The 230686-nt window shown below is 38.9% G+C and carries 185 protein-coding genes, 6 tRNA genes and 3 rRNA genes (2 of these 194 only partly in view); 109 read left to right on the forward strand and 85 right to left on the reverse strand.

Annotated features, from left to right (window positions below; all coding sequences use genetic code 11):
• From GFH32_RS03800 to GFH32_RS03825, 6 genes are all read left to right on the forward strand, one after another.
• A protein-coding gene (locus tag GFH32_RS03800; protein ID WP_153509811.1) for a TonB-dependent receptor crosses the window boundary here: on the forward strand, positions 1-727 show its end. It extends 1001 nt beyond the left edge of the window; 727 of the gene's 1728 nt are visible here — the last part of the coding sequence; its start codon lies beyond the left edge, outside the window; its stop codon occupies positions 725-727.
• A gap of 36 nt (positions 728-763) precedes the next feature.
• Positions 764-1837, forward strand: a complete 1074-nt coding sequence (locus GFH32_RS03805; RefSeq protein WP_153509812.1) for an HU domain-containing protein — start codon at positions 764-766, stop codon at positions 1835-1837.
• A gap of 39 nt (positions 1838-1876) precedes the next feature.
• Complete coding sequence (locus tag GFH32_RS03810) at positions 1877-2575, forward strand: MotA/TolQ/ExbB proton channel family protein (protein WP_153509813.1); 699 nt, start codon at positions 1877-1879, stop codon at positions 2573-2575.
• A 33-nt stretch (positions 2576-2608) separates the two neighbouring features.
• The gene (locus GFH32_RS03815) at positions 2609-3016 is read left to right on the forward strand and encodes an ExbD/TolR family protein (RefSeq protein ID WP_153509814.1); all 408 of its coding nucleotides are present in this window, start codon (positions 2609-2611) and stop codon (positions 3014-3016) included.
• 63 nt (positions 3017-3079) lie between these two features.
• Entirely contained in the window at positions 3080-3901 is an 822-nt protein-coding gene (locus GFH32_RS03820; RefSeq protein WP_153509815.1) for an energy transducer TonB, read from the forward strand.
• Positions 3902-3912: 11 nt separating this feature from the next.
• Complete coding sequence (locus tag GFH32_RS03825) at positions 3913-5214, forward strand: bifunctional folylpolyglutamate synthase/dihydrofolate synthase (RefSeq protein WP_153509816.1); 1302 nt, start codon at positions 3913-3915, stop codon at positions 5212-5214.
• Here GFH32_RS03825 and GFH32_RS03830 read toward each other — a convergent pair.
• From GFH32_RS03830 to GFH32_RS03850, 5 genes are all read right to left on the reverse strand, one after another.
• Positions 5201-6223, reverse strand: a complete 1023-nt coding sequence (locus tag GFH32_RS03830) for an asparaginase (RefSeq protein WP_153509817.1) — start codon at positions 6221-6223, stop codon at positions 5201-5203. The genes GFH32_RS03825 and GFH32_RS03830 overlap by 14 nt on opposite strands.
• Positions 6224-6229: 6 nt before the next feature.
• The gene (locus tag GFH32_RS03835) at positions 6230-7024 is read right to left on the reverse strand and encodes a TatD family hydrolase (protein WP_153509818.1); all 795 of its coding nucleotides are present in this window, start codon (positions 7022-7024) and stop codon (positions 6230-6232) included.
• A gap of 106 nt (positions 7025-7130) precedes the next feature.
• Positions 7131-8129 (reverse strand): FKBP-type peptidyl-prolyl cis-trans isomerase, encoded by a 999-nt coding sequence (locus GFH32_RS03840; RefSeq protein ID WP_153509819.1) that lies wholly within the window; start codon positions 8127-8129, stop codon positions 7131-7133.
• A 28-nt stretch (positions 8130-8157) separates the two neighbouring features.
• A complete protein-coding gene (locus GFH32_RS03845) occupies positions 8158-9165 on the reverse strand; it encodes a DHH family phosphoesterase (protein ID WP_153509820.1) in 1008 nt (335 codons plus the stop codon).
• A 118-nt stretch (positions 9166-9283) separates the two neighbouring features.
• On the reverse strand, positions 9284-11908 hold the full coding sequence (locus tag GFH32_RS03850; protein WP_153509821.1) for an NHL repeat-containing protein: 2625 nt from the start codon (positions 11906-11908) through the stop codon (positions 9284-9286).
• 132 nt (positions 11909-12040) lie between these two features.
• Here GFH32_RS03850 and GFH32_RS03855 point away from each other — a divergent pair, with 132 nt between their 5' ends.
• The 3 genes from GFH32_RS03855 to priA all read left to right on the forward strand — a co-directional run bounded on the left by GFH32_RS03855 (position 12041) and on the right by priA (position 16042).
• On the forward strand, positions 12041-12430 hold the full coding sequence (locus GFH32_RS03855; RefSeq protein ID WP_153509822.1) for a DUF423 domain-containing protein: 390 nt from the start codon (positions 12041-12043) through the stop codon (positions 12428-12430).
• Between the two features lie 333 nt (positions 12431-12763).
• A complete protein-coding gene (locus GFH32_RS03860; RefSeq protein WP_153509823.1) occupies positions 12764-13492 on the forward strand; it encodes an AAA family ATPase in 729 nt (242 codons plus the stop codon).
• 69 nt (positions 13493-13561) lie between these two features.
• Entirely contained in the window at positions 13562-16042 is a 2481-nt protein-coding gene (gene priA / locus GFH32_RS03865; RefSeq protein ID WP_153509824.1) for a replication restart helicase PriA, read from the forward strand.
• 198 nt (positions 16043-16240) lie between these two features.
• On the opposite strand, the gene GFH32_RS03870 is transcribed toward priA, so the two are convergent.
• Positions 16241-17104, reverse strand: coding sequence for a DUF4886 domain-containing protein (locus tag GFH32_RS03870; protein ID WP_153509825.1), 864 nt, complete (start codon positions 17102-17104; stop codon positions 16241-16243).
• A 251-nt stretch (positions 17105-17355) separates the two neighbouring features.
• Here GFH32_RS03870 and GFH32_RS03875 point away from each other — a divergent pair, with 251 nt between their 5' ends.
• The 3 genes from GFH32_RS03875 (at position 17356) to GFH32_RS03885 (ending at position 20330) form a co-directional block, all read left to right on the forward strand.
• Positions 17356-18012 carry a protein-L-isoaspartate(D-aspartate) O-methyltransferase gene (locus tag GFH32_RS03875; RefSeq protein WP_153509826.1) on the forward strand — a complete coding sequence of 219 codons (657 nt, stop codon included), beginning with the start codon at positions 17356-17358 and terminating at the stop codon, positions 18010-18012.
• Positions 18013-18081: 69 nt separating this feature from the next.
• Positions 18082-19896 carry a MutS-related protein gene (locus GFH32_RS03880; RefSeq protein ID WP_153509827.1) on the forward strand — a complete coding sequence of 605 codons (1815 nt, stop codon included), beginning with the start codon at positions 18082-18084 and terminating at the stop codon, positions 19894-19896.
• Positions 19897-19925: 29 nt separating this feature from the next.
• A complete protein-coding gene (locus GFH32_RS03885; protein WP_153509828.1) occupies positions 19926-20330 on the forward strand; it encodes an acyl-CoA thioesterase in 405 nt (134 codons plus the stop codon).
• Between the two features lie 10 nt (positions 20331-20340).
• Here the strand turns inward: GFH32_RS03885 and GFH32_RS03890 are convergent, their stop codons facing one another.
• From GFH32_RS03890 to GFH32_RS03900, 3 genes are all read right to left on the reverse strand, one after another.
• Positions 20341-21408: an NADH:flavin oxidoreductase/NADH oxidase gene (locus GFH32_RS03890; protein ID WP_153509829.1), complete on the reverse strand. Its 1068-nt coding sequence runs from the start codon at positions 21406-21408 to the stop codon at positions 20341-20343.
• A 267-nt stretch (positions 21409-21675) separates the two neighbouring features.
• Positions 21676-22047: a DUF779 domain-containing protein gene (locus GFH32_RS03895; protein ID WP_153509830.1), complete on the reverse strand. Its 372-nt coding sequence runs from the start codon at positions 22045-22047 to the stop codon at positions 21676-21678.
• 61 nt (positions 22048-22108) lie between these two features.
• Complete coding sequence (locus GFH32_RS03900; protein WP_153509831.1) at positions 22109-23611, reverse strand: aldehyde dehydrogenase family protein; 1503 nt, start codon at positions 23609-23611, stop codon at positions 22109-22111.
• Between the two features lie 216 nt (positions 23612-23827).
• On the opposite strand from GFH32_RS03900, the gene GFH32_RS03905 reads away from it, so the two are divergent.
• The gene (locus GFH32_RS03905; RefSeq protein WP_153509832.1) at positions 23828-24754 is read left to right on the forward strand and encodes a helix-turn-helix domain-containing protein; all 927 of its coding nucleotides are present in this window, start codon (positions 23828-23830) and stop codon (positions 24752-24754) included.
• Here the strand turns inward: GFH32_RS03905 and smpB are convergent.
• Positions 24741-25196 (reverse strand): SsrA-binding protein SmpB, encoded by a 456-nt coding sequence (gene smpB, locus GFH32_RS03910; RefSeq protein ID WP_153509833.1) that lies wholly within the window; start codon positions 25194-25196, stop codon positions 24741-24743. The two genes, GFH32_RS03905 and smpB, sit on opposite strands and share 14 nt — an antisense overlap.
• A gap of 299 nt (positions 25197-25495) precedes the next feature.
• Between smpB and spt the strand changes: the two genes are divergently transcribed.
• From spt to putP, 12 genes are all read left to right on the forward strand, one after another.
• Complete coding sequence (spt, locus tag GFH32_RS03915; protein ID WP_153509834.1) at positions 25496-26704, forward strand: serine palmitoyltransferase; 1209 nt, start codon at positions 25496-25498, stop codon at positions 26702-26704.
• A gap of 16 nt (positions 26705-26720) precedes the next feature.
• Positions 26721-27842 carry a hypothetical protein gene (locus GFH32_RS03920; RefSeq protein WP_153509835.1) on the forward strand — a complete coding sequence of 374 codons (1122 nt, stop codon included), beginning with the start codon at positions 26721-26723 and terminating at the stop codon, positions 27840-27842.
• Complete coding sequence (locus GFH32_RS03925; RefSeq protein ID WP_153509836.1) at positions 27839-28837, forward strand: NAD-dependent epimerase/dehydratase family protein; 999 nt, start codon at positions 27839-27841, stop codon at positions 28835-28837. Before GFH32_RS03920 ends, GFH32_RS03925 begins: the two co-directional genes overlap by 4 nt.
• Before the next feature lie 11 nt (positions 28838-28848).
• Complete coding sequence (locus GFH32_RS03930; protein WP_153509837.1) at positions 28849-29544, forward strand: CDP-alcohol phosphatidyltransferase family protein; 696 nt, start codon at positions 28849-28851, stop codon at positions 29542-29544.
• Positions 29545-29554: 10 nt separating this feature from the next.
• Entirely contained in the window at positions 29555-29941 is a 387-nt protein-coding gene (locus GFH32_RS03935; RefSeq protein WP_153509838.1) for a GtrA family protein, read from the forward strand.
• 1587 nt (positions 29942-31528) lie between these two features.
• Positions 31529-33057: ribosomal RNA gene (locus tag GFH32_RS03940) — 16S ribosomal RNA — on the forward strand.
• Between the two features lie 130 nt (positions 33058-33187).
• Positions 33188-33264, forward strand: a tRNA-Ile gene (locus GFH32_RS03945).
• Positions 33265-33277: 13 nt separating this feature from the next.
• Positions 33278-33351 (forward strand) — tRNA-Ala (locus GFH32_RS03950).
• Positions 33352-33576: 225 nt separating this feature from the next.
• Positions 33577-36458 (forward strand): 23S ribosomal RNA (locus GFH32_RS03955).
• A 98-nt stretch (positions 36459-36556) separates the two neighbouring features.
• Positions 36557-36668, forward strand: a 5S ribosomal RNA gene (rrf, locus tag GFH32_RS03960).
• Together the 16S, 23S and 5S rRNA genes with 2 tRNA genes alongside form the textbook arrangement of a ribosomal RNA operon.
• A gap of 414 nt (positions 36669-37082) precedes the next feature.
• Positions 37083-38555: a S10 family peptidase gene (locus GFH32_RS03965; RefSeq protein ID WP_153509839.1), complete on the forward strand. Its 1473-nt coding sequence runs from the start codon at positions 37083-37085 to the stop codon at positions 38553-38555.
• A 58-nt stretch (positions 38556-38613) separates the two neighbouring features.
• Entirely contained in the window at positions 38614-40113 is a 1500-nt protein-coding gene (gene putP / locus GFH32_RS03970; RefSeq protein WP_153509840.1) for a sodium/proline symporter PutP, read from the forward strand.
• Positions 40114-40133: 20 nt separating this feature from the next.
• Here putP and GFH32_RS03975 read toward each other — a convergent pair whose 3' ends face one another.
• The 3 genes from GFH32_RS03975 to GFH32_RS03985 all read right to left on the reverse strand — a co-directional run bounded on the left by GFH32_RS03975 (position 40134) and on the right by GFH32_RS03985 (position 43865).
• On the reverse strand, positions 40134-40997 hold the full coding sequence (locus GFH32_RS03975) for a CPBP family intramembrane glutamic endopeptidase (RefSeq protein ID WP_153509841.1): 864 nt from the start codon (positions 40995-40997) through the stop codon (positions 40134-40136).
• A 133-nt stretch (positions 40998-41130) separates the two neighbouring features.
• The gene (locus GFH32_RS03980) at positions 41131-41979 is read right to left on the reverse strand and encodes a TraB/GumN family protein (RefSeq protein ID WP_153509842.1); all 849 of its coding nucleotides are present in this window, start codon (positions 41977-41979) and stop codon (positions 41131-41133) included.
• 26 nt (positions 41980-42005) lie between these two features.
• Entirely contained in the window at positions 42006-43865 is a 1860-nt protein-coding gene (locus GFH32_RS03985) for a CocE/NonD family hydrolase (RefSeq protein WP_153509843.1), read from the reverse strand.
• An 88-nt stretch (positions 43866-43953) separates the two neighbouring features.
• Here GFH32_RS03985 and GFH32_RS03990 point away from each other — a divergent pair, with 88 nt between their 5' ends.
• The 5 genes from GFH32_RS03990 to GFH32_RS04010 all read left to right on the forward strand — a co-directional run bounded on the left by GFH32_RS03990 (position 43954) and on the right by GFH32_RS04010 (position 46901).
• The gene (locus GFH32_RS03990) at positions 43954-44448 is read left to right on the forward strand and encodes a DinB family protein (RefSeq protein WP_153509844.1); all 495 of its coding nucleotides are present in this window, start codon (positions 43954-43956) and stop codon (positions 44446-44448) included.
• A 238-nt stretch (positions 44449-44686) separates the two neighbouring features.
• Positions 44687-45202 carry an RNA polymerase sigma factor gene (locus GFH32_RS03995; protein WP_153509845.1) on the forward strand — a complete coding sequence of 172 codons (516 nt, stop codon included), beginning with the start codon at positions 44687-44689 and terminating at the stop codon, positions 45200-45202.
• On the forward strand, positions 45168-45839 hold the full coding sequence (locus GFH32_RS04000; RefSeq protein WP_153509846.1) for a hypothetical protein: 672 nt from the start codon (positions 45168-45170) through the stop codon (positions 45837-45839). The genes GFH32_RS03995 and GFH32_RS04000 overlap by 35 nt, the downstream gene beginning before the upstream one ends.
• A gap of 12 nt (positions 45840-45851) precedes the next feature.
• On the forward strand, positions 45852-46325 hold the full coding sequence (locus GFH32_RS04005; protein WP_153509847.1) for a DUF4252 domain-containing protein: 474 nt from the start codon (positions 45852-45854) through the stop codon (positions 46323-46325).
• Between the two features lie 12 nt (positions 46326-46337).
• Positions 46338-46901, forward strand: coding sequence for a DUF4252 domain-containing protein (locus GFH32_RS04010; RefSeq protein ID WP_153509848.1), 564 nt, complete (start codon positions 46338-46340; stop codon positions 46899-46901).
• 243 nt (positions 46902-47144) lie between these two features.
• Here the strand turns inward: GFH32_RS04010 and sucD are convergent, their stop codons facing one another.
• Together sucD and GFH32_RS04020 are read right to left on the reverse strand one after the other, a co-directional pair.
• Positions 47145-48017, reverse strand: coding sequence for a succinate--CoA ligase subunit alpha (sucD, locus tag GFH32_RS04015; protein ID WP_153509849.1), 873 nt, complete (start codon positions 48015-48017; stop codon positions 47145-47147).
• A 73-nt stretch (positions 48018-48090) separates the two neighbouring features.
• The gene (locus GFH32_RS04020) at positions 48091-48630 is read right to left on the reverse strand and encodes an RNA methyltransferase (protein ID WP_153509850.1); all 540 of its coding nucleotides are present in this window, start codon (positions 48628-48630) and stop codon (positions 48091-48093) included.
• Positions 48631-48748: 118 nt separating this feature from the next.
• On the opposite strand from GFH32_RS04020, the gene rpsT reads away from it, so the two are divergent.
• Entirely contained in the window at positions 48749-49003 is a 255-nt protein-coding gene (gene rpsT / locus GFH32_RS04025) for a 30S ribosomal protein S20 (RefSeq protein WP_153509851.1), read from the forward strand.
• A gap of 207 nt (positions 49004-49210) precedes the next feature.
• Here the strand turns inward: rpsT and GFH32_RS04030 are convergent, their stop codons facing one another.
• The gene (locus tag GFH32_RS04030) at positions 49211-50068 is read right to left on the reverse strand and encodes a 3-keto-disaccharide hydrolase (protein WP_153509852.1); all 858 of its coding nucleotides are present in this window, start codon (positions 50066-50068) and stop codon (positions 49211-49213) included.
• A gap of 12 nt (positions 50069-50080) precedes the next feature.
• Complete coding sequence (locus GFH32_RS04035; RefSeq protein ID WP_228384210.1) at positions 50081-50863, reverse strand: helix-turn-helix transcriptional regulator; 783 nt, start codon at positions 50861-50863, stop codon at positions 50081-50083.
• A 390-nt stretch (positions 50864-51253) separates the two neighbouring features.
• On the opposite strand from GFH32_RS04035, the gene GFH32_RS04040 reads away from it, so the two are divergent.
• Positions 51254-52744 (forward strand): succinate CoA transferase, encoded by a 1491-nt coding sequence (locus GFH32_RS04040; RefSeq protein ID WP_153509854.1) that lies wholly within the window; start codon positions 51254-51256, stop codon positions 52742-52744.
• Positions 52745-52807: 63 nt separating this feature from the next.
• Here the strand turns inward: GFH32_RS04040 and gldG are convergent, their stop codons facing one another.
• The 7 genes from gldG to GFH32_RS04075 all read right to left on the reverse strand — a co-directional run bounded on the left by gldG (position 52808) and on the right by GFH32_RS04075 (position 60084).
• Positions 52808-55213, reverse strand: coding sequence for a gliding motility-associated ABC transporter substrate-binding protein GldG (gene gldG / locus GFH32_RS04045; RefSeq protein ID WP_153509855.1), 2406 nt, complete (start codon positions 55211-55213; stop codon positions 52808-52810).
• Positions 55214-55352: 139 nt separating this feature from the next.
• Complete coding sequence (locus tag GFH32_RS04050) at positions 55353-55934, reverse strand: hypothetical protein (protein WP_153509856.1); 582 nt, start codon at positions 55932-55934, stop codon at positions 55353-55355.
• A 217-nt stretch (positions 55935-56151) separates the two neighbouring features.
• Positions 56152-56859, reverse strand: a complete 708-nt coding sequence (locus GFH32_RS04055) for an ATP-binding cassette domain-containing protein (RefSeq protein WP_153509857.1) — start codon at positions 56857-56859, stop codon at positions 56152-56154.
• Position 56860: 1 nt separating this feature from the next.
• Positions 56861-57817, reverse strand: a complete 957-nt coding sequence (locus GFH32_RS04060) for a glycerophosphodiester phosphodiesterase family protein (RefSeq protein ID WP_228384211.1) — start codon at positions 57815-57817, stop codon at positions 56861-56863.
• Positions 57804-58331, reverse strand: coding sequence for a shikimate kinase (locus tag GFH32_RS04065; RefSeq protein WP_153509859.1), 528 nt, complete (start codon positions 58329-58331; stop codon positions 57804-57806). Before GFH32_RS04065 ends, GFH32_RS04060 begins: the two co-directional genes overlap by 14 nt.
• The gene (locus GFH32_RS04070; RefSeq protein ID WP_153509860.1) at positions 58331-59536 is read right to left on the reverse strand and encodes a BT_3928 family protein; all 1206 of its coding nucleotides are present in this window, start codon (positions 59534-59536) and stop codon (positions 58331-58333) included. Before GFH32_RS04070 ends, GFH32_RS04065 begins: the two co-directional genes overlap by 1 nt.
• The gene (locus GFH32_RS04075) at positions 59536-60084 is read right to left on the reverse strand and encodes a DUF1599 domain-containing protein (RefSeq protein ID WP_153509861.1); all 549 of its coding nucleotides are present in this window, start codon (positions 60082-60084) and stop codon (positions 59536-59538) included. Before GFH32_RS04075 ends, GFH32_RS04070 begins: the two co-directional genes overlap by 1 nt.
• Before the next feature lie 246 nt (positions 60085-60330).
• Here GFH32_RS04075 and GFH32_RS04080 point away from each other — a divergent pair, with 246 nt between their 5' ends.
• From GFH32_RS04080 to cysM, 4 genes are read left to right on the forward strand one after another with little or no spacing between them, the layout of a single operon-like run.
• Positions 60331-61116, forward strand: a complete 786-nt coding sequence (locus GFH32_RS04080; protein WP_153509862.1) for a HipA family kinase — start codon at positions 60331-60333, stop codon at positions 61114-61116.
• Positions 61106-61489 carry a DUF3037 domain-containing protein gene (locus GFH32_RS04085; protein WP_153509863.1) on the forward strand — a complete coding sequence of 128 codons (384 nt, stop codon included), beginning with the start codon at positions 61106-61108 and terminating at the stop codon, positions 61487-61489. The genes GFH32_RS04080 and GFH32_RS04085 overlap by 11 nt, the downstream gene beginning before the upstream one ends.
• Before the next feature lie 34 nt (positions 61490-61523).
• Positions 61524-62333: a serine O-acetyltransferase gene (locus GFH32_RS04090; RefSeq protein ID WP_153512994.1), complete on the forward strand. Its 810-nt coding sequence runs from the start codon at positions 61524-61526 to the stop codon at positions 62331-62333.
• Complete coding sequence (gene cysM, locus GFH32_RS04095) at positions 62333-63205, forward strand: cysteine synthase CysM (RefSeq protein ID WP_153509864.1); 873 nt, start codon at positions 62333-62335, stop codon at positions 63203-63205. Before GFH32_RS04090 ends, cysM begins: the two co-directional genes overlap by 1 nt.
• Before the next feature lie 109 nt (positions 63206-63314).
• Here cysM and GFH32_RS04100 read toward each other — a convergent pair whose 3' ends face one another.
• The gene (locus tag GFH32_RS04100) at positions 63315-64004 is read right to left on the reverse strand and encodes a hypothetical protein (protein WP_153509865.1); all 690 of its coding nucleotides are present in this window, start codon (positions 64002-64004) and stop codon (positions 63315-63317) included.
• Positions 64005-64183: 179 nt separating this feature from the next.
• Between GFH32_RS04100 and GFH32_RS04105 the strand changes: the two genes are divergently transcribed.
• Positions 64184-65629 carry a DUF3943 domain-containing protein gene (locus tag GFH32_RS04105; RefSeq protein WP_228384212.1) on the forward strand — a complete coding sequence of 482 codons (1446 nt, stop codon included), beginning with the start codon at positions 64184-64186 and terminating at the stop codon, positions 65627-65629.
• Positions 65630-65944: 315 nt separating this feature from the next.
• Here the strand turns inward: GFH32_RS04105 and GFH32_RS04110 are convergent, their stop codons facing one another.
• Complete coding sequence (locus GFH32_RS04110; protein WP_153512995.1) at positions 65945-67279, reverse strand: trigger factor; 1335 nt, start codon at positions 67277-67279, stop codon at positions 65945-65947.
• 70 nt (positions 67280-67349) lie between these two features.
• Positions 67350-67431 (reverse strand) — tRNA-Leu (locus GFH32_RS04115).
• Between the two features lie 385 nt (positions 67432-67816).
• Between GFH32_RS04115 and GFH32_RS04120 the strand changes: the two genes are divergently transcribed.
• From GFH32_RS04120 to GFH32_RS04140, 5 genes are all read left to right on the forward strand, one after another.
• Positions 67817-68437 (forward strand): hypothetical protein, encoded by a 621-nt coding sequence (locus GFH32_RS04120; RefSeq protein ID WP_153509867.1) that lies wholly within the window; start codon positions 67817-67819, stop codon positions 68435-68437.
• A complete protein-coding gene (locus GFH32_RS04125) occupies positions 68434-68736 on the forward strand; it encodes a winged helix-turn-helix domain-containing protein (RefSeq protein ID WP_153509868.1) in 303 nt (100 codons plus the stop codon). The genes GFH32_RS04120 and GFH32_RS04125 overlap by 4 nt, the downstream gene beginning before the upstream one ends.
• 60 nt (positions 68737-68796) lie before the next feature.
• Positions 68797-69285 carry a Coq4 family protein gene (locus tag GFH32_RS04130; RefSeq protein ID WP_153509869.1) on the forward strand — a complete coding sequence of 163 codons (489 nt, stop codon included), beginning with the start codon at positions 68797-68799 and terminating at the stop codon, positions 69283-69285.
• Positions 69286-69292: 7 nt separating this feature from the next.
• Positions 69293-70780 carry a cell envelope integrity protein CreD gene (gene creD, locus GFH32_RS04135; RefSeq protein ID WP_153509870.1) on the forward strand — a complete coding sequence of 496 codons (1488 nt, stop codon included), beginning with the start codon at positions 69293-69295 and terminating at the stop codon, positions 70778-70780.
• A 138-nt stretch (positions 70781-70918) separates the two neighbouring features.
• On the forward strand, positions 70919-73021 hold the full coding sequence (locus GFH32_RS04140; RefSeq protein WP_153509871.1) for a S9 family peptidase: 2103 nt from the start codon (positions 70919-70921) through the stop codon (positions 73019-73021).
• Positions 73022-73098: 77 nt separating this feature from the next.
• On the opposite strand, the gene GFH32_RS04145 is transcribed toward GFH32_RS04140, so the two are convergent.
• The 3 genes from GFH32_RS04145 to GFH32_RS04155 form a co-directional block, all read right to left on the reverse strand.
• Positions 73099-74046 (reverse strand): MlaD family protein, encoded by a 948-nt coding sequence (locus GFH32_RS04145; protein WP_153509872.1) that lies wholly within the window; start codon positions 74044-74046, stop codon positions 73099-73101.
• Positions 74047-74102: 56 nt separating this feature from the next.
• Positions 74103-74933, reverse strand: coding sequence for an N-acetylmuramoyl-L-alanine amidase family protein (locus GFH32_RS04150; RefSeq protein WP_153509873.1), 831 nt, complete (start codon positions 74931-74933; stop codon positions 74103-74105).
• Positions 74934-75007: 74 nt separating this feature from the next.
• Positions 75008-75898, reverse strand: coding sequence for an N-acetylmuramoyl-L-alanine amidase family protein (locus tag GFH32_RS04155; protein ID WP_153509874.1), 891 nt, complete (start codon positions 75896-75898; stop codon positions 75008-75010).
• 209 nt (positions 75899-76107) lie between these two features.
• Between GFH32_RS04155 and GFH32_RS04160 the strand changes: the two genes are divergently transcribed.
• The 3 genes from GFH32_RS04160 to GFH32_RS04170 all read left to right on the forward strand — a co-directional run bounded on the left by GFH32_RS04160 (position 76108) and on the right by GFH32_RS04170 (position 81506).
• Positions 76108-78732, forward strand: a complete 2625-nt coding sequence (locus GFH32_RS04160) for a putative LPS assembly protein LptD (RefSeq protein WP_153509875.1) — start codon at positions 76108-76110, stop codon at positions 78730-78732.
• Between the two features lie 20 nt (positions 78733-78752).
• Positions 78753-80003 carry a competence/damage-inducible protein A gene (locus tag GFH32_RS04165; protein ID WP_153509876.1) on the forward strand — a complete coding sequence of 417 codons (1251 nt, stop codon included), beginning with the start codon at positions 78753-78755 and terminating at the stop codon, positions 80001-80003.
• Positions 80004-80111: 108 nt separating this feature from the next.
• Positions 80112-81506, forward strand: a complete 1395-nt coding sequence (locus GFH32_RS04170) for a dihydrolipoamide acetyltransferase family protein (RefSeq protein ID WP_153509877.1) — start codon at positions 80112-80114, stop codon at positions 81504-81506.
• A gap of 165 nt (positions 81507-81671) precedes the next feature.
• Here the strand turns inward: GFH32_RS04170 and GFH32_RS04175 are convergent, their stop codons facing one another.
• Both GFH32_RS04175 and GFH32_RS04180 read right to left on the reverse strand, forming a co-directional pair.
• Positions 81672-83012 carry an MATE family efflux transporter gene (locus GFH32_RS04175; RefSeq protein WP_228384213.1) on the reverse strand — a complete coding sequence of 447 codons (1341 nt, stop codon included), beginning with the start codon at positions 83010-83012 and terminating at the stop codon, positions 81672-81674.
• 198 nt (positions 83013-83210) lie between these two features.
• A complete protein-coding gene (locus tag GFH32_RS04180) occupies positions 83211-84509 on the reverse strand; it encodes a M56 family metallopeptidase (RefSeq protein WP_228384214.1) in 1299 nt (432 codons plus the stop codon).
• 175 nt (positions 84510-84684) lie between these two features.
• Between GFH32_RS04180 and GFH32_RS18550 the strand changes: the two genes are divergently transcribed.
• Both GFH32_RS18550 and GFH32_RS04190 read left to right on the forward strand, forming a co-directional pair.
• Positions 84685-85227 carry a Sec-independent protein translocase subunit TatA/TatB gene (locus GFH32_RS18550; RefSeq protein WP_153509880.1) on the forward strand — a complete coding sequence of 181 codons (543 nt, stop codon included), beginning with the start codon at positions 84685-84687 and terminating at the stop codon, positions 85225-85227.
• Between the two features lie 69 nt (positions 85228-85296).
• Positions 85297-87528: a Tex family protein gene (locus GFH32_RS04190; protein WP_153509881.1), complete on the forward strand. Its 2232-nt coding sequence runs from the start codon at positions 85297-85299 to the stop codon at positions 87526-87528.
• A 208-nt stretch (positions 87529-87736) separates the two neighbouring features.
• Here GFH32_RS04190 and GFH32_RS04195 read toward each other — a convergent pair whose 3' ends face one another.
• The 3 genes from GFH32_RS04195 to GFH32_RS04205 all read right to left on the reverse strand — a co-directional run bounded on the left by GFH32_RS04195 (position 87737) and on the right by GFH32_RS04205 (position 90056).
• Positions 87737-88291 (reverse strand): NifU family protein, encoded by a 555-nt coding sequence (locus tag GFH32_RS04195; protein WP_153509882.1) that lies wholly within the window; start codon positions 88289-88291, stop codon positions 87737-87739.
• Positions 88292-88364: 73 nt separating this feature from the next.
• On the reverse strand, positions 88365-89714 hold the full coding sequence (gene purB / locus GFH32_RS04200; RefSeq protein ID WP_153509883.1) for an adenylosuccinate lyase: 1350 nt from the start codon (positions 89712-89714) through the stop codon (positions 88365-88367).
• 123 nt (positions 89715-89837) lie between these two features.
• Positions 89838-90056 carry a hypothetical protein gene (locus tag GFH32_RS04205; RefSeq protein ID WP_153509884.1) on the reverse strand — a complete coding sequence of 73 codons (219 nt, stop codon included), beginning with the start codon at positions 90054-90056 and terminating at the stop codon, positions 89838-89840.
• Positions 90057-90293: 237 nt separating this feature from the next.
• Between GFH32_RS04205 and GFH32_RS04210 the strand changes: the two genes are divergently transcribed.
• The gene (locus tag GFH32_RS04210) at positions 90294-91643 is read left to right on the forward strand and encodes an acyl-CoA dehydrogenase family protein (protein WP_153509885.1); all 1350 of its coding nucleotides are present in this window, start codon (positions 90294-90296) and stop codon (positions 91641-91643) included.
• Positions 91644-92113: 470 nt separating this feature from the next.
• On the opposite strand, the gene yidC is transcribed toward GFH32_RS04210, so the two are convergent.
• Positions 92114-93937 (reverse strand): membrane protein insertase YidC, encoded by a 1824-nt coding sequence (yidC, locus tag GFH32_RS04215; RefSeq protein WP_153509886.1) that lies wholly within the window; start codon positions 93935-93937, stop codon positions 92114-92116.
• A 38-nt stretch (positions 93938-93975) separates the two neighbouring features.
• On the reverse strand, positions 93976-95586 hold the full coding sequence (locus tag GFH32_RS04220) for a CTP synthase (RefSeq protein WP_153509887.1): 1611 nt from the start codon (positions 95584-95586) through the stop codon (positions 93976-93978).
• A gap of 270 nt (positions 95587-95856) precedes the next feature.
• Here GFH32_RS04220 and GFH32_RS04225 point away from each other — a divergent pair, with 270 nt between their 5' ends.
• Positions 95857-96846 (forward strand): potassium channel beta subunit family protein, encoded by a 990-nt coding sequence (locus tag GFH32_RS04225; RefSeq protein ID WP_153509888.1) that lies wholly within the window; start codon positions 95857-95859, stop codon positions 96844-96846.
• Between the two features lie 78 nt (positions 96847-96924).
• Here the strand turns inward: GFH32_RS04225 and rplS are convergent, their stop codons facing one another.
• A complete protein-coding gene (rplS, locus tag GFH32_RS04230; RefSeq protein ID WP_153509889.1) occupies positions 96925-97272 on the reverse strand; it encodes a 50S ribosomal protein L19 in 348 nt (115 codons plus the stop codon).
• Positions 97273-97582: 310 nt separating this feature from the next.
• Here rplS and GFH32_RS04235 point away from each other — a divergent pair.
• From GFH32_RS04235 to GFH32_RS18345, 5 genes are all read left to right on the forward strand, one after another.
• Positions 97583-97656: transfer RNA gene (locus GFH32_RS04235), tRNA-Pro, on the forward strand.
• An 82-nt stretch (positions 97657-97738) separates the two neighbouring features.
• Entirely contained in the window at positions 97739-98167 is a 429-nt protein-coding gene (locus GFH32_RS18330) for a helix-turn-helix domain-containing protein (RefSeq protein WP_228384109.1), read from the forward strand.
• Between the two features lie 92 nt (positions 98168-98259).
• Complete coding sequence (locus GFH32_RS18335) at positions 98260-98481, forward strand: hypothetical protein (protein WP_228384215.1); 222 nt, start codon at positions 98260-98262, stop codon at positions 98479-98481.
• The gene (locus GFH32_RS18340; protein WP_228384216.1) at positions 98478-98756 is read left to right on the forward strand and encodes a DDE-type integrase/transposase/recombinase; all 279 of its coding nucleotides are present in this window, start codon (positions 98478-98480) and stop codon (positions 98754-98756) included. The genes GFH32_RS18335 and GFH32_RS18340 overlap by 4 nt, the downstream gene beginning before the upstream one ends.
• Complete coding sequence (locus GFH32_RS18345; RefSeq protein ID WP_228384217.1) at positions 98647-99030, forward strand: integrase core domain-containing protein; 384 nt, start codon at positions 98647-98649, stop codon at positions 99028-99030. Before GFH32_RS18340 ends, GFH32_RS18345 begins: the two co-directional genes overlap by 110 nt.
• Before the next feature lie 301 nt (positions 99031-99331).
• On the opposite strand, the gene GFH32_RS04245 is transcribed toward GFH32_RS18345, so the two are convergent.
• On the reverse strand, positions 99332-100558 hold the full coding sequence (locus GFH32_RS04245) for an IS110 family RNA-guided transposase (RefSeq protein WP_153509890.1): 1227 nt from the start codon (positions 100556-100558) through the stop codon (positions 99332-99334).
• Positions 100559-100929: 371 nt separating this feature from the next.
• On the opposite strand from GFH32_RS04245, the gene GFH32_RS04250 reads away from it, so the two are divergent.
• The 3 genes from GFH32_RS04250 to GFH32_RS04260 all read left to right on the forward strand — a co-directional run bounded on the left by GFH32_RS04250 (position 100930) and on the right by GFH32_RS04260 (position 102851).
• Positions 100930-101655 carry a DUF3667 domain-containing protein gene (locus GFH32_RS04250; protein WP_153509891.1) on the forward strand — a complete coding sequence of 242 codons (726 nt, stop codon included), beginning with the start codon at positions 100930-100932 and terminating at the stop codon, positions 101653-101655.
• Between the two features lie 206 nt (positions 101656-101861).
• Positions 101862-102269: a GNAT family N-acetyltransferase gene (locus tag GFH32_RS04255; RefSeq protein WP_153509892.1), complete on the forward strand. Its 408-nt coding sequence runs from the start codon at positions 101862-101864 to the stop codon at positions 102267-102269.
• 12 nt (positions 102270-102281) lie between these two features.
• A complete protein-coding gene (locus tag GFH32_RS04260; protein ID WP_153509893.1) occupies positions 102282-102851 on the forward strand; it encodes a hypothetical protein in 570 nt (189 codons plus the stop codon).
• Positions 102852-103000: 149 nt separating this feature from the next.
• Here the strand turns inward: GFH32_RS04260 and GFH32_RS04265 are convergent, their stop codons facing one another.
• The 5 genes from GFH32_RS04265 to GFH32_RS04285 all read right to left on the reverse strand — a co-directional run bounded on the left by GFH32_RS04265 (position 103001) and on the right by GFH32_RS04285 (position 111521).
• Entirely contained in the window at positions 103001-104407 is a 1407-nt protein-coding gene (locus tag GFH32_RS04265) for an arylsulfatase (protein WP_153509894.1), read from the reverse strand.
• Positions 104408-104542: 135 nt separating this feature from the next.
• A complete protein-coding gene (locus GFH32_RS04270; protein ID WP_153509895.1) occupies positions 104543-105586 on the reverse strand; it encodes an endonuclease/exonuclease/phosphatase family protein in 1044 nt (347 codons plus the stop codon).
• Between the two features lie 12 nt (positions 105587-105598).
• On the reverse strand, positions 105599-107137 hold the full coding sequence (locus tag GFH32_RS04275) for a SusD/RagB family nutrient-binding outer membrane lipoprotein (protein ID WP_153509896.1): 1539 nt from the start codon (positions 107135-107137) through the stop codon (positions 105599-105601).
• 9 nt (positions 107138-107146) lie between these two features.
• Positions 107147-110416, reverse strand: coding sequence for a SusC/RagA family TonB-linked outer membrane protein (locus GFH32_RS04280; protein WP_153509897.1), 3270 nt, complete (start codon positions 110414-110416; stop codon positions 107147-107149).
• A 100-nt stretch (positions 110417-110516) separates the two neighbouring features.
• On the reverse strand, positions 110517-111521 hold the full coding sequence (locus tag GFH32_RS04285) for a FecR family protein (RefSeq protein ID WP_153509898.1): 1005 nt from the start codon (positions 111519-111521) through the stop codon (positions 110517-110519).
• 68 nt (positions 111522-111589) lie between these two features.
• Between GFH32_RS04285 and GFH32_RS04290 the strand changes: the two genes are divergently transcribed.
• A complete protein-coding gene (locus tag GFH32_RS04290; protein WP_153509899.1) occupies positions 111590-112165 on the forward strand; it encodes an RNA polymerase sigma-70 factor in 576 nt (191 codons plus the stop codon).
• 33 nt (positions 112166-112198) lie between these two features.
• On the opposite strand, the gene GFH32_RS04295 is transcribed toward GFH32_RS04290, so the two are convergent.
• Genes GFH32_RS04295 through GFH32_RS04315 form a run of 5 tightly spaced genes read right to left on the reverse strand, consistent with a single transcriptional unit; the run spans position 112199 to position 121664 of the window.
• Complete coding sequence (locus GFH32_RS04295) at positions 112199-113680, reverse strand: sulfatase family protein (protein WP_153509900.1); 1482 nt, start codon at positions 113678-113680, stop codon at positions 112199-112201.
• Positions 113681-113694: 14 nt separating this feature from the next.
• Positions 113695-115155, reverse strand: a complete 1461-nt coding sequence (locus GFH32_RS04300) for a sulfatase family protein (RefSeq protein ID WP_153509901.1) — start codon at positions 115153-115155, stop codon at positions 113695-113697.
• A gap of 11 nt (positions 115156-115166) precedes the next feature.
• Positions 115167-117059: a sulfatase-like hydrolase/transferase gene (locus GFH32_RS04305; RefSeq protein WP_160366785.1), complete on the reverse strand. Its 1893-nt coding sequence runs from the start codon at positions 117057-117059 to the stop codon at positions 115167-115169.
• Positions 117060-117063: 4 nt separating this feature from the next.
• Positions 117064-118518: a RagB/SusD family nutrient uptake outer membrane protein gene (locus GFH32_RS04310; RefSeq protein WP_153509903.1), complete on the reverse strand. Its 1455-nt coding sequence runs from the start codon at positions 118516-118518 to the stop codon at positions 117064-117066.
• Between the two features lie 2 nt (positions 118519-118520).
• On the reverse strand, positions 118521-121664 hold the full coding sequence (locus tag GFH32_RS04315) for a SusC/RagA family TonB-linked outer membrane protein (RefSeq protein ID WP_153509904.1): 3144 nt from the start codon (positions 121662-121664) through the stop codon (positions 118521-118523).
• A 782-nt stretch (positions 121665-122446) separates the two neighbouring features.
• Here GFH32_RS04315 and GFH32_RS04320 point away from each other — a divergent pair.
• Together GFH32_RS04320 and GFH32_RS04325 are read left to right on the forward strand one after the other, a co-directional pair.
• Complete coding sequence (locus tag GFH32_RS04320) at positions 122447-123469, forward strand: MBL fold metallo-hydrolase (protein WP_153509905.1); 1023 nt, start codon at positions 122447-122449, stop codon at positions 123467-123469.
• Positions 123470-123546: 77 nt separating this feature from the next.
• A complete protein-coding gene (locus tag GFH32_RS04325; protein WP_153509906.1) occupies positions 123547-124425 on the forward strand; it encodes an alpha/beta hydrolase in 879 nt (292 codons plus the stop codon).
• Positions 124426-124467: 42 nt separating this feature from the next.
• On the opposite strand, the gene GFH32_RS04330 is transcribed toward GFH32_RS04325, so the two are convergent.
• The 3 genes from GFH32_RS04330 to GFH32_RS04340 are packed head-to-tail and all read right to left on the reverse strand — an operon-like array spanning position 124468 to position 129855.
• Positions 124468-127605: an error-prone DNA polymerase gene (locus GFH32_RS04330; RefSeq protein ID WP_153509907.1), complete on the reverse strand. Its 3138-nt coding sequence runs from the start codon at positions 127603-127605 to the stop codon at positions 124468-124470.
• A gap of 3 nt (positions 127606-127608) precedes the next feature.
• On the reverse strand, positions 127609-129111 hold the full coding sequence (locus GFH32_RS04335; protein ID WP_153509908.1) for a Y-family DNA polymerase: 1503 nt from the start codon (positions 129109-129111) through the stop codon (positions 127609-127611).
• A gap of 6 nt (positions 129112-129117) precedes the next feature.
• On the reverse strand, positions 129118-129855 hold the full coding sequence (locus tag GFH32_RS04340; protein WP_153509909.1) for an ImuA family protein: 738 nt from the start codon (positions 129853-129855) through the stop codon (positions 129118-129120).
• Positions 129856-130168: 313 nt separating this feature from the next.
• Here GFH32_RS04340 and GFH32_RS04345 point away from each other — a divergent pair, with 313 nt between their 5' ends.
• From GFH32_RS04345 to GFH32_RS04365, 5 genes are all read left to right on the forward strand, one after another.
• Positions 130169-130981 carry an SGNH/GDSL hydrolase family protein gene (locus tag GFH32_RS04345; protein ID WP_153509910.1) on the forward strand — a complete coding sequence of 271 codons (813 nt, stop codon included), beginning with the start codon at positions 130169-130171 and terminating at the stop codon, positions 130979-130981.
• A gap of 352 nt (positions 130982-131333) precedes the next feature.
• Positions 131334-132023: an ATP-binding cassette domain-containing protein gene (locus GFH32_RS04350; protein WP_153509911.1), complete on the forward strand. Its 690-nt coding sequence runs from the start codon at positions 131334-131336 to the stop codon at positions 132021-132023.
• A 54-nt stretch (positions 132024-132077) separates the two neighbouring features.
• Complete coding sequence (locus GFH32_RS04355) at positions 132078-133412, forward strand: dihydroorotase (protein ID WP_153509912.1); 1335 nt, start codon at positions 132078-132080, stop codon at positions 133410-133412.
• A gap of 2 nt (positions 133413-133414) precedes the next feature.
• Positions 133415-134461, forward strand: coding sequence for a S66 peptidase family protein (locus GFH32_RS04360; protein WP_153509913.1), 1047 nt, complete (start codon positions 133415-133417; stop codon positions 134459-134461).
• A 1-nt stretch (position 134462) separates the two neighbouring features.
• The gene (locus tag GFH32_RS04365; protein WP_153509914.1) at positions 134463-135971 is read left to right on the forward strand and encodes a M14 family zinc carboxypeptidase; all 1509 of its coding nucleotides are present in this window, start codon (positions 134463-134465) and stop codon (positions 135969-135971) included.
• A gap of 62 nt (positions 135972-136033) precedes the next feature.
• Here GFH32_RS04365 and GFH32_RS18555 read toward each other — a convergent pair whose 3' ends face one another.
• Together GFH32_RS18555 and GFH32_RS18560 are read right to left on the reverse strand one after the other, a co-directional pair.
• Positions 136034-136360, reverse strand: coding sequence for a helix-turn-helix domain-containing protein (locus GFH32_RS18555; RefSeq protein ID WP_317162872.1), 327 nt, complete (start codon positions 136358-136360; stop codon positions 136034-136036).
• Positions 136361-136363: 3 nt separating this feature from the next.
• Positions 136364-136927, reverse strand: coding sequence for a hypothetical protein (locus tag GFH32_RS18560; protein ID WP_317162873.1), 564 nt, complete (start codon positions 136925-136927; stop codon positions 136364-136366).
• Positions 136928-137170: 243 nt separating this feature from the next.
• Between GFH32_RS18560 and GFH32_RS04375 the strand changes: the two genes are divergently transcribed.
• The 5 genes from GFH32_RS04375 (at position 137171) to GFH32_RS04395 (ending at position 141065) form a co-directional block, all read left to right on the forward strand.
• Positions 137171-137599 (forward strand): nuclear transport factor 2 family protein, encoded by a 429-nt coding sequence (locus GFH32_RS04375; protein WP_153509915.1) that lies wholly within the window; start codon positions 137171-137173, stop codon positions 137597-137599.
• 84 nt (positions 137600-137683) lie between these two features.
• Positions 137684-138406 (forward strand): carboxymuconolactone decarboxylase family protein, encoded by a 723-nt coding sequence (locus tag GFH32_RS04380; RefSeq protein ID WP_153509916.1) that lies wholly within the window; start codon positions 137684-137686, stop codon positions 138404-138406.
• Entirely contained in the window at positions 138407-139498 is a 1092-nt protein-coding gene (locus GFH32_RS04385) for an alpha/beta hydrolase (RefSeq protein WP_153509917.1), read from the forward strand.
• Positions 139499-139522: 24 nt separating this feature from the next.
• Positions 139523-140581: an alpha/beta hydrolase gene (locus GFH32_RS04390; RefSeq protein ID WP_153509918.1), complete on the forward strand. Its 1059-nt coding sequence runs from the start codon at positions 139523-139525 to the stop codon at positions 140579-140581.
• 7 nt (positions 140582-140588) lie between these two features.
• Positions 140589-141065 carry a cupin domain-containing protein gene (locus tag GFH32_RS04395; RefSeq protein ID WP_153509919.1) on the forward strand — a complete coding sequence of 159 codons (477 nt, stop codon included), beginning with the start codon at positions 140589-140591 and terminating at the stop codon, positions 141063-141065.
• A gap of 87 nt (positions 141066-141152) precedes the next feature.
• Here GFH32_RS04395 and GFH32_RS04400 read toward each other — a convergent pair whose 3' ends face one another.
• Genes GFH32_RS04400 through GFH32_RS04415 form a run of 4 tightly spaced genes read right to left on the reverse strand, consistent with a single transcriptional unit; the run spans position 141153 to position 148127 of the window.
• Complete coding sequence (locus tag GFH32_RS04400; RefSeq protein ID WP_153509920.1) at positions 141153-142586, reverse strand: SusD/RagB family nutrient-binding outer membrane lipoprotein; 1434 nt, start codon at positions 142584-142586, stop codon at positions 141153-141155.
• Positions 142587-142597: 11 nt separating this feature from the next.
• Positions 142598-145816 carry a SusC/RagA family TonB-linked outer membrane protein gene (locus GFH32_RS04405; protein ID WP_153509921.1) on the reverse strand — a complete coding sequence of 1073 codons (3219 nt, stop codon included), beginning with the start codon at positions 145814-145816 and terminating at the stop codon, positions 142598-142600.
• Positions 145817-145858: 42 nt separating this feature from the next.
• On the reverse strand, positions 145859-146908 hold the full coding sequence (locus tag GFH32_RS04410; RefSeq protein WP_153509922.1) for a dipeptide epimerase: 1050 nt from the start codon (positions 146906-146908) through the stop codon (positions 145859-145861).
• A gap of 7 nt (positions 146909-146915) precedes the next feature.
• Positions 146916-148127 (reverse strand): C40 family peptidase, encoded by a 1212-nt coding sequence (locus tag GFH32_RS04415; protein ID WP_153509923.1) that lies wholly within the window; start codon positions 148125-148127, stop codon positions 146916-146918.
• A gap of 233 nt (positions 148128-148360) precedes the next feature.
• On the opposite strand from GFH32_RS04415, the gene GFH32_RS04420 reads away from it, so the two are divergent.
• The 7 genes from GFH32_RS04420 to GFH32_RS04450 all read left to right on the forward strand — a co-directional run bounded on the left by GFH32_RS04420 (position 148361) and on the right by GFH32_RS04450 (position 158664).
• Positions 148361-149404: a N(4)-(beta-N-acetylglucosaminyl)-L-asparaginase gene (locus GFH32_RS04420; RefSeq protein ID WP_153509924.1), complete on the forward strand. Its 1044-nt coding sequence runs from the start codon at positions 148361-148363 to the stop codon at positions 149402-149404.
• A gap of 39 nt (positions 149405-149443) precedes the next feature.
• Entirely contained in the window at positions 149444-149959 is a 516-nt protein-coding gene (gene msrA, locus GFH32_RS04425; protein WP_153509925.1) for a peptide-methionine (S)-S-oxide reductase MsrA, read from the forward strand.
• Between the two features lie 262 nt (positions 149960-150221).
• Complete coding sequence (locus GFH32_RS04430) at positions 150222-150896, forward strand: RNA polymerase sigma factor (protein ID WP_160366786.1); 675 nt, start codon at positions 150222-150224, stop codon at positions 150894-150896.
• Positions 150856-152007, forward strand: coding sequence for a FecR family protein (locus tag GFH32_RS04435; protein WP_153509927.1), 1152 nt, complete (start codon positions 150856-150858; stop codon positions 152005-152007). The genes GFH32_RS04430 and GFH32_RS04435 overlap by 41 nt, the downstream gene beginning before the upstream one ends.
• Positions 152008-152141: 134 nt before the next feature.
• Positions 152142-155765: a SusC/RagA family TonB-linked outer membrane protein gene (locus tag GFH32_RS04440; protein ID WP_153509928.1), complete on the forward strand. Its 3624-nt coding sequence runs from the start codon at positions 152142-152144 to the stop codon at positions 155763-155765.
• Between the two features lie 37 nt (positions 155766-155802).
• Positions 155803-157218: a RagB/SusD family nutrient uptake outer membrane protein gene (locus GFH32_RS04445; protein WP_153509929.1), complete on the forward strand. Its 1416-nt coding sequence runs from the start codon at positions 155803-155805 to the stop codon at positions 157216-157218.
• A gap of 3 nt (positions 157219-157221) precedes the next feature.
• The gene (locus tag GFH32_RS04450; RefSeq protein WP_153509930.1) at positions 157222-158664 is read left to right on the forward strand and encodes a TlpA family protein disulfide reductase; all 1443 of its coding nucleotides are present in this window, start codon (positions 157222-157224) and stop codon (positions 158662-158664) included.
• 158 nt (positions 158665-158822) lie between these two features.
• On the opposite strand, the gene GFH32_RS04455 is transcribed toward GFH32_RS04450, so the two are convergent.
• Complete coding sequence (locus GFH32_RS04455; RefSeq protein ID WP_153509931.1) at positions 158823-161516, reverse strand: DNA gyrase/topoisomerase IV subunit A; 2694 nt, start codon at positions 161514-161516, stop codon at positions 158823-158825.
• Positions 161517-161806: 290 nt separating this feature from the next.
• Here GFH32_RS04455 and GFH32_RS04460 point away from each other — a divergent pair, with 290 nt between their 5' ends.
• Positions 161807-162607 (forward strand): alpha/beta hydrolase, encoded by an 801-nt coding sequence (locus tag GFH32_RS04460; RefSeq protein WP_153509932.1) that lies wholly within the window; start codon positions 161807-161809, stop codon positions 162605-162607.
• A 4-nt stretch (positions 162608-162611) separates the two neighbouring features.
• Here GFH32_RS04460 and GFH32_RS04465 read toward each other — a convergent pair whose 3' ends face one another.
• Genes GFH32_RS04465 through GFH32_RS04475 form a run of 3 tightly spaced genes read right to left on the reverse strand, consistent with a single transcriptional unit; the run spans position 162612 to position 165995 of the window.
• Positions 162612-163778 carry a glycosyltransferase family 4 protein gene (locus GFH32_RS04465; RefSeq protein WP_194285670.1) on the reverse strand — a complete coding sequence of 389 codons (1167 nt, stop codon included), beginning with the start codon at positions 163776-163778 and terminating at the stop codon, positions 162612-162614.
• A gap of 43 nt (positions 163779-163821) precedes the next feature.
• Positions 163822-164835 carry a lysylphosphatidylglycerol synthase transmembrane domain-containing protein gene (locus GFH32_RS04470; RefSeq protein WP_153509934.1) on the reverse strand — a complete coding sequence of 338 codons (1014 nt, stop codon included), beginning with the start codon at positions 164833-164835 and terminating at the stop codon, positions 163822-163824.
• A complete protein-coding gene (locus GFH32_RS04475; RefSeq protein ID WP_153509935.1) occupies positions 164820-165995 on the reverse strand; it encodes a glycosyltransferase family 4 protein in 1176 nt (391 codons plus the stop codon). Before GFH32_RS04475 ends, GFH32_RS04470 begins: the two co-directional genes overlap by 16 nt.
• 207 nt (positions 165996-166202) lie before the next feature.
• On the opposite strand from GFH32_RS04475, the gene GFH32_RS04480 reads away from it, so the two are divergent.
• Complete coding sequence (locus GFH32_RS04480; RefSeq protein WP_153509936.1) at positions 166203-167249, forward strand: endonuclease/exonuclease/phosphatase family protein; 1047 nt, start codon at positions 166203-166205, stop codon at positions 167247-167249.
• A gap of 4 nt (positions 167250-167253) precedes the next feature.
• Positions 167254-168249: an endonuclease/exonuclease/phosphatase family protein gene (locus GFH32_RS04485; protein ID WP_153509937.1), complete on the forward strand. Its 996-nt coding sequence runs from the start codon at positions 167254-167256 to the stop codon at positions 168247-168249.
• 77 nt (positions 168250-168326) lie between these two features.
• Here GFH32_RS04485 and serS read toward each other — a convergent pair whose 3' ends face one another.
• Entirely contained in the window at positions 168327-169598 is a 1272-nt protein-coding gene (gene serS, locus GFH32_RS04490; protein WP_153509938.1) for a serine--tRNA ligase, read from the reverse strand.
• 171 nt (positions 169599-169769) lie between these two features.
• On the opposite strand from serS, the gene GFH32_RS04495 reads away from it, so the two are divergent.
• Positions 169770-170255: a hypothetical protein gene (locus tag GFH32_RS04495; protein WP_228384218.1), complete on the forward strand. Its 486-nt coding sequence runs from the start codon at positions 169770-169772 to the stop codon at positions 170253-170255.
• Here GFH32_RS04495 and tamL read toward each other — a convergent pair.
• Entirely contained in the window at positions 170252-172600 is a 2349-nt protein-coding gene (tamL, locus tag GFH32_RS04500) for a translocation and assembly module lipoprotein TamL (protein WP_153509939.1), read from the reverse strand. The two genes, GFH32_RS04495 and tamL, sit on opposite strands and share 4 nt — an antisense overlap.
• A gap of 7 nt (positions 172601-172607) precedes the next feature.
• On the opposite strand from tamL, the gene GFH32_RS04505 reads away from it, so the two are divergent.
• From GFH32_RS04505 to GFH32_RS04515, 3 genes are read left to right on the forward strand one after another with little or no spacing between them, the layout of a single operon-like run.
• On the forward strand, positions 172608-173363 hold the full coding sequence (locus tag GFH32_RS04505; RefSeq protein ID WP_153509940.1) for a TrmH family RNA methyltransferase: 756 nt from the start codon (positions 172608-172610) through the stop codon (positions 173361-173363).
• A gap of 7 nt (positions 173364-173370) precedes the next feature.
• Positions 173371-174552 carry an MFS transporter gene (locus tag GFH32_RS04510; protein ID WP_153509941.1) on the forward strand — a complete coding sequence of 394 codons (1182 nt, stop codon included), beginning with the start codon at positions 173371-173373 and terminating at the stop codon, positions 174550-174552.
• 15 nt (positions 174553-174567) lie between these two features.
• On the forward strand, positions 174568-175836 hold the full coding sequence (locus GFH32_RS04515) for an AI-2E family transporter (protein ID WP_153509942.1): 1269 nt from the start codon (positions 174568-174570) through the stop codon (positions 175834-175836).
• Positions 175837-175932: 96 nt separating this feature from the next.
• On the opposite strand, the gene GFH32_RS04520 is transcribed toward GFH32_RS04515, so the two are convergent.
• Positions 175933-176835: a LysR family transcriptional regulator gene (locus GFH32_RS04520; protein ID WP_153509943.1), complete on the reverse strand. Its 903-nt coding sequence runs from the start codon at positions 176833-176835 to the stop codon at positions 175933-175935.
• A gap of 77 nt (positions 176836-176912) precedes the next feature.
• On the opposite strand from GFH32_RS04520, the gene hutH reads away from it, so the two are divergent.
• The 5 genes from hutH to GFH32_RS04545 are packed head-to-tail and all read left to right on the forward strand — an operon-like array spanning position 176913 to position 183652.
• Positions 176913-178478 carry a histidine ammonia-lyase gene (gene hutH, locus GFH32_RS04525; protein WP_153509944.1) on the forward strand — a complete coding sequence of 522 codons (1566 nt, stop codon included), beginning with the start codon at positions 176913-176915 and terminating at the stop codon, positions 178476-178478.
• A gap of 2 nt (positions 178479-178480) precedes the next feature.
• Positions 178481-179728 carry an imidazolonepropionase gene (gene hutI, locus GFH32_RS04530; protein WP_153509945.1) on the forward strand — a complete coding sequence of 416 codons (1248 nt, stop codon included), beginning with the start codon at positions 178481-178483 and terminating at the stop codon, positions 179726-179728.
• Between the two features lie 6 nt (positions 179729-179734).
• A complete protein-coding gene (locus GFH32_RS04535) occupies positions 179735-181753 on the forward strand; it encodes a urocanate hydratase (RefSeq protein WP_153509946.1) in 2019 nt (672 codons plus the stop codon).
• The gene (gene hutG / locus GFH32_RS04540) at positions 181746-182726 is read left to right on the forward strand and encodes a formimidoylglutamase (RefSeq protein ID WP_228384219.1); all 981 of its coding nucleotides are present in this window, start codon (positions 181746-181748) and stop codon (positions 182724-182726) included. Before GFH32_RS04535 ends, hutG begins: the two co-directional genes overlap by 8 nt.
• A gap of 47 nt (positions 182727-182773) precedes the next feature.
• Positions 182774-183652, forward strand: coding sequence for a pirin family protein (locus tag GFH32_RS04545; protein ID WP_153509948.1), 879 nt, complete (start codon positions 182774-182776; stop codon positions 183650-183652).
• A 54-nt stretch (positions 183653-183706) separates the two neighbouring features.
• Here the strand turns inward: GFH32_RS04545 and GFH32_RS04550 are convergent, their stop codons facing one another.
• From GFH32_RS04550 to GFH32_RS04580, 7 genes are all read right to left on the reverse strand, one after another.
• Positions 183707-184546 (reverse strand): sulfurtransferase, encoded by an 840-nt coding sequence (locus GFH32_RS04550; RefSeq protein ID WP_153509949.1) that lies wholly within the window; start codon positions 184544-184546, stop codon positions 183707-183709.
• Positions 184547-184635: 89 nt separating this feature from the next.
• Complete coding sequence (gene rpsA / locus GFH32_RS04555) at positions 184636-186570, reverse strand: 30S ribosomal protein S1 (RefSeq protein ID WP_153509950.1); 1935 nt, start codon at positions 186568-186570, stop codon at positions 184636-184638.
• 88 nt (positions 186571-186658) lie between these two features.
• Complete coding sequence (locus GFH32_RS04560; RefSeq protein WP_153509951.1) at positions 186659-188824, reverse strand: ATP-binding protein; 2166 nt, start codon at positions 188822-188824, stop codon at positions 186659-186661.
• A gap of 46 nt (positions 188825-188870) precedes the next feature.
• A complete protein-coding gene (locus tag GFH32_RS04565) occupies positions 188871-189839 on the reverse strand; it encodes a YihY/virulence factor BrkB family protein (RefSeq protein ID WP_153509952.1) in 969 nt (322 codons plus the stop codon).
• Positions 189839-190249 carry an acyl-CoA thioesterase gene (locus GFH32_RS04570; protein WP_153509953.1) on the reverse strand — a complete coding sequence of 137 codons (411 nt, stop codon included), beginning with the start codon at positions 190247-190249 and terminating at the stop codon, positions 189839-189841. Before GFH32_RS04570 ends, GFH32_RS04565 begins: the two co-directional genes overlap by 1 nt.
• A gap of 2 nt (positions 190250-190251) precedes the next feature.
• Positions 190252-191292 (reverse strand): endolytic transglycosylase MltG, encoded by a 1041-nt coding sequence (gene mltG / locus GFH32_RS04575; protein WP_153509954.1) that lies wholly within the window; start codon positions 191290-191292, stop codon positions 190252-190254.
• 4 nt (positions 191293-191296) lie between these two features.
• Entirely contained in the window at positions 191297-192100 is an 804-nt protein-coding gene (locus GFH32_RS04580) for a PASTA domain-containing protein (protein WP_153509955.1), read from the reverse strand.
• Positions 192101-192239: 139 nt separating this feature from the next.
• Here GFH32_RS04580 and GFH32_RS04585 point away from each other — a divergent pair, with 139 nt between their 5' ends.
• Complete coding sequence (locus GFH32_RS04585) at positions 192240-193244, forward strand: D-alanine--D-alanine ligase (RefSeq protein ID WP_153509956.1); 1005 nt, start codon at positions 192240-192242, stop codon at positions 193242-193244.
• Between the two features lie 140 nt (positions 193245-193384).
• Here GFH32_RS04585 and GFH32_RS04590 read toward each other — a convergent pair whose 3' ends face one another.
• On the reverse strand, positions 193385-196036 hold the full coding sequence (locus GFH32_RS04590; RefSeq protein ID WP_153509957.1) for a M14 family metallopeptidase: 2652 nt from the start codon (positions 196034-196036) through the stop codon (positions 193385-193387).
• A 192-nt stretch (positions 196037-196228) separates the two neighbouring features.
• On the opposite strand from GFH32_RS04590, the gene GFH32_RS04595 reads away from it, so the two are divergent.
• Positions 196229-197092, forward strand: a complete 864-nt coding sequence (locus GFH32_RS04595; RefSeq protein ID WP_153509958.1) for an N-acetylglucosamine kinase — start codon at positions 196229-196231, stop codon at positions 197090-197092.
• A 6-nt stretch (positions 197093-197098) separates the two neighbouring features.
• Complete coding sequence (locus tag GFH32_RS04600) at positions 197099-197608, forward strand: glutathione peroxidase (RefSeq protein WP_153509959.1); 510 nt, start codon at positions 197099-197101, stop codon at positions 197606-197608.
• Between the two features lie 49 nt (positions 197609-197657).
• On the opposite strand, the gene GFH32_RS04605 is transcribed toward GFH32_RS04600, so the two are convergent.
• Complete coding sequence (locus tag GFH32_RS04605; protein WP_202111195.1) at positions 197658-198248, reverse strand: thymidine kinase; 591 nt, start codon at positions 198246-198248, stop codon at positions 197658-197660.
• Between the two features lie 216 nt (positions 198249-198464).
• On the opposite strand from GFH32_RS04605, the gene GFH32_RS04610 reads away from it, so the two are divergent.
• A complete protein-coding gene (locus tag GFH32_RS04610) occupies positions 198465-199583 on the forward strand; it encodes a hypothetical protein (protein WP_153509961.1) in 1119 nt (372 codons plus the stop codon).
• Positions 199584-199705: 122 nt separating this feature from the next.
• Here GFH32_RS04610 and GFH32_RS04615 read toward each other — a convergent pair whose 3' ends face one another.
• Entirely contained in the window at positions 199706-200197 is a 492-nt protein-coding gene (locus tag GFH32_RS04615) for a hypothetical protein (RefSeq protein WP_153509962.1), read from the reverse strand.
• Between the two features lie 112 nt (positions 200198-200309).
• On the opposite strand from GFH32_RS04615, the gene GFH32_RS04620 reads away from it, so the two are divergent.
• Positions 200310-200627 carry a YbaB/EbfC family nucleoid-associated protein gene (locus tag GFH32_RS04620; protein WP_153509963.1) on the forward strand — a complete coding sequence of 106 codons (318 nt, stop codon included), beginning with the start codon at positions 200310-200312 and terminating at the stop codon, positions 200625-200627.
• Positions 200628-200636: 9 nt separating this feature from the next.
• Complete coding sequence (locus GFH32_RS04625) at positions 200637-201320, forward strand: metal-dependent hydrolase (RefSeq protein ID WP_153509964.1); 684 nt, start codon at positions 200637-200639, stop codon at positions 201318-201320.
• Positions 201321-201484: 164 nt separating this feature from the next.
• Here the strand turns inward: GFH32_RS04625 and GFH32_RS04630 are convergent, their stop codons facing one another.
• The gene (locus GFH32_RS04630) at positions 201485-202348 is read right to left on the reverse strand and encodes an N-acetylglucosamine kinase (RefSeq protein ID WP_153509965.1); all 864 of its coding nucleotides are present in this window, start codon (positions 202346-202348) and stop codon (positions 201485-201487) included.
• 244 nt (positions 202349-202592) lie between these two features.
• Positions 202593-204320: an MFS transporter gene (locus GFH32_RS04635; protein WP_153509966.1), complete on the reverse strand. Its 1728-nt coding sequence runs from the start codon at positions 204318-204320 to the stop codon at positions 202593-202595.
• A gap of 318 nt (positions 204321-204638) precedes the next feature.
• On the opposite strand from GFH32_RS04635, the gene rho reads away from it, so the two are divergent.
• Positions 204639-206135: a transcription termination factor Rho gene (rho, locus tag GFH32_RS04640; protein ID WP_153509967.1), complete on the forward strand. Its 1497-nt coding sequence runs from the start codon at positions 204639-204641 to the stop codon at positions 206133-206135.
• Positions 206136-206195: 60 nt separating this feature from the next.
• On the forward strand, positions 206196-206894 hold the full coding sequence (locus GFH32_RS04645; protein WP_153509968.1) for a CDP-alcohol phosphatidyltransferase family protein: 699 nt from the start codon (positions 206196-206198) through the stop codon (positions 206892-206894).
• Here the strand turns inward: GFH32_RS04645 and GFH32_RS04650 are convergent.
• Together GFH32_RS04650 and folK are read right to left on the reverse strand one after the other, a co-directional pair.
• Entirely contained in the window at positions 206867-207229 is a 363-nt protein-coding gene (locus GFH32_RS04650; RefSeq protein WP_153509969.1) for an Hpt domain-containing protein, read from the reverse strand. The genes GFH32_RS04645 and GFH32_RS04650 overlap by 28 nt on opposite strands.
• Positions 207222-207710 (reverse strand): 2-amino-4-hydroxy-6-hydroxymethyldihydropteridine diphosphokinase, encoded by a 489-nt coding sequence (folK, locus tag GFH32_RS04655; RefSeq protein WP_153509970.1) that lies wholly within the window; start codon positions 207708-207710, stop codon positions 207222-207224. Before folK ends, GFH32_RS04650 begins: the two co-directional genes overlap by 8 nt.
• Positions 207711-207787: 77 nt before the next feature.
• On the opposite strand from folK, the gene sppA reads away from it, so the two are divergent.
• Both sppA and GFH32_RS04665 read left to right on the forward strand, forming a co-directional pair.
• Positions 207788-209557 carry a signal peptide peptidase SppA gene (gene sppA, locus GFH32_RS04660; RefSeq protein ID WP_153509971.1) on the forward strand — a complete coding sequence of 590 codons (1770 nt, stop codon included), beginning with the start codon at positions 207788-207790 and terminating at the stop codon, positions 209555-209557.
• Between the two features lie 146 nt (positions 209558-209703).
• Positions 209704-210894, forward strand: coding sequence for a phosphoglycerate kinase (locus tag GFH32_RS04665; protein WP_153509972.1), 1191 nt, complete (start codon positions 209704-209706; stop codon positions 210892-210894).
• Positions 210895-211088: 194 nt separating this feature from the next.
• On the opposite strand, the gene GFH32_RS04670 is transcribed toward GFH32_RS04665, so the two are convergent.
• On the reverse strand, positions 211089-213899 hold the full coding sequence (locus GFH32_RS04670) for a TolB-like translocation protein (RefSeq protein ID WP_153509973.1): 2811 nt from the start codon (positions 213897-213899) through the stop codon (positions 211089-211091).
• Positions 213900-214540: 641 nt separating this feature from the next.
• On the opposite strand from GFH32_RS04670, the gene mgtE reads away from it, so the two are divergent.
• Positions 214541-215914 (forward strand): magnesium transporter, encoded by a 1374-nt coding sequence (gene mgtE, locus GFH32_RS04675; protein WP_153509974.1) that lies wholly within the window; start codon positions 214541-214543, stop codon positions 215912-215914.
• A 109-nt stretch (positions 215915-216023) separates the two neighbouring features.
• Positions 216024-216097: transfer RNA gene (locus GFH32_RS04680), tRNA-Asn, on the forward strand.
• 608 nt (positions 216098-216705) lie between these two features.
• Here the strand turns inward: GFH32_RS04680 and GFH32_RS04685 are convergent.
• Positions 216706-217434, reverse strand: coding sequence for a class I SAM-dependent methyltransferase (locus tag GFH32_RS04685; protein WP_153509975.1), 729 nt, complete (start codon positions 217432-217434; stop codon positions 216706-216708).
• An 86-nt stretch (positions 217435-217520) separates the two neighbouring features.
• On the opposite strand from GFH32_RS04685, the gene GFH32_RS04690 reads away from it, so the two are divergent.
• The 3 genes from GFH32_RS04690 to GFH32_RS04700 all read left to right on the forward strand — a co-directional run bounded on the left by GFH32_RS04690 (position 217521) and on the right by GFH32_RS04700 (position 219606).
• Positions 217521-218402, forward strand: a complete 882-nt coding sequence (locus GFH32_RS04690) for a LysR family transcriptional regulator (RefSeq protein WP_153509976.1) — start codon at positions 217521-217523, stop codon at positions 218400-218402.
• Positions 218403-218553: 151 nt separating this feature from the next.
• A tRNA-Asn gene (locus tag GFH32_RS04695) sits at positions 218554-218627 on the forward strand.
• A gap of 58 nt (positions 218628-218685) precedes the next feature.
• A complete protein-coding gene (locus GFH32_RS04700) occupies positions 218686-219606 on the forward strand; it encodes a PfkB family carbohydrate kinase (RefSeq protein WP_153509977.1) in 921 nt (306 codons plus the stop codon).
• Positions 219607-219695: 89 nt separating this feature from the next.
• Here GFH32_RS04700 and GFH32_RS04705 read toward each other — a convergent pair whose 3' ends face one another.
• Positions 219696-220211 carry an RNA polymerase sigma factor gene (locus GFH32_RS04705; protein ID WP_153509978.1) on the reverse strand — a complete coding sequence of 172 codons (516 nt, stop codon included), beginning with the start codon at positions 220209-220211 and terminating at the stop codon, positions 219696-219698.
• Between the two features lie 279 nt (positions 220212-220490).
• A complete protein-coding gene (gene murB / locus GFH32_RS04710; RefSeq protein WP_153509979.1) occupies positions 220491-221507 on the reverse strand; it encodes a UDP-N-acetylmuramate dehydrogenase in 1017 nt (338 codons plus the stop codon).
• Positions 221508-221610: 103 nt separating this feature from the next.
• Here murB and GFH32_RS04715 point away from each other — a divergent pair, with 103 nt between their 5' ends.
• Complete coding sequence (locus tag GFH32_RS04715) at positions 221611-222222, forward strand: TetR/AcrR family transcriptional regulator (RefSeq protein ID WP_153509980.1); 612 nt, start codon at positions 221611-221613, stop codon at positions 222220-222222.
• Here GFH32_RS04715 and GFH32_RS04720 read toward each other — a convergent pair.
• Together GFH32_RS04720 and GFH32_RS04725 are read right to left on the reverse strand one after the other, a co-directional pair.
• Positions 222219-223187: a YpdA family putative bacillithiol disulfide reductase gene (locus tag GFH32_RS04720; protein WP_153509981.1), complete on the reverse strand. Its 969-nt coding sequence runs from the start codon at positions 223185-223187 to the stop codon at positions 222219-222221. The two genes, GFH32_RS04715 and GFH32_RS04720, sit on opposite strands and share 4 nt — an antisense overlap.
• Positions 223180-225372 carry an FUSC family protein gene (locus GFH32_RS04725; RefSeq protein WP_153509982.1) on the reverse strand — a complete coding sequence of 731 codons (2193 nt, stop codon included), beginning with the start codon at positions 225370-225372 and terminating at the stop codon, positions 223180-223182. The genes GFH32_RS04720 and GFH32_RS04725 overlap by 8 nt, the downstream gene beginning before the upstream one ends.
• Before the next feature lie 239 nt (positions 225373-225611).
• On the opposite strand from GFH32_RS04725, the gene GFH32_RS04730 reads away from it, so the two are divergent.
• The 4 genes from GFH32_RS04730 to GFH32_RS04745 all read left to right on the forward strand — a co-directional run.
• Positions 225612-228188, forward strand: coding sequence for a phosphoenolpyruvate carboxylase (locus GFH32_RS04730; protein ID WP_153509983.1), 2577 nt, complete (start codon positions 225612-225614; stop codon positions 228186-228188).
• A 90-nt stretch (positions 228189-228278) separates the two neighbouring features.
• Complete coding sequence (locus GFH32_RS04735; protein WP_153509984.1) at positions 228279-228884, forward strand: hypothetical protein; 606 nt, start codon at positions 228279-228281, stop codon at positions 228882-228884.
• An 11-nt stretch (positions 228885-228895) separates the two neighbouring features.
• Positions 228896-229918 (forward strand): Gfo/Idh/MocA family oxidoreductase, encoded by a 1023-nt coding sequence (locus GFH32_RS04740; protein ID WP_153509985.1) that lies wholly within the window; start codon positions 228896-228898, stop codon positions 229916-229918.
• Positions 229919-229993: 75 nt separating this feature from the next.
• A protein-coding gene (locus GFH32_RS04745) for a Ppx/GppA phosphatase family protein (RefSeq protein WP_153509986.1) crosses the window boundary here: on the forward strand, positions 229994-230686 show its 5' portion. It continues 186 nt past the right edge of the window; only the first 693 of its 879 coding nucleotides appear in the window; the start codon lies at positions 229994-229996; the stop codon falls past the right edge of the window.

Raw genomic sequence — 230686 nt, forward strand, 5'->3', positions numbered from 1 at the left:
ATACTTCTATATTTTTGGAGGGGTTAAAGGTGGTGTAGAGAAAGGTTCATTCCGCAGCTTTACGAAAACAAATCCTTATTTAGGGCTGACGCCAAATATCATGAATACAGTGGAACGCATGAATATTTATGGTGGTATTAAAGGAAATGCTGGTGCAACATTCGGATATAAAGTAAAAGCATTCTATAGACAAGTTGAAGGTCTTCCAATGTTTGTGAATAATATGGACCGCCCATTCCAATTTGACTTAGTTTATGATGGAGACGGCGATAAGGCATTAAAGCATGTAGGTATTGAAGGAGAAATCAATGTTCGTTTATCTGCATTAGTAAACTTGGGTGGACGCTTGAATATTGATAACTACACAACAGTATCACAAGAAGAAGCATGGCACTTGCCTAAGATGCGTCTAGCAGCGAATGCAAGATTCAATATCTCTGAGAAATTATATATAGATGCAGAAGCGCTATTCCACGGAAATGCAATTGCTCGCGAATACACTTATACAGTAGATCCTGTCACCAATATGGCGACACCTTCTGCTAGCTATGAAAAAACGACAATTCCATCATTCTTTGATTTGAGTGCAGGAGCAGAGTATAAAGCAACGAAGCAATTGGGAATTTTTGTAAAGGCAAATAATATGTTCAATACGGAATATTCGCGCTACCTATACTACCCGAAACTAGGATTTAATATTTTAGGTGGTATTAATTTTTCGTTTTAAGTCGACAAACTTTAACTTTGCAGCTTTAACGCAACAATGGATTTAGGTAAATACATTCATCAACTTTTAAAACGCAGGAACGAAGTCTATGTGAAAGGCTTAGGTACGTTCAAACGTATCCACACATCTTCGGTCTATGACGAGAAAAAGGCAATGTATCTGCCTCCTGTTACTTACTTGGAGTTCGACGCCAAATCGAAAGACGGTTTTGATTTTGTAGATTACGTTCAACAATCTCAACAACTATCTCGTAGTGATGCCGAACAACAAGTAGAAGAACATGTAATTCAATTGTTGGAAAACATTAAAGACCATGGAGTTGGTGTTTTACATCGCTTAGGACAGTTTATTAAACATGGGAACTCTTTAGTGTTTAAAGCGGAGGATCTCTCTGGATTCCATTTACAGCCAGTCGAAGGTACCCAGGAAGAAGTTCCAGTACAGCCAATCGCTGCTGAAGTAGATTCAGTAGAAACTATAGATGAAGAGCCAATAGAGGAGGCTGCAATCGCTGAAGTAGAAAATGTAGAGGAGCCTGAAGTTGAAGAGCCAGCAAATTTAATAGAAGAGCCAACCTTGCCTGAAGAAGAACCTTATTTGGAACAAGAAGTAAAATCTTCGAATAAAGCGACCTGGTATATGATCGCTGCAATTGTTGCCTTGGGGATTATCGGAACATTGTTCTATTTAAATCGTACAGCACATACGCAGGAGCCTCAAATTACAGATAGTGTTGCTCAATCACCTGTTTCTACAGTAGATACGGTACTTACAGAGCCACAAGATACATTGGCAAACTCAGTAGACAGCATTGCTATAGACACCGCGAAACAAGTAGTAAACTCGGATGCAAAGCCTTTAATACCAGCAAATCACCATTATCAAGTCGTTATTGGTTCGCATAGAACTTTAGCGCAGGCCTATGAACAAGCAGAGTCGTTTAATAAAGCAGGAGTTACATCCGTTCGAGTAATACCAAGTAAGCTCGCGAAGAACCTTAAAAAGGTTATTTGGGATTCTTATGAGACGAAAGAACAAGCAGATTCTGCTTTACGTTATGTACAAAAACGATACGTTGCTGACGCATGGTCAGGACCTATTAATAAATAAGTAAATCAATCAATCAAAACAGCATACAATCATTTAACTATGTCATTAGTACAGACCCCACTCACCGTTGATACCTTAAATCAAGTTCAACAACAAACGGTAGCTCTAGCTACTCAAGAGGATTTAAACTTAATCCAACTTTTGATGAAAGGTGGATGGATTATGATTCCTATTATTCTATTATTCTTTTTAGGATTAGTAATCTTTTTCGAACGTTATATAACAATCAGTAAGGCTGGAAAGTCTGAAGGTGGTTTATTAGCGCAAGTAAAGAGCAATGTGCTTTCAGGGAAACTTGATGCAGCAATGGCGGTTTGTCGTTCTTCAAACTCAGCTTTAGCGCGTATGTTGCAAAAAGGCTTGACTCGTGTTGGTCGTCCAATTAAGGATATTGAAGGTGCAATTGAAAACCAAGGTAAACTAGAAGTGTCTCGTCTAGAGAAAAACATTAATATCTTAGGTATTATCGCCGGTATTGCGCCCATGTTAGGTTTCGTAGGAACAATCTTTGGTGTAATTCAAATCTTCCGCGACGTTGAGGTTGCTGGAGGTATTGATATTGGCTCTGTTTCTGGAGGTTTATATGTAAAAATGATTGCATCAGCGTCAGGTTTAACGATCGGTATCTTAGCTTATATTGGTTACCATATCTTAAACATGATGGTTGAGCGCTTAATCCTTCGCATCGAGACCGATGCTATCGAGTTTATCGATCTATTGGATGAGCCTAGCCTGTAATCTTTTTTTTGAAAACCCCTTGAGCGAGAAAAAATGAATTTACGCAATAGAAGAAATAAACCTACTGCAGAGGTGCATACAGCAGCACTGAATGATATCATGTTCTTTTTGATGTTATTCTTCCTGTTGGCATCTGCAGTATCTAATCCGCAGGTGGTAAAATTGCTCTTGCCTAAATCAAGTGCAGGAGAGCAATCTGTGGCGAAGAAAACAATGACCATTTCCATTACTAGCGATTTGTTATATCACGTCGATAAACAAGCAGTTCCTTTGGAAACCTTGGAATCATTGATCCAATCCAATATGGCTACTGGTGAAGAATTGACTATTATGCTTTACGCGGATAGCACAGTTCCAATTCAGAATGTGATTTCTGTAATGGATATCGCTAACAAGTTAAAGGTGAAGATGGTTTTGGCAACAGAACCTAAGAAAGACTAAAATAATACGGTCGGATTAAACGTTTTAAATTTAAGAAGGTCGAAATTGGACAGCATTTAGGATATGTATTACAATCAGTATCAAGAAGAAAATAATCTACCAAAGGCACTAGGGATATCATCTTTAGTTATGGCGGGGTTGCTCGCTATCGGATTCTTCATTGTATTTTCAGAAGATCTTCCAGAGTATGGAATGGGAGGTATTATTGTAAACTACGGTACGTCTCCAGAAGGTATGGGCGATGATTATATGAGCGTCGACGAGCCTTCGATGGACGAGAATGCCAACAATGTCCGTCCAGATAAAATTGATCCTACCAGCACACCTATTCCGACTCCAACCCAGCAAACGGCAGACAAAGCAGTAGCAACGCAGGACGTAGAAGATGCGCCGGTCGTGAATAAGGCTGAGAAGCCAGTAAAGGCGGTCGCTGAGCAATCTACTACAGTGAAGAAAGACGCAACTGCGGCAGTCAACCCGAATGCGCTGTATAAGGGTAAGAAGAATAATGCGAAGGGTACAGGAGATGGTACAGGTTCAACACCAGGAAATCAAGGTTCTAATCTTGGCGATCCATTAGCCAGTAACTACGGTGATGGGGGATCAGGTTTTGGGAACATGATGCTTTCTTTAGAGAATCGTCGCTTCACAGTGCCTCCTAAAATTGATGACAACGGACAACAAACCGGTGTTGTTAAAATTGAATTTACTGTAGATAATCGTGGAAATGTTACTCGAGCTAGACAGGCGAAAGGAACAACCATTGCTGACTACAGCTTAATCCAGAAATGTATAAACGCTGTTCAAAAATCGCGTTTAAATGAGCTTCCAAACGCTCCAAATTCTCAAACTGGATTACTTACCTTCAGATTCAGAGTTAGATAATAATTCATCATATGAAAACATTTGCAGAGGTAATCGAGTATTTATATGCTCGATTACCTATGTTTACTCGTGATGGCGCTTCTGCCATCAATCCCGATGTAGATAACACATTGCTATTATGCGAAGCATTGGGTAATCCACAGCAACAGTTTAAATCGGTTCATATCGCAGGTACCAATGGTAAGGGCTCAACGTCTCATATGATGGCCTCGGTATTTCAAGCATCTGGACTTAAAACTGGTCTCTATACATCTCCACATTTAGTCGATTTTAGAGAACGCATTCGTATTGATGGTCAAATGATCCCTCAGAAAAATGTTATTGATTTCATCAATGCTAATCAAACATTGATCGAAACTATAAAGCCTTCCTTTTTTGAAGTGACTGTCGCTTTAGCTTTTGATTTCTTTGCGAAGAACAAAGTGGATATTGCGGTTATTGAAGTAGGATTAGGGGGACGATTAGACAGTACGAATATTATTCAACCTGAACTAAGTATGATTACCAATATAGGTATGGATCATATGAATGTGTTGGGGAATACATTGGAAGAAATCGCTGGTGAGAAAGCCGGAATCATTAAAGAAGGTACGCCTGTTGTGATTTCCGAACGACAAGCTGCTATTCAACATGTTTTCCAAGATAAAGCCGCAGCGTTGAACGCTTCACTATATTTTGCAAATGACTATTATCAGGTAGAAGCGGTAAATCGAAAGACTGATGGACTGTATATTGATATTTTAAATAATGTAAAGCAGGTGTCGACCGTTTGGCATTTAGATCTTGCCGGTGGATATCAACAAAAGAATATTTTAGGAGTATTATATGCCATAGATAAACTTCGTGAATTAGGTTTTAATCTTCCTCATGAGAAAGTTGTCTACGGATTAAGCCATGTACAAGAATCAACAGGTTTACGTGGAAGATGGCAGACACTTAGCGATCATCCATGGATAATCTGCGATACAGGTCATAATGAAGATGGAATTCGTGAAGTATTAGCAAATCTAGCTAGTTTATCGTACGATAAATTGCATTTCATTTTTGGTGCCATGCGTGATAAAGACTTGTCTCATATTCTACCTCAGCTACCTAAAGACGCAGTTTATTATTTTGCTGCTCCTGAGATGCCCCGTGCTATGCTTGCGGATCAACTGCGTGAACTTGCCGCAACTTTTGGATTAAAAGGAAATGATTATAATAGTATTTCAGACGCGTTCCTTTCGGCGAAAGAACAAGTTAAAGACAATGAGTTGATATTTATCGGCGGAAGTACGTTTGTCGTTGCTGATGTGCTAACTAATCATTTTTAGTTAGCTCACCGCGAATACTTTGTTGAACCCAATAAGCAACTTCCTCCTGACTTTCTAATTCACCCTGTAGGTACATTAGCTTAGTTACAGCTGTCTCAAATGTCATATCGTAACCGTTAAGCACACCAATAGCTTCAAGGCCTTGGGATGTCTCGTATCGACCTAATTCCACCGAACCAACTTTACATTGAGAGATATCTAGGATATTCTTGCCATTATCTACCGCCTCTTTGAGTAAATCGAGGAACCACTGATCAGTCATTGTATTTCCCGAGCCAAAGGTTTCCATCACGATTGCTCGAACATCGGAATCTAGTACGGCTTTTATAGTCGATTTATTGATACCTGGGAACAATTTCAATACGGCAACGCGGTCATCAATATTATGATGACTAATAAACTCTTTACCGGTATTATCTTGCAATACTTCCTCATTATATCGAATATGTATGCCTGCCTCAGCTAATACTGGATAGTTTGGCGAGCGGAAAGCTTCAAATTTATCGGAATTATATTTGAAAGATCTATTTCCACGGAAAAGCTTGTTATCGAATAGGATGCATACCTCTTGGATAATTGAACGCCCGTCTCGCTTTGCAGATGCAATTTCGAGTGCAGTCATTAGATTTTCACGAGCATCTGTACGAATTTCTCCTATTGGTAATTGAGAGCCAGAAAGAACGACAGGCTTTTGTAATCCTTCTAATAAGAAACTCAGCATCGACGCTGAGTAAGCCATCGTATCGGAACCATGTAGAATAACGAATCCATCGTACAGCGCATAATTTTCCTTAATGAGCTGCGCCATTTCTAACCAAATGCTAGGTCGCATATTGGAAGAATCAATAATGGGCTGGAACGAATGAACTGTCAGTTTATAATTTAATCGACTTAAATCAGGCAGGTTCTTTGCGATAAGTTCAAAATCGAAGGGTATAAAGGTCCCCGAATCAGGATCTTTTACCATCCCGATTGTTCCCCCTGTGTAGATTATAAAGATATTATTCATGGAAAATTAGATACTAAATAATTCTTTCGAATTTTGTGTTGTTATGCTAGCGATCTCGGCTAATGGACGTTCATAGACGTCTGCAACTTTTTGCGCGACATGTAATAGGTAACTGCTCTCGTTTTCTTTACCGCGGTAGGGTACCGGTGCCAAATATGGAGCATCAGTTTCTAAGATAACATGTTGTAATGGTATGTTTTGTAACACGACATCCAAGCCTGCTTTTTTGAAAGTAACCACGCCGCCAATTCCAAGTTTAAAGCCTAAATTAATAGCACGTTGCGCTTGAGCTTCATTTCCCGTGAAACAATGAAATACGCCGAATAGACGCCCATTCTGATGTTGATCTAATACTTCGAAAACTTCATCAAAGGCTTCTCGGCAATGGATGCTAATCGGAAGGCCCATCTCCTTCGCCCATTCAATTTGTTGTGCAAAAGCATCTTGTTGGATATGCAGAGTTGTTTTATCCCAATATAGGTCTATACCAATCTCACCAATAGCGTATATCTTAGTTTCTGCAATTGCAGCACGAATAGTCGCTAGTTCGTCGCGGTAATTCTCTTTGACACTACAAGGGTGTAAGCCAAGCATGGCAAAGCAATTTGCTGGATATTCTAAGCAAGTATTCTTTACCTGCGGAATAGACTCCACGTCCACATTCGGAAGAAACAATCGGGTGACGCCATTCTGGAAACATCGCTCCATTTGTTCTGCAAGCAATGCAGTCCCCTGATGATAGTAAATATGGGTATGTGTGTCGGTTAAAATAAGCTGTTGTTCGTTGTTATTCCCTTCCATGGCCTCTAAGTTAACATATTGTTACCTAAACTGCCTTGTCGGCATAAAAAAAAGCGGTTTTTTAAATAAAAACCGCTCTTCATTGAAAATATATTAATATTTCGTCTTAATTTACTGGAGCTTGATTAGGAATTTGCATTTGAGGCATTGTTGGAGCCGCAGGTTCACCTTTTGGACCAGCAATGATATCCACGATCTCTACATCAAACACTAATGGTGCGTATGCTGGAATTTCACTTTGTTGCTGACGCTCACCATATCCTAATACTGAAGGAATAATTAACGTCGCTTTGCTACCTTTTTTCAATAATTGAAGACCTTCAGTCCATCCTGGGATAACTGGAGTATGACCTACGCGAACGCGCAATGGCTCGTAAGGACGCATAGCGTTGAATTTATTGTTTTTCTTCGCTAATTCTACATCATTTGTATCGAAGATTTTTCCGTTAGTTAATGCACCAGTGTAGTTGATAACAACTGTATCACCAACAACAGGGTTAGCACCTTTACCTTCTTCTTTGATTACGTATTGTAAGCCTGAAGCTGTTTTCTTAGGTTGTAATTTGTTTTTCTCAATGTAAGAAGCAATTTTACCCTCTTCCGCTTTTTTCAAACCTTCCATTTGTGCTAAGTAGTATTGGTTTACTTGCTCAAATAAAACTGAATCAGTTAAGTTACCTCTTTTGAAAAGTTTTCTAACCTTGATTGTATACTCAATGTATTTGTCAGCGAATTCTGGTTTTGGTTGGCCAGTTCTAGCTGCCATCGTATCTAAGTTTAATTTAAATACAGCGCTATCGCCTTCGCCTAACATTTTCAAAATGGTGTTGTTGTCACCAGCATATGCGCCTGCTTGTTGCATTAAAGAGTCAGGCATAATCGGAGCGATTTGCGGTAACCCTAAATCATATGTACTTGCTAAAAGTGAATCGCGATCAGTCTTTACAACGATGTCCATCGCAATAACATCCCCACCAACAGCTTTCTCTCCGCCATTATCTTTCAGGAATTTGTATTCTAAACCACCTTCTCCTTTTTTGAAATTTTGGCATGATGCAAGTGCTAAACTTGCTACTGCTGTCAATAATAAAATTGATTTTTTCATTTTTCTATTTATAACGCTTAAAATATGCTTATGTTAAATAATTCTTATACTCAGGCAATATAGCCTTAAATTTTTCTACCACGCTATGCAGATCGTCGGATGAATTTCCTCCTGCTGCATTTAGGTGACCACCCCCATTGAAATGCTTTCTAGCGATCTCATTACAAGGGATATCGCCAATAGAACGCAAAGATAGTTTAATTAATTCAGTTCTGTCAACAAATAATCCTGCCAATCGAATGCCTTTTATCGATAACGCATAGTTTACTAAACCTTCAGTATCGCCAGTCGTCACATTAAACTTTTGTAGATCCTCTTTGGTTAAAGCAAATAATGCAGTATGATATTCTGGAATGACTTCAAGGCAGTTCATGAGTGAATATCCTAAGAAGCGCAGTCTATTTTCTGTCGAGCTATTATATATATGTTCGTGTATTTCCCAGTTTTTAGCTCCAGCATCGAGTAGGTTAGCGATAATGCGGTGTACTTCGGCAGTTGTCGAACGGAAGCGGAAAGAACCCGTGTCAGTCATGATGCCCGTATACAAACATGTCGCTATTAACTCATCAACTTGATCTGCTTTATGGCAAACCTCATCAATAAAAGTGTAAACTAATTGCGCTGTAGCTGCCGCATTGGAGTTCCAATAGGAGAGAGAGGCGAAGTCTTCCGGATCCAAATGGTGATCAATCATCCATTTTTGACCTTTAGCTTCACGAATAACCGATTCTAAAATATTTGTTCTTGAAAGGGCACTATAGTCTAAGCAGAAAATAATCTCGGCATCATCAAACAATTGCTGCGCAATAGCGGGTTGCTCGGGATAAATAATCAAAGATTCACGTCCTGGCATCCAGTCTAGGAAAGACGGGAAATCCGATGAAAGCACAATTTGTACATCATGTCCGTTTTTCTTTAACCAGTAATATAATCCTAAGGATGAGCCCAACGCATCACCATCAGGTTTATGGTGCGTGGTAATAATAATCTTTCTAGGTTCGGTTAATAAATGTAAATTTTCTTCTCCTTGTAACATATGTATTTTGTGAATGCAAACCTACTGAAAAAAAGTTGGCTTAAGAAAAAAAACTATCCCCCTTTAACAAGGATTTAACGCCCCTGCTTAGGCAAGGAATGTCTTGATGATTAGTTCATTAGTGCCGGTAAGCATAGAGTTTAAAATCTCGTCGTGTGCAGATTAAATAGTTAGCCGAGTTGTAGTTAATTTTTCCATAATAAAACAGTGGTTGTGCTTCGACAGGGAAACCATCGACAAGGGTTCCGTTTTCTGCAAATAAATAGATTAGGTTAGTGCCTTGTGCCGCAATGCCTAAACTCAATAAGCCCCCAGTGCCCGAAGCGAAATAATAAGGCCTATTTTCTACATTCTGCGTAAACGTATACTCATACACTCGTCTTAAGCTATCACCAAGCTCATATACTTGGAGTTGGGGTCCATCAAGGACAATTAGTTCGGGTGCCGATGTACTATGTACATTCTCGAAATCTGCTTGAAACTTGCTGTTCCATTTTCCCTCAAATACTTTATTGCTTTGCCCTTCGGAGTTCATTTTGTAAACATCGCCAAGGTCATCACACGCATAATATAAGGTCTGATTCTCACGAACTACAATTCCGACATTGCCGATAAAGTTAATATCGCCAGGGACATCAATTTCTTGAACTTTATGCCCCTCGCTATCGAAGAAATATACACGACCATAGCTGCTTGTTATGATAGCCTTATTATCATGAAATTGAATGGGGCCTAAAATTTCACCTTCCACCTGCACATTGTCCCAACCTTCTATAGGTCCACCTTCAAGATCGTAAGCCATCACTCGGTTCTTGGCAGGAATTAAGAGCATTTGCTGATTACCCCAGTCGACATAGGTGGGTTGTGCAACGGGTTCATCCTTAATACTTGTTGAGAATCCTTTTAAACTCTTACCCTGTGTGTCAAAACGGTATAATCGACGACGATCAGTAACAGCGATTAAACTGCGGTCTTTCAATTGCTGTACTTTTCCAACGATTCTTCCCGAGAAAAGTGTTGTCCAAAGCTTATTGCCTGAAGGATGAACAGCATGGACGGTATGGTCTTGTTCTTGTGTAAGGATAAATTGAGAAGTGTCGGATTGTTCAAATACAAAGGGCCCCGTAATTAGTCGGCTACCCATTGTATAAGTCCATTCAGGAGTGACGCCTAGCGTGTTTTTACTTTTGTAAATCGCGTATAATCGACTTAAGAAATTGCCCGAATTACCAGTTAATTGTAAGGACCAAGAATAGAACTCTTGTAAATTATATTCTTTGTTATCTCTAAAATTCTTACTGTAGGGCGCCTCCAAATTATTGATCAGGAAATTACTTGCATTCTTTGTGTTTAGAAATACGGTGACATTTGCTTCGTTTCCTTGAATTTTCTCATAGTTTTTGAAGCCTAACGTGCCGATCAACAAATCTTTTCGCTTCCATTTCTGTACATACTGTTGTAAAGTAGAGAGATGATTTGCCATAACGATCAATCCATCAATTCTCGTAAAATACGGCCGGCTAAATGCTTTCATACCCTCTCCGTAGAAACGGTATGGGATATTCGCATATCGAAAACGATAGGTACTGTCGCCTACAGATTCGGAGATATTACTAAGTACGTCTAAGAATTTACTGCTATCTTGGACATTGATAAATCCTAAGTAATCACTGTTATTTTGTTCGACGACGGCAAAATCGCCACCCATGGCGGATTGAAAAGTGGTTAATAAATCTGATCTATCTTTTTCGATCTCCTTGGTTTGCCCTTCCAATTGTTTAGAATCGTCAGTTACCGCATGCCATGCCTTTAAATCGCTTTGCCATGTTTTTGCGTCGCTATATGAATATTCGATAAACATAGCGGCGTTCGACGGGAAGTAGTTGTATAAACGCTGCGTTGTCTTCCGTTGATTAGCAAACAGCGCAATATACTGACCTTTGACCTCTTCAAGTTCACTCTCACCAGACAGCATTAATGCATCTTGTTTATAATTAATATTCCAGGCCGTTTGTCCTTTTAAGTTAATGAACTGACGAAGAAAATCACCAGGTTTATTTCTTCTATATTTATCGACGATGGCAGGAAGATTCTGATGCGCTAAATAAACTGTAAATGGCGTATTTCTCTTGTTATTTTTATTGAAAAACTCAATCTGTTTTTCTTCAAATTTTGGTGTCTTTTTATCCAGTGTTTTAAGGAGTAAATCCTTGCTATAGGTCGCGAAAAAAATGTCATCTAAGTAACTCACATAGAAGGTTGAATCTGATTTTTCCGCTTTATAGCTAAACAATTTAATTCCAAGGGTATCTTTCTGTTGTACCTGATAAGCTGACCCTATTTTTGGCAACAATTGATTGATTACTTCCGCATCAATTTTCTCGCTGCTGGGAATACTGAATAACAGAGCAATATTGTTTTTTTCTGGATGGAAGGAAACAAACATTTCTTGGTCATTCAAGTAGTTTGAAATTTCCTTGTTTCGTAGAATTTGTTGCTTGAGCTGGGTTAGATGATCTTGAAAGGTGTGCCCTATAATGGCTTCGAAAATCTCGAAATCTTTAAAAATATTATCGGTGGTAGCGTCATTAAAAAACGAGCTAATTAGATAGGTGTCGTTTGGTAAATAATTAATCGGTTTAACGGATTTCTTTTCCTCCTTATTTAGATCCCCAAAATAAAAAACCGACGCTACGACAACCGCAATAAATAAGAGTATTGAAACAATAATTGTATTTCTCATGTACGCTAAACCTGATACTTCAAAGGTAATAAATCTTCAATATAGACAAAATTGCAAAAATTGAAGGCTTTTAAGAAGTTATTTTATACATTTATAATCGAAATATTACAAGCGGTTATTTTAGCTTTATTTATGAACAAACAAATCATTTTAACAGCATCTTTTTTCGGTCTGTTCGCCGTGATATTAGGAGCTTTTGGCGCGCATGGGCTGGAAGGAAAGATCTCAGATAAACAATTGGAAACTTGGGCTACTGCCAATGAATACCATTTTTACCACACTTTAGCCTTACTCTTTTTATCTACTTTTTCTAGAGCGAAAAGTCAATCTATTAAAGTGTCATATATCATGTTCACAGTAGGTATTCTATTGTTTTCAGGGTCCTTATATCTATTAAGTACCAGAAACTTGCTAGGATTAGAGAATATTTCAGTAATCGGTCCAATAACACCGATTGGTGGCTTATGTTTTATGGTCGGCTGGATCGCACTTTTTGTCGCTGCTATTAAACATAGAGCATAGCGCAGAATACATTTCAGGGCGTTTATAGAAATTAGTATATAGAAGTTAGCATTTATACTTGCGGTTGAATCCGTTGATCTGCCTGCAATAAAAAATATCCTTCCATAAGGTTTTTTAGAGAGAATGAGTGATGAACTCATTCTCTCTTTTTATGCACTTCTTTTGGATCTTAGCCCTAGCTTAACCGTACATTAGTCGTAGCTTAAGCCTTTAAATACTTCTTTTTTGGGTTAAGGTGACAATAATGTACGCAAGAAGTGCCTAACATGTATTTGGTTTTTTTAAAAATCTTTTAATCTTTTTTTCCTGTGATTTTATTATTTTCATTCTCAAATGATTTATATTAAGCAGATAAGGAATGATTTAGATCGGGATTTGCGCCAATTCTATCCGCATAATATTCCTTCAATTTTTCACTTAGACGAACTGAATATTCGAAAGCCAGTTACGTTTATCGTTGGTGAGAATGGATCGGGAAAATCGACCTTAATAGAAGCTGTTGCGATCAATTCGGGTTTTAATCCTGAAGGTGGAGGTCGCAATTTTAGGTTTGACACGAAGCAATCACACTCTAATTTATTCGAAAGTATAACCCTAGTGCGAGGGACAGAACGTAATCAAGATGGATTTTTTCTACGTGCAGAGAGCTTTTACAATGTTTCGTCAGAAGTCGAACGTGTCTTTGAGGGAGATGAAGGCACATTAGAAAGCGTGTATGGAGGTAATTTGCATGAGCGATCCCATGGAGAGTGTTTCCTTTCTTTTTTTAATCATCGGTTATTCGGTAAAGGCCTATATATTTTTGATGAGCCCGAATCGGCTCTTTCTATCACTAGCCAATTTGCGATGATGATAAAGATGAAGGAATTAGTCGAGAAGGATTCTCAATTTATTATCGCTACGCATTCACCTATTTTACTGGCCTATCCAGGTGCAGATATTTTTGAAGTTTCAGATCGCGGAATATTACCGACGGATTATGAAGCTACAGACGCTTTTAAGTTATATCATTATTTTCTCAATAATTATCAAGCGATGATTAATGAATTGGGTTTAGATTAGCTTTCGTATTCCACTTATTTAATCCGATAAATAGCGTCCGATAATCCTTTATTTCTATATTTTTGTAGTATGTCTGAATTGGAATTGTTGCCCCGAGATCGGAAAACACTATTTGTTGAAGTCGTATTACCTTTGGCTATTGCGAAGACCTATACTTATCGAGTTCCATTTGAACTAAACGAACGTATAGAAATTGGCGTACGTGTTATCGTTCAGTTTGGAAAGAACAAGATCTACTCCGCGATTGTGAAATCTATTCAAGAAGAAGCACCAGCGAGGTATGAGGCCAAGTATATTTTAGATGTCGCCGATGAGGATCCAATTGTTAATCAACGACAATTGCAACTCTGGGATTGGATGGCAGAATATTATATGTGTCATACCGGCGATGTTATGCAAGCTGCACTTCCCGCGGCTTTAAAAATGGCTTCGGAAACGAAAATCGTGGCTTCTGAAAATCCAGACTTGGATCGTTCCTTGCTCTCCGATAAGGGCTATATGGTTCTCGATGCATTGGATGTTGCGGGGGAGTTGTCTGTCAACGATGTGATGAAGATATTGGGACAGAAATCGGTGTTTCCATTATTACGAAGTTTATTTGAACATGGCTATATATTGATTTCTGAGGAGATCAAAGAAAAGTATAAACCAAAGACTAAGGTCTTTTTGAAATTGTCGAAAGTATTTTTTGATGATGAGAGCAAACGCGGCTTACTGGATGAGTTGAATCGTGCGCCAAAACAGCAAGATGCAATACTTGCTTATTTTCAATTGCGAAAAACGAAGACCGATATTTCTCGTCAAGACTTGATGGAAGCAAGTGGATGTGGAACATCAGCGATTACTGGTTTAATCGATAAAGGTGTTTTAGAGGTTGAAGAAAAAGTCGTTAGTCGTTTTGAAGGAGCAGACGTTATTCTATCGCCCGATTTTAAATTTAGCGACGCTCAACAATCGGCTTACGATAGCATAAAGCGGTTTTTTAACGAGAAGGATGTGGTCTTATTACATGGTGTTACTGCATCTGGAAAAACTCAACTTTATATTCGTTTAATCGAAGAGGCGTTAGCTCAGGGAAAGAACGCATTATATTTATTGCCTGAAATTGCATTGACTGCGCAAATCACTGAACGCTTGAAACTTCATTTTGGCGATAAGTTAGGAGTTTATCACTCCAAGTTCAATGATAATGAACGCGCTGAAGTTTGGCACAAGGTTCGTAAGTCCGAATTTCAAGTTGTTATTGGTGCTCGATCTTCAGTATTTCTTCCTTTTAAGGATTTAGGGTTAATTATTGTCGACGAGGAGCACGAAAACTCCTATAAGCAATATGATCCGGCGCCGCGCTATCATGCGCGAGATACGGCGATATATCTGGCCTATCAACATCAGGCTAAAGTATTATTAGGTTCAGCAACACCTTCTGTCGAATCATACTATAATGCTAAATCCGGAAAATACGGATTAGTCGAGTTGCTGGAACGCTTTGGGGATGCAAAGCTTCCTCAAATTCAAGTCGTTGATATTACAGAAGCGTCCCGAAAAGATGAAATGAGTTCCTATTTCAGTAAGGCTTTGTTGACGGCGATACAAGAAGCGGTTGACAGAAAGGAACAAATAATCTTGTTTCAAAATAGAAGAGGTCATACTCCTTTTTTGCAGTGTGGAACATGTGGCTACGTTGCTAAATGTGTGAATTGTGATGTAAGTCTTACCTATCATAAAACAAGTAATCTTCTGCATTGCCACTATTGCGGTTTTTCTGAAGATACGCTAAATGTTTGTCCTGCTTGCGGAATGCCTAATATGCAAAGTAAGGGCTTCGGTACGGAAAGGGTAGAAGAAGAGCTTGAATTATTAATGCCCAACCTACGAATCGGTCGCTTAGACCTCGATTCGACCAAGGGTAAATATGGCTTTGATCGCGTGATTTCGGCTTTCGATAACCAAGAATTTGATGTTTTGATTGGGACACAGATGATCACGAAGGGGCTAGATTTTGGAAATGTGAGTTTAATTGGTATTATCAATGCAGATGGTATGATTAACTTCCCTGATTTCCGAGCGTATGAACGTGCTTTCTCTCTTTTTTCGCAGGTTGCAGGTCGTGCTGGCCGTCGACAGGCGGAAGGTACTGTGATTATTCAGACCTATACACCTAACCATCGAATATTAGATCAGGTTAAAAATCATGATTACGATGGAATGTTTATGACGGAAGTAACTGAGCGAAAAAATTATCAGTATCCTCCCTTTTATAGATTAATAAAATTGGATGTTAAGCATCCGGATAAAGATTTGGTGCATGCAGCAGCAGATCATTTGGCCTCTCTAATGCGTCAATCTTTAGGTCCGCGTGTGTTAGGGCCAGAGCCGCCATTAGTCGCTAGAGTACGGAATAATTTTATTCAAACAATCACCCTTAAGATTGAACGTAAAGATATTTCGATTGCCAAAGTTAAAGAGCTAATTAAACAGGCAATTCTACATTTCGAACTGGATAAAAAGAATAAAGGAGTTCGAGTTCAGATTGATGTTGATCCGTATTAGGAATTAGATTTTCGAGAAGTCAGGTAAGAAAATAGAGTCGATATGGAAAATTGGCTTTTCCCGAGGTTAGATTTTGGTTATTAAGGCTTTTAGTCCAGAAAGATCAAAGTTGTTTATACAAATAAGCTTTGAATAAAAAGGGACAAGCAAGATGTCAGACATTTTTGATCTAATGTCTGACATCTTGAGTCATCTATCTTAAAGTTTGATTCGAGAGATTTTGAATGGTTTTTTTACGGCTTTTTGTGCTGCTTGTTTTGCAATTTTAGCCTGCAGATCTGTTAACTTTTCAGGTTTATAGCTGTTTTTTCTTGGATCTAAATTAAAGAGCTTGGCATACCATGTTGCTGCTGCGGTGAATCGTCCGTAGTCGAGATCAAGGTGATAACCATCGCGGGTGAAGTGATCACCAATACTGCTAGTTCGTGCATTTTGAATTGCTGTTCCACTAGGCACAACAAAACTGAAATCCCCCGATTTATCGATTTGAGAGGTAGCATTGACTATACTATCGTACATAACGATTTGATCTTGATTGTAGTTCTTAAATCCCTCGTGTTTGGAGTCCTTTTGATAAGCCCAAGTTTGATGATATACCAATTTAGTATCCGAATTGATGTGTGCAAATACATAGGTCCATACATCTGGTAATGTTTCCATAATTACACTATATTTTCCCGATAGTGGACTTGCTTGTTGGAGACTTACAAAATCCCAATTATCATCTGCTAAGGCCTCTTCAATACTAACTTTATCGGTCTTCGTTTTTGTGCCGTCTAAGCTGATCTTACGATAATTATATGCTTTATTATTGTTGTGTGCATTTTTTAAGTGCAAGGTTAGCGGTGCGCCTCCAATATATAAATTGCCGATGACGATCTTCTTATTCGCAGCTTTCGCCATCTCATAAAGATAGTTTTCCAATGCATCCTCCGAGAAGCTATTACCAATAGCTAATACCTTAATGATATCATCATCTTTTGGAGAAGCTTGCTGTTCTTGTGCGGATAGTGTGTTGATTTGGAAAAGAGCGATTAGGATAATTGTAAATAATTGCCTCATGGGGATCATGTTTTGTACTTGGTTTCTAAATATAGAGTTTATATCCATTTTGAATAGACTTTGTCGCATGATGTGGATACCTAATTTTGCAACGTTGTGCGATGCAATAAGATAGCGCAAATCGATGTTCTAATTTACGAATTAATTCATGGTTTTGTTTGTTTTTAAGGAAAATTGGACATGCTTCTGACCTTTAGTGAATTGCATTTTAAGCTTAAAAATGTAATAAATTAAGGGTATTTTTGAGCGATATGGCATACAAGTTTGTAGATAATTATCGGGAACAAGGGGCTAGGAAACAGCTCGTGAGACACCTTGAGAAGCGTGGTATTGACGATAAGCGGGTGTTAAACGCCATTGGGAAGGTTCCTAGACATTTCTTTTTCGACGAAACCTTTTGGAATCAGGCGTATCGTGATATCGCTTTTCCGATTGGTGATGGGCAAACAATTTCTCAGCCATATACAGTTGCTTATCAAAGTCAGCTCTTGCATATTAACAAAGGGGATAAGGTGTTGGAGATTGGAACGGGTTCGGGATATCAAACTTGTATTTTATTAGAATTGGGCGCTAATGTTTTTACCATTGAACGCCAAGAAAACCTATACCAACGGACCATACAAGTGCTACCTTACATGGGCTATAAGCCGAATTTCTTTTTAGGAGATGGCTCCAAAGGTATTCCTGCTCATGCGCCTTACGACAAAATTATCGTGACCGCTGGGGCACCTTTTGTTCCAGAGAAGATGTTAAAGCAATTGCGCCTTGGAGGATTAATGGTCATTCCGGTTGGTGATGAACAGTTTCAAAAGATGGTAACCATTCTTCGAGTTGGGGAGAACGATTTTGAACGTATTGAATTAGATACCTTCCGATTTGTCCCACTTGTTGGTGATCAAGCTTGGTAAAAAGATCGAAGGTTGCTATTTAAAAAGATATTATGCTCAGCTTTGCTGGGCTTTTTTTATTTTTAACGCATGAGTCACGTATTTTATCATAACAACATAAAGACAGTTCGGGAAACGATTGGAAGTCTAGAGAAGCAAATGACGAGAAACTCTTTTTTGCGCCTAGCAATCATGATCGGTGGAGGGATTTTAGTATTTCAACTTTTTAAGACCAATAATATCTTTTTGGTCGTTGGGACAATCATTGGGGTGATCTTGCTCTTTATTTATCTGGTATTCCGACATAGTAAATTGGAACGTAAGCTGGAGGAAAGGAAGGTATTTCTGCAGATCAATGAGAATGAGATCAAGATGATCGAAGAGAACAAAAATATATATGCAGATGGGACAGCGTTTGAAGATCCAAAGCATCCTTATACTGGCGATCTCGATATATTTGGTCCACACTCATTATTTTCGAAAATTAATCGCTGTGCGACAAAGGATGGTATCACTGAATTGGCAGGATGGCTTTTGAAGGCTGCTGGAAGAGCGGATATTCTGGAACGCCAAGAAGCGTCTACAGAATTGAGTGAAGATCCAGAACATTTGCAGTCATTTCAAACGAAGATGCTTTTTAATTTAGGGTCTAAAGTCAATTTAAGAACCTACATTCAAAGTTATTTTCACGACAGGTCCATGGCTTTCGGAAATGCGTTTATGCGCTTATACGTACCGGTAGCACCCTGGATCTTCTTAGCAGGTATCCTAGTTTCTCTGTTTCTTTTTAATATTTCCTCGTATCTGATTATGCTTGGGATTGTACATCTTTTATGGACGATGAGTCAGGCAGGAAAGGTAAGTCAGTTCTCTAACAAAATCGATAAGATAGGGGTGTCGCTTATTGCCTTTGCAGATGCTATTAAACTGATTGAGGATAGGAAATATCATGCTACTTTAAACAAGACGTTGCAGAGTAAATTGAGCTTGCAAGAACAAGATAAGAAGCTATCTTCTGTTATCCGCGAATTGGGACAATTGATTGATAAGCTGGATGCCCGTAATAATATGTTAGTGGGCGCTATTTTGAATATGATATTCCTTTGGGACTTTAAGCAAGTTATGGCCATCAATAAGTGGAAGGATAGCTATCAAGATACGATAGTGTCTGGATTCGATGCAATCAGCATATACGAATCGCTAATTTCATTGGCTATTCTGCGTTATAATTTTCCACATTGGGTACTTCCTTCGATTCAGCAAGATTTTATCAATGATCATTTGAGAGCGGAGGAGCTTAATCATCCCTTGATTAGTTCCGACAAGTCTGTTGCGAATGATTATTCGTCCGAGGATCATCAAATTGCTTTGATTACCGGTTCGAATATGGCAGGTAAAAGTACATTTTTAAGGACCGTTGGGGTCAATGCTGTCCTGGCTTATGCGGGTGCAGTAGTCTGTGCAAAGCAGTTTTCTATTCCAATTTATGAGCTAGTAACTTATATGCGTATTAAGGATTCGCTGAATGAGAGCACTTCGACTTTTAAAGCGGAACTTGATCGCATGAAGTTTATCCTGGAGCGTGTAGAGGAGATTCCTGCGAGTTATTTTCTTATTGATGAAATGCTACGTGGAACAAATTCCGTTGATAAATATTTAGGCTCCAAGGCAATTATTAAAAAGTTAATAGGATTGAAAGGAAAGGGGATGCTTGCTACGCATGATTTGCAATTGGCAGAAATGGCAAAAGATTATCCACAGAATCTAAAGAACTATCATTTTGATATTCAAGTGCATGGTGCAGAAATGTTATTCGATTATAAGTTGAAGGATGGCCCATGTACTATTTTTAACGCATCGTTATTGTTAAAGGGGATAGGCGTACTTGTCGAAAATGAAAATTAGTTCCTACCTTTGCGGTCACAAATTACAAAATGACAGTTCAAGAACGTATTGATGCAAGTGAAACACGCATCACGATGACCGTGTTTCCTTTCCACACTAATCACCATGATACCCTTTTTGGTGGCAAAGCACTGGCAATGATGGATGAGGTAACTTTTATGTGTGGTACCCGCTTTTGCCGAAAACAGTTAGTTACAGTTTCTACGGATAAGATTGATTTTCATAAAGCGATTCCTTCAGGGAGTATCGTGGAAGCCGTTGCTAAGGTTGAGTCTATTGGCCGTACAAGCTTAAAAGTTTTTGTCGAGATTTTCGTCGAGAGTATGTACCATGATGGTCGTGAATTGGCTATTCAAGGACGTTTCACTTTGGTTGCGCTCGATGACGACAAAAAGCCCATTCCAGTATTGGAAGGGCTAGATGTTCTTGATTAATTTTCTTTGATTAAGACTTCGCTCGCTCATACTGATGAGGCCACGCTAAGTCGACGGACAAATCTTTTGCCCAATGGTACACAAGATGTGGGTCGTCTAGGAAAGCCCGTCCAATGAGGATGAAGTCGGCTTGATTTCTTTCTACAATTTCATTGGCTTGAGCAGCCGAAGTTATAAGTCCTACAGAACCGGTAATAATGCCGGTTTCTTGTTTTATTCTCGTGGCAAACGGTACTTGATATGCTGGTTCTACAGGTATTTTCTGCCAATGTACAGTTCCACCTGTGGATATATCCATGACCTCAACGCCAGCTTCCTTCAGTACTTTTACGAGTGCTATTGAAGCCTCGATATCCCATCCTTCTTCTGCCCAATCGGTAGCAGATATACGAACCCATAAGCTATGTCTTTCATCCAGTCTTGTTTTTACTGCCGCAACGATCTCTAATAACAATCGGATGCGGTTATCAAAACTTCCTCCGTATTGATCAGTTCGATTGTTAATTAACGGCGATAAGAATTGGTGGATTAGATAACCATGAGCAGCATGGATTTCGATGATTTGATATCCAGCCTTCACAGCGCGTTCCGCTGCATCGGCGAATTGTTCTACCAATCCTTTTATTTCATCAAGCGTCAAAGCTTTAGGTGCATGTTCTGATTCGAGATAAGGGATGTCAGTGGATGAGACAGTCTGCCATCCATTTTCTTCATTGGGTGCGAACTGTTTCCTGCTTATCCATGGTTTGTCGGTGCTTGCTTTACGACCCGCATGTGCAAGCTGGATCCCTGGGATAGAACCTTGCTCTTTAATAAACTTCGTTATTTCTTGATATTTCGCAATATGTTCATCTTTCCATATACCTAAATCCCCGTAGGAGATTCTCCCCTCAGGAACAACAGCTGTCGCTTCTTGGATAATTGCTCCTGCTTTTCCAGTAGCAAACTGTCCTAAGTGGACAAGGTGCCAGTTGTTCGCAAAACCATCTTCTGCTGTGTATTGACACATAGGAGAGACAATAATGCGGTTAGAAAGGGTTAGATTTTTTAATTTAAGTGGATTGAATATTTCTGACATGTAGATGTTGTTTTTAGAATTTACCGTTTGTTCTTCGATCTTCTAACCAATACTTGATACTTATTGACAAGTAGCTTGATTAAATGATCTTAACAAAGATTGATTTTTATTCTAAAACAGAAGAAAATGTAGGTGAAATGTTAATTATCTATGACATAAGATAAAGAACAGAAATTGTTTCTAAAGATTGCTTATCCCTATATTGAACCCACAGGGCTTTAACGTCAAGCGGCAATTGTTTTACTGACTACTAATGTCAACTGCTCGCTAATAGCGAGTCACAGGTTCCAGATCTTTTAATTCATCTTCCGAGAATAATCTGTAATGAATTTTAAATGTTTTTCCGAGCGGAGTTTCTAATGAGAAGCCTCCTGGACCAAAGCCATCTAATACATCTAATGTAAAATGTGAGAATTGCCAATATTCGAAAAGGTCTCTATCAATCCAGAATTCATATCCTTCGACTAAACCAATCATGGCGTCATTCATTCGGGGATAGAATCCTCCTTTTTCAAAACATTGAGGTTGTGTTCCTTCACAGCATCCACCTGCTTGATAAAACATCAATGGGCCATGCTTATCCGTAAGTTCTTGGATTAGTTCTTTCGCTTTGTCTGTTAAATCTATTCTTGAAGTCATATCCGCTATTATAAAAAAGGGGTTACCTAAATAACCCCTTACCCGATTGTATGTTTGATTTTTAAAAAAATCCAAGTTTTTCTTTGCTGTACGAGATCAGCATATTCTTCGCCTGGCGGTAGTGTGCCAACATCATTTTATGATTTTCACGCCCAATACCTGATTGTTTGTAACCACCGAATGGTGCACCTGCTGGGTAGGAGTGATATTGGTTAACCCATACACGCCCAGCTTGAATAGCACGCGGAACTTGATAAAGCTCATGTGCGTCACGCGTCCAAACTCCAGCACCTAAACCATAGATTGTATCGTTTGCAATTGCAATCGCCTCGTCTACATCTTTAAACGTCGTTACTGCTAATACTGGACCGAAGATTTCTTCCTGGAAAATACGCATTTTATTGTGGCCTTTGAATAAGGTAGGCTTAATGTAATAGCCCTCTTCCAATCCAGCACCTAAGTGGTTTTCATCACCACCAGTCAATACTTCTGCACCTTCTTCTTTACCCAATTTGATATAAGACATAATCTTATCCTTTTGGATTTTCGATGCTTGTGCACCCATCATAACCGTTGGGTCTAAAGGATCGCCCACTTTGATTTGATTCACACGTTCAACTACACGTGCGATAAATCTATCATAGATGTCCTCCTGAATTAATAAGCGCGATGGACATGTACAGATCTCGCCTTGATTAAGAGCGAATAGTACAGCTCCTTCAATAGCTTTATCGAGATATGAATCGTCTTCGTCCATAACGGAAGAGAAGAATATATTCGGTGACTTACCACCCAATTCTAAGGTCACTGGGATAATATTTTCTGTAGCATATTGCATCACTAGACGTCCTGTTGCGGTAGAACCAGTAAATGCAGCTTTGTTTACATCTGGGTGTGTAACTAAATGACGCCCTAATTCAGAGCCGAACCCATTCACGATGTTTATTACTCCGGGAGGAATTAGATCACCTATCAATTCCATTAAAACCAGAATAGAAGTTGGTGTGCTCTCTGCTGGCTTCAATACGACTGTACATCCGGCAGCCAAAGCTGGCGCTAATTTCCATACAGCCATTAAGATTGGGAAGTTCCAAGGGATAATCTGTGCAACAACGCCTACAGGTTCGTTTACAATTAAAGAAACCGTATTTGCATCTAATTCTGATAATGATCCCTCTTCCGCGCGGATTACTCCAGCGAAATATCGGAAATGGTCAACTACTAATGGGATATCAGCATTTAAGGTCTCACGAACAGCTTTACCATTGTCAACAGTTTCAACGATAGCAATCTTCTCTAAATTTTGCTCGATACGATCGGCTATTTTATTCAAGATGATACTACGCTCAGTTGTTGAGCTTTTGCCCCAAGTTTCGAATGCTTTTTTTGCAGATGCAACAGCTTTGTCAATATCTTCTTTGGTCGAATGAGCAACCTGTGTGAAAGGTTTTCCATCTAATGGGGAAATATTATCAAAATATTTTCCTTGCGTTGGAGCTACAAATTCTCCATTAATGTAATTGTCATATCGTTCTTTGAACGATGGTCTTGCTAGTGCACTCATATTATCGTTTTTTCAAGTTTATATTGTCACTATTCCAAATGTAAGCTTAACGAAAGTTTGACAGTAGCATTATCCTCGCAGACAATAGCATTATTCTATCAAGACGCTTATTTATCAAAATCTGACGTTAATAAGACGAATGGGATGACAGAAGGTTTTGAAATATCAATAGATTTTATATATTTGATAAGCAACCAATTATAAAATGTGTATGATATGAGCGGAAAAAATCTGATTCGTGCTCTCCCGTTTTCGAAAGAAAAGGAGTTGAGTACATTGGTTGAAAATAGAAGAGCGTATACCCTTGATAGTTTCGAGTTGAACATCTATGAAACCTATGAAGCGAGCAACTTAGTGCCTCTACAGTTTAACGATATGGTAATAATCAATATGCTGAAAGGTAAGAAAGTAATGCATGTAAACGATTTGCCAGCATTCGATTATTACCCTGGAGAAACGATTGTTTTACCTGCCCTGAAACCTATGCAAATAGATTTTCCCGATGCAGCACTGCAAGATCCAACCCAATGTACGGCTTTGGTGGTATCGGCTGATAAAATCGAGAAAACCTTGAATTATCTAAATGAAAGTTATCCCAAAGAAAATAAAAGCATGCAATGGAATCTCTCTTGGGAAAATGTACATTTTGCTAATACGAGTGAAATTGCCTCGTTAACAGATCGCCTATTTTCTACGATGACCAGCAATGATCCACTCAAAGATGTTTTATCGGATATTCTTTTCAAAGAGTTGCTAGTCAGGATTATACAACAACAGAAATTATCTACAGTTGTTAGCCCAGGAACAGAGCAACATAATAATTTGCTTGTTCATATCCGGAATTTTATCACTAAAAATATAAATGATAAGCTAACCATTGATCAACTAAGTCAACATGTTAACATGAGTAACGCGAGCTTATTTCGCGTGTTCAAAGAAGAAGTAGGGATTACTCCAATGGAATTAGTAATTCAAGAGCGTCTAAGCAAAGCTAAGGAACTACTTAAATCAAAATTGTCTGTAAAAGAAGTTTGCTATGCCTGCGGATTTTCGGATGTAAATTATTTTGTTCGTATGTTCAGAAAAAGAGAACATATGACACCTGGAAATTATCAGCGTAGAGCAGAGGCTATCGTTTCATAACGCGGTCGAGCTCTCGTTTGGATTCACGTTCTTTGATACTGTCGCGCTTGTCAAAGTCTTTTTTACCTTGAGCTAAGGCGATCTCAATCTTTGCGTATCCGCGTTCATTAACGAAAATACGAAGAGGAACGATCGTATATCCTTTTTCTTCGCCCTTTTCACGCAATTTCTTGAGCTCTTTCTTAGTTAGCAATAGCTTTCTATCACGCTTAGCTTCATGATTATAAAATGAACCAAAAGAGTACTCTGCGATATGCATGTTACGAATATAAAGGCCATCTTCGAAAAACGAACAGAAGCTATCGTTAATATTCGCTTTACCTTGACGAATGGATTTTATCTCTGTTCCGAGTAAGGCAATGCCAGCGACATAGCGATCTAACAGGTGAAATTCGAAGGAAGCACGCTTGTTTTTTATGTTAACTGTTGATGAAATTGCCATTTTGTCCGTTTCGTTTGAAGCACAAAGGTAACAATTTGGGAAAATTAGCAAAACTAACAGTGTTTTTATACTAAACAATCTGTTAATATTAATTTAATTTTATGATATTTATATGTCAAAATAAAGCTAAATTGAGGTTTAAGTTTTGTATGTTTGCGACGATTTTTTGTATCGAAAGGTAAAAGTTACACTTATATTATTTAATAGTTAGGCGTAGTTTTGTACCTTTGTGGGATTTTTGACGTTTTTTGTTAAAAGTTCAAAAAGTAAATATTATTGAGAATATAGATACCTGACGAATGAGCAAGGGAAAATTAAACGAAAGAACTGCACGGTTTTTAAATGGCGAACTAGGGGAAATCAAATCGAAAAACTTATACGCTTATTTTAGACCTATTCAATCTAAACAAGATACAGAGGTTATTATCGATGGCCGCAGAGTATTAATGTTTGGATCAAATTCCTACCTAGGTTTAACGACTGATCCTCGTATCATTCAAGCTTCGCAGGATGCGTTGGCCAAATACGGTACCGGTTGTGCCGGTTCTAGGTTTCTTAATGGTACATTAGATATTCACGTGGAACTTGAAGAAAAGTTGGCTGACTATGTTGGTAAAGACGCAGCTATTCTTTTCAGTACGGGTTTCCAATCGAATCTAGGACCATTATCATGCCTTACAGGTCGTAATGACTATATTCTACTGGATGAACGTGACCACGCATCAATTATTGATGGTAGCCGTTTGTCTTTCTCTAAGGTGATAAAATACGCACATAATAATATCGATGATCTTCGCGATAAAATGTCTCGTTTACCAGAAGAAAGCTTTAAGTTGATTGCAACAGATGGTATCTTCAGTATGGAAGGAGACATTGTTAAGTTACCTGAACTTGTTCAAGTAGCTAACGAATTCGACGCTGCGATATTGTGTGATGATGCACATAGTTTAGGTGTGATTGGCGAGAAAGGAGCGGGTACAGCATCTCATTTTGGTCTTACAGAAGATGTAGACTTAATCATGGGTACTTTCAGTAAATCGCTAGCGTCACTTGGTGGTTTTGTTGCAGCAGATAAGGATACTATCGAATTCTTAAAACATAGAGCTCGCTCTTTAATGTTTAGTGCAAGTATGACGCCGGCGTCTGTTGCTTCTACTTTGAAAGCATTAGAAATTATCCAAACGGAGCCTGAACACATAGAGAAATTATGGGCAAATACAAACTATGCGAAAAAGCTATTATTAGATAGTGGATTCGATTTAGGTGCTACAGAAAGTCCAATCTTACCAGTATTCGTAAGAAATAACGAAAAAACTTATATAGTAACTAAAATGCTGCAAGACGACGGAGTTTTTGTAAACCCTGTTGTTGCTCCGGCAGTACCTGCTGAAGAATCCTTAATCCGCTTCTCTTTAATGGCTACACATACTTTCGATCAAATCGATGAAGCTGTAGAGAAATTAGCAAAAGTTTTCAAAGCACTCGAAGTAGAAAGTTATATTGGATAATTAAAATATAAAGGCTGTGATCACGATTGTTCCTGTAGAAACGAAGAGCCAAAGAGCTAGCTTCATTGATTTTCCGCATGATCTCTACGAGGCTGATCCTAATTATGTCCCGGAGTTGTTCTTAGGACAAGAGGATTTGCTCAATCCGAAAAAACATCCTTTTTATAAACATTCGCAAGCACAGCCCTTTTTAGCTTATCAAGATGGTAAGATTGTAGGACGGGTGCTTGCCATCTACAATGTAAATCATAATAACTTTAATCAAGTCAATGAAGGGCAGTTTGGCTTTTTTGATTGTATTAACGATCAAGAGGTAGCAGATAAACTCCTCGAAACTGCAATGGCTTGGGTAAAGAGTAAAGGTGCCAACAATATTGTTGGACCAATCAATTTAAGTACAAACGATACTTGTGGCTTATTGGTAGAAGGTTTTGACCGACCTCCAATGGCCATGATGCCTTATAATTTTCCTTATTATATTGATCTGATAACCAATGCAGGCTTCAACAAAAAAGAAGATCTACGGGCTTATCTTGTTAATAAAGCAAATGCGAGTCATCGATCAGTTCTCCTATTAGATAAACTGGAAGCTCGTTTAGAACGCTCAGGCATTAAATTGCGACAAATCAATTTAAAGGATTTCAAAAACGAAGCAGAACGGATCAAAGTTGTTTACAATAAAGCATGGGATAAAAATCTTGGCTTTGTGCCGATGACAGACGATGAGTTTTTCTACGTTGCCAAAGATCTGAAAATGATTGTCGATCCTAAATACTGCATTCTTGCACAGAAAGGAGAGGAAATCGTTGGATTTGCCTTAGGTATTCCAAATATCAATGAAATCTTAATTAATATTAAACGCGGAAGACTATTGCCGACAGGTCTTTTTAAATTACTTTTCGGTAAAAAGAAAATCAAGACGCTGAGAGTATTAATGCTTGGGGTATTGGATAACTATCGTAAACTTGGTATTGAAGCATGTTTATACGGCAGAATTATTAAAAATGCAATGCCTGAAGGTATTGTTGAGGCAGAATGCTCTTGGATGCTTGACCATAACTATATGATGAATCACGCGATCGAGCAAATCAACGCAGATTTCTACAAGCGGTATCGTCTGTACGAAAAAGCAATATGAAAAAGAAAATTTTCATTACCGGTGCGAGCGGATTTGTAGGTTCTCACCTGGTAGAAGCGGCCCAACGTATGGGCCTTGAGGTGCATGCTGCCGTTAGAAAGAGCAGTAAAACTGATCAAATAGCACCGTTTGTCGATAAATTCGTCTTCCCGGATCTGGGAAATAGCGAAAATCTTAAAACTTTATTCGAAGAAGAACAATATAGCTACATCATTCATGCGGCGGCGATGACCAAAGCGAAGGATGAAAAGCAGATGACTGCCGTTAATGTTGGCTACACAGAAGCGATTTTACAAGCCGCAACCTGCGCAAGTGTTCCAGTGGAGCGAATTGTTTATGTAAGTAGTCTTGCTGGAATCGGACCCATAGCTTACAATAGTGAAAAATTAATCGATGAATCATCGCCATATCAGCCGGTTACGGTTTATGGAAGAAGTAAAAGGGCTTCCGAGCTGATGATTCGCGAAAAATTTGCTGACTCTCCGATATCTGTATTTCGCCCTACAGCGGTTTATGGTCCTCGAGAAAAGGATATTTTTATTCTATTCGATACGATGAATAAAGGACTAGATCCTTATATCGGACGAAATCCACAGAAATTGAGCTTTATCTATGTGAAAGATTTATGTGATGTCTTATTGCAAGGCTGCATAGTTGAACAAAAGGGCCTACAATTCTATAATATCTCTGATGGTTTAGTATATTCTAGGTACGCAATGGCGGATATCTTTAAGTCTACTTTGAAGAAAAAGCTATTTCGTATTCATATTCCTCTGGGATTAGTGAAGATGTTCGCGCAAGTCTCTCAAAATCTGTATAAGAATTCAGATAAAACGCCCGTAATTTATCCGGAAAGGTTAGGGGAGTTGACAGCGGAAAATTGGGGCTGTAATATTACGCGTGCGGTGGAAAATTTAGACTTTAATCCAAAATATGATTTGGAGCGCGGTCTAAAGGAGAGTTTAGATTGGTATAAAAGCCATAATTGGCTATAAATATTATTATAATGAGTGACGAAAAAATCAATAAAAAATTGTTCCAGGACAGAAAACGGACGAACATCCTAAGTAATCCTGAACAAAGGTTAATTACCTATTTAGTACCTCGTATTCCAAATTGGATTACTTCGGACGGACTAACAGCTATCGGTTTATTTGGTTCATTCATGATCCTTGGTAGTTTTCTTCTTGCTGAATATGTGCATATCAATTACCTGTTGTTGGGTATCATTGGTTTTTTTGTGCAGTGGTTTGGCGATTCTTTAGACGGTAGAATTGCTTTCTACAGAAATAAGTCAAGGAAGTGGTATGGCTTCGCACTAGATATCGTGATGGATTGGGTGAGTACCGTGTTTATTGGTCTTGGCTATGTTTTATATGCCCAGGGAGATTTTAAGTATCTTGGGTTTACATTAGTGGCTTTATACGGTTGGGCGATGATTATCTCGCAGCTTCGTTATCGTATTACTGATAAATATACGATTGATGCCGGAGTTGTCGGACCCACTGAAATTCGCGTGATTATTTCTGCAGTATTGGTTCTTGAGGTTTTTGTGCCTGGATCCCTTAACTATAGTGTTCTTGGTATATGTATTATCTTGTTTTTTATTAATCTAGGAGATACTAAGAATTTATTAAAGTTAGGTGATTTAAAAGATGCTGAAGAGAAAGCCGCTAAACTAAAAGAAGGTCAGCAATCCTAGTTATTAATCGATGACAGCGAAAGTACGAGAGTTTCTGAAAGTTCAGTTGTCCGCCTTTGTAGGTGGATTGTCTGACTTTGGTATCTATACTTTCTGCTATACCGTGTTGAAATATTCAGCGCCCTTCTCCAATGTGATAAGCGGTAGTTTAGGTGCAGTTGTTAATTTTACTATTAACCGTTATTGGTCTTTCAATAGTACAGCACAATCCCTAGGTAGTCAACTTTGGAAATTTATTATTGTTGTGCTAGGCAGTATCGGTCTTAAATCCTTAGGGATACATGTCTTCGTAGATATCATGCATTGGCATTTTTTACTTTCAAAGTTAATTGTAGAAATAGTCGTTTCATTGGGTTTTAATTTTACTCTTCAAAAATATTGGGTCTTTAAAAAATAATAGCATAAGAGATTGAAAGTATTTAATAGCGGCTAGTAATTTGTTTTTACTAGCCGTTATTGTATTTTAAAGGGTGCCATACAGTAAACTCTTCGATATGTTAATCAAACGGCATACCTTATTGGATATCCGTTTGCAAGTGCTGATCGTTTTTGGGGGTATTGTTTTTGTTTTGAGGATAACATTGACATACGTGTACGTACGAATCGCCTTTCTATGATGATAGCCTTGTAGAAATTGATTTAAGCTGAATCTGTTGTATTTCTATAAATTGGCTATATCTTTTGATCTTTTTCTTTTAGAGCGTATTTTCATATTTGATGTCATTGCTTAATTTCTGTTTCAATGGCTTTTTAAGTCATTATGTTCTTTTTTCATCAAGCAGCAATGGAAATGCAATATTTGATTGTTCCTTATATAGGAGCATCCTCCGTGCTAAGGGTTATTCTATTAATAGAAAGATCGGAATGATGTTTACTAGTAACAACTATAGCTTGTAAGAAATAAATGCAGTACCGCTATCTACTTTGTATTGATTTTTCATAATACATTTCTATTCCCATTGTGGTTCGGTGTATCGTTTCGAAACGCAGCGTCGATTTCTTGTTCGATGTATGATAACCCCGACCTTACTTATTCCCTAGTTTTCTATAGAGCTCAAGCCTACCTTAGGCCTAGCTGATCCCTAGCTTAACCCAATATTGATTAGTTTCAAGGCTTGAGCTGTGGCTGAGTTTTACTGAACCTCCGCTTTTAGTGACTAATTTTTGTAATCCTTATGCGGGTAGGGGATGATTTATTGAAGTGAATGGGACGATTTTTTATCGGCGATGCAATATTCTTTAACTTTTTTAGCCTCCTTAACGATCATGCAACCCTTAATTTTAAGACCCTGAAAACAATCTTTCGGCTATTTTGACTAATTTCTGTTTGCAAAAGCTAACTGAATGGCTTAGCCATAACAGCGCTACTAATCCGCCTTTAGGTATCCAAAACAGCTGTTTCTGTCCGATTATCCCTTTCCTTTAGGCCTTTTATTCAAATTTATCCATCACATCTATAGCGAGTTACGCAAAAGCCTAAAAAATATTCGTTGCTAGGTCTTGGAAGTATGGGATTAAAGTCCCTATCTTTGCACCACTCCGCAAGGGAGGGACGGTTAAAACAACCATGACATCGGGAAGGTAAGTAGACAAATTTTAGGGTATTATTCTTTAGAAAATGTGACTTAAAAAAAAGCTCAAAAAATATTTTAAAATAAATTTTGCAGATTAAAAAAAACCTTCTACCTTTGCAGTCCCAACTACGGGGAACGGCGGAAAGCGCAAGGCTTGACACCGACAAAAAATGAAAGTTTGAAGAGTGAATTCGTTCACCAGACAACATAGAAAAAGCAGAAGCGAGATGCGGAAGCGATAAGTTCTTTAAGAAATAATGATCAAGTAGCGCAGCGAGTAGACGAAAGTCGAAAGTTGAAACAAGAAGATTTTTTTAAATCAATTCAACCAGATCGGAACCAGGAAAACAGATATTAATACAAAGACAATTCTATTTTTTATAAATAGTCTTGATCTTACACTTCATTTTACAATGGAGAGTTTGATCCTGGCTCAGGATGAACGCTAGCGGCAGGCCTAATACATGCAAGTTGAACGGGATCCAGGTGGTAGCTTGCTATCATTTGGTGAGAGTGGCGCACGGGTGCGTAACGCGTGAGCAACCTACCCATATCAGGGGGATAGCCCGAAGAAATTCGGATTAACACCGCATAATACTACAGAATGGCATCATTTAGTAGTTAAATATTTATAGGATATGGATGGGCTCGCGTGACATTAGCTAGTTGGTGAGGTAACGGCTCACCAAGGCAACGATGTCTAGGGGCTCTGAGAGGAGAATCCCCCACACTGGTACTGAGACACGGACCAGACTCCTACGGGAGGCAGCAGTAAGGAATATTGGTCAATGGACGCAAGTCTGAACCAGCCATGCCGCGTGCAGGATGACTGCCCTATGGGTTGTAAACTGCTTTTATCGAGGAATAAACCTATCTACGTGTAGATAGCTGAATGTACTCGAAGAATAAGGATCGGCTAACTCCGTGCCAGCAGCCGCGGTAATACGGAGGATCCAAGCGTTATCCGGATTTATTGGGTTTAAAGGGTGCGTAGGCGGCACTTTAAGTCAGTGGTGAAAGACGGCAGCTTAACTGTCGCAGTGCCTTTGATACTGAAGTGCTTGAATGCGGATGAAGACGGCGGAATGAGACAAGTAGCGGTGAAATGCATAGATATGTCTCAGAACACCGATTGCGAAGGCAGCTGTCTAAGCCGTTATTGACGCTGATGCACGAAAGCGTGGGGATCAAACAGGATTAGATACCCTGGTAGTCCACGCCCTAAACGATGATAACTCGATGTTTGCGATATACAGTAAGCGTCCAAGCGAAAGCGTTAAGTTATCCACCTGGGGAGTACGCTCGCAAGAGTGAAACTCAAAGGAATTGACGGGGGCCCGCACAAGCGGAGGAGCATGTGGTTTAATTCGATGATACGCGAGGAACCTTACCCGGGCTTGAAAGTTACTGAAGGATGCAGAGACGCATCCGTCCTTCGGGACAGGAAACTAGGTGCTGCATGGCTGTCGTCAGCTCGTGCCGTGAGGTGTTGGGTTAAGTCCCGCAACGAGCGCAACCCCTATGTTTAGTTGCCAGCATTTAAGGTGGGGACTCTAAACAGACTGCCTGCGCAAGCAGAGAGGAAGGCGGGGACGACGTCAAGTCATCATGGCCCTTACGTCCGGGGCTACACACGTGCTACAATGGATGGTACAGCGGGCAGCTACATAGCAATATGATGCCAATCTCGAAAAGCCATTCACAGTTCGGATCGGGGTCTGCAACTCGACCCCGTGAAGTTGGATTCGCTAGTAATCGCGTATCAGCAATGACGCGGTGAATACGTTCCCGGGCCTTGTACACACCGCCCGTCAAGCCATGAAAGCTGGGGGTACCTAAAGCATGTAACCGTAAGGAGCGTGTTAGGGTAAAACCGGTAATTGGGGCTAAGTCGTAACAAGGTAGCCGTACCGGAAGGTGCGGCTGGAATACCTCCTTTCTAGAGCCTGATTCCGGCTCGTCTGCGCCACAATTGATCGTTTAAAAGAAAAAAGAGAAACACATTAGAAGAAAGTACCCACCCACCGTAAGGTTGGATGAGGTCCTAGAGAAGATGAGAAAGATAAGCTAGTCCCGTAGCTCAGTTGGTTAGAGCACTACACTGATAATGTAGGGGTCAGCAGTTCAAATCTGCTCGGGACTACCATCAACACACGGACGGGGAATTAGCTCAGCTGGCTAGAGCACCTGCCTTGCACGCAGGGGGTCAACGGTTCGAATCCGTTATTCTCCACGAGTCATCAAAGATGAGGGTGTTTAGTAAAGAGGGATTAGATAGAGGGTCTATTAAGACATACAATATCTAATATCTAACTACTAAGATCTGAATCACTAATGAAGACAAAGAGTTCTTTGACATATTGAAAGAAAAGAGACACAAGAGAAGACAACAGAAGTTTGTTCTACTTGTAGAACAAGCAAAAGCAACCTATCACTTAGCAAAAGGGGTGATAGTGTGAAGAAAGTAAATAAGGGCACACGGGGGATGCCTAGGCTCTCAGAGGCGATGAAGGACGTGATAAGCTGCGATAAGCTACGGGGATTGGCAAATGCGAATTGATCCGTAGATTTCCGAATGGGGCAACCTAATATACTGAAGGTATATTGTATAATACGCGAACGCGCCGAACTGAAACATCTAAGTAAGCGTAGGAGGAGAAAATAATAATGATTTCCCAAGTAGTGGCGAGCGAACGGGAAAGAGCCCAAACCTATATTGTTACGGCAATATGGGGGTTGTAGGACCACGATATTGTACTGTGCTATGAACTGGAAGCAGGTGGGAAACTGCGCGATATGGGTGATAGCCCCGTACAGGTAAAGAATACAGACATAGTGGTATCCTGAGTACCGCGGGACCGGAGAAATCCTGTGGGAATCTGCCAGCACCATCTGGTAAGGCTAAATACTCCTGAGAGACCGATAGTGAACCAGTACCGTGAGGGAAAGGTGAAAAGAACCTCGAACAGAGGAGTGAAAAGAACCTGAAACCGTGTGCTTACAAGCGGTCGGAGCAGACAAGTTCTGTGACGGCGTGCCTTTTGCATAATGAGCCTACGAGTTACTCTTGTCCGGCAAGGTTAATTGATTAAGTCAAGGAGCCGAAGCGAAAGCGAGTCTGAATAGGGCGCATAGTCGGATGAGGTAGACGCGAAACCTTGTGATCTACCCTTGGGCAGGTTGAAGGTGCAGTAACATGTACTGGAGGACCGAACCGATAAACGTTGAAAAGTTTCCGGATGACCTGAGGGTAGGGGTGAAAGGCCAATCAAACTGGGAAATAGCTCGTACTCCCCGAAATGTTTTTAGGAACAGCGTCGGCATTGAGTCTAGCAGAGGTAGAGCTACCGATTGGGTGCGGGGGAGTCAAATCCTACCAAATCCAGACGAACTCCGAATGCTGTTAGATATGGCCGGCAGTGAGGCTTTGGGTGCTAAGGTCCAAGGCCGAGAGGGAAAGAACCCAGACCATCAGCTAAGGTCCCAAAATGTAGTCTAAGTTGAACTAACGAGGTCCGGTTGCCCAGACAGCTAGGATGTTGGCTTGGAAGCAGCCATTCATTTAAAGAGTGCGTAACAGCTCACTAGTCGAGCGACCGGGCGTGGATAATAAACGGGCATCAAGATTACTACCGAAGCTATGGATTACAATTTATTGTACTGGTAGGGGAGCATTCTATAGGGGGTGAATCCGCAAGGTGACTTGTGGTGGACTTTATAGAAAAGCAAATGTAGGCATAAGTAACGATAAGGCGGGTGAGAAACCCGCCCACCGAAAGACCCAGGTTTCCTGATCAACGCTAATCGGATCAGGGTTAGTCGGGGCCTAAGGCTTATCCGAAAGGAGATTGCCGATGGACAACGGGTTAATATTCCCGTACTATTAATAACTGCGATGTGGTGACGGAGTAGTGACACTGCCGCGAACTGACGGAATAGTTCGTTGAAGGACGTAGGTATTGGACTGGTAGGCAAATCCGCCGGTCTAGCTGAAATCTGATAGTACAGCAAACCCTCGGGGGCGCTGATAGTGCAGGTAAGCAGACTTCCAAGAAAACCCGCTAAGCTTCAGGTTATTAATACCCGTACCGCAAACCGACACAGGTGGTCGAGGAGAGAATCCTAAGGTGCTCGAGTGAATCATGGCTAAGGAACTCGGCAAAATGGCCCTGTAACTTCGGGAGAAGGGGCGCTTCCTCCAGCGATGGAGAAGCCGCAGTGAAAAGGCCCAGGCGACTGTTTAGCAAAAACATATGGCTTTGCGAAATCGAAAGATGAAGTATAAGGCCTGACACCTGCCCGGTGCTGGAAGGTTAAGAGGGGATGTCATCCGCAAGGAGAAGCATTGAATCGAAGCCCCAGTAAACGGCGGCCGTAACTATAACGGTCCTAAGGTAGCGAAATTCCTTGTCGGGTAAGTTCCGACCTGCACGAATGGTGTAACGATCTGGGCGCTGTCTCAGCCATGAGCTCGGTGAAATTGTGGTATCGGTGAAGACGCCGATTACCCGCAACGGGACGGAAAGACCCCATGAACCTTCACTATAGCTTAACATTGAAATTGGGTACAGGATGTGTAGGATAGGCGGGAGTATGTGAAGCGGTTTCGCTAGGAATCGTGGATACAACCTTGAAATACCGCCCTTTCTGTATTCGGTTTCTAATCCCGCATTGCGGGAGACATTGTTTGGTGGGTAGTTTGACTGGGGTGGTCGCCTCCAAAAAGGTAACGGAGGCTTTCAAAGGTAAGCTCAGTACGCTTGGTAACCGTACGAGGAGTGCAATGGCATAAGCTTGCTTGACTGTGAGACCAACAAGTCGACCAGGGTCGAAAGACGGACATAGTGATCCGGTGGTTCTGTATGGAAGGGCCATCGCTCAAAGGATAAAAGGTACTCTGGGGATAACAGGCTGATCTCCCCCAAGAGCTCATATCGACGGGGAGGTTTGGCACCTCGATGTCGGCTCGTCACATCCTGGGGCTGGAGAAGGTCCCAAGGGTTGGGCTGTTCGCCCATTAAAGTGGCACGCGAGCTGGGTTCAGAACGTCGCGAGACAGTTCGGTCCCTATCTGTTGTGGGCGTTGGAAGTTTGAGTGGATCTGACCTTAGTACGAGAGGACCGGGTTGGACGGACCGCTGGTGAACCTGTTATGCCGCCAGGTGTACGGCAGGGTAGCTACGTCCGGGATAGATAAGCGCTGAAAGCATCTAAGTGCGAAACTAGCCACGAGATGAGACTTCCTTATAGGGTCGTTGTAGATGACGACGTTGATAGGTCATAGGTGTAAAGGTTGAAAGACCAAAGCCAAGTGATACTAATAGCCCGAAGCTTTCCAATGCAGATAGTCTGTTGTCCTCTCTCTTTTTGAATCTTTTCTTTCAATAACATGTCATTGTTACTGTACTTGAACAATCAAGTATAGAACATAAAGATATTCAGGTGCCTATATCGGCGGTGTCCACCTCTTCCCATTCCGAACAGAGAAGTTAAGCCCGCCAGAGCCGATGGTATTGCCGTAACAGGTGGGAGAGTAGGTCGGCGCCTATTTTTATACGAAAAGCTCGTTATCGAAAGATGACGGGCTTTTTTGTGTTATAGATATTAGATGTTAGACATTAGATATTAGATGTTGGGCGTGTTTGCTGGAATCTGTCTAGTGGAGATGTTGGTTCATTGGTCTTATATCTAAAATCTAATATCTAAAATCTTATATCTAATGTCTAAAAATTAACATAGATTATCCAATTCTTTACCTATTCTGCTTATATCGGTAAATCTTAAGTTATCAGTGGGAATCAGCGCGAGATTTTCTATATCTTGTAGATACTTTAATATTATTAAGTACTTATTGGTTTTTTGATTGTTGACCTCTTTATGATTTAGTTTTCGCTTTATATTATAGAGCGATTTGATTTTTGTTGAGACTAAACAACCAATCAGACTGAACTAACATACACCTTTATGAAAAATCTTCTTTTATTCTCGATTTTAATGCTTTTTCTTGGGGATGCTTTAGCGCAGCGCATTCCAAATGCAGATACTGTTGTTGTAACTAAGCATCAGATCACTGCAAATGGACAGAAGTTCTCTTATACAGCACATGCGGGTACTCAGCCTGTATGGGATACTAAAGGAAAGGTGCTTGCTACTGTACATTATACCTATTATACGCGAGATGGTATTGATAACAAAGCTAAACGTCCGTTGGTTATTTCTTTTAATGGTGGTCCCGGTTCAGGATCCGTATGGATGCATGTTGCCTATACTGGCCCTAAGCTATTGAATATAGACGATGAAGGTTACCCACTACAACCCTATGGTGTAAAAGAGAACCCGTATTCAATCCTTGATGTTGCTGACATTGTTTTCGTAGATCCTATTAATACCGGCTTTTCAAGGATATTAGATGAGAAGGCAGATAGAACACAGTTCTTTGGTGTTAATGCAGACATTAAATATCTTGCTGAATGGATTAATACGTTTGTTACCAGATATAATCGTTGGACTTCTCCTAAATATTTAATAGGTGAAAGTTACGGTACAACACGTGTATCAGGCTTAGCTTTAGAGCTTCAGAACTCACAATGGATGTATCTTAATGGTGTCATTCTTGTTTCGCCTACTGAGCTAGGTATTCGTCGAGATGGGGCTGTTGAGAAAGCTAACATTTGGCCTTATTATACAGCAGCAGCCTGGTATCACAAGCGTTTAAATCCTGAATTGCAGAGCAGAGACTTAGAAGAGATATTACCAGAAGTTGAGAAGTTTACTATAGATGAGCTTCTGCCAGCAATCGCAAGAGGTTCTAGTTTGGAAGCGTCACAGAAGGAGGCAATCATTAAGAAGATGGCACGTTACTCCAGTTTATCAGAGACTGTTATAGCACAAAATAATTTAGATATTTCGACTTCACTCTTTTGGAAGGAGTTATTGCGTGATAAAGGACAGACGATTGGACGTCTTGATTCACGTTACATTGGCGTTGATCAAAGGGATGGTGGTGAACGTCCTGACTATAATGCAGAATTGAGCTCTTGGTTACATTCTTTCACCCCAGCGATTAATTATTACTACGCGAACGAATTGAATTATAAGACCGACGTCAAATACAATATGTTTGGTTCTGTACATCCTTGGGATAATAGCAATGACCGTACAGGATATAATTTACGTGAAGCGATGGCCTCAAATCCATACCTTCATCTCATGGTTCAATCGGGATATTTTGATGGCGCCTGTGATTACTTTAATGCGAAATATAATTTGTGGCAAATGGATCCTTCTGGGAAACTAGCAAGTCGCATGAGTTTCATTGGTTATCGTAGTGGTCATATGATGTACCTACGCAAGGAGGATTTAATAAAAGCAAACGAGGATATTCGTCAGTTTATTAAGAAATCCCTACCGGCAGCTGATAAAGCCGCGAAGTATTAAGATTATTATTAATTCAGAAGTTTACAATCTCAAGCAATTTCCCCTTTAAATTAGAATTATGAATATTTACGAATTGATCTCCATTGGCCTATATATGCTACTGATGATTCTTATAGGTTTATACTCCTATAAAAAATCTACCAGCAACTCTGATGATTTCCTAATTGGCGGGCGTAAAATGGGAGCTGCAGTTACTGCACTGTCTGCAGGAGCGGCTGATATGAGCGGTTGGTTATTAATGGGCTTACCTGGCGCCATGTATTTGACGGGGCTTTCCGCTTCATGGATTGCCATTGGACTAACTATAGGCGCATTTCTTAATTATGTTATTGTTGCTCCACGTCTTCGAGTATACACAGAAGTGGCCAAGAATTCAATAACACTACCTGTTTTTTTTGAGAATAGATTTCATGATAAGACTCAACTATTGAAGATTACTTCATCGGTATTAATTCTCGTCTTTTTTACGCTATACACTTCCGCAGGAATGGTGTCAGGGGGGCGATTATTTGAATCGGCGTTCCAAATGGATTACTATACTGGGCTGTTTGTTACGAGCTCAGTAGTCGTATTATATACTTTTTTAGGTGGATTTCTTGCGGTTAGTTTAACTGATTTTGTACAAGGTACCATTATGGTGTTGGCTTTAGTAATTCTTCCAACGGTGATTGTATATCAAATTGGTGGAATGTCTGAAACATTGGAAATTATTGAGACTAAGAATGCAAATTATCTAGATTTATTTAAAGGGACTACCACGATATCTATTTTATCGCTAGTAGCCTGGGGCTTAGGCTACTTCGGCCAACCGCATATATTGGTTCGCTTTATGGCGATTGAACATGTCAGTGATATTCCAAAGGCGCGCAATATTGGTATTTCGTGGATGATATTTACTGTCGGAGGAGCAATGCTTGTAGGCTTATTTGGTATTGCCTATTTAATAAAGTATGATCCTGTGGAAATGCAACGATTTGATGGTTCGAAGGAAGTTGCGGAAACAATCTTTATACATCTGTCAAGAACCTTATTTCATCCACTCGTCGGAGGCTTTCTATTGTCAGCCATTCTAGCTGCAGTGATGAGTACTATATCCTCTCAGCTATTAGTGACTTCGAGTTCGATGACCGAGGATATTTATAAAACCTTTTTTAACAAGGAAGCATCGCCGAAGCGAATGTTACTGGTGAGCCGTTTGTCTGTATTAATTGTTGCAATAATTGCTCTTCTTCTCTCTTTGAGTCCAAAGGATAGTATCTTAAATTTAGTTGGAAACGCCTGGGCTGGTTTTGGAGCGGCATTTGGGCCATTAATTATCCTCTCATTACTTTGGAAGAGAACAACTGCAATGGGCGGTTTATTCGGTATGCTAGTGGGTGGAGCTGTCGTATTAGCATGGGTTTATATACCACATAATTATAAAGAAGTTTATGAAATGATCCCAGGCTTTATCTCTAGCTTCTTAACAATTGTAATTGTATCCCTGTTGACTAAGCCTGTAAGTAAAGAAATTGAAATGGAATTCGATGAGGTTGATCGTATTGTAAAGCAAAGCTAACGACTATCTAAGCGTATCCGCTATTTGTTGATGGGTTCAATTGTAAATTCTTTCTTTAAAAGTATCAACAATGAGTCCTTTCTATATCCTTTAGCGGAGCGCATATCAATATCTACATAATCATCGTAAACTTGATATGTACCCTTTCCATATAATGAATCGACTACTTGACTTAAAGGATATTGGCGAACATTAAGGTTGTATAAAGTGTCGGAGGATTCACGCACAAAAAATAACAATTCAGACGTATCTCGAAATTGAGATACATTGATTTCCATGCTTATGGATGGATTGTTTACTTTGGTTATTGGATTCTTCAATAGTATGATAGTACCGAGCAAGGAGAATGTAAATAAGTTCCAGAAACCGTATAGTCCCCAGCTATATATAAATCCTAGTCGCACACGTATAAACGTAAATACGAAACCATCAACTAAGTTTGAAGAGACAATTAGAATACCCAGTATATAGAAAAGTAGATTGGCGTTTTCAAAGTTACTAAGGTGCGCAAAACCATATAAGAAAACAGAAGTATAGGCTATCCAACGATAGTTTTTTCTCCAAGTATTTCTGGAGATAAGCTTTCCATAGAATTTTTTGTACTTCAAAAAAAATCTAAAAGCAAATTCTTCAACTAATGGAGCTAACACGACGACCGAGATCATGTAAATTAATACATTTTCATCTGCGTCATCTTTCTTCGTGAAAATTGGGTCGAGGTATTGAATAAGATACTGTAAAGGTAGTATAACCGCCAATATTACCACCTTGAAGAAAAACATAGTAAAGAAAACCTTACTATAGGTGTCAGTTCTATAAGGGTTTAATTTCCTATCGGTAGGATTTAAGACGAAACTCCAAAAATGTTGAAGAATCTTAAGCATCGATTTCTATATATTTGGTCTGGTGTTACATCACAAAGATACCAAAAAAACGAATAGCGTTGTAGCCTGCTAGAATTATTATCTAATAGGAAAGAATAGGGCGGTTTTTTAATCTTTCTTTAAGAGAATCGGGTTAATTGAAAACAGGTGTTACTTGATATCCCTTCTTTTTTAATAAATTGATAATCCCTTTTTCCCCAACTAAATGTCCTGCACCTACAGCAAATAGGCTCGCCTGCTGCTCCATCATAGTAGGTATTTTTTCCATCCAAGCATTATTACGTTTTTCTAATAAGTCGACCATCTTATCTTCTTCCATGTATGAAGGGTCATTGAATAAGGCTCCTAACGCATCGAGATCTTCGCTGAAATATGCATTAATCATGGTCTTCGCAATTTCTTTCTGCTTGTCCAAGGTTAAAACATACTGATATATCTCTTCAGCTCCCATAATCGAATTCAAAAGTTTAAACTGAAAATCTACGGTTTCCAATTCTGCTATATTTTTTCCTTTTGCCTCGTCTTGAGCTAACAACTCTGTTTCCATACCTTTCACGGCAGTTGGATCATCACAGGCAAAGCTGAACAACGTAAGCAAAGACATTATTCCAGCTTGTGACAAGGCATCGAGGTACATAGGAGGAAAGTTTTGCTCTGTTAGAATCGAGTCCATTACCTTACGCTTTGCAGGATCAAAATCTTGAAAATATGCACGATCAGGTTTTAAATATTCTCGCATAGCATTGAGATTTTCTTCTTTTGTGATATCGAGTTCAAAAACAAGTTGGTCTACTTTCGATAATGTAGCTTTCGCTTTTTCGTTCATTTTAAAGTCTTCTTGACATGCTAAATGTATAGTCCCGAATAGATAGGAATCTTTTTTAAGACCATTTCCAGACACTTTCCAAACAAGACTGTTTTGTTGGGCAGATACTGCAGAAAAGAAGAAGATAGCGAATGTGAGAACAAATAATCTGTACATAACCTTACGTTTTAGGATTAGAAAGTCTATAATTTATCGAAAATAATTTTGCTTGCCTTGTCTTTAACAAAATACAATCTATGTGTGTTTTTTATGAAGTCTTCTTTTGTTGCTTGAAAAATGTCCATGAATTGATTTGGATTGCGATCAACTAACGGAAACCAACTATGCTGGATTTGAACCATTATTTTATGACCTTTTTTGAAGGTGTGAGCAACATCGGGTAAATTTACCTTCACTTGAGTGGCTTGGTTTGGTATAAATGGTTCTGGATTAGTGAATGAGTTTCTAAACTTTCCACGTAGGATTTCACCCCGAACTAGCATTTGATAATTCGGCATCACAACATCTTTTTCTATAGGTGAGGTAGCGGTGCTTGTATCAGGATATACATCGATTACTTTAACAACAAAATCTGCATCGGTACCTGTCATTGAAACCCAGAGATCCGCGATTACAGGTCCTGCCATCGTCAAATCCTCCGCTAGCACGTCCGTTTCAAAAACGATAACATCTGGACGGTTCGCAGCAAAACGTTGGTCAGCAATCATGTATTCACGCGTGCGATTAACAATAACTCCTTCTTGAGATGGCACTGGTTTATTTGGATCACTGCTGTACTCAATAAATTCCTCGCCTTGTTCCAAAGTTTTGGAAAGCTTCCCATTTGCGGAGAGAAATAATTCATCCTTAAGTACATCTTTCGGTGGCCATTGTGAAAAATGCTGCCATTGATTGGAACCCGTAAAGTAGATATTTGCTTCATCCGGTTCAAAAGTTCCGATACCCTTTAGGTGATATTCGAAAAATGGTTTCTCAAACTTTTGCTGGTAAGTTAAACTTGTTTTTTCTCCAAATCTTATATCTCCAAATGAATCACCTTCTGAACGAACCCATCCGCCGTGATACCAGGGGCCCATTACTAAAATGTTGTTGTTCTTTTTGTTTTTCTTTTCGATTTGTCTGTAGGTTTCAAAGGCGCCGTAGGTGTCCTCGGCATCATAAAGTCCACCAACAACCATGACCGCTGGTTTAACGCTATTTAGGTGCTGTGTAATCGTTCTATTTGTCCAAAAGGTATCCAAAGTGCTATGCTTAGCTAAGTTGTCCCAGAACTTAACAGTATGGCTTAGATACGTTTTCTTTAAACCAGATAAAGTCGGGTTATCTAAGAAGAATTTATATAGATCTTTTGATGGCAATTCGAATCCCTTCGGACCTTCTTTATTTGTTATAGGCTTTGGGCGCGTAGCATCAAATACATACATAAAGCGAAAAGCATCCGTTAGAAATAATGCACCACCATGATGAAAATCATCCCCAATAAACCAATCCGTCACGGGGGCTTGAGGAGATACTGCCTTTAACGCTGGATGGGATCCAATTAAACTAGCGGTAGCATAAAAACCCGGATAGGAGATGCCATACATCCCGACTTTTCCATTATTGCCTTTTATATTTTTTACAATCCAATCGATTGTATCCCAAGTATCGGTGCTTTCATCGATCTGATGCCCATTTTCCTTGGTTTTTGTCGGTCGGATATCTTCGAATTCGCCTTCGCTCATCCATTTACCCCGCACATCTTGATAGACAAAAATATACCCGAGCTTCATCATTTCGGGGAAGTTTCCTAAGCTGGTTTTATATTCATTTTCACCATATGGAGCAACAGTATAGGGCGTTCTATTCAGCAGGATAGGGTATTTCTTTGACTTGTCTTTTGGAGTATATATTGCAGTGAATAAGCGTTTTCCATCACGCATCGTAATATATTTTTCCGACTTGTCGTAATGTTCTTTTACATACTCGGCAGTATTTTCCTGCGCAAATAAAGCGACTGTTGCAAATACCCATATAAGGCAGCTTAGTAACCCGTTTTTCATCTCTTGGTCTAAATTTGTTCGTTCCGTGAAATTAGCTATTTTTTATCTGTTTTATTGTTTAATTTCGAGGAAAATAAAAACATATTTTATGAGTATTAAAGATGGATTTTTAGTAGAAATCGAACGCGAAACCAATAATACGCGTCGCATTATCGATCGATTGAAAGATGAGGACTTAAGCTACAAACCACATGAAAAGTCTATGTCTTTAGGCGAACTAATTGGACATGTAGTAGAACTACACAACTGGGTTGGTGCCGCACTTATTAAAAATGATTTTAATCTTCAAACAGATTATCAACCGCTTAAACCAACTAGTGTTGCAGAGTTGAGAAAAGCGTTGGATGAAGGTTATAGAACGAATGAAGAAGTGATAAGTAACTTTCCAGAAGATGAATGGTTCAAAAAATGGACTATGCGTTATGGTGATCACGTAATTAGTGAGATGCATAAACTAGCAGTGCTGAGGTTCGTTATACATAATCATTTAATACACCATCGTGGACAAGCAACCGTATATCTCCGATTATTGGATATTCCAGTTCCTGGATTGTACGGGCCTTCCGCCGATGAACGACAATAAGAGAAAGAGGCTATCAGGATTTGGTAGCCTCTTTTGTTTTCAGAAATACCTAGAAAATCTTTAGTTACAACAGAGCCAGAAATAATCATTCTGGAATTAAATAATCGTATTTCTTTCTTTGAATAATGAAATTAACATGCTGTTGCGCAGTGTGTTGTGTTTTATTCGATTTTTTTTTCATTTTTCATGTAATGAAATGCCCCTTCATCCTGTCTTGTATATAAACGCAACAGAAATTATGAATCAAGAAACCTTTAAAACCACAGTTTTTGTCCTTAAGGATAAGCTGTATCGCTTTGCGAACAGGTTTTTAGAGCAGGAGGAAGATGCGTTTGATTTGGTGCAGGAGTTAATGATGAAACTTTGGGAGAAGCGATTGGAGTTGAGTCATGTGCAAAATATGGAAGCTTTTGCAATGAGTATGTTGAGGAATATGGCATACAATAAAATTGATAAAGCGGGAAGGCATGCAAAGTATTTACAAGAGGTGCCGAATGATATACAATCGGAACGTTATCCGGCCTTGACACAAGAGTTGATCCTGAAGTATATCGATGCATTGCCAGAGAAACAACGTATGGTAATGTATTTGAGAGATGTCGAAGAGTATGAAATAAAGGATATTTCAAGTCTTTGTGAAATAGATGAAAATGCGGTTCGTGTTAATTTGTCTCGAGCGAGACAGGCCGTACGAGCGAGCTTAACAAAAATATTCGAATATGAAGCGAGAAGAATTGGATCGATTAAGGGCTAAGTACCTGCAAGGAGAGTCTACCTTGGAAGAAGAGCGCTTATTGAAAGAGAACAGCGATGATGCTTTCTTTGGGAGCTTGAAGAAGCCTACACAGGAAATGGATTGGGACTTTGATTCCTTTATGAATAGTACTGCAGAATCGAAAGTGACGGAAGAACGTAAAGTATTTTCTTTGCCGAGACGCATCATTATGCTAACAAGCATTGCCGCCTCATTACTGATTGCCTTCTTCATCTTTCGAAAACAAGACTCAGCATCATTGAACAACACAGATAGTCAATTTGTAGCACATAAGTCTGTTGATTCAATCAATGAAGTGGTAGAATATGAAGCTCCAAAAGAGGCGATAGAGAAAGTAGAACGGAAGACTTCGTTGTCGCAAAGCAAGTTAATTGCTTCAGTAAACCGATCTCCGGGAGTAAGTAAAAAGTCCAGCAAGAATGCTGTTTCAAGAAAAAGTGAAAGTATTTCACCGGCGTCAGAGGAGTTGCTCTATGTAGAGGTAAATGGGGTTAGGATTTACGATGAGGACGAAGCTATCGAGATTACGCAAACTGCTCTGAATTTGGCTACAAATAATTTGAAGCGAGGAATTGCTGGTGTAGAGAGAATCAAACATTTGAATATAGAAATCTAAAGAAAAGAAAATATGAAAACGATCATGCTAATTTGTGCACTACTTTTTGCAAGTATGGCTCAAGCTCAAATTTCGAAACTCGACGAGATTTTCGAACAGTACAAAGAACAAAAAGGCGTTACAAGTATCAAAATTGGCAAACCCATGTTTAAAATGTTGGGTAAGATGAATATCGATGATGCAGATTTAGAGACAATTAGACCATTGCTAAGTAAAATCAACTCGATAAAGATGTTAATAGTCGAAGGTGGAGATCAAAAAATGAAATCGTCGGTTACTTTAGCAGTGGATAAGCTGAACTATGAAGAATTGATGGTGATTAATTCAGATGGGAATAAGATTAGATTCTTAGCTAAATCCGTAGAGGGCGACTTATTGAATAATCTTCTTCTAAGCATTGTTTCTGATGAGGATACCATATTTATGATCTTGGATGGGGCTATGAAATATGATGATATCAATAATTTAGTGAGTACTAACAATTAAAAAACCAATAAGATGAGAAGAGTTATAGGATTTATCGTCGCCATTTGCATAGGCTTAAGCTTACAAAGCTGTTTTGTTAAAACGCGTCCGAATATGGCGTTTGTAAATAAGGGTGATATTAGCAATGACGCAGAAGTTGTTTCAGTGAAGGTGCCTTGTATTTTGATGCGTACTTTCATTATGGGCGAGTTGAGAGAATTGAAAGAAGAGGATCCTATGTTAGCACTTGCTCTGAAAAAAATCAAGGGAATAAAACTGATGACGATAGAAGGGGATAAGGGGAATCGTATACACGAGCGCTTTAACAAATATCTGGATGAAGAGAAGTTTGAAGAACTCATGAGTATATATAGCGATGGTGCGAAAGTGAGCATCAATACACAAATCAAAGGCAATCGCGTAAAGAAAGTATTGTTAGGTGTAATCGAAGGTGATGAGAAAGTTTTTATTGAGCTTAAATCGAATCTAAATTTAGACGAGTTAAATCAATTAGTCGATCATTACGAAAACACAAAATCTAAAGAGAAGAAAAAGAAAAGCAACTCCGATTCGGAGGAATTGGCGCTCGCCAAATAATTGTTGTTTCAATGTTTAGTTTAGTCAAAGTCGCTCTCTAAAGCGACTTTTTTCGTTTCTACCATTGTTCTAAGTGTCGCTGGGAATGTTAATAAATGCGATAGTCATCGTTACGCATCTCTGAACTTATCTCGCGCTAACCCATGTTTTAGAATATTGAATAGACTTCTTATGAAAATAATGGGCACAAAAAAAGGAATAATCAATCCGATTACTCCTCTTATATTCTTAAGCTTTTAAGAACTATTTTGCTAATTCTTCAGCGATTGCTTTTCCGATTTCAGCAGGTGATTCTACTACACGAATACCACACTCACGCATGATTTGCATTTTCGCAGCAGCAGTATCATCAGCTCCACCAACGATAGCTCCAGCGTGACCCATACGACGTCCCGGAGGCGCTGTTTGTCCAGCGATAAAGCCAACTACTGGTTTAGTTCCGTTTTCTTTAATCCAACGAGCAGCTTCAGCTTCCATACCACCACCGATCTCACCAATCATGATGATACCTTCAGTTTCTGGATCGTTCATTAATAATTCAACTGCTTCTTTAGTTGTTGTTCCGATAATTGGGTCACCACCAATACCGATTGCTGTTGTAATACCTAGACCCGCTTTCACTGTTTGATCTACAGCTTCATAAGTTAATGTTCCTGATTTAGAAACAACACCAACTTTACCTTTTTTGAAGATAAAGCCTGGCATGATACCAATTTTCGCTTCTTCAGCTGTGATGATACCAGGACAGTTAGGTCCGATTAAACGAGAGTTTTTGTCGCTCAAGTAAGATTTTACTTGAATCATATCTTTAGTAGGGATACCTTCAGTGATACATACGATTAATGCGATTCCTGCCGCAGCAGCTTCCATAATCGCGTCAGCAGCAAATGCTGGTGGAACAAAAATAATAGATACATTGGCACCAGTTGCATCAACTGCGTGTTGTACCGTGTTGAATACCGGACGGTCTAGGTGAGATTGACCACCTTTTCCTGGCGTAACACCACCAACTACATTCGTACCGTACTCAATCATTTGAGATGCATGATAAGTACCCTCGTTACCAGTGAAACCCTGAACGATTACTTTAGAATCTTTATTTACTAATACACTCATTTTGTCTTATTTTTTGCAACGCAAATCTACTATTTTGAACTGACTTCTAAAAATCAAGAAGCTATCTATTTTGCTATTTCTTAATAAATTTCAGTTTATTAACTAAATCCCATAGCACAATTCCTATCGTTACAGAAACATTGAACGAGTGTTTAGTGCCAAATTGTGGGATTTCAATACAACCATCCGATGCTTTTACAACATCTTCCTCGACGCCATGTACTTCATTGCCAAAAACAATAGCAATTTTTTCATCTAAAGCCGGTTGGAATGAATCTAGGGAGATAGAGTTGTCTACTTGTTCGATTGAGTAGACTTTATAGCCTGCTGACTGCAATGTTTTCACTGCGTCGAGGGTTTCCTTGTGATGTTCCCAAATAACCGATTGTGTGGCTCCTAATGCTGTTTTTTCAATTTCACGATGCGGGGGCGTTCCTGTAATTCCACAAAGCAGAATTTTTTCAACAGCGAAAGCATCGGCTGTTCTAAACGCTGAACCTACGTTATGCATACTGCGAACATTGTCTAAAACGATCACCAATGGGTTTTTCTCTTGATTCTTAAACGTTTCTACATCAACTCGATTGAGCTGATCCATGGATAATTTTTGCATATACAAAGATAAGGATTTGGAAAACTTTAAAAATGATTTTGAATATTAGTTTTTAGATGTTATTTTTGCAGTCCGAAATTAAATATAAAAAGATAAAAAAATTATATAGCTAAGAGAAATGGCAAATCATAAATCAGCGATCAAAAGAATTAGAGCAAACGCTGCGAAGCGTCTAAGAAACCGTTACCAAGCGAAAACTACGCGTAACGCGATCAAAAAATTACGTCTTACAACGACTGCAGAAGAAGCTAAAGAATTATATCCACGCGTGGTTTCTATGCTAGATCGTTTAGCAAAGAAAAATGTAATTCACAAGAAAAAAGCAAACAACAATAAATCTAAATTAGCGAAATTCGTTAATAAGTTAGGTTAATTCAAAGCTTTTTCCTAAAAGAAATATAGGGATGTGAGAACATCCCTTTTCTTGTTTGGGGGGGAAGTGAGGCTAGCTTTTTGTAGCGACAAATAGTTTTACTAGTTTGTTAAACAGGTATGGCGTTAAACGCTTTTCTGTATTCATCAATCTGGATACAGAAAAGCGCTTAACGCCATATTAATTATCGAAAAGCTAATCTCTCGTTTATTTTGCTAGTGCTGCTTTTACCGCTGCATCTAACTTTTCAGGGTTTCCTTTATAGCTACTTAAATCATAAAGTTCTACCTTTCTGAAGTCAATCGGGTGGCTTTCACTCTGTAGGTAGATGAATCCACCATCAAGTAATTTTCCATCAATTTTTTGTTTAGGGTCGAAATTCTCTACATTTCCCCCTCCAATTTGTGGCTTATTGTAAGATAATACAACTTGACCATCTAATACATGTTGTATAAGCGAGTCGCCCAATACGACAAATTCAGCAGTAACCCATTGGTCACCATGGTACGTTTTAGATGTAGAACTTAAACAGTGCGGAGTAAAGAGTTTTTCCTTAATGACCACATTTGTGCCGGGCGTACATAGATTGGAGTTTGTTCGTTCATTCTTCGAATCTCCGCCCAGTAGCTGACCCTCAATTGAGATGGGGAAGTCTTGATCTTTCAACATTGTTTTGGGATCCTGTCCATGCAACATTGCACCGCTATTACGCCATGCCCATCCTTCTCCACCTTTTGTCTGTTCATCAACAAAACGATATTCTACGCGTAAGACATAGTAACTATACGGTTTATTGAATGCTAGATGGCCATATTGTTGATTAAAGGAGTCGTACCCACCATCATATCTTACTTTTAGTAAGCCGTCTTCAACACGGAAAGTATTGGCGAAGTTTTCTCCAACTTCATGTAGTCTAATTTTAGGCGTCCAATTTTTGATGTCTTTTCCATTAAACAATTGAATGGCTTTAGGAGCTTTCGCTACTTTGTTGCTTACTTGTGCATTGCTTCCACACGCACATAGCAGCCCCAATGCTAAGCTTAGGGATAGGGATCTTAACTTCATTTCTAATTTGGATTATAATAGTAAGTTTCTATTTTTTACATATTCGCTAGGTCTCACTCCAATCACCTTGTTAAAGGTGTTAGAGAAGGTAGGGAGGCTATTGTAACCCACCCGTAAAGCGACCTCATTGACACTAAGCTTCTCGTCAAGTAATAATTTGAGTGAAGTTAGCATGCGAAGAATCGTAAAATATTGGATGTACGACATGTTTAATTCTTTTTGGAAGAGTCTTGCAAGCGTACGTTCGCTAATGTCAAAATGTTCGGCTAAAGATTTAAAACTAATGTTCTCCGAGATATTTTGCTCTAGATAGTTGACAATCTGTTTTAGCTTGTCATTTTTTGGATAAGGTAATGCTAAGGGCAACTCAGTCGGAGAAATCTCAGGTAAAATAAGCTTAAAAGCCTTAGCTATTGAAAATTTGGGTTCTTCTTCCGGAAATATATTCCCATTCCAACGATTGGTAAACATGATGAGTTCGTTCAATAAGTCGCTAACTGGGTAGATATTGATCTTATCAAAAAACTCTGTGTCTGTTTCGAATGTTGGAAAATAAAGGTTTCGCATGACTACCTGTGGCCCACTTGGATGTATACTATGCTTGGTACCTGCAGGGATCCATATATAATGGCGTGCTGGAAGGAAGTATGATTTCTCAGGAGTTTTTAAGAATACGACACCACCTTCTGTATATAGAAATTGTCCTTTCTTGTGTGCATGCTCGGTAACGTGATGTTCACCCATTACGGCATGATGACAGTAGATACTTTGTTCAAAAGTGTCTACTTCTGTCATATAATATTTGTCGACATATTCTTTATGCATCCAGCAAAATGTATTTATGAGGTATAAATTTCAAGTTTTTTATTGATAAAAGCAAAAGCTTAGCTTTTGACGAGGGTAAATGTGAGTGGAAACCCACTGATTTTTATGATTTCTATCATGAAGATATGCCTAATTCCTTTGTATATTTACAACATTACACTTTTTTATTCAAAGTATCTATGAAAATAATGTATTGTCTATTAAGGTTTTAATGCTGTTTTTTCTATTCTAGTATCAAAGTTAGTGATTGGTTACTTTTTTTGTTGACCAAATAATTAACTGTCTATAATGGATAATTTTTAAATTAAAATATTGATTAATATTGCCACGCCTTGACAAAGGGCGCATAATTGTAAAGAAATGTTAGAAAGAATTCGTTTAGAAAGACTAAAAGAAAAAGTAACAACGGCTGAAGAGGCTGTAAAGCTGATTGAGGATGGCATGGTTGTCGGATCCAGTGGTTTTACAAAAGCTGGAGATAGTAAAGTCGTTCTTCCAGCATTGGCTGAACGAGCAAAAACAGAAAATATAAAAATTACCTTAATGACCGGAGCGTCATTAGGACATGGTACAGACGGAAAATTAGCGGAAGCTGGGGCTTTGAAGAAGCGTATGCCTTTTCAAGTTGATCCAGTGTTACGCAGCAAAATTAATTCCGGAGAGGTATTATTTATCGATCAACATTTAAGCGAAAGCGCTGAGCTGTTACATAACAAGAACCTACCCAATGTAGATATTGCAGTAATTGAAGTTGCCTATATAGATCGCGACGGCAGTATAGTACCGACGACTTCCGTAGGTAATTCAGTTACATTTGCAGCCTTAGCTAAGAAAGTGATATTGGAAGTGAATTCTTCAATTCCTGAGGATGTTTATGGTATTCACGATATCTACCAAGCTGAGGATTACCCACATCGTAATGTTATCCCAATTGTAGCACCATGGAATAAAATTGGACGCAAGACTATTCCTCTAAATCCAGATAAGGTTGCTGCAATCGTATTCACTGATAAGCATGATAGCCCAGCGGATATTGCGGAACCGGATGAAAAGACTTCCGCAATCGCTAAACATATCCTTGAGTTTTTTGAAGAAGAGGTACGTCTAGGACATTTAACTGATCGTTTACTACCAATCCAAGCAGGTATTGGAAAAGTAGCCAATGCCGTGTTAACTGGTTTCAAACATAGTAATTTCTATGATTTAACGATGTTCTCTGAAGTATTGCAGGACAGTACATTCGATTTGATTGATGCAGGTAAGTTGAGTTTTGCGTCGGCTTCTTCTGTAACGGTATCTGCGGAATGTTACGATCGTGTGTTTGGAAACCTACAGCGTTACAGAGATAAGTTTGTTTTGCGCCCACAAAATATATCAAATACACCAGGCTTAATCCGTCGTCTGGGAATTATTGCCATCAATACGGCGATAGAATTCGATATCTATGGAAACGTGAATTCGACCCATCTTGGTGGTACTAAGATTATGAATGGAATTGGCGGATCAGGTGACTTTGCTAGAAATGCGTACTTGAGTGTTTTCGTAACGCAGGCCGCTTCGAAGGAGAACAAGATCTCTCATATCCTTCCTATGGTGTCTCATACAGACCATACAGAGCACGATGTAGATATTTTAGTAACAGATATAGGTTTGGCAGATTTGAGAGGCTTAGCGCCTCGCGAACGCGCTCAAAAGATTATCGATAATTGTGTACATCCAGATTATAAAGAAGAACTTCAGTCTTATTTCGATCGCGCACGCGAAAGAGGAGGACATACGCCTCACTTGTTGGAGGAAGCTTTCAGCTGGCATATTCGTTTCAATGAAACGGGAAGCATGAAGAAAGCTTAAAGGATTAATTTTGTGTTTATTTTTTGCAAAGAGAGGCGGCTGAATCAGTCGCCTCTCTTTATTTTATGCTTTTGCATATTTTCTCTTACGCATCCATTGTTGGATTACCGCAAATAAGAAAAGAAGTATAATTGGAGCCGCGACATTGATAATTTGCCAAAATACTTTATCAGTCTTCACTTTAGCTTGATCAAGTAGTCGAAGTTTTACTTCTCTTGCACGTAGCGCAATAAGGCTTTCATCAAACAACATATAATCGACAAGATTATTTAACAAGGTTTTGTTCGCAAATTGCTGTTGAGTGTAACGATCCCATCCTAATGGAAATGGCGATTGATCTGCTTGATTTATTTGGTTAATTAACCAGTCTCCATCCGCCATTACGAACATTTTTGCCTCTTTTGAGACTGAACTCAATTCTTTTTTCTCTTGTATACCTTCAGGAGCTTGCCTATTCTCGTAGAGATACGGGAACTTCCCTTGTAACATCACCGCAACAGGCATTGGTTTTGATTTGAACTTTGTAGGATCGGGTTGCTCATCCAACATCTCTAATCCAATTTGATTTGGCGGGCTTATTAGTTTTGAAAAAGGAGAGGAAGTTAAGATAATTTCTTTTTTAATGTTTTTGCTCGCTACGGTATCAATTGTACTTATAAATTCAGTACGAATTCCGTCGAGGTTCTTAACTAAGCTCGATTGGCTTGTCGGGACGAGGATAGGAAAGAAATACCAAGGCGCTAGTTCAATTTGCGGCTGCCCCGAGATGTTGCCTACAGTCACGGGAATTTGACTACAGTTTAGATCGGCGATTAAATCGTAATTTATCCGAACTCCATACGTGAATAGTTGATCATCAAGATTTAATTGTCTAGTTACAAGAGGTTGGCTTCCAGATTTTCGAATATGGTCCAAGCTCGCGTCAATAGGATCTATTGCCCAAATAATGCGACCTCCATTTCTTACATAATAATCGATCTTATATTTTTCAGCTTCTGTAAATGCTTGTTGTGGCTTTGCAATAACCAATAAAGAAAGTTGATCTAGCGACTTGAAATTGGCGGTATTCAAATTAATGCGTCCAACTTGTCCACTTGCCATTAAAGATTGCATAGCATCGTATAGCTCGAGGTCGTTAGGCTCTCCATGTCCCTCGCTGAAAGCAATATATGGCGTTTCGCCACTGTTTAATTTCTTTAATGCACTCGTTACCGCGTACTCTAAATTCTGTACTGAGTTGTTTAGTACTTCTTCTGGTGCTGCTCCCATTTTTGTTTGCAGTAAATTAACCGCAATCTCATTTTCTCCATCGCCAACTATCGCCCAAGGAAATATTGCTTTTTGGGATAGACCACCTTCCGATTTTACATTCAAATTGGTAGGGTATAGCCCTCGCTGAATGAGCGCATTGCTAAAATCTTGGCGCTCCTTATCCGTCCCTTCTAGCGGATTAATCACGTTGAAGCTAAGCATACCATTGCTATAGGAGCGTAAGTTACTCAGTAGTTCTACAGCGCTATTTTTTAATCGGGAAAATCCATTAGGAAGATCCCCATCTAGGAAAATCGTAACTTGAATATGCTTCTTTACTTCTTTGACAGTGTTTTTACTTGTTTCACTAAGCGTAAAACGCTTATCGGCTGTAAAATCTAGACGACCCAATAAAGATGTTATAAAAGGTTGATTCACGATAAATGCGAAAACCAAAACACCTAAATATACGGTAAGCGTCTTTTTCGTAGGTGTATATTGTCGATTTAAATGACCAATGCTGAACAATAAAAAGATAGCACTTAAGGAAATAAAATAGATTAAATCTGCGCCAGTAAGTACACCTCTACTAATATTGAAATAGTGCTCTTGTATTCCGAATGATTTAATTTCATATACAAACGCGTATAAGGCTGAAAATCCACTAATCGCATCAAACGCATAATAGAAAAAGAAACAAACAAAGATTGCCAATAAGAAGGCTACAATCGGATTTTTACTAACGCTAGAACAGAATATGCTGATCGCTATAAAAGCGATACCTAGGAATAGCAATCCAATATAGGATCCGATAATTGCGCCGGTATCAATGTTGCCAATTGGGTTTGCAAGAAAGTAGAGACTTATCGGATAGATGATAGTCGGTAGAATCGCTAATATGAGAATTACTAAGGCTCCGAAGAATTTCCCCAAAATGAGTTGTCGAATGGATATTGGGCGACTTAATAGGAGATCATAGGTGCCATCTGCTTTTTCTCCAGCGATGCTGCGCATGCAGATTGCTGGAATAAGAAATAAGAATACGTAAGGAGCAAGATTGAAGAAGCTATCCAAATTGGCATAACCAGCGTCGAGTATTGCAGTGTCGGGGAATATCCAACATAATAAGCCTGTAATTAGCAGGAATAGGGCTATTGCCAGAAATCCTGTGTAGGCGTTAAAGTAATTTGCAATCTCTTTTTTTAGAATACTGTACAAAGGGTCTTTAATTTGGTCTCTAAAATAGAAAATTACACGTTGGTAACAAAAAAGTATTCCTCCTGAGCGGTAGATATCATCAAAAAACGCGAAAGAACTCTACATTCTTTCGCGTTTTATTGATTAAGATTTGACTAGACTAGCGTTTGCCAGGTAAGTAAATTTGAAAACCTACGGAAACACCAAGTCCTGATTGTTTGCTTGCAGCATCAATATTTGCCTTTGAATAGTTATATCCAAACATAGCCTCCAAGGCAACTGTTTGCGTGATAAAGTGTGCATAACCTACGTTTGCACCTAAATTTAAAGATACATCACTACCAGCGGACGAACCTCCGATACCAATATCACCTTGTCCGAAGAAACGTCCAGTTGCTGAAGCACCTCCAGGGAAGTAATAACGAACGAAAGGAGAAATACCGTATCCCCATTCATTGTCAGCATCTTTAATCGATTTAAACCCCAGGTTTGCTTGTGCACCAATAGCTAGACCATCAGTAACAAAGTACCCAGCGCGGGGATTAACATTAATATTGAATGATTTTCCTTCAAAGCTATAACCTAAACTTCCCACGGAACCACCAACCATCCAGTTACCTTTTTTTATAGGTGCCATACCGACATCTGCGGAGGTCTGTGGCGTGGTTTCAACTTGTACTTGCGCATTGCTGTATGCTAAACAGCCAACGGATAGGGCTAGGGTAAGTATTAAATTTTTCATATGCTAAATTGTTTATATCTACTGAACAGATTAATTAACAAAATGTTTAAGGATTTGTTAAGAAACAACAAAAGTAGATTTCGAATTTAGATGTTGTATAAGGAGAAAGTCTTTTAATTTATTAGGTTAATTATCCAAAATACGCTGAAAAGTAACTTGTCTCAGCAGGATACTATGAACTATTTTATAGAGAAATAGTAGCTTAATTCTTACAGGCCTAAGAGGTGTGCTGTACGAAAATGTCTTCCATCGATTGTCCAGGAAAGCGTTCGGAGAGTTGTGATTTCTCAATTTGCATTTTCAGTTGCCCTTTGTTAATAATAATTATTTCATCACAAATTGCTTCTACTTCCTGCATAATGTGCGTAGAAAGTAAAACGGTTTTTTCCTTGCCCAATTCTTTGATTAGACTACGTATTTCGATGATTTGATTAGGGTCAAGTCCAGTAGTCGGCTCATCCAGAATGAGAACCTCAGGATTATGAATAATGGCAATTGCTAATCCGACGCGTTGTTTATAACCTTTTGATAGTTGATGTATTTTCTTATGCTGTTCCGCTCTTAATCCGGTCAGTTCGATCACCTCAGCGATACGTTGCTTTTTATTCTCCAATTGATGTAAGTTGGCCTCAAAAGTCAATGCCTCTAATACATACATTTCTAAATAAAGTGGATTGTTTTCTGGAAGGTAGCCAATTCGCTTCTTAAGGGCTAAGGCTTGATGAGAAACTTCCATACCTAAAACTTTTACCTGACCTTCGTCAAAAGCGAGAATGCCAGTCAAAATTTTCATACAAGTGGATTTCCCAGCACCATTTGGTCCAAGGAATCCTATAATTTTATGCGTTCCGGTACGGAAACTAATATGATCTACGGCCTTTTGCTTGCCATATACTTTTGTCAGATTATTCACCTCAATCGCCATACTATTGGATATACTTGGAACGGATATTTCGTTTTTTTATGTAAAAGTCAAGTGCTTTAGCAGCTTCAAAAGGGCGGTCGGTCGAAAGGATATCTGCGCCTCGATTAATATACTCTGCATACACTTGATAACCCGCCTTCGCGGCTGAACGATCTAAGTTGCCAATGGTACCTAAAATCGACTTAATACCATGCAAACGAAGTGCGCTGTACAAAGAAGAGTCTGGTTCGCTTGTCCCGACAAAGGCAACAAGCTTATTGTCTGGGATATCTAAATTACTCAATCGAGTCAAATCATCTGGTTTCTTGATTGAAGCCGAGATCATCAAATCAGGTGCTAATTTGTTAACCACTGCCGCTTGATTTGCGGAGTAGGTGATGATAATAGTATTTGTTTCTGTCTGCGTTTTATGGATTAGGTCGACAACCATTGCATAGGGGACTTCTTTCTTTACATCTAAAGTGTAGATGACAGCATTTTTTCCCCATAGTAAGGCTTGCTCTAATGTTGGGATTCCATAACGCGTAATCTTTCCTTCGGAGTCTTTTAATTTATATTCTTCAAGCTCCGCATAAGTTTTATTGATTACTTTACCTTTTCCAGTTGTTGTGCGGTTCAAGGTTTCATCATGCATTAAAACCAGTACTGAATCTTTGGTAATACGAACATCGCACTCAATAATTGCCGGCATTTCTTTCGCTATTTTGGCAAACGATGCGATGCTGTTTTCAGGATAACCTGGAAAGCCACCACCACGGTGTGCACTAACGAGCGGATAAGATCCCTCTGCGAACGTTAGGAAATCGTAAAACTCCTCAACGGTTTTGATATTAAAACGAGGAGAAACTTTCGGATACATCTCCACACTATCGGGCGAGGAACCACGAAAACAACTTGTTGCACCTAGAAAGATTAGGGCAATTAAACCGAAGTATATCCTCATTTTAGTTCGCATCATCGTTTTGATAGTCTTCTATAATTTCAACTAATTTTTCTAAAGGGGTATTTATTTGGTCTACATGAATGTGCGCTCTATCGTAAAATGGAGCTCTCTCATTGAGTTTCTCTTCAATGAAGCTAAGTAGCTCCTCTCCAGAGAATCCTTTCAATGCAGGGCGCTTATTTACGTCAGATTGGCTTAGTCGATTCCACAAAGACTTTGGGCTATGCTTCAAATATAGAACTGTTCCATGATCTATTAACCATTGCATATTATCGAAATAGCAAGGAGTCCCGCCACCGGTTGAAATAATGCCTGTGCGTTCCGCTTGGTCTAGCATCACTTCGCGTTCAATTTTTCGAAACCCTTCATCTCCATGTAAACTGAAGTATTCAGGAATACTCATGCCGATCTTTTCAACAATCTCATGATCCATATCAATAAATGGGATCTCTAATGCGTTAGCAAGTTTCTTTCCCCAGGTTGTCTTTCCACTACCCATGAAGCCAATTAGAAATATCGGTTTACCCATTATTGTATTTTATCAAAGTAGTTTTTGACTAATTCTTCTTTCGAAGGGAAATTATATTGAGACCATTTTTTTATCACTACACCGTTCAACATCAACATCACACCAGGGTTAGATCTTACCATACTTTTCAGGGGAACAGCATCGACATAAAACGTCTCCAACACTAAGTCCATCTGATCATTCAAATAATTTACGTCTTCCGAAGAAGATGCAGTAGCTAGTATAGCGCGAATATTATAGTCTTCCGATAATTCACGAATTGTTGTGTTAATTTTATCCAGTGCTTTAAAATCAAAAGGAGAGAGCTGAGTTAAATCTTTGCTGACAACAATGAAATTATAGTAAGGATTGCTAATCACCTCATCTGTGCGGTCAGTACCCTCCATATCTGTAATGATTAAATCTGGAATAGGTAATTCAAAACCTTTTTTGATAAGTTTGCTTTCTGGGTCTCCAATGACTTCTAAGTTTTCATCTTCCCATAGCTTATCGCCTAAATATTCTTTGTCAGTGACTTTTTTAATCTCGCCTGTTGTTTTATTCTTTAATTGGTAGATATGTTCATAAACATCTGGCTCAGCACCTTCTGGGATCTTGCGTAATTCTACAATGTTATTACCCTCTTTATATGGCAAGAAGTCAATGAATGGAAGGAAATACAAGGTGTAAATACCTATCCCAAAAGAGCCAATGATAATAAATAGCGTCAACAAATTTCTTGTGAATAAGCTCGCAATAAAAGGTTTGATGCGGTCTCTAAAGATGAAAATAGGGATAATTAGTGCCAGTAAGACTAAGTCCTTTAAGAATGACTGCCAAGGCGTCAATGGGATAGCATCTCCAAAACAACCACATGACTTTACGACTTCAAAAAAAGCAGAATAGAAGGTTAAGAATGTGAAGAAGATGATTAAAAGTAATAAACCCCAAGCAACTTTCTTGGCTGCAATACCCAATATGAGAAGTGCCCCAAGTATAATTTCTAACGCACAAAGGAAAATCGCTATCCAATGTGCATAGTCATTTAGAAAATTGAGTCCAAAGACATGGAAATACTCTTGAAGTTTATAGCCAAATCCTAAAGGATCATTGGCTTTTATTAATCCGGAGAAAATAAATAAGACCCCGACAATTAGCCTAGGTATCCAGAGCCATAAATGTGGTTTTTCTTTTTTTTGCGTGCCGAAAGTGCCTGTATATGTCATTATGCTGCTTTTTCTGCTAAACCTAATTTAATTAATGCAAAGACTGCATAGTTTAGCATATCTTGGTAATTAGCGTTCAAACCTTCGGATACGAGGGTCGCGCCATTGTTGTCTTCAATTTGTTTCACACGATGTAATTTTGTCAAGATCATATCGGTTAACGAAGAAATACGCATGTCGCGCCATGCCTCCCCGTAATCATGATTCTTAGCTAGCATTAAATCACGTGTCTCGTTCACTTTCTCAGAATACTTTGCTTCGACCAAAGAGGCATCTAAGTTTTCGTCTCCCTCTTCGCCAAGCTCTAATTGCATCATTGCGATGACGCAATAATTGACTATTCCAATATATTCATCGATAACACCCTCACCAACTTTAGAAACCTTCTTGACCTCGAGCGTACGGATACGTTGTGCTTTGATATAAAGCTGATCGGTAATCGATGTTAAACGCATAATACGCCAGGCTGTTCCATAATCTTTTGTCTTTTTGATAAATAAATCTTGACATTGAGCTATGACGCAGTTGTATTCAGATATGGTATCCATAGAAATTTTCGTTCGTTTTGATGCTATTTTTCACAAATATAACGAGAAATAACTAGACCTAATGGTCAGTTTAGTGTACATTTTTCCCTTTCGTAGCGATTTTATTCACTTTTCCACTACCTTTGAATTATGCCGCTGCGACAAATTAAACGTCAGGACTACCTAAACCTAGTCTTGTCCGCAGGGTGCAGGTATTGAAGCGTTTTGTCGACTGATGAAACGATCAAGGTGATTAAATAATCTACAATGGAAATAAAGAATCCAGAAATTAGAGAAGTAAATATTATCCGCTACATCCAGCCATTTCGTGAAGGAGGGTCTCTCCCTGGCCTAGTCGATGCCGACGATGGATTCAGCTACGTGATTAAGTTTCGAGGAGCGGGGCAAGGAAAAAAAGCATTGGTTGCCGAGTTTATTGGGGCTGAGCTTGCTAGAATGATTGGTCTACGTGTTCCTGAAATGGTATTCGCACATTTAGATGTAGGATTTGGACGCACGGAACCAGATGAAGAAATACAAGATTTATTAAAGTTTTCGGAAGGGATGAACTTGGGCGTTCACTATTTGAACGGGTCAATCACGTTTGATGCCAATGTCGATACGATTGCTGCCGAAGAAGCGTCTAAAATTGTTTGGCTTGATGCCTTATTAATGAATGTAGATCGCACGGCGAAAAATACGAATATGTTAGTTTGGCATAAAGATTTATGGATGATTGACTATGGGGCGGCCTTATATTTTCACCACAGTTGGGATAATTGGGAAGAGCAAACGTCGAAGCCATTTGTGCAAATCAAAGATCATGTTCTTTTGAAACAAGCAACAGAAGTATCGCGTATAAATGATGAATACAAAGTTTTTTTTACACGTGCTAACGTAGCGAAAGTTTTAGCGGCTATTCCAGATGAATGGTTAATCGATGAAGTTAGATCACTTTCTGCCGACGATGCACGTACTGTTTATGTCGAATTCATTGCTCGACGCGCCGAAGAATCAGAAGTTTTTGTAAATCAAATTCAAGATGCACGATAGAACCCTATACGAATATGCCGTTGTGCGATTGGTTCCTCGTGTAGAACGGGAAGAATTCTTAAATATTGGCGTATTGTTGTATTGCCGAAAGCAGCGCTATGCCGAAATTCTATATCATGTTGACGAGGAACGATGTTGTCATCTGGCAAAGGATATCGATTATACGCAAATAAACGCTCATTTACAATCCATGCGTGCTGTCTGTCAAGGTTTGAAAGAGGGCGGAAGCCTCGCACAACTTGATCAAACGGAACGCTTCCGTTGGTTAACAGCTTATCGAAGCACACTTATCCAGTGCTCTGCTGTTCATCCTGGATTATGTATAGATGCAGCAACAACACATCAAGAATTATTCGAAAAATTAGTGCTATAAACCTAAATTAGCGGGAGAACGCATGACTATGAAAATGAATGAATTTTACGAGCATATCTTTCAAAAACAACAAGCCGTTCAAGATATGCCGAGCAATAAACAAATCGCACAATGGGCAATTGCTTTAATGCATCTATTATTCCCTGAGCGAAACTCGCATACCTATCATGAACAAGCAGATGTTGAAGCTGCATTTCAAGTTTCTGAAGCAGAATTATATCAATTATTGTTAAAAACCAAAGCCTGTTCAGAATGCGATGTCAAGAAAGTTGCACAAACTTTTTTTGAGAAACTACCGACAGTTTACCAAATTATGCTGACCGACGCACAAGCCATTCTCGATGGGGATCCTGCGGCAAAGAGCTTGAATGAGGTAATCCGAACTTATCCTGGATTTTTAGCCATTTGCATCTACCGAATTGCGCACGAATTGTTAATTCAGGGAATACCCTTGATTCCACGTATTCTAACCGAATATGCCCATTCAAAAACTGGCATCGATATACATCCCGGAGCTCGTATAGCAGAGTATTTGCATATTGACCATGGTACAGGTGTCGTGATTGGCGAGACTTGTATTATTGGGAAACACGTAAAACTGTATCAGGGAGTGACCTTAGGCGCGCTGAGTGTTGATAAGAGTTTTTCTGATACCCAAAGGCATCCAATTATAGAAGATCATGTAATCATCTATGCAGGAGCAACAATACTGGGAGGTGAGACCACCGTAGGCCATCATTCCATCATTGGGGGGAACGTGTGGTTAACTGCGAGTGTTGCGCCTTATACAACTGTCTATCATCAACCGAATTCTAAATTTTATGACTCTAAACCTTTAGCATAATGGGAAATATTATAGCAACAATTGGAAATACACCTTTAGTAGAGATTACTCGTTTTCACAGTAACCCAAAAGTGAAAATATATGCAAAACTAGAGGGGAATAATCCAGGTGGCTCAGTAAAGGATCGTGCAGCGTTAAATATGATTCGCTCTGCAATGGAGCGCGGTGAAATTACTAAGGACACAAAGCTTATTGAAGCTACTAGTGGTAATACGGGTATTGCTTTAGCCATGATCGCCAGTATGTTCGGCTTGTCAATGGAACTCGTTATGCCTTCGACATCAACGCGCGAACGTACTTTAACTATGGAAGCTTTTGGTGCAAAAGTAACTTTATTGGAAACCATGGAGATTTGCCGTGATTATGCCGAGGAAAAAGCTGCAACGGGGGAGTATTTCATTCTTAATCAGTTTGCAAATCCAGATAACTACGAAGCACATATAAAAACTACCGCACCAGAAATATGGCGAGATACGAACGGGCAAATCACTCATTTTGTGAGTGCCATGGGGACTACAGGGACAATTATGGGTTGCTCGATGTTTTTAAAAGAACAGAATCCTGATATTCAAATTGTGGGTTGTCAACCTACAGAAGAGTCTTCCATTCCTGGTATTCGACGTTGGCCTGCCGCGTATTTGCCTAAAATATTTGACGCATCACGTGTAGACCGTGTGATAGACATTGCACAAACGGATGCAACAGAGAAAGCAAGAGAACTTGCACGAAAAGAAGGCGTATTTGCTGGTATGAGTTCAGGAGGCGCATTTCACGCAGCTTTACAAATCGCAAATGAAATTGAAGAAGGTGTTATTGTTTTTATTGTTTGTGATCGCGGAGATCGTTATCTAAGCTCTGACCTATTCGGATAAGATATCCTTATTTCGAATCATTATTACATATGATAATCAGTATACTAGACCTTAGTAATAAAGCCTAGTATACTGATTGTTTTGAATTCAAGCTACGCGATGCAGAAATCTATCTAGCATCCAATGACCAAATCTCATAGATAGGGTCGCCTTTTGAAGATTTACCCGAATGGTGCCAATCTTTTTCCTTTAACTCGCCTTTAAATTCTAGCGTAGCCCCAACGCGACTATTGTCTCTCGAGAAGAATACAATCTCTTCCACATAATCGCCATCCTTAAAAGAATATCGACCTCCACCCGTACCATAAAAACCACGTTCTGCAGGATTAATTGCTATCCACTGGAAATATCCGTCGACTAATAGCTTTATAGTCTTTCGATCTCCTCGAGCGATTGTTGATAGTTTGTTTTCCTGTTGCCGACCAGTAATCCGCCAGAGGCCATCTAATGCTTGATGATTAGAGTTTTGCTTTTTAAATAGCAGATCTCCAATTTGTAAGTCAGAACCTACATTTTTTAAGTCTAAATTTTTACTTGTTCCAACTTCTGAAGGGTTCGCATCACTGTATTCTACCTTAACGGTCAACAGCTTGCTGCTTGTCGCATAGGGACCTCCCCATGTTGAAAGGTATTTATTGTTTTCATATTTGATATAAGACGAATAACCGTCTATTAATAAAATCAAATGATTGGTTTGACCATCTTTCGCCAAATAAGCGCCGGCAATTGCGGTCGTTTCTTGAGCATACATTGCTGTCGTCAGAAAGATCGTAAGTAGGATTGAAAGGATTCTTTTCATATTGTTTGTCGTTTTGGTTATCACTGAATATAGTTAAAACTAGCTAATAATCAAATTGTTCACGGTTTGTTCAGCTTTGCTTGTTGTGATATTCGTCATAAGTTTGAAAGTCTTGACCTAGCAAAGGATGTCTCTCCAGGAAAATAATTAAATTTGCAATCAAATCAATATTGTTACGCTTGCGACACTTTAAGCTATATTTTTTTATCACTTTCTTAACGAATCTGTTCGTTAATCCTTTATTTGCACAAAGCGATTCGATTCCAACGAAGGCTATCGATAGTCTTTATTTTAAAGATCCGGCTTTTATCAAAGATACTTTGGCTTGGGGACTACAACCAAAAAGAGAGAAGAAATTTTGGAGGGCAGGGGCAGAGTGGTTTTTAGCACAGGCTTTCCCGGCATCGTTCAATAGATTTATCACAAGAGACCCATACTCTTATATTTCTTTTCAGAATTTTATAGATCACCAGCGCCTAAGTGCTTGGGACTGGGATGACAATCAATTTACCACAAACCAAATTGACCATCCATTTCACGGACAGATTTATTTTAATGCCTTTCGAAGTAACGGTTACAATTTCTATCAATCGAGTATCGCGACCCTGGCTGGAAGCTATATCTGGGAGACCGCTGGAGAGACACAACATCCATCCATTAACGACCTCGTTAATACAACCTTTGGAGGTATTCTATTAGGAGAGATGATGCACCGTGTTTCTCGTAATATCCTAGCGAGGAATAAGCGACATCACAACCGCGTAGGAAATGAATTGGTCGCTACGCTGGTGAATCCTGTAAGTGGCTTAAATCGATTTCTAGATGGGAAATGGGGGAAAACTGTTGAAGATTATTACTTAGTCGATTCCTCAATAATTACAGCAGAAGTCGATCTAGGTTTTCGACGTTTTGATGCGAAGGAAGGGGATTTTATAGCGAAGGGAAAAAATGCGTTTTACGGTAGACTTCGTTTTAGATACACGAATGGGGATCATAACTATAAACGCCCGTTTGATCAGTTTTCCGTTAACTTGGAGTTAGGCAACGGAGATAGTTCATTTATCAATGCAATAAACGTACATGCCTTATTATACGGTGCGAAGTTTTTTAAATCGCAGAAAGGGGATCATTATGGAACGCTGAATGCACATTATGATTTCTATAATAACGACGCTTTTTTCTATGGTGCCCAAAGTATTAACTACAACTGGCTTTCCGAATTTCGGTATAAAAAGAACAATCGATTAAACCTAAGTGTTGGGGCAGGGGCAGTAGTTCTCGCTGCGGTTCCAGATCCCTATTTATTGTACGGTGCGAGTCGCAATTATAACTATGGGCCCGGGGCATCCTATCGTTTTAAAGGAGAATTGAGCTTGTTGAATCGGTTTTTATTGAGTGCAGACTATAATGGTGGTGTGTTCTTTACTATATCGGGGAATGACTCCTATTATATCCTCCACGGATTAACTGTCGAAGGAAGTTTACGTCTTTATAAACGTTGGTCCATAAATTTAAGCTCAGGGTATTTTAATTTGCAGGGACACTTTAAAGATGATAAATATCCAGATTTCCACCGAGAGTATCCTTACGGACGTGTATCTGTAGGATATAATATTTTCTTCTAAGTCATAGAGTTCAAGGATTTAAGCTTTTTGGTTTATTAATTGGAAGCTGTGTCGCAATTGTACCTTTTTTGCAGAATTTGGGCAAGCTTTTGAATTTGATAACAGATAGAATATATAGTTCGCTCCCTTGTCGATTGCTGCTGTATTGAGGGTATTTTCATTGGACTTTTTACGGGGCTGCTTCGTACCTTAGGCCTTCATTAACCGAATTGTCTTGAAGATGGTGCGTTGATTCTACGTCGCGGAGACTAAAGGGATAAAAAAAAAGGTTAACAGTCTCCTGTTAACCTCTTATATTACTAATTCTTAATTCTTCTATTTTTCTAGTTTTTCGAATTTGTCGAAATCAATCTTTTTAGATTTTAACTTTACAGTTGATTTCAATTGATCAAAAACTTTAAGAGCTTTTACCTCTTCGAATAAGCGATTTGCTTGTTCTCTGTCAGATAATAACTGCATTGCGAATTGTTGTAATTGCTCGTCAGTAGGCTCTTCGTTGATGTTGTACATTTTGATTTGAGCGTAGATACGTTCTTTCGCTAATTCAACTACTTCATCATATTTTACTTCAAGGTTATTTGCTGTAACGATTCTATTTTCAATGATCGTCCATTTCAAGTTGCTAATGAAATCAGCAAAACCTTCTTCGATTTCTTCAGCAGATAAGTTAGGGTTTGTAGCCTTTAACCATCTTTTCAAGAATTCTTCAGGGAATTTAGCGTCAACTTTATCCATTCCGAAAGTATACATGTCGTTACGTAACTTTTGAGCGGAGTTTTGTTTGAATAAGTTTTCTACTTCTTCGGTTACTTTTTCGTTGAATTGCGCTTCTGTTGTTACTTCACCTGCAGGGAATAATTTGTCGAAGAACTCTTGGTTCAAGTCTGACTCCTCTAATCTGTTGATGTTTTTAACAGTCAATTCAAATTTTGTAACGTCTAAGTTCTCAGCTTCATCTTCAGTGATACCTAAGATGCGTGCTAAGTCAGCTACTTTGAATGCTTTAGCAACGTCGATTTTAACTGAATCATCTTTTTTCAAGCCTACTAAAGATTTTTTAATCTTCGCATCTTCGATGATATCTGTACGAATTGAAGTTGTTTTTTCAATTCCTTCTTCTTTTTCTTGCTTTAAAGCAGCATATAATACATCACCTTCCTCAGAAACTTCTGGGTTAGTCATTTTACCATAGCTACGACGTAAGTTTTTGATACGTTCTGCTAAAGTAGCTTCGTCAGCTTTAATGTCGTATTCAATAAATTCAGTTTCTGCTGAGAATGGAACGTCGAAATTAGGCGCTATACCAATTTCATAGTTGAAATTGAAAGTATCGTTATAATCCCAATTGTATTGCGTTTCATTTTCTTCTTCAACAGGAAGAGGTTGACCAAGAACTTCTAATTTTTGCTCGCCAATGTATTCAGCAATCTTATCATTGATGATTCTATTGATCTCATCAAATAAGATTGATTTTCCGTACATACGTTTGATATGTCCTACAGGTACCATTCCTGGACGGAATCCTGGTAGCTTAGCTTTTTTTGCTTGGTCTTTAATTGCTTTATCAACTTGTGGGTTGTAATCCGCTGGAGCAATCTCCACTTGGATCTTTGCGTTGATGTCGTCAATGTTTTGGTGTGAAATATTCATACTCATCTTTTAGCTTTTCGCAATAATAAAAAAAATCCTCCCGAGAGATTACTTACGGGAGGATATCAAGTGCGGAAGAAGGGACTCGAACCCCCACGCCTCGCGGCGCCAGATCCTAAGTCTGGTGCGGCTACCAATTACGCCACTTCCGCAGTTAGGATTTTATTGAGCCACAAAGATAGAAACCAAACCTATATATGTCAAGAGTTTTCTACTCTTTTTTTTAAAGCTTTTGTGTAACTCTTTGTTTAGTAACCTAGTAAATTTTCATAAAAACGTATTTACTATATTATAAGCTTATGTTTTTATGGAATTATCAACAATTGGAGGGAAAATAGACCTGGTTTTTTGTTAACATTTCTTGATAACACACGGTTTTGTGAAAGGATTTAGGCGAGATTTCTATCAATCTATTCATTGATATGTGGCCGCTTAAGTAAATAAGGATGCTGAATTAACCTGATTTTCGAAAAATTTTTGAAAAAATATTTTGTGATATGCTTTTTTCTACATTACTTTGAAAAACAAAGTACTTTTATGAATCATCAAGATATACTAAAAGATATAGGACAAATTCGCTCGATGATGGAGCGTTCCTCGAAGTTTATGTCGATAAATGGCCTCTCTGGGGTATTGATTGGATGTGTTGCATTAATAGGAGCAGCCGCCGGATACTATATAGTATATGGTACGAAGAGCGAATTTGGATATCGCGATCATTATGTTCTCGACGATCAAGTTCTTTGGAAATTAGTTGTTATTGCGGTGCTTGTTTTATTGGTTTCTGTTGTGACAGGTGTTTGGATGGCAAAGACAAAAGCGAAGAAAATTGGACAGACCATATGGAATCCAACGAGCAAAGCCTTGGCGAAGGCGATGTCGATTCCTTTAGCAACAGGTGGTTTGTTTAGCTTAATATTAATTTATCGCGGTGATTATTCCTTGGTTGCGTCTAGTTTATTAATATTTTATGGACTTGCATTGGCAGCCGCATCCGTCTTTACTTTTTCTGAAGTTCGAGTATTGGGAATTTTGGAAATTCTATTAGGCTTGTTAGCTTTGGCGTTTCCTGGTTATGGTATTTGGTTTTGGTCCATAGGATTCGGGGTTTTACACATTGTTTACGGTCTAATCGTTCATAAAAAATACGAAAAGTGAGTTTGGATTTAACGTTATATGATAAGGTTTTAGAGAATAGAGTTCGTCTTCAAATTATGGGAATATTGATGGCGAATGAATTCTATGACTTTAATTCTTTTAAAGAATTGTTAGCGGTGACGGATGGGAATCTAGCGTCGAACTTGAAAAGTTTGGAGAAGGAGGGGTATATTACGGTAACGAAGACTTTCATCGATCGGAAACCCAATACACGCTATAACAAGACTGAAAAGGGTCAGCAAGCTTTTGAAAATCATTTAATTGCGCTTGAGCAAATAATCAAGCAACAGTATACATAATTTTTTTTGTCCAATTACTTTGAAACACAAAGTACTTTTAGTTATAAAAAAAACAAAAATATGAGAGGACTTCGTTTAAAATTTATGCTTTACCTCTATAATGGGTCAAGCAGGCTTTACGCCAACTTGTTTAAGCCGCATAAACAGGCTTGGGGAATTAGCAAAGAAGCATTTAACCAATATCCTTCGGGTAGCCTTGGAGCATCTTTAGCTGCTTTTTATCAGGAAAAAGGCTTCGATGTGATGCCGAAGTTGGAGAACCATGATGTTTTCCATTTACTGACAGGAACAGGGACAGAAATCAAAGATGAAATTGCCATGCAGTACCTATTACTTGGCAATGGTAAGTTGAGTTTGTATTTGCTCGCTATGGTATTGATTGGCAGTTTTCTTTTTCCGGAGCATTCCAATTATTACTGGAGCTCTTTTAACAAAGGCAAACGTATGTGGTCATTCTATCATTTAGAGTTTAAAAACTATTTAAATGAACCTCTTTATAATTTACAGCGCGCATTTGCTGAAAAAACTAACATTCTAATCTTAAAATAAATACATCATGGAAAATACACAACAAGAAGGCCCTGTGAATAAATCACTTTATGAAAAAGTTACGGGATCTGTCGTTTTAAAATTTGGAGTAATCTTTTTTCTAACTATCATTTTATTAATTCCAATGAATTTAATAAATGAGTTGATCTCTGAACGTAAATATCGCGAACAAAGAGTATCTAATGAAATTGCAGATAAATGGGGGAAAGATCAGGTAATCGTTAGCCCAATTATCGCAGTACCCTACGATGAGGTCAAGGAAGTAATTCAAGAGTCCTCCGATGGGGTAAAGCAAGTCGTAAAAACAGTAGTGACACGTTGGGCACAGTTGTTACCCGAAGAAATGAAGACTCAAGCAGAGGTTAGTCCAGAACCCTTGAATCGCGGGATTTATCAAGCGGTCGTTTATAACTCAAAGGTTAAAATTACGGGTAAGTTTTTAGGTTTCGAGCTTTCCAAATTAAAGGTTCCGCAGGAAAAGCTGCGTTGGGAAGAAGCAAAATTGTTGTTTGGGATTCAAGATGTGAAAGGATTGACCGCTAATCCTAAATTGAATTGGGCAGGAAAAAGTTTGGAGCTTTCCAAGAGTTCTTATGAATTAAGACCTTATGTTGAAAATTTGATTGTTGATTTAGGGTTGACGGGAAATGATGACTTAAACAAAGCGTTCGAAATAGAATTTAACATCCGAGGTTCAAAATCTTTAAATTTCCTACCATTGGCAAAACAATCACATATAGAAGTGAAAGGTGATTGGGGCAATCCTAGTTTTAACGGAGGGCATTTACCGGAAAATCGTGAGGTTACAGAGCATTCGTTTGCTGCCAATTGGAGTATCCCATCATTTGCTCGTAAGTTGCCTCAGCAATGGGAGGGCGCTCAGCAGTTCGTATATCAATTTCAAGGTTTAGAATTGAATAATGAGGATAATGCGTCCGATACGTACCCTTCTGATTATATTCCAGAGCCAGTATCGGCTTCAACGTCAGACGGAAGTTCGGAATTGACTAGTTCTGATTACGACATGGTTCAAATAAATTTCTTACCTTCAGTAAACAATTATCAGAAGACTACGCGCGTAACGAAATACGGGATTTTAGTCATTGCATTAACCTTTGTTTCGCTACTTTTCATGGAAATTATCAAGAAGCAACGTGTGCATATCATACAATATGTACTGATTGGTTTCGCGATGGTTCTGTTTTACGCTTTGTTGTTGGCAATTTCAGAACATTTAGGGTTTAATGTTGCCTACTTACTGGCCGCGATTGCAACCATTGTATTGATAGCTTCCTTTGTCAAGGCGATTACAAAAAATATGAAGTCGGCGCTGTTATTTGGTGCGATACTATCCCTATTCTATTCGTTTATTTATATTTTGATGCAGTTGCGCGACTATTCTTTAATCGTGGGAACGGTAGGTGTGTTTATCATATTGGCGGCTTTAATGCGCTTATCAACCAAGATTGACTGGTACCAATTCGATAAAAGATGATCAAATTAAAAAGGGAATCAATGCTTATGTATTTAACGAGTATTTGGTTATTACTAACCTCAGTAAGGCATTGAAAAAGATTTGGAATTTCGCAATACCTCACAACTTTAGTAAATTGGCTCAAAAAAAGAGAATAAGATGATGAGATTATCATGTATTGGAGCACTCTTATTGATCAATAATATGGTTGTTGCACAAGGTAAAGAAGTTCCACAGAAAGTGGAGAGGCCACAGATTGAAAATCGCGTAAAGACAATAAACGGAGGTACTCCGCTTAGCCCAAAGGCCTTATGGGAATTGGGTAGAGTAAGTGCTGAAGGTTTATCGGCCGACGGGACACAGCTTATCTATGGCGTCTCCAACTATCAGTTCGATGAAAATAAATCCGAAAAGAATTTGTTTGTTGTTCCGGTAAAGGGAGGGAAAGTTCGACAATTTACTAGTGATGCGGGTGGAGAGACGGTTTTGACAATAGATGAGAATGGAAATGTATTATACATGTTCAAGGGGCAGATTTGGCAAAAAAATCTGAATGGTAGCGATTCAAAACAGTTGACAGATTACGAAGGTGGATTAGAGAATGTGAAGATCGCTCCAGACGGGAAGTCGATTTTGTTCAGCAAAGCCGTGCTATTAAAGCCCTACCACTCTGTTGATAAATATTCCGATCTAGGTAAATCCAATGTTTATATCTATGATAATTTGGATTATCGTCATTGGGATACTTGGAATGATGGTCGTTTTAACCATCCGTTTATTGCAAGTTATACCGATGGTAAGATAGGAGAACCTAAAGACATCATGGAAGGTGAGCCTTTTTACTCTCCGCAAATGCCATTTGGTGGCTCGGAAGATTTTATTTGGACTGCAGATAGCCGATCTGTCATCTATGTCGCTAAGAAGCGATTTGGAAATGATTATGCTCAGAGTACTAATACTGATTTATATCAGTATGATATTGCCACTGGAGAGACACGTAATCTTACGGAAGGTATGAGTGGTTATGATACGAATCCTTCGCTTAGCAAGGATGGTAAGATACTGAGTTGGTTGAGCATGAAGACTGATGGCTTTGAAGCGGATAAGAATGATATCATCCTTATGGAAGCGAGTTCGGGTCGAAAAGTAAACTTAACAGCACATTGGGATGGAACAGTTAATTCCTTTATTTGGAGTAAGGATAATAAGAAGATTTTCTTTGTCGCACCATCTAAGGGGACTGTACAGCTTTTTGAAATCAATGTGGCTAAGGGAGTATGGTCAAAAGTATTGCCTAAGATAACTCAGATTTCGGATGGTGATTTTGATATTGCGGGGATTGTTGGAGAAACATCGACTGGCTTAATTGTTACCTCCACAAAAATGACACGTGCGGCGGAAGTGTTTGATTATAATTTCAAAAATAAATCGATTAAGGCGATTACTCATGTCAATGATGCCATGTACAGCCAAATCGCGGATACGAAAGTGGAAAGTCGCGTAACCAAAGCAACAGATGGATTGGATTTATTCTCGTGGGTTATATATCCTCCTGATTTTGATCCGACGAAAAAATATCCTGTATTATTATTCTGTCAAGGTGGTCCACAAGCGGCGACCACACAATCTTATTCTTTCCGTTGGAATTTCCAATTAATGGCTTCCCAAGGTTACATTGTTATCGCGCCGAATCGTCGCGGTATGCCAGGATGGGGAGTTAAGTGGAATGAACAAATCTCTAAAGACTGGGGTGGCCAATCGATAAGAGACTATTTGTCGGCTATTGACGATCTTTCTACAGAGTCTTATGTTGATAAATCTAACATTGCAGCCGTTGGCGCTAGTTACGGTGGATATTCAGTTTTTATGTTAGCTGGAGTTCATGAAGGAAGGTTTAAATCATTAATATCACACTGTGGTCTATTTGACATGACTTCTTGGTATGGAACAACTGAAGAATTATTCTTTGCTAATCATGACATTGGTGCTTACTGGGACAAAAATAATAGCAAATCATACAATGAGTTTAATCCAATTAAGCATATTGACAAATGGAATACACCGATCTTAATTTTTCAAGGAGGTAAGGATTATCGCGTTCCAATTGGACAGGGTTTAGAGGCTTTTCAAGCAGCTCAATTGAAAGGGGTGAAAAGTAGACTAGTTTATCTACCGGAAGAGAATCACTGGGTGCTCTCAGGTCACAATGCACAAGTATGGCAAAGAGAGTTTTTCGGCTGGTTATCCGAAACGTTGAAATAGCATAAAAAAAGCGACCTCATCCGTCGCAAATAATTGATATAAAAAAGGGGCAATCGAATAGATTGCCCCTTTTCTTATTATTTAGTGTCTTTCTTTCCGAAGATTGAGATCTTCAAGTATTTTCCTGGGTTTGTTTTCAAATCATGTACCAATTCATCTAAGTTTTGAGATGCATTAGTTAGATTATTATAAAGCTTTTCATCATGGATTAATAAGCCAATTGAACCTTCTCCAGAATTAATCTTGTTTGTAATCGCTTGTACGTCGCGCATAGCCTGATTGGCATTGTCGATTGTTGCTTTAATTTCAGTTTTTGATAGATCTGATGACAAGCTATCCAAGTTACCCAGGATACTGTTGATCTTCGCATTGTTATTTTTGAAGTTGGTCGTGATCGATTCCAGATTCGACATGATATTCGCTAATCTGTTTTTCTCTGATCCCATAAGCCCATCTACGTCACTCGTAATCTTCTCTAGATTCTTCAACGAAATCGAGATACTATGGACGCTACTCTTAAAGTCACGTTGAAAGCCGTCATCCAGTACAGAGTTTACGCCGGAAAGAACCGAGTCTAGTTTCTCCACTAAGTTTTCTATCTTTTTCTGTAATGGCTCTACCTTTTCCATTAGGTTCGCTTGTACATCCGAAAGTAAAGGATCTCCACTTCTTGCCATGGTCGTACTGTTGCCAAGTTCAAAAACAATAGCTTTGCTACCTAATAAATCGGCACTGACTATTCGCGCCACTGTATTCGAAGGGATCGCATAATCGTCATTTATTTTAAACTCTGTGCGTATTTTTCCAGTAGGTTGTAGAGTTAATTTGGAGACACGACCAATTTGGAATCCGGATACTAAAACGGGTTTGGATACCGCTAATCCATCTACATTATCATATTCGGTATAAAACGTATTGTCACTACTGAAGACATTGTTGCCTTTCAAAAAGCTATAGCCAATAAATAAAATAGCGATTGCAATACTTGTTAAAGCACCGACTTTTGTTTCGTTAGATATTTTCAAAATATTCCTAATTAAGTTATTCTACCTACTATATAATCCCCAATTTAAGAAAAAGTTTATCTTTCTACGTTTTTTCTGTAGGTATTTATAGCATTGAACAAGTCATCGACTATAGATGCTTGACCATCAGCAGACATCATAAAGCGTTCTTCATCAGGATTTGAAATGAAACCAATCTCAGTCAGTACAGCTGGCATACCGGCAGTCGCAAGTACAGCAAGAGACTGTTCCTTTACTCCGCGATCTACACGACTAGAGGCTGCAAATTGATCTTGCATATAGGCCGCAAGTTTAATGCTTCCTTCTCGAAATTTACGTTTCATTAAGGAGAATACGATATAAGAGGATGGATCCTTAGGGTCAAAACCACCATAGTTTTGCTCATAGTTGTCCTCCATTAGGATGGATGCATTTTCTCGAATCGCGACGTCTTGATCACCTGTACGGCTAAATCCGAGCACCAAGGTCTCAGTTCCTTTTGCCGAGGTATTTAACGATCGCTGCGTCACATAACGTCCTCTACTATTTTTTACACGTCTACTGCTGGAGCCTCCAGAGTTACAGTGAATAGAGATAAATAGATCTGCATGATTTTTATTAGCGAGGGCGGGGCGTTCGTATAATTTAGGATAAACGTCAGTTGTACGGGTATAAATGACTTTTACTCCAGGTAACTCTTTTTGTATTTTCTTCCCCAATTTCAAAGCGACTTGGAGGGCAATATCTTTCTCTTTTGATTGTCGTCCTACTGCACCTGAATCATTACCTCCATGTCCAGGATCAAGAACGATTACTTTAATTTTACCATTACCGCCGTTGGCACCTTGATGGTCGGCAGGTTTAAAACTTGCTAATGCTAATACAATAAGACAAAGTGCGATTTGCATTCCCTTTGTCCAAAATTGTCTGTGTTTACTTTTGTTTTTCAAAATATATTTAAACTTACTTCCGATTGTCTAACCTATTGCTGCGCAATTGCCTCATTTCCTTGTTTGTAACGTCTGATAGCATCTACCAAATTCTTTACAATTTCTGCTTGTCCAACCTCCGAGAGCATGTAACTCTCTTCATCAGGGTTGCTAATAAAGCCAATTTCAGTTAAGACAGCTGGCATACTTGCGCCCGCTAAAACAGCTAGTGATAATTCTTGCACGCCACGGTCAAGACGTCCTTTGCCGACGTATTCATTTTGAACGTACGATGCAAATTTAATGCTTTTTTCTCTATAAGTCCTTTTTAACAAGGAGAAGATAATATAAGAAGAGGGGTCATTAGGATCAAACCCATTATAATTCTCTTGATAGTTTTCTTCCATTAAGATATCGGCATTTTCTCGCATGGCGACATCTGACTCTCCACGTTGTAATCTATTGTAACCACAAACAAAGGTCTCCGTACCAGAAACGCCAGGACGATAAATCGTTCGGGTGCTGTATCGGCCGTTTTTACCTTTTACACGTTGGTCTGAATTCGCAGAATTACAATGAATGGAAATAAATAGATCCGCATGATTACGATTAGCAATATTCGAACGCTCGTGAAAAGGAACATCTATATCCGATTCGCGAGTAAGAATTGCTTTCACGCCAGGGAGTTCTTTTTCGATAGCTTCTTTTAATTTCAATGAAACTTGCAAGACAATATCTTTTTCCGCAGAGTTCTTACCATAAGCGCCAGGTAGTTTACCACCATGTCCCGGGTCAATAACGACAAGCTTGAAAGTTTTATTATTTGCCACTTGTTGCGGTTCCAAATCCGACTTGGAATAACCTGTGTAATTTCCGATTAAAAATAAGGGGGCAGCAATTCCAATAATTGCTAATACTAATTTGGTTGATTTCCTAGAATTCATCACTATTTTCAAATTATATTATCTATCAACGCCTTTCAAACTCACAAATTGTTAAATATGATTAAGTTTGTCGAAATCCTCACTTAAGTAATGGATTTTTGACTATTTTTGCCAACAAGAGTTTAAAATTAGCACAAAAATAACATTCATAATTCATTTTGAAGGCTTTAAGTTGTTTTTTCCATATCCTGTTTTTTCTTTTAGCCGGAGTGGCCTCCTTACAGGCACAGGAAGAGACTACATTGAAACGAGCTACCGTTACACAAGATACCTCTAAAAAGCTACAAGATTCAACTTTATTAACGCAAGATAGTAGTAAAAATAACTTTCGGGAAGTGACAGGGCAGGATACTGTCGTCATGAAAGATAGTTCGGGTCTAGAAACAACGGTAAGCATTGTCGCGAATGACTCTTCATGGAATGAGGTAAGTAAAAATATACTTCACCTATTTAAGGGGGCAAAAGTAAAGTATCAAAACTTTGAATTGGCCGCCGATTATATCCGCTTAGATCGTAATACCAATGTTTTATTTGCTTCTGGAGTAATAGACCACAATGGCAAGTATGTCGGGCGCCCGGTTGTTATTATGCCAGGTGAGGGGCCAATTGCTGTTGACTCCTTGCTCTATAATTATAAAAGTCAAATTCCTAAAACCTTTGGCGTAATGACAGAGGTTGATGGCGCATTTATACAAGCGCGTGAAGTGCGAAAGAACATCTATGATGAGACCTCACTTTACAAAGGCTTATACAGTACATGTAATCTTCCTTATCCGCATACGCACTTTGGTATTCAAATTTCGAAGGGCGTAATTACCGACAAACAAATTATTGCAGGACCTTCTTATTTGGTGGTAGAGAATATTCCATTGAAATTTCTTGCTATTCCTTTCGGGTTCTTCCCTAAACAAGATAAAAAGAGTAGTGGTTTCCTATTTCCTTCTTTTGGTGAAGATGCTGCGCGTGGATTCTCTATGCGTGATTTAGGATGGTATTTGACGTTCAACGATTATTGGGACACCGAATTTCGCGGGAACTTATATTCAAAAGGTTCTTGGGAAGCGAGTATGCGTACGCAGTATATGGTAAACTATAAGTACAATGGTAACTTTGCTTTACGTTACGGCTCTACGGTAAGTGGGGTAGAGGGTACTCAGAACTTTGGACGAAATAAGGATTTCAACGTAACATGGAATCATACACAACGTCAAGAAGCAAATCCTGGAACATCATTTACAGCATCAGTAAACTTTGGTACAAGTTCATATTTTAGAAATACTGCGGCGAATGGTACATACGATATCAGTCAAATTACCAACAACCGAATGAACTCTTCCATTGCTTATGGAAAGGTTTTCTCTGATGGGAAAATTAATTTCACGTCCAGCTTGCGCCATGATCAAAACTTGGCAACGGGCGATATCTCGTTAGAGTTACCTCAGATCAGTTTGAACGTTTCGACATTCAACCCGTTCGATTCAAAAGACCGTATAGGGGAACAAAAGTGGTATCAACGTATTACTGTTGGGTATAGCTTGCAAGCTAGAAACTTTGTATCTACTAAAGATTCCATCTTGTTTAAGAATAATTTCTTTGGACAATTTACGAATGGTTTCCAACATAACATCCCAGTTAGCTTAAGTTTGAATGTATTAAAGTATTTCCAGTTTAATACTTCGATGAATTATACAGAGCGTTGGTATTTTCAATCTATCGAGAATCGTTTAGTTAATGAAATAAATGGTTACTCTACTGTAAAGGATACGATTCAAGGTTTTAAACGTGCTTATGATTATTCGGTATCTAGTGGATTATCAACGAAAATATACGGTAACTATAAACGTGGTATAGGTAAGATTCAGCAGATGCGACATGTGATGACGCCTTCCATCAACGTGAATTATCGTCCAGATTTTGGTGCTGAGAAGTTTGGCATTTATAAGGACTATACGGATGAGAATGGTGCCTACAGAAGGTATTCAATTTTTGAAAACGCGATTTACGGATCTCCATCGATGGGTAAATCAATGGGTATTGGTTTCTCAATTGATAATACGTTAGAGGCTAAGATTCGTGACGACAAAGATTCGACCGGTACAGGGGTTAAGAAGATTCCATTGATTCAAGGCTTAACTTTCAGTGGAAATTACAATGTTGCAGCCGATTCATTAAAGTTATCACCGATTAGTTTTTCGGGAAGAACCTCATTATTCGATCAGAAGATTAATATCAATTTTAACGGTAGTTTTGATCCGTATAGCTACGATAAGTACTCGGGGCAACGAATTGATCGCTATATGGTGAAAGACGGAAAGTTAGCGCGTTTAACAAACTTCGGTTTATCGTTTGACTACAGTTTCAACCCTAAAGCATCGAAAAGTAGAAACAATAATATTGATTCATTACGTAACAGTATGCCGGCGATGACGGATGAGCAAACGCAGGCACTTGCACGTATTAGTACGGATCCTAATGCCTTTGTCGATTTCAATATTCCATGGAACTTATCGGGTTCCTTCAGTTTCAATTATTCAACGATATTTGATCGTGATTTGCAGGAAATGAAACCGAACATTACGAGTACAGTCAATTTACATGGTGATTTTAACATGACACCGAAGTGGAAAGTTCAATTTAATACTGGATTTGACTTTGTGCGTATGGAATCATCGATGTCGCAAATAAGTATTTATCGGGATCTTCACTGTTGGGATATGTCTGTTGGCTGGGTGCCATTCGGACGTTATAAGAGTTTTAACGTGACCATTCGAGCGAAAGCTTCGATACTTCAAGATTTGAAATTAACAAAGCGTAACAGTCACTTTACCTATTAATCACTTAAAACCAATATGCCATGAAAGCAGAGATTATTACCACCGGTGATGAAATTTTGCTAGGGCAAATTGTCGATACCAATTCGGCATGGATGGCACAAGCCTTATTGTCCTTGCAAATCCAAATAGCACAAATCACCTCTATTTCTGATCGCGAAGAGCATATCTTAGAAGCACTAAGTAATGCAACGCAGCGTGCGGATTTAATCATCTGTACAGGTGGCTTAGGCCCAACAAAGGATGATATTACCAAGCTAACTGCTGCGAAATTCTTTCAAACTAGCTTAGTCCGAAATGAAGGTGTGTTAACGCATGTTCGTGGAATTTTTGAGAAGTTTAACAGAACGATGCCTGATATTAATTTAGGACAAGCGGATGTTTTATCAAATGGGGAAGTCCTATTCAATGATTGGGGCACAGCACCAGGTATATGGGTAGCTCATGAAGGTAAAGTTTATGTCTTTCTACCGGGGGTTCCTTTCGAGATGAAGAATCTGATGAGCCACCGTGTTCTGCCTAAGCTTCAGGAGTTCAATAGCCAAGAGAAGATCGCGATTCGTTATATCTTAACAGTAGGGATTGGAGAGTCACATTTGGCGGAGCAGATTGCTGATATTGAAGATGCCTTTCCTCCACATATACATTTAGCTTATCTCCCAAAGATCGGCTTAGTCCGTCTGCGAATATCTGCAAGCGGATCGGATATGGTTCAATTGGAAGAGGAATTAGATCATTATGCAAAATTATTGATTAATCGTGTTGGCGATGCGGTTGTTGCTCACGATGATATTAGTTTTGAAGAAGCTATTGTCCGATCATTCGTAGAATCTAAAGAGACTTTAGCGACGGCTGAAAGTTGTACGGGAGGAAATGTTGCGAAGCAGATTACAGAGATTGCTGGTGCAAGCGCAATGTTCCAGGGTGGTATCGTCGCATATGCAAACCAAGCAAAAGAGCATTTGTTGCATGTGGAACATTCGGTCTTAGCGCAATATGGAGCAGTCAGTGAGGAGACGGTTATTCAAATGGCTCGTGGAGCACAAAAGCAATTAGGTGCGAGCTACGCCATTGCGACGAGTGGTATTGCTGGACCGGGCGGCGGAACGGAAGAAAAGCCTGTGGGCACCGTTTGGGTTGCTATCGCGGGAAAAACAGAAGTAAAAACAAAATTGTTTCAGTTCCATCAGGATCGGATTCTCAATATCGAGCGAACAACAGCTCAATCTTTGCTGATGTTGTGGAATTTATTTCAAAAAGAAAAAGGCATTTAACAAAATTATATTTTAAACATCGGTATTTGGAAAATATCTAATTCTGTTTACTTGATAGTTTAGTATTAATAAGTAACTTAGTATTTCAAACAATCGAAATAATAATAGATGGCTATATATAAACTTTTACTCCCAAAAATGGGGGAAAGCGTGTCTGAAGCTACGTTGACCAATTGGTTAAAACAAGTTGGAGATCAGATTAATGAAGACGATGCAGTAGCCGAAATTGCGACGGATAAAGTTGATTCTGAGGTGCCTTCGCCAGTTTCTGGTAGATTAAAAGAGCGATTGTTCGAAGAGAATCAAGTAATTCAAGTTGGCGATGTTATTGCCCTTATTGAAGTCGACGGTGAAGAAATAGAAGAAGTGGTAGAGAACATTTCTGCGGAATTAGTTACCGAAGAAGAAGTTCAGCAGTCAAATGTCGAGGATCTAGCTACTGAGATCCCTGCAGAGGAAGTATCCATTCCTGGTATTTCTCAAATTCAAGAATCACATCATAATGAAACCGTAAATAGCGAACCTATGCAACATGGTATTCGCTTCTATTCTCCGTTAGTGAGAAATATAGCCCAACATGAAGGTATTAGTCAGCAGGAGTTAGATACAATTCCTGGTACAGGTGCTGAAGGTCGTGTAACGAAAGAGGATGTGTTGAAGTTTATTCAACAACGCACGAATACAGGACAAATCCCCACAAATGCGTTAGAGCCTAAGCAGCATAGTTCGGAGAAATCGGCTTCAGTTGAAGCTCCAGTTCCAACACCAGCAGCTCAGGTAGTTCGAGCAAGCAATACTGATGAGGTTATTGAGATGGATCGTATGCGTCGTCTAATTTCCGATCATATGGTAAATAGTGTGAAGACTTCTCCACACGTGTTTTCAGTGGTAGAAGCGGACGTTACTGGTCTTGTAAACTGGCGCAATAAAGTTAAAGATGATTATAAAAAGCGTGAGGGTGAGAATATCACATTTACGCCTTTAATTATTGAAGCAATAGCAAAGGCTATTAAAGACTTTCCTCTCATCAATGTTTCTGTTGATGGATATAACATCATCCGTAAGAAGAACATCAACATAGGAATGGCAGCTGCGCTACCAACGGGAAATTTAATTGTTCCTGTTATCAAGAATGTTGATCAATTAAGCTTATCGGGCATTAGTCGCTCTGTAAATGATCTTGCTAATCGTTCTAGAGCAAATAAATTAAAACCTGACGATACACAAGGAGGTACATTTACTTTTACTAATATTGGGGCATTCGGTAATATTATTGGTATGCCAATTATCAATCAACCTCAGGCGGCAATTCTTGCCGTAGGAACGATCAAAAAGAAACCTGCAGTATTAGAAACCGAACAGGGCGATGTGATAGCAATACGTCATATGATGTATCTTTCGATGTCGTATGATCATCGTGTGATTGACGGTGCTTTGGGCGGATCGTTTATTCGCAGAGTTGCAGATTACTTGGAGAATTGGGATATCAATAGAATCGTCTGAATCCCACGTAATACTGAAATTTAAAACATATTACCTTTATATAAAAAAGCGTCCTATTTGCATATAGTTAAATGCAAATAGGACGCTTTTTTTATGTTTATGCTGTGTGAACAAGAAATGAAAGAACATGTTTCACTAGAACGATGCTCGACCTTGGCAAGCTTTTTAAGCCGCGATATTTCTATTCAAATCTATTTCTCGTCTTTTGATTATATGTCTATATCTTAAGTAAAGAAGAATTGAAGATGTTAGTAGACCGAGTGTAAGTCCATACCATATACCTTTAACGCCGATACCTGTTTTCACTCCAAGGAAATAGGCTACTGGGAGTCCAATGATCCAGTAAGCGAAAAATGTAATGAAAGTCGGAATGTTTACATCACCCATTCCTCTTAAGATCCCCAAGCCGACAACTTGCGTACCGTCAAATAATTGGAACATCCCGGCGATAATCAACAACTGAGCAGCTAGAGCAATAACGTCCATATCTTTAGATATGATCATCGGCAAGTATTGATTGAATACAGCAAAGATGATGGCGCAGACAATCATAAATACAAGTACAAGATGGTAGGATACTGTTGCGAATTTCTCTAATCTGAAGAAGTTCTTGTTACCATAACTATTACCAACTTTAATCGTTGCCGCGGATGCAATTCCGCTTGCCATCATATAGGTCATTGCAGCAAGTGTAATTGCTGTTTGATGGGCAGCTTGCTCTAATGCTCCAATTTTGCCTGCGATTAAAGCAGCACCTGCGAAAGCCCCAATTTCGAAAACATATTGCATTGCGACAGGAGCACCAATCTTCAATATTTTCTTAACACGCTCTACATCGATAAAACGGATAGAGAAATGCTCTATATATCGTTTAAAATTACTTGACTTCAGAACATACCAAGCCATAACGATCATCATTAACACACGATCTACAAGCGTGGCAATTCCCACACCGGCAACTCCCATGGGTTTGATACCGAACATACCTTTGACGAGAATAATCGCCAAGATAACGTTCAAAACGTTCCCCCATATGGTAATGTTCATTGCTTGCTTAGTGAATCCTAACCCTTCGGCGAATTGTTTAAAGGTGTTAAACATCATCAATGGCAGGATGGATAAACTTAGAATAAGCAAGTACGGCTTTGCTGTTTCAACAACCTGTGGGTCTTGATCAGCATGTTGCATAGCATACATTGACCCAAAATAAACAAACAGGAATAATAAAATTCCTGCGATTAAGTTTAACCAAAAGCTATTGGAAAGCAACTTAGCACATTCTGCATAATTGGAACGACCATTCTCTTGCGCAATATGTGGAGTCAAGCCGTAAGCGATACCTAATCCAATAACTAACACCACCATAAATACGGAGTGAACCAATGAAACAGCTGCTAAGGATATAGTACCTGCAAATTGGCCAACGATTATCGTGTCAGCAGTTTGAACTAGGGTATGACCTAATTGAGATATGACAACAGGGCCTGCTAGTGCCATGCTGCTCATGTAGTAAATTTTGTTGGCTTTGTACTTTTGAAACATATCAGCAAATAAATAAGAAATGCAAAGGTACAAAGACTAATCCGGTTAACATGTCTTATGAAAGTTAACTTTCCATGACTAATAGCGAAGTGGGCCTAGATCGCAATAGTTCACAATAAAGGGGCAATCATAAAGCCTGCCCCTAGTTTTTCGTTTCGGATCTTAGAATAAGCGATTTCCGTAAATTTTATTGTAGTAGGGTTCCGTATTAATTATAAGTTGGTGGGTGTATGACTTTCCTTTTTTCGCATTTGCATATAGCTTGCTAACATTATAATGTACAACATCAGAAGCCTTATATTTATCAAGGGCAGTATTCGGTACTTTCTTTCCATCAATCCATACTCCGTACACGGAAGCATTCTTCCATTTCTTCCATTGTTCTGTTGACGGCGATCTTTTTACTGGCTTTGTTTCCATAAGGATAAATGTCTTTGGTTCTGGAGAAACAAGATGATTGTTTGCGCCATAGTGAGTTCTTTGTTTCACTTGCTCAGCAGACATTAAAGAAGCAATGTAGGCCATTCTTCTGCTGTCGACATCAGCCATATTCACCCAACGTTTTGTTTTTCCAGTTTTAGGATCAATGGTTAATTTTTTGAATGCGCGATCGTACTCATCAAGTAGTTCTTTTGAAGCTTCTCTTTTTCTCGATGTATCTTGTTGCTGCTCTACATTGATTGGCAGATCTTCATCTACCAGTTTCGTTACTCTTACTTCTGAAGTTATTTCAGGGGATTTGTTGCTGAATAAGAGCAGTGATCCGGCCAAGAGAACGCATGTGAGGGAAAGCATATATACTTTGTTCCTCTTCTTTTCCGTTTTTTTCATCATGATTAGTCTATTTTTTATCTGTTTATAATTAAGTTGACTACTGATTGAAGGACCAGATGAAAGCGGTTTTAAACCTGTTAATAGATATTGATAAACGCTAATATCTTCTTTGTTTTTGACAACATATTCATCTGCAAGATACTCGTGATTTAATTTGATCGCTCGGATGATAAAATAATTGATGGGATTGAAAAAGCTGAAACATAGCATTAATTCAGAGAAAAGTACATCTATACTATGTTTTTGTTTTACGTGAGCCAATTCGTGTTTCCAAACAAGGGGGGAAAGCCCTTTATTATAATCTTTATCAGCGATAAACACATAGTTCAAAAAGCTAAACGGACCTGTCGTATAAGGTAATAAAACGATCTTACAACCGTCATCGGAAACAATTCTGTACTTTCTCGTAAGTTTGAAAAAGACGAATAAATTTCTGTTAAATCGAATTAAAAAAATGAGTACGCCAAGAAAATAAAGGTATTTCGGCAGTGACGTCCAATTGATGTTAGGTTCTTGCGTCTGTACTTCGGGGGGATTTACTGGAACTTCTATCGCTCGTGCAGATTGATTTATTGGATATACCTCTTGAATTCTTTCGGCTAGCATCAAAACTGCTTTGTTTGGCATAATTTCCCATTTTTTTAAAAAAATAAAAGGAATAAATTTTGTAACAGATACTTCTGAATAGGGCAGGATTCCGGTCAATTCTCTTTTCACCTTTGTTTCGAAATAATTACAGACAGATATTGATAAAAAAGGAGAATAAACTTACCTTAGCTTTCCACTATAAAAAGGAAAAGAGATGAATTTAGCGTTTTTGAATATAGGTACTCAAGAGATGATGTTAATCATATTGGTTGCCTTGTTGTTGTTTGGGGGTAAGAAATTACCAGAGCTAGCTAGAGGATTGGGAAGAGGAATTCGTGAGTTTAAAGATGCCTCAGAGGGTATTAAACGTGAAATTTCCGATCAAATAAACAACTTTGAGAAAGAGATTGAAGATGTTAAAGCAGACATTGAGAAGGAACCGGAAGCAAGAGTGGCAGAACAAAAAGTAGAAGAAACGGTTGAGAGTGCAGAGACTGTAGGCGAGGAATTGGCGAGTGAGGAATCCACAAACAAAGAGAAAAAGGCGCCACAATTTACAGCCCCTTCGGGAACTTATGAGCACCAGCCGTATCAAACACCTACTGCCGACGATTACTATAGCTACGGATATAATGATCACTTTTCGAATAATGAGAGTGCGGAAGCTACTTTAGAGCAAGCTAACGACGCCGAAGTTGAGGAAACTCCATCCTCAGATCGCAATCCTTCGCAAGAAGAGAATACTAAAAATGCCTAAAAATATTATTTTATTATATGCCTAAGCTGTTGATGTCCTTCAACAGCTTTGTTTTTCATTTTAATTTTTATGATAACATCACACGAAACGATCGTTTCGCAAGAGCTATCTCTTGCTGAGAAACAAGTTCGTACAACAATCGCACTATTAGATGAGGGTGCGACGATTCCATTTATTTCCCGTTACAGAAAAGAGCTAACCGGAAGTTTGGATGAGGTACAAATTACGGCAATTCGCGATCGTATTCAGCAGTTGCGTGATTTAGATAAACGCAAAGAAGCGGTTTTAAAATCGATTACGGATCAAGGTAAATTAAATCCAATCTTGGAAGAGCAGGTGAAATCTGCAGAGACAATGGCTTTGTTGGAGGATATTTATTTACCGTATAAACCAAAACGTAAGACACGTGCATCTGTTGCCCGCGAAAAAGGATTAGCTCCGCTTGCCGATTTGATCTTTGCACAAAATAATATCGATATCGAAGCGGAAGCCGCGGCATATTTGGATGAAGAGAAAGGGGTAACCACTTTAGAGGAAGCACTAGCGGGCGCTCGCGACATTATTGCGGAGCAAATCGCCGAAGATGCGGAGGTTCGTGCAAAAACTCGTAAGGTGTTTTTAAGTAAGGGTGAATTTGTTTCACGTGTAATTCCAGGAAAAGAGGAAGCAGCATTAAAATTTAAAGACTATTACGAATGGTCTGAATCTTTACAACAAGCGCCTTCACATCGCGTGTTAGCAATGCGTCGAGGAGAAAAAGAAGAATTACTTTATTTGGATATTGAGGTTGCTGAAGATCAGGTTTTACCTGGTATTGCAAAACAATTTGTCAAAGGAAATAACGAAGCTGCAAAACAAGTTGAATTGGCAATGATTGATGGATACAAACGTCTATTGAAACCTTCCATGGAGACGGAGATTCGCGTACTGACTCGACAAAAAGCCGACGAGGAAGCTATTAAGGTTTTTGCTGATAATGTACGTCAATTGTTATTGGCTGCTCCTCTAGGTCAAAAGCGTTTGTTAGCACTAGACCCAGGATTTCGAACAGGTTGTAAAACCGTAGTTTTAGACGCTCAGGGGAACTTATTAGAAAATACTGCCATATACCCACATACTGGAGCAAACGCCGCTCTAGAGGCTGAAAAGACTATTAAACACCTAGTCTCGAAACATGATGTAGAAGCTATTGCAATTGGTAACGGTACAGCTGGGCGTGAAACAGAAGAGTTTGTCCGTAAGTTGAATCTTTCGAATATAACAATTGTAATGGTCAACGAAAGTGGCGCATCGATATACTCAGCATCAGAGACTGCACGTGAGGAGTTTCCAGATCACGACGTGACGGTTCGTGGCGCAGTTTCTATTGGTCGCCGCCTGATGGATCCATTAGCAGAGCTGGTGAAGATTGATCCCAAATCAATTGGGGTAGGGCAGTATCAACATGATGTTGATCAAAATAAATTGCAATCCGCGTTGGATGATACCGTTATTTCTTGTGTGAATGCGGTAGGAGTGGAATTGAATACGGCTTCAAAGCAAATTTTAGCTTATATCTCAGGTCTTGGACCTGCTCTCGCACAACAGATTGTCAATTTCCGTAAGGAGAATGGGCCATTTAAATCACGTCGTGAATTGAAGAAGGTTCCACGATTAGGAGAGAAGGCATTCGAACAAGCAGCCGGATTTTTACGCATTCGTAATGCGGAGCATCCATTGGACGCTTCTGCAGTTCATCCGGAGCGCTATGCCTTGGTTGAGCAAATGGCGAAGGATTTAAATGTCTCCGTTCCGGAGCTAATGAAAGACGAAAAGCTTAGAAAAAGCTTGGATCTGAAAAAGTATATGAGTGATGAAGTTGGATTGCCGACTTTAAATGATATTCTTGCTGAATTAGCGAAACCAGGATTAGATCCGCGTGAGCAATTTGAAGCATTTTCATTTACCGATGGTGTCAATAGCGTCGCTGATCTTCGAGTAGGAATGAAATTACCTGGAATTGTAACGAATATTACCAACTTTGGAGCGTTTGTCGATATCGGTGTACATCAAGACGGTTTGGTGCATTTGAGTCAATTAGCAAATCATTTTGTAAGCGATCCGCACGAAGTTGTCAAAGTGCAACAGCCTGTTATGGTCACTGTTACAGAAATTGATGAAAAGAGAAATCGGATTAGCTTAACGATGAAAACTGAAGAAAAGGCACCAAGAAAGCGAAACGATAGAGAAAAGAAAGATAACAGAGCGCCCGAAACCGATATGGCAAGTAAGTTGGCTGCCCTAGCAAGCAAATTTAAATAAGGCTAGACGTTTATATATGCAATATATACCGAGTCTTGCAACGTGCTTATTTACAAGTCGATTGTACAGGATTCAGCTTTAAAGTTTTAGAATAGGATTGAAAAGAGAAAGGCTAGAATGTAAATTCTAGCCTTTCTCTTTTCAATCCTATTGGATTTTATCTTGGTAGACCTAGAGAATGTAGGTCCAACTCTTTTATACGGATTCGTTACATCGCTTCTGCGACCACTTCCTCAACTTCAGGAACCATTCGTTTTAACAGTCCCTCAATACCCGCTTTCAACGTAATTGTAGACGAAGGACAGCCAGAGCATGAACCGCGTAATTCTACGGTTACTACACCATTTTCAAATGCTTTATATGCGATAGCACCACCGTCTTGTTCTACTGCTGGACGAACATAGTCGTGTAAGACTTGTTGTATTTTTACTTCTACCTCAGAACCTTCGAAAACAACATCTTCTGAATGTTCTTCTGGTTTTACTGCCAATTCAGACTCAACAGCACCTTTTACGAATTCTTTTAATAAAGCTTCAATATCCGACCAGTCTGCATCTTCAGTTTTTGTAACCGTTACGAAGTTACTTGCGAAGAACACACCATTTACAAAATTGAATTTGAATAGCTCACGGGCAAATGCCGACTCTTGTGCCTTCTCACGATCCGGATAGTCTAAACTCCCATTGATTAAAAGCTTGTTCACCAAAAACTTCATTGTTGAAGGATTCGGTGTACTTTCTGTATATACGTTAATTGTTGCCATGTTGTAATCGTTCTATAATATGAGACAAATATAAGTCATTCCTTAAATGACAGCGTCATTACTGCGTAAAAGCTTATAGTTGTACGCCCGTGTAATTGCTTGGAGAAATCGCTTTGATTTCATTCTTAATTTCGTCGGAAACACTCAAATTGTCGACAAATTCCGCAATCGTAGCTTGTGTAACGTGCGTATTTGTACGGGTTAAGTCTTTCAACGCTTCGTAAGGTTTTGGATAGCCCTCACGGCGTAAAATTGTTTGTATAGCCTCCGCAACGACTGCCCAGTTGTTCTCCAAATCTGCTTTAAAGGCCGATTCATTTAGTATCAATTTACGTAAACCACGTAATGTAGACTTGAATGCGATTAAGGTATGAGCAAATGGAACACCGATATTTCTTAAAACGGTTGAATCCGTTAAATCACGTTGTAATCTTGAAATAGGTAGCTTCGCGGCTAAGTGTTCAAAAATAGCATTAGCAATACCCAAGTTACCTTCTGCGTTTTCGAAATCAATAGGATTGACTTTATGCGGCATAGCAGATGACCCGATTTGTCCAGCAGTAATTTTTTGCTTGAAGTAATCCATGGAGATGTAAGTCCAAATATCACGACAAAGGTCGATAATAATGTTATTGATACGTTTCAAGGAATCGCAGCTAGCAGCAAAGTTATCGTAATGTTCGATCTGCGTTGTCGTCTGCGAGCGGTTTAATCCCAACTTCTCATTAACGAAATTATTTCCGAAAGCGACCCAGTCGTTTGCAGGATATGCGACATGGTGTGCATTGAAGTTACCTGTAGCCCCTCCAAATTTAGCGGAATAAGGTACTTGCGCTAACAAGTCTAACTGTCGTTCAATTCGCTCGATGAATACTTTGATTTCTTTTCCCAAACGGGTAGGAGACGCTGGTTGTCCGTGTGTTCGGGCTAGCATCGAAACGTCGTTCCAATCAGTAGAAAGAGATTTCAATTCGTTAACAAGTTCATTAATACCTGGCGTATAGACTTGTTCAATAGCCTCTTTCCAAGATAATGGAATCGCTGTGTTGTTAATGTCTTGAGATGTTAATCCGAAATGAATAAATTCTAAGGAGTCCGTTAGTCCTAATTTTTCGAATTCATTTTTTAAAAAGTACTCCACAGCTTTTACATCGTGGTTTGTTACTTTCTCGGTATCTTTTATCCATTGCGCGTTCTCTTCCGTGAAGTTACGGTAGATATCACGTAATTTATCATTCAAAGAGCCGTCAAAATGCGCTAATTGCGGAATTCCAGATTCCGAAAGTGCAATGAAATATTCCACCTCTACCAATACGCGGTATTTGATTAATGCGAATTCTGAGAAGTAATTTGCAAGTTCTTTGGTGTTATTGTAGTATCTCCCGTCGATAGGTGTAACGGCAGTTAAGGATGATAATGTCATGGTATAAAATCTTTTGTGAGGCAAAAATAAGAAATTCGTAGACCTATACCAACCGAAACCTTATAAAACAACAAAAGCCTGTTTCTTAAACAGGCTCTTGATGTATTTTTAATTTAGTTCGGATTATTGAACGTTTTTCAAAGAATCAGCGATAGAATCACCTTTTGCTTTTACTGAATCAGCAACGTTTTCTAATGAATCAGCGATAGAATCAGTAGTAGCTTCTACTTGATCAGCAACTGAATCAGCAGCAGCTTCTGTTTTAGTTTCAGCGTTGTTACAAGATGCAACTGCTACAGTTAAAGCTAATCCTAAGAATCCGAATTTGAATAAATTTTTCATTTTTTTAATTTTCTATTTAGTTGAAACAAATTTGTTTATTTAATCTTTAATACCCGTAACCCTAAAAGGTAACCCAAAAAATAAGTTTTTTTTAATTTTATATTAAACCCTCTGAAATTCAGTAGTTTAAATGTTTGTTATTTGCTTTGGGCAGCGCAAATATACTACTGTTTTGTTGATTTGCAACAATAAAAAACATTTTTTGTTATATTTCTGTTAACTTTTTAAACAAAGACTATGTTAGATAAACTCACAAATATGCTAAAGCTCTTTAAATCAGTTGATTTAGAGCAATTAGAAAAGATTTCGAAAAAGGTGGATTTGGGCGAAGTTTTAGCTGCCGTTTCCAAAATGGATGAAAATCAATTGAAAATGGCAATGAAAATGTTGACCGGAAGTAAAAAAAAGAAAGATCCGCCAGCAATTGATGCTGATTTTTATGATACCAGTGCGAAATTATCTCCCGAAGATCGCGCTTTACAATTAAAAGTACGTGCATTTTTAGAGGCGGAAGTTAAGCCAATTGTCAATAAATACTGGTTACATGATGAATTTCCTTTTGAAATCATCCCTAAACTTGCCGAGCTGAATGTTTGCGGGTATGTCTACGAGGGCTATGGTTGTGCTGGAGGAACTTCCCTAATGGATGGTATTATTGCGAGTGAATTTGGTCGAATTGACCCTTCCATTGCTACTTTTCTAGGTGTGCAGAGTGGCCTTGCGATGGGCTCTATCTATTTATGTGGGTCTGAAGAACAGAAGGCTGAATGGTTACCTGCAATGCAACAGCTGAAGAAAATTGGTGCCTTTGGTTTAACTGAACCATTGGTCGGATCAGGTACAGCTGGCGGTTTAACGACAACCTGTAAGCGCGAGGGCGATACTTGGATCTTGAATGGTCAGAAGAAATGGATAGGGAATTCCACTTTTTCAGATATTACGATTATATGGGCACGCGACTTAGACGATCAGCAAGTTAAAGGCTTTATCGTGCGTAAGGAAAATCCAGGGTTCGCGGTTGAAAAAATCAAAGGGAAGATGGCGCTTCGGATCGTCCAAAATGGATTGATAACGCTTACAGATTGTGAGGTCCCTGAATCTGATCGATTAGTGAATGCGAACTCTTTTAAAGACACGGCAAAGGTATTGCAAATGACTAGAGCAGGAGTAGCGTGGATGGCGGTTGGCTGTGCCCGCGGCGCCTATGAGAATGCTTTGGAATACACACTACATCGCGAACAATTTGGAAAACCAATTGCATCATTCCAATTGATTCAAAATCACCTTGTGGAAATGCTATCTAATCTTACTGCTATGCAGACCTTGGTATTTAGGCTTTCTGAGCTCCAAGACGACGATAAGTTGAAAGATGAACACGCATCCCTAGCGAAGGTCTTCTGTACGCTAAGAACGCGGGATATCGTTTCTAGAGCAAGAGAAGTAATGGGGGGTAATGGTATATTATTGGAATATAATGTAGCGAGGTTCTTAGCTGATGCCGAAGCAATTTACTCATATGAGGGTACTAAGGAGATAAATTCGTTGATCGTTGGACGAAGCATTACCGGATACAGTGCTTTTGTTTAGTATTGGACTAAGCGACACGAAATCGAAGAGCCTGCATTGCAGGCTCTTTTTTTTATCGAATTAACACCCTAGCATAACCAATCGGAGACGAATCTGATTGAGGTATGAAAGGGAAGTGAAAGGGATGTGAAAGGGAAGTAGAATGACTAAGGCGCAAAGTATGGCCTTGTAGAGAGGCTTAGGCGTAATAGCGAATATGGTTTGTTCTTCCTGGAAGCATATCCGTATCCCACCCGTAGAATGATTGTTTAAAATGAAAGTTGGGTTTGTTTTAAGGTATCCTCTCCTAATTTTCTTTGCAAAATCGGATAGGTTTGTCGAACGCTCCATAATTTTGGCATCTAGGGTCGCTCGGAATTCCAGCGATGAATTGCCGAATTTCAAATTCTCCAAAACAGAAAAGAGCCCGCAATGCAGGCTCTTATATCTGATATCTATTGTCTAAAATCTATAAAAAGACTTTAATACAATTATTTTTTCTTTTGTTGGTTTGCTTGTTGAGCTCTCATCATATCTTCCATTTTCTTCTGGAAAGATGATTTCTTGTCTACTTGCGGTTTGCTTTTCTTCTCTTCAATTTTCGCTAAGATTTTATTGTCGTCAACAAATTGACGAATAATAACTTGCGTTAAGAAGGTTAATACCGCAGATAAGAAGTAATAGTAGTTCAAACCTGCAGGGAAACTGTTCAATACAAAGAAGAATACGAGTGGCATAATATAGCCAATGTATTTCATTTGGTTATTTGCAGCTCCTGATGTAGCATTGTTATACCAAGTTGTTAACAAGGTCGTTAACGTCATTAACACACACATTAAAGAGATGTGGTCAACATTGATTAACGGGATATTCGCAAAGGTGATCGGCGCATCGTAAGTGGAAAGGTCTTTGATCCACAAGAAGCTTTCTCCACGAAGTTCAAATAAGTTCGGGAAGAAGAAGAAGAATGCAAGTGTGAAAGGCATTTGCAATAGCAAAGGCAAACATCCTCCAAGCGGATTAACGCCAGCTTGCTTATACAGCTTCATTTGTTCCTGTTGCAATAACATTGGATTATCTTCGCCTACTTTCTCTTTGATTTCATCTAATTGTGGTTTTAACACACGCATCTTTGCCATAGATTGGTAAGATTTGAATGTTAATGGGAACATGATGAATTTTAAGAACAAGGTCAGAATTAATATCACGATGCCGTAGCCCATATGGAATCCGTCAAGGAAATCGAAGATTGGAACAGTAATAAATTTATTAATCCATCCCATTGGTCCCCAGCCCATATTGATAATCTTATCAAATCCATTGCCTTCTGCCTTCAAGGTTTTGTACTTGTTCGGACCAAAGAAGAAACTGAATTCGTATTGATTTTCTTTTTGACCAGAATAAGCTAGATCAGCGGTCGTTTGATAAGTCTTTACTATGCCCTGCTCGTTAATCAAGACAGAGTTTAAAGTAGCATTGCTTAAACCTTCTTTACTCGTCAACACGGTTGAGAAGAAATGTTGTTTGTAGGCAATCCAATTTAATTTCTTTTCTATAGTTTCTTTCTCGTCGCTCGTTTCAGAAAGGTGATCGACCTCGCCTTCTACATCTTTGTAGAAGATTGCCGATTTCTCACGTTCTGATTTCACATTGCGTTCTTTTTGTGTTAGGGTTGTTTCCCAATTTAAAAGAAGGCTTTTGTTTTTAACGTCGATCAGGTCATTCAATCCAACCGTACGAACATCTAATTTAAGGTTATAGTCGTTTCCGGCAAGGGTATAGATATAATCAATGTATTGATCTGCGCTGTAAGAAAGACGCATTGTTACTGATTTCGAGTCTTCACCTGTTACCGAGAAGCTCGTACCTTGAGCTTGGAAATATAGATCGTTTGTTTTTACAGCTTTTCCAGGGACATTGAATTCTAATCCAAAACGATTGTTATCGCCGTCGAATAAGATTAATTTAGAATCGTCATAGTTTTTCTCGCCTTTTAGTTCAACAGACTTTACACGACCACCTTTGTTACTAAGGGTAACCGCAATGCGTTCGTTTTCTAATGTAATTGCTTGTTCTGTTCCTTGAGATGCAACACCGAAAGGTTGTTTTGCCAAAACAGAGTCTGCTACAGTTTGTGCAGCGCTAGTGATTTTCGTGGTGTCTTTTGTAACAACTACGCCTTCTTTTACTCGTTTAATCGAGTCTTGCAGCTGTTGTTCTTTTTTGATTTCCTCCTGAGATGGCTTCATTAAGTAGAATGAGCCGCCTAAGATGGCGAAGATTAAGATGAATCCTATTAGATTGTTTCTATCCATTTTATATTATTTACTATATCTCTCGTAGTCTTTGCTGACTACATTGCTTTCTTGTGCGCTAAAGAAGCGGCTACAAAGCTAACAAAAAGTGGGTGAGGATTTACTACTGTTGATTTTAATTCTGGATGAAATTGTCCAGCGACAAAGAAAGGGTGGTCCTTCAGCTCGACAATCTCTACTAATCCGCTGTCTGGGTTAAAGCCTGAGGCAATCATTCCAGCTGCTTCGTAGTCCTTCAAGTATGCATTGTTAAATTCATAACGGTGGCGGTGTCTTTCTGTGATTTTCGATTTTCCATAAATCGCGAAAGCTTTCGTTCCTTTTTTGATTTCACAATCATAAGCACCTAGACGCATAGTACCGCCCATGTTCGTAATGTTTTTCTGCTCCTCCATTAAATTAATTACTGGGTGAGGCGTGTTTTCGTCCATTTCAAAGCTGTTTGCTCCTTTAAGACCTAATACATTACGACCAAATTCAATTACAGAGCATTGCATACCAAGACAGATTCCGAAGAAAGGAATTTTGTTTTCACGAACAAATCTAATCGTGGTAAGTTTTCCTTCCAATCCGCGTTCACCGAAGCCAGGAGCTACGAGTACACCGTCAAGACCTTTAAGCTTCTCAGCTACATTGTCGTCATTGATGCTTTCCGCTGCAATATACTTTACTTTAACTTTCGTTTCGTTTGTCGCGCCCGCATGAATGAATGCTTCGGCGATAGATTTATAAGCATCTGGTAGTTCCACATACTTACCAACTAAACCTATGCAAACTTCATTCGTTGGGTTTTTTAAACGACCTAAGAATGCTTTCCAATTTTCTAAATCTGGTTCATTCTTAGTTGATAATTTCAATTTTGCTAATACTGTTTTATCCAATTGCTCTTTTAGCATGTTTAATGGCACATCATAGATTGTTGGCGCATCTATCGATTCAACAACAGCATTGATGTTCACATTGCAAAACAAGGCTAGTTTTTTACGAATATCATTATTCAACTTATGCTCAGTTCTACAAACTAAGATGTCCGGTTGAATACCGTATTCCAATAAAGTTTTTACAGAATGTTGTGTAGGTTTAGTTTTTAGCTCACCTGCAGCAGCAAGATAGGGAACAAGGGTTAAGTGAATAACCAAACAGTCGTTGTTTCCTAATTCCCAACGTAGCTGGCGTACAGCCTCAATAAAAGGTAGGGACTCAATATCACCTACAGTTCCTCCTAGTTCAGTGATCACGATGTCGTATTCTCCGGTTTGACCCAAAAGCAACATACGGCGTTTGATTTCATCGGTAATGTGGGGAACGACCTGAACAGTTTTTCCTAAGTAAGCACCGGCACGTTCTTGCTCAATAACATGACTGTAAATACGGCCTGTTGTAACGTTATTCGCTTGTGAAGTGGGGACGTTTAGGAAGCGTTCGTAGTGACCAAGGTCCAAGTCAGTTTCTGCTCCGTCTTCTGTAACGTAGCATTCGCCATGTTCATAAGGATTAAGTGTTCCTGGATCGATATTGATGTACGGGTCAAACTTCTGGATGGTTACTTTTAAACCACGAGCTTGAAGTAGTTTGGCAAGGGAAGCAGCAATAATTCCTTTCCCTAACGACGAAGTTACGCCGCCCGTAACAAAGATATATTTAGTCATAGCAATAATGGATTTCTAATATAGAATGAGGTCTTTTTTTAACGCCTCATCTGCTCTATGTACGGGATACAAAGGTACAAATTTTTTCTTCAATACCCTATAAAAAAAACGTTTACTCGATTGAATCTTGGATTGTTTTGAAGATTAATCGATTGGCGGGTTTTAGTATCGGGTTCTGTGGAAATAATTGCTAAAATTTTACACTTAACAATAAGTTTTTGAGGTGAAAATCTCCCTGAATGGAGTAACTTTAATAAAAAAATAGATAAAATGGAATATAGACGAATGGGTAAAACGGGACTGCAATTGAGCGCTCTTTCCTTCGGTTCATGGGTTACTTTTGCGAGACAAACTGATGATCATATCAACGAGCGATTGATGATGCAGGCATACGATGCGGGCGTTAATTTTTTTGACAACGCGGAAGTGTACTCTGCTGGATTGTCGGAAGAGATGATGGGGCGCGTATTGAAAAAGGTAAATTGGGATCGCTCGTCCTATGTACTTTCCAGTAAGGCCTTTTTTGGTTGGAAAGGAGAGGCGAAGAAACCGAATCAGCATGGCTTAAGTAGAAAACACTTGATGGAAGCTTGCGAAGAAGCGTTGGTACGTTTGCAGGTCGAATACTTGGATCTTTATTATTGTCACCGTCCTGATCCGAATGTTCCAATCGAGGAAGTCGTGCGTACGATGAATACCTTGATTCAACAAGGAAAGATTTTCTATTGGGGAACGAGTGAGTGGTCTGCGGCTGAGATTATGGAGGCTCATATGGTTGCGAAAGGATTAGGTCTTGAAGGTCCATCCGTGGAACAACCGGAGTACAACCTTTTTAATCGTATGAAAATGGAAGTAGATTATGCTCCAATCTTTAATAATGTGGGTATGGGTACGACGATTTGGAGCCCCTTAGCTTCAGGTATTTTGACAGGGAAGTATAATAATGGTATTCCGGAAGGTTCAAGAATGTCTTTGGAGGGTTACGAATGGCTTCGAGATCGAGCTGTTGTAGACGACAAGTTGGCGCGTGTTAAAGCATTAGAGGAGTTCGCTAATGAACTTGGTGTGTCATTACCTACACTCAGTATTGCTTGGTGTTTGAGTAATCCGAATGTAACGACCGCCATATTGGGAGCGACGAAAGAAAGTCAATTGACAGAGAACTTAAAAGCTTTGGAGGTATTGCCTTTAATAACGGCAGAAGTTAAAGATCGCATTGATGCTATCATGGGAACTAAGCCAGTTGTTATTCGTAATTAACCTGCTTGATTAATAAGTGCATAAAAAAAGGACTTACATGATGTAAGTCCTTTTTTTCTTTTAAAAGAAATATCGTAATTAAACTCTTTTCGCTTTGATACGTGCAGCTTTTCCAGTAAGTCCGCGTAAATAAAATAATTTCGCGCGACGTACTTTACCAACTGAGTTAACGTCGATTTTCTCGATGTTAGGAGAGTTTACAGGGAAAATACGTTCAACACCTACACCGTTTGAGATTTTACGAACGGTAAAAGTTGCGTTAGCACCTTCGCTGTTTAATTGAATTACCACCCCTTGGTACACCTGTACACGCTCTTTATTTCCTTCGCGAATTTTATAATGAACGCTGATGGTATCTCCTGCTTTGAAAGCGGGAATTTCATTTCTCACTACCGCTTGTTCTTCTACAAATTTTACTAAATCCATGATTCTGTGTAATTAAAAACGATTTATATCCTGTAAAAATCGGAATGCAATATTACAGCTTTTATCTGATATAAAAAAATACTTTTTTTAAATTTTATCTTCCTCTATTTGAGGTGGGTGCAAAGATATGAAAACCACTTGATTTTATGAAAGTTATTGTGAAAATATTTTAAAAAAATATAGTGTACGAATGCCTTTGATAATTTAACATGCGTTGTATGAGTGTTTTAGCTGTTTTTTTAAAATTTATCTTGACAAATATATTTTTCGCCGTATATTTGTGCCACACAAAAAGAAGGTGATACCTTTTCGGGGTGTAGCGTAGCCCGGTATCGCGCCACATTTGGGATGTGGAGGTCGTAGGTTCGAATCCTGCCACCCCGACTAAAAAGCTCTAACGAAAGTTAGGGCTTTTTTTTTCTGAAAGTGTCTCGTCCTGAAATAGCGATACATAAAAAGAATCGTTATGAAAGAAATATCCAATTATGTAAAACGTACGCAGCGTGATTACACTTTAAGCTTCAAACTGAATGTTGTCAGAGAAGTTGAATCCGGAGAATTGACAAGCACACAAGCACAAAGAAAGTATGGTATCCAAGGAGATAGCACAATTCGTAACTGGTTGAAAAAATATGGTAACTTTGATTGGGAGAATCAAATACCATCCAGTATGGCAAAGTCACCAGAACAACGCATTTTAGAATTAGAAGCCAAAATCAAATTGTTGGAGAAGCAGAAAGCGCAGCTTGAGCGACAGAATTACATTGCTGATTCCAAAGCGATTATCTTTGATATGATGATCGATATTGCCGAACAAGAATATAAAATAGACGTAAGAAAAAACTTCAAACCCGCACAATCGATTGTTTCCGACAAGAAAAACAAAAAAGCCTAAGTTTTACTTGTGGGTTGTTCGGGTTAAGTAGGCAAGTGTATTATCGAAGAATCAGACGAACTAAAAGAAGTCAAAATATAGCGAGTAAAGTTGTGAGCTTAGTCCAGGAACTACGCGCTGTTCAGCCAAGAATTGGTACACGGAAACTCTATCATTTATTGGTCCAAGAGCTACAGGTATTAAAAGTTGGCAGAGACAAGTTTTTTGATATTTTACGAGCCAATCACTTATTAATTATTCCAAAACGGAGTTATCGTACCACGACCATGTCACATCATCGATTTAAAAAATATCCTAATATTATTAAAGAATGAAATATTATCGTCCCAATCAAGTTTGGGTGAGTGACCTCACTTACATCGGAAAGCGAGAAAAACCTTGTTATCTAAGTTTGATTACAGATGTATATTCTAAGAAGATAGTAGGCTTTGAAATCTCAAGCACAATGTGTACAAGTCATGTTTGTAAAAGCATTGAAAATGGCTCAAAAACAAAGAAAAATAAAGGAATCATTAATCCATCATTCCGACAGAGGTATCCAATATTGTTCAGACGAGTATCAATATTATCTAAACAAATACAAGATTAAGTGCAGTATGACAGAAAACTCTGATCCTTATGAAAACGCCATTGCTGAACGTATAAACGGTATTCTGAAACAAGAGTTCATGATTGATACCTATCATTTAGATCTAACTTTGATGAAGCAAATTGTAGAGGAAGCAATCAATATCTACAACAATGACAGACCACATTGGTCTAATCATATGCTAACTCCCAATCAAATGCATCTCAAATCAAATATGAATTACAAAACTTATAAAACAAAAAGCAGTAGAAACCTCTCGGCTACTACTGCATAAAATTATGTATTTTTAATCACTGAAAAACTGTATCTATTTTTCAGGACTAGTCAAAGTTATTATTGTTTTTTTTAGTAATCCAATAAAATGTTAGACCAGTGATTATTCAAGGGTCTATTCTTTTTGTCCGGATAATTTTGTTTCTGTTTCTTGTGTATTATTATTTATGATGAAATGACTTGATTAATAAAAACAGAGTATAATTTTTTCTACGAGCTCTAAAGGCATCAACTGTTGGTTCTTAACGTCTGATATCAGTTTTATTTCCGGGGAGTCTAACCACCAAAAAAAGGTCGATCTTTTATTTGTAAGACGTGTTTTTAAGGGTACTCAATTGTTTCTGTAATCTGTCAATTCTTTTAAGTCGTCTATTTTCAAGTATTTTCTTATCCTGTGGATGCAATTGATAGGCTTCATCGTCCCTCAGGACATGGTATGCTGCAATCAAGATCTTATGTGCGATGGCTATTGTAGCCTTCTTCTGACCTCTTCGTGCAGCGATTTGATGATGCTTGACCGCAAGTAATGGATTTGCCTTGGATCTAGAGGCCACCCATGCTGCCTCCACGAGCGTCGTCTTGAGATACTTGTTTCCACGTGTTATTTTCGAGGAGTACTTCTTTCCTGCACTCTCATTGTTGCCTGGGCAAACCCCAGCCCATGAAGAAAGGTTCTGATGTGTTGCAAATTGAGCCATGTCCGTACCGATTTCTGAAACGATTCCCAGTGCCACCCTGGAAGATACTCCAGGGATAGATTCCAGTAGTTCCAGCTCCTTGTGCATGATCCTTGCGTACTGTTCCATCTGAGCCTCTGATTGTGCTATTTGTAGATTGATATGATCGATGGATTGCAGTATTAGGTTCAACATGAAGCGGTGATGATCCGTGATCTTGCCAGTAAGTGCCTTAAGTAGCTCTGCGTGTTTCTTGACCAGCGAACCCTTGGCCATGCTTGCCAATAGCAAAGGATCGAGTTGACCTTTGGCCATGGCCCGGACCATTTCCATGGCGCTTACCCCAAATACGTCGCTGACTACGCTCCTCAGTTTGATGTTGGCGGATTCAAGGATGTTCTGTAACCGGTTCTTTTCTGCGGTCCGCATAGCGATAAGCTTACGTCTATGTCGGAAAAGTTCCCTGAGCTCCCGGATATGTTGTGGTGGGATGAAGCTCCCCTTCAGTAAACCGGAAAGAAGCAGTTTAGTGATCCATTCGCTATCCTTCTTGTCGGTCTTCTGTCCCGGAACATTTTTGATATGCCGGGCATTGACCAGTAGGATGTGAAAATAGTCTTCCAGAACCGCGTAAACCGGTCGCCAGTAAACCCCAGTGCTCTCCATGGCAACCTGTGTAATGGAATGGGCCTGGAGCCATTCCACTAAATTGTACAAGTCATCCGTAAAAGTTAAGAAGGTTTTTGTCTCTGTATCAAAATCACTACCTTTAATGGTAGCAACTACTGTGTCTTTGTGGACATCCAGTCCACAACCACGGTCAAGAATAAAGGGTAATCCGCTGACAGCCATAGGTCTTATATTTATTGGTACTAAGATACCGTTTTGGCTAAATGCCTATTGGGACTATGAGCCCGTGACTTTCATGGCTGTTGGTGATACCCGATGTATCATGAACGTTTTGTTTTCAATTGATTGGTAAGTTTCTTCGAAACAATTCCTAATGTATGCATATTATACTCGTCGTTTTCTGACTCGTCTAGAATTCAACTCATCGGTTGATGGGATCCGAAAATAATATTTTGAATGAAATCATAAAACTTAGGTCTACAGACATAGTTCGAAAAGTAAATCTTTTGTAACTTCGTTTCTTTCAAAAAAAGGGAAGTGACCACACTAACCAAACCAACAAAATAAAGATATATTAAGCGCATAATTATTAAATGAACTGTAGAAACTGTAATTCTGAAATTACTTCCAAGTATTGTCCAGATTGTGGACAGCCAACTAGCTTAAAAAGAATCGACTCACATTATATCATTCACGAAATTGAACATGTTCTTCACTTCGAACGTGGAATCTTATATACGATACGTGAGCTTATCACTAATCCTGGTCAAAATATTAAAAATTACCTTTCTGAAAATCGAAGTAGATTGGTGAAGCCTATTATTTTTATAATCATAACTTCCTTGATTTATACCGTTTTAAATCACTTTTTTCATATCGAAGACGGGTATGTAAAATATCATGAAGGTGAAGGGAAAGCACCTGGTGCTGTAAGTGCAATAGTCGCTTGGGTTCAAAACCACTACGGATATGCAAACATTATGATGGGTGTAGCGATAGCATTATGGTTAAAATTATTTTTCAGAAAACATCAGTACAATTTCTATGAGATTTTGATTATGCTTTGTTTCGTAATGGGTATGGGCATGTTGATATTTTCGGTATTCGTTATCTTTCAAGGATTGACTCACTTAGAGGTAATGCCTATTGCATCGGTTGCAGGATTGCTATACTGTGTTTGGGCAATCGGGCAATTCTATGAAAAGCGGAAAGCTGTGAGCTATATAAAGGCATTTTTCGCATATGCTATAGGCATGTTAACTTTTTGGATGATCCCTGTTCTTATTGGGACTTTAATAGACTTAATGGGGCGGCATTAATAAAAGCTAACGTAGATAGAAATTCAGCATTATTGAACGCTAATGAAGGGATTTCTGCTAGCAGGATTACTAAATAGATGTATCATTCATGAAACTTTTGAGTTTCTAATACAATTTAGGCCCGTTATTGTTGAGCGCTTGTTGCTATTAAGATTTTTTTGCGCTTGCAATAATGCAATCGATTAAAGAAATGATATTTTTAATGTATGGGAATATACCTTTCAGATAGGAGAGACATAAAGATCGAGGCAATTATTGAATTGTATCGAGCCAATGAGTGGAGTTCAGCGAATAAGCCGGAAGAGCTGTATAAAGCATTGATGAATTCACATTCCTTAATTTCCGCATGGGATGCTGATCAACTAGTTGGGTTAGGGAATGCAATTTCCGACGGCTATTTGGTTGTTTATTATCCTCATTTGTTAGTGCATCCGTTATCTCAAGGCAAGGGTGTAGGACGCCTGATAATGGATAAGATGAATGAAATCTACGGAGGTTTCCATATGCAAATGCTTACTGCAGATGGTAAGTCTATTGAGTTTTATGAAAAAGTAGGTTTCGAGAAAGCAGGGGAGACGCAGTCGATGTGGATTTATGGAGGCTCAGAACATTAATAAATAGGTGTCATGGATATCCCTAATTTCGTTATACAAGATAAAGGCGCTATTTCTCGTGAATTTCTAAAACGGGAGCTATTCACATTTGTTGAGGCCTGTTCTTTTATCCAGAACATGGCTTATGGCAGGAATACGGATAAAAATGATTTACTGACTTTGTTTGTAGAGAATAAAGGTACCTGTAGTACAAAGCATGGTTTGTTGAAGCAATTGGCCTTTGAAAATGGGGATGCAAATGTAAAGCTGTTTCTCGGGATTTTTAAAATGGGGCCTTTAAACACATCAAAAGTAAGCGAGACATTAGCAAAACATAATTTGGACTATATACCAGAGGCGCATACTTATTTAAAGTATAATAATTGTTATTTTGATTTTACACGGAAGGGATCTTCTCCAGATGACTTCACAAGTGATTTACTAATGGAGGTTGAAATTCAACCATACGAGATTAGTGAGAAGAAGATTGAAATACATAGAGCCTATTTGAATCAATGGTTGAATGACAATAAAGGTATATTGTACTCCCTTGAAGAAATCTGGGCCATCCGAGAACAATGTATTCGGGATCTAGCAGAGTAAGAATAGACTTCACTTAGCTAGGCTATATAAAACAATATTTTATTTGTTCCCTAATATTAATAAATGAATTGGGCTTGGACTCATACAAATGGTCTCCAAAACCCAATATCATTTTATTCTTCCGAAAGCAATATGGATATTATTGTTTTTTAGCGTTTACTAGCCGTTAATGGGAAGAGCTCGCTCTCTACGTGCTGTTGCTCCAATAATTTTATCAATTTATTACTGATTTTCTTGTTTTTTATTGGTGTTTTTTCTTGAGGATCTCTTTCTAAATCATAAAGTTCATAGTAGCTGTTCGCAGGATCTTTCACTTTAAATTTGATTAGCTTATAGTTTTTATAACGAACAGCTTGACGGCCTCCGTCCTCATGGAATTCCCAATACAATTGATGATGCTGTTTTTGATTGCCTTGACTAAGTAGTGTAGGCAATATAGAAATGCCATCAGTCTTTTCTACGTTATTGTCCGATACTATTTCTTGAATAGTCGGTAGGATATCCCAAAAAGCAGAGATGTGCGCAGTGGTAACATTTTGAGCTACTCTCTCGCTCCATTTCACAATAAGTGGTGTACGAATACCCCCTTCATATAAGTCGCGTTTAAAACCCTTTAATCCCGCTGTACTGTTGAAAAATTCTGGATCAGCACCACCTTCGCGATGAGCGCCATTATCGCTGCTGAAAATGATAATTGTATTTTCACTTAAGCCTAATGAATCAAGCCTATCAATAATCTCACCGACATAGTGATCCATTCGACTTACCATAGCAGCGTAGGTAGCCCTTGGTTTGGCCACTGAGGCATATCCTGGAATCGTCGCATTTGGACCGTAATCGTTGCCTTTATGGGGAGTTTCATCGAAAGCATTTTCATATTTTTTATAAAACTCGTCGTTGGGGCCTGTTAATTCGGCATGTGGTAATACGGTTGGAACAAATAAGAAGAAAGGTTGATCTTTGTTGTTGTCAATAAATGCTAAGGTTTGTTTCTGTATTAATTCTGGAGCATAGGTAACCATCTTTGTTAGGTCATTCCCATTTAGATCAATACGTTGATCATTATGCCATAGATGTGTAGGGAAATAACGATGTGATTGACGCTGACAATTATATCCGAAAAACTCGTTAAAGCCTTTTCGATTCGGGTCACCAGAAGTACCAACCATTCCTAGTCCCCATTTGCCGAATGCACCAGTTTTGTAACCGTGCTCTTGTAAAATCATGGCAAAAGTCCGTATAGAATCCGCTAAAGGTTCTTGTCCCTCAGGTTCAATTTCTTTGTTGCCGCGTACATAAGTGTGTCCCGTATGTTGGCCTGTCATGAGTGAGGAGCGCGATGGTGCGCAAACTGATGTTCCGGCATAGAAATTTGAAAACTTCATGCCTGTGGCAGCTAGCTTGTCTAAATTAGGGGTACTTATTATTTTTTGACCATAAGGACCAATGTCACCAATACCTAAATCATCCGCAAGGATGAGCACGATATTAGGTTTTTCTTGTGCCTGAAGTTGAATAGCGGCAAATAGTAATGAACTTAGAAGGAGCTTTCTCATGATAGTTTTTTAAGTATTCAGGATTTAATGTTGATGTACCACTTGTGTCGGCAATTTTAATGAATCATTTTACAAGTTAAAAGGAATTCTCATTTTTTTGAATTCCTTTGTTTCCAAAAATGCTTTTTAGAACCCTTACTTCCAAACGAATGTCGCTAATAGTCCTTTATGATCGGTCGGCCAGCGATCTTTAGGGAGAAGGAAGTTATCGTTACTATCTTTCTCTTGTTTTATTCCATAGCAAATGGTTTCAACAGGACCTACGATTTGAATGTTTTTTAAGTTAACCTTATTGTTTGATTTATAGTAGATATAATCGATACGATCGCGATCATCAGCTTCAGGAGCCCACGCAAGCTTGGATAACTCCGCATCTTTATTGAACGACGCAAATGTGAAGCCGGGATGAGTTACCGGATTCGGATATATTTTTCGGAATGAATCCGTAAATTTTGCCTCTGCTAAAAGTATAGAACAATCCCATGGGATAACAGTTCCGGAATGATCATATAGATTCTTTGTTTCATCAATCCAATCCAAATGAGATGGTTCATTGAAGTCTCCAGCGATCATAATCGTTTGGTTCTTACTTTCCTTTTTAATGTCGTTTATAATATCCACGATTGCTTCGTCCCGCTTACTCTTTTTGTTGGCAGTAACAATCGCTGCAACATCAGTTATTTTTTGATTTAATTTTTTCCAAGTCACACCGTCGTATCCTCTAGGCAAGTAACATGCATAATTCGTATAGTCAAGGTGGACTGAATAAAATAGAAATTGCTTATTATTAACTTTGATTCGAGATTTCAAAACAGAGGCAATCTGTTTATCCTTGTGATATAAAGGTTGTTGATCTTCGATTGGATATTTGGAAAGAAAGGCAACATCTAATTTTGGATGACTCGATTCCCCGTAGTAATTTACGCCACGATCTTTTAATGAGGAAATTAATCGCTGTACGAAATCAACGCCTTTATAATTTCGAACTTCACTTAGCATAACGACGTCCGCGTCTTTGTCGAGAATTTCCTCAACAATTGCTTCATATCCTTTTTCAATCATCGTTCCCTCTTGCCATATATTGAGTTGAAATACGCGGAGTTGCTTCTGATTCCCGAGGGCAATCATACTGACCATAGTCAGTATGATTGTAAAAAATAATTTAATAAGATCTCTCATGTGCAGTTCTTGTTATTTCTGTAATATCCACATTAATTTGTTAACATCATCCACGCCATTCCATTGTCGCTGTACAGCCTCAGTAATATTTTCTGAGTTATTGTCGTATTCACCCAAAGGGTATTTCCAACGCATAGGCATTTTCGTATTATCGCTATTCTGATTGGTAAGAGGGTTGATAGGAAACTTTGGATAGCCTGTACGACGATAGTCATAGTAGGTTTCCCATTCTCTGTTCATAAATGACGCAAGGTATTTTTGAACCATAATTTTTTCTAAATCACCTTCTTTATTTCCATTTAGCTGATTTGTAGGACTTGCAATAACGGAGTTGATATTGTCATCCGTAATTTTTCTATTGTAGTGATATGCAGGATTATCAGGAGTTCGGCTAGCAATAAAGGACATGCTTGCCTTGATGCCTTCTTTGTAATAATCTGAAGCACTACCAGAGATCCATCCTCGTAGTACCGCTTCGGCAAGAATAAACTGCTGCTCAGCATAGCCGATTTTAACAACAGGCTCACCGCTTGGGTTCTGCGTATATCGATCATTTATTCCTGAAAATTCTCCGTTCCCCCAGGCAGCTAAGATTACATCGAATTTCGCAGAAGGATCGACGCCAATAAAGGAATCAAAGCTATTACTTGGTAGGTTTTGTTTAATTTTAGAAGCAGCTGGTCGTCCGTAATAGAATAATCGGTAATCGCCCGTTTCTTTTAATTTATTGACTAATAAATCGCTGAGCATGGCATAAGGATTATGATTTAGTCTTGTTTTGTATATAGGATAAAATTCCTTTGCGTTCTCTGAATAAACGCGCTGAAGATTATCCGTATTTGAGGTCATTAAATCAGCGGTTATGTACTGCTTAAATTTTTCTTTCACTTTCAAGTCGGAGTCCTCGCTTTTGTTTGAAAGTTGAATTAATACCTTCAACTGAAAAGCCCGAACGATCTTACGCCATTTATTCGAGTCGCCTTTAAAGAGCGGATCCCCCTCTAGGTTTATTCCTTTATTAAAGGCATCGTAAGATTTCTCTAAATCATCGAGAACTTGTATCATTACCTGTTTCTGACTGTCGTATTTCGGTTTAAGAATATTTGATTCACCTTGAAATGCCTCAGAATAAGGAATATCTCCCAAGCTCATGGATAAGTAAAACATATTATAGGCCTTATTAAATAGATATAAGCCCTCATAAGCTGGTCTATTTGTTTCACTGGTCATGGATAGCATTTTATTGCCATTAATCACACTAGAGTAACCTGTAAAACCTGTTCTATCGAAAGCGTTGTATTGATTTCCATCAGAGTTCTCTGCCCATGCAAGATACTTCGATACGAGGAAGCTCGCGTAGAAAGGTTTGCCGTTGCTGCTCGAGGTTAATCCTAAAATGATATTCGTTGCTAATAATGATCGTGATGCTTTTGTTGAGGCATCCGGATCTGTATTAATCTCCTCAAATTTGCTACATGCAGAAATGAAAAGTGCTATGATGATCCCGAAGGAAAATATAGTATGTCGAGTTTTCGATGTTTTGATTCTCATGGTTTCTGATTAAAATTGGATATTAATATTTCCTCCGATATATCTTATAGATGCCGAGTTAAGATTCTCTGTTCCTAGATCAGGATCTGAGTATTTAAATTTCTTAGACCACAGCCATAAGTTTTGTCCAATGATGCCAATAGAAGCTTGTCTTGCCTTTATTTTACTAGTTATGTTTGAAGGAAGTTTATAAATTAAGCTTAGATCTCTCAGCTTTAGAAAAGTTTGTGAATATACAAACTGAGATCTTGGACTTCCAATATACGGAGCCATACGGATTGAATAGGATTCATAGGAAACGCCCATATCATTGTCCGCAAATACGCGATCGTCACGAGTGATATTTCCATAGTTGTCATAATCGACACTTCCGGATACAATTTTAACGCCATTACCAACATAGTTTTTGTTTCCATTTACAACCATGTCGTACCGATATTCGTTATCACTATCTGGATGGCTACCAGAATTCCACATTGCTTGATCAGTAACACTATGCATTACACCTCCTACACGACCGTCAAAAGAGAAATTCAAGGTGAAGTTTTTGTAATTGAACGTATTCGACCAGCCCCATATAAAGTCAGGGTCCGTAAATCCAGCAACGCTTTGGTAGTTGCTTACTTTGGGTAGTCCGCCATAGTGAATAAGATTACCTGAAGGATCTCTTTCCCAATCGTAAATGCCATACCAATCCCAACGCGCACCATTTCTTACCCACGGTTTATCGGTAGAATAGTCTGGGTCAATATTATCATAGTAGTAGTTGTCTTTTGACCAGTTTATTCGGCTACTCCAATTGAAATCTTCATGTTTTATAACATTCGCATTTAATGCAATTTCAAATCCTTTTCTTCGCAGATCTTCTTTGATATTGATTTGAGTTTGATTAAATCCAGATGCATTACTGATAGAAGCATTTCGTTGTTGGTTATATTTCAGGGTATTATAGTAGGTGAAATCTAGGTTAATTCTATCTTTAATAAGATGAATCTCGGAACCTATTTCCCATGAATCAATCGTCTCAGGCATAATTGATCGACTACGTAATATAGTTGGATAGGTTGCAGTTCCTAATCCTTGCCATACATCACTCGCGATACTGTATTGCTGATTTATTTCATAAATGCCAGGGGCATACTTGGTTCTAGTCCAAGCACCTCGAATTTTCCAAAAATTGATTGCCTCGGGAAGATTAAAGAAATCTGAAACCACAACACTCGAGGAAACCGAAGGGTAGAAGAAAGAATTGTTTTCATTATCAAGTGTCGAGCTCCAATCATTTCTTCCAGTAACTTCAAGAAAAACGCGGTTTTTCCAAGATCCTGTAAAACGACCATATAAGGCATTGTCCTGTCTTCTTGTTAATGAAGAACTAGTTGTCGCTGGACTAACGGATGCTTTTAAAGAGTAAAACCCAGGGACACTTAACCCACCAGCTGTTGTGCCATTTTGGCTGTCGTTGTTACGGTAGTTTATACCGGTCCCGATGAAGCCTTCTAGCTGAAAATCATTGATTTGTTTTCTTACCGTTGCCATTAGATCCCCGTTGACACTGTATCCCCCTGCTCGAGTCGTAGAGAAATAACCTAGTCGATTCCAGCCACCGACAGCTCCAATAGGATTTTGATATTTATCTTGGCTTGAATAGAAATCGGATCCTAATCTAGCATTGATTGTTAACCAGTCACCAGACTTATATTGTGTGTTAAGAAAGCCGTTTAGAATATTGTAATCACTTTTATGGATAATCTCATTAACAATATAATAAGGGTTATCATACCAAGACTGATCCATCCAATTCTGTTGCTCATCAGGAGTTTTCCAATAATTCTTGTAGTCGCGAATATCGTATTCAGTACCAGACCAAACATTTAAATTATAAAGAATACCGCCACCACCATATCCTGTTGCACCCATATTTGGATAGAAGCGTTTATTATAATTTAAACCACCTTCGAATTTGAAGTCTCCGGACGTCATGTCTCCGTTTACTAAATAAGTAACCTTATTTAGATGATTATTTTCATATTGCCCTTGATTGAACACATGGGTCAATGAAGCGCGCACGCCCCCATGATCTCCGCGTTGAGAGATACTGATATTGTTGTTCAGGATATAACTAGGTCGTTGAAAGTTACTCAAATTGTCTTTTCCTTTGGATACCAATTCTTGCTCTTCGGTTTCCATAGTTATTGGATTATACATTTGAACAGTTCGTCCGATATCGAGCTTGTCTCCCCAAACATAACTTCCGGCAGCGTATTTGCCCCCTTGCCCCGAGCTATATGAACCTTGTACCTTGGGCATGGCAACATAGCCGGACGTAAACATATTACTGCTGTTTATTTGTACATCTAATCCTTTAAGTTTGCTTTTTTTCGTGGTGACCATAATCGCGCCCGAGCCCCCACGAGCACCATACAACGCGGAAGCTGAAGCTCCTTTAAGTACCGTAATATCTTCAATGTCGTCGGCCGGGATATCGCGCAGGCTAACAAATTGGGTTGCTACACCATCTATTACGATAAGTGGAGACATTCCACGCACGTTAATTGTCGGTGCAGTGTTGAATTCAGTACTGTTCTTTACGCTCATGCCCGCAACACGTCCAGTCAAAGAAGTAGCAACATCGACGCCTTTAGCGGTGGATAAAGCTTGACCATCTACTTTTTGAACAGCGTAACCTAAAGCCTTCTGTTCACGCTTAACACCCAATGCTGTCACCACAACCTCATCGATGCTTTCTGCGTCTGAAACCAAATTCACAACAATCGTAGTCTTTTGATTAATTGGAATATGCTGAGTTTTAAAACCTAAATAGGAAATCTTTAAGGTGCCGTTAACAGGGGCTTGGATAGTAAAAGATCCGTCTTGATTACTTCTACTTGTATTTGTACCTGTTGAAATGGTTGCCCCACCAACTGGATTCAACTCGATATCCCTAATCTGACCGTTAATCTGTACAGTCTGTTCCTGTTGTGCTTTACGAGAAAGAATGATGTTATTGTCCTTAAACTGATAACCGATATTTGTGCCAGCAAATATCTCGCTCAATATAGCGTCGATGGATTTGTTATTTTGATGGATTGAAACCTTTTTCGAAAGGTCGATTTGATTGTTATTAAAGAAGAATCGATGACCGGTTTCAGTCTCAATTTGTTTAATAACTTCTTGTAAACTCTTGTTATCCTGGTTGAGTGAATATTTTTTCTGTTGCGCGAAGCAATAGCTAAAGCATAAAATACCTAGGAATAGAGTAAGTCCTCTAAATTTCATATTAAGTTATATTGGTCTGTTAATTAATCTTTTAATTCTATTCTGTCATGTAAAATGATCTTCGTCATTAAGGCGGAAAACTCTTTTTCATTTTTCGTTTTTATTTTGATAATTCTACTATAGTATGCTTGTCTAAGGATTCTACAATTTGATAGTGGATACCAGAAGAAATTTTTAGATAATCTAATACCGATTGTAGTGTTTGGGTGTCTAGCTCACCTGTGAAGCGTTCTTTCGATAGCGCTTTGGTTTTTAAGACAAATTTGACGTCGAAACGCTTATATAGAATGTCAGATAAGTCTTCCATACTTGTGTTTTTCAGGACGATGCGGTTATCTTTCCAAGCGATGCTCGTTTCCATATTGGTTTGATTTGGAACAACTTTTTGAAGCGAGCTATTATAGACGATTGATTCTGTCGGCTGCAGTATTACTTTTTTATAAACGCCATCTTCTTTATACGTAAATGCTACTTTTCCTTCCTCAAGTGTTGCTTTTACCATCTTATTCTTTCCATAGGCATCCACATTGAATTTAGTTCCAAGAACAGTTATTTTGGCATCGTGTGGAGTTTGTACTTCAAACTCATGCTTTTTATCTTTGGTCACTTCAAAAAATGCTTCTCCATCTAGGCGAACTTTTCTATTCGTTTTAAAGTTCTTTGACACTTCAAGTCTACTATCCGCATTCAACCAGACTTTAGAACTATCATTCAATGTGATTTGGGCAATCATGCCCGGGTTAGTCGTGTATACGATTGATGACGTCTCGGCAGCTCTTTGTTGAGTAAATACGTATAAACTGAAGGCTAATAGCGGAAGGAAGAGTGCCGCCGCAACACGTTGCAGCATGAAGAGTCGGGAAACTTTTTCTTTTGGTTCTTTTAAACTACCTTTAATTTTAGAAAAGGCTTTTGAGGAATCAGTTTCAACTATTGTCGTGTAAGCATCTAACGCGTGGTAGAACTTGCAAAATTCCCAAAGATCTTTTTTATTCTCATTCGACGCTGCTATCCACGACTTGAGTTCAGTTAACTCCTGATCGTTTATATTTCTTTTTATAAACTTAACATAGAGTTCATTTATATTGTAGTTATTTTTATCCACTTTTGCGATTGTTTTAAAGTAAGACGCATAACCTATAGGGATGTCCTAAAAAAAACTGAAAATTTTTTATGATTGATGATTTCACAGAGAAACTTCTGTTAAATAAGCTTACTGAAAGCAGTGAGGATGCCTATGAGATGTTGTTTCATCATTATTATAAGGCTCTTATTGCTTATTGCAAACAATTTGTCGAAAAACCAGATGCGGAAGAAATTGTACAGGAGTTATGGCTGTACATTTGGAAGAATCGCGAGGATTTAAACATACAAAGCACATTTAAGGGCTACTTGTTTATCTCTTGTAAAAATCGCTGTCTGACACTTATTCGCAACCAGTCTAGTAAGGCAAGTAGCTTTTATCAATTAAGTCTATTGGCAGAGTTCTCCCAAGATTCTACCGATTTTTATTTTGAAAAGGAATTAGAAGAAATTGTTAAAAAATCAATAGATCGTCTGCCTGAGAAATTCAAAGAGGCCTTTACACTGAATCGCTATGAGGATCTCACCTACAAGGAGATTGCGGAGAAGTTGGGGGTTTCATCAAAAACTGTCGATTATAGAATTCAGATGGCATTGAAGTTATTGCGAAAGGACTTGAAGAAATACTTAAAGATTGTATTGATGTTTTATCCAAATTTGATGTAATTCAAGTCCTTATTAAGAATATATGATAGCGTTTTATTTATTCTCAAAGTAATGGTATTCTTTTTCTAGATTTAATGCTTTCCTAGCTTCCTCGCTAGGTTTGGGATTAAAGTCGCGCTTTTGATAATACGTCGATTCATCCCAAATGATTGAGCCTCCAGTAAAGCGAGGGTCTCCGGTACTTTTCAAATAAGCAATGAGTCTTTGCTTCAACTTTTCTTTTTCGTGATGATATTCTTTCTTGTTCGCAAGATTTATTAGTTGATCAGGATCAGTTGCTAGTTTATACAGTTCTTCTTCTGGTCTTTTTTCGAATGCATACTCGAAGAAGCGTTTATATTTCGGATTATTTTTGTTCGCTAAAATGAATATTTTCGATGCTGAGGGATAATGTAGCATATGAGCATCCACATCGCCAAAGAGCGGTGGTTCTCCCGCTGGCCAACGCTCGCTTTCCAGATTTAGAATGTAGAGATATTCCGCTGTACGGATTGCCCTGACAGGGTATCCTAATCCATTCTTTCGAACAAGCGCATGCCGTTCTCTTGCCATGATGATAAAGTCCTCTGTATTTTCAGCTTTATCAATGAAATCTATAGCTTGGGCGGTCATGTCAGTTGGAATCGGTAGTCCAGCAGCTTTTAAAATTGTTGGGGCTAATTGGTTTAGATTGACTAGCTGTTCCGCCTTTCCTGCTGTTATATTTCCTGACCAATTAAAGATTAATGGAACTCGAGCGCCTGCATCGTAAACATTCGCCAAGCCACGCGGCATTTGCCATCCATTATCGCTACAGATGATAATCAGCGTATTCTTCTCTTGTCCATTGTTTTTTAATGTCGCTAACAGTTGGCCAACCTCTTGGTCGAATTCTTGAATAGCATAGTAATAATCGGCTATATCCTCTCTCACTTCCTTGCTATCGGGTAGATAGGGAGGAACTTTTATTTTGTCGATTGCCATTCCACTTTCTTTTCCACTGCCGGTTTTGAAAGGTCGATGCGGATGCTTGCTACTAAACCAATAATGCCAAGGCGACTGTCCGTTATCTTCATTTTTCTTAAGGAAGGTTTCAAAATCAGCATAAAGGTCTCCGCCAGGATTTCGGCTCCGTCCCGAAGCTTCAATGTTGCCAGGTCCCCAACCTTTGCCTTCATAGCCAACTTGGTAGCCCGATTTTTCAAGTAAATCAACGTAACTATCAAATTCTTTGGGCAATATCCCCCATAAATTCGCCCCCTCTTTTAAACGATAAATGTCTTGTCCGGTTAATAATCCAGCACGAGAGGGCGTGCACGAAGGCGATCCACAGAATACATTGCTGTAAATTATACCTTTCTGAGCGACTTGATCAATATTTGGGGTTTTAATCACCGAGTCTCCGTAGGCGCCCAGGTGGTTCCAAGATTGATTGTCCGACATGATCAATAAGATGTTTGGTCTTTCCTGTCCTTTCAATACTAGACAGTTGAAAATTAGGCTTAAGAAACATGTGTAAATTGAAATAGATTTCATCGCTATGTAGAAGATTAAAATGGTCCAGGATTCAAATTCAAGTTGGCATTGTTTTTCTTGCCTGGCATTTCTCCACGTTGACCTTTCTTAGGAAGCGGCTTCGCTGTATTCTTATCATACCAATGAGGGGTTAGTAACGAAGGTTCAGAGTCTCCTGTTTCTCGTTGCCACTGCGTTAAAACCGTACGTAAGTTTTTGATTTCATCCTTGAAAGCAGGGTTATCAATCTGATTATTAACTTGCAAACTGTCGTCTTTCAAAACGTAGAATTCTTCTTTAGGCCTTGAAGATAAGTAGGGTTCAGCTTGCAGTTTGCTCAATGAACCGTTCTTTTGTCCCAACTTCAAGGAATTAGCTGAAGGGCTTTGGTTTGCATCAATCGGTCCGTCATTAGTAAATTGAGGGCGTATATTTTTGATGTAAAGAAAATCTTTTGTGCGAACGGAACGTTCATAAGCCTCGTAGTCGTGCCAATTATGTTCTGCGAAGACATAGTTTCTAAATGTGGTATGCGGATCGCTGTTGAAAAGCGAAGCAAAGCTCTTTCCTTGGAAGTTTGCTGGTATTTCTACGTTGACAATGTCTAAGATGGTAGCACTGATATCGATACTGCTAACCAACGCTTGAATAGATTGATTTCCTTTGATACCGTTTGGCCAATGTAGCAGTAGCGGAGTTTTTATGCCTCGATCTGTAAGCCTGGTTTTACTTCCAGGAAAAGGACGGCCATTATCAGCCATAAAAATAATAATGGTGTTGTTTAATTGTCCTGAATCTTCTAGTTCCTTCCATATTTTCCCAACATAGAGGTCCAATCGCGTAATCTCATTATAATAAGAGACGAGATCGCGGCGAGTCTGCTCATCGTCGACGAGTGTCGGAGGAACCGATACCTCCTCGTTTTGATAGACATGATCAAAAGTTGAATCTGCCGACCAATCGCGATGTGCATCGTATGACGCTAGCCACAAAAAGAAGGGCTTATCTCCGAAGGAGTTCCGAAGAAGGGATAGCCATTGTTCTTCGCCACCTTCACCGTTTTCCTTCTTATTAACAAGGAGGGTATCGTAGGCTTTCGCTGTCTCTTTGCCTTCATGCCATTTTCCTGCTAAGGCTGTATAATAGCCCGCCTTTTTAAGTTCCGCGGGCAACAAGACTTGCTCCGGTCCTAATTCCGTATGTAGCTCGGCGGCACCCGTGTTATGCGGATATCGTCCTGTCAAAATGCTTGTTCGACTTGGACTACAGGAACTAGTGACTAAAAAAGCATTTTCGAATTTTACCCCTGAGTTAGCTAAACGGTCAATATTTGGTGTTTTAATTTTCGTATTTCCGTAAGCAGCGATATCATCCCAACTGACGTCATCTGCGATAATCAAAATGATATTCGGAGAGCTATTCGTTTGTGCGAAACTTCCCTGAGCTAAACATAGCAAGACAGCTATGAACGGAATGTATATTTTGTTTTTTTTCATAAGATTTCAACCTAAATGTTTTCATTAAACTTCGACTCCAATAGGTAATTGGCTAGATTTAGTTCGTATTCACTATCCTTATTTTCGCTTATCCGCTTGATCGATTCGTGATAGGGTTTAAGATGTTCCGCTCGCGTTTCCTGCAAACTGTTGAGTGCTTGAATACGGACCATCGGATCTTGATTATCTAAAGCTGAAGCTAATACTTCGATTGCATCAAAGAAGCCTGATTTATAAAGCTGTTCGGCTATAACTAATCGCACGTAAGGAGCATCGTCATAAAGGTGATGACGGAGCACATTGCTAGTGCTTACCGATTGATTATTCAAAATAAGTAGGCCCGTTGCAGACCAGTATCGAATCAACGGGTCTTGATCGTTTAAGCCTTTAAGAAGTGTCGGAAGTGCCGTTTCGTCATTACTGCTAGCAAGATAGGCACGCTCGATTACAGCAGTTAAGTTATAATTGCCTGATCTCGCAAAATCATAAAGTGGCTGGCCTCCACTAATCGAAGCTATGGCGCTCTCTGGAATAAAGCCTACATCCTTAATCGTTAGTAAATGAGCTTTTGTTTCTTTACGAAGGTCCTCAAGAACTGCTTTGTAGTTAGGGTCAGTCGCCAGATTATGGATATTATCAGGATCTTTGGCGATGTCATATAATTCTTCCGTAGGCTTTGGTTTAAAGAATCTAGCCTGCACTTCAGTCAATTTTCCTTCTTTGAATGCTTTTTCCCAAGATTGAATAGAGCTTGCTAACCAAAGGAAATTAAGATGTTGTCCATAGGGTCTATGCGGCATGAAATTTCGTACATATCTGTAATTTCCACTTCGAATAGTCCTCACTAGATCTATTCGTTCGTCCATTCTTCCTCTGGATCCGAAGGCATAATCTTTATCCTGACTTATGTCTGTAGCACCTAGGAAGGGTTTTCCTTGGAAATAATCAGGGATGTTGACACCCGCTAGTTGTAATACTGTCGGTGCAAAATCCGTAAAGTCGACAAGTCTGTTTATTTTGTTTTGCTGTTTGTAGGGATTTAAGTTTTTATATTTTTCAGGGATATGAACGACGAGTGGGATATGAAGTCCTGATTCATACATAAATCGTTTACTTCGTCCTAATACTCCACCATTGTCGGCGTAATAAAAAACAATTGTTTCTTCGTCTAGGCCATCCTTCTTCAGCTGTTGCAACAATTCTCCGACACGATAATCCATCTCTTCGATTTTATCATAGTAAAGGGCCCAATCATGCAACATTTCTGGGGTTTTGGGTAAATATGCTGGAATCTTAATCTCCTGTGCGTTGTGTCTTGGCGATTGATTCGAGTTTTTGACTTCTTTCTCCGGGGGTAAGCCAAAGCGCTTGCGCATCTTCGCCTTTCCATCTTCGCCAAAGATTGAGCTCTCATGGGAGATCTCTATATTGAAAACGGCAAAGAAGGGCTGCCCATTTTTTCTGTTTTGATAGGTTGCCGTTTTGCTTGATTCATCCCATGCATCGATCTGATCGGCGCTGTTGTAATCTTTTTTAGCATTGTTTGATGTATAATAGCCCGCCTCTCGTAGGTACTTAGGGAAAAATTTAACGAAATCAGGTACAGGATAGCTACTTCTCATATTTTCCGTTCCTAGACTCGCGGGGTACATGCCTGTAATAAGGGTCGAGCGTGATGGCGCACAAACGGCAGCAGTACAATACGCATTATTAAATAATAAGCCCTTTTCTGCTAGGCCATCGATATTCGGAGTATGAGCAACAATGTCACCATAGGCTCCAATAAAAGGACTGTTATCCTCGCTGACTATCCATAAAATATTCGGTCGCGACTCCGCTGATTGAGCCAATGTTTGTAGGAAGGGCACAAATGAGACGATGCAAATCAAGAGCGTTTTTTTCATGATATTAAGGGTTTTGAGTGAGACCTGGATTAGCATCTATAGCACTTAGCGGTATTGGAAATAGCAGTTTGCTCGTGTTAATGCCGTTGGCTTTAAGTACCTGATCTGCTCTTCCTGTTCGCACTAAGTCGTAAAATCGGTGGAATTCAAAAGCTAGCTCTATTCTACGTTCATGCTCAATTGCTAAACTCAACGTAGCATATTTGTTGTTTGGATAGTCTGATGAGCCAAAAGGGGCGAGTCCAGCTCTTTCCCGAACCTGATTAAGGTAGGTTGCTTCTCCAGAAAGTTCCGCATAGAGCAGTAGAATATCTGCATATCGAATAGCTTCAACATTTTGCCCTGGATAGAGAAAATCGGGATCAAAGAATTTGATTGTGTAAGGGAAATCAATGAATTTATTCGTTTGCAGATTGGTGAATCCTAGTTGTAAGGAAAGGTTTTTTCTAGCGTCGTTTGTTTCATATTCTGCAATTAGGTTATTGGAAGGGGTGTTTAGTCCATTCCCTCTAAACGTCGTGTTGATATTCGGAAGATGAAAAGCGAAGTCCCAAGGCGCGTAATCGGTTTGATGTGTACTATTGACGTTGTTTTGGCCTGCTAAATATTGAATTTCTAGTATAGATTCTTTAGAGTTCTTTGTGCTTGCTTTGAAAATATATTCGTAGTCTGCGATGTTGATTTTACCATCGCTGTTTGCGTCTAATGAATACAATCCACTTTGAATAATCTCTTGAAGTTCTTTCTTTGCTTCCTCTTTATTTCCAGCTGCAATATAGACTTTAGCAAGTACTGCCGATGCTGCAGACCGGGTTAATCGACCAATGTTATTTCCGGTGTAGGAATTTGGTAATGCAGTCTTCGCCTTAAGTAGATCTTTTATGAGCTGTTGGTAGATGACTTTGGTATCTTCTCGTAGGTAATCATAACTCTCGTCCGGAGTTACCACTTTTAATGGAAAGGGAACGGCGCCAAATGCTTGACTTAAATGATAGTAATAAAAGGCACGAGTGGTTAACGCTTCTGCTTCTAAGCGCGTCTTTAGATTAGGATCGGCAAAGCTGATGCTTGTGTTGTTTAATTTATCTAAGATATTATTGAGAATATAAATAGCATTGTACGCATTGTTCCAAGCCGTTGTTATATAGCCGTTATCAGATTTTGCACTGTGCTTATTTATATCTTCACCGAAGGAATGCGCACCGGTTGTTTGTTTGATATAGACATTGTCAGAATATAACTCTCCATAGAGGTCTGGGATTCCGCCTGAATTGTATAACCTAGATAATTGACGATAAACATCATTTGCTGCTAAGGTTAAATCGTTCTCTGAGGTATAGAAATTTCCAGCCGTTAAATTAGTCTCTGGATATAGATCTAATTTGTCACTAGCACATCCCCAAAGTGACAGCAATAAAATATGAGCATAAATGCTTTTGTATAGTGTTTTCTTTTTCATGGTTAAAATGCAATATTGAGTCCTAGAGAATATATTTTTGCCGTAGGGTAGGTGTTTGAACTTATCCCTTGACGACTTGCGTCATCTGCATTTCCAGAGAAACCTTCAGGATCAGAAACTGGTGCGTCTTTTCGTGTAAATAGGTTGTTTCCGTTAAAATAGACACGTAATGATTTTGCTAATATTTTTTCGGAGAGTCTACTTGGAAGTGTATAAGCAACCGTCAGATCCTTTAGACGCCAATAAGATTTAGAGAATAGAAAGTAGCTCGATGGCGTTTTTTCGTATCCATTCTCGTCTACTTTGATCTTGTAATGGTATCCATCTCCTGGATTTTCCTCAGATCTCCATCGATTATTCAGTTCTTTTAAATAATTGCGACCTTCATGATAAAGTAAGGATCGATGAACATTGTCATCCATTAATTCCCCGCCTTGTACGCCCTGTAGGACTATACTAAGCTCTATATTCTTATAGGAGAAGCGGTTTGTAAATCCCCATATGAAATCCGGATTTGGATTACCGATGATCGTTCGATCGTTCTCATTGAGCTGACCATTCCCATCGACGTCTTTGTATCGCCCATCGCCAGGTTTTGCGCCTGCATAGTGAGCTGGATCTGCATCGATTGCTGCCTGATTCAAATACACGCCATCGTATTGGTAGCCGTAAAAGCTAAATACAGGTTTGCCTATTTGGTTGATTTTCTGCATGCCACTAAATACAGAGCCACTCAATACCATAGGTGTGCTGTTCTCACCAAGGGCAAGAATTTTGTTTCTATTAAAAGAGATGTTAAAATTAGAACTCCATTTAAAAGATTCTTTCTGTATGTTTTGACTGTTTAAAGCGATCTCCAATCCTTTGTTCTCGACTGCACCAATATTCTTGAATATCGTAGTAAAGCCGGATACAACTGGTGTTGGAACTTCGAGGAGTAGGCCATCTGATTTCGATTTGTATGCATCAATGGTTACTTGAAAACGCTCATGTAAGAAGCCGATATCTAGCCCTAGATTTACTTGTTTGGTTTTCTCCCATTGTAGATTGGGATTTGTAATACTGGAAGGATAATAGGTCGTTAGAAGAGTATTACCTATTGCTGCTCGACCCTGTGTAATCTGACCTATCCATTTATAGTCGGCAAATTTATCGTTTCCTGTCAATCCATAACTTGCGCGGATTTTCAAATTACTAAGCCAGTTTGCTTCATCCAGAAAATCTTCCTCTGAGATAATCCAACCTACAGATACCGCAGGGAAATTTCCCCATTTCTTATTGGAGGCGAATCGTGAAGAGCCATCGCGACGTAAACTCGCAGATAAAAGATACTTTCCAGAAAAGGCATAGTTTGCTCGTGCAAAATAAGATATAAATGATGTTTTCGATGCTCTATCATCTGCTGCAAATACAGTCTTTCCAGCACTCAGTGCTTTTACTAAGTCATTGTCATATCCTCGACGTTCGAGGTAATTGAAGCTATAATTTGCATAGTTGTATTCCGTCCCTAAAAGGGCTTGTAAGCTATGTTTTCCCCATGTCTTATCATAGTTCAATAAATTTTGAAAGGTGTAGCTTATGGTTTGTGTTAGCGTTTTTGCCATAGCGCCTTCAGTGAAATATGTGGGGCCTAACAAGTGGTCTTTCGCTTGGTAGTTACTACCGTCATTTCTATTGTAGAAATAATTGAATGCCGATTTGAAGCTTAGACCTTTTAATAATTCCAACTGTCCATAGATGTTTCCAAGAGCATTGAATCGACTACTTTTGATCTCATCGGTGCTGCGGTAGAGTGGGTGCCCATTCTGTGGTCGAAACAAAATGGCATTATAGTTTTCAAATCCTGCTTGATTCAATGGGGCTCCTAAATATCCATTTTCGCTATACAAGGGATAAATGCTAGGGTACTGTACTGCCCATTCGAACATACGATTAAAGGGTTCCTGTTCTTGATCGTAACTTAAATTGCTTGCTCCACCGATTTCGAGTCGATCTAGTATTTTCGTAGAGGTATTAAATCCTAAGTTGTATTTATCGTAATCCGAGAATAAGGCAATCCCTTTTCTTTTTAAAATGCTACCAGATACTCTGTAGTTACTGTGCTCACCACCACCGCTTGCTGCGATGTCAACTTTGTTAGATGGGGCTACGCGGTATATGGCATCTTGAAAATTGGTATTAGGTAGTAACTCTGGATGCTCTAATGCTGTTGGCCAAGTATATTTATAACTTCCGCGCGCTGCAATTGTATTTGGAGCATTGGGATCACCGCCCTTATCGACCCAGCTGTTCTGCGCTGCTTCAATAGATGCTTGCGCATATTCACTCGCATTCATTACATCGACTTTGTCAATGACTTCTTGAAGTGAGCTAACATAATTAACTTCAAATTTGCTGGATCCTGCTTTGCCCGCTTTCGTCTTGATTAGGATGACGCCATTCGCAGCTCGAGATCCGTAGATGGCTGATGATGCCGCGTCTTTCAATACCTGTATTGATTCGATATCTGCATTGTTGATTAAGTTGAGGTCGTAATTTGGGGCAGGGATTCCATCGACAACAATAAGTGGTGCCGTGCCAGCTGAAATAGAGTTGATACCTCGTACCTGAATGCTGGTTGAGGCGCCAGGTTTTCCAGATCCAGCTGTGACTTGTACACCTGACATTTGCCCATAGAGCGCTTGACCAATTTCTGATGCTGCACGTCCAGCAATGTCTTTACTAAGGTTTAGATTGCTAGATGCGCCTGTTAAGTCTCTTTTACGCTGCGTTCCATAACCGACAACAACAACCTCATCTAGATTCTCTATAAGTGGTTCTAACTCTATTTGAAAAGGAGATTTATCAATACTAATTGTTTTAGATTGATAGCCAAGAAAAGAAACAACGACATTTAAAGGTGGCTTTTGTCCTGTTACTAATTGAAATTGTCCTTTTCTATCGGTTTGTACGCTATGTGTAACGCCTTCTAGCTGGATAGTAACGCCTTCTAATGGAGCTTTAGTTTTTGCGTCGATAACGATCCCCGATGTGTTAGCATTTACAATAGGTGCGTTGTTTATTTGTGCATTTGCAAAGCCTATGCTTATTAAAAATAAAAGCAATAGCTTCCCGGTAGCCTGAATAATCAGCCTAAGTCTTTTCATATTTTTTAATAAATTAATTGAAAATGTGTGGAACGAATCTCAATCTATTGATCTTCGATCTATTAATAAAGGGCCTTTTGTTAGAAGGTTTGGTTGTTTTAGGTATATATTAAAACCCTATATTGCTACACATGTATCCATGCCAAATCCAGATGTTATAATCTCTGAAATCAGGTTTTTTTGGATGACTGTTTGCAGTGTTGTTTGCGTTCATTTGTTGTAAGGTTAAAGCTGAAAATAACAAATATCTAAATAATGTCTACCACAAAGATAGACATTGATATTTAAAGTCTACTAATTTAGTAGATAATTTTATATAAAATTTTATAATCGCTTTATTTATAGCCAAAATAGGGGTAGTTTACGAACTCAATTAATTCGGATTTGTATAGATAGTAATGGATGTTTTTATATAAAAGCTTGTTTTAACTATTCGATCTTACATTCAAATAATTGTAAACTTCGTATACTTAAGTATGGATGATTATATTACTCAAATTAGCTCTTTTGAATTTTAGCGCATTATTGCTATCTTCAATTGCTCAATGAACTAATCAAGATCAATACTTGATTAAAGTTTCATCATGTTCATCGTCTTTTTGAAAGACCGAATATCGATTTCCTATATCAAAGTATTTAATTGGTTTGTGAGCAAAAAGTTCAACCTAAAACACGTTTCATTTAGAAGGTGCCCTATCAGATTTATTATTGATAGTTAGCGCTATTAGAATATACCTGATCATATGGAATTTTTATAGAAACGTTTACAGCCTTTAAAACCAATGAGAAAAATCTTACTATCATTCTTGCTATTTGTTTTCAGTACGCTGCTGTTCGCACAAAGTAATACGGAAAGGAAATCTACTCCTGATAATGAAAATCCTGCAGTTGAAACCTGGAGACAATTTGAAAAAACGAATCCCTTTAATTTGAGTTCTGATCGATTAGCATTGCTTAAAACGATTGAACAATACTCCGATAGTTATCCGCCAGAAGAATTCAAAGCTTATCTCGATATGAGTGAGATCGAGGCGGAAGAATTGGAACGCAAAGTGCCGATTTTATATGCTTACAGGAAGGGATTTGATAAGATATTCAATGATGTTCGTAATAAGCATGTGAAAAAGGGAACTGCGGAAGTTTGGTTGCTGTATAATATGGGCTTTGTGGTAAAAACGGCATCAGGATGTTTTGGTATTGATGTTGATCATCGGTTAGCCGATCAATTCGCACCCTATTTAGATTTTCTAATTATCACGCATAATCATGGTGATCATGCGAACGTAAAGTTAATTGAAGCTATGCGTAAATTAGGGAAACCTGTTATTTCTAATTTCTATCAAGGAAGTGCTGATTATTATTCTACGCAACCTGTGAGTTATAAAATTGGAAATTTCTCGATCCGTTCTGATATGGATGATCACTTAGCAAATCCTAAATTTCCAAAATTTGTCAGTATGTTCAGAATAGATTGCGGAGAGGATGCTGATTCTTTCTCGATGTTGCATTGTGGGGATGCTGGATTCACTCCTGCAAACTTTAAAAAGGTTCAAGGACCTGTTAATTTGCTAGTGATGCGTTGGGGAGAGCCAAGAGAGAACAATCTCTTAGGGACAGACGAAGGACAAGTGCAACCCGATTATGCGGTTTTAACTCATCTTATTGAGTTGAGACATAAACCATACCCACAGGGGCAAGCTTCGATAGGTAAAACGTTGGAACATCTTCCTGGCGTAAAATGTAAAAATACGATTATTCCTTTTTGGGGTGAGAAGCTGACTTGGAAGAATGGAAAGCTTAGATAAGCTTTTGATCTTCTGCAAAACTTATTACTTCACCGCTAATAAAATCATACTCAAAAACTGCTCAACTCGATAAGCTTATGAAATCAAACTGCCTTTTTATTAAGGTTCTAATATTTTCGACGATTATCATTGCGATTATTACGCTGAATGGTAAAGTGTCCGCGCAAAGTGTGAAAGTTTTTCAGAATATGCGTTATGCGGAAAAACCCAAAGGATTCGAACAAGATACATCTTCTGACAGATTATTAGATCTTTATCTTCCACAGGTTGAAAACAACAAAAGCTATCCTGTTTTAGTCTTTATCCATGGCGGAGGGTTTGCAGGAGGTGATAAAAACGCAAAAGGGAATGTGCTGTTATGTCAAAAGATAGCAGAGAAAGGCTATGCGGTTGTATCGATTAACTATTACTTGTATTTGAGACAACATAAGATAGCGGGGGCTTCAGCAGGAGTAAATATGAAGGATGCTGTTCCCGCGGATGGGAAATTCCATCCAGGACTGGAGACTGCAGTGAAGCATGCAGCTGCCGATACGGAAATGGCATTGCAATGGATTAAAGATAATGCGACGACTTATAAACTCGATGCGAATCGAGTGGCTATTTCTGGAGGATCGGCCGGAGCAATGACTGCGCTGTATACGGCCTATCAATCGAAGCAGCAAATTCTTCCTATTCGATGTGTGGTTAATTTATGGGGAGGTTTAGCGAATACGGATGGGGTAAATGCGAGCTCTCCAGCTGTTTTAACTTTTCATGGAGATCAAGACGAAATTATCAATGTTGCCTATGCTAAGGCACTACATCAAAAGATGACAGCTGTAGGATCTTCAACGTCTGAAATGCATATACTCCAGAATATGGGGCATGCGATTTATAATTATATCATCAAGAGCGAGATTAATCGAATTGATGAATTTCTTCAAAAATGTATGGGTATCAAACCGGATGCCTAGCTTAGTCAAGAAGCTAGTTGGTGAACCTTCTAAAAATAGAAGCTAATGAAAATTCCGACCTTTATGGAAAGCTCCTTGACTCTGTTGATCTTCTGTTAAGTCTTTCAACATGGCGCTTACATCAAAACAACGCTGTGCAATTACATGAATAACATCTCCTTCTTTTTGTACTTTGCCCGCTACCATAAACAACTTCGCGCGCAAGACCTCACGTCTATGCTTCTCAAAAATGGTTCCCCAGATTACTAGATTAGCGAAACCTGTTTCATCCTCTATAGTTACAAAGAGAACGCCCTTCGCTGTGCCTGGACGTTGTCTTACGGTGATGAGTCCACAGACTTTAACAAATGTATCATTCTTCGCTTCTACTAGTTTTCCAGTGGGTAGCACATGTAATAAGTCTAGCTTCGAACGCAAAAAACTAACCGGATGCGCTTTAATTGATAAGGCGGTAGAAGAATAATCTTGTACGACATGCTCACTTTTGCTGATGAGGGGAAGTTCAATTTGGCCTTCTTTTGTGCTTTCCGAAGGCTGCCCTTCGAAAAGAGCAATGGGACTATCGGAGAGTGCTGAGATTTCCCAAAGGGCTTCTCGGCGGTTAAGTCCTAGCGAACCAAAGGCATCTGCATCGGCTAACCTTTCTAAAACAGCAGGACTTAATCCAGCGTCGATTAAACTACTAATAGACTGATACGCTTTATGCCGACCTCGAAGTAGGATGTCGATATCTTCTGCTTGTAATCCTCTAACCTGACGGAATCCTAAACGCAGTGCATGCCATTTTTCTCCTGTTTCCCCTTCCAAAGTATGATCCCATTGGGAAAGATTGATATCAATGGGGAGCACTTCAATACCATGTTTCTGCGCATCAATAATAATCTGTGCCGGCTGATAAAAACCCATAGGTTGGCTGTTCAATAAAGCGGCGGCGAAGATATCAGGATAATGACATTTAATCCAAGAAGAAACATACACTAATAAGGCAAATGAAGCAGCATGACTTTCCGGGAAACCATAGCTTCCGAAGCCTTCTAATTGTCGAAATACCCGTGTAGCAAATTCCTCCGTATAGTCTCGGCTAACCATACCTTCAATCATTTTTTTATGAAATGCAGAGACTTTGCCCTTCGCTTTGAAGGTGGCCATACTGCGGCGGAGTTCGTCGGCTTCGGCAGGTGTGAAACCCGCAGCAACAATAGCAATCTCCATAGCTTGTTCCTGAAATAGCGGGACACCTTTGGTTCGGCCTAGTATTTCACGAAGCTCCTCTTGCGGATATTCTTCGGGCTCCTCATTATTTCGACGACGTAGGTAAGGATGTACCATATCTCCCTGTATCGGGCCAGGACGAACAATAGCAACTTCAATGACTAAATCATAAAATTCCCGAGGCCGTAAACGCGGAAGCATAGACATCTGCGCACGGCTTTCAATCTGAAACACACCTAAGGTATCGGCCTTACAAATCATATCATAAACTTCCGAATCATCCTGCTTAATGTTAGCTAGCGTAAAATCTTCACGGTAATGCTCTTTCGCTAAATCGAAAGCCTTCCGTATGCAGGTTAACATACCAAGAGCCAGTACATCCACTTTTAAGAATCCTAAAGCTTCTAAGTCATCCTTATTCCATTCCAAATTTGTGCGACCTTCCATCCGTGCATTGATTAGCGGACAGAGCTCATGTAAGTTCCCCTGCGTAATTACGAAGCCCCCTGTATGCTGCCCCAGTTGCCTTGGAAAACCCATATACTGATAAGCAAGCTCCAGTACCTTTTGTAGATTGGGATCCTCTGGGTTAAAGCCTTGTTCAATTAATCGCTCCTGATCGATATGATTGTCCCAATAGCTACTAATCACGCCCGATAAGCGACCTACCGCATCTAAGGAAAGCCCCATGGCTTTGGCCACATCCCGAAGGGCACCTTTCGAACGAACCTGTGTAACCGTAGCAACAATGGCGGCCCGATGGCGACCATACTTCTCGTAGATGTATTGAATAACTTCTTCCCGACGTTCATGTTCAAAATCTACATCAATATCGGGTGGTTCATCGCGCGCATCCGACATAAAACGAGCAAAGAGTAATTTAATCTTGGAAGGATCTACAGAGGTTATGCCTAAGCAGAAGCATACCGTTGAGTTGGCGGCAGAACCGCGTCCTTGACAGAGGATCCCTCGCTCTCGAGCAAAGCGAACATAATCATGTACGGTCAGAAAATAAGAAGCATAATTCTTACGGGCTATAAAGTCTAGCTCCATCTGAATGGTATTGAGAATATGCTCGGGAATATCGTCTCCAAATTTAGATCTGGCACCCTCCCAGGTTAAACGAATAAGCTCCTCTTGAGGCGTTCGTCCATCAGGAGCTAATTCTGCAGGATAGACGTATTCTAGGCTGTCCAAGGAGAACTGGCAAGCCTGCGCAATTTCCGCACTGTGATCAATTGCTTCTGGATATGTCCGAAATAAACGTTCCATTTCTTCGGCCGGTTTCAAATAGCGCTCGGCATTTGCATGTAATTTAAAGCCTGCCGTATGTATTGTACATTTCTCACGAATGCAGGTCAGGATATCTTGAAGCTCGCGGCGTTCTGGGCTATGGTAGTAGACATCTCCCAGCGCAACTAACTTGACGCTTAGCTCTTTTGCTGATTGATTCAGGCGGAATAATATTTTGGCGTCATCCCCGCGATACAGTCGATTCGCACCTAAATAAAGATGCTCCCCAAGATGAGCTTGATAATCGCGAAGTGCTTCTATATAATCCAAATCGATATGAAAGCTGCTGTCAAGCTTCTCCGGAGGTAGCATGACAAACTTTAGCCCCTCGGCATAGGCATATACATCTTTACGATAGAGATGACATTGTCCTTTTTCTGCGCGTAAATTCCCCACCGTTAATAAACTAGATAAGCGTCCATAGGCAGCGCGATCGGTCGGATAAGCAAGCAAGCTAGGTCCATCGATTAGATCTAATCGACAGGAAGGAATCAGACGAATAGCATGTTTCTTTGCCGCCACATGTGCGCGAACAATGCCAGCAAAAGTATTCCTATCGTTAATAGCAATGGCTTTATACCCCAATTTTGCGGCCTGCTCCATCAGTTCATCCGGGTGAGAAGCACCTCGCAAAAAGCTGAAATTGCTGGTTACCTGTAATTCAATATAACTCATCTGCTATGCGAAAAAACCATGTATAAACCACTGATCCGATTCTTTATCCCCATAATGCCCTGAACGATATAGCCAGTAGCGTTGGCCTTTATCATCTTCCACTGCATAATAATCTCGGTGTTCTCCCGGATCTAACCACCATTCTCGCTCAATACGCTCGGGGCCATCTGCCTTGCGGACAAGATGACGAAGTCCCTTATATTGGAAAACCATAGGTGGATAATCGGGGATAGGCGCCGTGACGTTAATTCGTTCCGGCTGAGCGAGCAGACGAGTTGGTCGCGGACGATCTAAAGGCCAGTCGAAACTCGATTTCTCCGCGATGGAAGCCACTTGCCGCATGGAGCGCTCAGGCCAATAGTGTTGGGCTGGCAGGTAACGGAAAATTTCACAAGCCATATCTCTATTTTTTAAACGATCTAACAATTCGGTTAGCCCGCTATCTTCTAAGCCTGTACGCGTATTCCATAAAATCTCTTGATTCGCTTCGGCATCTTCTACTTTGTTGGCTTCTAAGACAAAGAGTTCTATGCCTAATGCCGGTTCAATCTGTGAAATTTTGAGCGCGAATAATTTGAATAGATGCGGTATATAAGCGGTAGAGCGGCTTGTGCCAATGCTAATTTGTTCGATTTTCCCATCAATACGATGGCAAGTCAATGAAGCCTCTCGGATACCTTTACCTTCATTCGCTAGTCGATTGCAAAGACTTTCCAGTAATTTCTCTAAGGCAATTTCAATTCCCTTATCGGTATTAATTGGTTCCAAACAGGGTAATCTATCCTCATAAGGAGCAATAGGTTTTAAAGGAAGTATAAATTCTTCCTCATAGCCTAAAGCCTGCGCTAATCTTAAGACTGAATGATCTCCAAAACGACGACGTAGAACTGAACGAGGCATGCCTACAAAACTTTTAATCTGTTTTAAGCCGAGGCGATACATGCGTTCAACAACAGGTACTTCTAGGCGTAGTGCCATGGGAGGTAGACTTAATAAGGCTTCCAATTGTTGCCCCGTGGGAATAATGCTATTTCGTTTACCATAGCGTGTTACTGCCCAAGCGGCACCAATGCTATCGGCTATTGCTATGCGCGCTTCATAGCCATATTGAGCAAAACGGGAAACAATATGTTGCAAGTATTTCTCTTCCCCAGACCAGAGATGAGCACAGCCGCTAATATCAAGAATAAGCCCATCGGGCTCATCTAAGGCAACAATAGGGGTAAAGCGGATGCACCAAAGACCAATTGCTTTTAATAACTTTTCTTGAAGACCTATACGCTCATCCAAGACCGTTAGCGAGGGGAAAAAAGCTTTCGCATCGGCAACAAGCATACCTTGTACAATGGCATGTTTCTCGGCGGCAGGATTGGCCGCCTTAATCAGCATGCGCCCATGCACAGGACTCGCAAATACGAAAGGAAGGTCCCGTAAGTCAGGCTTACGCTTGCTCTGCCAATCGGTTGTCAAATAGGGAAACCATATAGAAGCATATCTCTTTTTCATCGTCCATTAACCTGTCTGCTGTGTTCTTTCGGAAAATATAGCAGGCTCTGCTTGTTGAAAAATAGGACGAATTCCTTGCGTTGAAAACTCCACCTGCCAACGTCCAGGATTACCATTACGAACCTTTAGCAATTCTACATCCCAGCGCGGAAAACCAATGCCAGGCAACCCATCGGCAGCATAACTCGCCAAAGGCTTAATTCGCCAACGCGCAGTACAGGCGGTAGCAACCAATGTTTTGGGGTTGTGTCGTAAAATAAAACCGACGACTTGACTCTTTTCTACAGCAAGTTGCAGTCTGCGAGTCTGCGTATAATCAAGCTTATGAACCTCCGCAACAACACCCGAAATACCCGGACATTTTAAAGCCTCTTCCATCGCCCAAAGCACATCCTTTTCCTTTTGCATACAAACAATCACAACGCGCTCAGGCTCCACACCGAAAGTCTTAATTGCGATGGGAAACAGCGATTTAAAGCTGCTAATCCAAAGACAGACGCCTTTGCTTTTCATTAATTTGCTTAGTAGCGCACTCATGAATCCACAAGAAGCAGCACCTTCTTCTCGACCTGTGCTAATAAACTCATGGATACTACCTTTGGGAAAGATGCCGTTAGGAAAAGCCTCCTCAATTGGGCCGAGCCCAAGACGTTCTTCTTGGCTATCTCGAGGTTTTATTCCCTGCCAAAGCAACATATCGTTCTTCAGCTTACTGATTAATGCTTGTCTATCTTCTACCATCATTCCCTCCTAAATAAAGGTTTTCAAAACAAAATTAATACTAAAATATTTAGTAAACAACACTTGTTTAAAACTAAATTATTTAGTAAAAACAATAGAGGTAAAATGCATTTGAACAAGCTTGAAAACTAGGAGTACTGAAAATTTACATGCACTTTCGTTGGTATAGATCCCTTTCACATCCCTTTCAAACCCAATACAGATCCCAATCAAACCCCTTCGGAAGCGGGTCTGATTGGGAGTTAATCCGAAGCATTCCTTAGGGATTGATTTGAATAAAGTTTTGTATCTTGTTCTCAAAAAAATCAAACCTAACATGAACCTAACTCATGCAATCATGGCTTGCTGTGCTACATTTCTGAGCGTCAATGCGAGCGCAAAAGCCAATTTTATTTTTCTGGGAAACGAGCCATTCGTCCAGCAGGAGCTTTTAGCCGACAGCACATTGCCAGATCAACAAGCGATAGCAACATTATTAAAAAGCAAAACACCCATTACCTGGCTTTTTGCAGGAAATAGCATTACCCAAGGGGCGAAACATACACATGGTTCGCGTACCTATTCGGAGATATTCTTTGAGCGTGTGCGTTATGAGATGGGAAGATATCGCGATATAATTATTAATATGGGGGTCAGTGGAAATACCAGTAAAAATGTGCTAGACGATTTTGACTGGCGCGTAGCACATAGCAAACCTCAGGTGGTCTTCTTGATGATTGGTACCAATGATGCCGCCACAGACAAGGCAATCTCTGTAGAACAATATGGGGAAAACTTAAAAACGCTTATTCAAAAAATTCGCGCATTAGGGGCTATTCCGGTATTGTTAAGTCCTACACCCATTCTCGAATCGCATGCACCCGAACGTGCTAACTTAAAACACTATGTCATCAAGATGAGTGAAGTTGTCCAAAAAGAACAAGTAATCTTTGTGAATCAATGGGAGATTTGGAACGGAGAACTAAAAGCGAAATATAAAGATCAGTGGTCAAAATTACTCTTAAATGATCCGCTACATCCCAACGGCTTAGGGCATAAAGAAATGGCAATATCCTTGTTTAAAGCATTGTCAATTTTCGACCCAAAACAACCTACCTGCGGAGGGGAATATTATGAAGGATATCATTAAGCAATCGCCTTTCCTTGTTAAAAGCTGTTAAAAGCAAAAAGAATATGATTAGGCTTCTTAAAGTTTGAATAACTTTAAGAATGCCTATTCAATTTAAACATATTAGACCTATTTATGTGCCCGCTTTGTTAATTAATCTCTTTATCACGGGATGTTTTAGCATGTCGGTTTTGGCCATGGCAACCAGCTACTTTACCTTTGGATTTTTGGCATCCATGTTTGTTACCGAATTGTTCGTTAAAAAATACGTATACCTTTTTCGAAACCTAGGTTATTCTCGATTTAAACTCTGGGCCTATTGTTGGATTTTTAATTTAGCACCAGGCATACTCATCCTTTTTATTCGCTCACTATGGAAGAGTTAAAAGAACTGTTTGCGGATTCTATCGAATTTGAATATCATTATAATCAGCGTCTAATTAATGGCGGCGTTCTAATCCTTCGTCCAGGCAAGATTACAGGTTTGCTGGGGAGAAACGGTTGTGGGAAATCAACACTAATGAAAATAATTTTCGGGACCGTTCGACCTGCTCATGCATTTATACGGGTGAATGGAAAACGCGTCAACAAGGCATACTTAACTACTGAGGTTTGCTACCTTCCTCAAGATACTTTTCTACCAACTTGGTTAACAGTCGATCGTGTTATCAACATGATGATTGATCAGAAGGAATCTTTACAGGCCATTCAAAGCAATCCGCTCATTCAGCCTCATTTGAAGGACTCGATTGCTGACTTATCCGGAGGCGAACTTCGCTATTTAGAAATCTTACTCATACTCCATAGACCGGCCACTTTTATCCTATTAGATGAACCATTTACAGGCCTATCACCGCTGTTAAAGGATATGGTTCAAGAATTGATTCTTTCTTTTAAAGCGAAAAAAGGAATTCTCATATCCGATCATGACTATCATAATGTATTAGCCATCAGCGATGAATTATTCCTAATGCAGAATGGAGCCTGCAGAATTTTAAATGATAAAAGAGAATTGGAATTATTTTATGTTCCTGAAGGAACGTTTGACCATAATACCGAATAAATCTGCCTTAGAAATTCCTATTTAGTATATTTGTTTATCCTAAAAAAAATATACATGTCTACAATACTTATCAAGAATGCGCAGGTTGTCAATGAAGGGGAGATTAAGGCGCAAGATTTATTGATTAAAGATGGGCGTATAGACAAAATCGCTAGTACGATTGATGCGCACGCTGAAAAGGTAATTAATGCGGATGGCTTACACTTATTTCCGGGATTGATTGATGATCAAGTTCACTTCCGTGAGCCGGGTTTAACTTATAAAGCCAATATCTTTACAGAGAGTCGCGCTGCCGTAGCAGGTGGTACTACCTCTTTTATGGAGATGCCTAATACGGTACCAAATACCTTGACACAAAAATTGTTGCAAGATAAATACGATATAGGGCAAGATAGCTCCTTAGCGAATTATTCTTTTTTCATGGGGGCAGCGAATGATAACCTAGATGAGGTCTTGAAAACGAATCCACGCGATGTCTGTGGTATCAAGATCTTTATGGGTTCCTCAACAGGGAATATGTTGGTGGATAATGAACAATCGTTGGAAGCTATTTTTTCTCAAGCGCCAACCTTAATCGCCACACACTGTGAGGATGAAGCAACCATTCAAGCTAATCTTGCGGCCTATAAGGAAAAATATGGAGAGCATGTCACCATTGAAATGCATCCACTTATTCGTTCAGCGGAAGCTTGCTATCTATCCTCTTCGAAAGCAGTCGAACTTGCTAAAAAGAACAATACTAGATTGCATATCTTACATATTTCTACGGCTCGAGAAACAGCCTTGTTTGAAAATACAATCCCTTTGGAACAAAAGAGAATAACAGCAGAAGCTTGTATTCACCATCTTTGGTTTTCGGATGCAGATTATAAAACTAAAGGTAATTTCATTAAATGGAACCCTGCAGTAAAGACAGCAACGGATCGAGATGGAATCCTAAAAGCGGTATTGGATGGGCATATCGATGTGATTGCCACAGATCACGCTCCACATACTTTCGAGGAAAAATCACAACCTTATTTGCAGGCACCATCGGGAGGACCTTTAGTGCAACATGCCCTTCAAGCGCTGCTAGATTTAGTGAAGCAAGGAAAAATGACTTTGGAACAATTAGTTCAAAAGACAGCGCATAATACGGCGACCTTATTTCAGATTGAACAACGTGGATATATTCGTGAAGGCTATTGGGCAGATTTGGTTTTAGTAGATTTGAATAAACCCTATACGGTTAATAAAACTAATATTTTATCGAAATGTGGCTGGTCGCCATTTGAAGAATATACTTTCTCGTCGACTATTGAACACACGCTAGTTTCTGGAAACATCGCATATAGCAATGGTCAAATTATAGAAGTAGGTTCAGGTCATCGTTTACTTTTTAATAGATAATAATGGATAAACGTTCATTCTTAAAATCCCTAGGTTTAGGGATGGCTGCGCTTCCATTCGCAGGGAGTTCAGATGCCTTAGCGATGGCAGCACAAGTAAAACCTTTATTGAAGGGAAATGTATTGAAGGCAGGCGACACCATCGGGATTATCACACCTGCAAGTGCCTTAGGTGATGAAGATGCCATTACGTTGACGAAGGAAGTCTTATCATACTTTGGTTTCAAGGTCAAAGAAGGAAAATATATACGCGAACGTTATGGCAATTTAGCCGGTACTGATGCGCAACGATTGGAGGATTTACACCAAATGTTTGCGGATAAATCAGTTGCTGGAATTCTATGTATTCGTGGTGGCGCTGGTGCTTCGCGTTTGTTATCAAAGATTGATTATAAATTGATTGCTAATAATCCTAAAGTACTCTTAGGCTATAGTGATATCACTGCGCTGATTATGGCCTTTCAAGCAAAGGCTAGCTTAGTAACTTTCCACGGTCCGGTAGGTACTTCTAATTGGAGTAACTTTGTTGCCAATACCTTTAAGGATCAGTTTATCGATAATAAATTGGTCACCTTTGCTAATCCAGCGAAAAAGGGAGACAATATCGTACAGTACAAGGATCGTATAACCACTATTAATCCAGGAGTTGTAGAAGGAAAATTATTAGGAGGAAACTTGACTTTAATATCTGGTCTTTGTGGTTCGCCCTACCTTCCTGATTTTAAGGACAGCATTCTATTTCTTGAAGAGATTAATGAAAGTCCAGAAAAGGTAGATCGTATGTTCTGCCAGTTAATGAATGCGGGTATACTTTCGCAAATCAAGGGTTTTGTTTTCGGAAAATGTACAGGCTGCTCCCCATCGGGCGGCTATGGTTCCTTAAACCTAGATCAAATCCTCCGGGATTTCATAAAACCATTAAATATTCCGGCCTACACGGGGGCGGTAATTGGGCATATCGATGATCAGTTCTTATTGCCTGTCGGGGTGAAAGTTCGCCTAGATGCAGATAAAGGAACAATAGAGATCTTAGAAAAAGCGTTAATTTAATATGAAGTTATTCTTAGTTTCCTTAGGCCTGTTGGCTTTGACATCCTGTAGTAATCCTTTTGACTCTTCTAAGCATGGAACAATTGGGGGTATACAAGTAGACAGTAGCCAATGGAACGCCATGCATGCTAAATACAAAGAATCGGCGCTATTTCATCGTCGGTTTAAACATAAAGATGTTGATTCGTTAATTCAGGTACATCAAAAGAGCAATCTATTTCAGATTGATCAAATAGGTAAATCTGTTGAAGGTCGTGCAATATTTGAGTTAGCCTATGGTAAAGGAGACAAAAAAGTAATGCTTTGGTCACAAATGCACGGCGATGAGCCAACAGCGACTATGGCATTGTTTGATCTTTTCAATTTCTTGGAAGGAAAGGGAGATGGTTTCGATAGCATTAGAACAGTACTTCAGGAGAATTTGAATATACGATTTATCCCCATGCTTAATCCTGATGGCGCAGAACGATTCTTACGCCGCAATGCACAAAGTATAGACTTAAATAGGGATGCTCGTGCTAATCAAACCGTAGAGGGTGCATTATTGAAATCTCGAGCGAAGAGCTTCCAGCCACGCTATGGATTTAATCTTCATGATCAGAACATTTATTATAATGTGCCAAATACAAAAAATCCCGTTAGTATATCGTTATTAGCTCCGGCCTACAATACGGAGCGCGGCGTGAATGAAGTGCGTGAAGGAGCGATGCAAATAATCGTTGGCATGAATAAGATTCTTCAACAGTATGTTCCTGATGCGGTGGCTAAATACGACGACACCTACACGCCACGAGGCTTTGGAGATAATTTTCAATCTTGGGGAGCGAGTACAGTGTTAATTGAATCGGGCGGAATGAAAGGGGATCCGGAAAAGCAAGAAATCCGTAAGCTCAATTTCATTATTATCCTAAATGCCTTAATAGAGATTGCGCAAGGAAGCTACGAGAATTACGATGCGAAGGGTTATGAGGAAATTCCATTTAATGCAAGTCAAATGCATGATATTGTTATTCGCGGTTTATCATTTGGCAACGATTCTATCCCTTTAACGAGTGATATTGCGGTACGTAGGGGAGAGAATACAATCGGTGGAGATTATTTTGTTCGTGGACGCATAGAGGATATTGGTGATTTACCAGAATCCTATGGCTATGATGAAGTAGAAGCCGAGGGCTTGAAATTTATTCCTGCTAAGATTGCACCGAAGCCTCTTCCGAATTTCGCTGCCTTGACACCTGCGATTGCTTATGATCTTTTGAAGAAAGGATATATGGGCGTGCAAATCACTCAACTTTTGCCAACAGAAGAGGGACTTCTACATAATTTGCCAATTCAGGTTTTTAGTAAAACAGTTTTTGCAACTACACCTTTTATTGATTTAGGTGGCACGGCCAATTTTTACATTGGCGATTCTACCGGAAAATTGAAATATGCGATTCTAAATGGCTATTTAATTGATCTCGAAAAACCTTTGAAAGAAGCAGGGCTTCTCAAAAATAGGATACAATAAAAAAAACAGCGCGTGCTACTTATCGGTAGCACGCGCTGTTTCGTTATAATCTCTCTTTTCTATCAATTCAAATTTCGGAAAGCAACAGGAGTAATCCCTGTTTTTTGCTTGAATAGTCGAGTAAAATGTTGCGGATATTTAAAACCTAGTTCAAAAGCTATTTCACTGATGCTTTTGCTGTTATCAAATATTCGGTCCTTAGCAATATGAATGACCTTATTTTGAATATATTCCTGCGGTGAAATTCCAGTTTCTTTTTTGATGAGGTCTCCAAAATAATTTGCTGATAAATGCAGTTGTTCCGCAAACCAAGAAACGGCGGGTAGTCCAATGTCTTGCGGGTTATCGCCAGCGAAATATTCGTTAAGCAACTGCTCAAATCGTTCCATGACTCATTTGTTTACATTTTCTCGGGTAAGAAACTGACGATCATAAAACCTTGTACAGTAATTTAAAAACAGCTCAATATTAGAAATAATGAGTTGTTTACTATGCTTGTCCAGCGCATGTTGTAATTCATATTCTATTTTGGAAAAACAGTCTAAAATAATCTTACGTTCCTGTTCGGATAGATGTAAGGCCTCATTGACGGCATAGGAGAAGAAATGGTAATCACCTATGTTTTTTGCTAGCGTAGTTCCTGCTATGAGGTCTGGATGGATGACCAAGGCAATTCCCTGCGGTTGATAGTATTCCTCGGCATTTTGTCCAATTACCTGTCCTGGTGCAAGAAATATTAAGGTGCCCTCTTCGTAATCATAATTATGTAAACCGTAGCGTAGATCGCCGCAGTGAATTTGCTTAAAGAAGATGGTGTAGAATTCATAGCGAAGTCGAGTGAGCTTCCTTGGATTGGCTTTGTCCAAATGTACCACACTAATTAAAGGATGTAACGTTTCATTGTTGTTGAACGCGTTATATTCTTTGATACTGCTGAAGTTAATCATCTCGTCCATGCTTCCAGTTGTTTAAGTATGAAAATCAAAAATACATATTCGATTACGTTCTTTTATGTTATGGATTAGCAATCAGTGATTTTGGTAGCTCAATCCGTAATTCATATAAGTCCTATTCGAATATTTACGTAGAACTTTGAAGTGTGCAATTTATGATTTGCTAGGAATCTAATAAGCGACTTTTATCAATTAAGGGTTTCGCGTTGCAATTAATAATAAGTTTCAATTTAATCATAAAAAAATATGAAAAGTATACTCGTTGGATTGTGTTTAATTTTTGTTGGAATCTCCGCAGCATCAGCTCAAACGAGCTTGGACCAACAAATCATTGAGTTATCGAAGGACAAGTGGCAATGGATGGCAGAGAAAGATGTTAAAAAGTTAGATCGTTTATTTCATGAAAAGTCAGTTTTCGTACATATGGGAGGTGCTTGGGGAAAAGCTGCGGAAATCGATGTTATTCGAAATGGGAATATATGGTATAAGAAAGCCGATATTCATGAAGTTTCGGTAAACATTATTGAAAATACTGCGGTTTTATTAAATAAGATTACACTTTTGGCGGTTGTCGGTGGGAATGAAGTGAGTAATAATTTTATGGTCACCGAAGTCTATGAGAAGCGGGGAGAAGTTTGGGAGCTACTAGCGCTCTCTTTTACAAAATTGCTGTAAACAGTAATATTGGTAATAATAACCGTAGTGTGTCTACAAGTTTATCGCATTTAATCCCAGACCTTTGTGTAATAATTAAAAGATATGAAGCAACTAGTGTTTTTAGGTTTGGTCATCATTTCCGTATTTACAAATACCCATTTAATGGCACAGAATAAAGCTGTAAGTAAATTGAGTGCTAGTGATCAAAGTTTGATCAGTATTTCGGCTTTGACCGGCAAAGGAGATTTGGAAAAGTTGAAGGTCGCCCTTAATCGGGGATTAGAGCATGGACTCACGGTGAATGAAATAAAAGAAGTTCTCATTCACACCTATGCTTATTGCGGATTTCCACGTAGTATTCGGGGATTACAAACATTTATGGAAGTGCTGAGCGAACGTCAAGAAAAAGGGATCAAAGATGAAATGGGAAAGCAAGCTTCCAATGTAGATATTGAAAGTAACAAATATGATCGTGGAAAGAAGATTCTTGGCGAATTAACGCAGACGGTACAAGCAGATACGCTCTCGGGTTATTCAGCTTTTGCACCAACAATCGACCGCTTTTTAAAAGAGCATTTATTCGCGGATATTTTTGAACGCGATGTGTTGACTTATGCTCAAAGAGAACTAGTTACCGTTTCCGTATTGGCGGCAATTGGACAGGCTGAGCCCATGTTGAACTCTCACCTAACGATCTGCTTAAACGTGGGATTATCGCCGGAACAGTTACAACAGTATGTTGATGTCTTAAGATTAACAATAGGAGAAACAGACGCCGAAGCCGCACAAAAAGTGCTTGATAAGGTTATAGAAAAACGAAAATAAATGAAGATGAGATTTGGTACGTGTTTTATAATGATGATGATTTTGACTGCTACTGTAAGCGCACAAAGTAAGAAGTTTGTACACAATAAAACAGACTTGCGTATTCAATCGCAAGGTAGTTTTTTAGTTGGTGGTACGACTTTAACGACTGCAGGTACTTTTGATGTTGATAATGCTTTGAAGCCCGAAGGTCAAACGTTCCACGGGGATCATGCTTATGTCTTTTATCAAGTTCCGAGGAAAGCAAAGAAATTACCCTTGGTATTCCTTCATGGTGCTGGCCAATCGAAGAAAACTTGGGAATCGACACCCGATGGTCGTGATGGATTTCAGAATATTTTTCTAGGGAAGGGCTATGGCGTTTATCTGCTAGATCAACCTCGACGTGGTGAGGCTGGAAAAAGTACCGTAGAAGCAAGTGTTAAGCCTGTTACTGATGAACAGTTTTGGTTTACGCAATTTCGTATAGGGAATTATCCAGATTACTTCCCAAATGTTCAGTTTCCAAAAGATGCTTACTCCTTGGAGCAATTTTATCGTCAGATGACGCCAAACACGGGCAATTTTGATGCGAAAGTAGTTTCATCGGCGGTGTCTCAAGTATTCGATAACATTGGTGATGGTATTTTAATTACACATTCCCAGGGATGCGGTCCAGGATGGCTGACAGCAATTCAGAATACGCAGGTCAAAGCGGTCGTTGCCTATGAACCTTATAGTGGGTTTGTATTTCCAAGTGGTGAAGTTCCTGCTCCTATACAATCAAATGGTCTATTCGGTGCCCTGAGTGGCGTAGAGATCCCGCTTGCTGATTTTAAAAAATTGACAACGCGGCCAATAATCATCTACTATGGAGACAATATTGCTAAAGATCCGACAAATGTATGGAACAAAGATCATTGGCGCTCGGGACTTGAGATGGCAAAGCTTTGGGTTGCTGCAATCAATAAGCATGGTGGCGATGCTCAGGTAGTTCATCTTCCAGCAATTGGAATTTATGGTAATACGCATTTTTTAATGTCAGACTTGAACAATGTGGCCGTTGCTAATCTGTTGGCCGGCTGGTTGAAGGAAAAAGGTTTAGATAAATAATATAGGCTAATAATGATAAGTAAGATGAAGAGAATAACTTCGATAGTCGCTGTTGCGATGTCAACATTTACTGCAGATACGGTGAACGCCCAGTATCATCAGAAAGCTGATGAAAATCCTTACACTTTGGTATATGAGGGGGCTATCACAGAGAATGTAAAAGGTAAAGTCAACATCCACCCGGTATCGTATAAGCTGAATGGAATTGATATCAAGGCGAATGTGTATACACCGGCAGACTATGATTCCTCAAAAAAGTATCCGTCAATTGTATTAGCGCATCCAAATGGTGGTGTAAAGGAACAAACAACGGGATTGTATGCACAACGTTTAGCAGAAGCAGGGTATATTACCATTACTGCTGATGCAGCCTACCAAGGAGCAAGCGGTGGTTTTCCACGTCACCAGGACAAACCTCAGTTTCGCGTAGAGGATATACATGGAATGGCAGACTTTATCTCGCAATTTGTAGGTGTCGATAGTAAACGGATTGGATTGTTAGGAATCTGCGGTGGTGGTGGATACAGCCTAAAAGCAGCGCAATCAGATAAGCGATTTAAGGCTCTGGCCACTTTGAGTATGTTCAATTCTGGAGAAGTTAGACGAAATGGATTTCAAAATTCTCAATTAAATAACATTCAAGATCGTTTGCAGCTTGCTTCTGAAGCTAGAGCATCGGAAGCGGCGGGAAATGAAAGCCCACTAACAGGTGTATCTAGTGTTACAGATGAAGAAATTGCAAAAACCTCCACAATGCTTTATCGCGAGGGATTCGAATATTACTATAGAACGCATGCTCATCCCAATTCGACATTTCTGTATACGACAAGTAGTTTGATGGATTTAATGACTTGGGACGCTTCTAATCAAATTGAATTGATCAATCAACCACTACTCATGATTGCAGGTAGTAAAGCCGATACGAAATACATGACTGACGAAATTTTCGTTAAGGCGGTTAATGCAAAAGATAAGGAGCTGTTTGTCATTGAAGGTGCTAGTCATATAGAAACCTATTGGAAGCCCATTTATGTCAATCAGGCCGTTAATAGATTGGTAGATTTTTATCAAAAGAACTTATAATTAACTAATGAAGAAGAATATATATTACATCCTTACTTTGCTTACATTAACAGTTGTAGCTTGTAAAAATGATTCGAAATTGAATATAGATAAACAGAATGCTGACCTTGTATTTCCTCGAGGGGAGAAAATCACAAATGCTAATTTTGTGGGAACTACGTATTTACAACCGCTCATTGATGCAGATAGTTTGAATTCGAACTCCGTTGGAAGTGTTACTTTCGAAGCTGGAGCTAGAAGTAAATGGCATACGCACCCTGCGGGGCAGATATTATTGGCTATTGATGGAGTTGGCTACTATCAGGAAAAGGGAAAGCCAAAACAAATACTACGTAAAGGGGATGCTATTAAATGTCCTGCTGATATCCCGCATTGGCATGGTGCTAGTGCCGATACAGCTTTTGTTCAAGTCGCTATCACCGGGCGTGAAAAAGGAGAGACAGTTTGGTTAGAAGAGGTGAGCGACGAAGAATACCATCAATAGGTTTGGTACTTGACCGAAAGATAGTGTATAAAAACAAGAAAAAGCTGGCAATTGCCAGCTCTTTCTTGTTTTTATACATATAGCATTTTATGGTTTATCCCACCAAACTCTACTATCTAAGTTGTCTTCTCCTCCGTATGGAAATGCTGAAACAGCTGCGTCATAACTTGCTTTATTGTTTACAGCTTCGTTCACAGGATATCCGTCTCTTCTAGGCATTTTACCATTGTTGATATCTGAAGCTATCATTAGTTTTGGGAAACCAGTCCTTCTCCATTCTGCCCATCCCTCATAACCATATGGGAATACATGTATCCAACGTTGCGTCGCAATCTGTTCTAACGCTTTTGCTGGTTGATAGGCGATTGCAGTTTCCTCTAAATAAGCCTCGGCCTTTTCGTCAGAATCAGTCCATTGTAAGATTGATTGTTTGATTGCTTCATCGTACCAAGTCTTTGCCTGCGCATCACCCCCTGGTAGCCAACCTAATTTTGCTGCTTCTGCTTGCGCTAATAATAATTGAGCATAAGTTGTTAAATGTACTGGTGCATCTTGTGCGCGAAGTTTGCTTCCTAATAACGAAACCTTAGGAATGTCTACGTCTGGATTGGGAACAGCCTTTCCGAATTCTAAGCCTGCATATCCGCCAGTTGCTAAGCTGTCTCCGTAAACCGATAAGCGAGGATCATTGAATGGAGCCATTTGATCTACCAAAGGTTTCGACAGCGCATACCATTTACGGCCTAGCGTACTAAATGAATTATACCAGAAATTCTGATTTGCCGCTTGATTTAAGTGAGGATAGGAAAAATTGTCTTTCATCGTAGAAAAACCTCCTGCTTGATATGCTTTCGCAAATTCCGATTTACCAAGTGTTGGATTCACTTTCGATAACCTCAATGCCATCAACATATGAATTGAATTCGCAAGTTTTTTCCATTTAGACATATCTCCTTTATAGATAATGTCATTTTTAATAGTTCCATTCGTTAATACGATTGAAGTATTCGCTTCATCTAGCAACTTAAAAAGAGCTTTATAAATATCTTCCTGTTTATCGTATTTTGGATTTGGAATCTCAATTCCTTTGAATGCTTCCGACATCGGAACGTCGCCCCATCTATCGGTAACATTCCACAGGAAAAATGCTTTCAATATTTTAGCTATTGCGATCTGGTTAACCACAGGCCCATCAACTGCGGATAAGGTTTCACCTTTTTTCAATACTTCTTCAAGATTCATCAAAGGGCCTACATACCAAGTCTCAAAGTCAAAATTCTTTGTTAGAAATCTAGTATTATCTGTATAGGTAGTAAGACTTAAATATTGCGGATAGTGAACTCCGTAAGCGCTTGAGCTTAAGCTAGGTAAGAATAACTGAGCGTTAGCAATTAGCTGAGTTCCCGAGGCCTCAGTTGGTTTGTTTGGGTTTTGATAGTACGAATCATCAAATTTCGTACATGAGCTTACTGCTGCTGGTATCAGAGCAATAAACATATATTTTAGAAATTTATTTTTCATGATAGCCATTTTTAAAATTTAACACTTAAATTGAAACCATAAGAGCGAACTGTTTGTAACTCGCCTTTTTCGATCCAGCTTATGGATGCACTTCCCGACGATAATTCGGACGGATCTAGACCTTTAGGTGCTTTTTGCCAGATCATCCAAGGATTTCTAGCGATAACAGCAATTCGGATTGCTTTGAAAGCTGAATTCCCCAATTGATTTTTATTAAAAGTATATCCTAAACTTACTTCACGAAGTTTAATGTAAGAGGCATCATAAAGCCATTCTTCATAGATACTGGTTCCGATGTTGTTTCTGAAATAGGTTCTTGCGTCTACAAACGCATTAACTTCTTCACCTGTGGCTTCTGAGATTCCGTTGATTTCGTAACCTCCTCCATCAGCAAGGGGATCGCGAACATTTTTGCCGTTTGAATTTATCGCTGCTGTTTCTTCCGCTTGTCCAGACTTAACTGCGAGCATCTTTGACCAACTAAAGAACTGGCCACCAGCTTGAAAATCAATCATAGCATTCAAATCAATATTTTTGTATTGAAACGAGTTCAGAAAACCTCCTGTAAAGTCAGGTAAAACAGAACCAAAGTCTACATTTGGCTTTTGTATCGGGAGGTTTGATGCATTCAATAGAATTTTTCCCGTTGCTTCATCACGTTTGTACCCCGGTCCAACTAATGTCCCGAATGCTTGACCTTTATTAGCATAAAGATAAACTGTTTGACTAGAATAAGTATTTGAGCCCAATTCATAGGAGTCAATACCATCAATTAGTTGATGGATTTTACTATTGTTCCTCGCACCATTTAACGTCATATTCCAAGAGAAATTCTCGTTCTTTACAGGTGTTCCGTGTATAGAAACCTCTATACCGTTATTTTCGATATCGCCTGCATTAACTGTCGCTTTGCTGTAACCAGTTCCCGAAGGAGTCGTTAAACTAATAACCTGATCTTTGTTGCGTTGTTGATAATATGTGAAATCAATTCCCAATCTGTTCTTCAAGAATTTAAGATCCATACCAACTTCATAAGAATGCGCGAACGATGGTTTTAAATTGACGTTGTTTAAAATGTCTGGCAAAGTTAATGTCGGGATAGTTTGCGTGGTAGAAGCATAGACACTTCCTACATTATAATTCAATAAAATATCAAATGGATCCACATCAGCACCAGCGACAGCATATGATGCTCTAAGTTTTCCAAAACTCAAGAAAGAGGGTTCTAATAAGTTGCTAAATACAAATGATCCAGAAACCGAAGGGTACCAATACGAGTTGTTTTCTTTCGGTAGCGTAGAGGAGATATCGCGTCTTATCGAAGCATCTAGGAAATATGTGTCTTTATATCCCAAAGATGCCATTGCGTAGAATGAACGTATTTGTTTCTTTAATGAATAAGATTCAACAAGTGGACGATCGATAGAACCTTCAATATTAAAGAATCCTGGGGAACTTAATCCTCCTTGGGTTTTTTGAGTTAAGTAGTCGTATTGGCGATTATAGATATTACCACCAACGTTCGCATTTAAAGTCAAATCATTCCACCGTTTATCATATGTTGCAAGAAATTCATAATTCATTTCATCATTTTGAAATTTACCGACTGAATATCCGTGAGACGATAAAAATGAGCCTGTCCCTGATTCTGAGCGACCTCCAAATGCTAGTTTGCGACTCGTATTTTGGGTAAATTGGTCTTTTCTTATGAATCCAGATAGCTTTAATTCTGGCAACACTTGATAAGTTAAACCTATATCCCCAAAAATACGATCTCTAGAATCGTTGTTTAGATTTTCATAAGCATCGAAGAAGGGATTGTTCCAGTCTGATGGCGTGTTGTTGACAAGTAATCCTGTCGCAGCAACAGGGTTCACATTCCAATTCATAATGGTGCCATCTTCATAACGATAATTTCTCAACCGATTAATATCTATATTACGTTGGAACCATTGTGTCGCTCCAGTGAATGACCCTTGGTAACCCATCACAGGCCGTTGACCTTTATTGTTCGCATAATTAATATTTGCCGAAGCGGTTAATTTGCTTGTTATATCTAAGGATCCGTTAACTGCAAAGTTGTTGCGTTTTAACCATGTGTTAGGATATGTTCCTTTAATATATGTATTGTTATAAGAGAAGCGGATGGAAGAATTTTCTGCTCCGCCACTAATCGTTAATCCATTATTGGTGTTTAACCCTGTCTGAAAAAAGTCTTTAATGTTATCGGGCTGAGGAAGAAATGCTGTTGTTTTTCCGTAATCAGCGTCCTGCGGATAAAAGCTGTAGTACATGCGTACTGGAGTTCCGTCCATTTTTGGACCCCAAGACTCATCATTACCATTTACATACAATTCGCCAGATCCAAGTTTTAAGAAGTTTTGATTGTTTCCAACGCCATAAATGTTTTGTAGTGGCATAAAATTGCCAACTTGCTCAAATGAAGTTGCTGAATTAAGATCAACTGATACCGACTTAGGTCCCTTTTTACCTTTTTTCGTGGTAATCATGATTACTCCATATTGTCCCCTGAGACCATATAAAGCAGAAGCAGCAGGACCTTTTAAAACGTTAATGCTTTCAACGTCTTCTGGGTTTATATCTTGTCCAACGTTACCTAAATCGACACCATTGCCATTGGAACTACTGAAGTTTGCATTCGAAATAGGTGTTCCGTCGATTACCATTAAAGGTTGTCCACCGCCAGTTACTGAATTGATACCTCTAATTTTTATTTTTTGTGTTCCTCCCAAACTGGCCCCAGAAGAACCGGTTACCTGAGCTCCTGCTACTTTTCCTGCCAAAGAACCCAATACGTTATTATCTTTTGTAAACGTTAAATCGTCGCCGCTGACCTTTTGCGTTGAGTATCCTAGGGATTTTTCACTTCTTTGAATTCCTAGGGCGGTAACAACGACCTCATCAATTACTTGGTCGCCGCTATTTAGAGTTACATTTAAAGTCTTTCTACCAGCCACTGCAATTTCTTGAGTTTGGTATCCAACAGCTGTAAAGACTAGGGTGGCATTGTGATCAGCATTTAAAGTAAACAGACCATTATCATTACTTGCGGTACTTATGGAAGTGCCTTTTACCGTAACTGTTACTCCACTTAGAGGAGCTCCATTTTGGTCTGAAACTTTACCAGCTACTGCGATCTGTTGTGCGTTAACGACTTGAATGCTCGCGCAAGCCATTACACACATGGAAGTGAGTAAATGATGTTTCATAATCGAGGTGTTTGAATTGTTTTTTAGGTAATTTTTTGTTTGTTATGCTTTAATAATTCCTATTCCAGGACGGTCGGGTAATTTGCAGATTCCGTTTTCCACATACATACCGTCATAAATGTCGTTTCCTATTAATAACGCGCCGTCAAGATCTGCCCAATCAACAAGTGGTGCGAGTTGTGCAGCGGCAGAAATAGCACATGAAGTTTCCGTCATGCACCCTAACATGACTTTCATGTTTAAAGATCTTGCAAGCTCCGCCATTTGCTTCGCTTCGCGCATGCCTGTACATTTCATCAGTTTAATGTTAATGCCCGTATATACCCCCTGTAATGCGGTGACATCAGCTAATCGTTGACAACCTTCGTCTGCAATTGTTGGAATCGGTGAATTTGCCGTTAGCCAAGCATTCTCATCGATCATCTCCTTAGGCATAGGTTGCTCCAAGAAAACAACATTACGCTCGTGAAGCCAATTTGCCATTTCCAATGCTTGTTCTTTATTTTTCCACCCTTGATTCACATCGGCACAAAGCGGTACATCTGTAACCGAACGTATCGTATCGATGATCATCTTATCGGTATCTAGTCCCAATTTAACTTTTAGAATTTTGAACTGTCCAGCTTCTGCGACTTTCTTGCGAATCATTTCCTCTGTGTCGATACCGATTGTATAAGACGTTGGCGGTATCAAATCAGGATTTAGCCCCCAAATTTTGTAGAAAGGCTGTCCCATTAATTTGCCTAATAAATCGTGCAGCGCAATATCTACGGCGGCTTTAGCGGCTGTATTTTTTGCTTCGACTTTGTCTACATAGCCTAATATTTCTGCTGTTTCAAATGGTGAGGAGAAGCGAGAAAGATCTAGCTTACTTAGGAAGCTCATTACACTTTCTTGCGATTCACCGAGATAAGGTGGCATGCTAGCCTCGCCATATCCCACATGACCTTCATATTCCAATTCTGTTAACACAACAGGTGTCGTCGATCGACTGAAGGATGCTACAGTAAATACATGCCTTAACTCTAGGGTATAAGGTTTGTATCTCAGGGTGAATTTCCCCATTTTTTTAGTTTCCCAAACTGTATTCATTGGTTTGTTATTTGTAATATGGGTTGTTTTTTATTTCTTCAATTTGTGGGTCTTCTGCGCCAATATATCTTCTTGCTGCAACTACTGTACGAGTTTGAAAATCATCGTAATTTGCAGCGTCTTTCAGCATTGAATTGATACGAACAGATCCAGCTGCGTGGATAAACTCACCGTTTCCAATATACATCGCAACATGGGTAACACGCGCGTTTGGATTTGAGTTTTTGCCAGATGCAAAGAACAATAGATCGGCAGGTTTAAGATTTTTTAATGCCTTAGTTGGATCAAAATGCCCATCAGCATCTAAAATATCAATCTTATCGCCTGCTAACACTTGCTGAGAAGCGTCCCTTGGAATTACATATCCATTCATGTAAAAGGCCGTTTTTGTAAATCCGCTACAATCGACACCCTTCACTGAGGTTCCTCCCCACAGATAGGGTAGCCCCATCATGGTTTTAGCACTTGATAATACATTTTCCGACGTCAACGATCGGCTTGCTAACCAAGCTTTGAAACTTAATGCTTCGCTAACTGGTATGTAAGCAATCCGTTTGTCTGGATAAGCCACTTTAAAGAATCCCTTTTCTTTTCCGATTAATTGGAGAATATTTCCGTAGACTAAATCCGAAACACGCATACTTTTTAGATCTGGTTTGGAATATGATTTTCCAAACTCTTGCGTGTAAATAACTTTCTCGTGTCGTTTCCACTGATCGAAAGTCGATTGATCCATAGGTACGACTGATGAACTTGGTATCCAAGAAATGTAACCTTCGGGTGTTCTTACACGATATTCACCTTTATCTTTTTGTAGGATATCTACCTGTGTTCCCAAGATGGCTTGAGTGGCCATTTCCGAAGCATTTCCTGGCTGTGTTCGTAAGTTGGCTACAGATAAATTTATCACGCCATGCGTCTTGTCTGCGACAGATGAGTCAGGGAGATTTTTGATTTTAATGTCCGCTCTTAATTCTTTCAAGTGTTGGTTTATGAAATCATTTGCTGCGGGCTCCGTTGATTCAATGATATAAATATTTCGATTGATATCGGATTGCGTTAATGCAACAATTTTAGTTCGTTTATCAGGTGCAAAATTTTGTTTCGCCTGTGTAACAACCTCTTGTACTCTCTTGAAAATGCTGGAATCGCTTTGTGCATAAGTGAATTGTGCAGCGAAAAGGGATAAACAAACAATATGGATTAATTTCTTGTTCATTGTTATCGATTAAAATGCTAACTAGTAAGGTAAATGTGCATAAATATGCGAATAAATCTGGTTATATTACCTATTTTTCACAGCTTTTTATCCACAATTGCATAAAATCTTGCATATCCTTGCAACATTTATCGTTTAATCTTGCAAAACTTGTCATTTTGCTAAAGGGTAGATATTATCGTGAAAGGAAGTATATTTGTTTTTCTTTAATCAATAAGAACAAATAAACCCATATGAATTCAAGAAGAACATTTATTATACAAAGCGTCATTGGTGCAGCAAGTTTGAGTGCCTTGGCCTCGACGACATCCTGTAAGAATTCTAAAAAACCTACATCTAAAGGGAAGCAACCTATTGTTATCTCGACATGGGATTTTGGAGTGGCGGCAAATAAAGCTGCGTGGGAAGTTCTAGGAAAAAGTGGTCGCGCTTTGGATGCCGTTGAGAAGGGTGTGAAGATTGCTGAGGCGGATTTAACTAATCACACTGTTGGGAAAGGTGGATATCCTGATCGCGATGGTCACGTCACTTTAGACGCTTGCATTATGGACGAACTCGGCAATTGCGGTTCTGTTGCTGCAATGGAGCATATCGCACACCCCATATCGGTAGCTCGATTAGTCATGGAGAAGACTCCACATGTGATGCTTGTAGGTGAAGGGGCTATGCAATTTGCACTGGAGAATGGCTTTCAAAGAGAAAATTTACTTACTCCGGAGTCTGAGGAGGCTTGGAAAGAATGGTTAAAAGAAAAGAAATATAATCCTGTGATGAACATTGAGAACAAGTCGTTCGCAACAGAGAAATTACCAGGAAATCAATATAATCACGATACTATAGGAATGCTAGCTTTGGATGCTGAAGGTAATCTATCCGGTGCCTGTACAACGAGTGGCATGGCGTTTAAGATGCATGGACGTGTTGGCGATAGTCCGATCATTGGAGCAGGATTGTATGTCGATAACGAAGTTGGTGGCGCTACTTCCACGGGCGTTGGTGAAGAGGTGATTCGTACCGTTGGCAGCTTTTTAGTGGTGGAGTTGATGCGACAAGGGTATTCCCCTGAAGACGCTTGTAAAGAAGCGGTATTGCGTATCGTAAAGAAAAAGCCAGACATCGCGAAGGATATTCAAGTTGGTTTTTTGGCATTGAATAAACAAGGAGAATACGGTTCTTATGCATTACAGGATGGTTTTACTTTTGCCGTCTGTACTGATGAAAGGCAAGATTTGATTGAAAAAGGAAAATTCCATTACAAAAGCGAGCCTGCTAAATAGGCTTTTCTTTGTAAATTTGAATATAAAAACAGAATAAAAATGAAAGCAACGTTCGGAGGAGGATGCTTCTGGTGTACAGAAGTTATCTTCCAAAATACAAAAGGAGTACATGCTGTATTACCAGGATATATGGGTGGACAACGTGAAAACCCTACATATGAGCAAGTGTGCTCTGGTGCCACAGGACATGTAGAAGTGATAGAGATTGATTTCGATGAAAATCAGATTAGCTTTCAAGAACTGTTATCAGTATTCTTCAAAACCCATGATCCTACAACACGAAACCGACAAGGTGCAGATGTTGGGACACAATATCGTTCGGTAGTTTTTTATCACAATGAAGCACAAAAAGAAGAAGCAATTGCTTTAATCGCTGGTTTAGAAGCTGCAAAAGTTTACGACAATCCAATTGTTACTGCAGTTGAATCAGCTGAGACTTTTTGGGAAGCTGAGGATTATCATCACGATTATTTTAATCAAAATCCGCAAAATCAATTCTGTCAAGTGGTCATCGCACCTAAATTGACAAAATATTTAAAGAGTTTGGATCACTAATTACAGTGATTCAGACTCTTTAAATATTACTACATCGACTATTTTGCTAATTATAACGATTTTAAGAATGCAGCAACTCGCCGAACGTCACTAATCAAGACATCGATAGTGTTCGGCGACTTTACTTCCTAGAATCTACAATACCTAAATGTTGTTTCCCAACCAATACGAATAAAGACTTGAGTTAAAAATATTATTGGAATATCTACCAATTTAGTAGAGTAATATTCTATATTTGTGAAATTTTCAATTAGATCTGCGTTTGAACACTGAGAATGATATAGATCGTATACTTGTTGACCGATTAAAGCAATCGGACCGCAAGAGCTTTGAGCAGATTTATGAAAAATACGCAGTTCAACTTTATTCGGTTTGTTATCGGCGGATTCAAGATATAGAAATATCGAATGATATCATTCACGATATCCTACTGTCACTATGGGAAAATAGAAATAGGAAGGATATCAACAATCTACGCGCCTATTTATTCCAAGCACTTCGCTATAAAATTATCGATACGTTTCAACAAAGAAGCAAAACCCATAAGCTGTATGAATCGTATTTAGTTAATCTTCAACAAAATTACATTGGTACGGACCATGCCTTACGGACCAAGCTCTTTCAAGAATTAATAAAAGCAGAAATCGATCGTTTGCCCAGAAAAATGAAAGAAGTTTTTCTTTTAAGTAGGGAGCAGAATTTAACTTATGAACAGATCGCTCAAAAGCTAGGAATATCAGAGCAAACAGTTCGCTCCCATATGAAACACGCTTTGAGAAGATTAAGTGTTAAACTAAGTTTTGTTATTTTTTTATTATTTAATTATTATTTTTTACCCCCTAAGCCTTATAACCTCGACTTCATAAATAGGGACGGTCTTTCGTCCATTGTGTTTTATGAGAAAGAAGAATTATTTAAGTCGCATTTTATTAGATAAATATCACTCTGGTCAATGTTCCGATGCAGAAAAAAAACTTGTCGAAGACTGGTATGATTCGATAGGTGAGGATAAGGATAACCTGAGCAATGATCAAATTAAAGAGAATTTGTCGCAGATAAAGGTTCGGCTAACTGAAGATCTATCAGCTCCTGTCCGTATACAAGCATGGTACCGCCGCCCCGCAGTTGTCGCTGCCATATTCATCACTGTATTGGGGTTTATGATTTCCTTTCATTTTCTACGAAAAAGTACTCCAACTAATCAACAGGTTATTCCATTAGATCAAGAACAGGCATACTTGTTATCTGCTCGTGGTGATAGTGTTAACTTAACGGGGATGGTTGAGGGAGAGTCCGTTATGATGGGAGCTCTGAAAATTGTTAAGCATCAAAACGGTGACTTTGAAACAGACATTTCATCTAGCGCAACTCCAGAGTTTATCAATTTGGTAACTCCTCCTGCAAGTCAATTCCGATTTACACTTCCAGACGGTACGCGCATCCATTTAAATGCGAGTTCGGTTTTAACATTTAAAACATCATTCGGAGAGACAGATCGTTCGGTTGTTTTAAACGGTGAAGCCTATTTTGAGGTTGCAAAAATGAGATCTGCTGACGGTAAACACCTTCCATTTCTTGTACGTAGTAAAGGTCAAATGATTAAAGTTTTAGGCACCCATTTCAATGTTTGCGCCTATGATCATGATGTATATTGTAACACGACCTTGTTAGAGGGGGCTGTCGAACTGCGCTCGTTGATTGGCAATGGAAAATCTATTGTATTAAGGCCAGGTCAAAAAATAAGTTTAAATAACAGCACAGGTAAGCTGATGATGGTTTCTCGAGAGAAGGAAGTTGAGATCGATTGGAAAGAGGGGTACTATAAATTTGATGACGAAAAGCTATCGGTTCTTTCAAAACGTTTATCTCGATGGTACAATGTCGAAATTGAAGTAGATACTGCTATTCAGAACTTGACCTTTGGCGGTCGTCTTTCACGAAAAGAAGACCTGAAAAAGGCTATAGAGATACTGGAGATGACTGATGACATCAAAGTTGACTTGATTCAAGATACAAACAAAACCAAATTAATAATAAAACCTAAATGATTATGAAAAAATGAAACGAGCACCCTAGTTACATAAAGTCTTAAAATAGCACGGAGGTGTTGGAGCACCTCCGCCTAGTTTAATAAGGCTTTTCGATAAATTCTTTAGATCAAATTCACTTACAATACCTCATTATGAACAAAAGTATAAAAAAACAATTGTCTGGAACAGCTTTGTCCCAAGTAAAACGTTGGGATTTGCTCATGAAGGAAACCTTGAGTTTTCTACAGACTAATAAAAGTCTCGTTAGGTCGATATTTATGAAAATGCAATTAATATCATTTATTCTCTGTTTTTGTTTAATGCAAGTGGTAGCCAAGTCGAATGCTCAAACTTTCAATATCAAAGGGGATAATTTAAAACTAAGCCAAATTTTCGATCAGATTAGTGAGCAGGGGAACTATGATATTCTTTATAACAGCAAAGATATATCGAAGGCATCACCAGTTTCGATTAATATGAGTAATGTGAGCCTTGAAACCCTACTTAAATCCACGTTGAAAAATCAACCGTTTGAATATCAGATAAAAAACAAAACTATTGTGATAAAGGCTGTTGATGAATTGGATGTACAACAGCGGATTAGCGGGAGAATTCTGGATGAAAATGGTAAACCATTAGCGGGAGCGGGGATTTCTGCAATTGGTAGTAACATTCAGACAGCATCAGATCAAGATGGATATTTTCAATTGGCTAATGTTCCCTCCAGCGTTAAGAAATTACAAATTACCTACGTCGGAATGGAAAAATTAATCCTTAACATACAAGCAGACATGGGGAGAATTATTATGCGTAGTTCGAGTTCAGAGCTCGACGAGGTGATGATTCATACAGGATATCAAAGTTTGCCAAAAGAGCGGTCTACAGGCGCATTCGATGTTATCTCTGGGAAGCGTTTGGAAGGTAAATTACAGACCAACGTATTGGAACGATTAGAAGGGATGGCGCCTGGGTTAATGTTGATTAATGGTAAGGATACTGGAGGTGATGCGCTCACAATTCGTGGCGTATCGACTCTTTTCGGAACAGCACGTCCCTTGATTGTTGTGGATAATTTTCCGATAGAGGGTGATATTAATAGTATTAATCCCAATGACGTAGCGAGCATCTCTGTATTAAAAGATGCAGCCGCTGCTTCGATTTGGGGAGCTCGAGCCGCAAATGGTGTAATTGTAATAACTACAAAGAGAGGGTCGAAAGGAACTGCACAATTTCAATATAGCAATAGTTTTCAGTTTGAGGCTAAACCCAATATCGATTATCTAAACCGGTTGGGCGCAGCAGAAGATATTGCAATAGAGTCCCTATTGGTGCCTAGAACGGCTCAATTCGAGCAAAACACTCGTCTTAGAGGACGGGAAGTTTCTAAATTCACGCAATTACTAATGGATTCGCTGACAGGGAGAATTTCTGTAGATGATTTCAATAAGCAAGTCAATTGGCTTTCAAAGCAAGATAATTCCCAGCAGATTAAAGATTTGTTGATGCAAGGTGCATTTCTTCAAAATCATAGCTTAGCGTTAAATGGAGCTAGTGATCGTTTTCGATACTATAGCTCGTTAAATTTTACAGATCGTCGAGGGTCTAATCTGAAAGAACGAAGTAAAAACTATAGTGTTTTCTTAAAAACAAGCGTTGATCTAACTTCGAAATTGCAGTTTGCAATTAGTAGCAATTTCACCTTTGGAAACGGAACGCAAGCTCCCGTTCAAGCACTCGATATTTTTCGATTGAAGCCTTATGATTTATTGCAAGATGACCAGGGTAATCCACTCGCAATGAATAGAGCAGCGGGTAGTTCGGGGCAATCTTCTTCAAATATTTACTCCATAAACCAACGAAAGGCTTGGGGATTGGATGACGAATCCTACTTTCCTTTATTGGAAATGGATCGTACTGACATTACCAACAGAAACAGCAGTAATCGCATTCAAGCGGAGTTGGTATACAAACTTGAATCGGGGATTGGATTTAACGTGAGTTATCAATTGGAAAAGGGGAATTCATACCTACGCAATTATGCACACCCGAATCAAGCAAATTTGGTAAAGCAAATCAATGACTATGTTACACCGATTCTAGGGAATAATAATGAGGTGATGGTTAATCCAGATGGAACATTATTAACGCCCATCTTTAATATCCCACAGGGTGGAAAATTGGATGAAACGCGTTTGGATTATAATAGTCATGTGATTCGCGGATGGATGGATTTCAATAAGACTTTCCAAGATCACCAGATATCAGCAATTCTCGGTTTAGAGAATCAGCAAGTAAAGTCGTCGGGTAGCCAATTAACAAAGTATGGATATGATGATAATAGCTTAAACTTTATTCAATTAGATCATCAGCGTCTTCAAGAAGTGACACCAATACTTCAAACATTGACGGGAGTTCGTACGGAGTTTTCGGTATCAGATGCCTTCAGGTATACTGAAAACCGCTTTGTTTCAGCATTTGCAAATGCTTCATATACCTACAAGTCGAAATATACATACAGCGGAAGTATCCGTATGGATCAAACAAACCTTTTCGGAACGGATAAAAAATATCGATATGCGCCGATGTGGTCTTCAGGATTAAGTTGGAATCTAGCGAAAGAGGATTTTATAAAAGATATTCCAACGATCAATGAATTCAAGATACGCGCAACCTATGGTATTAACGGGAATATTCCAAAAAATTCGGGACCCTTTATGATCGCAGAGGCCGGTATAAATTACTTAAGCTTTTTGCCAAGTCTTCTCGTGACAACGCCACGTAATGATGGATTACGCTGGGAGCGCACCGCGGTAACAAATATTGGATTAGACTTAACGCTCTTTGATTATCGTGTTCGATTTAAAGGGGATTATTATTTGCGTCGAAGCAGCGACTTATTGGGCGATGAGCAAATAAACCCTACATACGGTTTCGAATCAGCACAGCTAAATACAGCAAGTATGAATAACGATGGGTTTGAGCTTCAATTAACTACGCAAAATATCAAGAATAAAGATTTTGGTTGGACGAGCACACTCATGTTTGCACAAAATAGGAACAAGATTACTAAAGTACATCAGGGTACGCGATTTAGCAATCCACGCGCAATAGCAGCAGGAAGTCCTTTTTTTGAAGGGAAGCCATACGGAGCCCTATATAGCTTTAGATATGGAGGACTATCGCCTGACAAGGGACAATTACAAGTTTTAAATGAGCGCGGTGAAATTGAGCCTAATCAACTTAGCAGTAACCTTGAACTTGCATATTATTCCGGTAATAGACGCCCAATTAGCAATGGTGCGATAGGAAATAATTTTAGGTACAAGAGTTTTGAGCTAGACTTCATGTTCGTTTTTTATTTAGGTCATTTGATGCGACAAAACATGCCCGACGCTTTATTTGGAATATATTCAATGGACGGCAGGCTTGCAGATGCTTGGAAAAAGCCAGGCGATGAAGCAAACACCATTATACCTAATGTAGTATTGGATAACGCTAATTACTACACTTATACATATTATAGAAATTTTTTAGATGTTAATGTGTTTGATGCCGATTATGCAAAATTGAGAGAACTGATTTTAACGTATAACCTACCAATCGAAGTTTTAGGAAAGCAACGTACAATTAAATCATTGCAAATCAATTTGCAGGGGAGAAATCTTTGGACTTTACGTAAAAATAAGGAAGGTATAGATCCTGAATCATTTTCGGGCGGAGCTAGAACACTGCCAGTTTCTCCAACCTATGCCTTTGGATTAAATCTTACTTTTTAAGATCTAGAATAAAATATTTACAGCTAAATACAACGCGATGAAAAAGTTTATTTTCCCTATCATATTGGTAAGCCTCTTTCTCTTATGTTCTTGCGATAAATACTTGGACATTAAGCCAAAGGGCTATGTAATACCGCAAACCGTCGAAGATTATGAACGAATCTTAAATGATATCAAATTGACTAAGATATTGTCAGATGGAATCGAGAAGTTATCAGATGATTTTTATGACCCTTCTATTGTTGAAGGAACCGATATTTCTGCAGTAGACTACAGACTATATTTTTGGCTTGAAGATCCCTATTCTACACCTTCTGATCTGACCTACTATTCTTATTGGAATATGCTATATAATAGGATTTATCAATACAATGCAATTATCAATGGTATTGATGAAGCAGCGGGAGCCACACAACAGCGAAAAGACGCCGCTAAAGGGCGAGCTCTAATAGGTCGGGCAATTTGTTATTACTATTTGAATAATATCTATGGCCAAATACCGAAGTCCAAAGATGACCAAACTGCATTAGGCGTTCCTTTGGTGGTTTCAAATGCGTTGAATGAAGAGTTGCCAAGCCGCAGTTCTACCTTGGCGAGTTTTGATTTTATAGTGAATGATCTAAAGCAAGGAATTCCCTTAATCCCAGCAAGTTCATTGAGTAATTTTCAGATTAATAAAGCGGGAGCGTATGGTTGGTTGGCACGTGTTTATTTGACGATGAAGGAATACGGTTTGGCTGGAGAAGCAGCGCAGGAAGCATTAAAAATTAACAACAAATTATTGGACTACAACAGCCAGTATACGCGAATATCGACAGGAGCTAACGATAGTATTTACATGACTAAAGCAGGTTCTACAGTTACCATACCTGCCCAAAATCCAGAAAATTTACATGTCGTTCATTTTGATTATACAAGAGGAATGGCATTTCAATACCTTGCAAACTCCACTTTGTCCGCCTTTGACCTAAAGGACCTCCGTCGGATGAATATTATTGCAAGCAATGTTCTTTCAGGGGGAGTTGGTGAGTGGGATGGACGTTACGTGTACATGGGGGCAATTAGTTATAATTATAGTGTTGGCCCAACGACAGCGGAAATGTATTTAATCCTATCGGAGTCACAAGCAAGGGTACAAAAATATCAGGATGCAATTAATAGTCTGAATAAGCTCCGTAAAAACCGGATTGAATCCGCTTTTTACCAAGACTTGGTACATGTTGACGCTAAAAGCACTATGCAAAAAATCTTCCGTGAGCGACGAGCAGAGTTATTGTTTAAAAGTGTACGTTGGTTTGATATGCGTAGATTACAAAATGACGCTGAATTTGGTTTTACTGCCGAACATGAATTAGCAAATGGAAAAGTGTTGAAGTTGGTTCCCAATAGCCCTCGTTATACCATGACAATTCCAGCCGGTGCAATTAATAAACAAATCATCCAAAATCCCTAACTCATGAAATTCAACTTAGTATGGCTCATTTTGAGCATTTATATAGTCTCAACGCTTCCCGTTATAGCTCAAAGTAGTGGGGCAACACTGACAATTTACGCTCAAGGCACATCAAATAACGAGGTAATAGTAAATTCACCGGTAGATGGGTTCTATTTTCAAAAGAATCAAAGCAAATTCGAATTAGATTCCGTTAGTCAGCAAAAAAAAGTAAGAATACCAATCGATAAGCAGGCAATTATAACTGTTGAGAATAATTTTCGAACGGCGAAGCTTATCGTCTCACCAGGGGATTCAGTTAATCTAAAATTCCATGAAAAGGACAGTTTAGAGATTAGTGGTTCCAATGCAGAGGGGCAACTTTTGTTGAATAGAATTACGAATGACAACACTCGCTTTAGATTTGAAGAATTGAATACCGAAAGTACGATTGATGGTAGAAAACGTAAGTTGACAATGTTGGAGAATGTGGATTTAAGTAAGATAAATGCACTTGTTAAAAGAAAAGATATTTCTGAGAAATTCGCGAACGCAATAAAGAAAGAATTATCGATCTATTATAAACTTTTATTGTCGACAAACTTGTTTTTCACGGCGCGACCGCTAGTTTTTGGGGATACAAGTACCCCTGTAGATCGTGATTTTGTGCAGGCCTGGAAGGAATTGTATAAACCAATAAATGCGGGTTGGGCAGAATCACCCTTGTTCCCATTGCTGGTTAGTCGTTATTCAAGTCTGTTGTCGATTGAGTACCCCGAGGTTCGTTTGAAAAAGCAACCCTACATGCTTTCCCAAATCGAGCTGCTTGAGAAACGTTTAGACGGGCGCTTACTGGAATATGCATGGGGGAATGCGATTGTTGAAGGATTGGCGAATAACGAGAATGAGTTGATATGGATTGAGAATTTTGAACGTTTTAAGAACCAGTTTCCACAGAGTAAACTAATCGTACTCTTGAAGCCTGAGATTGATGCCGTCAAAGAATACCATTTGAAGCTCTCGCAAGCGACGAATTCTGAAGTGGAATTCCTAGATAGCACTGCGCAATATTCGTCGTTGAAAGAGCTTTTTCGAGGAATTAAAGGTAATTTTTACTATGTCGATCTTTGGGCGACTTGGTGTGGACCATGCAAACAAGAATTACAATTTAGTATGAAGCTGCATAGTGAGATTGAGGAAATTGGTTATCAAATAATTTACCTATCGATTGATGATGATCGAGCAGATGGTAAATGGAGAGAGATGGTAAAGGGATATCCGCTAAAAGGCAAAAATATGCGAGCCAGCGAAGCCCTTCGGAAATCCTTGAGCAATGAAGTTCCAAAGTTTAATGGTATCCCAAGATATCTAATCGTTAATAGCGAAGGTGAGATTGTTGAGTGGGATGCTAAGCGACCTAGTGATGGCACAGATTTACTGGAACAATTGAAATCTATGAAACGGTAAGAAATTAAGTAATGCGTAAAATGTAAAATCGAATCCCTCAGGTCTGACTTGGGGGATTTTTATATAGATTATAAAACTGTGCCCTAGAATAATGATCAATGCTATATAACAAAAAAGGCTGTAGATTCTACAGCCTTTTTTGTTATCAATATGAATGCTTAAAACAAACCGATTTGTCCGCTATCATCCATCTGTATATCATCGGGATTGGTGATCTCTAAGGATATATCAGACCCAGTATTTTGAGCTGGCGTATCTGTATCTTCCGCTGATTCAATTGTTAAATCCGGAGATTTCACTTCCGTTTCAGCTTTTGGAATTTCGTTCGTCTTCGATAGATCCTTTTCTTCACTTAACAATTTCACTTTCTTCACCGAATGGAAAGACAGTCTATTCCCTTGTGCCTTCATTCCCTTGATATCAACAATTTCATTTAACGGCTGTTCAAAGCTTTCTTTGGTTTGTGATTTTCCTTTGAGAATGTCTAATGATACAACAGGCTCATCATTGTTGGTCAATAGGACTAGCTTGCTATCTTCTCCGATAAACTTAGTCCGCTTACCAACCGGAAGATCATCGAAATTGAAGCGTTTAACGTAATATGTACCTTTACTATCAACATGAATTGCCGTATAGGTTTGTTCCGGATGGAATTTCTCCATGCGGACCATTTTCTCATCAAAGTGGTTGCTCAAGTCGAAGTTGGATAATTCGTACGTACCATCATTCATGGTCAATAAGATTTTATCATCTCCATCGAATTCACCTAAGAAACGTCCTCTTTCATCTGCATTTAGACGTTTTAAAACATCATCATACCATATCTTACGACCAGAAAGGGTAGAAACACCTGCGCTTTTGAAAGCGACTTTCTTCATCGGGTATTTGCTAACGATATTACCTTGAGAAGCACGCCCTTTGATTGCAATTTCAGCGAAATCCATATCGAAACTCAATTTTCGTAATTTCGAATGAGGTTTCAATTGAATATTCACTACTTCGGCTTCACCATTGGAATTAGCAGAGAAGTATAGGATTTTGGACCCTTTGGTTGCTTTTCCTATATCGTAATCTTTATCACGCGTAACTCCTGTTACAGCAAATCGTTTGATATAGCTGGTGCCAGTTCCCCCGTCTTTATAGATCACGTTATATATCGTACGTTCATCACCTTTTTTAAACACGGCAACATGAATGATATCTTTTCCAACGAAAACTTTATCCTGCACTTTAACAATGGAATATTTTCCATCGCCACGGAAAACGATAATATCGTCAATGTCAGAACAATCGCCAACTAGCTCATCTTTTTTCATGTTGGTACCGATAAATCCTTCTTCTCGATTAACGTAAAGTTTCGCATTAGCAAGTGCCACTTGCGAAGCTTCTACGCGATCAAATGCACGAAGTTCAGTTTTACGCGTACGATCTTTGCCATATTTTGAACGGATATATTCAAACCACTCAATGGTGTATTCTGTTAAATTCTTAAGATTTTTACGAACTTCCTTAATGTCATCTTCTAAAGATTTCATTTGTTCATCAGCCTTCTTTACATCAAAGCGGGTGATACTACTCATTGGTTTATCGATCAAACGCTTGTAGTCTTCCGGTTCGATTGCACGATAAAACTGAGGAAAAAACGGTTCAAATAAGCGGTTTAATACCGTTACTACGGTGTCAAAATCCCCGGCATTTTCATAATCACTATGCTTGTACATCCCTTCTTGGATGAATATTTTTAACAAAGAGCTAAAGAATATTTTTTCTTGAAGTTCATGCAAACGTATTTCCAATTCTTGTTTTATCAGGCTCTTTGTCTGCTTGGTGTTTTCGATTAAAATATCATTCACACTCATAAAGAGCGGTCTGTTATTTTTAATCACACAAGTATTGGGAGATATGGAGGATTCGCAACCCGTAAATGCGTAAAGCGCATCGATTGTGACATCTGGAGATATTCCTGGTGCTAGATGAACCATGATCTCGACAGATCCCGCCGTATTATCCTCAATTTTTTTGATTTTTATTTTCCCTTTTTCGTTTGCGGCGACTATGCTGTCGATCAAACTACCAGTCGTTGTACCAAAAGGAATTTCAGTGATCGCGAGTGTTTTTTTATCGCGCTCTTCAATCTTCGCTCGAACCCGAATTTTACCACCGCGTCTACCTTCGTTATAATTGGAAACATCCGCCAGACCACCTGTAGGAAAATCAGGATAAATGGAAGGGCGCTCTCCACGGAGAACTTGGATAGATCCCTCAATTAACTCATTGAAGTTATGAGGCATAATTTTGGTCGCTAAACCTACCGCAATACCTTCTGCACCTTGGGCTAATAACAAAGGAAACTTTACAGGAAGAGTAACTGGTTCTTTGTTTCTACCGTCATAGCTTAATTGCCAATCTGTAGTGTCGGGGTTGAAGACAACCTCATTTGCAAATTTGGATAAACGTCCTTCAATATAACGAGCTGCAGCTGCAGAGTCTCCAGTAATCGGATCTCCCCAGTTACCTTGACAGTCTATTAATAAGTCTTTTTGTCCAATTTGAACCATTGCATCACCAATAGAAGCATCTCCATGTGGGTGATACTTCATGGTATTACCAATTACATTTGCAGCTTTATTATAACGCCCATCATCCATTTCCTTTAAGGAATGGAGAATACGACGTTGAACGGGTTTAAAGCCATCGTTAATATGTGGCACAGCACGATCTAAGATCACATAAGATGCGTAGTCTAAAAACCAGTTTTCATATAAACCTGAAAGGGCTACGGTGCTGCTTTGCTGGTCTGAATTCTGCGCTGATTCGTTGATTTCGTCTGTGTTGTTGGTTTCGTCACTCATTTACTATTCCGTCAATTTTTTGCTGTTTGCAGTACGGTTGCAAACCTCGTAAAAATACAAAAATGATTTTACTTCTAGGCATAGCATTGGGCCTACTAACGGAAGTATTCCGTTTCCAGGGAGAATTGAATGTTACAAAGAGGAATACCATTCTTAACCGAGTGTTAGTCGTATAAAATTGTTTTTCATTTTTCTATGTATTCCATTATTGAATAAAGGTTTTAATTAGCGTGTTGAGTTATGTTTGTTAATTGTTTGTACTTTTAGTGGTACACTAAATTTGATTTTCTATGAAAACTCTATTTGCGCTACTTTTCTTTTTTTATAGTTTTTCTTCCGCGTTTGCACAAACTCCGAGCGGCAAGAACATATCCGATGTTGTTTATGTGAAGGATGCTGACGCTTACCGGACGGAGCGCTGTCGATTGGATCTATATATTCCCAAAGGCGTCAAAGATTTCGTTACTGTTATTTGGTATCATGGAGGTGGATTAACTGGCGGAGAGCGAGAAATTCCTAGTTACCTGAAGGACCGAGGAATAGCGATTGTAGGAGTAGGGTATCGTTTGTCGCCAAAGGCTAAGGTTTCAGAAATCATCGACGATGCAGCAGATGCTGTCAAATGGACAATGGATCATATTGAGGCTCATGGGGGGAGTAAAAACAAAATAGTGTTATCTGGACATTCCGCAGGAGCTTATCTTGCATTAATGTTGGCGTTGGACAGCTCACATCTAGCCGGATTAGGCGTAAATGCCAATGATCTTTTAGGTGTCGTTTCATTCTCGGCCCAAACCATTACACATTTTACTGCGCGAGCTGAGCAGGGGATTGCTATCAATCAACCAACAATTGATAAACTAGCTCCACTTTTTTGGGTTCGAAAGGATGCCCCTAAAATCACCCTGATTACGGGAGATCGGGAGTTAGAGATGGTCGGAAGATATGAGGAAAATGCCTATTTGGCGCGCATGCTAAAAATTACTGGGCATCCTCAGGTTAAGCTTTTAGAATTGGATGGCTTTGATCATGGAATGACCTATCCAGCATTTCCTTTACTATTGAAAGAAATAGCAAATTGGAGCAAATAGTAGATTATAATACATGAAGTTCAGTTGATTTATTATTTGAATGAGCGAACGTAGGATTCGTATATAAATTCTGAAAAACATTCCAATAACTTGCCGACATCTTTTCCCATGAATAATGCTGTTTCGAATAAGATTGATATTTCTTTTTGTCGTCTTGGAACTCGCTTGGATTGTTGTAAACCTTGGTCATTATTGATTTCCACGCTTCCTTGTCCCCAGACTGCACGAGGATTCCATTTTTCTTATCGATAATTGCGTCCGTAATTCCTTCCGTTGCGGAAGCGAGTACTAAAGTACCAGCGAGCGATGCTTCGAGACAAACCAGCCCAAAGCCTTCCATGTCTCCGGGCACTTGTATGTTTGGCATCAAGAACGACGAACTATGTACGAGGAAGCTCCGAAGATCATCAAATGGAATTTTCCCCAAATGTTCGACTTTCGAACCAATATCAGGATCTTTCAATAGTTTACGGATATTTTTTTCATCAGAGGGGTATCCCAAAAATAAAGTGAGCATTTGATAGATTCTTTTCGGAAGCAGGTTTAAAAGTTTTTCCAGCCAACTTGATTTTGCATTATACGGCCCAATCATCAGTAACTGGAACTCATTCGGCATCTCACGAACAACTTGATCGAGTAGCCATGAGAAGCCTTTACGTTGTACTGGTCTTCCCAAAGTAATCATAAAGCTTCCTTTGGATATAATAGAAGGATAACGATTTTGGAGTTCTTCGAGTGACTTAGGAGGAATCTCTGCGATCTGATGATCGACGCCATTCGCAATAACGGTGACTTTTTCAGGCGCTATGCCTCGATTTATAGCTTCAATTGCTGTAGCATGGCTAACAGCAATGATTTGATCATACATGTTAAATTTAGGGAGAATCTTTTTTTGAAAATAGGGCCAAGGAAAAACGACGTCCAGACCATGCAAGGTTACCACGCGTTTCAGGTTTTGATATCCTTTATGACGTAATGCAATTGCGGCGATAAGTCCATCGTTAAAATGGACTATTTGGATATTGGGATTTTCTTTTAGGATTCGCAAGATGCTTCTATTGAGTTGCCAGAAAAACATAAGTAAGCTCTCCTTGTCTTTTTGAAAAACTAGGCGATGGATTTTGGTATACTTGGCAATCCCCTCCACGAGTTCATAATTTTGTTTTTCCATTCCGCCAGTCCCTGGTGGATGCTTGTGACTAACAAATAATATTTCAGGCCTTAAAAGTTGCATGTTGTACATCCTTTTTGATAAAAAAATAAAGAATAAAGCCGATCCCAATCCATATGATTTGTCGGGCGCGTCGAAGAATGGATACGGTAATCCAAGCCGTCGCACTGTGAATTCCGATTAAGGCGAGCATAATCTTATTGCCTAGTTCTTCGATACCAAGCTGACCAGGTATAAAAGCAGCGAAACTCTTAAAGACAATAACACTCATGTCAAGGAGCACACCTTGAATCACGCTAACATTAAAACCTAGAAAAATTAGTATAAGATAAAATTCCAAGCTGCCAATTAGCCAATGTATGGCAGCAAGTAGGTAGGAATACCAAAATGATTTAGGGTCATTCTGATAGGTTTGGCTAATATTGAACAGTAATCCTTTACTCTTTTGGATTAGAGTTTGAAGAACGTTGGGCTTCGTCAGCTCTTGAGGACGATTGGATTGATTTTTCTTTTTTGAGATCCAAATAAAGAAATAGACTTTTAGAAAAATCAGTAGGATGAAAAGCCCGCAAAAGACGTAGCCATACCTGCTGTTGATTAAAGAACTGTTATTGTAGAGTAAGTAAATACAGGCGATTAAAAAGATTAAAATTTGCGAGAGCACCGCCGTTATTCGAGCAGTTGCGACAGACTCTATGGCGCTAAGTTGGTCTATGTGGTAGCGACCTAGCATTTGTGCTTTTAGTAAGTCGCCTCCAATGATGCTTGTCGGATTGTATTGTCCGACGGTTTCTCCGACTTGACGAATGGAGAATAATTGTAGGATTGATATTTTGCTTCGATTTTTTTTGAGCGTGACATGCCATGACCAAGTGCCAAAGAAATATGCTAGGTAGGTAATGATCAATAAATAAAAAAACTTGAAGCCTATATTTGCGAGCGTATGTTTTATACTTTGGAAATCTGTTTTCCAAATAAAAACTATCATACAAATTAGTACAACAATGAATAGTAAAATTTTGGTTCGCCTGACGTAAACGCTTAGCTCGCTGCCCATATAACTTCTTTCCTTTTATCGCCTGCCAAAAGTTCAATCTCTTCGAAATAAGTTTCTGCGAGGGCATCCCAATCCAATAACCTCGCATACCTTAATCCAGCCTCTTGGATTTGTTGATAGGCGCGTTCGTGATTCAGTATTTTGTGGAGATAATGAACGTATTCTTTCGCATTGTTGGGGGAACATTTGTATCCAGTTCTACCGTGTTCTACCAAACTGCTACTGCCACCGCCATTCGCAATAATACAAGGCAATCCAGACGCCATGGCTTCAATAATTACGTTTCCATAGGTTTCAGAAATCGAGGGGAATATAAAAGTATCGGCGGAAGCATAAAGAATGGATAATTCTTGATGTGAAAGTTTTCCAAGAAAGATGGCTTCAGGCATCTCTTCCATAGCTTGATTTTTAGCAGCACCTTCACCTGCAATAATGAAGTTGTAAGGCATACCTTCTTGTTCCAGAAGCTTATAGACCTCGATAAGCGTTTGGATGTTCTTCTCCCATACTAGTCGGCTGGCAAAAAGTATATTTGGTTTATTATTAAGCGTTAGATTTTCAATGAATACTTTGCTTCTTTTTTTGGGGTTGAATAATTCGCAATCAATTCCACGTTGCCAGATTTGAAGTTTGTCTTTTTCGATTCCAAGACGTTGAAGCTCTAATTCAATGTTGCGCGTAGGTACATACACGCGTTCGCAATTATTATAGAATCGTTGCATTGTTCTTTGCATCCATTGTTCTGTTGGACGGATGAAAGCCTTTAAATTCCGTAAATAATAGGCGATGTAAGAAATAAAGTGGGTATGATAAATACTAATAACTGGAATGTTTCTACTCTTCGCATACTTTAAAGCAAAGAATCCGAGTATGGATGGCGTAGCGATATGAATTACATCGGGTTGAAAATCATCCAAAGCGAGTGCGATTTTCTTTTTAGCGAGCTGCGGTAATGCAATCGCGTAATCCTCGTTGACCGGAATTTTTAGGGTTGGAACCTTGTGGCTTTGAAAATTTCTAAATGTTTCGGGACCGACTCCGTAAACAAAGAAGTAAGCGTAATCATTCGGATTGATTCGATTGATGAGTTGGAACATCGTCCTTGCGGCTCCATCGAAATCTTCAACTAACATTTCTGTGAAAAAAGCAACCTTCTTCATTCTGTTGTGTTTTCTGGGTTCTGGTAAAGTTAGGTTCCAGATATTTAGTCATTGAAAAGATTTCGTTAAGGAATCGTATAAATCATATTACCGTACTATTATCAGTTAACTTTTTCCTTTTTTTCGCTAAACAAATCTTTAATACTAATTGAAAATTCAGGTTATAGTGTAAATCTAATTTTGTGATAGAGCAAAGTTTAGAGACATATGCTAGTCAATATTCCTTACCCACGAAAGAGTAGAGCTTGGAATTTCCGGTTGTTTGGATTACTCTCCTTATTTTTAGCCATTCTGAGTTTCTTTTTTAGTTTTATGCCAAACCGTACCGCCCGAGCAAACGTATTTATTGATCGGGAAGAGCTTGGACTAGCGACGGCCGGAGAGTTTAGCGTACTGACCTATAATGTAGCAGGTTTACCCCAGCTGATTTCTTCAGCGAAAACGCCTCGTGCCTCAAGCATCAAACGTATTGGAGCACGTATCGGGGCTTTTGATATTGTCAATGTGCAAGAAGACTTCAATTACAATGAATATCTCTACGCTGATAATGGACACCCTTATCGGACCGAGGCCATGGGTTCTATTCCATTTAGCGATGGTTTGAGTACTTTATCGAAGTATCCGATTGTAGAAATAGAGCGCATTGCTTGGAAACATTGTAGCGGTGCGGATTGTTTAACACCCAAAGGTTTCAGCTATATGCGGATTCAATTAGGACGGGACGTGTTTTTAGACGTTTATAATCTACATGCTACAGCTCAGGACAACCCGGATGCAGTGAAGGCGAGACGTGAGAATCTACAACAATTCGCTGCTTATTTAAAGGCGCATTCTTCCGATGAGGCGGTATTAATCATGGGTGATTTTAATGCACATTATGCCTTTTCAGAAGATAATATTCGTTCTTTTAAAGAAGAAACTGGAATGCGTGACGGTTGGGTTGAGCTACAGCAGCAGGGCAAAGTTCCGGTAATTCGCGATTCTTTTAAAGCTGGATTAGCATTAGATATTGATGAACATTGCGAAAGTATTGACAAGATATATTTCAGGAGTAGCGATCGACTAGCATTTGAAGCCAAAAGTTACCGGGTTGAAAAAGATCTTTTCGAAGATGAATCTGGTTTAGCATTGTCGGATCATTGTGCTGTATCGATGCAATTTGAATGGAAAATAATAGGAGACAAGCAAGATTCTTCCTTATCGGGTATTTCCGAACAAAAAGATAATGTTTTGAATAAAGTTGCTAAATTATAGATAGATGACTGTACTTTTTATCATCGTAATTTTACTAATCGCACTATTGTTTTTGTTTAATAGTCTTAAACACAAGTTGATTTCTGTAAATTTTCCAGTTCAGGAACAGACAGATGAAACAAAGGTGTTAAAAGGAGAATTCAGTATTTTGACGTACAATATCGCTGGCCTGCCGCAAGGAATTTCCGCAGCAAAGACGGCAAGAAAGGAGGCCATTACGGAGATTGGAGAAAAAATTTCCGCTTTTGATATCGTCAATGTTCAGGAAGATTTTAACTACAATCATTCTTTATATGCTAAGAATGAGCATGTATACAGGACGAATCATAAGGGGAAAATCCCTATTGGGGATGGCCTAAATACGCTTTCGCATTTTCCCATTCTTTCTTTTCAGCGAATCCCTTGGAGGCATTGCTCAGGACCTGATTGTTGGACCGTCAAGGGTTTTAGTTTGACACAAATACAGCTCGTTCCAGGGATTATTATTGATGTCTATAATGTACATGCGAACTCAAGTGACGTAGCACGTGCAGTAAGGGCGCGAAGAGAGAATTTTCGACAACTAGCAGCATTCATCAACGAACATTCAAAAGATAAGCCTCTTATAGTCATGGGGGATTTTAATGCGCATTACGCCTATAAGAAGGAAAACTTATATGAGTTCATTGAATCAACGGGCTTAACGGATGGCTGGGTGAACTTCTTACGGAATGACGAATTCCCTAAAATCATTCCGAAATTTGTTGCAGAACATATGCTTTCGCTGACTAATGATAGTGAAAGTTTGGATAAGGTCTTTTTTCGAAATAGTGAACATTTGAAATTTCAGCCTAGAAAGTATCATATTGAAAGTTCATTATTCACAAACGCCAATAATGAACCGCTTTCGGATCATTTAGCTGTATCGATGCAGTTTGACTGGGAGTTGACTTACGATTCGTTGAAGCAGGCGCAACAGAGCAAGCCAGTATTAGAGCAGAAAATTTTAGCCGAAGTATAAAAAGATCGCAATTGAATTCGTACAATAAAAAAAAGGCCGTCCAATAAGACGGCCTTTTTTATTTCTATCTAGAATGATTAGTCGATATACTCAAATCCAACGTATGGAATTAGTACTTCTGGAATTTTAATTCCCTTGTCAGTCTGATTGTTTTCTAATAATGTCGCTACAATTCGTGGTAGTGCTAGTGCCGAACCATTGAGTGTATGTGCTAATTGTGTTTTACCTTCTTCATTTTTGAAACGAACCTTCAGTCTGTTCGCTTGGTATGTTTCAAAGTTAGAAACCGAAGACACCTCTAACCATCTTTTTTGAGCTGCGCTGTAAGTTTCCATATCGTAGGTCATTGCAGCTGTGAAGCTCATATCACCACCACATAGTCTTAAAACGCGGTATGGTAATCCAAGTTTTTGTAGCAATGATTGAACGTAGGCGCTCATTTCTTCAAGTGTGTTGTAAGAATTGTCGGGATGAACAATTTGTACTAACTCCACTTTATCGAATTGGTGTAAACGGTTTAGTCCACGTACATGCGCACCGTAAGAACCGGCCTCGCGACGGAAACATGGAGTATAACCGCAATGGCGAATAGGAAAATCGTCGGCTTTAACAATGGTATCTCTATAGATGTTCGTAATAGGAACTTCGGCCGTTGGAATTAAATATAGGTCATCGTTCGTCACATGATACATCTGTCCTTCTTTATCCGGTAGTTGTCCTGTAGCATAAGCAGAAGCCTCGTTCACAACGATAGGAACTTGGACTTCTCCATATCCCATTTTTGCAGCCTCATCTAAGAAGAAATTAATCAAACCTCTCTGAAGTCTAGCACCTTTGCCTTTATATACCGGAAATCCTGCACCGGTTACCTTTGTTCCTAATTCGAAATCAATGATATCATATTTAGCAGCAAGTTCCCAATGAGGCAGCGCATCTTCTGCTAGGTTTGGCTTCTCGCCATTTTCTAGTACAACTTCGTTGTCTTCTGGGGTTAAACCTTTTGGTACTTGGCTATATGGTAAATTAGGAAGCTGAACTAACTTGTTGTGGAGTTCCACTTCAACTCGCTCTAATTCGTCTGTAAATTCTTTTTGTTGTTCTTTATATGATGCAGATTGTGATTTAATAGCTTCAGCTTCTTCCTTCTTGCCCTGACGCATTAGATCTCCAATTTGTTTTGCTAACGAATTAGCTTCCGCAGCTATAGAGTCAGATTGGTTTTGGATTTTACGACGTTGTTCATCCAATGCTATGATTTGGTCTACCAAATCAGCGTCGTTGAAATTCTTGACAGCAAGTCTTTCAACTACCTTATCCCTGTTTTCGCGGATGTAATTTAATTGCAACATATAACTTTACTTTTGTTAAAATAAAGCACAAAGATAAGAAGACCTATGTAATTAATGAAGTCGAAAATGCAGTGTTTCATTTTTTGAATCCTTACAATTTTGTATCATTGCATCATGAAAAAGCTGTCCGCCCTAATGTTCCTCATCAGTATATGCCATTTATTTACACAAATGGCTTGGGCACAAAATGCTAATATTGCCGATTTTGATGTTAAAGAAAATTTGTCCCAAAATGGAAAGCTGGCAATTATCGCGGTTGATAGCCTAAATAAGACCAATAATGGAATTCAAGGAAGCTATAAATTTAATATAAATGGTTTCCAACAAGATTTACAGTTTAATGATGGCGTAGCTGTTACAGCAAATCCTATCGAATCTTCCACGTTTGTTTTTTTTAAACACAAAAGTCCGCATAAAGATATTGGTAAGTTGTATTTTCTACGTGTAACCGAGAAAGGAATCACACCATATAAGATCTCGGGAATGTTACTGATAATATTGCCTTTGTTGATCTTATTTATCGCCTACAAGTTTAAACGCTTTTTAGTAACGCTAGCGATTTTGGCTGTTGCCTATTTGTATTTAAATTATAGCAAGGGCCTTGACGTAAAGCAATTAATCGAGTCGACAATTTTGGGTCTTAAAGATCTGATTTAGAAAGGCATTCCAACCCCGAAATTGTATTGCATGAAATTATAACGATCGGGTTTATGGGCGTCAAAGTACACTTGTTTAAAATCCTTGGAATTAAATAATCTACGAATAACCCATTGTTCTTTTCCTTTAAATTGTGGATCTTTCACTTTGAGTCCCGCATCTAAGCGGATGATAAAATAATCCATATCGACTCTTAATCCAAATCCTGTTCCTATAGCTACTTGCGAAAGGAATTTATTGAACTTGAATTCGCCGTCTAAGTTGATGTTGTTTTCGCGGAGGTTCCAAATATTTCCGGCATCAATAAATGTTGCACCATTAAGCTTTGCTCCAAAGAAGTTGTTTAATAGTCTGAATCTATATTCGGCATTGGTTTCCAATTTAATTTCCCCCAATTGATCCAGGTTTCTCAAGTTTACTCGAAGTTCTTCGCGTACAACTTCTCTATTATAACCACCGGGTCCAAGTGTTCTCGCTTGCCATGCACGTATGCCGTTCATACCTCCAGCAAAGAAACTTTTTTCGAAAATCATCAGTTTGGAGTTGTTGCCATAAGGAACGGCAACCCCCGAGTTAAATCGAAAGACAAATTGTTTGTTTCCACCTAAATATTTATACCAACGGTAATCGACTTCTCCCTTGATGTATTGTAGGAAAGGCACGCCAAATAATAGCTTTTCGCCATTTTCATTCTGTTTAAAATTGACGACATTACCCAACAGTCCAAGTAAGTTTCCAGAGATATCTACCCCTCCTCGGAAATAATTGAACGTCTCTTTTTTTGTTAGTTTAGGTGAATTGAAAGTATAGGAATATTGTGCCCCTAATCCGAAATATTGGCGATGATTACTTTCTACATATAATTGATATCCTTCCTCTAACAATTGCTGCCGAAAGGCATCATTTAATCTCCCATCTCTATATTCAATTACGACCGGTGTCAAGCTATGTAAACTATTGCTTGATTGGTACCACATATAGTTCAGGCTATTGATCCAATATCTATTTGCATAGGTTTGGTCCTGAAAGAATAGCTGTAAGCTTGAGGAAAACGTTGTTCTGGGAATACCGTATCGCCCTACACTGCGTATACCGAATGGGGTAAGGAGCCTTGGGAATGATAAATTCACACCAAATTGTAAGTCGTTATTAAAGATTTTATCAGTTAAGCTTCCTGGTAATCGCGTGTCAAAGAGTACGCCGTATCGAAGTTTAATTTCTATTGTTTCTGACCCTCCGAATACGTTTCGATGAGAGAATGTATTACCAACGTTAAAACCACTCATTCCTGACGAAAACGTAAATTCTCCCTCAATCTGATTGCTCATTGCTGAACGCGGAATAAGATTATAGTAAACGTCTAATTTTGAAGAGTCTTTTTTATCATAGTTGATCTTAACCGATCGAAACCCATTCATTTCATAAAGTCGATCGTAGGATAATTCTTCATTATCACTGTTGTAGATCTGCCCACTCCTTAAATAAGCGTATCTCGCAATCGGTCTTAATTTGAAACGGTTTGTTTGGTCGGTGAAATTGATTTTTGTAAAACTGTCGAATCTTGCGCTATCATTTCTTTTTAACCCTGCTTCTGGCGCTTCTATTCGTAAATATACATCGTTAATGGTATAGACTTTATGTTTTGTAGAATCTGATGGGTCACTTACTTGCAATTTGATGTCGGTGCTGTATGATTTTCCGAGCGTATCAAGTCCGACACGCATATATTGCCTTAGGTAATCATAGTAGCCATTTTCACGCATCTGATTATACATGTTCTCACGTTCGTTATAAAAATCAACCGCATCATATTGCTTTCCCTTTTGAATACTAGATTTCGGCATGACTTTGCTTTCATAAAGCGCGCGTACTTGCGGATCAGTTACCGTTCGCGAAATATCATTGACCAAATAAGGCGTTCCCAAAATTGCATTGAACTCAATCTTTGCTTTTTTGTTCTTAATCGATATGTTCGGAGTTACAGAAGCATTGAAATATCCTTTTGTTTGAAGGTACCGTTGAATTTGGTTTGCCGATAGTTCTACGACCGCAGAATCTAGAATATGAGGAGCTTCACCTACATTTTTTATCTTTTCAGTTTTATAGCGACCGTTGTTGGTATTAAAGATGTTGTAAATGGTTAAATATAGGGGTGAATTGGGTCTGATCTCATTGGCAACATACATTTGCGTATGTTCTTTCAACTCGGGGCTCATACCGTTAATATCGATATCTGTGACCAATGTTTGTTGATCTTCTAGATACTTTGCCGAACGACAAGAAGCAAAAAATAGCAGTAAAAACGTTATACTTGCAAAAAATAAAATACTTCGTTGTTTAGTCATTCACCCTATGTTGTCAAAAGCACAAATCAGTCTAATTGCATCGTTGCAGCATAAAAAATTCCGAAACCAACAGCAGATGTTTGTTGTAGAAGGAATAAAATCTGTATTAGAATTTGCTAGCTCTAATTACAAGATACAAAAAATATATGCTACAGCAGAAGCTGCTGCAAAATTGGGTAAAATACCTCAAAATATAAAACTTGAAGAGCTCAACGAGGTAGAATTAAGTAAAATAAGTCAGCTTAAGAATCCACAGGGGGCGTTGGCTTTGGTTGAGATTCCAGATCTTACTGAGTTAAACCCAGACTTATTGATGAATAAGCATAGCCTCGTTTTAGATGATGTTCAAGATCCTGGTAATCTAGGTACAATCATTCGGACGGCAGAATGGTTTGGTATAGAGTCTATTATATGCTCGATTGGTACCGTTGATTGCTATAATCCTAAGGTCGTTCAAGCAACGATGGGGTCACTTTCTCGTGTAAAGATTCATTACGTCGATTTGGAAGATTTTCTCCAGAAAAGTGAACTACCAGTTTTTGGAGCGCTCTTAGATGGCGAATCCATTTACGACACTGATTTCAAGACTTCCGGCTTGATCTTAATGGGCAACGAAGGAAATGGAATTCGAAAATCTCTGTTACCTAGGATAGATCATGCTGTGACAATTCCAAGGATTGGGCAAGCGGAATCATTGAATGTCGCCATTGCAACCACTTTGTTTTGTTCCGAAATAGCGAGACAATCATTGCTGAAAATTTAATCTCTGAATGGAAGTTCCAGAAGAACAAAAGCTTTACACCCTCCAATTTGGTTTACTTTGTTTAAGTTCCCTACTATTTTCAGCGAGCTTTAACATGATTATTCCTGAATTGCCAAACTACCTCTCTTCATTGGGAGGAGCGGAGCATAAAGGGTTAATCATTTCACTTTTTACACTAACGGCGGGAATTTCAAGACCATTCTCTGGTCGTTTGACTGATAAATGGGGGAGAGTCCCAGTGATGGCAATTGGGTCAATTGTTTGTGTACTTTGCGGCTTTTTATACCCGATACTTACCGGTATTTCTGGTTTTTTTCTACTTCGACTAGTTCATGGCTTTTCTACCGGCTTTAAGCCTACTGCAACCTCCGCTTATATAGCAGATATTATTCCTTCAACTCGATGGGGAGAAGCACTAGGTATGCATGGACTCTGCTTTAGTATAGGAGGAGCAATAGGTCCTGCAATCGGATCCTATGTTGCTATGGATTACGGTTTAAATACCATGTTCTATTCTTCCTCAGCCTTCGCATTCTTATCGATCATTATCGTGTTGAACATGAAGGAAACCTTGAAAACAAGGCAGCGATTTTCTCCTAAAATGCTGAAGATCTCTAGAAGAGATATTATTGAAGTTCGCGTAATTCCAGCAGCTATCGTAACTCTTTTATCTTATACCGCTTATGGAGTTATTCTAACGTTGATTCCTGATTGGAGCGAACATCTTGGGATCGCAAATAAAGGGATGTTTTTCCTAGCCTATACATTGGCCTCAATTGCTATACGATTTGTGTCTGGAAAAATTGCAGATCGCTATGGTCGTATTTCCGTGATGAAAGTAGGTTTATTTATTATCACTATTTCTATCTTTTATATTGGATTTAGTGATACTATCCTTAATTTAGTTATTGGCGCCTGTTTGTATGGAATTGGAACAGGAATTTTCTCTCCGGCTGTAAATGCTTGGACAATAGACTTGTCGTTACCTCAATATCGAGGGAAAGCAATGGCGACAATGTACATTGCATTAGAAGCAGGAATCGGTGCTGGCGCATTATTTGCTGGATACATATTCCATGATCATATTAAACGAATTCCATACATTATGTATGGTGACGCTCTTATTGTATTCTTAGCGTTCGTTTATGTGCTGTATTGGGATAAAAAAGCAAAAAAACACATTAACTAATTTAATTTAAATCTTATGGAAAACAGCTCGCCGAAAAGACCGTACTCTTTTGACCTCGCAGCTTCCTTATTTGCTACTGTACTGCTTATAGGGCTAATGTATGTTACTCAAGGGGTACTTTTACCATTGTTATTCGCCATTCTCTTAGCAATTTCACTTTTCCCGCTAGCTCGTTTTTTCGAAAGACTGCATCTTGGAAAAGCATTTTCTGCAATCCTAGCTGTTATCATCGCAATTGCAGTTATATCCGGCTTAATTTGGTTTATTGTTCACGAAAGTATCATTATTGGTAAGGATGCGAGTTCGATTACTGAAAAGGTATTATCTGTTTTAGAACGAGGACAAACATGGATTGAAGACCAGTTTGGAATTCATCGCTCAGAAGTAATGGAACAGTTGCGTGATCAGGGGAATAAAGCTTTGGAAAATGCTGGTGGGATGGTTACTGCAACTTTCGGCTCCATAGGAAATATGCTTGCTAGCGCTATTTTGGTGCCGCTTTATGTATTCTTTTTACTTTATTATCGTGATTTTTTTCGCGAGTTTTTCTTTAAAGCGTTTCGTAAATCTCCTCAACACAAAGTAAATGAGGTTCTTAACAAGATTTATGAAGTCGTACAAAGTTATTTAGTTGGTTTAGTGACAGTAATGGGAATTGTAGCTGTTCTAAACACTGGTGGTTTAATGCTGCTAGGCATTGATTACGCATGGTTTTTTGGATCCTTGGCTTCTCTTTTAATGTTACTCCCATATATTGGTATTGCCATAGGTTCTATTCTTCCGGCTTTGTTTGCATTGGCCGTTAAAGACAATGCTTGGTATGCCGTCGGTGTAATTGCTTGGTTTCAAGTTGTTCAGTTTTTAGAGGGGAATATCATCACGCCAAATATTGTTGGAAGTAAAGTAAGCATTAACCCATTGATGGCAGTTATTGGAATTTTGCTTGGTGGTATGCTTTTCGGCTTAGCAGGTTTAATCTTAGCGTTGCCACTTATCGCTACATTAAAGGTGATTTTTGACGCTTCCCCTGGCATGTCTGCTGTTGGATTCTTAATTGGGGAACCAGAGAAAATGCATCTTAAACGTAATTCTACTCAGGAATTGTTAATGAAGTGGGGGATCGTTCGTATGCCAAAGAACAAGCAGAAGGTTGAAGTAGATGTGAATGTTAGTACAGATGAGAATACCGACGAACCTAAGACTGAGGTATCCTATAGAGAGATTAATGAGTCTGAAGTACTTCCGTTGAATGATCAGGAGGAAGAAAAAGAGAATGAGAAATAGTGTTGATTAGAATCAGCAGATACTAACCAGCTTATTGGGTTTTAAGTCTCTTAACGTGTCATTTTGTATTTCATCTAGTATTAGGTGGTACAGTGGTTAGCTCTCTTTTGGACATATCTTTTTTAAGATTTCTAACAATAATTCGATTCCAGGATTACGATTGTTTTGATTCCACAATAGGGATAGTGTAGTTCGTTGGGGTATATGTTGTAATTCTAGGAAATCGACATGCGTATGATAACCTTTTTTGAGCGAAGAGGGCACGATGGCTATGCCGATTCCTTGAGCAACTAGGTTGAAAATACTTAATGCATTCACGGTCTTTAATGCAACGTGAGGCTGAAACCCTTGATCTTGAAAAATACTCATCACCAATTCATAGTATGATTTACTGTATTCTTTGGAAAATAGTATAAATGACTCCTGTTTGAAATCTTGGAGATTTACTTTTTTCGTTTTAGCGAGTGGATGACTTTTAGGTACGACAAGTGCGAAGTGATCCGTTAAAATCGAAATTGATTGCAAGCCAATGGGCGTCTCCTTAATGCGAACAAAACCAAAATCTAATTCATTCTTTAAGAGCATCTCAAGCTGAATTTCATTGCTAAGTTCGTTCAGCGTAATATCGATTAGTGGCTGTTGATGTTTCAAATTTGCTAACAATTCCGGCAATATTGCTTGTACAGCGGAACCTATAAAACCCAATTTTAAAGATGTGATTTTCCCCTCAGCAATTTTTTCAACCTGCGTTTTTATCGAGTTCAAATGATTAAAAAGAAAATCCACCTCGTTCTTTAGATAAACACCCGCATTCGTTAATGATACATTACGTTTATCTCTCAAAAATAAAGGTGTTTGATAAAACTCTTCCAACTGCTTGATTTGTCTGGATAGGCCAGGCTGCGCTATAAATAGACGCTCTGCGGCTCTTCGGAAATGTAATTCCTCCGCTAATACCTTGAAATAATGTAGATGTCTGAGTTCTATTTGATAATTCATAGTTATCAATTGTTGATTAATTTGATATTACTGATTATCAAATATAGGGGCTAGATTTGGATATATAGCTTTTTAAGATGAAATCATTTAATTACGGAAAAGAGAAATTAACTAGTGCTGTTGCAATAGCGATAACGAAGGGAGAGATCAAGGGAGTTTTGGCCGAAGATAGTGTAGCTGCTATTAATCAAAGTGCGCAATACGTTCAAGAAATTGTAGATGCAGGTAAGGTGGTTTATGGGATTAATACTGGTTTTGGACCTTTGTGTACATCCTTAATTAGCGCTAGCGATACAAAAAAGCTTCAAGAAAATATTCTTAAGAGTCACGCTGTCGGTGTTGGCGAACCGATTGAAATGGAACTTAGTAAGCTAATGTTAATTTTAAAGGTTCATGCCCTTGCGAAAGGGTTCTCGGGTATTCAGCTCAGTACGGTTGATCGCATTATTTGGCATATTGAGAACAATGTAATTCCAATTGTTCCAAAACAAGGCTCAGTTGGTGCTTCGGGTGATTTAGCACCATTATCGCATCTTTTCTTACCGCTTATAGGTTTAGGTAAAGTATGGTATAATGGCGAAATAAAGAATACGCAAGAGGTTTTGGATTTATTCGATTTGAAAGGTATTCATCTTGCTGCAAAAGAAGGTTTAGCGTTAATCAACGGCACACAATTTATGGCTGCTCATGGAGTTAAGGCAGTTATTGAAATGAATCGATTGTTGAGTACAGCAGATTTAGTAGCGACTTTAATGATTGAGGGCTTAAACGGTTCGATCAAACCATTTTATAAAGAATTACATGAGTTGAGGCCTTACAAAGGGAATGTATTTGTCGCCTCTACAATCTATAATTTGCTGAAGGGTTCAACTATTTTGGAATCTCATAAGAACTGCTCTCGAGTACAAGACCCGTATTCATTGCGTTGTATCCCTCAGGTTCATGGCGCTTCAAGGAATACTTGGTTGCATCTAAAAGAGATTATTGAAACGGAGATTAATTCTGTTACAGATAATCCGATTATTATTAATGGCGAATTGACCATTTCCGGAGGATCTTTTCATGGACAACCAATTGCTCTTCCATTAGACTATGCGACCTTAGCTGTTTCGGAATTAGGTAATATTTCTGATCGTCGAGTATATCTATCCCTGGAAGGACAAACGAACGGCGTTCCAAAATTATTAATGAAATCTACAGGATTGAATTCCGGTTTTATGATTCTTCAATATAGCACAGCGGCGATAGCCAGTGAAAATAAAGGACTCTGTTTTCCGGCGAGTGCTGATAGTATTCCAACTTCTCTAGGACAAGAAGATCATGTTAGTATGGGGTCGATTTCAGGACGTAAACTACTACAGGTTTTAGATAATGTAGATAAGATTCTGAGTATTGAATTACTTTGTGCCGCTCAGGCAAAAGACTATCATCAACCGTTGTTATCAACACCCATAATTGAAGCAATACATGGCCGCATACGTGAAATCATTCCGCATATCGAGGAAGATCAGCCAATGACGGACTTTTTAGATAAAGCTTTAGCTTTAGTTAAGTCTGGAGAATTAGTCGAATTGGCGCAAACTATTTCAAAGGAGAAAAGCGTTAATTATTTGGGTAATGGAGCCAATTTTTTTGAATGTTAATTATGAAAAAACAAGGAAAATTAATAGGTCCGTTTAAACAGTTATTGACCATGGCTAGTTTGCCTGATAAGGGCGCGCTACGCGACGATCAATTAGAAATACTCGTCGATGTTGGAATATGGACTCAGGATGGACAGATTCGCGAAATTGACGACTTTGAAACCTTAGCGTTGAAGTTAGGAGACAGTGTTGAACTGCATCGATTGGAAGGGGATTATATCGCCGTTCCGGGGTATATTGATTGTCATACTCATATTGCATTCGCTGGTAATCGTGCGAATGATTTTGCTATGCGAAATGCAGGAAGTTCTTATTTAGAAATCGCAGAAGCTGGCGGGGGTATTTGGAATACGGTTAAAAGTACACGTGAATGTTCACTAGAGGAGCTTAAAGAGTTAACGATAGAACGAGCGAATCAGCTTCTGAAGCAAGGTGTCACGACTATTGAAGTTAAGAGTGGTTATGGTCTTTCTGTTTCGGAGGAATTAAAGTCACTACGTGCAATTGCTGCTGCCGATCAAAATTGTCAAGCGGACTTAGTGAGTACCTGTTTGGCCGCTCATATGCTCCCTAAAGACTTTTCCGGAACTGCAGAGGAATATTTAACACATATGGTCAATGAATTATTCCCGATTCTAAAGTCTGAAGGTTTGTGCAATCGGATAGACATATTTATTGAGAAGACTGCTTTTACGGCTGACGAGGCGACAGAATATTTAATAAAGGCAAAAGCATTGGGCTTTGATATAACTATTCATGCTGATCAATTTAGCAACTCAGGTTCTAAGGTTGCAGTTGAGCTGGCTGCTATATCATCCGATCATTTGGAAGCTTCTTCTGATCTTGAGATAGCCATGTTGGCAAATTCGAATGTTGTTGCTGTAGCATTACCTGCGGCATCTCTTGGTCTAGGATGTCCATTTACTCCTGCGAGACGCTTATTGGATGCGGGAGCATCTTTGGCTATTGCGACTGACTGGAATCCAGGCTCTGCACCCATGGGTAAATTAATTGCGAGTGCTAGCATCTTAGCAAGCAAAGAAAAGTTGAGCAATGCAGAAATATTTGCAGCTGTTACTTTTCGTGCGGCGAATGCTTTAAATCTGAAGGATCGAGGGAAATTGCAAGTTGGTAAGGTTGCTGATTTTAATATTTATAAAACGGATAATTATCAAAATATCACTTATCTCCAAGGATCCTTAGACCCCCGTTTTGTTTGGAAGCGCGGAGAATTGATGTTTACTAAATAGATTTTCATGACGGAACTTAACGATTTTCAAGAAGCATTGCTTCAAGGGATTCCAACAGAATTACCGCCGGCAGCTATATATGATAAAGCTGTCAGTCACGCCCCTAAACGTAAGTCAGTACTTACATTAGCCGAGGAGAAGCTGGCAATTCGAAATGCCTTACGCTATTTCCCTCAGAAATGGCATGGGGTATTGGGTAAAGAATTTTTGGATGAATTACGGCAGTATGGTCGGATTTACATGTATAGATTTCGACCTACTTATAAAATGTTCGCACGCCCGATAAATGAATATCCAGCGAAATGCTTACAAGCGGCTTCAATCATGTTGATGATTCAGAATAACTTGGATCCTGATGTGGCGCAGCATCCATACGAGTTAATTACATATGGTGGGAACGGTGCTGTGTTTCAAAACTGGGCACAATACCTGCTTACGATGAAGTTTTTGTCGATGATGTCCAACGACCAGACGCTTCATATATATAGTGGCCATCCCATGGGATTATTTCCCTCTTCTCCGTTTGCACCACGGGTGGTTGTCACGAACGGTATGATGATTCCAAACTATTCTAAGCCTGATGATTTAGAACGATTTAATGCGCTAGGCGTGACACAGTACGGTCAAATGACTGCCGGCTCCTATATGTACATTGGGCCACAAGGGATTGTTCATGGAACCACTATAACTGTGATTAATGCATTTAGGAAACATCTACCAAGTCATGAAACCATTGCTGGTAAAGTATTTTTAACTTCCGGATTGGGGGGTATGAGTGGTGCACAGCCAAAAGCCGGAAATATCGCTGGTTGTATCACCGTTTGCGCGGAAGTGAATCCCGTTGCAGCTCAAAAGCGATATGAGCAAGGCTGGGTTGATGTGCTAATCAGGGACATGGAGTCGCTGATTGATCGCGTTCGTACAGCTATTTCAAATCAAGAAGTCATTGCAATTGCCTATGTTGGGAATATCGTTGACGTTTGGGAGCAATTTGATCGTGAAGATATTAAGATTACGGTTGGATCAGATCAAACGTCTTTACATAATCCCTGGTCCGGAGGATATTATCCCGCTGGCCTTAGTTTCGAAGAATCGAATGATTGGATTGCACACAAACCGAATGAGTTTAAGTTAATGGTTCAAGAATCATTGGTACGACATGCTGCTGCAATTAATAGACATGTTGCTAAGGGGACATATTTTTTCGACTACGGGAATGCATTCCTACTAGAGTGTTCTAGGGCAGGTGCAGATGTCATGTCGGCAAATGGAATCGATTTTAAATATCCTTCTTACGTGCAGGATATACTCGGTCCTATGTGTTTTGACTACGGATTTGGACCTTTTCGTTGGGTTTGTACGTCTGGAAAGTCGAGTGATTTAGAAACGACTGATCAGATAGCCCTAAAGGTTTTATCCGACATAAAAACCAGTTCTTCAGAAGAGATTTCTCTTCAAATGGAGGATAATATTAAATGGATTAAGGAGGCAAAACAAAATAAATTAGTTGTTGGTTCGCAAGCAAGAATATTATATACCGACGCATTGGGCAGAATGAAGATTGCGATGGCATTTAATGAAGCCGTTCGCGATGGTAGATTAACGGCTGAGGTAGTTTTAGGGCGAGACCATCATGATGTTTCTGGAACGGATTCGCCGTATCGAGAAACGAGCAATATTTATGATGGTTCTAGTTTTACTGCAGACATGGCGATTCATAATGTAATCGGGGATAGCTTTCGTGGTGCAACTTGGGTTTCAATTCACAATGGTGGCGGTGTCGGTTGGGGTGAGGTAATCAATGGAGGATTTGGTCTGTTACTAGATGGCACTGAAGCAACTGAAGATAAGATTCGTCAAATGCTTTTTTTTGATGTTAACAATGGCATAGCACGCCGAGCATGGGCGCGAAATAAAGAAGCGAAGAGCGCATTGGCTACCGAGTTAGCGAGAACACCAACTTTTAAAGTTACAGAATCGGTTTTGGTAGACGATAATTTGATCCAGCAACTCTTTAATGCATAAGATGAATAGTGCTAATTTGATTAATTATAGACCTGGCGATCCAACAATATGGAACGGAAGGGTAGATGGAACTACACCTGATTTATTTCGATGGCATCAAGTTGTTTCGATGATAGATCTGCGCGATGATCAATCCCTTGATGGAGCATTCGTATTGCTTGGTTTTTGTTGTGATGAGGGAGTTCGTCGTAATCTAGGTCGAATAGGTGCAAAACGAGGCCCTGAAGCGCTTCGAAAAGTATTGGCTGGGCTTCCAGTTCATTTTGATTCTTCAGTCCGTCTGCTTGATGCTGGAGATGTTATATGCGAGGGTGAGTTTTTGGAGGAGTGTCAAGCTAGTCTTACTATTGCGGTTAATAAAATTATAAGATCAGGTGGATTTCCAATTCTATTAGGTGGCGGTCATGAAATAACCTTTCCTCATTTTTTGGGTATTCAACAAGCAACTGGTCAATCGGTTGGAATTATAAATCTCGACGCCCATTTAGATATTCGACCATTAGTGGAGGGGAAAGGTAATTCGGGTACTGGTTTTTATCAAATAGCTGAATATTGTGAGGGAAAGGAAATCGATTTTAAATATCTAGCAATTGGCATTCAAGATATTTCCAACACAAAGGCGCTATTTAATTTTGCCCATTCCAAATCTGTGCAAATCTTCCATGTCAAGGAACTCCATGAGCAACGGATTGGGAAAATTATCGATGAGATAATCGCATTTGGGAGATCCGTTGACTCGGTGTATTTGACGGTTGATTTAGACGTTTTCTCCGCTGCCTATGCGCCAGGAGTGTCTGCTCCAGCATATCGCGGAATTGTTCCAGATATCAACTTTGATCTGTTGTTCAGTACGATTCTTGAGTTGCCAAATCTTCGTTCTGTTGATGTCGCTGAGCTTAATCCTGCTTTCGATATTGACAATAGGACAGCAAAACTGGCAGCTGATTTACTATTTAAAGTATTGCAAAAATAGTTCGATAATGGGTATCTTTAATTCTAAATCACATTAAAGAGAGAAACATGTCAAATATTGATTTTATTCGCGAAGAAACAGCTGCTGATATCGGCAACTTTCTAGTTGGTCGTTTATTACCCTTTCGACAGAAACGCTCAATTGGACCCTTTGTATTTATTGATCATATGGGGCCAGCATGTCTTGCAGACCATGAGAATTTAGATGTCGGCCCACATCCTCATATTGGCTTGTCGACGCTGACATATTTGTTTGAAGGTTCTATATTTCATCGAGATAGTTTAGGTACTGCCATGGAGATAAAACCTGGCGCAGTAAACTGGATGACTGCGGGAAGGGGAGTTGTTCACTCAGAACGTACACCTGAATACCTTAGACAAAAGGATAAATTTCTACATGGATTACAGATTTGGGTTGCACTTCCAAAAGAACTAGAATTCCAAGAGCCAGAATTTCATCATGTTGAAGCGGAAGCCATTCCCTCTTGGGAGGAGAATTCTGTGGCTTACAAATTAATTGCTGGAGAAGCATTCGGTAAGAAATCACCAGTCCCCGTGCACAGTAAATTGTACATGATAGAAATTAAAGCTAAAGAGGATAATATTATTGATATACGTGGCGAGTTGTATGGTGAAAGTGGCTTATACATTCTGGAGGGAGAGATTTCGAGCAATGGCTCTACGTATGGTCCAAAGCAAATTCTGATAACTAAGGATGCTCATCTTTGCTCATTTGAGATGAAAGGAGGAACTACCGTTTATATTTTTGGAGGAGAGCCTTTCCCTGAGGAGCGTTTTATTTATTGGAATTTTGTAGCTACAAGCCGAGAGATTATTGAGGATGCGAAATTGAAATGGATAAATCATGAATTTCCAAAAGTTCCAGGAGATGATGGATATGTTCCTCTACCAACGCCAAAAATTTAAAATATAAAAGAGGGATCACCATTTGGCAATCCCTCTTTTTAATTATATTGATATTTAAATATCTTGATCGACTATAGATGTCGGATCAGATCCCCACTCTGACCATGAACCGTCATATACTCGCAAATTGCTAAAACCTAACTCATAGGCTCCTAATGCTAGTATCGATGCTGTAATTCCCGAGCCACAGGTAAATATATTCTGGCCAACTGTTGATGTTTTATTAGCATATATTGACTTTAAACTTTCTTCAGGTTGGAAGTATATACCATTTAGGACTTGATCGAATGGTATGTTTTTCGATCCAGGAATATGACCTGATTTTAGTCCTATTCTAGGTTCAGGTGCAGTTCCCGCAAACCGACCTGCACTTCGAGCATCAGTAATATGAATATCGTTCTTGCCGATAAGTGTTTTCAATTCGTTGATTTCAACTATCCATTGTGTTCTTGGATGCGATTCAAAGTTCCCAACTTTTGCAACGTCTATATAGCTATTCGTTATTCCTAATCCTTCTAACTTCCAAGCGGGTAAACCTCCATTTATAACGTATACATCATCTACGCCCATATATTTAAACATCCACCAAGCTCTAGGGCTAGAGTACACGCCCCAACGATCGTACAATAGGATCGTAGAATCCTTGTCAATTCCTAACTTTCTAGCTTCTGTTTCAAATGTTGAAGAATCGATCATCGTATGTGGTAGCGCAATTCTTTTGTCAGAAAATTTGCTTTCAATATCGAGGAATAGGGAATCTGGTATTAGTTCTAAATTGTTATTATCTAGATTCTGACCTACTTTATCAATACTGGCGTCAAGGATCACCACTTTCTTGGCTTTATCTTCTATGATTTCTTTCGCGCGTTTTACAGAAATTAATGCGTTGCTCATAAGGAATGTATTTACACGAATTTAGTCATTAAAAACAAAAAAGCCCGATCTATTAGATCGGGCTTTAGAAGTTATTTTGAAAAATCTAATTATTTAGATTTTTTTTCATTGTCTTCCATTTGCTCTTTTAATTGAGCTAAAACGTCAAGATCACCTAATGTTGATTTTTCAACATTATCTTTCACTTTTCTTACTGCAGATGATGCAGCTTTAGCTTCTTTTTTACGAGCGTTGAACTCCTCAATACGAGCTTCAGCTTTAGCATCTTCCCAAATACGTGAGTGAGAGATAACTAAACGTTTGTTTTCTTTGTTGAATTCAATGATTTTGAATTCAGCAACTTCGTCAACTTTCAATGAAGAACCGTCTTCTTTTACAGAGTGTTTGTTAGGGCAGAAGCCTTCAACACCGTATTGTAAAGCTACGATATCACCTTTATCACCAACTTTGATAACTGTACCTTCATGAACTGATCCTTCAGTGAAGATAGTTTCGAAAGTATCCCAAGGGTTTTCTTCTAATTGTTTGTGACCTAAAGAAAGCTTACGGTTGTCTTCATCTAATTCTAAAACCACTACGTCTAAACGCTCACCAACTTTAGTGAATTCGTTAGGGTGGTTAACTTTCTTAGACCAAGAAAGGTCAGAGATGTGAATTAAACCATCGATTCCGTCTTCTAGCTCTACGAATACACCGAAGTTAGTCATGTTCTTAACAACCGCTGATTGTTTAGAACCTACTGGATAACGTTCAGTGATGTTTTGCCATGGATCTGGAGTCAATTGTTTGATACCTAAGCTCATTTTACGCTCTTCACGATCTAATGTTAAGATCACAGCTTCGATTTCATCACTTACTTTCAAGAATTCTTGAGGAGAACGTAAGTTTTGAGACCAAGACATTTCAGATACGTGGATTAATCCTTCAACACCAGGAATGATTTCTAAGAAAGCACCGTAATCAGCAACTGTTACGATTTTACCTTTAACTTTAGAACCGATTTCTAACGCTGTATCTAGAGATTCCCAAGGGTGCTCTGATAATTGTTTTAAGCCTAATGCGATACGTTTTTTCTCGTCATCGAAATCTAACACTACTACGTTAATAGTTTGATCTAATGCCAATACTTCTTTTGGATGCTCGATACGGCCCCAAGAAATATCAGTAATGTGAAGTAAACCATCAACACCACCTAAATCGATGAACACACCGAAGTCAGTGATATTTTTAACAGTACCTTCTAATACTTGACCTTTTTCTAGTTTCGCTACGATTTCAGATTTTTGGTTTTCTAAATCGTCTTCGATCAATACTTTGTGAGAAACGACAACGTTTTTGAACTCATGGTTGATTTTCACAACTTTGAATTCCATTGTTTTACCAACATATACGTCGTAATCACGAATAGGTTTGATGTCGATTTGAGAACCTGGTAAGAAAGCTTCAACACCTTTAATATCAACGATTAAACCACCTTTAGTACGTGATTTAACAAAACCATCGATAATTGCATCGTTTTCCAATGCATTGTTGATTTCTTCCCAAGATTTTTGTGTTTTAGCACGTTTGCGTGATAATACTAATTGTCCGTTTGCATCCTCTTGCGATTCAACAAATACGTCAACCGTATCACCAACTTTTAAGTCAGGTAAGTCACGGAACTCAGATAATGCTACAAGACCGTCTGATTTGAAACCGATGTTTAAAACAACATCTTTGTTATTGATAGATACCACGATACCTTCAATAATTTCGCCTTGATTGATTTGGTTAAATGTTCCAGCATATTGCTCTTCTAATTTAACACGCTCAGCATCGCTGTAATTACCGAATGCTTTTTCATCAAGATCCCAGTCGAAGTCTCCAGTTGGAGTACTCCAAGTGTTCGATTTAATCTCATCGATTAAATTTGAATCTGCTTCAGACTCAATCTTTTCAGTGTCTTTCACAACTTTTGTGTCAGCACCTTGTAGCTCTGCGTTTTTCGCCGCTAACTCTTTTTCTGCTTCTTGTTTTTTTGCCATTAATTAATTATCTCCTTTTCCCCACGATGTAGGGACTGCAAAGATACGAAAAACTTTTATTTACAAGAGATTAGAAGAAAAAAAATATTTAAGATTCCTCTTGTTTAATTTCTTCGGGATCCTCGAAGATTGGATAAAGCGTTTTTAATATAATTTCAGTGAGCTTCTTTTCGTTAAATGGCTTGATTAGTATACCATCAAATTTTACATTTTTGAGCTCTTCCTGTTGTTTAACTTGCTCATTATCTGATGATGTTGCAATTATTTTCATCTGTTCATAAGCCGGATTCTGACGGATTTTAACTAGTAATTCGTCCCCAGTCATCACTGGCATATTGATGTCGGTTACAATGACATCGACGTGTTTTGTATCCAATAGATTCAATGCTTCTAAACCGTTTGTTGCCGTGAAAACCTGTTCATGTAACACGAAAAATTGTTTTAAATACAAAAGATTGAGCGCATTATCGTCAACAATTAACCATGATAAATTCTTAGGAAGGTCCTTTACTCGGTTTATATTGAGGGTTGTTTTACGTCGATATTTTGGACCCGGAATAGGAATTTCTACTGTAAAAGTAGTTCCTTGGCTTGCTTTTGATTGAAAGGAGATTCTACCCTTTAACAAGCTGACAATGTTTTTGGTAATATACAGTCCTAGTCCTACACCTCCTTCAACTTTATTGGTTTTGTTTTCCGTATAGTACTTCTTGAATATGTTCTTTTTTAAATTTTCTGGAATACCATTCCCTTCGTCCGATACCTTAATCACCAAATTGCTATGATTATTCACATAAATTTTTGTTGTTACTGTTCCTTTTGACGAATATTTTATAGCATTACTTACCAAATTACTAACTACCTGACGAACTTTTAGCTCATCAGTGAATATAATTGTTGGCTTGCTTTCATCTAAGGAATGTGCAAGTTCTATTTGTTTAAGATTTGCTTGGTTTCGATAGTTGTCGAGAACCTCTAAGAGCATTTCTCGGAAATCGAAATGAGTTGCCTCTATGGTATCATGCTTATCTATTTTGCTCAAATTCAAGATATCGTTGATTGTCTTGGAAGTGGACGTTATATTGGAATAGGCAGTTTCTAAGAGTAGAATATCTTTTGGTTGATATAAATCATTTCGAGTTCTTAGTAAGTCAACGATCCCAATCATGGAGTTAATCGGAGTTCTGATCTCGTGGGTTATTTCTGCCAGGATATCCGTTTTTTGTTCGGCGAGTTTAGACGCATAGATTTTTTCGTCCATGAGCATCTGCTCATAATAATTTGTAAAGAACTGATAGTAAACCAAAATACAGATAACGATAAATACAAAGGTCAGCGATATAATAATCTGCCATTTGAATGTGTCTGTATTTGCGATAAGCGTACTCAGTTCCTGATCTGACTTCTCGCGTTGAAATTTAATCCTTTGATCGTGGATATAGCGTATTTGCTGATTCGTTGCATGCAGAAGCGTAAAATTATCCGCTAACAGTAGGCGTTCTTTCTGTCTAAGATCGGTGAAATGTGTTTTAATTTCATCCAGTTTTCCCTGTGCTCGTAGTTCTGATTCCGTTTGTATTTTAGAGTAACTTTTGCTTAAGCTTTTTTTAGTGTCTTCGGAAATAACATCTTCCTCAAGATATAGCGTATCTCTTTTTGACTGAAAAATACGCTGCAATAATGGTTTTCGATTAATTACAACTTTTGGCGTTTTCGCTAAAGCCGCTATGACCGATATGGAGCCTTGAGGGAAATTAAACAGTGAGTTGTTTATTGCAGTTTTATGAAATGAATCAAGCGTATTTGCGGTTGAGATTAGTGAGTCGATATTCTTAGTCAATTCATGATATTTTGGAAGTAACTGAGAATAACTTACGGAATCTTTCGAATTATTTCGATCGATAATCTCTTCAACTTCTCTTACTTTACGTAATGAATCAACGGAGTTTTTTAAGTAAACTAGATTTTTGTTGTAATCTGAAAAATCCGCACTGTCATAATTTATGGAATATTGACGAAAGTGGTTTTCAGCATCATTGAATTTCGTTAGTAGGGTAACAAAACTATTTTGATCAGTGTTAATGCTGCTATATATTCTTTCAATTCGAGTTTGTATAGATCGGTATTGAATAAATGAAGAGATAAAAAAAATCAAGAAAGCAATAAAAAGGCCAATAGTAGATATCAACAAGATATTGCGAATACTCTTGTTACGATTAGTTCTCTCTATTAAATATTTGTCTTCTTGTGGCATTCTTTTACATCAGTTCAATGTGTGTACTTTATTTTGGTTTTGTGTGTTATCCCTGGTCTGCCTTGAATGAATTATACACTCTTGGTTTTACAATTTTAATACTTTGTTTTGAAAGTGCAATACTCGCATTCAATTCATAGCCAATTATAAGAATAAGTGCGTTCATATACATCCAAATCATCACAACGATTAAAGTTCCTATTGATCCATATAATTTGTTGTAAGCGCCAAAATTATTGATATAGAACGTGAATAAGGAGAATGATAACATGGCAAGTAGGGTAGCCAAGGTTGCTCCTGGAGTAAACAACTTCCAACGTGAGGATGACGGCCCAAACTTATAGATTAGGCTAACCGTGAAAAAATAGATAGAGAATAGAATTAACCATTGTGCAGTTTTTATCAAAAACGACCAAAACCAAGAGAGATCGTAATCAATATGCGTCTTTAAGTAGTTTATCAACCAGTTAGATCCGGTATATAGAAAAATCCCACATACCAAAGCAATAACAATTGAGAAAGATAAAACCAAAGCGACTATTCGGCGTTGAAACCAAGTTCTTGATTCCTTCGCTAAAGAAGATTTATTGAAAGTCATCATCAAAGTGGTCATCCCGTTAGTTGCGAAGAACGTACAAAGGATAAAACCGACAGACAATAATTCACCGTTTTGCCTAATGATAATATCTTTTAGCGTGTTTTCCAGGACTTCATAGGCATTGTTTGGTAGAGCAAGTTGAATAAGCTCCATTAATTGCTCTTGAAAATTGTTTACCGGAATATATGGAATCAAGGTGAAGAGAAAGATGATCCCAGGAAATATGGCTAACATGAAATTGTAAGCGAGAGAAGATGCTTTATTTATAATAGATTCTCGCGATATTTCCTGAAAGAAAAAAACAAAAACGGTATACAAGGGCAATTTGCCAAATCCCGGTAGGGTGGCAGTTTTCGACCATTCTATCAAACGATCATAAGGCTGTAGATGTAGAAGCGTTTGATGTACTTTTTTCATTATTCTCCAAAAAATGGAGCCATTTTCTCTTGGAATACTGCAGGAGGTCTACATGGTCTATTACGCTCCATATCGACAAATACTAGCTGCGTAGAACCTGTATTCAACAACTCGCCGTCTTCATTAAATAGCTCGTATTCAAATTTAATCCTTATACCCGGTTTTTCTCGAATATAAATATTTATGCTGATTAAATCATCATATTTTGCAGGTTTGATATAGTTGCAATGAAGCTCAATGACAGGGAGCATGACACCCATTTCTTCTAATTCTTTATAAGAAATGCCTGTGCTGCGTAGCATTTCAGTACGTGCAACTTCATAATAGGCGGCATAGTTGCCGTAGTAGACATAGCCCATATTGTCCGTTTCGGCATAACGAACACGAACTTGATGTATATAGGAAAACATAGTTATTTTTTGATATTTCTTGCGTCAAGTGCCTGCTGAAACTTCCTAGCATTAATTTGATGCTCTGCAACAGTTTTAGCAAAGTTGTGATATCCTGAGAAATCATCCTTTGCACACATGTAAATATAATCATGATGATTATAGTTTAGCACGGCGTCGATTGATGCAATACTAGGCATCATGATCGGACCCGGAGGCAGACCTTTATAGCGATAGGTATTATATGGATTATCAATTGTAAGGTGACGATTTAGAACACGACGGATGGTGAAATCATTGTTAGCAAAAATTACTGTAGGATCCGCTTGCAATAACATTCCGCGTTTTAGTCTATTGATATATAATCCAGCTATTTCGGGCATTTCATCGACATGTAGTGCCTCTCCTTTAACGATGGAGGCCAAAACGCTCACTTGTTCTGGCGTCATATCCAAAGCTGCTGCTTTTGCTTTTCTATCGGCATTCCAAAATTTCTTATACTCACTAGCGAAGCGATCGATAATTTCTTCAGGCTTAGTGTTCCAATAAATCTCATAGGTGTTTGGAATAAACATGGAGAAGAAATTATCTTTGTTAAAGCCATACTTCTCTGCTATAGTTTCATTATTGAGAATATTCAAGAATGTCGTTGAATCGGCTTCGAAACTTTTTCCCAAGGCGCCAGCGAAGTTCTCTTTTAAGCGCAAATTCTGAAATCTAAATGGAACTGCTTCTTGATAACCACCACGTAAATTCCCAATAAAACGGCGATTGCTGAGGTCTTTAGATAGTTTATATCGTCCCGGTTTAATGCCATTTTGTAAATCCATTGACTTCGCAACATATTTGAAGTAGGTAGGGTTCTTTACAATGCCTTCATCTTCAATCCTTTTGATGACACTTTCATAGGGCTCATCTGTATGCACATAAAAGTAATCTTCAGAAGTTGCAATGCTAGGGGACATAAATGCCTGATAACCTAACCAAGCTGCAACAAGGCCAATAATTAATACGATGATTAGTAAAACCTTTAGGATGTTATTTTTCTTTCCGCTCGCAGCCATGTTTTTAATTTTGAGGTGTTGTAGGATTTACTGGTGTGGGAGTTGTTGTTTTTGGCATAGCCAAAGTTACGTGAACCGCACTTCCAATAGAAATAACGTGAGCGCTAGTATCAGGGCTCTGACCTACAATTCGTGCGTTGATCGTATCGCGTGAATTATCGGAAAAGGAAATTGACCCTAGCGTTAGTCCAAGTCCGGCAAGAGCAAATTTAGCCTCTTCAACTGATTGGCCTGCTAAGTTAGGGATATCAACTTCTGAATCGCCACGACCATTTCCTAGGATTAAGCTGATTCTCGACCCTTTAGGAACCATACGTCCAGGTTGTATTGTCTGTCCTGAGAATTTTACCTCTAGAATTACATCTCGAGCTATATCATTGATATAGGTGGTGTCAGCAATTTTCAAAGAATGATTCTTTAAAATAGCAGACGCTTCTATAAATGTTTTATCAACAATTTCAGGGAACGCAATTTCTGGAGCAGACTGTGTAATAATCGTTAGATATATGGTACGACCACCTTTCACATGAGATTTGGGATCAGGATCTTGATCAATCACTAATCCTGGTTTCGCGTCCATTTGGTAAATAGAGTCTATTTCGTATTCCAAACCGGCTTTGTCAAGAATTTTCAAAGCCTCAGTAATATGCAATCCTTTCAATACAGGTACTTCTTGCGAGTCCCCATGTTTCGTGTAAACTTTTAATCCAAAATATACTACGATAAATAGGACGACTATGAAAATTAAGGCGGCTATTAGGTTTTTCCTAAATGCACTCGTCCTTAAGTATAAAAAGAATTTCGACATCAATCTGTTGCTTTAAATGTTTTGGTATCGCAATATTAATTCCACTTTTTAAATTCTTGGATAATATCGTCAATATTAAAGGCAAAAATATTCGTTTTTCCTGGTATCTCAAATTATATTTGCTTCTTGATAATTTATTATGAAAACAAAAGTTGCTTTAGTCAAAGGGGGGTACACTGGAGAAGCGGAAGTATCGTTTAAAAGTGCGGCCTTCGTTTATGCACAAATTGATAAAAATAAATACGATGTATTTCCGATTACGGTGTCATTAGATAGTTGGTTTTATGAAGATGAATCCGGTAATAAGCACGAGGTTGATCGTCAAGATTTTTCGATAAAACTTGATGGTGAATCGATCCGCTTTGACGTTGCATTTATTATTATACATGGCGTTCCTGGAGAAGATGGGCGATTACAGGGTTATTTCGACATGATTGGTCTTCCTTACACTTCTTGTACAGCTTTAACATCTGCTTTGACGATGAACAAAGGTTATACGAAAGCCATTGTACAAGATATTCAGGAGATCAATGTTGCCAAATCGGTGTTGTTATTTGAAGAGCATCGATCCAAAGCTGCTGATCTAGTTCTTGAGAAATTGAGTCTTCCAATTTTTGTGAAGCCAAATGCGGGAGGTAGTAGTATCGGAATGAGTAAAGTTTCCGATTGGAGTGAACTTCGAAAAGCGCTTGATGATGCTTATGATGCGGAGAATACAGGTTACCAAGTCTTGGTTGAAGAGTTTGTAACAGGGCGAGAGTTTTCACAAGGAATTTATCGCGACTCAAAAGGTGTATTACAAGTGCTTCCTGCAACAGAAGTTAGAACAACGCGAGAGTTTTTTGATTATGAAGCTAAGTATACACCAGGACTGACCGAAGAAATAACACCTGCAGATCTTAATGAGGAACAGAAGGAAAGGGCCGATCGCATAATCAAAGAAATTTATATTCGATTGAATTGTAAAGGTATGGTGCGCATAGACTTTTTTATAGAGAATAATACCGATAAGTTCTTCTTTATTGAAATCAATACGGTACCTGGTCAAACAGCACAATCCTTTATACCACAGCAAGTACGAGCTTCAGGGAGAACGGAGACTGCATTTTATGGCGAATTAATCGAAGCAGCGCTAACTAGTTAATTCAAGTAGTTCTTTTATGAATTAATAGAAATTGTAAGAGGCGACCTTTCTGGTCGCCTCTTTTTTTAAGTAAAATTGATGCCGTTTGATTGCTTAAAAACACTAGATCGGCATCTAATCTGATTACTCAATAGCAAGATCTAGTAGAGCTGATTAAAGAGTAATTTAAAGGTACCATGAGTTTGTGCTCTAAAAGTAATGTCATTACCAAAGCAAACGAGCTTCCCTTTTCCAATCTTGGCATCAAAAGCTAAAACGGCGTCTTTCAAGTATTTCTCTCCCCAAGACCATCCGCTCTTTAATACTTTATCACTTTCAAACCAAAGTAAAGGAGTGATTTTCTCATCATGAATCCTAAATAAGGCTGAATTGCTGTAATATACGTCGATATTAGACTCATAGCCCCAAGTGTCTGGCAATCCTGTAGCAAGCTTAGCGGATAAAACAGAGCCCGGTGTGTAGAAATCAACAGCTCGTAAAGGTTTGTTATTTTCATCGACAAGAGCGCTAGTAACTTCTAAATTGAAATGTTTGGCAATATCTAAGCCGTTTCCTATGGAGACGATTGTTCCGCCTTTTTCCATGAATTCTCGAAGTGCAGGAATCGACTTCTCTACAGTTAGACTACCCCAACGTTCTCTGTAAGGAGAAGGGATGTTTTCAGGTGCTCCATTATTAAAATTTGGACCATAGCTTGATTTTACGGATCCCTGTAGACGCGGGATTGCACCACTAGGTAGAATAATAACATCGTATTTTTCTTTTAGATTTCCCTTTTCAAATTCTGGAGGAAAAACCACGCTTGCATTATATTGGAATTGTTCCATGAGGAACCTAATCCATCCAGACGGCATACTTCCACCATAAGTATCCCATAAAGCTATTCTTGAAGATTTCAATAATTTCGCACCCTCGGGAAGTTTATCTATTGCGGAGGTAGGAAGGTTTGTTTTTACGCTTGATTTGCTAACAAAGTAAAAATTCCCATTAGCTTGATCACGCCAAACCTTTTGTTTTTCATTAAGTAATTTGTTAATCAATTCGTAACTGTCATTTATGGCAGGCGAAAGAACAGTATACTTTCCTTTAGAGGTTGTAAAAGGTGGAATGACGATCTTTTCTCCGATAGGCAGTTTCTGAAAGGGACCATCGATGTCATCCAGAAAGCGATCAAACTTTACATTCATAATGTATGCTAAGGTCCAGCCAGCTGCGTCATAAGGAGGGATAGGAGGGCCTCCTGGGTATTCAAAATCGTTTGGATGATCCTGAGGTTCAAACATGTCTAAAATATGCGGACGGTAGGCCTGATTCGTTTTTATAACATAGGAACCAGAAGGATAAGATTTGCCTGCCACTGTGAATTCCTTTGTCGTCTGCAATACTTCAATCCCGTTCGCTATTAAAGCATTTAAGAATTTGACAGCCGTTGAGAAGTCAGCTTGATCCGCTGGAATCACATAAGCTCTTGCATCTCGAAGGTTAGGATTCTTATTTAGTTGTTCTATTAGATTAGGATTTGGAAAGCGTTCATTTGGATTGGATTTTCTCGACTGTTGCACAGCGCTGTCTATTACAGCAACTTTACTCGGCGATAATGACCAGGTATCCTTACTGCCTTTTTCTATAGAGTTTCTTCCCATTTTATAGATATTGTACAATACCTCATCACGGTATCTCGCTGCATATCCCATAACAGCGTAATTCAATGAAATTGAATAATCGATGGACTGCTTGAAGTGCCAGCGCTGCGGCAATACTGGATTTTGCGTGTCGCTGGAGGGTAAAAGTCTAGACGGAACGAGCGGAATATCATAAGGGGTTGGGTTTCCAATTATTTCGGTCAGGAGGCCGATCATATTATGAAAATAGGTCGTTGTTCTCAATCCACCATTATACCAAGTCGAGAAAACCGAGCCGCCTTTCGCTGTATAGCCGGGTTTGTTTTCTGCATTTAATCGTGAAGACATTGCAGCCCCCAATGCATCGATTCCAGACATTAGCAAGGGGTCAAAAACATAATTAAATGGATCTCGATAGGGAGCACCCGCAACGACCGCACCTGCAGGCGCCGTTTGGTGATGGTTATACATGATTTGTGGGTTCCATTCAATAAATAGTTGACGAGCCATGTTTTGACTCTCTTTCAGATTTAACATGAAGAAATCACGATTGTTATCATGTCCAGCATACTTTTGGTAAAGTACAGGAACTAAACTGGTCGATCTCTTTTCTATTTGGGGTTCACGCATGTACCAATTGGAAACCAGTTCTTGTCCGTCTGGATTGGCATGAACTAACAAAATGACGCTGTTATCCAAGATATTCATTGTTTCATCATCTTTCGATGATGCCAGCAAATAGGCAGTCTGAATTAATTGATGCATCCCCACTACCTCTGTCGAATGTAGCCCTCCATCAATCCAAACAACGCTTTTTCCTTCCTTCGCTAAGGCTCTCGCTTCATCCTCCTTGAGTTCCGCGCGAGCTAAGCGCTGTGATATCTCTTGATAGCGATCAAGATTTTTTAAGTTCTCTGGGGAACTTATGATCAGCATACACTGTTCTCGACCCTCTTCAGTTTTTCCAATAGGATAGTAGATTACGCGATCGGACTGTTCACTCAATTTTTTAAAATAAATTTCCGTCTGCTGGAAGTTGGCAAGTTGATAGTCATCTCCGATATCGAATCCAAAATGCAATTTTGGAGATGTAATCTGTTGAGCTTGGCTGACGGGTAAAAGGCCCAGCGTAAACAGTAAAAGCCAGAAAGAAGCTTTCCAATAATTCATAATATTAGGTTTTTGTAATTCAGCAATAAAGATAATGAATTGAGGCAATAGAAATCGACTCGAAACGCGATTGTAGTCACATTATAAAACAGGTCGGACAAGATTTTGAAATTATAATTTTACATTGGATAGCATCGTTTTCGTTGATTATTCGAAATTTGTATATTTGGAAGAGATGAAATTACGTAAAATATGATTTTAGTTGCAGATAGTGGTTCATCACGATCAGATTGGATGTTGCATCTTCCAGATAGTAAACCCCTACGTTTTCGTACTAAAGGCCTAAATCCATTTTTTGTCAACGAGAAGGAAATAGCTTCCGTTTTAGGTCAAGTGCAAGAGATTATTCCTTATATCAATGAAATCAATGAGCTTTATTTTTTCGGGGCAGGTTGTACGACGCCAGATCGTCGAGAGTTGGTTTCTAATGCATTAACAGAGATTTTTCCAAATTCCTTTATTTCCGTAGAGAGCGATTTGCAGGGGTCTGCCTATGCTACGTTTGGGGGGGCTAAAGGGTTAATATGTAATATAGGAACAGGTTCAGATAGCAGTTACTACAATGGGGAGTCACTCGAACAAGGTCTGTACGGGATAGGATACGTGTTAGGAGATGAAGGTTCTGGTGCATGGTTCGGAAAGCAATTAATTACTGCGTATCTATATGAGCAAATGCCAAGAGACTTGATGCGTATATTTAAAGAAGCACACCCGATTACGAAAGACATCATCATAAAAAATGTTTATCAGAAAGATCGACCAAATGCTTATTTAGCATCGTTTGCAGAATTCATGGCGGCAAACAGGGCGCATCCTTATATTGATAATTTATTGCGAAATGGATTTGATGAGTTTGTTCGAACAAACGTGATGACTTATCCTAACTTTTGGGAATACGAGTGTAATTTTGTTGGTGGAATTGCCTATCATTTTGATCTACATCTGAGAGAGGTATGCAATTTGCATGGAGTAAGAATAGGTAAAATATTAAAAAACCCTATTGAGGAGATTTTTCACTTCGTGGTCAATAGGGAATTGAATGTTGAATTAAAATAGGATCTTATGATAGTAAAAATGATTTTGTTGTACACCATGCTGTTTCAGCAACCGAGTGTATACGACTTTTCCTTCAATACAATCGACGGAAAGAAGGTTTCCTTAGCTGATTTCAAGGGAAAGGAAATTTTGATTGTCAATACGGCCTCCAAGTGTGGCTTTACGAAGCAATACAAAGAATTACAGGAGCTGCATAAACAATATGGCGAAAAGTTAGTGGTGATCGGATTTCCATCTGACAATTTTGGTGGACAGGAGTTTGATGCCAATGATAAAATCCAGGAATTCTGCGAACAAAACTATGGAGTTACTTTTCTATTGTCTGAAAAAGTAGACGTAAAGGGAGAAAACGCAGATCCTTTATTTAAATATTTAACGAGTGCCGAAAATGCAGACTTCACTGGTGAGATTAAATGGAATTTTGAAAAGTTTTTGATTAATAAAGATGGAAAACTAACGAATCGATTCCGTTCTAAAGTAACACCGTTGGACGAATCGATAATTTCTAAAATCTAGAAGCAAGAGAAAAAAAGGGGATACATCTTATGAAGTATCCCCTTTTTTCTTAGTGGTTTTTTCTACTTAAATCAAAATAACAGGATCGACACCTTGGCTCATAACTTTCTTTTTCCCCTAAGAGAACACGCGATTCGTTTTCTGCAATGCGGTAAGAATATGTTGCTGGAGAACCACATTGAACACATACCGCATGCACTTTACTTACGTGTTCAGCCATCGCCATCAAATTAGGTATGGGGCCGAATGGTCGTCCCTTATAATCCATATCGAGACCGGCAACAATCACGCGGATTCCGCGGTTCGCCAGTGTATTACATACGTCTGGTAGTTCTTCGTCAAAAAATTGAGCCTCATCAATACCAACGACTTTGGTATCTGAACTGAGCAGGAGGATAGCAGAAGAGTGGGATACTGGCGTCGATGGGATAGCGTTACTGTCATGAGAAACGACTTCATGCTCACCATAACGCACATCAATTTCAGGTTTGAAAATCTCAACCGGCAACTTCGCAAATTTTGCTCTTTTCAGTCTTCGAATAAGTTCTTCGGTCTTTCCCGAAAACATAGAACCACAGATAACTTCTATACTTCCAATACGTTCCTGTCTATCGTGGAAATTATGTTCTGAAAACAACATCATTTTGAATCGTTTTAATACTAAAAATGCTTAAAAATAGTTTATAGTAGTAGACAAATTCTTAAGCAACAATGAATGCGAATATCGAAATTTAATCTTATTTTTGATTTAAGGATTATCAATTAATCATTGAAACCTGTCAGAATCAGTGGTTTTAATTTTAATACACTTACTCAAGAAAGACTTCCATTTTTTAGAACAAAGTTATAGAACAATATGGCCTATTCACAACAAGATATTTACAACAAAATTGGTGACCTACTCGTTGAACTAAACGAACAATATGCAAACTTTAATAAAGATAGCGTTGCTCAAGATAGAACACAAGTACTTTTATTAGCAGCACAAGCAAAATATTTAGCGGCACATTTAGACATTCTTGGTAATCTGAAGTCGAATACTGAATCTTTTACTTCTTCGCTAAATACAAATACGGAAATTCCTGTATCGAAGGAGGAACATGCATTTACACCTGCTCCATCTTTTGAGGAGCATGAGGCAGATAGCCAGCCTGTGTTGGAAGAAATTCAAGAGGTTAAATCTGAAGATCTTATTGAAGAAACAGAGGTAGCTTTAGAAGCTCCCGAATATTCGATTGAAGAAGAGGAAACTCAGCCAGAAAAAACAGAAGGGATTAAATTTGAAGGATTCGGACAAATCGAAGATAGTGTTACAGACAATGTGACTGATCAAGTAGAAGCCAAAGCATTTGAGAACATAGAAGCTGAAGCTGAGCCTGCTCCCGTATCATCATACTATTCCCATACTTCTAGCTCTAACTACACTTCTATTGAAGGAGCAGGAGATGATAAAGTGACAGGAGAAAATACGCTTGAGGTACAAGATGAAGCAACAGAGATACATGAGGAGCCCGTTGAAGCGCAACATGTAACTCCAGTGGTACAAGAGGTCGTTATTGAAGAAAAAAAGGTTGAAATTGAAGAAGAGGCACCTGAGCCGAGTCTAAATGATCTTGCACATCAGGCAGAACAGCTACCTGCACGCAAATTAACGTTGAATGAGTTAATCCAACAGCAGAAGCAAGCAGGACTAACAAATGCCAACCAGTTTCAAACGACGCCTAGTAAATCGTCTGATACGATTACAGACTTGAAAACTGGCGTAAGTCTAAACGATAAATTATTGTTCATCAAAGATTTGTTCAATGGGTATAGCTTGGCCTATAGTGAAGCAATCGAATTATTGAATCGCTTTGATAATTTTTCGGAAGCTGATGCATTCTTGCAGACAAATTATGCATTGAAAAATAATTGGGCATCTAAACCACAAACTGTCGATAAACTATATGTTGTACTTCGAAAAAAGTACAACTAAATAGGAGTTGATAGCGGTTTGAGCTAACAACGTAAGGTATAAAAAGAGAAAGGACGTCTAGATGACGTCCTTTCTCTTTTTATACTGATATTAAACAATATCTAATAAGTTTATTTTCAGAGTTATAAGCTAAAATCAAATTTTATCCATTCCTCGCCTTCATGTCCAAATACAAAGTATTTGGATTGAATAATTTCAGCTAGCACTTCAATATCTTGTATATAAGCCGATTTATCCTTCGCAAAATCCGGCTTTTGTATAACATAGATATGATTATTCTTTACTGCCTTGCTATCCGCATATACAGACGAAAGTTCCACGGGAAGCGTGCTTAGATAACTATAAGATTCGTCAATAAATATTAATATTTCAACGTCTTGTAGAGGAACAGTGGATCCTGAGTTTTGAGCACCAGCAACTTTTAGAAGTTCATTCAAATAGTCTTGTTGAATACCTTCGTTACGAATGACTTGAACGATAGGTCTACTTTCTTGCGGGATGAACTTAAGTTTATGGATGATGATATGTATTTCCTCGTCAAGTTCTTCATAAGCTGTAGGATTGTTTTTCTGTAATTCTTCAGCAATCTCGGTATAATATGTTAATTCATTCATCGATATACTTATTAATTCACAAAGGTACTCAAGCTCGCGAAAAGAACCTAATTGCTAATGGTGAATTGCCCAATATTTTGTATTATTGGACTTACAAACAATTTTAGAGGAGATGTTCGATAAATTATTTCAAGCACAACAGAAGGCACAAGAGATCAAAGATAGGTTGGATCATGTATCGGTTTCCGGCGAAGCGGAAGGTGGAAAGATTCGTGTAATTGCTTCCGCAAATAAAGAAATTAAGGAGATAAATATTGATCCAGAATTCTTAAAAACTGCAGACAAAGAGGAATTGGAAGAGCTGTTAATTGTAGCTCTAAATAAGGCTATTACTCAGGCTGAAAGTATTAGTCAGACAGAGATGGCTGCTGCCTCTCAAGATATGTTGAGTGGCTTAGGAGGCTTAGGAAACCTATTTGGAAATAAATAAACAGATACAATGAAACTTACCTATTATGGACAATCCTGTGTGTCGTTTGATTTCAACGGTACCAAGGTTTTAATCGATCCTTTTATCAGCTATAACCCTTTGGCTTCAGCTATAGATGTATCTGAGATTCACGCTGACTATATCTTTCTATCGCATGGACATCAAGATCATGTCGCCGACATGGCTGCAATCCAAAAGCAAAGTGATTCGACCGTATGCGCGATAGTAGAAACGGCGGCTTGGGTCAGAAAGCAAGGTGTAGCAGATGATAAAGTGATAGAATATAACATCGGAGGGACACTAAATCTTCCATTTGGCAAAGTGAAAATGGTTTATGCTGCTCATACAAACAGTACTCCAGATGGTCAGTACGGTGGATTTCCCGTGGGATACGTTTTCTTTGTCGAAGGAAAAACAATATATTTTGCTGGAGATACAGCCTTGACGATGGAGATGAAGTTGTTAGAACGCTATCAAATAGATCTTGCTTTATTGCCAATAGGAGGGCATTATACCATGGATGCCGAAGATGCGGTAATTGCTGCGGACTTTATTAACTGTAAGCATATTGTAGGAATTCATTATGATTCGTTCCCCCCAATTACTATTGATAAGGAAGCGACTATGCATTTGTTCGAAAACGCGGGACTCAATTTAGAGCTACCAAAAGTTGGTGAATCAATTGAGTTTTAAGTAAGCAATAAGTTGTTTCGTATTAGGTGTTGTTATCGACTTTTGTCCTCAACACATTTAGTGGAAGATATTCAAGATAAAAAGCGAAGGCTGTATTGAAAATACAGCCTTCGCTTTTTATTAATTAACCTTATTTTTTAAGATCTAATACTTCTCAATAGTTATTAGTTAGCCGTACTTTTAGATCTGTTAATGTGGAATTGAACAAGATCGTCGATAGGAGAACGAAGGATTTTACCCACTTTCATGCCATATTGATTCGCTTTTTCTTCTAATACATTTCTAAAGTTGTAGCCTACCGATCCAATACAGTTAAATGTATACGATTGATAATCGGGGTATTTACTTACAAGGTTGCTGAAGAATGCTTCGAAAGCATCATCTACAATCTTACGTGTATATTGGATGTTTACATTATTGTCGTAAACAAATTTACTGAAACTTGCACAGAAACGATTTGCCAATGGTTTTGTATATACATTGTCCATTATTTCATCTGGTGTAAGTTTATATGTTTCGTAGAAAACATCAGAAACGTCTTTCGGCATTAATCCACGAATGAAGTCTGTTAATAGTTTTTTACCGATGTAGCTACCGCTACCTTCGTCACCTAAGATATAAGCGGCAGAATCAATGTTATAAGTGATATCTTTTCCGTCGTAGATACATGAGTTTGTACCAGTTCCTAGAATTGCAGCAAAGCCTGCTTCAGTTCCTAATAAGGCACGCGCAGCAGCTAACAAGTCATGACCAACTTCAACTTTTGCATTTGGGAAAACGGCTTGAATTGCTTCTTCTACAATCTTAGCTTTTTCTTCGTTATGAACCCCAGCACCATAATAATTTACCTCTGAAACCTTCTCAAATGGGATGTCATGAGGTAGTCCTTTCTTAAGGGATGCAACAATGTAATCGCTATCTACAAAGTATGGGTTATAACCTTCGGTGTTGAAATAGATTTTTTTATTTGAATCATCTAACAAACACCAGTTTGTCTTTGTAGATCCTCCATCTGCAATTATGATCATTATTTTTTAATTTAATTTAAAGTAACTTGTTTGTTTGTTTTACAATGGTATTTTTAATGTTATTAAATCCACTATCAATGGATTTATCACTAAAAATAAGAATTTTTATTTGATATAATCAAGCGATTCCCCGGAAACGACAATCGCTTTTCAATGAAAAACCTCACAATTATTTGATTGTGAGGTTTTTGTATGTTAAAATAAAATTAAGTTACTTAGTGTATTTTATACAATTAGTTGCTTATTAATGCCCCGCTTCTGCTTCAACTTGATCAATATTGATACCCTGTTTGGTTAAAAAGCCGCGAACTAGGAACGCAAATAAAATAATATAAAGGAATCCAACGACTGGAACAATATAAGAATTGTGAATGCCGATGATATCCGACAGTTTACCTTGAATTGGAGGAATAATACCGCCACCCAAAATCATCATTACTAAGAACGCCGATCCTTGCTCAGTATACTTTCCTAAACCCACAATCGATAAACTGAATATTGAACCCCACATAATTGAACAAGCTAAACCACCGGCAAGGAATGAATAGATAGCAACGGTACCTGAAGTCATTAAACCGACGATCATCGCTACTAATCCAAACGTTCCAAAGATTACAAGTGTACGAACAGGCTTGTCTTTAGAAATGAAGAATGCAGCTATTTGTACAGCGACACAAATAATGTAATAGTAAAGTACTGACATATCGAAGCCCGCAAGTGTATTTACAGCGATAATTATTGAGAATGCGATAATAGGAACTATAATCGTTAATAATTGCTTTCTGGAACTTGTAAAGTTAAATGCTGCGATTGCACCTGCCCAGCGTCCAATCATCATTCCTCCCCAATACATCGACACATAAGGAGTTATTTGTGAAGATTGAAGATTTCCAAACTCTTCTAAGGTTAATAATTCGCCTAAATTACTTCCGATTGCAACTTCAATACCTACATAGACAAATAAAGCTAACATCCCTAATACTAACTGCGGATATTTCATTGCACCCCATCCATTTGGATTTTTTTGCGCGCGTGTGTAAGCAAATAATAAGCCCCCAACGACCACAATTAAGGCTCCTAAAAGCCAAAACATACGGCTTATTTCTAATCCATGTATTAGCTCTTTAATCTTTGCAACAATACCAGCATCATTGCTTGATTTCAATTGTTCTTGTAATGCAGCGACCTCTAAAGCAGCGTCAGATTTATAACTTGTAAATACTGGAATAAAGGCACATAATAATAAAACGGTAATAATAATTAACGTAGTACGTGCTTTGTTTGCCGACTCCATTTGTTCCAAATTAAAGCCTGCAGGCACCTTCTTGGAGAAATTAAAAAGAGCAGCTGCCAGAATAAATAATAAGCCGACACCTATATATAGATAAACAACTTTGTTTAGAGGGAGGCTTGCAATTTCCGTGTCTGATACTGTTTCAAAGGTTCCAAATAAGGCGTAGCCAATAATTAAGGGGCCAATTGTTGTTCCTAAAGAGTTTACTGCTCCACCTAAGTTAACACGTGAGGCACCAGTTTTTGGATCTCCAAGAATTACGGCAAATGGATTTGCTGCGGTTTGTTGTAAAGAGAATCCTAGGGCTACGATGAATAAGCCGATAAGCATGCCTACGTAAAGGTTGACTTCGACTGCAACGATCATAGATGCCGCACCCAAAGCTGAAAAAAGCAAACCGTAGACTATACTTTTCTTATATCCCCATTTTCCGACAAGGTCTTTGCCAGAGATTGTTCCGAAAATAAATAAAAGTAAAGCACCAATATAGTATGCTGAATAGAATGCGAAGTCAATTAACTGCGATTGAAATTGATCAAGATGAAAGTAATTCTTACAGAACGGGATAAACACGCTGTTACCAGCAGCGATAAATCCCCAGAAGAAAAATACCACGATGAGGGTATACAATGCAGGGTAGTTTGTTTTTGTTTCTGTGTTTGTTGGGTGATTGCTCATATAATTTTAGATCTATTATGCCATTATAATCTTACAAATAAAGAACTTTTTTTGATTTATTTAAAGTTAGAAGTGTGCGCTAAAACAATTTATTCAGCCTATTTGTTAATTTTAGTGTAATAATTGAAAAAAAAATATTATTTTTCTTTTGAATTTACGTTACTTCTTTTTTTCTTTGTGCAGTTCTTAGAATTATCTTTCAGAAGGATATCGAAAAATCTAAACGGATTTGCCTGAGCCTTGAAGACATCACACAGATGTGAACCTGAAAGAAATTATCAAAAAGTAAAATCCTTAAATAAATCATAAAATAAATTAATGGATATTAATGAATTGAATACGAAGCTCGTGTCTGAATTACGCGAGATCGCTAAGGTTTTAGGTATCGTTGATGCTGAAAAACTAAGAAAGCAAGAGCTAATCGATCGTATCACCGTTATAGCCGACGAGGCACATCAAAATCCTTCTGCTCCCGCAGCGGATATTGATGCTGATTCTGCAGATCATGCTGGAGATCGTCCTCGCAAACGCGTTCGTACCCTAAAGTCGGTCGAGCCTATTGCTGTTGTAAGAAAACCAACTGCAAGTGAAGAACCTGTAAGAGTAGAGCATGCTGTTACATCAGAAGTTGAAGTTGTAGAGGCTCCAAAACCAGCTGTGGTTGCTGAGCCCGTTACTTCTAAATCTTCTTCCTCAGATTTCGATAATGTTATTGTAAATGAAGGTGTATTAGAAATTATGGCTGATGGCTATGGATTCTTGAGATCTTCAGATTATAACTACTTAACTTCTCCGGATGATATTTATGTTTCACAGTCGCAGATCAAATTATTTGGACTGAAGACTGGTGATAATGTTCGCGGATGTATACGTCCTCCAAAAGAAGGAGAGAAATATTTCCCATTGGTTCGTGTAGAAGCAATCAACGGACAAGATCCAGCGGAAGTTAGAGACCGCGTTCCTTTCGATTATTTGACACCGTTATTCCCAGATGAGAAATTAAACCTTGATTTAGGTCCAGGAAATTACTCGACGCGTATTATGGATTTGTTTACACCAATTGGTAAAGGACAACGTGGACTAATCGTTGCACAACCAAAGACAGGTAAAACAAACTTATTGAAAGAAGTTGCTAACGCGATTGCTAAAAACCACCCAGAAGTATATTTGATTATTTTGTTAATCGACGAACGTCCGGAAGAGGTAACTGATATGGCGAGATCTGTACGTGCTGAGGTTGTTTCATCAACTTTTGATGAACCTGCTGATCGTCACGTGAAGATTGCGAATATCGTATTAGAAAAAGCCAAGCGTATGGTAGAGTGTGGACATGATGTTGTAATCCTATTGGATTCAATTACACGTCTTGCGCGTGCATATAATACAGTAGCTCCAGCGTCTGGTAAAATTTTATCAGGTGGTGTGGATGCTAATGCATTACACAAACCTAAGCGTTTCTTCGGTGCTGCTCGTAATATCGAGAATGGTGGTTCTTTGACTATTCTTGCGACTGCATTGACTGAAACTGGCTCTAAGATGGATGAAGTTATCTTTGAAGAATTCAAAGGTACAGGTAACATGGAATTACAATTAGATCGTAAATTATCTAATAAACGTATTTTCCCTGCAATCGATCTTACTGCTTCAAGTACTCGTCGCGATGATCTATTAATTGATCGTGAAGAACTACAACGTTTGTGGGTTTTAAGAAACCATTTAGCGGATATGAATTCTCAAGAAGCAATGGAATTCTTATTGACTCAAATGCGCGGAACAAAATCAAATCAAGAATTTTTAATTAGTATGAATGGTTAAAAAACCATTTTAAATTGATACTTTTAGGCCATCTTTTAATAAAAGGTGGCTTTTTTATTTATGAAGAAATATATTCCAAATAGTATTACCTCCCTTAATTTGTTTAGTGGTTGTATTGGTGTTGTCATGGCACTTCAGGGCAATTATCTGATGGCATTTTATTGCGTGTTAGCATCTGGAATCTTTGATTTCTTCGATGGAATGTCTGCTCGAGCATTGCATGTAAAATCGTTGATTGGGAAGGAGTTGGATTCTTTGGCCGACGTAATCAGTTTCGGTTTTCTACCGGGAACCATCATGTTTATGTTGTTAAAGGATACAACAGAATCCGACTATTTACCTTACTTAGGCTATGTCATGACGGTATTCTCCGCCTTGAGATTAGCGAAGTTCAATATTGATACCCGACAAACAACAGACTTTATTGGTGTCAATACACCGATGAATACTTTTTTTATTATTTCATTGCCATTCATTATTCATGACTATCCTGCCTTGAAGAATATGTATTTGCTATTGGGGATAGTTGCAGTTTGTAGTTTTCTATTGGTCTCAGAAATTAAACTGTTTTCAATGAAGCTAAACTCTTTAGCGTGGAGCGCCAATAAATATAAGTACTTGTTTCTGTTGATTAGTCTAGTACTAATCCTCACTCTTAAATTCTTGGCACTCCCGATAGTATTAGTGCTTTATATTGTTTTTTCTTTTCTGCATTTTGCAGCTGAGAAAAGCTATGCGTCAACTAAGGAAGTCGAGTAAGCTTCTAATTCTATCATCGCAGTATCAAAGTCTTTTTTGAGACGTGAAAATGTTTCCTCAATCACGTCCGAAGGCTCATTTTTCTTTGCTTTCTGTTCCAATTCTTGAAACAATATTCGTAAGTCTGTTGCACCAATATACTCCATGGTTGGTTTGATATGGTGTGATTTTGAAGCAACTTCTTGTAAGTCACGCGCCTCAACGGCAGATTGTAGCGTCTCGAAATCGACTTTTCCTTGCGTTAGATAGAGATTGATCAACTGCTTGACCATCTCCATGTTGTTCATCATACTACTCTTTAGTACCTCAGGGTTAATAATTTTAAATTTACTCATGTTTGGCAATTTTTACGTGTAATGGATCCTTGGAATCCATTAATAGTTGTTGATTTGTTTTTTTGAAAATAGGGTGTTCAAAATTTGGAGCGATTTCATTTAGGGGAATTAAAGTGAAATTACGTTCCTGTATATAGGGATGTGGAACCTGTAGATCAGGGTCATGTATTATTTCATTATTAAAATATAAGATGTCAATGTCAATTGTCCGCGAGCCCCAGCGTTGCGTACGTATTCTTCCTAAAACTAACTCAATTTGTTGAATTGCCTGCAATATTTTTGTAGCGGATAGCGGACTGATTACTTCTAGGACTTGATTCAGAAAAATAGGTTGGTCTTCAACACCCCAAGCCTCAGATTCATAGATAGAAGAAGCTTTGGTAATCTTGCCCACACGTTCGGTAATTTCATTCATTGCATCCTTCAGCTGTTTTTCTGGATTCCCAAGGTTTGCGCCAGTTAAAAGGTAAACTACATTCATTCGATTAATATAAGAATAGTTTAAGATAATTCAATTAATACCTTACTTTTACTGTTAGTAAAATCACATAATTCGCTATGAAGTCATTCTTTAAATATGTACTAGCAACAATTACTGGTATCATCATCAGCAGTGTATTGCTATTTGTTATTTTAATCGCAATCGTCGGTTATCTTGTCAGTTCAGTGTCGCCAACAACTGAAGCTGTTACACCTTCCAACGCCGTTTTATTAGTCACTTTAGACCATAGTATAACTGAAAAAACAGAACCTAATCCATTTGAAGGGTTGGAAATGCCGGGCTATAGTAATATCAGAAGCATCGGTTTGAATGATATTGTTTCCAGAATCCAAGCAGCAAAAGAAGATACTAATATTAAAGGTATTTATCTGAATGTAAAAGGTATTAATACGGGGTTTGCGACAATGAAAGCTATTCGTGATGCCATTGAAGATTTTAAAGCTTCCGGTAAGTTTGTCGTAGCCTATAGTGATAACTATACGCAAAAAGGATATTACCTGAGTTCGGTTGCAAATGAGGTTTATTTGCATCCAGAAGGTGGTTTAGACTTTAGAGGACTAGCCAGTTCAGTGATGTTCTTCAAAGATGCATTGACAAAATTAGGGGTTGAAATGCAGGTGTTAAAAGTGGGTACTTACAAAAGTGCAGTAGAGCCTTATCTTTTAAATGCGATGAGTGATGCTAATCGTGAGCAAGTTGGTTCATATTTGGGAAGTATCTATTCTACATTTGTAGGAGATATCGCTAAAAGTAGAGAATTAACAGCGGATACTGTACGAGGTGTTGCAAATGCCTATGCTATCAAATATCCAGAAGATGCTGTTAGATTGCATTTTGTCGACAGCTTGATGTATAAGGATCAAATACTTGCTAAGATTCGCGAAAAATTAGCAATCGACGATAAAAAGGATATTCCAACAATATCCCTATTGGACTATAAGAATTCGCCAGCAACTGGAAAAGGAGGTGCTGATCGCGTGGCTGTTTTGTACGCTTATGGAGCAATAGTTGATGGAGAAGGAACAACAGGTGAGATCGGTGGAGATAAACTTTCCAGGGAACTACGTGATTTACGCAATGATGATAAAGTGAAAGCGATCGTCTTGCGTGTGAATTCACCCGGCGGGTCTGCACTTGCATCTGATGTTATTTGGAGAGAGGTTGATTTGACTAAAAAGGTTAAACCTGTAGTGGTTTCCATGGGTGATTATGCTGCCTCAGGAGGTTATTATATCGCTGCTGCGGCAGATTCTATCTTTGCTGATCCGACTACATTAACGGGGTCGATTGGCGTTTTTGGTGTTATTCCAAGTTTCCAAAAATTGTTTAATGAAAAACTCGGTGTTCATTTTGACGCTGTGAAAACGGCGAAATATGCCGATATGGACGTCGATATGGATCGCCCGCTGACAGAAGAAGAGAAAGGAATTATTCAGGGGAGCGTTAATCGCGTTTACCAAGTGTTTATGAAGCGTGTCGCTGACGGACGTAAGATGTCAATCGCAAATGTTGACAGTATTGGTCAAGGACGCGTATGGACTGGTGCTCAGGCAGTAGATTTAAAGTTAGTAGATCGACTAGCATCTTTGGATGAGGCAGTAAAAGCCGCTGCAAAAAAAGCTAAGGTAAGCGATTACCGCGTATATGAATACCCACGAACAAAAGATCCATTTGCAGAAATATGGTCTGTCTCGAAAGAAAAGGTACAGGCTATGTTTATCGATGAGGAGCTAGGAGAGTATGCAAAATATCTGAAGGAGTTGAGGAAAGTAACATCTCAAACAGGGATTCAAGCTCGAATACCTTATTTAGTGGAAATTTATTAATAGTAATTCTGCTTTTTTTAATCATGATACACACAAGAAATAACTTAAAAGCAGATGAATAAGCAAAAAGGCGTTGATTTACATTTCTGAATCAGCGCCTTTTTTATATCTTTAGTCCCAAAATCAACCGGAAAGAAAAATACATTATGAAAACTATCGACGATTTAAATTTTAACGGAAAAAAAGCACTCATCAGAGTTGATTTCAATGTTCCTTTGGACGAGAACTTCAATATTACTGATGATAATCGTATACAAGGCGCTACTCCGACAATTAAAAAGATTTTAAAAGACGGAGGTTCCGTTATCTTAATGTCTCACCTCGGTAGACCAAAAGAAGGTCCAACCGATAAGTACTCTCTAAAACATATTGTAAAGCATCTTTCAGACGTGTTAGGCGTTGATGTTCAATTTGCAAATGACTGTATAGGTCAAGAAGCGATTGATAAGGCTGCGGCATTACAGCCGGGTCAAGTCCTATTGTTAGAAAATCTTCGTTTCTATAAGGAAGAGGAGAAGGGCGATCGTGGTTTTGCTGAGAAATTAGCGCAATTAGGCGACGTATATGTGAATGATGCCTTTGGTACAGCACATAGAGCTCATGCTTCAACGGCGATTATCGCAGAATTCTTCCCAAATAATAAATACTTCGGTTATTTAATGGCGCGCGAAATTGAAAATGCTGAAAAGGTGTTGAATAAACCTGAACGTCCATTTACAGCGATTATGGGTGGTGCAAAAGTATCTGATAAGCTAGAGTTAATCGATGCTTTATTAGATAAAGTTGATAACTTAATTATTGGAGGAGGTATGGCTTATACCTTTGTTAAAGCTCGCGGTGGAGAAATTGGACAATCCTTAGTGGAATTAGATAAGCTTGATTTAGCTAATGAATTGGTTAAAAAGGCGGATGAAAAAGGTGTTAATCTTGTTCTTCCAACCGATGCGCAAATTGCTGATCGCTTCGCTAATGATGCGAATGTTTATGACGGACCAAATGATCAAATCCCTGCCGATATGCAAGGTTTAGATATTGGTAAAGAGTCCGCAGAACACTTCCACGATGTGATAATGGCATCCAATACTTTGTTATGGAATGGTCCAATGGGTGTGTTTGAAATGGATACATTTGCCAAAGGAACGAAAGCTGTTGCAGACGCTGTTGTAGCAGCAACAGAGCGCGGTGCATTCTCTTTAATCGGTGGTGGTGATTCTGCTGCTGCAGTATCTAAGTTCGGAATGACTGAGCATGTTAGCTATGTAAGTACTGGTGGTGGAGCCCTTTTGGAGTATATGGAAGGAAAGACTTTACCAGGTGTTAAAGCAATATTAGATTAATATTTAATCGTTAACCTTTAGACTTACATGTCTAAAATACTTCGTTGAAGTGGTTAAATATATAGAGAATAGAGAGGGAGTTTTCGTTAAGAAAGCTCCTTTTTTTATGCGCTATGTCTATTTTAAACCGACAATTTCATAATAAATTCTAAAAATTACAGATATAATCATACTCCTAATCGTGTTTTCGACGGCTAATAAGTATAGGAGAAGCTAAAACTAGGGACCGCCTTGTTCTGTGCGCTTGCATCGTTTATAAAGCTAAGCTTACTACCTATACCGAAGTCAGGAAGTTTATATCTGAATAAATTCAAGTCTACGGATAATCCGATACCGTATGTTTTTGGACTTATCGAACTGTTGTGCAGGTTTTGATAGTCTGCGAAAAAGTACCCGTGAAAACGCTTTATATAGGCTAATGAACCAATTGCCCAGTCGGGATAGGCTATAGGGAATCGGTAGTTAAGCATCAAGTTATTGTCTACCTCAGCAGACTTGAAATGTCCAAATGCACTGATCATGGGGATCTCGTAATAATTGGCAAACCTTCCACTGTTCGACTGATAATTAAACCTTGCTTGGAACGCATGATTGGCAAAAAATCCGGGGAAATAGAAGTTGGATTTGATGGCAAAAAGATTCCCGCTAAGGTCTTTTTCGAAAGGAACATGGCGATATATAAAGCTGATATTTTGTCCCCATCGAGGAACTAAATCAAGTGTACTACGGCGTACATTTCTGTTAAAATAGGCAATATAATTCAACGGAAGGATGATCTCTTCGTTGAAATTCTTGAGTGTCGAGATGCTCAAATCGTAGTTTTTCTGGTAGGATGTCCCCACATTTAGGCCAAAACTGTAGATGTTATTTCCTCTATAAAGCGAAAAAGGAAGCTGCATTTCGAAGGAATAGTAGTGTTCTCTGTAGTCAAATTGAACAGTTTCAGCATTCGGATTTGATGATTTTGCGTGTCCAATACGACCACGATTTTGGTATTTTGCAATGAATTTTGGGTAATATTTTTGGTAATTAAGCTCCGCAGAATAGATGCTTTTCTCAATATCCACGTCGTATTCGTAGCCTAATTTTAGTTGCGTTGTATTCAATAAATCATTCGCTAACCAGAATATTCCTGGCTTGTAGTTGTCGAAATCTTCGAAGTTATTCGCGCTTATACTAAGGCTATGGAAGTTGAAAAGGTCGCTGATCGAGTTGTATTTCTCAACCGAGAAGCTCCGATTATAGCTATCTAACTGACTCGAAAATGTGCTTAAAATCCGATCATCGGTCAGTGCTGACGCTGTAAAATTAGGTGTAATTTCCTCTACAGATACGTCACTCATGTTCAATTTTGCAAGCCTGTATCCGTCACTTTGGTACTCATTATAGAGTAGATTTCCATCAGAATTTAACGAAGGATAGAAGGCTCCGAAGGGAGAATTGGTCAGTTTATAAGTCTTACTTTCTGTCCTATTGTATTTGTAAATTTGGTCAATTTTATCAAAATGAGCTTTGAAAACAAGGTCGTCCCCAGCATAAATTGGTCGTTCAAATTGTTGATTTGACCATGGGAAAATGAGGGAATATCCTCGCGTTTGAAGATCAATCTCTATTAAATTCGTTCCTTTTTCACCGATCGCAATGGCTATTATTTTAGTGTTTTTATCGTTTATCGAAGGTTGCTGAAGTAGAATTCCATGCGGCATTTCGATAATTTTTGACTGTTTTTTAGAATTGATGTCGATATAAACGAGGCTAGAGACATTATCTTGATCGACTTGGATTGCGTATATACCTTTGTTTGTTGGGTCGATTATAGGGCTGTATAGGCGGGAATTTTGGCTTAGACGCTCAGTGCGGTTTGTTTTGATGTTGTATAAACGGATAATATTATACGTTTGTTTGCCAAATCGGACATCTTTTCTAATCTCATCCCAAACGATAAAATCACCCGATTGATGGAAATAAGGGGTTAGTTGATAGCCGATTTTTAACAGAGTTTTCTCTTTTTGTGCGGTCCTTTCTCTCAGTTGGGAGACCTCTTGTGGTGATTGAAATAGGTAATAAACCGCCTTGTTTTCCGTGGACTGTGGTAGGAATAGATGACTGTAAAATCGGGTATTGTTTGCTTGTATCTCTGCGCGATTTTGATCAAGAGTTTGTCCGTTCCAAGTTGAGTCTAACGCTCCAATAGTCGCCTGATATAAACCCCGACTGTTCATGTTTGTTAGCTTTCGAAGTGCCCTGTTAAAGTTGTATGGTCGGAGCAAATGGGTGCGCATGTCTTCTAATAATTGTCGCTTAATTTCATACCCAAAGTGATTGGTCAGGTAGGTGTTCATAAGGTAACCTGTCAGGTAATATGAGGGGGTGATATCTTTGAAAGATCCTAAAATATTTTTGTCAAAACTATAGCTTTTTCCACTTTGCTCATTGGTTCGAAGAGGCATCAAAAAGGAAGGAAGACGACCTCTTCCACCTGCCGAGTATTGGGTTTCGATGGACACTGCATCGCCCTCAAAGTACCAAGCTGGAAGGTGAATTCCATAGAAAGCAAGGGCCAATTGTTCTAGAAAAGGTGCGCTCATTCGTCCTGTCAATTTGTCAAATTGAGCCACATGTCTCAGCTCATGCTGTATTAAATTTGGCAACCATGCCTGGTTGTCAGCGGCCGGGCCTGGCGTCGAAAAAGCTTCGACTTTACGTGGTGCGAGTTGTGCAAATCCATTCTGTTCGATGTGATTTTCATGAAGAATAATCGATATTTTCTTTGGTTTTTTCTGTAAGTCTTGACTTGCCAAGACTAGCATGCTGTCTATTTTGTAGGCTAGGAGAGAGGCTGATTTTCTAAATTCCTTGGGGAAGATTAGTTGGAAATCTGGACGATTAATTTGTTCCCATTTAACAGAGGAATGTGGTTGTTCGTAGTCAATGAGCTGACAAAAACCAGTTGGTATATAAAATGTTAATATAAATATAGTTAAGTATCTGAAATATATGTTCATATATCGGTGAAATTTGGCTTATTTTATTAATTGCTAAAGATCTTAGTAAGATTCGTTTGTTTTGTTTTAATATTATGTTTATTAAAGGTGTGTTAAGTGTTTGATAAATAGTAGTATATAGTATTTTTTAAAACAGTCATTTTTTGTTGAAAACAGATCAATTTTATCCTGATATCGATGTGATATGTTCGGCATGATCAGCCTGTTAGATTTGTTTTTAGCGGTTAATTATCGGGAGTGAAATTACATTTTTTTTATAGTATTTCACGCTGAATGCGGTTTTTTATACTTGTTGCATTCTGTCTGTAGATTTACTCCCTACTTATGGTGTTCTATGTAACATTGATTCATTAGGATTTCGTAGATGTGTTAATTCAATCGGACTCGTTTTGCTTGTCCGAATTAGAACGCATGAATGCTTTTATTCATAGAAGCGCTTAGCCAATTTTTTGACTTTAGTTCATGGGATATTAATAGTGACATGATGGCAGTTTTATCTTCCCGCTGTTGGTATACAATGATTGTTTGATTTATCATTTCGGGATGTAAAAAAATTAATTATATTATTCAGTTAAAAAAAACGACTTTTGCACAAACGAATTTTTGGCACCAATGTAGGAACGAATAAATAGAGGAAAGGTATGGAAGAATTAGCAATGCTAGTAGCACATGTGGAGCAATTGATTGAGCGCGGAGACCAGGCGGAGCTTGCAGATTATTTGAATGAATTGAATATCTCCGATGTGGAGGAATTGATTGATGAACTTCCAGAATATGGACCTCTATTTTTAGAGACTTTAACTCTCAAAAGAGCCGTTAATGTTTTCCGTATTTTGGACTTCCCAACCCAAGAGCGGATCTTCAAAAAATTAAAGGCTTCTACCATTCGTGAGCTATTGAATGAGATGCCTCCCGATGACCGTACTTCCTTCTTCTCTGAACTTACTGGCGATGTCGTAAAGCGACTCATTATTCTCTTAACTCCTGAGGAACGAAAAGAGGCGCTCTCGCTATTGGGATATCCCGAAGATAGTGTTGGACGTTTGATGACGCCAGACTATATTACAGTCAAAGAACATTGGACGATGGCACGGGTTTTAGATCACATCCGTCGGTACGGTGGAGCCTCCGAAACAATTGATGTTCTCTATGTCATTGATTCGGATGGTAAGTTGGTGGATGACGTTCGGATTAAAGATGTTTTGTTAGCGGAGCCAGAGACCATCGTTTCGGATCTCATCGATAATCGTTTGATTTCACTCCGGGCGAATGATCCGCAGGAAGAAGCGGTCGCAATCTTCCGGATGAATAATCGGGTCGCTCTTCCAGTTGTCGATGATCGTGACATTATGCTCGGGATCGTAACGATTGACGATATCCTCTGGGTAGCGAACGAAGAGTACTCCGAAGATATGCAACGTATCGGGGGTACCGAAGCTTTAGATGAACCTTATCTCGACGTGTCCATTTTTCACTTGGTGAAAAAAAGAGCAGGTTGGTTAATCGTACTTTTCTTAGGGCAGCTATTAACCGTAACGGTGTTGAATCATTATGAAGATAAATTAACAACAGTGCTCGTGATGTTGATGCCCGTAATTATGTCGAGTGGTGGTAACAGTGGATCGCAAGCCTCGACATTAATTATTCAAGCCATGGCGATGGGCGAGGTGACCTTACGCGACTGGTGGTTTGTGATGCGTAGAGAAATTTTATCGGGGACACTTTTGGGAGTCATCTTAGGGGCACTCGGTTTTTTTAGAATTTCTGTCGAAGAAGCATTCCGTCACACCTATGGAGATATCTGGTATTTGTACGGCACAGCAATTGGCTTGTCCTTGGTTGGAGTCGTCTTATGGGGTTCGCTTGTTGGATCCATGTTGCCGTTTATTTTGCGCCGCTGTGGTGCCGACCCGGCGAGTTCCTCTGCACCCTTTGTATCGACCATTGTTGACGTGACGGGCTTGATTATTTATTTTACATTCGCGACGCTGGTATTGAAGGATGTGCTCTTTTAATTATTCTAATTGGTTCTGAATAACTTGCAAAAAAATGCAGAAAAATATTTGCACATATCGGGCAAACTTCCGATAATTGCATCACCAAAACCGAAAGGGGCGGTTGAATTCCTGAATAGCTCAGTTGGTTAGAGCATCTGACTGTTAATCAGAGGGTCGCTGGTTCGAGCCCAGCTTCAGGAGCAAAATGAGAAAAGGCTATCCATACGGATGGCCTTTTTTGGTTTTTCCCACTCGCTAACTTTTGCGCACTTTATTTCCAAAATAAAATTGCTTGCCGGCGTACTGAATACCTATCGAGAAACCTAAGTTGGGTTGCTCTCGCAAACGTTTTTGTCAATTTCTTTCATCCCTTCTCGAAATCATCGTACGTTGATCTGACGATCTCGAAATCCGATACAGCATTGTTTTTATAAGTAATCCGTTTAGGAATAGAAGTAATCCATTAATTCAAGTCAATTTCATGGAATTCGAGTTGAATTTCTGTAGAATCATTTTAAAGCGATTTAAGGCGTTTTGATGGTGGTTTGTAGTCAACGTCTGTTCAAACCTCTTCTGTGTCCTCAAATCGTTTAAAAAGCGTATTAAAGCCTTAGGTAATCCTCTTTCTACCTCTTCGACTTAGAGCCTTCTATCCGAAACGAACGATGGAAATCCTTTCTTGTCTAATTTATATTCCTAATCTAGCTCCTTTCATACCCGTTTGTAGAAGTTTCTGTAGCGGGTTTGAATTGGGTTTGAATTGGGTTTGAAAGGGAACTAGGATGAGTAGTTCCCTATGATTTGTTAATTTACGTTCGCGTCGATTTGGATGCTACAAAGGAAGCCATGCAAAGATTCTTATGTAGTAGATCCACTTGTTGAAATCCCACACGCTCCAAGAGTTGAAGTTGGTATACTAGCGATCGCGGGGAGTCTTCTTGTTCGATGTATTCAAAAACCTGATCTCTATAATCCTCGTCTTTGAGTTGTGTCAGGAAGTTTCCATATCGTTGACGATAAATAATCTCTTGCAAAATTTCGTTCTCTTGTTGTATGAGGTCGAATATCCAGATGCTCCCTCCGGGTTTTAGTAAGCTGTGAAGTTTGCGAAAAGCAGTTTCCCAATCGTGATCATCCCGAAGGTGGTGTAAAACTGCGGTTGCAATAATGACATCATAACTGTCTTCCTCGAGTTTTGTTGTGCGAAAGTCGCCCTTAAATGTTTTGACTTCGCCCGTAGTCATGGGGTCGATTCGTTCTTTCGCTTTATCGAGCATAGGTTGGCTAAGGTCCAAGAGATGAACATTCGGATTGCTTTTTACCTGCATCAATAATTTAACATCATAATTACCCGCCCCACAACCAATATCCAAGACCGATGACAAGTTCGGATAAATTTGATTTATACAATCTGTTATTAATTCCATATTGAAGGCCGCGTCTAACATGGTTGCTTGACCTGTGTTGAGATTCGAAAAACGTGCGACGTCTTTGTTAAATCGTTCTTCGATTTCTATGAGTGTTGATTTCTTATGCATGTGCTTTTGTTTGAGCATAAAGTTCCGCGATTCATTTATGCTTTAAAAATTCTATTTTTATCATGAATTAATACTTTTTAGGTATCATGGAGATTAGGCATCTACAATATTTCAATGTATTGGCGAATGAATTGCACTTTGGTCGGGCCGCCAAGCGCCTATGTATAACACAGCCGCCGTTGAGTCGTCAGATTAAAGAGTTGGAAGAAGAGTTAGGGGTTATTCTGTTTTTAAGGAACAATAAGCGGGTGGAGCTAACGGAAGCCGGGAAATATTTCCTTGGTCGTTCACAAGAAGTCTTGCAGATGTTGGAGGCCAGTAAAATGGCGACAAAAAAATATGCGGATTCTTTTGCTGGCGATTTTAGCTTGGGTTTTATCAGTACAACGCCAAAATGGTTTATTGCAGATCTGATTCGGAATCTGAAAAACGTTTATCCGCTCTTGTCCATTTCCTTAATCGAGCAGTCAACATTAGAGCAAGTAGGGGCGGTTGAACGCGGGGAGCTTGATATAGGGATTGTTCGCGGGCATATATTTTCGGTCCATCTTCAAGTCGATTTATTATTTCATGATCAGCTTTGTATTGTAGGGCCTCAGGGGGCCTCGTTTGATTTAGCAATTTTGAAAGATGCGGAATTCATTAGTTTTAAAAAAGCTTATGCAGCAACTTACTATCAGCAAAGTCTAGAGTATTGTGAACGGTTAGGATTTCAACCAAGAGTTACACATCAGTGCAATAATATGAATGCCATCTTAGAGTTGGTGGCATTGGGTGTTGGCTATGCGGTTTGTCCTATTCGTTTTTTGGATAAAAGGAAGTTGTCTACTTTGGCTATTCATAGCTCGAGCGATATCTGTATAAATAGCGACGTGAAATTAATCTACAGAACGGCGGAAGGAGGCGAAGTTAAACCGAAGATCATCGACTATTTAAAACTAACGGCCAAGGACCTGTTTTCTTTATGATTTGTATTCGGTTTAAATACAATGTGTTAACGTTGTTTTTCGGCGTTAAACGAATTTAAACAGTATTTTTTTAATTTTTTTTTGGGAATTAAATTGTAAAACTCTATTTTTGTACCACTTTAAAGGAGGAAGCTAGTTTCTCTTATTAAATTCCTGAATAGCTCAGTTGGTTAGAGCATCTGACTGTTAATCAGAGGGTCGCTGGTTCGAGCCCAGCTTCAGGAGCATAAATACACTGCCGACTTTACAGTCGGCATTTTTTTTTATTATAGAATTTACAAGCATGAGTTTAGTAATCGTAGGAACCGTAGCATTTGATGCTCTTGAAACACCTTTCGGAAAAACAGATAAGATTGTTGGTGGTGCTGCTACCTATGCAGGATTAGCTGCTTCTTATTTATATTCGGATGTTAAATTAGTTTCGGTAATTGGAGAAGATTTTGGTGATGATAATCTAAATATTATTACGTCCAAAGGTATCGATGTTGAAGGTTTGGAGATTGTTCCTGGTGGAAAATCTTTTTTCTGGTCAGGTCGTTACCATAACGATATGAATAGTCGTGATACCCTGGTTACTGAATTAAATGTTCTTGCGGATTTCGATCCTAAAATCCCAGCTTCTTACCAAGATTGTGAATACTTATTGTTAGGAAACTTAACTCCTGCTGTTCAACGAGCGACTTTAGAGCGATTGACAAACAAACCAAAATTGGTTGTTTTGGATACCATGAACTTCTGGATGGACGTCGCAATGGATGGTTTAAAAGAAGTGCTAAAGAAAGTCGATGTGTTGACAATTAACGATGCGGAGGCTCGCCAATTGTCTGGGGAATACTCTTTAGTGAAAGCGGCAGAAAAAATCTTGAAAATGGGTCCTCAGTACTTGATCATTAAGAAAGGGGAGCACGGTGCTTTACTATTCGGTGAAGGTCAAATCTTCTCAGCACCTGCATTGCCATTAGCTGATGTATTCGATCCTACTGGTGCTGGCGATTCTTTCGCAGGTGGTTTTATCGGGTATTTAGCGAAATTACAGTCTATCAACTTTGCTAATATGAAAAATGCGATCATTTTCGGATCGGCATTAGCATCATTCTGTGTAGAGAAATTTGGAACGGAGAGATTGCAGAATTTGACTGCAGAAGAAATAAAAGCACGTATTCAACAATTCGTTGCTTTAGCAAAATTTGAGATAAGCGAATAAGCTTATCTCAAATTGTTTTTATATCCCCAATACAAATTATATAGCTCTATGTAATCCTAGGGGAATTCAAAGATTTAATTGTTTGCTGATTATTCTGTTTCGAATTTATACGACGCTAAAGTCTTTTTCATCGATTTTCTAGCAACGTGTATTCTCGTCTTCACTGTACCAATCGGGATTTTCAAGTGATCAGAGATTTCATGGTATTTGAAACCTTCGAAATACATAGTAAAAGGTACGTAGTACTCGTCGGATAATTTGGAAAGCGCATAATTAATGTCTTCCATTACAAATTTATTTTCTCCTTTATTTTTACTTGCCGAAACGACGAGATTCGTCTGTGATATTTCTTCCTCTTTTGTAATGAAAGTATTTGTCTTTACCACGCGACGGTAGTTGTTGATAAAGGTGTTTTTCATAATTGTATATAACCAACCCTTTAAATTTGTACCATCTCTGAAGTTTTTAAAGTAGGTCACTGCTTTCAGCAGTGTGTCCTGCACGAGGTCATTCGCATCATCCTGATCACGTGTAAAGTTACGGGCATAGCTTTTCAGTGAATCTGAGTGTTTAATGACAAGTGTGTTAAATTCAAGTTTGTTCATACAATCAGTAGTTTATATGTAGTCAAATAGTTATGTGTCCTCTCAAACTGCGGTAGTTCAACGACGTAGAATTGCCACGACAATTTAGTATATGTACACTGATTACATCAATTACTGTGCGGGGAATAGGGGGAAATGTGGAAAAACATCTTATTTCTCGATAAAATTATCGTTTTACGAAAAAATTAAGGTGGTAGATTGCTTTGTTTTTGGGATGATAAACAGCAACATTATTTTTCTAGTAAAATATATTGGAGATGTGGAAAGATGTGGAAAACTTTATAAAATATTCACTTCTCGCTCTAATTCCACACCGAATTTACCTAAAACATCGTCTACTATATTGGACGATACATTATAAATCTGTTCGCCAGAAGCTTCTCCTTTGTTTGTTAATACTAAGGCTTGGTTCTTCCATACAGCTACGTCACCAATTGCTTTTCCTTTCCAACCACATTGTTCAATAAGCCATCCTGCAGCAAGTTTTTCTTGGTCATTCGCCATTGGATAGTGAACGATATCAGGGTGTTGAGCTTGAAGGTTAATAAATTGAGTTTTGCTGATGATTGGGTTTTTGAAAAAGCTACCAGCGTTTCCAATGGTTGAAGGGTCGGGTAATTTTTCGACGCGAATATGGGATACAACTTCTGCCACATCTCTTATGTTTGGATCTGCTATCCCGCGTTTTTCAAGCTCTGATTCAATTGCACCATAGCTCGTATTGATTTGTCCGAATAAAGAGAGTTTGTAGGTCACGCTACAGATGATATATCTTCCTTTATGCTCTTTTTTAAAAATGCTATCGCGGTAGGAAAACTGACATTCTTCATTGGTAAAAGTTACGTACTCGCCAGTTTGAGTGTCAAAGGCTCGACATGAATAAAAAATATGCATTAGTTCTGTTCCATAAGCGCCAATGTTTTGTATCGGGGAGGCGCCTACAGTTCCCGGAATTAAGGCTAAATTCTCCATGCCTGGGAAATTGTGTTTGACACAATACCAAACTAAGTCATTCCATACTTCGCCGGCGGCGGCGGTGACGAAAACTTGATTACCTTCGATAAAGTGTTGGATTCCCTTGTTGGCAACATGAATGATTAGGCCATCATAATCTCGGGTAAATAAGACGTTGCTGCCGCCCCCAAGGGTAAAGAACTTTTGCTGAAAAGCTTGGTCATTGAATAACTCCTTTAGGGTTGTTTCGCTTGTGATTTTGACATACTTATTTGCTGTCGCTTCAATTCCGAAGGTATTGAATTTCTTTAGGGAAACGTTTGATTGAGGGATGCTGTTCATTTTTCTGACCGATATCTTTAAAAATTCGAAAAAATAAAGTAACTTAGTTAAAGAGTGGTAAAGATAGATAAACCGACATTTATAAACTAATTTTATTCTGAGAATGGCAAAGAACGCAGATGTAAAAAGACAGAAAATATTAGAGGCTGCACGTCGCAGATTCGCGCATTTCGGCATGGCAAAAACAACCATGGCGGAGATAGCGCAAGACTTGTCTTTTTCTAAAGCTTTGTTATATTATTATTTTCCGGACAAAAATAGACTCTATGCTGCTGTATTAGAATATACGGTAGATGAAATGGTAGCGGAAACGGAACGTAGAATCCTTAAAACAACCACGATTGATGGTGCACTAAATGCTTTTTTGGAAGCGCGCTTAGATGTCATTAAGGAGAATTATAGCATTTTTGAATATACGTATTCTCTTCGCAACGATTTTCCGCCCGACTTAGAGGAAGCCTGTGGTTCGATCATCGATAAAGATGTAGAACAAGTGCAAAAGATCTTCAAATTTGGAATCGATAAGGGCGAGATTATGGTAGATGATTTGCCGGTAACGGCTAAAATATTTATGATTTCGGTACTTGGAATGCGTATGGGAGTGGTGAAAGAGTTTAAGAATATCTTTATCCCACCTACGAAAGAAGAGTTTGATTATATCCTTACCTTACAGAAAAAGCTTTCGGCTATATTTATTCGAGGCCTGCGCCCTTAATTTGTTTCTTTAATTCTCGCTAGGATCATTTTGGCGTGAATACGAGAGTTTTCGATAAACCACAGATGGGTGTTCAAACCACCGCAAACAACTCCTGCAAGAAATAATCCTTCAACATTTGTTTCCATTGTTTCTGGATTGTGTTCGGGAATCATAGGCGATGCCGACGGTATATTTACACCTATTTTTTTCAAAAATTCGAAGTTTGGACGATAACCAGTTAAGGCAATGACAAAATCATTCTTTAAATGAACGGGACCTTCCGGTGTTATTAACTCGACTTCGTTCTCTCCAATTGCTGTAATTTGACTGTTATAATATGCTTTTATTTCTCCAAAGGTTATACGGTTGTCGATATCAGGACGAACCCAATACTTTACGCGCGGACTGATCTCGGGACCACGTATGACTAAGGTCACAACTGCCCCTTTTCGGTAAGTCTCTAAAGCAGCATCGATCGAAGAATTACTTGCGCCGACTACTACAACATGTTGCTTAGCATAGAAATGTGGATCATCGTAATAATGTTTAACTTTTGGGAGCTCCTCTCCGGGAACATTTAGATACATGGGAATGTCGTAAAAGCCTGTCGCAACAATCACATACTTTGCGCTGTATTCAGATTTATTACTCGTTACATAAAATATATCAGCTACTTTTTTGATTTGGAGAACTTCTTCGAATAGATGTGTATTTAGTTCAAATTTTTGTTCTACACGACGATAGTATTCCAGCGCTTCTGCACGCTTAGGCTTTGGGTTGGTCGTTACAAAAGGAGTGTCGCCGATTTCTAATCGTTCTGAAGTGGAAAAGAAACTCATATGGACAGGGTAATTGTACAAAGAATTAACTAAGCATCCTTTCTCCAAAATAACGTGACTCAGTCCGTTTTTCTTTGCTTCGATTCCGCATGCAATACCGATAGGGCCACCACCAACAATTAATACGTCATAATGATTATCCATGGATTGTCTCTATTTTTTGAGGATTTATCATGGCTTCTTTTTCCATGACATCCACAGTAGATTTATATAAATCTGCGGATATTTTATTCAAAAATTGTAATTGCTCGGTAATTAATTTTGATTCTTCAGGATCCAGTGTCTCTTCAGTCAACTCCGGGAACTCAGTTACGTCAATAAAAACATCTTGATCATTCTCCTCACTAACGATATCAATGGATTTGGTGAGATGATTGAGAATCTTCTTAAGTAGAAGAAGATGTTCTTTCGTGTAATTCGCGTTCATCGTTTGTTGTAACTGCGTCAACAAAGTAGCGCCATACGATGATAGAATGTGATTCAGGATGACAAAACGATTGACTTCCTTTGTGCTTTTTTGTCTCCATTTAGGTTCTGATAACATCCGCTGGAACGTCGATCCCATATTGGCCGAGGCAATATAAACCTCTTTTCGTGAAAGTTTGTAATCCGTAATACTGACCTTCTTATCTGATAATAAGCGAACCGCAATAGCCAAATAGTTATAGTTGGCTATCAATAATTGCCGGATGTTTGGACGGATCTGAAAGCTTTCCCAATTTGGAAATACAACATAACTCGAAATGAAGGCAATCATACCTCCAAGGAATGTGTCGAAGATACGTTCCTTAGCAATCTCAAAGGTATTATATCCCGTAAAACTTAGCATAATTAAGACATAAGGCGTCATAAATAATACAGCGACAATATAATTCACCCGAAACAGACTGTAGGCCGTTAGAAAGAAGAATATGAGCAGTATAAAAAGGGCAATTTGATTATGGACGGTCATCAAAATGATTGCTCCGATAATACCTCCAATAATAGTCCCTAGGAGTCGCTGGAAATTTCGTTCTTTAGTTAATCCAAATCCTGGCTTTAAGATTACCATGATGGTCAACAATACCCAATAAGATCCCATTGAGCCGACGTTGAACCAATCCATATTTAATACAAAGAAGGTTGCAGCCATCACCACCGCCATTCTTAATGCATGTCGGAAAATGGAAGAATTGAAGGATAAGTTGTCACGAAGCTTGCTCCAAACGATATGTTCCGTCTGAATAAATTTATTGGCTTCATCAATCTCTTGCTTATTTACTGCATTGGATCGGATGACATTGTAATTGTAGATGTTATGAATAAAAAGCGAAATACTTCTTATGCTAATCAAGATTTTCTTGAGTGGGATGCTGTTAATGTTCTCGTTCCTCTCGACTTCATCAATCATCTCTTTGATCGTCTCAATGTCGTCTTTAAAATTATAAAGTGGTTTTGGTACCCGGTTAGCATTGAGTTGATAAGCGAGATGGTCAAGCTCATTCGCAATTTTTAAAAGCAAATTTCGAAATTCTTTGAGGATACCCGTATGTGCATAGGTTTTACGAATGACTTCATAATCGTAATGCGTAGTCATACTTTGTTCGAACAGATCGACAATATCGTTGAAAATCAACGTTAAGAAGCGACCAACTTTTGTAGTGTCCTTTATTGATCGTTTACTTTGGAAGAGTAAATCACGGACATTCTCTTGATGCTCGTGGACTTCAATTTGTTTTTCAATGAGTTTCCGGTAATTCTCATCTAAATCAACTTTTTGATCGTAGAAATTTGCGCGTAGCCGAATGAAGTCACCGACAAAACGAATCGACTCCGATAGTTCTTGTTGAGCCAATCGATAGGGGCGTACTTGAGATAGGGAAAAGCTGATTAACATATACCAAACTGCTCCGATAATAAAGAAAAGTAAGAAATACATTTCTTCTTTGAAGCTATATGCATCGTCGACATTGATTAACATAATCAATATCCCCATTGATCCAACGGTCGCTGCCCTAGCATTGAATACAGCAAACATGGAGTACAAGAAACACAATAGTCCAATTACAATAGTCATTACCCAAATATTAGAATTGGAAACTACCGTAATTAATTGTGTAAGTATACAGACGATTAAACAAGCGATCATCCCTGTTCTTCGATGAGAAGTTGCTCCAGGAGTATCGGAAAGGCCAACAAGCAATGCGCCTAGGGAAATAAAAGTTCCCATTAAGAACTCTCCAAATGCAGCGCAAATGAGAATTGGAACAACACAACCTATCGTGATGCGCAAGCCATCAGCAAAATATTGGCTGTAGAAAAAATTGCTTATTTCCTTCGTTTTCTTCATCGTAATACGACAAATATAAGCAAGCAAAGCATATTAGGCACTTTTTAAAGTAGGATTTTTTAACGCGGTAATTTTTTTAAATTGAAAGTGAAATGATTTTTGATTTGTTGAAATATTAATGTTTATGTTATTGAAATATTAAAATCGCAAATAAATAACCTTTTTTATATAAAACTTATATATTTGTATTTCGCTGACCATCCTCAGGGAATAACGATATAAATACTTTTGTTTTAATTATGAGATTAAGCCAGAAAAAAGCAGCCTTTCAGAACGAAGTGCTAACGCGTTTCGATTTGTTTAAAAGTCTGTTTCTTACATTGCCGTTCCAGCGTGTGAAACACACGGGGACTATCCTTCCATTTTTTACGACACACTGTGAAAAAGGCGTTGAGGAAAAGTTGACCCCAGAAGCAATTATTGATAGCTTTTTTGGACAATACGAACAGTATGTTCAGGAAGATGATCGCCTTGATTTGCTATTCCGTATCGTACAGTATATTGAACGTCAAGTTGTATTGTTCGATGCTGTCGAAGATTCTGCTTTTAAGGCTGTCGGTAAATCGGATGAAACTGCAGGATTGGATTCTGTATTCCGATTAGCGCAATCTAATCCAGAAACGAAGAAACAGGTGATAGAACGATTGAAGGAAATGTCAGTACGTTTAGTGTTGACGGCTCATCCAACGCAATTCTATCCGGGCCCCGTTTTGTCAATTATCAACGATTTAATTGAATTGTTGAAATTAAATGATATTCCAAATATTCACCTATTGTTGCAACAATTAGGTAAGACGCCTTTTATCAATAAACAAAAACCAACTCCTGTGGATGAGGCGATTAGTTTAGCATGGTATCTAGAAAATGTGTTTTATCGCGTAGCTTCCGATATTCAGTCTAAAATAGACGATGAATTAGAGCTTAATAGTGGAGATACAAGCCGTATCGTTGAGCTTGGTTTTTGGCCAGGAGGTGACCGTGATGGGAATCCGAATGTAACTTGGGAAAGCACTAATCGTGTGGCGACTTTGTTGCGTACGATCTTATTCCGTTGCTATTATAGAGATTTTCGTATCGTCAAACGTCGTATTACGTTCAGAGGTGTAGAAACCTATTTGGATGCGTTACAAACTTTACTGTACGATAACAGTTTCAATCCGAAAGAGAATCCTGAAGATATAACCGAGGAGATTTTATTCAATTTGAAAGAAGTGAAAAGGGTTCTTCTGGAAAATCATGACGGTTTGTTTGTTGAGTTAGTAGAGGATCTTATTCGTAAGGTTCAAACGTTTGGTTGCTATTTTACAACTTTAGATATTCGTCAAGATAGTAGTGTTCTTCGTGAAACGTTCAATTGGTTGTTAACTCAATATCCGAATGAAACGGAAATTGATTTAAATACTATTGGTGACGATGAACTAGCAAAAGAAGCTGCAATTAAATTTTCTGAGCAAGATTTAGCGATTGAAAATGTTCCAGCTCCTTTAGTGGAAGATACGCTAAAAGTGATTCGCTTAATTAAGCAAATTCAAAGTTCAGGCAGTGAACGTGCCGTTCAGCGCTTTATCATTTCTAATTGTCAGCAAGCATCTGATATTTTAGGATTGATGCAATTGTTTTTATGGCAAGGCTGGACAAAAAAGGAATTGACAATGGATTTCGTTCCTTTGTTTGAAACAGTTGATGATTTGAAGCGTGCAGCTGACGTTATGCGTAGTTTATATTCAAATAAGGATTACGCAACGCATTTGAAAAAGCGTGGAAATAAACAGACCATTATGCTTGGTTTCTCCGACAGTACAAAAGATGGAGGATATTTGATGGCTAACTGGTCGATCTATAAAGCAAAAATTGAATTGACAGCAATCTCTAGGGAATATGATGTTGATCTAGTGTTTTTCGATGGACGTGGTGGACCTCCGGCACGTGGCGGTGGTAAAACACAACGTTTCTATGCATCAATGGGTAAAGAGATTGAAAACAACCACATACAGTTAACGATTCAAGGGCAAACGATTAGCTCGCAGTACGGTTCATTAGATACGGCTAAGTATAATATCGAGCAATTATTGCATGCAGGTATCGTATCTGATTTACGTCCTAAAGAAGGGGACACCTTGACTGCGAAGCAGAAAAATGTTGTAGATCAAATGGCGGCCGAGAGTCATAAGAAATTCCTGTCCTTGCGTAAGCATCCGAAGTTCTTAAAGTATTTAGAAACCCTAAGTCCATTGAAGAGTTTGGCCTCGATTAACATTAGTAGTCGCCCTGTAAAACGTAATTCGGATAAAGAGCTTCGCCTTGAAGACTTACGTGCGATCAGTTTTGTTACTGCATGGAGTCAATTAAAGCAAAATATTCCTGGATTTTATGGCGTGGGAACAGCCTTGCAATGGGCTGAAGACAATAATATGTGGTCTTACGTGAAAAATCTCTACGAGACTTCTGGTATGTTTAATACGATCATTGACAATTGTATGATGTCGATGACTAAATCGAATTTCAATATCACATCTTATATGCAAGAGGATGCCGAGTTTGGTGAATTTTGGAAGACATTGAAAGAGGAATTCGATCGCACGAAGGAATATGTTCTGAAATTAACAGGGATGAACGAATTGATGGAGAATTACCCTGTCGAGAAAGCATCAATCTGTGAAAGAGAGAAGATCATTCTACCTTTATTGATCATTCAGCATTATGCTATTCGCAAATTGGGAAATAGCAAATTGGATGATAAAAAGGCGGAGATTTATCGTAAACTAATAGGGCGTACAATCTACGGAGTGGTCAATGCTGGGCGTAATTTAGCCTAGAATGATTTTGAATTACATGAAAATCGGAATTTATACGTCTAAATAGCGATATTTTTTTATTTTTGTGTGTTTTTAAAATAATATAAAGCGATGAAATTAAATACATTATTTGTTGCAGCAGTTTTAGCAAGTACTTCATTGTCTTCTTGCGTATTCGAGACAGCAGGAGACAATCAGCTGAAATATACGCATACAACATTGGTTGACGGTGATGCTTATGCTTTTTTTAGACAAGTTGGTGCAATTGTTCCTTTTGAAGCTTCTTATGCAAAACATGTTGAAACAGTAGGGTCAGCTCAAGCAAAAGAAGTTGCAGGAAAAGTGGCGAAGGTATTTGCTGATATTTTACCTCAAATGGATTCATTAGCAACGAAGTTCGACGTTGACTTTCCTATTCTTGGTGCTCAGCAATACACAGCATCTACGGAAGTAGCGGCGAATGAACCTCCAATTGTAGACACTGCAAATGCAGATTCTACAACTACACCAGTTGCTGTTGCACATAACGCTGAAGTTTATTCTGACGAAGCTTACTTACACCATATCCAACATCAGGTTGCTGTGGTAAAAGAACACTTCAGAAGACTGTCACATAACACAAACAAAGAATTAAGAGATTTCGCTGTTGCAAAGTCTGAGTCTATCGCTGAGCTTTATAAAGCTACCGGTGGAAAAGAGGAGCACGCGCATCACTAAGCATATTGCCTATGCTGGATCAGCAAATAATTACAGGTATCATGTCGTATGGAATGTCCGGAAGGATATTCCATGCGCCGTTTATAGGGGCTAACCCTAAGTTCAAACTGAGGGCTGTTGTCGAAAGAACAAATAAAAATGCCCAAGTTGATTATCCTGATATTATAAGTTATCAATCTATTGATGACTTATTAGATGACCCCGAAATAGAATTGGTGGTCGTTAATACGCCGAATGACACTCATGTCGCTTTCGCTGAGAAGGCGCTTCGTGCTGGTAAACATGTATTGATTGAAAAGCCCGTTGCGCCTACTGCCAAGGAAGCCGCGTATTTATTTGACCTAGCGGAGCGCTGTGGTAAATTACTGCTTCCTTATCATAATCGTCGATTTGATTCCGACTATCAATCCTTAAAGACCGTTATTGAAGGCCAAAGAGTTGGCCGCCCGATAGAACTGCATATTCGTTTCGATAGATTTAAACCGAACATCGGTGTAAAAGCCTTCAAAGAAAAGAAGCAAGCAGCGTCTGGTATTCTTTATGATTTAGGTTCTCATTTACTGGATCAGGTTATCGCGTTGTTCGGGAGACCGAAGTCCATGACTAAAATTAAAGGTGTTTTTCGTGAAGATTCTGTCGTTGATGACTATGGTTCGATTATATTGAACTATGCCGGCGGCTTGAATGTATTTATTACGACGAGTTTACTTGTCGCTAATCCTCAGGCTAGTTTTGTTCTTCATGGTACGAAAGGAAGTTTTGTTAAAGAGCGGACGGATACACAAGAGTCTCAATTACTGGCAGGGATGTTGCCGACAGCAGACGTGTTTGGAGTCGAACCCGAGAATAAAGAAGGACTTTTGACCTTTGAAAATGAATTGAAAGAATTAGAAACTGCTTTAATCCAATCGGAGAGGGGGGCTTACATGACTTTGTTTGATGAAGTTTATGAGTCTATCCGAAACGGGAAGCCGTATTTTGTAAATAAGGATCAGATCGTTTGGCAATTGGAAATATTAGAACCGAGCAAATAATCGTCTATTTAATATAAAATTTACATTGAGTTAATCTAGGATAAGTAAAATTGTCCTTAAATCAAATTTACAAACGTGAGATACGCCGCTATAGATATTGGCTCAAATGCCGTACGATTATTAATCGCCGATATTATTGAACGAGAAAACGAAGTTGTCTTCAGTAAAAATACTTTATTACGCGTTCCTTTACGCTTAGGTGATGATGCATTTATCCATCGTCATATATCAGAGGGGAAATTTGATAGTATGGTAAAGACGATGAGTGCGTTCAAAAATCTAATGGATGTTTATCGTGTTACGGATTATATGGCTTGTGCGACTTCAGCAATGCGGGATGCCGATAATGGTGATGCGGTTGTTGCCGCATGTAAGAAAGTGGGTGTCGATATTCAAATTATCGATGGAGCGATAGAAGCGCAGATTATCTATAACGTACATAGTCAAACCACTATGGATCGTAATAAAGCTTATTTGTATATTGATGTTGGTGGCGGTAGTACGGAAATATCACTTTTTGCCAATGGCGAGCTTGTCGCTTCTAGATCATTCAACTTAGGGACTATTCGTATTTTAGATAATCAGGACGCGCCAGAGACGTGGGATGATATGAAACGTTGGGTTAAGGAGATTACAAAGTCCTATAAGAATATTTATGGCATTGGTTCAGGAGGAAATATTAACAAACTTTCAAGGCTGGCAAATGAGAAAGCAGACAAGCCAATTTCTTATGCGAAATTGAAAGCGATGTATGTTTACTTAAATTCA

Source organism: Sphingobacteruim zhuxiongii (assembly GCF_009557615.1).
GTDB classification, from domain to species: domain Bacteria; phylum Bacteroidota; class Bacteroidia; order Sphingobacteriales; family Sphingobacteriaceae; genus Sphingobacterium; species Sphingobacterium zhuxiongii.

Coding starts and splice junctions, on each gene's coding strand:
- GFH32_RS04225 (WP_153509888.1), top strand. CDS start 95,857: ATGGAATATAGACGAATGGGTAAAACGGGACTGCAATTGAGCGCTCTT.
- GFH32_RS03870 (WP_153509825.1), bottom strand. CDS start 17,104: ATGAGGCAATTATTTACAATTATCCTAATCGCTCTTTTCCAAATCAAC.
- GFH32_RS04435 (WP_153509927.1), top strand. CDS start 150,856: ATGAGAAAGAAGAATTATTTAAGTCGCATTTTATTAGATAAATATCAC.
- murB (WP_153509979.1), bottom strand. CDS start 221,507: ATGAACAGCATCCCTCAATCAAACGTTTCCCTAAAGAAATTCAATACC.
- GFH32_RS04380 (WP_153509916.1), top strand. CDS start 137,684: ATGAAGCAACTAGTGTTTTTAGGTTTGGTCATCATTTCCGTATTTACA.
- GFH32_RS03845 (WP_153509820.1), bottom strand. CDS start 9,165: ATGTTACAAGGAGAAGAAAATTTACATTTATTAACCGAACCTAGAAAG.
- GFH32_RS04715 (WP_153509980.1), top strand. CDS start 221,611: ATGGCAAAGAACGCAGATGTAAAAAGACAGAAAATATTAGAGGCTGCA.
- priA (WP_153509824.1), top strand. CDS start 13,562: ATGTCTGAATTGGAATTGTTGCCCCGAGATCGGAAAACACTATTTGTT.
- GFH32_RS04290 (WP_153509899.1), top strand. CDS start 111,590: ATGATTGATGATTTCACAGAGAAACTTCTGTTAAATAAGCTTACTGAA.
- GFH32_RS04665 (WP_153509972.1), top strand. CDS start 209,704: ATGAAAACTATCGACGATTTAAATTTTAACGGAAAAAAAGCACTCATC.
- cysM (WP_153509864.1), top strand. CDS start 62,333: ATGGGAAATATTATAGCAACAATTGGAAATACACCTTTAGTAGAGATT.
- GFH32_RS04485 (WP_153509937.1), top strand. CDS start 167,254: ATGACTGTACTTTTTATCATCGTAATTTTACTAATCGCACTATTGTTT.
- GFH32_RS04110 (WP_153512995.1), bottom strand. CDS start 67,279: ATGAATATTTCACACCAAAACATTGACGACATCAACGCAAAGATCCAA.
- GFH32_RS04245 (WP_153509890.1), bottom strand. CDS start 100,558: ATGGCTGTCAGCGGATTACCCTTTATTCTTGACCGTGGTTGTGGACTG.
- GFH32_RS04450 (WP_153509930.1), top strand. CDS start 157,222: ATGAAATTCAACTTAGTATGGCTCATTTTGAGCATTTATATAGTCTCA.
- GFH32_RS03895 (WP_153509830.1), bottom strand. CDS start 22,047: ATGACTTCAAGAATAGATTTAACAGACAAAGCGAAAGAACTAATCCAA.
- GFH32_RS04340 (WP_153509909.1), bottom strand. CDS start 129,855: ATGATGGTAGAAGATAGACAAGCATTAATCAGTAAGCTGAAGAACGAT.
- GFH32_RS04260 (WP_153509893.1), top strand. CDS start 102,282: ATGGATATCCCTAATTTCGTTATACAAGATAAAGGCGCTATTTCTCGT.
- GFH32_RS04035 (WP_228384210.1), bottom strand. CDS start 50,863: ATGACAGAAGTAGACACTTTTGAACAAAGTATCTACTGTCATCATGCC.
- GFH32_RS04405 (WP_153509921.1), bottom strand. CDS start 145,816: ATGAAACATCATTTACTCACTTCCATGTGTGTAATGGCTTGCGCGAGC.
- GFH32_RS03975 (WP_153509841.1), bottom strand. CDS start 40,997: ATGCTTAAGATTCTTCAACATTTTTGGAGTTTCGTCTTAAATCCTACC.
- GFH32_RS04385 (WP_153509917.1), top strand. CDS start 138,407: ATGAAGATGAGATTTGGTACGTGTTTTATAATGATGATGATTTTGACT.
- GFH32_RS04670 (WP_153509973.1), bottom strand. CDS start 213,899: ATGAACATATATTTCAGATACTTAACTATATTTATATTAACATTTTAT.
- GFH32_RS04495 (WP_228384218.1), top strand. CDS start 169,770: ATGGCTTGGGCACAAAATGCTAATATTGCCGATTTTGATGTTAAAGAA.
- creD (WP_153509870.1), top strand. CDS start 69,293: ATGGAAAATACACAACAAGAAGGCCCTGTGAATAAATCACTTTATGAA.
- GFH32_RS04620 (WP_153509963.1), top strand. CDS start 200,310: ATGTTCGATAAATTATTTCAAGCACAACAGAAGGCACAAGAGATCAAA.
- GFH32_RS04055 (WP_153509857.1), bottom strand. CDS start 56,859: ATGGCGATTGAGGTGAATAATCTGACAAAAGTATATGGCAAGCAAAAG.
- GFH32_RS04270 (WP_153509895.1), bottom strand. CDS start 105,586: ATGAGAGATCTTATTAAATTATTTTTTACAATCATACTGACTATGGTC.
- folK (WP_153509970.1), bottom strand. CDS start 207,710: ATGAATGTAGTTTACCTTTTAACTGGCGCAAACCTTGGGAATCCAGAA.
- GFH32_RS04130 (WP_153509869.1), top strand. CDS start 68,797: ATGAGAGGACTTCGTTTAAAATTTATGCTTTACCTCTATAATGGGTCA.
- GFH32_RS03875 (WP_153509826.1), top strand. CDS start 17,356: ATGGCATACAAGTTTGTAGATAATTATCGGGAACAAGGGGCTAGGAAA.
- GFH32_RS04175 (WP_228384213.1), bottom strand. CDS start 83,012: ATGAGCAGCATGGCACTAGCAGGCCCTGTTGTCATATCTCAATTAGGT.
- GFH32_RS04390 (WP_153509918.1), top strand. CDS start 139,523: ATGAAGAGAATAACTTCGATAGTCGCTGTTGCGATGTCAACATTTACT.
- GFH32_RS04065 (WP_153509859.1), bottom strand. CDS start 58,331: ATGGGTAAACCGATATTTCTAATTGGCTTCATGGGTAGTGGAAAGACA.
- GFH32_RS04315 (WP_153509904.1), bottom strand. CDS start 121,664: ATGAAAAGACTTAGGCTGATTATTCAGGCTACCGGGAAGCTATTGCTT.
- GFH32_RS03830 (WP_153509817.1), bottom strand. CDS start 6,223: ATGAATAATATCTTTATAATCTACACAGGGGGAACAATCGGGATGGTA.
- GFH32_RS04400 (WP_153509920.1), bottom strand. CDS start 142,586: ATGAAAAATAAATTTCTAAAATATATGTTTATTGCTCTGATACCAGCA.
- GFH32_RS03900 (WP_153509831.1), bottom strand. CDS start 23,611: ATGAGTGCACTAGCAAGACCATCGTTCAAAGAACGATATGACAATTAC.
- GFH32_RS04165 (WP_153509876.1), top strand. CDS start 78,753: ATGAAAGCAGAGATTATTACCACCGGTGATGAAATTTTGCTAGGGCAA.
- hutI (WP_153509945.1), top strand. CDS start 178,481: ATGAAAAAACAAGGAAAATTAATAGGTCCGTTTAAACAGTTATTGACC.
- GFH32_RS03935 (WP_153509838.1), top strand. CDS start 29,555: ATGACAGCGAAAGTACGAGAGTTTCTGAAAGTTCAGTTGTCCGCCTTT.
- GFH32_RS04735 (WP_153509984.1), top strand. CDS start 228,279: ATGAAATTAAATACATTATTTGTTGCAGCAGTTTTAGCAAGTACTTCA.
- GFH32_RS04415 (WP_153509923.1), bottom strand. CDS start 148,127: ATGAACAAGAAATTAATCCATATTGTTTGTTTATCCCTTTTCGCTGCA.
- tamL (WP_153509939.1), bottom strand. CDS start 172,600: ATGACTAAACAACGAAGTATTTTATTTTTTGCAAGTATAACGTTTTTA.
- GFH32_RS04060 (WP_228384211.1), bottom strand. CDS start 57,817: ATGATGCGAACTAAAATGAGGATATACTTCGGTTTAATTGCCCTAATC.
- GFH32_RS04210 (WP_153509885.1), top strand. CDS start 90,294: ATGTTAGATAAACTCACAAATATGCTAAAGCTCTTTAAATCAGTTGAT.
- GFH32_RS04595 (WP_153509958.1), top strand. CDS start 196,229: ATGATTTTAGTTGCAGATAGTGGTTCATCACGATCAGATTGGATGTTG.
- GFH32_RS04070 (WP_153509860.1), bottom strand. CDS start 59,536: ATGACATATACAGGCACTTTCGGCACGCAAAAAAAAGAAAAACCACAT.
- GFH32_RS04700 (WP_153509977.1), top strand. CDS start 218,686: ATGAGTTTAGTAATCGTAGGAACCGTAGCATTTGATGCTCTTGAAACA.
- GFH32_RS04305 (WP_160366785.1), bottom strand. CDS start 117,059: ATGAAAAAAACGCTCTTGATTTGCATCGTCTCATTTGTGCCCTTCCTA.
- GFH32_RS03840 (WP_153509819.1), bottom strand. CDS start 8,129: ATGAAAAAATCAATTTTATTATTGACAGCAGTAGCAAGTTTAGCACTT.
- hutH (WP_153509944.1), top strand. CDS start 176,913: ATGAAATCATTTAATTACGGAAAAGAGAAATTAACTAGTGCTGTTGCA.
- GFH32_RS18330 (WP_228384109.1), top strand. CDS start 97,739: ATGAAAGAAATATCCAATTATGTAAAACGTACGCAGCGTGATTACACT.
- GFH32_RS03905 (WP_153509832.1), top strand. CDS start 23,828: ATGAGCGGAAAAAATCTGATTCGTGCTCTCCCGTTTTCGAAAGAAAAG.
- purB (WP_153509883.1), bottom strand. CDS start 89,714: ATGACATTATCATCCTTAACTGCCGTTACACCTATCGACGGGAGATAC.
- GFH32_RS03815 (WP_153509814.1), top strand. CDS start 2,609: ATGAATTTACGCAATAGAAGAAATAAACCTACTGCAGAGGTGCATACA.
- GFH32_RS04265 (WP_153509894.1), bottom strand. CDS start 104,407: ATGAGAAAGCTCCTTCTAAGTTCATTACTATTTGCCGCTATTCAACTT.
- GFH32_RS04190 (WP_153509881.1), top strand. CDS start 85,297: ATGATAACATCACACGAAACGATCGTTTCGCAAGAGCTATCTCTTGCT.
- GFH32_RS04560 (WP_153509951.1), bottom strand. CDS start 188,824: ATGCCACAAGAAGACAAATATTTAATAGAGAGAACTAATCGTAACAAG.
- GFH32_RS04605 (WP_202111195.1), bottom strand. CDS start 198,248: ATGTTGTTTTCAGAACATAATTTCCACGATAGACAGGAACGTATTGGA.
- GFH32_RS04635 (WP_153509966.1), bottom strand. CDS start 204,320: ATGAGCAATCACCCAACAAACACAGAAACAAAAACAAACTACCCTGCA.
- GFH32_RS04705 (WP_153509978.1), bottom strand. CDS start 220,211: ATGAACAAACTTGAATTTAACACACTTGTCATTAAACACTCAGATTCA.
- GFH32_RS18340 (WP_228384216.1), top strand. CDS start 98,478: ATGAAATATTATCGTCCCAATCAAGTTTGGGTGAGTGACCTCACTTAC.
- GFH32_RS04170 (WP_153509877.1), top strand. CDS start 80,112: ATGGCTATATATAAACTTTTACTCCCAAAAATGGGGGAAAGCGTGTCT.
- GFH32_RS04085 (WP_153509863.1), top strand. CDS start 61,106: ATGCACGATAGAACCCTATACGAATATGCCGTTGTGCGATTGGTTCCT.
- GFH32_RS03890 (WP_153509829.1), bottom strand. CDS start 21,408: ATGTCAGAAATATTCAATCCACTTAAATTAAAAAATCTAACCCTTTCT.
- smpB (WP_153509833.1), bottom strand. CDS start 25,196: ATGGCAATTTCATCAACAGTTAACATAAAAAACAAGCGTGCTTCCTTC.
- GFH32_RS04650 (WP_153509969.1), bottom strand. CDS start 207,229: ATGAGTAAATTTAAAATTATTAACCCTGAGGTACTAAAGAGTAGTATG.
- hutG (WP_228384219.1), top strand. CDS start 181,746: ATGCATAAGATGAATAGTGCTAATTTGATTAATTATAGACCTGGCGAT.
- GFH32_RS04645 (WP_153509968.1), top strand. CDS start 206,196: ATGAAGAAATATATTCCAAATAGTATTACCTCCCTTAATTTGTTTAGT.
- GFH32_RS04585 (WP_153509956.1), top strand. CDS start 192,240: ATGAAAACAAAAGTTGCTTTAGTCAAAGGGGGGTACACTGGAGAAGCG.
- GFH32_RS04120 (WP_153509867.1), top strand. CDS start 67,817: ATGAATCATCAAGATATACTAAAAGATATAGGACAAATTCGCTCGATG.
- rplS (WP_153509889.1), bottom strand. CDS start 97,272: ATGGATTTAGTAAAATTTGTAGAAGAACAAGCGGTAGTGAGAAATGAA.
- GFH32_RS04455 (WP_153509931.1), bottom strand. CDS start 161,516: ATGAGTGACGAAACCAACAACACAGACGAAATCAACGAATCAGCGCAG.
- GFH32_RS03925 (WP_153509836.1), top strand. CDS start 27,839: ATGAAAAAGAAAATTTTCATTACCGGTGCGAGCGGATTTGTAGGTTCT.
- spt (WP_153509834.1), top strand. CDS start 25,496: ATGAGCAAGGGAAAATTAAACGAAAGAACTGCACGGTTTTTAAATGGC.
- GFH32_RS03965 (WP_153509839.1), top strand. CDS start 37,083: ATGAAAAATCTTCTTTTATTCTCGATTTTAATGCTTTTTCTTGGGGAT.
- GFH32_RS04090 (WP_153512994.1), top strand. CDS start 61,524: ATGAATGAATTTTACGAGCATATCTTTCAAAAACAACAAGCCGTTCAA.
- GFH32_RS04075 (WP_153509861.1), bottom strand. CDS start 60,084: ATGGATACCATATCTGAATACAACTGCGTCATAGCTCAATGTCAAGAT.
- GFH32_RS18345 (WP_228384217.1), top strand. CDS start 98,647: ATGGCTCAAAAACAAAGAAAAATAAAGGAATCATTAATCCATCATTCC.
- GFH32_RS04590 (WP_153509957.1), bottom strand. CDS start 196,036: ATGAATTATTGGAAAGCTTCTTTCTGGCTTTTACTGTTTACGCTGGGC.
- GFH32_RS04690 (WP_153509976.1), top strand. CDS start 217,521: ATGGAGATTAGGCATCTACAATATTTCAATGTATTGGCGAATGAATTG.
- GFH32_RS03860 (WP_153509823.1), top strand. CDS start 12,764: ATGATTTATATTAAGCAGATAAGGAATGATTTAGATCGGGATTTGCGC.
- putP (WP_153509840.1), top strand. CDS start 38,614: ATGAATATTTACGAATTGATCTCCATTGGCCTATATATGCTACTGATG.
- GFH32_RS04020 (WP_153509850.1), bottom strand. CDS start 48,630: ATGCAAAAATTATCCATGGATCAGCTCAATCGAGTTGATGTAGAAACG.
- GFH32_RS04550 (WP_153509949.1), bottom strand. CDS start 184,546: ATGAGCAACGCATTAATTTCTGTAAAACGCGCGAAAGAAATCATAGAA.
- GFH32_RS04005 (WP_153509847.1), top strand. CDS start 45,852: ATGAAAACGATCATGCTAATTTGTGCACTACTTTTTGCAAGTATGGCT.
- sucD (WP_153509849.1), bottom strand. CDS start 48,017: ATGAGTGTATTAGTAAATAAAGATTCTAAAGTAATCGTTCAGGGTTTC.
- GFH32_RS04720 (WP_153509981.1), bottom strand. CDS start 223,187: ATGGATAATCATTATGACGTATTAATTGTTGGTGGTGGCCCTATCGGT.
- GFH32_RS04475 (WP_153509935.1), bottom strand. CDS start 165,995: ATGAAGAAGGTTGCTTTTTTCACAGAAATGTTAGTTGAAGATTTCGAT.
- GFH32_RS04610 (WP_153509961.1), top strand. CDS start 198,465: ATGGCCTATTCACAACAAGATATTTACAACAAAATTGGTGACCTACTC.
- GFH32_RS04740 (WP_153509985.1), top strand. CDS start 228,896: ATGCTGGATCAGCAAATAATTACAGGTATCATGTCGTATGGAATGTCC.
- GFH32_RS04440 (WP_153509928.1), top strand. CDS start 152,142: ATGAACAAAAGTATAAAAAAACAATTGTCTGGAACAGCTTTGTCCCAA.
- GFH32_RS03930 (WP_153509837.1), top strand. CDS start 28,849: ATGAGTGACGAAAAAATCAATAAAAAATTGTTCCAGGACAGAAAACGG.
- GFH32_RS04255 (WP_153509892.1), top strand. CDS start 101,862: ATGGGAATATACCTTTCAGATAGGAGAGACATAAAGATCGAGGCAATT.
- GFH32_RS04150 (WP_153509873.1), bottom strand. CDS start 74,933: ATGCAAATCGCACTTTGTCTTATTGTATTAGCATTAGCAAGTTTTAAA.
- GFH32_RS04420 (WP_153509924.1), top strand. CDS start 148,361: ATGAATTCAAGAAGAACATTTATTATACAAAGCGTCATTGGTGCAGCA.
- GFH32_RS03885 (WP_153509828.1), top strand. CDS start 19,926: ATGACAGTTCAAGAACGTATTGATGCAAGTGAAACACGCATCACGATG.
- GFH32_RS04180 (WP_228384214.1), bottom strand. CDS start 84,509: ATGCCAAACAAAGCAGTTTTGATGCTAGCCGAAAGAATTCAAGAGGTA.
- GFH32_RS04410 (WP_153509922.1), bottom strand. CDS start 146,908: ATGAATACAGTTTGGGAAACTAAAAAAATGGGGAAATTCACCCTGAGA.
- GFH32_RS04445 (WP_153509929.1), top strand. CDS start 155,803: ATGAAAAAGTTTATTTTCCCTATCATATTGGTAAGCCTCTTTCTCTTA.
- GFH32_RS04545 (WP_153509948.1), top strand. CDS start 182,774: ATGTCAAATATTGATTTTATTCGCGAAGAAACAGCTGCTGATATCGGC.
- mgtE (WP_153509974.1), top strand. CDS start 214,541: ATGGAAGAATTAGCAATGCTAGTAGCACATGTGGAGCAATTGATTGAG.
- GFH32_RS04685 (WP_153509975.1), bottom strand. CDS start 217,434: ATGCATAAGAAATCAACACTCATAGAAATCGAAGAACGATTTAACAAA.
- GFH32_RS04350 (WP_153509911.1), top strand. CDS start 131,334: ATGGAAGAGTTAAAAGAACTGTTTGCGGATTCTATCGAATTTGAATAT.
- GFH32_RS03980 (WP_153509842.1), bottom strand. CDS start 41,979: ATGTACAGATTATTTGTTCTCACATTCGCTATCTTCTTCTTTTCTGCA.
- GFH32_RS04375 (WP_153509915.1), top strand. CDS start 137,171: ATGAAAAGTATACTCGTTGGATTGTGTTTAATTTTTGTTGGAATCTCC.
- rpsA (WP_153509950.1), bottom strand. CDS start 186,570: ATGGCAAAAAAACAAGAAGCAGAAAAAGAGTTAGCGGCGAAAAACGCA.
- GFH32_RS04515 (WP_153509942.1), top strand. CDS start 174,568: ATGGAAAACAGCTCGCCGAAAAGACCGTACTCTTTTGACCTCGCAGCT.
- GFH32_RS04535 (WP_153509946.1), top strand. CDS start 179,735: ATGACGGAACTTAACGATTTTCAAGAAGCATTGCTTCAAGGGATTCCA.
- GFH32_RS03850 (WP_153509821.1), bottom strand. CDS start 11,908: ATGAGAAATACAATTATTGTTTCAATACTCTTATTTATTGCGGTTGTC.
- rho (WP_153509967.1), top strand. CDS start 204,639: ATGGATATTAATGAATTGAATACGAAGCTCGTGTCTGAATTACGCGAG.
- GFH32_RS04325 (WP_153509906.1), top strand. CDS start 123,547: ATGAAATCAAACTGCCTTTTTATTAAGGTTCTAATATTTTCGACGATT.
- GFH32_RS04510 (WP_153509941.1), top strand. CDS start 173,371: ATGGAAGTTCCAGAAGAACAAAAGCTTTACACCCTCCAATTTGGTTTA.
- GFH32_RS04725 (WP_153509982.1), bottom strand. CDS start 225,372: ATGAAGAAAACGAAGGAAATAAGCAATTTTTTCTACAGCCAATATTTT.
- GFH32_RS03880 (WP_153509827.1), top strand. CDS start 18,082: ATGAGTCACGTATTTTATCATAACAACATAAAGACAGTTCGGGAAACG.
- GFH32_RS04100 (WP_153509865.1), bottom strand. CDS start 64,004: ATGAAAAGAATCCTTTCAATCCTACTTACGATCTTTCTGACGACAGCA.
- GFH32_RS04000 (WP_153509846.1), top strand. CDS start 45,168: ATGAAGCGAGAAGAATTGGATCGATTAAGGGCTAAGTACCTGCAAGGA.
- sppA (WP_153509971.1), top strand. CDS start 207,788: ATGAAGTCATTCTTTAAATATGTACTAGCAACAATTACTGGTATCATC.
- GFH32_RS04330 (WP_153509907.1), bottom strand. CDS start 127,605: ATGAGTTATATTGAATTACAGGTAACCAGCAATTTCAGCTTTTTGCGA.
- GFH32_RS04480 (WP_153509936.1), top strand. CDS start 166,203: ATGCTAGTCAATATTCCTTACCCACGAAAGAGTAGAGCTTGGAATTTC.
- GFH32_RS04570 (WP_153509953.1), bottom strand. CDS start 190,249: ATGTTTTCCTATATACATCAAGTTCGTGTTCGTTATGCCGAAACGGAC.
- GFH32_RS04220 (WP_153509887.1), bottom strand. CDS start 95,586: ATGACTAAATATATCTTTGTTACGGGCGGCGTAACTTCGTCGTTAGGG.
- GFH32_RS18560 (WP_317162873.1), bottom strand. CDS start 136,927: ATGGACGAGATGATTAACTTCAGCAGTATCAAAGAATATAACGCGTTC.
- GFH32_RS04030 (WP_153509852.1), bottom strand. CDS start 50,068: ATGAAGTTAAGATCCCTATCCCTAAGCTTAGCATTGGGGCTGCTATGT.
- GFH32_RS04040 (WP_153509854.1), top strand. CDS start 51,254: ATGTTAGAAAGAATTCGTTTAGAAAGACTAAAAGAAAAAGTAACAACG.
- GFH32_RS04580 (WP_153509955.1), bottom strand. CDS start 192,100: ATGTCGAAATTCTTTTTATACTTAAGGACGAGTGCATTTAGGAAAAAC.
- GFH32_RS04300 (WP_153509901.1), bottom strand. CDS start 115,155: ATGAAAAAAAACAAAATATACATTCCGTTCATAGCTGTCTTGCTATGT.
- GFH32_RS18550 (WP_153509880.1), top strand. CDS start 84,685: ATGAATTTAGCGTTTTTGAATATAGGTACTCAAGAGATGATGTTAATC.
- GFH32_RS04465 (WP_194285670.1), bottom strand. CDS start 163,778: ATGGAAAAACAAAATTATGAACTCGTGGAGGGGATTGCCAAGTATACC.
- GFH32_RS04395 (WP_153509919.1), top strand. CDS start 140,589: ATGAAGAAGAATATATATTACATCCTTACTTTGCTTACATTAACAGTT.
- GFH32_RS03995 (WP_153509845.1), top strand. CDS start 44,687: ATGAATCAAGAAACCTTTAAAACCACAGTTTTTGTCCTTAAGGATAAG.
- GFH32_RS04050 (WP_153509856.1), bottom strand. CDS start 55,934: ATGAAAAATTTAATACTTACCCTAGCCCTATCCGTTGGCTGTTTAGCA.
- GFH32_RS03810 (WP_153509813.1), top strand. CDS start 1,877: ATGTCATTAGTACAGACCCCACTCACCGTTGATACCTTAAATCAAGTT.
- GFH32_RS04460 (WP_153509932.1), top strand. CDS start 161,807: ATGAAAACTCTATTTGCGCTACTTTTCTTTTTTTATAGTTTTTCTTCC.
- msrA (WP_153509925.1), top strand. CDS start 149,444: ATGAAAGCAACGTTCGGAGGAGGATGCTTCTGGTGTACAGAAGTTATC.
- GFH32_RS04615 (WP_153509962.1), bottom strand. CDS start 200,197: ATGAATGAATTAACATATTATACCGAGATTGCTGAAGAATTACAGAAA.
- GFH32_RS04360 (WP_153509913.1), top strand. CDS start 133,415: ATGGATAAACGTTCATTCTTAAAATCCCTAGGTTTAGGGATGGCTGCG.
- GFH32_RS04155 (WP_153509874.1), bottom strand. CDS start 75,898: ATGAATTCTAGGAAATCAACCAAATTAGTATTAGCAATTATTGGAATT.
- GFH32_RS04520 (WP_153509943.1), bottom strand. CDS start 176,835: ATGAATTATCAAATAGAACTCAGACATCTACATTATTTCAAGGTATTA.
- GFH32_RS04625 (WP_153509964.1), top strand. CDS start 200,637: ATGAAACTTACCTATTATGGACAATCCTGTGTGTCGTTTGATTTCAAC.
- GFH32_RS04565 (WP_153509952.1), bottom strand. CDS start 189,839: ATGAAAAAAGTACATCAAACGCTTCTACATCTACAGCCTTATGATCGT.
- GFH32_RS04010 (WP_153509848.1), top strand. CDS start 46,338: ATGAGAAGAGTTATAGGATTTATCGTCGCCATTTGCATAGGCTTAAGC.
- GFH32_RS04335 (WP_153509908.1), bottom strand. CDS start 129,111: ATGAAAAAGAGATATGCTTCTATATGGTTTCCCTATTTGACAACCGAT.
- serS (WP_153509938.1), bottom strand. CDS start 169,598: ATGTTGCAATTAAATTACATCCGCGAAAACAGGGATAAGGTAGTTGAA.
- GFH32_RS04365 (WP_153509914.1), top strand. CDS start 134,463: ATGAAGTTATTCTTAGTTTCCTTAGGCCTGTTGGCTTTGACATCCTGT.
- GFH32_RS03855 (WP_153509822.1), top strand. CDS start 12,041: ATGAACAAACAAATCATTTTAACAGCATCTTTTTTCGGTCTGTTCGCC.
- GFH32_RS04320 (WP_153509905.1), top strand. CDS start 122,447: ATGAGAAAAATCTTACTATCATTCTTGCTATTTGTTTTCAGTACGCTG.
- mltG (WP_153509954.1), bottom strand. CDS start 191,292: ATGGCTGCGAGCGGAAAGAAAAATAACATCCTAAAGGTTTTACTAATC.
- GFH32_RS04600 (WP_153509959.1), top strand. CDS start 197,099: ATGATAGTAAAAATGATTTTGTTGTACACCATGCTGTTTCAGCAACCG.
- GFH32_RS03825 (WP_153509816.1), top strand. CDS start 3,913: ATGAAAACATTTGCAGAGGTAATCGAGTATTTATATGCTCGATTACCT.
- GFH32_RS04310 (WP_153509903.1), bottom strand. CDS start 118,518: ATGAAAAAGAAAACACTATACAAAAGCATTTATGCTCATATTTTATTG.
- GFH32_RS04280 (WP_153509897.1), bottom strand. CDS start 110,416: ATGAAATTTAGAGGACTTACTCTATTCCTAGGTATTTTATGCTTTAGC.
- GFH32_RS03990 (WP_153509844.1), top strand. CDS start 43,954: ATGAGTATTAAAGATGGATTTTTAGTAGAAATCGAACGCGAAACCAAT.
- GFH32_RS04080 (WP_153509862.1), top strand. CDS start 60,331: ATGGAAATAAAGAATCCAGAAATTAGAGAAGTAAATATTATCCGCTAC.
- GFH32_RS04275 (WP_153509896.1), bottom strand. CDS start 107,137: ATGAGAATCAAAACATCGAAAACTCGACATACTATATTTTCCTTCGGG.
- GFH32_RS04470 (WP_153509934.1), bottom strand. CDS start 164,835: ATGGGCAGCGAGCTAAGCGTTTACGTCAGGCGAACCAAAATTTTACTA.
- GFH32_RS04140 (WP_153509871.1), top strand. CDS start 70,919: ATGATGAGATTATCATGTATTGGAGCACTCTTATTGATCAATAATATG.
- rpsT (WP_153509851.1), top strand. CDS start 48,749: ATGGCAAATCATAAATCAGCGATCAAAAGAATTAGAGCAAACGCTGCG.
- GFH32_RS03985 (WP_153509843.1), bottom strand. CDS start 43,865: ATGAAAAACGGGTTACTAAGCTGCCTTATATGGGTATTTGCAACAGTC.
- GFH32_RS03835 (WP_153509818.1), bottom strand. CDS start 7,024: ATGGAAGGGAATAACAACGAACAACAGCTTATTTTAACCGACACACAT.
- GFH32_RS04355 (WP_153509912.1), top strand. CDS start 132,078: ATGTCTACAATACTTATCAAGAATGCGCAGGTTGTCAATGAAGGGGAG.
- GFH32_RS04250 (WP_153509891.1), top strand. CDS start 100,930: ATGAACTGTAGAAACTGTAATTCTGAAATTACTTCCAAGTATTGTCCA.
- GFH32_RS18555 (WP_317162872.1), bottom strand. CDS start 136,360: ATGGAACGATTTGAGCAGTTGCTTAACGAATATTTCGCTGGCGATAAC.
- GFH32_RS04345 (WP_153509910.1), top strand. CDS start 130,169: ATGAACCTAACTCATGCAATCATGGCTTGCTGTGCTACATTTCTGAGC.
- GFH32_RS04295 (WP_153509900.1), bottom strand. CDS start 113,680: ATGAAATCTATTTCAATTTACACATGTTTCTTAAGCCTAATTTTCAAC.
- GFH32_RS03805 (WP_153509812.1), top strand. CDS start 764: ATGGATTTAGGTAAATACATTCATCAACTTTTAAAACGCAGGAACGAA.
- GFH32_RS04505 (WP_153509940.1), top strand. CDS start 172,608: ATGTTGTCAAAAGCACAAATCAGTCTAATTGCATCGTTGCAGCATAAA.
- GFH32_RS04205 (WP_153509884.1), bottom strand. CDS start 90,056: ATGAAAAATTTATTCAAATTCGGATTCTTAGGATTAGCTTTAACTGTA.
- yidC (WP_153509886.1), bottom strand. CDS start 93,937: ATGGATAGAAACAATCTAATAGGATTCATCTTAATCTTCGCCATCTTA.
- GFH32_RS04730 (WP_153509983.1), top strand. CDS start 225,612: ATGAGATTAAGCCAGAAAAAAGCAGCCTTTCAGAACGAAGTGCTAACG.
- GFH32_RS03820 (WP_153509815.1), top strand. CDS start 3,080: ATGTATTACAATCAGTATCAAGAAGAAAATAATCTACCAAAGGCACTA.
- GFH32_RS04630 (WP_153509965.1), bottom strand. CDS start 202,348: ATGATCATAATTGCAGATGGAGGATCTACAAAGACAAACTGGTGTTTG.
- GFH32_RS04195 (WP_153509882.1), bottom strand. CDS start 88,291: ATGGCAACAATTAACGTATATACAGAAAGTACACCGAATCCTTCAACA.